Source organism: Sporosarcina sp. Y1009 (genome assembly GCF_057669865.1).
Map to the genome: position 1 here is coordinate 1 of NZ_JBYHFO010000006.1, position 215,434 is coordinate 215,434.

A 215,434-nucleotide genomic window follows, 5' to 3' on the forward strand; every position below is an offset into this window, starting at 1 on the left:
CTAATGTTGGATGACGTGTCCAACATTAGGGGGGCAGTGCAAGTGACGAGGAGGCTGAAGCCGTGCCCGCGGAAAGCGTCCGCCCGGAACGGAAATCAACGGGCTAAAGGCAACCACTCTCTTTCTCTATAGAGAGTAGCTTTTTTATCATTAAATTGTAAGGATTCACCACCCACCCCAGACCCACACAGAAGAGGAGGATGTAAAATGAAAGAGCAATTTAATACGAGCAAGATTACCTTTTGGGGCTTTGCATTTTTACTCCTTGTTCTCTTTGAAACGGTTTTTTTACGTACGGGAAGTATCGTTTTTGTTATTATCGGCTCATTTTTCATCTATTTTGGGCTGCGAAAAAAAATGAAGTTTTTTTTCATTTCAGGCCTTATTTTTATTGTCCTTGCCCTATTCACATTATGGAGCTTGCGACTTTTAGCCCTAATCGTTGTCATTAATATTTTATATAAATTATGGAAAGGCGTTCCCGCCGAAACTATAATGCGCCCTATCCATGAATACAAAATAGAATCCCCGAACGGAATCTGGAAAAATAACTTGTTTTCTGTCCAGTCTTCTCCTTTTTCATCTTACGAATGGGAAGATATTCATATTCAAGGCTTTTTTGGTGATATCACGATTGATGTCACGGAGACCGTTCTCCCAAAAGGGACTTCTCTTATTTCCGTTCGACAAGGTATCGGGAAAATTAAAATTGAACTTCCTTATGAGATTCCCGTTCGCGTTCATTACACAACTCTTTTTGGTGAAGCAAAACTTTTTGACGTTCATAAAAAGAGATTGATCAATGAGTTCCTTCATATGAAAAACGGTTATTCAGCGTCGACGACTAATGGACCGGAACTCATAATTACGCTTTCTACATGGGCTGGAGATGTCGAGGTGACACGCAAATGAAAAAAGTGATTGGACGCGGATTTTTCCTAAGTTTCCTATTTATCACCATTGGTGCACTTTATCTATATTTCCTAATCGGCTTACCTTTGCAGGAAAGTTGGCGTGCATTTTATGAGTTAACCGTCTCCGCAATCCCCATTGGTTGGTGGATATTGAATACCGCCCTCCTGCTTGGTTGGACGATTGCCATTTGGTCACATTACTTGGAACGCTCAAAAGTGAAGGTGATTGAAGATAGACTGTCCAATTTATTGACGACTGAAGAAGAAACCTATCCAAAAGATAAATTCACACCACGTATGGACCGGACAATCGAAACGGTATCCGATTTAATCCAGACTCAGCGTAAAAGCTTACAGCGTATTACAGACGAACGTGCTGAAACACAAGACCAACTGATTCAAGAACGTATCGTGCAAGAGCGCCAACGCCTAGCTCGTGAATTGCATGACTCTGTCTCCCAGCAGTTATTCGCCGCTTCTATGCTATTATCCGCAATTACGGAGGGCGAAGAAGACCCCACAGCAAGAGTGCCTCTTGGGCAAGTTGAACGAATGGTTCAACAAGCCCAATTGGAAATGCGCGCTTTACTCCTTCATCTGCGTCCAGCTGCACTTAAAAATAAGTCACTGGCAGAAGGATTAGAGGAGCTCTTAGTCGAACTAAAAGAAAAGGTACTATTTGATATCAGATATCGGTTAGAAGAAGTACATCTATCTAAAGGGGCCGAGGATCATCTATTTCGAATCGCCCAAGAAACCTTGTCAAATACACTCCGTCACGCACAAGCTACAGAAGTTGATATTCTCTTAGTCGAAAGAGATGGACTTGCCATTTTCCGGGTTCAAGATAACGGCGTTGGCTTTAAAGAAGTAGACGAGAAGACAGGTTCATATGGTCTCCAAAACGTTAAAGAAAGAGCCATTGAAATAGGTGCGACTTGTAAAATTGTCTCTGTGCCTTCACAAGGAACAATTATTGAAGTGAAATTACCTACCCTTAAGGGAGATGAAGTCATTGATTAAAATTTTATTGGTAGATGATCATGAAATGGTTCGTATTGGCGTTTCTGCATACTTGTCTATTCAACCTGATATGGAAGTGATTGGCGAAGCCGTCAATGGGTTGGAAGCAGTTGACAAAGCACTCGCATTACGTCCAGATATTATATTAATGGATATGGTCATGCCAGGCATGAACGGAGCTGAAGCAACAAAAGCGATCATTGAGCAATGGCCAGAAGCAAAAATCATGATCATTACCAGCTTTTTGGATGATGATAAGGTCTATCCCGCTCTTGAAGCAGGCGCCATTAGTTATATTTTAAAAACCTCCAATGCAAAACGGATTGCCGAGGCAATTCGAGAGACTTTAAAAGGTCAAACCGTGTTGGAACCTGAAGTCACATCAAAAATGATGAAGCGGATGCGTGGTGGCAATCAATTATCGCCACATGAGCAATTAACCGAACGGGAACTAGAAGTGTTGCTCCTGATTTCAAAAGGCAAAACCAATCAAGAAATCGCAGATGAATTATTCATCGCTGTCAAAACTGTCAAAACGCATGTAAGTAATTTATTGTCAAAATTAGAAGTGCAGGATCGAACGCAAGCCGTTATTTATGCATTTAAACATGATTTAGTAAAATAATAAGTCAGCAAACCTAATGATTTAGGCTGCTGACTTTTAGTCGTTTATTTTGCTGTCACACGATTTAACCCATCAATTACACCTATGTGAATCCCTTCATGCCAAATGGCAAATAGGATTAACGAGCCGATCGTTTCTAAATTATGGTCACCCAAATCAATTGGGTTTTGGAGAGGTTTATCGAGCTTCTCCACCAGAACTTTCGTCAGACGTGTCGTTTGCTCTGTCAAAGCGGCAATTACGTCTTCATTGGAAGGGATATTTCCTTCCCAGTTTGCGGGAGTAGACCCTCTGATAAAGAGCGGAGTCCATTCGGCATGAACAATTTCATATTCAGCATCTACTAAATGTACAAAGTTCTCCAACGTCACATAAATATGCCCAGCATTCCAACGTATTGTATTACTAAATCCACTCGGTTGCGTATCCCACTCGGCCTCAATTGTTCGTTTGAGCCGCCCTAGCGTGTACAAACGTGTAAAGATTAACTGATTAATAATCTCTATTGGCAACATCCTCTTTTCTATCTCTAATTTCTATCTTTATGTTCACCGTACGCAGACTTTTTTGTATCATCTTTTTCTTTATATTCGTTTTTACGAAATACTTCTGTTTCATTAGACTCTGCAGGATCAGAAAGTGGAAGTTCGCCTTCTTTTTTTCCATGCTTATCAACATTCGGTTCAAAATCTGCCTTATTAGGGTAATTTTCATGTTTTTTCATTATGAATCGTCTCCTTCTACAGAGGATATTGACTCTGTTCTATTATTAGTATACCTGAAATAGAGATTAAAGACTATTCGGAAACCTATTCAGTACAGACCTCGTCTATCAATACATAGCGGAAATCGCTAAAATATTATGGAGGTGCATGATGATAAAAGGACTATTCTTTGCTTTCGTTAGTCTTGTACTTTTACTTTGGATCGAACAAGGTATTGAGGTTTCTTACATTTGGAAAACGATAGCGAAAGCTTCCCTCTTTCTTGTTATTCCACTCATTCTATTCAAGAAAACAAAACTTACTTTTCTGGAAATTAAGAAGACAGATAAATCCAGTATTCGAATTGCACTACTTTCAGGTTTTATCATCATGTTTATCATTATGGTGGCTTTTATTTTTTTAATGCCTTCAATTGATATTGATGCACTCCTCTTAGACTTAACTGAGCGTGCGGGTGTGACTGCTACAGTATTTCCATTTGTTGCGCTGTATATATTATTCGGGAATTCACTATTGGAGGAGTTTTTCTTTCGGGGTTTATTGCCAAGTTTTTTTAATCATAAACATTACAGGCTACTCATCCCTTCCTTCCTTTTTGCAGTCTATCATGTCGCCATATTTTTACCGTGGTTCACCACACCAATCCTACTACTTGCTGTCACTGGCTTGTGGGCGGGCGGTTTCATTTTCCAATTAGCAAATGAGCGAAGCGGAACGATATTACCTTCCTGGATTATTCATATGTTCGCAGATGTTGGTGTTCTGCTCATTGGGGTTTACATTTTTTATTTTCATTAATTTAGAAGTACCTTTAACTCAAATTATGGAAACTAGATAGAGAAAGACCGAGTACAAAAAATGTACTCGGTCATTTTGTTTACATGCTTGCACGTTAGGGTGATTCACCTACTATAAAGGCTTTAAAGGATCGTTATTATCTTCCCCTTCAAAAGGGTATCTTTCACCCGGTTTCGGTTCATTATATGACTTATCGACCTTGTTCACTTTGTTTGGCTGAACCTTTGCCTGATTTACAACATCTTCTACTTCATGTTTAACTTCGGCTTTTTCTTTTTCCCACTTCTCTTTTGAAACTTCAGCACCTTGCAAACTGCTTTCCATCTCAGATAAGTAGCGAGAAGCATGCTCTTTGCCGCCTAAACCAAATGCCAGACCAAATGCAAGTGCGACCCCGCCAAGTATCAAGATGAATGCTGCATTGATAATGGCTGGTGCAATTCCAAGCTGACTTAAAGCCATAAAGAAAGCAAATGCGAGAATGGCATATTTAGCTACGTATCGCAGAACATGCGGCGCACCGGACGGTTTCGTCATCACGCTTCCGACAAATCGTTCCGCAAGATTTGCTAACCAGAAGCCAACAGCTAGAATAACAAGTGCTGCAAGAACCATTGGCAAGTATGCAAATACACTCGTTGCTAACGTCACCATAAAGTATAAGTTTACAATTTGTAGTGCTTCAACAACGAACAACAGGATGATGACAACTTGCACAATCGTTCCGACAATATCTGCTAGTGAAGGCATTGATGATTTAGCAGAACGGACACCCATTTTGTTGAGTAATGAATTGACGCCTAAATTTTCAAGAAGCGAGACCACGATGCCTTTAACCCATTTAGCTAGAAGGACACCAACTAACACTAGAACAACTGCAATGATTATTTTCGGCAACATACCCACAATGTCGTTCAACATCGAGATTGCCGGCTCTGAAATACCGCGTAAATCTAGTGCTTCAAGTGATGAAATTGTTACGGGAATCATAATTAAGATGAACACAATCGTTCCCGCTAATTTTGAAAGGCTAGTCCCTTTTAAATATGAAGAGACTTTTAATTTCTCAGCAAAACGATCTATGCCAATTGATTCTAAGAATTTTGTTAGGATGACGCGGATTATCTTTGCAACAATATACCCAACAGCAAAGATAAGTGCTGCACCCACAAGTTTTGGTATGAAGTTTAAGAAGCCTTGTAGTAATCCTTCAAACGGTCCACTTACGCCACTTAACCCTAATGCATGTAAGACTGCTGGCATGAATAGGAGTAATATTAAGTAAAATGCAATGTTCGATGCATTTTCAACCCACTTCGACTTATTTGCTTGCTCCGCAGAAACGCCGGCTTTCACAAAGTACTTATTTAAATCGAACTTATTCCCAGCCATGAGAATGAATTTCTTCACGACAAGTGCAAGAATCCAAGCGATAAACAGAATGACTGCCGCTTTTAACACACCGAGGATTGCACCCGCAAATCCTGAATAGATTGAAACGAATGGTGTTGCAATTAAGCTCATGTTCATCACATTAAAAAACATGATTAACGCAAGTAGCATGATTCCCCAAAATACGACTTTACTGAGTACTTTCTCAATATTCCATTTTGAGTCTGTTGTATCTAAGCGCTCATTTAACCTCAACTTCGTTAAAAACTTTTTTACTGCACCTTCGATAATTTTTGCAATGATAAATCCAACCACTAAAATGATTATTCCAATCAATAAATCGGGTAACCACCTTAGAAATCCCGCTAAAGTGAATTCTGACATTTAACTTCCTCCCATTCCCATTCTATTTTATTCCATATTGTTCTATTCCTACTATTCCTTCACAATAAACATATCTTTAATAAGTTATCTATTAATCTATGAATTTTTTTCAACAAAAAAACTGTGAAACGCCGCCAATTATAGCAGCAGTTGCACAGTTTTCGATTTCAAGCAGTTTAAATTGTTGGAACGAGCACTGTTACTTTAAACAAATCCCCGTCTACTTCAATTTCCATTTCTCCGTTATGCATATCGACTATAGATTGCGCGATGGCAAGACCGAGGCCTGAGCCGTCTGTATGACGGGAAGTATCCGCTCGTTTAAAACGTTCAAATAGTTCATCGCCATTTTCATTTAATTCATATTGGGAAATGTTTTTCAGTTCGAATTTTGCTTGTTCGCCCACTTGTTTGAGCGTAATGTAAACGCGTGTTCCTGGCATTGAATATTTGATCGCGTTGACGATTAAATTATCAAGGACACGCCACCATCTTTGGCCATCGACATTTGCGACAAGTGCATCGTCGGGTAAGTTCACCCGGAAATCAAGACTGTTTGTTGACATATCATCTGCATGTTCCGCCAGCGCCTGTTGAAGTAGCTGCGTTAAATCGACGCGCTGTTTATGGAGTTCAAGGTTTCCACTAGCCATTTTTGATACTTCAAACAAGTCTTCAATTAATGTTTTCAAGCGTTGTGATTTTTTATCGAGAATATCCACGTATTTTTGACGCTCTTCTTCTTCTAATTCCGGTGATTTTAATAAATCTGTGTACGTTATAATCGATGTAAGCGGTGTGCGTAAATCATGACTTACGTTAGTGATCAATTCGGTTTTTAATCGTTCACTTTTCGCTTGCTCGGTCATCGAAACTTTTACACCTTCACGTAAGTTGTTTAAATTCCTAGCATGGTTAGCAAATGGGGATTTCCCTTCAATTTTGATTTCTTCTTGTAGGCTACCTTGTGCCATTTTTTCTGTCGCTAGAATAATTCGGTTTAGGTATGCTGAGCGTCTCATAAAAATATAGAGCGCTGGTAAACCTAAGAACACGACACATATTGCGTAAAATACTACCAAAATTGGACTATAATACATTCCACCGTATCCAAATCCTGTCAGAAAAACTCCGATGGTTAGATTAAAACCAACGCCGGCAAGAAAAAATCCGATGAGCAAGATAAATGTTTGAGTACCAATTGTTTTACTCATAAACACTCCCTGTAGGGACCTGAAAAACTTCACAACGTAACTGTTTGCAATTTCTTGTTCCAGTAATCCTTTACCCTTCCAACGTTCAACACAATTGACAAGCTGAAACGAAATTACTGCAATTGCAACTCCAAAGACGACGAGCCAACTACCCTGCGCTAAGATATAACCAGAATACATTTGGAGGTAGTTGTGAGGGTTAGGCAGTGCATTTTGATAAATAATTCCGGTTGTAATTAAGATTGACAAGAAAAATAAAGCGGCCTTCAAGTCTATTTTCAATTTATCGTAACGCGCACTAAGACTTGTATCTGTTACCCATTCTTTTCTAAACTTAATGACAGTAAATAAGGCGACAGCTGATAATATTCCTAATACCCAAATTGCATAGGAAGCATATTTCCTTTTATTAAAATCCGATACTTGTTCTTTTAAAAATCCAGAGGCTAATGCGTTCTTCGGAACAATGACTTCCCCCTCGAATATCCTTACTGGATTTTTAAATACAGACATATCACCATTCGTCAATTCAACCACTTCATCAGACATTGGTGAACTATAGCCTTCTGAATAAAACCACTCACTCACAGCTTCACTATGTGGGATAGAATTAGCTTTAAATAATCCTTCCTCTTGGTTAAATACCCTTTTGTATACTGATTTCACGCCAATGCTACCTGATGAAAACGTTTCACCTGTATTAATATCCGTCAAATGATAAGCAATTGGAAAAAGAGACAATTCAGTAGCTTTAAGTTCATTAATATACCTCGCTAAAACCACTTCTTTTTCAGCCCTAATTTTGGATGCTACGTGCTCATCACTTTCGAAATTCTTCTCAATATCTGCAACTTTAAGATCCCGTTCTTTGATTAATGCGGATTCGAGTTGATTATTCCCCGAAGATTTAGCTTCATTAATCCGCTCCTCATACTGGTCGTGAAGACTAGTTAGTTGATCGGAAAGAGAGCCATAATAATTGCGATGTTCTTCTATTTCATGATTTGTAACTGGAATTTTCTTTTTGGCTTCGTCAACATCTAGTGGATTCAAAACAGCTGGACCAAGCATCTCGTAAAAGTTATTTATTTCCCTTTGAAAATCATTTGTATCAAAATAAGTTTTCCCAATATAAGTGGGCGAGTATTTCAATGCTGAGGGTATGGCAATTAGTAGCAGAGCCGCAAGAATAGACCAGACAAAAAACTGTATTTTATTATTCTTCATTCCTATAAGCCTCCGCTAAACATTCTTGTTAGTTGGACAATCAACCGATTTGATCGGAATGTTTCTCCATAATACAGTTCAAATATATGCGTTAAACAATAACCGATGCTAATGGTCGCTGTGATAAGGGCAATAATTGACCAAAAAAGAGCAATATTACTTTTCGATTTTGTAGCCAATGCCCCACACCACCTTCACATAACGCGGATTTTTTGGATCGGCTTCAATTTTTTCTCGGATTTTCCGAATATGAACTGCGACGATATTTTCAGCATTGTATGCCTGCTCGTTCCAAACACGTTCGTATATTTCATTAATCGAAAAAACACGTCCTGCGTTTTTCATCAAAAGTTCAGTTATTTTAAACTCGATTGGCGTCAGCTTTACCCCGACTCCATCAACGGTAATTTCTTTTGCCTCTTCATCTAGTGCAAGTCCATCAATGACAATCTTCTTTTGCGAACCTTCGTATGTGCCAAATTGAACATAACGACGTAATTGTGATTTAACACGTGCCATTAATTCCATCGGGTGAAAAGGTTTGGTAACGTAATCATCGGCTCCAACCGACAACCCGTGGATTTTATCGGAGTCTTCTACCTTAGCACTCAACATAATGATTGGGATATTTTTTTCTTCCCGAATTTTGAACGTCGCTGTAATACCGTCCATATTCGGCATCATAATATCGAGAACAAGTAGATGTACTTCATTTGACCCTAGAAGTTCAAGCGCCTCTACGCCGTCCGCTGCCTTCAACACGTCATATCCTTCATTTTTTAAATAAATTTCAATGCCGTCTCGAATCTCTTGGTCGTCATCCGCAACAAGTACTGTAAATCTAGCCATCATCCGCACCTCACTTTCTTCAATGATACCAATTCTACTCGGTAAATCTTAACTTTCAGGCATTCAAATTATGAAGACTTTCTTAAGAAGTTGTTTTTCACACCTTTTTCAAAAAAGTAGATTCTGATATGAAATATATACAAAAAGATGAGACACTACTATTGGTAGGTTCTCACCTACTTTCATTCCATTTTTTAATGGCGTTCTTTTAGAAAATGTTTTTATATTTTTTACCCCATATTATTCACAAAATAGGTTTTCCATCAATAATAAACCACGAAATGAGTATGTTCTGAAATCGCCGGTCATTTTGCGGTTGTATTTTTTTATTTATCCATTTATTCTCATGAAATTCTGAAAAAAGTAATGTCAGAAGGTGACGTGAATGTATAATAGACAGACTTCTTCCTTGATTGAACCTAGACTTTTTAATTTCTTTATAGCTTTATGGATCAATTTGACGCGCAGCTGTTGGACTTTCCTCAATTATTGCAAAATACTTCTTGATAATGACAGCTGCTACATAATTTGTACGTGGTGTAGCGAGAGGAACGAATCACTTTTCCCGCAATTTTAATAAGCTGGTAGCGTATTGTTCCCATCGTTTGATTCCGAACGTTGTTCAGCAAGTAGGTTACGGAGTCAATTATGAAAACTATAAGCAAAAATTGCTATTTGTGGCGGGATTTTTTGAACCCATTCTGACTTATTTCAGGAATCAGTATACCCATTGCCCAATCATTGTTCGCGCGGATGACTAAAACATATCAAAGATGAAGGTTCTTTTCACTTAATAAGTGAAAAAAAAAAGGGAGAACTCCCAGTGTAATAAGGAGTTCTCCCTTTTTTGAACTTTTCTATGAATAATGCGGGTTGGAACCTTATGCCAACTCGATATTTAATTTTCTTACTCCGCCATTCCCAATTCCAAGCTATGGTTCAACTAGTTTCACTATCGTCCTGCAAAACAAGGTAAACTTGGGTGCATCGAAGAGTTAACTAATTCAAGTTTTCCTTTATTGCCCTTGTTTATAATACAGGGGGAAATAAATTTGGCAAGAGAGCTAAAGAACAGTGTATTAAATGAAAGTGGTTTAATGTGTTGAAACCTTAGTTACATCTAATCATGATTTTTCTTCGTTATCGGACCATTTCTCTGGAATTACCCCTACAAATTCACGCAGTGTTAGTACTATGAATATAAAGAGGAAAAATTGTCATACTAATCAAAAGCAAGGAGGATATGATGAGAAAATTTCTTATTTCAGTAACTCTACTTATATTTGTTGTAACTTTCTTTCAAGAAAATAAATCCCTTAGTAATGAAAATGCTGAAACTTTTAATACATTTTCAAAAAATACCAACGAAAGGAAAATTGTTGTTGGACGTATTCCAGAGGCTCAAATCGAATTACTTGCCACTGAAAAGGAAGGTAACTTAATTGATTTTACTCTTCAAATAGATGGAAGTACTCTATCTTTCCCTAGTTGGAAAAACGTCACTAACAAAGCATATTATCCACAACTGTATTATAGCGATATTAATGATGATAGAAAAAGTGAAATTGTAATAATATTAACAACAGGTTACGGCAGTGATGTGGTAATAAAAGATGTCCATGTTTTCAACAAAGTTAAAAATAATAATAACGAAATCTTCGAAGAGAAACATGTTGTTAGTCCAATTTCTATTATTAAAAAAAATGTAGAAACTAAATTAACAAAATCAACAGCAACTATCCGAATCGGTGACAAGTTAACAGAAGTTAATATTGAAAAATTCGGGATAGATCCAACACACATTTTTCATAATATAACTTTTGGAAGTATTTTGGATTTTAAAATTATTGATAATAAACTCAATGCTATTGTTGGCGCTACAATTGCACCATCGGGAGGTTATTTAGGTGATATAAATATTATCTATACTTACAAAGATAATACTTATCAACCGGGGCAGATTAGGTTCGTTCCAGTTGGAGTATTAAGATAGCAGGGTCGATTATACTTCACTAATGCCTTTCACGCAAAATTTCAGTTTGATTACTTTTTCACGTTAAATAAAAAATGAGGGCTGTCCAATAGGTCCCCATAATAGAAACAGGTGGATAAAATGACACTCACTTGTATTTATATCTTTGGGATCCGGAACTGAAAATAGCTTACGAATGTCTTCTACCTTCTGGAAATTGTGTGATATAACTACAATAATTCATTGTGGACATTTTCCAGGCCTCGATGTTGAAATCATCTGTGACCGATTGCCCTTTATGTGACCGAACACGCTTTTCAGATCACTCTTAATTTTTGTGCAGAGTTCCTTTAATGCGTAACCTGAACAGCCTTCACTTCCGTGAATCTTGTAGCTTTCGGATGCATTTCTTTTGTTTACCTTTTATAAGTGTTCCTCTGTTCGTTCGAACAAATGAATAGACAGTCCACTTCTTAATATGTCCAATTTTTCCGTTCTTTATATCATTTTTATATTTTCATATCTTTCCCTTTATCTATGCCCTTAAGGGTTCAAGAAATCAAAACGCGGCTTCTTTTCCTCACCGTTTGCAATGCACAGGGATAGTTCTATTCACTACCATATTCCGCGTTACAATTACCGTTTGGTGCATCAGCAAAAAAGACTGTGCTAGCTTCTCCAATTGAGGAATAAAGAAACGAGTATCTGTTGAACGTTGATGCATCGTGTAAAAAGATAAATTGATTTTCTGTGGCCATTTGTACATAATATCCTGGTTTTAGTTATCCATTTTCATATAGTCATCTTTCATTCGCATGAAGGTATTGGTTATGATCTTTTTTCAAAAAGCTTTTGCAGTTACCTCACACTTCATGGTGCTTTTGTATTGTTCTATGCATGACTGATAATCCCGGTGAATTCGTTTCATTGGTTTTTTCAAGACGCTATGACGTGTTATTCCTTTATGTCACAATTTCTTCTTTAATGAATCAACTTGCTTTTCAAGTTCTTCCGCCAATACTTCTTATTGTTTAGGCTACACTCCATCTGTTGACATGAGCGATTTCACTTTATATTATGAATGGCTTCCATAATCTTTCCTTCAATTTTTTCTTTGAAGCGCATTGTTGATTTTTTCCATACAAAAGAATACTCTTAGTCCTCAGTTTCGATTTTTGTCCCATCCAAGAAGTAGTAGCTCTCCATTGAAATATACCTTTCCCCAATCATTACTCTTATGCAGTTACCCCGAAATTCGTTTGTTTTACGAATTCAGGTAGCTGCATCGCAACATGACAGTGGGTGCAATTGATGCTTAGTAACTTGATGTAGTTCCCCTTGAATTCAAAAAAAATTATAATCGTTTGTAAGGTAAAGTAAGTAAATAATTCTTTGGAATGAATCCTATATAACCCTTTAAAATCATTCAATTCGCTCCCCCTCTCAATAGTAAGTATGTTTAATTTCCTTTTCGTTACAAGATTCTAGAAAGAATAATAAACAACGGGATTTCAGACTATTGATTTAAATATACACTTAGACTATAATCAACCTAATTACATCTTACATCAGCAATGAGAGGGAAAAGTAAAAAGCGGCAGTCGCATAGAGAGCTTCTGATGGTGGAAATGAAGCGGACCAGTCCTTTTGAACATGATCCTTGAGCTTCGTACTGAACGTCTTCGGATTAGTAGGCTGCGACGAGAGTTGGCGCTTGTTATCTACGTCAAAGTATAATTCAGCTAAGCTTTTTTAGCTATGTACTTTAGAGATAATCAGCTTCAACTGGTTATGAAGTAAGGTGGTACCACGGGTATATCAACCCCGTCCTTATCGATTTTTATCGATAGGGGCGGGGTTTTTTCATTTCAAAAATTAGGAGGATGGAAAATGGCAGTATTTATTGGAGGGGCTTGGCCGTATGCAAATGGTTCGTTGCATCTAGGTCATATCGCAGCGTTGTTACCGGGTGATATTTTAGCGAGATACTTTAGATTGAAAGGTGAAAAAGTACTCTACGTTTCAGGAAGTGATTGCAATGGTACGCCCATTTCAATTCGAGCGAATGCGGAAGGCGTTACCGTTAAAGAGGTTGCAGATCGCTACCACGCTGAATTTGTGGATTGTTTTACGCGACTTGGATTTACGTATGATTTATACACAAGAACAGATGGAGACTTCCACCACCAAGTCGTTCAAGAGGTATTTTTAGAGCTTTTGGACAATGGTTTCATTTTCAAAAAAGAGGTAGAACAAACCTATTGTGAATATGATCAACGATTTTTACCCGATCGGTTTGTGGAAGGAATTTGCCCGCATTGCGGAAGTCGTGCACGCGGTGATCAATGCGATTATTGTTCTTCTTTGCTAGATCCACTCGACTTGAAAGAAAGTACCTGTAAACTTTGTAGCAATAAACCAACTGTGAAGAAAACGGAACATTTTTATTTCAAATTGAGTGATTTCCAAAAACAACTTGAATCCTATGTTGCAGATGCTAAAAAAGAAGATAGATGGCGTGAAAATGCGATTCATCAATCGGAGCGTTACCTTCACGAAGGACTTCATGACCGCGCTGCCTCCAGAGACCTTCCAAACGGGGTAAGTATCCCGATTGAAGGTTATGAAGATAAAAAAGTATATGTTTGGATAGAGGCTGTCACAGGTTACTATTCGGCGAGCCTGGAATGGGCGAAGATACACGAAACCGACGATGCGGAATTTTGGGATGAAGAAACGATTTCCTATTATGTCCACGGGAAAGACAATATTCCTTTCCATACAATCATCTGGCCAGCAATTCTGGCGGGGATTGGAAAAGAAGATGCCTTACCTACCCATATCATTTCAAATGAGTATCTAACATTGGAAAAACAAAAACTATCGACGAGTCAAAACTGGGCCGTCTGGGCGCCGTATATGCTCGATCACTTCCAACCCGATTCTTTACGCTATTTTCTAACTGCAAACGCTCCTGAAAATCGAGATGCTGATTTTTCTTGGCGGGAATTTATCTACAGTCATAATTCCGAGCTGTTGGGTGCGTATGGAAACTTTGTCAATCGGACATTGAAGTTCATAGAGAAATCATATAATAGTGTCGTTCCGTCAGCAGAGATTGAATCGACTATTAAGAGAACTGTTTCAGACCTTTATATAATAGTAGGAAAGTTAATTGAAGAAGGTCATTTCAAAAAAGCGATTGAAACGATATTCCAATTTGTCCGCCAATCAAATAAGTATTTTGACGAGGAACGACCTTGGATTCAGATTAAAGAAGAGCCGGAAGCGTGTAATCAAACAATGGCAACCTGCGTATATATCATTGCGAACTTGGCACAGCTCCTCTCCCCTTTCCTACCGTTTTCAAGCAAAGAAGTTAGAGAGATGTTAGGGATGGATGAATTCGTGTGGCAAGAAAAAGAACTTTCAAATCAAAACTTATACAACGTCAGACCTTTGTTTGAACGAATTGACGTTACAAGAATTGATGATGAATTAGCGCTGCTCCTTGGATAATCTGAAGATAATAAAACCAAATAAGTATAGTCGATAGGCCCTTCATTTGCTACACTGAATTTAAAGACTATTCTTACGTTCAGGGGGGAAGCAGTTTGAGAGGTCGGATATTTTGGCTTGCGTTGTTTTTGATCGGTTTGAGTTGGATTTTGAATTCTTTTTATGCCCATTCCAAACAACTCGAAGCGCCTATTTTTCTAGATCATTACATCGAACAACAGGTGTATGAAGAAGATAGTAGTTACATCACGCTTTTCTATTTAACGAATATAAATGATGATTCCCGTCTCTCTCATGTAAATTTAGGTGGCGTCACTGGTTATGTATCTCAGGATGACTTTTTCGATGACTTCGGTTTTTATGAGAATGAATTTGATCCTGATATCCAGACTTTTACTCATTATGCGCTACGAAGTCTTCGAATCGAATTAAACTCATTCGAATTTGAAGATGTATTAAAAGAAGACAATGAATTAATCGTTCATGAAATGGAATTGTTCTTTTCCGATGGGCGGGATATTACTGTACCAATTGGTGAAGTTGCCCTTCAACGCCCCTATCGAAATGATACAGGACTATCACAGCCATGGGGATCTTCTAGTAACGATAACTCTAGTATCTTCTCATTTTCAGCTGACGAATCCCTGACAATTGACAGTATTACATTCAATATTGATGAGGCTATAAAAGATCAGATTTTCGTCAAAATAGATCTCTTGAATACGATTACACTATATAATCACATTGAATACGACCTTGCAGTTAATAATTGGAGTGAGGTACCTGGCATTGAAATTAGTGATTTAAAGTTTCCATACGAGTTAGAGAAAGACGAAAATTTTACGATTAATACACAGATTTCACCTAACTTTGTCGGATACCTAGAATCTTCTTTCGTAATTTCAGGGTCAACTGAAAGCGGAAAACCCTTTATATCCCATAGCATTTTTCATAGCCAACAGCCTTATTTAGAACAAAAAGATGTTGACAGGATTATTCAGGAAAGAGGTGTTTCAAAATGAAGAGTGCTTTAAATTTAGTTTTTTGGGGGTACCTCCTTGTACTTCTTCGTTTTGAAATTGGGATTGACATCCTCCCCGATCCTGTAGGTTATTTTTTAATCGCATTAGGCTGTTTTGCTCTTCGAGAACATTATCCAATCGCTCAAAAAGCCGGCATGTTGGCTGTCGGAATGATTTTTGTGTCCATTCCGACTGTTTTTGTTAATCTGATCGAGGTAAGTTCTTTCGGATGGGGCGCCTATGCTATCGTACTACTCTTTTTAAAACTAATTCACGCTTACTTTCTTTTCTCGATCTTGAAAACCATTACGAAAGATTATAATCATATGGCATTGATCGACCGTACAAACACTGTCTACACGCTTTATATCACGTTAAATTTACTTTCATTGGCTTTCACATCTTTTTCAATGAATTTGTCCGGAGATTTTTGGGTCGTATTTGGCGGCCTGCTATTATTTGCGACATTTATAATGGAAATTGTATTCCTTGTTCTAATACGGGCAATTCGGAAAGCCGAGCCCTTGCAGGTTAATTCAATTATAGAAGTATAATTAACAAAGTCATGGCATTCATTCGCGACATGGCTTTTCTTTGTTTTTCTTCCGCTCATTGTTAGCACAAGTATTCCGCCGAGCAGCAGGACGATTCCCATCCACGAGGTCATATCTAATCGCTCTTTAACAATGGCAACACTGAGTAAAGCTGCGGTTAGCGGTTCTGCAAGTGACAGCGTAACCGCAGATGAGGAAGGAATTCGTTTTAGCCCCGTTGAAAATAAGATGTAGGCAACGCTTGTCGTTGCGATTCCCAAGTAGATGACCACTGCTATCCCGCTTCCAGTTAGTAGGCCCTCAGTTTCAAATCGCAAAAGAAATGGCAATAACATTAAAGCACTAATCGAAAAGATGACCGCAACAGCAGGAATGGTTTCCGTTTTTTCAAGAACTTCTTTATTAACAAGTGCATAAATCGCAAATAATAATCCCGCGCAGAGCGACATTGTTACGCCGATTGGATTGACAACGATTCCATCTCTATTTAACAAGAGCAATGCACATCCAACAATCGCGAGTAGCGTCGCAATCATCCATACGCTGTTGGGGCGACGTTTCAATAATAACCATTCAATAAATCCAGAAAAAACTGGCGCGCTTCCGATTGTTACGACTGTTCCAATGGCAATCCCGGTAAGTCTCACGGATGAGAAAAATAAATATTGGAAAACGGCCATCGAAATCGCAGCGTAAATCGTGGCACGCCATGGCCAGTTTCGAAAATCAATTTTGCGCATGATCAGTAAAATAACTAATAATGAAAAACCACCCACTGCAAGTCTTGACGCTCCTACTGCCAATGGATGAATTGTTTGCGGCATGAATGTTTGAGCTGTTCCAGTTGTTCCCCAAAGCACAGCTCCTAACAAAACTAGAAAATATGAAAGTCGTTGTGACATGGCTTCCCCTCCAATCGTTCCACTAGTAGAATACCATTATATGTGAACCTTAATCTATCAAATATCTGAAATATCCCAATTATCATCAGTTATTTGCAGACTCTTCCAATAGTTTATAGTATCATTGGTAGTCAATGGAAGATTTTCTTGATAAATTCTAGTGTAGAAATGAGGGGCAGTTTTGAGACTGTGGAATAAAGAAAACACAAAACACGGTATTTTGTTTCCTATTTACTTTATTTTGATGATGTTGTTTTATCTAGGATATCTTTTTCTAGAAAACTATAGAATGAATCAGTCTGTTCATTGGTTGTCAAAAAGTAATTTAACACAAGCGGATGTTGAAAGCATCAATCAACTTGTGACGTGGACTTCAAACTTTGAATCTGCATTCATAGCTCTATTTATAATAGCGATGTGTATAAGTATCTTCGGTTACAGAAAAAATAGAGAGAATATCAAACGATTTCTTATTTTAAATACTGCTTTGTTCATCGTAATTACTATAATAAGTTTTGTTTTACTTCAAGTTACACAATTACCCATCGGCAATCTAATACAGCCCATCGTAATTCCTACATACCTTCTTGGTGGGTTATTAGTTTATATATTGTGGGCATCGAAAAAACATAGACTAGTTGAAAAGAATTAGTTTTGGACAGAGGTACGACAATACAAAGCCGTGCCTCTCCAGGAAATCTACCAACAAGATGTAAGTCCTCGTCACCCATGACCTGGAACTCGCAAAGTAACTGTTGGATAAGTCGTTGACAGTTGTACGATCAATTACTATTTATACGCCCGATAAGTATGGTTAACCCTTTGCGGCTAACCAATTATCGGGTATTTTCAATTTAGTTAACTACACATTTTCTTCAATTTGTGTATAATAGATAAGGTTATGCTATATGACTACGTGGTTCGTGACCATCCCACGAAAAAAAACTAAGGAGAAATGAATAATGAACGTTAGAACTATGGCAACGAGCGGAGTTATTGCCGCTTTGTATGTTGCTGTTACATTTTTGATTGTCCCTTTCGGATTTATGCTCGTTCAATTCCGAGTTTCAGAGATATTTAATCATCTCGTCGTCTTCAATAAGAAATATATTTTTGGGATTGTGATTGGCGTTCTTGTTGCTAATTTTCTATTCTCACCCATTCTAGTCGATGTTATTTTCGGCGTGTTTCATTCATTATTCGCCCTTTCCATAACAATCTTTTCTGCGAAATTCATTAAAGGCATTGTTAAAAGAATGTTCTTTAACACTATGATTTTCACAGTTTTAATGATTATAATCGCCTATCAGCTTAAGATTTTTGCAGATATTCCCGATTATAACGGAATTCCGTTTCTATCCGTGTATCTAATTCTTGCGCTTGGTGAATTCATTATTATGGTGATTGGAATGCCTGTCATGTATGCGTTGAATAAGCGATTAGATTTCAAGAAACTTATTTAATCTCAAAATACCCACCATTTCAGACTGAAATGGTGGGTATTTTGCTAAGGAGCGTTCGAATCGATGTATATTACAATCCAAAAGGCTGCTGAGTATCTTGGCATGCCAGTCGAACAAGTCACTAAATATGTATTAGAAGGTCGTATTCGTGCGGTTCATGACGGAGAACAGTTTATGATTAACGAAGCCCAGTTCGAACTCTATTTTGACCAACTTAAAATTGCAAAACAGCAATTGGCTGAATGGATAAATGAACCGATACCGCCTGATCGTGATATAAAGGATGAAGATTAAACAGTTTTCAACTTTATTTCCCGTCAACAAATAATCTTATTTAGCATGCTGTCCACCCCTACTGAACCCCGATTCTATAGCTTTTTTTGAATCCTTAACGATGCATAATATCAACCGATTTCGGAATACTATTACCAAAACATGATTTGCCTAAAAAATTAAATCTGGTATAGTTGAAAATTATGTGAAAAACCAAGTATTAGTAGGGGGAAAAATGAAGAAAATATCAAATGTGTTTTATATAACAATCGCACTTATTATTTTAGCGGTTGGATATGGTGCCATTGCACCAGAAAGTTTTGAGGCTGTTACGACGAACATAAAAGATCTTGTGGCGTCAACGTTTGGCTGGTACTACATGATTTTGATGTCATTTATGGTCGTCTTAGCAATATTTCTTCTATTAAGTCCTTACGGAAAAATTCGCCTAGGAAAAGATACGGACCGTCCGCAATTTTCAACCGCTACTTGGATTGCCATGCTATTTTCCGCAGGCATGGGAATTGGACTTGTATTTTACGGAGCTGCAGAGCCATTATCACATTTTGCAATTGATCCTGCTACAGAAGATCCAAATACTGCTGCTGCCTTTAAAGAAGGCTTACGACAGTCTTATCTCCACTGGGGATTTCATGTGTGGGCGATGTATGGCGTTATTGCATTATCTTTAGCATTCTTTCAATTTAGAAAAGATGAGCCTGGTTTAATTTCAGCAACATTGAAGCCGATATTCGGGAAAAAAATGGAAGGTCCTTGGGGCACTCTCATAGACGTTCTAGCCGTATTTGCGACCGCTTTTGGGGTTGCTACTTCGCTCGGCTTTGGCGCTGTTCAAATTAATGCTGGCCTAAACCACTTATTCGGAATTGAAATCGGCATAACTTCACAATTCTATATCGTTGCTGTCGTTACGATTTTATTCATAGCATCGGCGTGGTCAGGTTTAAGTAGAGGGATTAAGTATTTATCAAACACAAACTTGGTCCTTGCACTTGTCCTACTTGGAATAGTTGTCATTCTAGGGCCTACGTTACTCATTTTTAATATGTTTACGGATTCATTTGGTAGCTATATTGCAAACCTTGTTGAGATGAGCTTCCGCACAGCTCCATTAGAAGGAGATAATCGTGCGTGGCTCGATGGTTGGACAATTTTCTATTGGGCTTGGTGGATATCGTGGGCCCCTTTTGTAAGTATGTTTATCGCCCGTGTTTCAAAAGGACGGACAATCCGAGAGTTTTTAACAGGTGTACTCTTTGCACCAACTCTTTTAGGTGTATTTTGGTTTGCTGCATTCGGCACAACCGCAATCGATATTCAAATGAACGGCGTTGTCGATTTAACAAAGTTCAGTACGGAATTGACTATTTTTGAAATGTTTGACGCAATGCCTTGGTCAATATTCCTTTCAGTTGCTGCTGTTATCTTAGTTGCTTCGTTTTTCATTACATCAGCAGACTCTGCAACATTCGTTCTTGGTATGCAGTCTACAAATGGTTCATTGACGCCGCCGAACAATGTAAAACTTGTCTGGGGGCTGATTCAGTCAACGATTGCCGTCATTTTACTTTCGGTGAACGGGTTAACCGCTTTACAAAACACCATTATTATTGCAGCCTTGCCGTTTTCCTTCGTCATGGTGCTCATGGTCATTGCCTTAATGAAAGCACTTAGAGAAGAGGCTTTATTAATTAAAAAAGGAAAATAACGTAAGAGGTCAGCTAACAGATTGTTGCTCACATTTAAATAGTAAAACATATTTAATCTATAATACCCACCATTTCAGTTTATACAATTGAAATGGTGGGTATTTTGTTAAGGAGAGACTGTCAAAGTAATATGTATAGTTGGGAAATCGCAATTCAAAAGGAGGGGAATCGATGAAAAAAGTATCTAATGTATTTTATATAACAATTGCTCTTATCATTTTGGCAGTTGGCTACGGTGCAATCGCCCCAGAAAGTTTTGAAGCAGTTACTACGACGATCAAAGGTTTTGTAGCATCCACATTTGGTTGGTATTACATGCTTCTTATGTCATTTATGTTGGCATTAAGTGTATTCATTATATTTAGTCCATATGGCAAAATCCGACTTGGAAAAGACGCTGACCGACCACAATTTTCAACGATCACTTGGCTTGCTATGTTATTTTCTGCAGGCATGGGAATCGGGCTTGTTTTTTATGGGTCTGCGGAACCCCTGTCACACTTTGCGATAAACCCAGCAACAGCTGATCCTAACACTGCTGAAGCATTCAAGGAAGGGTTACGGCAATCGTTTTTCCATTGGGGCTTTCATGTATGGGCGATGTACGGGATTATTGCCTTATCATTAGCATATTTCCAATTCCGGAAAGGCGAACCGGGTTTAATATCAGCGACATTGAAGTCGGTTTTTGGTAAAAAAATGGAAGGACCTTGGGGAATTCTCATCGACGTTCTTGCAGTTTTTGCTACAACATTCGGGGTCGCTACCTCCCTCGGCTTCGGTGCAGTTCAGATTAACGCTGGTTTAAATAATTTATTTGATGTTGAAATCGGGATACTTTCTCAATTCCTTATTGTGGTAGTGGTTACCGTTCTATTCATGGCATCTGCTTGGTCCGGTCTTAGTAAAGGGATTAAATACTTATCAAATGTAAATCTTATTTTAGCCGTTATGCTTCTTGTATTAGTCATTATACTTGGCCCGACACTGCTCATTCTCAATATGTTTACGGACACATTCGGTGGTTATTTAGGGAACTTGCTTGAGATGAGTTTTCGAACGGCACCATTAGACGCTGAAAATAGAGAGTGGCTGAATGGTTGGACGATTTTCTATTGGGCTTGGTGGATATCATGGGCACCGTTTGTCAGTATGTTCATCGCTCGCGTATCGAAAGGACGAACCATTCGAGAATTTCTAATTGGTGTTCTCGTTGCGCCAACTCTGTTAAGTGCAGTTTGGTTTTCTGCATTTGGAACAACTGCCGTCAACATTCAAATGGAAGGTATTGTTGATTTGACAAAGTTTGGGACGGAACTGACCATTTTTGAAATGTTTGGAGCAATGCCTTGGTCCTTATTCCTTTCAGTCTCTGCCGTTATTCTAATTGCTTGTTTTTTCATTACTTCAGCAGACTCCGCAACCTTTGTACTAGGTATGCAATCTACACATGGCTCATTGACACCGCCGAATCAAGTGAAACTCGTATGGGGGCTAATCCAATCGACAATCGCACTCATCTTGCTTTCTGTGAACGGGCTGACAGCTTTACAAAACACCATTATTATTGCCGCATTGCCCTTCTCATTCGTCATGGTACTGATGGTCATATCGCTGATTAAGGCACTTAAAACGGAAAATCTTCAAATTAAAAAGAAAAAGTAAGATATAAAAACGACCTACAAGTCAATTCATTCATTGACTTGTAGATCGTTTATTAATTTGTAATAAGTATTCGTTCACGCTTTCCTACAATATGAAGAAAGTCACTGATCATTGCACTTGCGGTTGGATACATCCCAGCTCCTGGTCCAATAAGCGTTAACGAACCGAGGTATTCAGTATCAACGATAATTGCATTATCGACGCCATCAACCCCGTATAGTGGATGCGCTGAATCAATAAGAACTAGACCAACACTTCCTGAAATATTTCCGTTCTCATCAATTGAAATATCTGCTATATGCCGATAGCGCAAGTCTTTCTCATTCGCACTTAAGACATCATTATCCCGAATATCACCGATTCCATTGATGGCAATTTCATCCCAATCCGGCTGACGCCCAAAGGCAAGATCACTTAATATCATCAGTTTTCGAAATGCATCTATCCCGCCGACATCATCTGAAGGATCCGCTTCCGCAAATCCATTTGCCTGCGCTTCTTTAAGAGCGACTTCAAACGGCAGGCCCTCTTGCCTCATTTTCGTTAAGATAAAGTTTGAAGTACCGTTTAAAATCCCTTGAATGCGTTGAATCTGATCTGATAGTAACAGATTTTCAATCGTACGAATAATTGGTACCCCACCGGCCGTTGTTGCTTCAAAACCAATTTGAACATTGTGATCTTTTGCCTGTTTTATTAATGCCGGACCATGTTTAGCAAACATCGCTTTGTTCGCGGTAATCACGTTTACGCCTTTCGAGATTACTTTCGAAAGATACGAGAATGCCGGCTCTTCTCCAATAATTGCTTCAAAAACAAGATCAATATCCGGATTTTCAAATACCTCTTGAACGGAATCTGTAATTTTGATGCCAGGCGTTTCTATCCGTTTTTTTGCGAGATCGCGAACGACTATTGACGAAATCTCAATATCGTAACCCGTTCGCAACTTTATTTCGTTCTTTTTTTCATTTATGATTCGGTATACGCCTTCACCTACAGTACCGAAGCCAAGTATTGCGACTTTGATTGTCGACAAATTGCCACCTCCATGGACTGTTTGATGAAATTTCCCCATTTAGTATATTCGGTTAAAAATCCGTCATGACCGAATTCCGTATTTATTAAACAAAAATTAGAATTCGGCAATTGATGTGCGAATGAACGGATAATTTCCGGTGGATAGATTAAATCATGTGTGAATCCTAGCATGACTGTTTTCGCTTTAATTTGTTTTGCCACTTCCTTGGTTCCCCCTCTGCCGCGCCCAATATCATGCGTGTTCATGGCTCGAAGGAGTGTGCAATAGCTATTTGGATCAAAATGCGTCGTTATCTTTTTTCCAATGTGGTTAAGATACGATTCTACTTCATACCCGCCGCTGATCGTCTCATCACGTGCAAAGCGCTCGTTAAATAATTGACTTGACCGATACGTCACCATTCCAGCCATTCGAGCAGTTTCAAATCCTTTTACGTCAGATGCATCTACGTAATTCCCGTTAGCAAACTCTTCATCGTTTTCAATCGCATGTAATCCGATATAGTTAAATGCAATTCCATATGCACTCAGAGACGGTGTTACTGCAAGCGGCAACAGAAGGTCCATATCATCAGGATAGAGGATTCCCCATTCCAAGACACGCATTCCACCAAGTGAACCACCAATTATCGTATGCAATTTATCGATTCCGAGAACAGATAACGCTTTTCGCTCCGCATGCACCATATCACGTATTGAAATTTCTGGAAATGACTGGCGATATGACCTTTTTGTCTTCGGGTTAATTGATAACGGTCCAGTAGATCCATCACAACCCCCGAGAACATTAAATGAAATAACGGAAAATTTTTTCGTATCGATATCTTTTCCGTCTCCTATTAAACCATCCCACCACCCAGGCTTCCTATCTGTACCGATAACTTTTTGGTTACCTGTCAATGCGTGACAGACAAGGACGGTTGGTGCATCTTCGTTTTTTGCCCATTCGTAAGCGAGATGGACTTGGTTGAGTACAACACCAGACTCTAACAGTAAATTTCCAATCTCTACAATCCCGCTCTCTACCATGGTCTCACCTCGTTTACTATCTTCATTTTATTGTGCAGCAACTGGAACAGCTTTTTCAATTGCTTGCGCAAGATCCGCAATAATGTCTTCTGTCGCTTCAAGACCTACTGATAGACGAATTAGTTCTTCTGATACACCTGATTTTTTCAAATCCTCAGCGCTAAGCTGTTGATGTGTCGTGGAAGCCGGGTGAATAATTAATGATTTTGCGTCTCCAACGTTTGCTACATGAGACCACAGCTTCACGTTATCAATCACTTTTCTACCTGCATCACGTCCGCCTTTAATGCCGAAGTTTACGATTGAACCAAAACCATTTTTCAAGTATTTCTTGCCTAATTCGTATGATGGATGCTCTTCAAGGCCATTGTACGTAACCCATTCAACAGAAGGATGCTTCTTCAAGTAATTTGCAATTTCGAGTGCATTTTCATTATGTTTTGGGACGCGTAAGTGAAGTGTTTCTAGTCCTTGCAAGAAATTGAATGCATTATCCGGGCTTAGGCACGGTCCGAAATCACGGAGTAGCTGAACACGTAGTTTCGTTGCGAACGCCGCAGCTGCTGCATCAATTCCGTAGCGAAGACCGTTATATGTCACATCCGGTTCTGTGAATCCTGGGAATTTACCTTTTGTCCAATCGAATTTACCGGCATCAACTACGACACCTCCGATAGAAGTCCCGTGCCCACCAATCCATTTCGTCGCGGAATGGATGACAACGTCTGCGCCGAACTCAATTGGATTACTGCCATACGGTGTTGAAAACGTACTATCAATAAGAAGCGGAATGTCATTTTCATGCGCAACCTTTGCAACAGCTTCGATATCTAGAACATGTAGACTTGGGTTTGCAATTGATTCGGCAAAAAGTCCTTTTGTTTTGTCTGTGATTGCTGCACGAAAGTTTTCTGGATTTGTTGCATCAACAAATTTCACATTAATGCCGTAACGTGGAAGTGTCACTGCAAATAAGTTATACGTACCGCCGTATAAGTTTTCAGCGGCAACAATCTCGTCTCCAGCCTCAGCAATATTTAATATGGAAAACGCAATGGCTGCCATTCCAGATGAAAGTCCAACTGCCGCAGTTCCACCTTCGAGTAACGCAATACGCTCTTCAAAAGCACCAACCGTTGGATTGGTTATCCGCGTATAAATATTTCCTGCCTCTGTTAAACCGAACAAGTTTTGTGCGTGCTCCGTGTCGCGGAAAACAAATGAAGTCGTTCTGTGAATTGGCAATGCTCGTGATCCAGTCACCGGATCTGGCTCTTGGCCACCGTGCAATAGTTGTGTTTCTGGTTTTAAGTTTGTCATTTGTATTACCTCCAAGTTTTTTTGTTTGATGGAAGTGCAGTGACGATTGGGGAAATTTAAATATAAAAAAACCCCCTTCGTATAAGAAGAGGGTTATGCTTTCGCTAATTCCTCCTCTCATCTTTCAGATCGTTTGCACGAATCTGTAGGAAGTAGCACCTTTGCAAGTCGGTCGCTTGCTGGTTGCCGGGCATCGTAGGGCCTAATCCCTCCGCCGCTCTAGATAAGAGTATGATTGATTCTGTTTTCCATCTTGTTACACAGTATAGAACTGATTATGCAGAAAAGTCAAGGGATTTATAAAAGTTTTTTTATTTCTCCCTATTGAAACTTTGAAACTATCTCCTAATGATTAAAAATACTATCCTGCAAAACTTGTCCAAATGTGGTATACTTAGAGTAGACAATCTCTGTCTAATCGTTTACCGTTTCAGCTTACAATTTTCGATGCTTAGGGCATTGCCTAAGCTTTTTTTAATAGTGTCGAAGAAAATCGTATCAATAGGAGGGATTCACATGGCTTTTCCACGTAAGGAAAGACCAGTATCGGACTTTGTAGCAGCTCGCAAAGTCGATGAAGAAATTTCATTTGTTCGGAACGACTATAAGGTTTACGGGACTATTTATAAGATCCTTGAGAACTCTGTTATCGTACAAATCTCTAGTGAAGATGCAGACTTAATTGGTGCGGCCTCAAATCTTACTGTTGTTTCACACAAAAACTATTCTGTTGATTGATTTATATAAGAAGACATCGCTATTTAGCGGTGTTTTTTTGTTTTACAGCATTTTAATTTGCACCTAGCCTTTCTTAAAGCCCCTAACTTTACTGTTTTTAATTTTCAGCAGGATTCTTGACGCTGGTTATTGAATTTAAGTAAATAAGAAAGGAGACTACTCATATGTTTCGTACACTACTTGTTGCTGGGATTGTTTTAATGTCGACAATTTATGTTTTCTTCATTCCTTCAGATCCTATTGGTTTTAAAATATTTATGAAATTAATTCCAATGGCACTAATCATTTTATTTGCGATTAGAACAAGGACCTCCCTCCCCTCTACATATAAACGAGTTATCATTGTTGGTCTATTCGTCTGTATGGTGGCAGACGGTGTGATTTACTGGTTTCTAGCTGGGCTTGTTACTTTTTTTATTGGTCATATTTTTTATATCTTTGCTTTCCGTCATATCGTCCGTGGTGCTATGCCTAAGTGGGCAGCCATCCTTCTACTATCATATGGCATTGTGATGGCTTTTTGGATCTCAGGTTCACAATTTCAAATTGGAGAATATTTTCTTGGAACTGCGATTATTGCTTATATTTCTATCATTCTACTGATGGGCTGGATGGCCATTCGCACTCAGCTGTCTTTAGCCATAATTGGTGCGCTTCTCTTTATCTTTTCAGATTCAGTTCTTGCAATCGATCGATTCGTTTACGATATTCCATATCGAGACGCATTTGTTATGGTCACCTATTACGCTGCACAGCTCCTCATTGCCGCTAGCATTGGGAGTCGTCTAGTCAAATATTCCGTAAACCGAAAGAATCTGATAAGATGAGTAGATATCGGGATATCTTTTTAGGAGGAATTTTAATATGAAAGAACAGTTAATTGAGCGGCTCGTTCGCTACGCGAAAATTGATACACAATCGGATTTTAACAGCAACATGTGTCCAACAACGCCTGGACAATGGGATTTGCTGCATGTACTACAAAAAGAACTGACAGAGATTGGTATGGAAGACATCACTCTTGATGACAATGGGTATCTTTTTGCTACACTACCGGCGAATACCGACCGTGATGTTCCAGTCATTGGATTTCTAGCGCATGTTGACACAGCCACCGACTATACGGGGAAAAACGTCAAACCACAACGCATCGATAATTATGACGGAAATGATGTGCAGCTTAACGATAATACTGTGATGGCAGTTAAAGATTTTCCTGAACTAACAAGTTACGTTGGACACACACTGATTACGACAGACGGCACGACACTACTCGGAGCAGATAATAAGGCGGGTATTGCCGAAATCGTAACCGCGATGGAATATTTGATTGGAAATCCGGAAATTAAACACGGGAAAATTCGAATCGCATTTACGCCAGACGAAGAAATCGGACGTGGTCCACATAAATTCGATGTCGAAGAGTTCGGCGCGAAATATGCCTATACAATGGACGGTGGTCCACTTGGTGAACTTCAATATGAAAGTTTTAATGCTGCAGGTGCAAAAGTTACATTCCACGGGACAAGTGTTCACCCGGGCTCCGCGAAAAACAAAATGGTGAATTCAATTTTAATTGCAAATAAATTTCAAGCGGCAATGCCAGCAGAAGAAATTCCTGAAAAAACGTCCGAGTACGAAGGATTTGTACATTTAATGCAGTTCGACGGGTCTACCGAAGAAACGTCGCTTAGCTACATCATCCGCTATTTTGACCGTGAAACATTCGAAGCAAGAAAACAACTACTGGTTGAAACAGCTGACAAGCTGAAGAAAGAATACGGCGACAATGCAATCACACTTGAAATCGAAGACCAGTACTTCAATATGCGTGAAAAAATCGAACCCGTCATGGAAATTGTCGAGATTATTTCTGATGCATTTAAAAAACTCGATATTGAACCTAATATTGTACCCGTTCGTGGGGGAACAGACGGCTCGCAACTTTCCTATATGGGCATGCCAACACCGAATATTTTCACGGGCGGCGAAAACTATCATGGAAAATACGAATATATTTCCGTAGACAATATGGAAAAAGCAACGAACGTCATTATAGAGGCAATCAAATTATTCGAAGAGCGTGCTTAAACGCATTTGGAATGAAAAGTGGGTCAACTCCTATAGCGAGTTGACCCATTTTTTCGTTGGATTCGTGATATCCGACAGATTGAACATTATATCCGACATTGAGTCTCGCATATCCGTCAAATAATTACTTATATCCGTCACTCAAACGATTATATCCTCAAAACAGGACTTTACTCACACCACAATTCCATTAGTCACGGTCATATTCACCGATAATCTCTACAGCTTTTTCAGTAATCGACGTATCGATCGCTTTATCTAAATCCACATCACCGCGGATTGCATCGTTTTCTTTATAGACATTAAATTGTTTTTCAATGTCTTCCATAAACATTTTCCCGTCTGGATCCAATCCTGTTACGTAGACCTTTTCCCATAGTTCCGGGTCTTTTAGTGCCGTATGCATCGTCATGATCTCAATAATTTCATCTTTGCCGATTCCTTTAATAAATGCATCGTTGTAGTCTCTGACCCCTTTTAGATAGGCAGCCATAAACCGTAACGAAACATCTTGTTCCTCAGCCATAAACTGCGGTGAACCCAGCACCATTGCGATTTGTGATTCTGGCGCATAATCAGTCGCATCACCAAAACGAACATGGAAGCCTTGTTCAATGCCTTGCGTAATCAGCGGCTCAATACTAAGTGCAACATCAATCGTCCCTGCATCAATTGCACCTAACATACTTCCAAAGTCAGCCATTAGCACAAATTCAACGTCATCCTCGGTTAAGCCCGCATGCTTTAGCATCTCTACATAGATATACCAGTCGATCGAATAGAGTGATGACACAGCAATTTTCTTACCTTTCATATCCGCATAGTCTTTAATTTCATCCACCATATGATTGCCGATGACAAAAGTGAAATACGATTTCCCAGGGTTATTATGCCCTTTATCAGCAATAATCTTTACGTCAATCCCTTGTGCAATAGCGTTGAAGAAAGATGCCGTTGAAACCCCACCTGCGATATCAACTTCTCCCGCTGCTAATGCAGGAAGCATGTCATCACTATTGGCAAATTGGGCAAATTCAACCTCAATATTATAGTCTTCAAAATAGCCTTTTTCCTTCGCAATATAGAATCCTGCGCCAGATGCGGCACCGTCCTCTGCAATCATAACTTTGGTTTTTTCTTTAAGTGGGCTTAAATCTCCAGAAGGATTTTCCACGTTTATTTCATCATCGACAGGAGGTGCCGGATCGGTTTTCACTGTATCTTTTGATGAACAGGCACTGATCAGTAACATCAACAAGAACAGCGGAATAAACCAACCATACTTACGCCATTTCGTCATGATTTCTCTCCTTTTTAATCCACTTCTCTTCTTGACCTTTGAACTTCTTCTTGCAAATGACGCCAGATTTCAACAAACTGTGATGCCATGACTGGATCTTCCCGAATGTCTTCAATTTTCCGTGGCCGTGCCATTTCGACATTTATTTCACGGATAATTTTCCCGGGTTGTGAGCTCATGAGCAGAATACGATCGCTGAGTAGTAATGCTTCGTCGATGCTATGCGTGATGAAAAGCACAGTCTTCCCTGTTTCCTCCCAAATGGAGAGAAGCTCCGCCTGTAATATAAACTTATTTTGCTCATCAAGTGCTGCAAATGGTTCATCCATCAGCAGGATTTCAGGGTCATTTGCAAACGCCCTCGCAATGCTCACCCGTTGTTTCATGCCCCCGGATAGTTCTTTCGGATAAAGGGTTGAAAATCTGTCGAGTCCTGTTTTCTTTAAATAATAAGCGGTTCGTTCTTTTACGATTTTTTTTGGCATATGACGCATTTTAAGACCGAATGCAACATTTTCTTCAACAGTCAGCCAGGGAATAATACCTCTTTCTTGAAACACCATTGATTGAAGCGGACGATTTTCCTTTTCTGTCGCGATCTTGAAATTTCCAATGCTCGGGTTCTCGAGTCCCGCTAAAATTCGTAATAACGTTGTTTTTCCACATCCACTCGGCCCAACGAGACAGACAAATTCTCCCTCACGGATGGTGAGTGTAATGTCATCTAGTGCTGTTACACTTCCCTGTTTCTTATAAAAGGCTTTTGTTAAATTTGTGATTTCAATTTTCGGTTTTCGATTCACCATCGATTCACCTCCACGGCAACATCTTCTTTTGGATTCCTCGAAGCACGATTGAAAACAAGTAGCCAAAAAACGAAATTAGTATTAGCCCTACGTACATCTCTTGTAATAAGAACGCTTTGTACGAAGTCCAGATGAGATAACCGATTCCAGAAGTTGCGCCCATCATTTCGGCAGCTACAATGGTGAGTAGTGCAATCGCCTGCCCCATTTGAATTCCTTCCAACATCACTGGAAGTGCACCAGGTAAAGCAATTTTCATAAAGAAATTTACACGACCCGCCCCGTAGTTCTTCGCAACATCTAAGTAAATTGAGTCGATATTAATAACGCCCGCAACGGTGTTAATCACGACTGGGAAAAAAACACTCCCCGCGATTGTTACAACCTTTGATAAATCTCCAATGCCGAAAATAATAATAATGATTGGGAGCAGGGCAAGTGTTGGAATTGGCATAAGTGCCATTACGATTGGTGAAACAAAATGTCTGATGGGAGAATATAGCCCCATTAGAAGACCGATGATGACACCTGGAATCACACCTAGTAAAAATCCAGCAAAGATCCGATACATCGAAATTCCAATATGGCTTGCGATTTCACCACTAGCCATTAAGGAAAAAAACGTGCCGACAATCGCAGAGGGCGGCGGGAAAAAACGAATATCTATTAATCCCGTTCTCGACAAAAACTCCCATAATAGTAGTAGAAAAACAGGTGACGCAATCGTCAACATCTGCTTCAATCGCTCATTTGTTTGTCTCTTTTTCCATTCACGTTGCTCAATTTCTAAAGGACTATAGTGATTCTTTAAATCTTCCAACGTTCACCACCTCTTCTTTAAATATATGTATCCGCCTAAAAATGTGTGTTGGGCGCATGCCTCAACCTATAGATTTTCGACAAAAAAAAGCACTTTCCAGCAAAGTTCACTGAAAAAGTGCCTATATAACAATTTTCTTGAATTACGTTTCTTCTTGATACTTTTTTCAAATGAGGCCGTCTTTTTTTGCGTTAAATCGTAACTCTTCTCGAAACTTTGGATGTGCAATATTGATAAGTGCGTTCGCTCGTTCTGTAAGTGATTTTCCGTACAATTTCGCAATGCCATATTCCGTTACGATATTGTCAACAGCATTTTTTGACGTTGTTACGACAGATCCTGGTGTTAATTGTGTTTTGATGCGCGAGATTGTGTCGTTTTTTGTGGTTGAATACATGCAAATATAGCCTTTTCCATGTTCTGCGAACTGAACACCTTGTGCGAAATCTGCTTGTCCCCCTGTTGATGAATAATAGCGTCCTGCGACTGTTTCAGAAGCACATTGACCGTACAAATCAATTTCAGTTGTTGCATTGATTGACACGATTCGTTCTTCTTTCGCAATTTCTCGAGGATCATTGACAATGCTTACTGGCAAAAATTCAACAGCAGCATTTTCGTGAAGAAAATCATAAAGGCGCTGCGTACCAAAGGCAAAGGTTGCGATAATTTTTCCCTTATTTGTAAATTTTTTCGTTCCATCTACCGCACCTGCAGCAACTAAGTCAACGATACTATCTGTCAGCATTTCAGTGTGAATGCCAAGATGGCGATGATTTTTCAGCATAGCCATTACTGCATTTGGAACAGCACCAATACCAACTTGAAGCGTGTCGCCGTCCTCAATTTCTTGCGTAACGAATTTAGCAATCGCTAAGTCTTTTTCAGTAATTGGTGGTGATTTTTCTTCAGTCAAAGTTAAATCATTCTCGACAAAACCAGCAATTTGACTAATATGAATTTGATTTTTTCCAAACGTCCGTGGCATCTGCGCGTTTACTTCCAACATGAATGGGACATGACCTATAAACTCTGCTATATAATCTGCGCCTGTTCCTAATGAAAAATAACCATGCTCATCTATGGGAGATGCACCAGTCATGATCATGGACATCTTTGTGGTTTTTTCCAAAAGTCGTGGGACATCATGGAAAACGTTCGGGATTAAATCAATTTGACCATCATAATACGCTTTTCGTGTCGCGCCGCTCAAAAAATAAGATGTATGAGAAAGATGTCCTTTCATTTTCCCTGAAATATAATCTCGTTCTTTAAGCGTTAACATTTGATGGATCTTAACGTTATGTAATTTAAAATAATTTTCTTCCAATATATCTAGTAATCTATGAGGTTCCCCGTTAGCAATCGGGATAATAATATCTGCGTCTGCATTAATCAGCTCAATTACTTCTTGATCATTCAAACGTTTCAACAATCATATCACTCCTCTTCAGTTTGGTTCTTTATACAGTATACCAGACTGAGCGCTCGCTCAATTAGATATGATTCAGTTCTGTTTTAGTTTTTATCTTGAAACGATATACTTAATGCATGATAAAACTTACACCCGACCAAATTAAACAATTGAATATGTATAGTATTTATATAGAAAAACCCGAGCATATGCTATTTACACTTGCTGACTTTATGGGTGATAAAACTGAAGCGGCACTCCTGACTTCACAAACCATTAGTCGTAGTCCCAATAGAACAGTCACAGCCTCTTATTTCATAAGAAGATTTGGGATGTTTATCGCCATGCAGTTTTATAATTTAGCCATGTACGATGAAATTTGGGATGGACAGTTTACGCAAATTAGCTTTGGTGCTAAAGAGGAATTTGGGAATTTAACGGTTAGTATGTTTGTAAAGGACAATGATTGGCGTAGCGTAGAAGATGGTGAGCGCAGTAAGGTCATTCAACATATTTTAGAAAATCACTGCGATGCGATTATCCGCCAAACTAAAACTGTCGCTAATGTATCCTCACTAACACTATGGGAAAGCATTTTCGGATTTTTACTCTGGCATTATCATGTATTGTTGGAGAATCCGGGCACCGCAGATGAGGCTCGTGTAGATTTCAATATACTTAAAACTGATGCCGTTTGGGCGAACATCGCACCTCGTTCCTTATTTGCAGTGTATTTAAAAGAACAGGAGCCATCCGCACTTTTACAGACAGTCGTCCGTACAACCTGTTGCTTATCTAAAGATGTTCCAGGACTCATGCAGTGTGGATTTTGTCCGTCAAAGAAAAATTAGTTTACTCGATAAGCTCTAAACGTGGCCTGCAATGAATACATTGTTCCTACTGCTGCAGCGCCATAAAAAAAGCCCATGAAGATACCCGCTGATAAGTTTCCAGGATGACTGATGAATATGGAAATGACAAGCCCAATAATAACGGCAACAGTCGACAACCATCTTGAAGCTAACTTAAAGAACGCTTTGATCAATATAATCACAATGATAATAACAGGAATAGCCAAAATTGCATCCCAAATATTTGTGTGGATTATCGGGAACTCGGTTAACATGGAATCCATCCTTTTTTACTGCAAGTTTACCCCACACAATCAACTACATACATTGAGGAGGATTTTTTTGAAGGTTAAAGGCCATCAAATCAAAGGTGCTGTACTTGATGAAGAAACACGCTGTTCGCATTACCAATCCGAAATTGACCGGATTGCCATTAAGTTTTATTGCTGTGACACCTATTTCCCTTGTTATGAATGCCATGAAGAAAGTGGATGCGGAACACCAGAAGTCTGGCCAAAAGAGAAATTCGCCGAGAAAGTGATCCTCTGCGGCGCCTGCGGGCATGAACTATCTATATCAGAATACTTGAAGTGTCATTCTGTGTGTCCCAAATGTACAGCAAGTTTTAATCCGGGTTGTAGTTTACATCGGCATTTATATTTTGAAACATAAAAGGTGCATTCCTAGACTAGTAGGAATGCACCTTTTTCAGATAGATTTCGTTGCTGTTTTTCGTATCTCTCGCCGTGCTTCGTAAATGTTTGTCACAATCGCTTTACCAACAGCGTACGTTGGAATTGCGATGATAATACCAAGGAAGCCTGCAATATTACCTGCTGCTAAAATAACTGTAATAACCGTAAGTGGGTGAATATCAAGTGATTTGCCCATCACATTTGGTGTGATTAAGTTACTCTCAATTTGCTGGGCAGCAAGTGTAATAACACCCACCCAGATGACTAATGAGGGTTGCTGTACGAATGCCATAACAATCGCTGGTGCAACCGCAATCCATGGACCAATGAAAGGTATCAGGTTCATAAAGAGCGCAAAAATCGCGAGTAATATTGCATATTTCAAACCAATTGCCCAGTACCCGATGAAAATCAGAACCGCCAATAGAAAACTGATTAACAATTGTCCTTGAATATAAGAACGCAAAACATGGTCAATATCAGATAGTGTTTTTTGTACCCACTGACGTTGTTTTCCCATAAAAAACTTATAAATGAAAGGTGCAAATTTTTCATGATCCTTCAACATAAAGATAAAGAAAAATGGGACTAATATGAGTAAAAACATCCCTTGCAATAAGGATTGTATAAATTGAACGATCCATTTTCCAAACACAACGGCAATCGATTGAATTGACTCCGCTGCACTGTCTATGGAATCCTCCAGGCTTTTCGGGAGTTCTTGCTTTTGATCTAACACATAGTTCGTAATCTCGTTAATTTCCGCAGTAATGGTTGGTGCATTCTCCACCAAATCATTTACTTGTCTCGCAACTGGTGGTCCAATAATCGATGCGAAAATCCATATGATCCCGATTATCAATGCGAATATTGTAAGAATACTTGCCCATCTAGGAAACTTTCTCTTCTCAAGAAATCTTTGAATGGGTTCGGTCATGTAATAGAGGACGCCCCCAAGGAGAAGTGGCAAGGAAATCGTTTTTACAATAATAAGGAAAGGCGCAAAGATTCCTTTGATGTCCATGAAATATCGGATAATTAGGATGGCAAGTAAAATACCAATACCAACTTGAAACCATAGTTTCCTCGTCATAATTCCAACTCCTTTTTAACATGTTCTTGCTAGTAAGTATACGCTGTTATACGGATTACGTCGATAAAAGTTTCATAATTATCCCAATATCTTTCAAATAGAAAGGACCACCCAATTAGGCGGTCCCGATAATTTTAATTATTCAACACGTAAGAAAATACGATTTCCCGAAGGATCTTCTATACTAGAACCATTTTCAGTCGACTCAACTTCTACACCCGCACGATTTACAGCACTTTTCAGCTCGTTTTCATCAGGATAAACAAGCGTGTACCCTGCTAAACCTGCACTGTTAGTAGAAGGACGTGATGCACCTTCCCCATTCCATATATTGAGCCCTAAATGGTGATGGTATTTTCCAGTAGACATAAACAACGCGCCCGGATAATTACATGCAATTTCAAACCCTAATGCTTTATAAAACTTTTCGGTTTCTGCTATGTTTCGAACATGTAAATGGACATGCCCCATGACTGTTTCCGCAGGAAGTCCAGCCCATGATTGGCCCGCACTTTCTGCAACAATACTTTCCCCATCAAGTGGATCCGTACTCATCGCAACTTCCCCGTTTTCCCAATGCCATTCAGATGGTTTACGGTCTGTATAGATTTCAATTCCGTTACCGTCAGGGTCCGATAAATAAAGTGCCTCACTTACTTTGTGATCAGAAGCACCAATTTGAACTTGATGTTCAACGAAATGCTTAATAATATTTCCTAAGTCTGCTCTTTTTGGGAGGAGTAGTGCAAAATGATAGAGTCCTGTCCTTCTTGGTTCTTTCGGTGTCACATTTTCAGGTTGTGCGACGATTAGTAGCGGTGTTATTCCGTCCGCAGTCAATACGGCACGCGTTTCAGTTTCTTCTAATACGCGAAATCCGATGATTTCTTTATAAAAACGAACAGATCGTTCTAAATCCACGACATTAAGATAAACCTCTCCTGTATACGTCTGTGGTGCCTTATGAAAAGTCATATTTATTCCTCCTGTAATTTCGTAGTAAGTAACTTACTTTATGTAACTAACTTTATATGTTATAATGATTATTGTCAAGACATAATGATTCTGGCGGAAGGAGCCTAAAGGATATGAACGAATTTGAACTTTGTCCACGCTTTGAAAAAGCTACAACAATCCTAAGCCAACGTTGGACTGCGCTTATTTTGTACCAATTAATGTCCGGTCCGCAGCGCTTTTGCACAATGACTGACAAGCTCGGAGTAAGTGGTAAGACATTGTCCGAACGGCTTAAAGTTTTAGAACAGCAAGATTTTGTCATTCGTAATGTTTACCCAGAAACACCAGTTCGAATAGAATATTCATTAACCGAAAAGGGCATGTCGCTCACACCGATTATGAAAGAAATTGAGAATTGGTCGAAGACATGGATTAAACAGGAAGACCCGGTTGACCAAAAATAAGGCCGCTTTGCATCTATTTGCATCGGCTCTATTTTTTTATAACGAATTCAAAAACCCCTCAATTTGCTTAGATGTTTTCAAGTAATGCACAGTCTTCCCTTCTTTCGCATAAATCTTCAGGCGCTGTTTCATTTTCTTTTTTCTAGGCCGATATGTCGTGAGGATGAATTTAATAAATGCCCAATCGATTTTTTCAACGCACCCCTCGCCAATATCATCACGTGTTTTTCCGTGAAACTGCACTCTTCGCTTTAGAACACGAAATAAGCAAACAAGAAGCGGAAGTTCCAAGTAGATGATCGTGTCTGCATTTGCTTCACGAATTGCGAATGTCCCTGCATAATTTCCTTCTATAATCCATTTCTCATTTTTAACGACGTGCTGTTGGGCTTCCCTAAACTCATTAAGCGGAGCTTCCACCCATCCTGGTCTCCAAAACAACCGATCTAAATGGGTCACTTCAATCTCTGTAAATTCTCCTAATCTCCGCGCAAACGTTGACTTCCCAACACCTGAACCCACCCCGATGACCATGATTCTATTCAAAGTCACATCTTCCTCCCATTCCTTTTCTAAAAACTTCCAAACACAGTCAGCGGAAGTTTGCTTTTATGGTATTATTATCAGTAACTTCATTATCTTCCATCAAAGGACTGATATCAATAATGGCCAATCCCAAATCTATATCCAAAAGAAAATTGTTTTTCATCATTAGTTTCGTGTTAGTTCTACTTACTAGCTTTCGTATTGCTTGGATAAGCCATTATAAAACGCCCATCCATCCAATTGCGGAAGGCGGGGTCTTAGATTTAAGGAATTATGAACTTACAGACGATAAAACAATTAAACTAGATGGTGAGTGGCTATTTTATCCCAATCAATTCATAGATGCTAAAACGAATCCAGTGCATGATTTCATTTCTATACCTGGAAACTGGAGTGAAGCATCAATTGGTAATCATATAATAAATTATGCTACATACAGAGTGAAAATCTTACTTCCCGATCAAGACAATCAAGATTTCGGCATACGAATTCAGGATATTTCATCAGCTGCTCGTATTTACGTGGACGGCACCCTTATTACCGAGGTCGGCCAACCTTCTACGTCAACGAATAACTATAAAAGTAAACTAGGGACCTATAAAACTCGCTTTTATACTAAGAACAATGAAATAGACTTGACGATTCAAGTTGCAAATTATGAAAATCCGCAAGTAGGCGGTATTACGAAATCTATAAAGTTCGGAACAGGAAAAGCGATTGATCAATCAGTCAATTTTTCACAACTGCTACAGTTATTAGTCGCTATTATTTTGATTGTACATAGTTTATATGCCGCCGGTTTATATCTGGTGGGCAAAAACAAATCTCAAAAAGAACTTTTATATTTTGCGCTTTTACTGCTTTTTGCTACTTTCTCCATACTTGTTGATGAAGATAAGCTATTGCTTAGCGTCTTGCCCATTGATACAAGATGGTCTCTAATTCTTTTATACGTTTCATTTGCTGGTACCGTCTATTTCATTTTGAAGTTTATCAAACATGCCTTCATGATTAACAGTAATGTTTTTCGATTATTATTCAGGACATATGCTCTGTTAACTTTTTTACTATTCATATTACCATTTCAGTATATTGAATATGTAGGCTCTAGCATCATGCTTTTAAATGCATTTTCATATTCATTTATCTTTGTCCATGCAGTAAAACTAATTAAAAACGGGAATAAGGATGCTATTTTTATATTGCTTGCGAATATTATTAATCTCTTTAATGTCTTATGGGGGATTGCGATCAATGCCAATATGATTGAAATCCCATATTACCCGTTTGATTATCTACTCGCGATCGCTGCTTTTGCTGGCTTTTTATTTATACGACATTTTCGTGTCATTAGTCTGAATGCAGAACAAACCAAGGCGCTCCAAAGAGCAGATAAGATGAAAGATGATTTTCTTGCGAATACATCTCATGAATTACGGAATCCGCTTCACGGAATGATTACGATTACAGAGACTGTTTTAAACGATACAGAGGGCCCGTTAACAGATCAAAATAAGGAAAACTTGGAACTACTCGTTCGTTTAGGTAAGCAGATGACATTTACGCTTAATGACCTTCTTGATATCACACGTCTACAGGAACAACAGATTCGTCTTGATAAAAAAAGTGTGAATTTATATGCGGTTACTGCTGGGGTACTTGATATGACTCGGCACTTAACAGTGGGGAAAAAGTTACAGCTAAATTTAACAATCCCTTCTACTTTCCCTGAAATAAAAGCAGATAAGAACCGTCTGATTCAAATCTTGTTCAATTTGATCCAGAATGCTGTTAAATTTACGGATGAAGGAACAATTACAATACATGCTACTTATCAAGACGACATGGCAACGATTAAAATTGCCGATACCGGGATCGGAATGGACGACCAGTTCCAGCAGTTAGTGTTCCAACCCTATCAACAGGCGGATTCTAGTACAACATCTACCGGAAGCGGTATCGGTTTAGGATTAAATATCTGTCAGCAATTGGTCGAATTACATGGTGGCAAAATTTCTGTAACGTCCACATTAGGCAAAGGTTCTGTGTTCTCTTTTACCATTCCATTGGCTGAAATGTCTACTAGCAGAACTGATCGCAAAGTGGAAATGGAAATAGCTGCTTCTACTCGTATTGAAGCAGATATTAAGCCTCTTCCACCATTAATGAACAAAGACTTAAAAAAACCAAACGTATTAATTGTAGATGACGATCCAGTAAACCTTAGAATTTTAGCTAATCTCCTTGCAGCGGATTATAATATTGTCACAGCAACAAGTGCTGAGGAAGCCTTAACACTAGTAGATAAGGGTGAATGGGATCTGATCATTTCCGATGTAATGATGCCTAAAATCTCTGGTTATGCATTAACAAAAACCATTCGCAAGCAATTTACCATTTCTGAATTACCGATTTTACTACTCACTGCGCGGCATCAAGTTGAGGATATCTATACAGGATTCCTTGTTGGCGCCAATGATTATGTGTCAAAACCAATGGATGCGGTCGAATTAAAAGCACGCGTAAAAGCGTTAACGACTTTAAAGCAATCGATTAACGAGCAATTTCGCCTGGAAGCTGCTTGGCTTCAGGCACAAATACAACCACATTTCTTATTTAATACATTAAACACCATTGCTGCCTTGGGTGAAATCGATACAACTAGAATGCGCAAATTGCTTGATGAGTTTTCAAATTACTTGAGAAGAAGCTTCGATACACATAATACGAGCTCTCTTATTCCACTTAGTCATGAGCTCGACTTAATACAATCCTATCTGTTTATAGAGAAGGAAAGATTTGGAGATAAAATACAAATTGAATGGCAAATAGATGAAAATCTTAAATTTCAAATCCCGCCACTATCCTTACAAACAATTGTTGAAAATGCCATTCGACATGGCGTCTTAAAACGCAGGAATGGTGGTACGATTTGCATACGTATTACCGACCATGGGGACTATTATAAATTAGCAATTATTGATGATGGTGTGGGTATGAGCCAGGAAAAAATACAACAGATTCTTAGTGAACACCCTACTTATATCGGTGGTGTTGGCCTATCAAATACCAATCGCCGATTAAAAAAGTTGTTTGGGAAAGGGTTGACGATAAATAGTGAACCCAATTCGGGAACGACTGTTAGTTTTCAAATTCCAAAAAACTTTTAAATGAAAAAGCTTTCTCATGCCGGATAGTCATGTGAAAGCTTTTCATTTGTTAATCGGCGAACTATTTATCGTTGCCTTATAGCCTCTATGAAATTTCCTCTGTTTTATAGTTTACTTGCACTTGATAGGGATTTCCTTGCACTCGCGGCTTGTTTGCTTGCACTTAAGCCCGGTTTGGTTGCACTCATCAGGCATTTGCTTGCACTCAAACGTATTTGCTTGCAAGTCGGGACTATACACCTATCGTTATTTACTTGAAAATCATTTAACGATAAAAAAAGGAGTAGCCTACTTATTTACACGCTAGCCTTCCAAGCAGATTATATGGTTTAACTTCCCATGTTTCATAAGGCACAAAACTTTCCGCCTTCATAGCATCTAATGTACGGGATCTCATATGTGGGCGGGTTATATAATCGTGAATATTTTGTTCAGTTAACTCAACAAATTTAGCTTCTTGTATTTCTTCTGGCTGTATGATGATTTCTCCGCTCACATAATCAGCTTTAAAAACAACCGATAATAGATTCATAGTTGCGTTATAATAAACACCTGTTATTCCTATAGGTCGAACAACAATACCAGTCTCCTCAAAAATCTCCCTGCAGACCGCTTTATCTAACGGTTCTCCTTCTTCCACCTGTCCACCAGGCGCTTCCCATGTATCTGATCGCCAATGGGTTTTCACTAGCAAAGCTTCCCCTTTTTCATTTGTGACATAGGCTGAAACTGCGATAATATGTTTTGGATGTTCTTGTCCCAATTTAATGCTCCCCCTTTAAAGAACAGTTCACCTTTTTACTTTAAGTATTCATTCGCATCGACCACTGTACACACCCCGGACTCCTCCAAAAACTGTTTAATCAGATGCACGTGGCTACCGCCTATTAATAACAGTACGCGATCCCTGGAACTTGTAATGAGTCTTCTGATATTCGTATATAGAATCAAATTTCGTTTGTACCACCAAGTTAACCAATCCATTGCGTAATAATCTTTCGCTTTTCCAATCATCGCAAATTCCATGTAAAATTGGTGCAGCATTTCAACCATTTCCACTTCATTCACACGCTTATAGCCTTCTAGAATCGAGAGCCTAGACCATTCTTCAGCCTCACGTTGCATCGGTTCCAGGTATGCTGTCATGAGTTTCTTATAGCGTTCGGGTTCATATTCTTCTGCATACTGAAGAATATCGCCAATTGGTGCACTTTCACTATCGTCCCCCCCCCAATCAACACAAGAAACTTCGCTGATGTCCGATTTTTCGGCTAAAGGGAAACCGATGATTTCTATTTCATTTTCTGTTGGTTGCAGTTCACCTCGTTGATACTTTTGGTAACTTTCATTGACCATCGATTGCATGTCACATTCTGCTTCGACAGCCAGTTTTGTTGGATTAAACCGACTTAGTGCATTAACAACTTCCTTTGCTTGCAACATTACATCTCTATCGTTATCGGGTTCTATACTAATTAAATCCGGTGTACTTCCTAAATGATACGCCCCAACAATCATCACTTCTGGTTTCATATTAACGCTCCCCTTATCCTAATGATATTAAAATCGTAAGTATTCTTCACACATTCCACCTTGGTGTAGTCCCAATACTTTTATTTATTTGTATATTCATCATATAGTGGAATACTTTTCCACTCCACAGGCGAAGTATGGATTTTCATCTACGACTTGAGGCTGACTTCATTTTAGGTAACATAGGAATTAGGAATTGCTTGCACTCGACAGCAATTTCCTTGCACTCGCGGCTTGTTTGCTTGCACTTATGTCGAGTTTGGTTGCACTCATCAGGCATTTGCTTGCACTCAAACGCGTTTGCTTGCAAGTCGGGACTATACACCTGTCAAAATATTAAGCAAAACATCAAAAAAACGTGAAACGCGCTTAGTAGCAGCGTTCCACATTTTATATTACTTCCTTTTTAGTCCGTGCAAGTCCAAAATAAGACAAAACAGCAATCAATGCCGATACAAAGATGATCGCACCCATTGGAATTGCCGTTTCTTCACCCGCAACTCCGACAAGCGGTGCTGTAATTGCGCCCAAAATAAAAGGCAGTAAACCGAGTAAAGCCGATGCACTTCCCGCAATATGCCCTTGTGATTCCATTGCCAATGAAAAGGATGACGTGGAAATGACGCCAATTGACGTAACGAAAAAGAAAATCGGAATAACAATAGATAGAAGCGGTCCATTCAACAAGACTGCAATGAGTAACGCCGTTCCTGAAGTAATGGACAGTAGCAAACCGATTTCTAAAAATTGTTTTTCGGTCAATACGCCCGTCAGTCTCCCAACTGTTTGCGCGCCAATGATTAACCCTATTCCATTCATTCCAAATAACAAACTAAACATTTGGGGCGAAACTTCGAAAATGTTTTGGTAAACAAAAGGTGTTCCAGCAACATACGCAAAAATTCCTGCCATGATAAATCCTTGCGCCATCGCATACCCCATAAACTCACGGTTTTTCAGTAAAGACAGAAAGTTTTTTAATGTAGACGATAGATTACTAGGTACACGCGATTCTTCCGATAATGTCTCGTCCATTCGCCACATGACGACCGCAAATAGTACAATGCCAATGACGCTCAATACCGCAAAAATTCCCGTCCATTCCGTAAACGCAAGAATGCCGCCACCTAGGACAGGCGCTAGAATTGGCACTAAATTATTAATGAGCATGAGGAGTGCGAAAAACTTCGTCAATTCCCTTCCGCTATAAACGTCACGAACAATCGCTCTTGAAAGAACAATCCCAGCAGAGGCTGCAAATCCCTGTATAAACCGAGCTGCGATGAAAAATCCGATACTCGGTGAAAAAACGCATAGTAACGAAGCAATAATATAGACAATAAGTGCAAACAGCAGAGGCTTTTTCCGGCCATACACGTCACTCATCGGGCCAAGAACAAGTTGTCCTAACCCTATTCCTAAAAGACTCGCAGTTAAACTCACTTGTACAAAGGAAGCCGTCGTGTCAAAAGCTTCAACAATCGTTGGAAATGATGGCAAATACATATCGATTGTTAACGGTCCCATCGCGGCCAACGATCCAAGAAGTAAGGCAAACCGTAGGCGCTTAGATCCTTTTAATGATGATTCCAGGGTTATAACCTCTTTTCTCTATTACATTCAATTATTCAATATGCACTATACTGCACAGAAGTACATCATTATAACATCTACATACCTTGCTGGATAGAGTCTAGAAGTACAAACAGCTGCTGACTCAATCGAGTTCGCAGCTGTTTCATTATAAACGAGGATCAACCGGATCTGATTCCAACGCAAGCGTGGCAAGCACACATTCATGGACTCGTTCTAGCGATTCACCGCCCACAAATCTTTGAAGGCCTTCGACACCTAAAGCAAATTCCCGTAACGCGAGTTTTTGTTTTTTTCCTGCGCTCCGCTTTTTCAATCGGACAAGATTTTCAGGAATTAAGTAATCCATCCCATAGATGATATTCAAATACTTGCGACCTCTAACTTTGATGGCTGGTTGGAGTAGTTTCCCTTTACTTCGGGCAATGAAGAACTCCGGCTTAATCACGATTCCTTCGTGTCCGTCCTCGGTCATCTCTTGCCACCAAGCAGTCACTTCCTGTTCACTACTATCATCTGTAATAACCTTGTACGCTGTCTGAACAAACAGAGAGGAGCCTTCCGCAAATTCTTTATTCATTTCCATATGCCATACATGCGGCTTGTCAAAAAATGTTTGATTGCTATGCGCTAACACATGAAACGGTGCGATTTGAATAGCTACTGTTTCTTCAGCGTCCCAACAATACTTTTGGAACACTTCTTTGAACGTTTTTGCGTGTTCCAGTTTCTCGTCGACCTCTACCAAAAATCGATTCAAGTCCTCACTTTTTTCTGCCGCGGATGCTAATTTCTCTTTTAACTTCATCCGATCAAGAATAGCGTTTTCTGAGACATGGGCATACTGTTCGCTGATTAAATCCTTCGCCTTTAAATTCCACGGCATGATTTCAGCATCTAATAGAACATAGTCGGTCTCGTATTTTTTAAAATACCCTTTAGATTGTAGTTCATCATTTAACCGCGACAGAATTTCGGTTTCTTTTCCTTTATCAAAGAAACGTCTTCCTGTTCTCGTATAAATAACACCCAAAACCGATGTACCGATTGTTCGTTTCGCCGTTTCTGTATCTTTAAATAACAATAAAACCGCTCGACTGCCCATATGTTTTTTCTCAGCAATCATCGTATGGATACCTTGACTTCGATAATAGGCAATTGCTTCTTTTGGATGCTCTAAATAAACAGGTTCCGATGAGGTGGCAGGCGTCGGGCTCATTGTAGGTGGAATATAAACAAGTTGCTCCAATGGAACCGTATAATGGGAAACAGTGTCAATTGCTGGCTTCACAATATCTGGATGAATTTTCACTTCACCTAGTTGTTCCGTCGAGACTGAAAATCCGTTTATGAATTTACCAATATTCGGTGGATCTAGTCGCTTTTCTTTCCATTTAATTAATGGATTATCTGCAGCGCCAGAATAATCATGGGTTACTTTCACCATTGTAAATTCTTTTTCGGGATAACGATAAGCGGTTAATTTCCCTCCAAACACAGCACCTTGATCAATATTGATCGTATTATTGATAAGAAGTGGTTGCGGTTTTGGATCATGTCCCCAAATAATTACCGCACTTCCTTCATGATGGATTGTCCAATCTTTTCGAACCGGTTTGCCGTCCTCATTAAATCCGTCTGTGTCTCCATATCGGCAGAAATCCTGTATTTTTGCTGACTGCTTGCCGATATACTTATCACGAATACCTGCATGCGTACAGATCGCAGTCGGAACCCCGTTCTGCGTGATTACGTAATGAGACGGTGCTTGCATAAGAAAGTCCTTTAACAACTGCTTCGTTTCAATCGTTTTTTCTGCACCGTATCGTGCTTCGTAGTCCAGAAATTCAGCAACAACTTTTTCATCCCCGTGATTCATCGTTACGTCACGACCTTCAAGCCATCTGGCAACCTTCCACCCGTGATTGCTATCAATCATATATGCCAATCCCTGTTCAACATGCCTTTGCATAAACAACATTGTCTCAAGTGATTTTGGACCTCGACTCATCACATCGCCAAGGGATAGAAAAGACCTTCCTTCTGGGTGAATAAAAAGACCGTCCTCATCCTTCGCATATCCAAGCTTAAGAAGAAGCTGGATCATCTCATCGAAGCACCCGTGAATATCACCAATCACATCGATCCCATTCCCAACATCAATCATCAATGGATTTTCCCGTCTTACCAGCTCAATCTCTTCTACTGAATCGGTGAAAAAGATGGATTTAAAACCGTCTTTCTTGATAAAACGCTTTTCCCGCTTGAGTGTTTGAAATTGTTGTTTTATGCGCCTCGTTTCCCGTGAATTTTCACGCCCGCTATTGCGTTCCAGTAAGACTTCTTGTGCTACATCCAAAACAATCGCAACCGCTGGGACATTATGCTTCGCAGCCAGTCTCACGTATTTCTTTCGGTCATCGGGATGCAAATGAGTCGCGTCGATAAACGTTACTTTATTTAAACGGCATCTCGCCTCGACAACATTGTCCATCATATTGAAAGCTTCAGCAGAAATGGCCTGGTATTCATCGTAAAGACCATCCGCTTCATCTTTCGGCCGATTTGCCCAACTGATAAAATTCGTATCTCCAACAATTTCCCTGTAATCATCTGAACTAATCACTTCGGAAGCTAATATTTTTTCTTCATCAATCCAGTTATTCAATAACGTTGATTTGCCGCTATTGGAAGCACCGACAAGTAACACTAGCCCGGAATAAGGAATCGTAATTTTCATGATGCATCCCCCTTCCTGACAAACTTGCACATTTGTGTTGGATGGCCATACACTTCATGCGCTTCTCCGATGCCTTCAAATTCGAGTGTATAGTTCCCTAAATGATTCCAATCCGTGCAAGACTTTTCAAACTCTTCTCTTGTCCATTCAAACCGGTGATCGAGATGTCGTTTCGCATCTGTCATATCATAAACCGCATTATATTCTTGGTTTGGCGTGGTGATAATAAGGGCTTGGGGTTTATAGTCATCAACGATTAGATGCATCGCTTTTAATAGCCGTTCTTCGTCGATATGTTCAATCACTTCACATAAAATGATGACGTCTTTATTCTCAAGCCTTTCATCATAATAAAATAACGAACCCCACATCGTTGTCGGCTCAACAAATCCTTCTTTATCTTGAATCTTTTCAAACCGCTTTACAGCTTTCAGGGTTTCTCTTTCAGAAGGTTCGACTGCTAGTATTTCCTTGACGCCGTCTACGAACCCTAACCTCTCAGCCAATTTCCCTTCACCTGAACCAAAATCGACAACTGATTTTTTTGCAGGTAAATTGTCTATTGTTTTAATAATTTTTTCGTAGCGTAAATCATTCAGACGCGGTGATTTCGGTAATTTATCCACTTCTTCTATCTCAGCATTTTCTTCCATCAAGCTATAGATTTCTTTGAACCGAAGCGCTTTTCGAATGATAAATTCTCTTTCAGGATGAGTATCTAGCCATCCCTCTCCGTAGCGCTGAATTTTTTCGACTTCACTTTCGTCAATGAAATAATGTTTATAGTTATCCATAACCGGAATAAGGACAAATAATTGCTGAAGGGCTTTCTGGAGTGTCACTTCCCCTGAAATCGTTAAAAAACGCGCTGTACTATTAGCTTTTAGTTGAAATGAGTAGTCTGTTTCACCATATTCGATGTCAACTTGATAACCAAGCGGTTCAAAAAGACTTCTAATTTTCGAATCCGAAAAATCCGAAACCACTGGACCAAAACTGAATTCAAATGAGAAGGGGATATTTACCCATTCAACGAATTCCTCTTTTGGTTGACCATTCAAAGCCGTTCCCAATGCAGATCGGATAAGCGACGTAAAAATACTACTTACCGCGAATTCACGGTCGTTAATATAATGCACAATATCATATGCATTCGATGAATGTTTAATAAGCGCCAACGGATCTGGCGTTACAAAAATCGTCACATCAAGTTCCATCTCTGTAAAGGTACTATAAAATAGGCGAATGAAGTGCCCCTTGTTTTTTCGCTCGTAAATATTATTCGGATTTTTAGCAAGTAAATGTGAAATGACTTTCACGTTTTCACCCGTGGCTTTAATCGTTAATTGCACGTCGGTCTCTCCATTCTCAAATCGATAAGTTCATGCTTTTTCTTAAACCCAGCAGCTTCATATAGATGAATCGCTTTTTCGTTTTCTTTCTCAACAGACAGCGTAATATCCTTAATTGATTCATAAGAAAATAGATGATTTAAAGCAGCCTGAATCAGCTTCGTCCCTATCCCTTGTTTTCTAAACTTATCAGAAACAGCAACATATTCAATCGAACCTTCCCCCTGCTCTGGTTCAGCTTCTACATAGACATACCCTTTAATTTCCATTCTACCATTTTTTATAATCAATAACTGATTATATTCATCTATACGACTTATGATCTTCTTCGCATTATAATATGTAGTTGGAAATTCCGTTTCGTGGATTTCCGAAAATGAATTTTCAAAGGCTACATCGTATTTTTCAATTTCTCTATGATAAGTCTCAACAAACTCATCACGTTCTGCTTGTAAGATATAATGATTACCCTTTTCGATTCCACCAAGGTTCAAAACAAATTCTTTACCGATTTTGTTTTCCTTATTAATAAAAAAGAATAGTTTCTGCGGGACTTCTGAATAGGAAATTACCTGTTTAAATAGACTTTCTGCAAGGGATAACTTGCTTTCATCTTTTAGAAATGGCCCCCACACCTCAGCGCTCAAATCCTCTTTATCAATGTCCAATCCCATTGCGCCTACAATAATGCTATCTTCATACGCAACTGCAAATGAGTTCGCTAAATCCAAATCCGAAAAGTCATGCATTAAGTCATGTAGAATCGATTCTTTTTCGCTACCGCAGTAGCCAATATGTTGACTTGATTCATTGTTTACCTCGGCTAAAAATGAGGCAAGTTCTTCTATATCAATTGGCGGTGTAATTGTTATCGTCATAATGCTTCAGCTTCCTTACTACTATTTTTTATGTACTTCATAGATTGAAAAACAATTCATGTAAATGATTCCAATTGTCGGCAACCCATTTGTTTTCTGCTTGAAACCTTCTGAGCGGGATCGAATCATTCTCTTTTTCAACTTCGAGCATAGTCGCTTCTTTCCACCAGGTTAGCTTAATGGACCTCACAATTTTATCGGCACTTAAGCGCTGGGTTTCTCGATAACCTTGGGCAAAAGCTGAAACCTTCTCCAAATCCATTTCCCCCTCATAAAGACAACAAGAAAGAATGGGTCTAGAAATATCAAACTCTTGGTATACATAGTGCATCCGGTCAAAATCGAGAATAGCCGAAACTGAGTCCTTCTTGAATAAGATATTATCCGCGAAAAGATCCCAATGCGCCCATCCAGTTTCGCATGGAGAAAACATAGATAAGTCAATGTCCTCGATGAGCTTTAGTTGTTTTTCCAAAGCCAAAACAGTACTTTCGCAACCAATGGAGTTGGCTTCCTTCCATCTTTTTTGCCAGCTTTCAAGCATACTTTCCTTCGATAGAATATCCCAATGCAAAGGCAACTTCGACTGTTGATAATCATTTAGTATCTTGTGCATTCTACCGACAATTTGTCCAAGATGGAATAGTTGTTTGACATTCGCTGTTCCTGGCTTGATGACTTCACCGTCACACATTCTCATGATTACGAAACGTTCACCATGTGGTGTTAATAAAACGTACTTCCCTTCATATGACATTAAGCTTGGACAAGGAATTCCTTTCTCGTTAAGGTATGTTTGATGTTTTAAAGAAGTTTCCAACCCCTTAATCATGTTGTCAGGATAACGCGTTTTATTGTATTGTTTTACAAATAAATCACCAATATTCGTTTGAATCTTCCATTTCAAATTCATATAGCCTAACTTAATTTCACAAAAGCTCTCTATACGAATTCCAAAAATAGTAGTCATCGTTGCGAATATATCTTCTCGAATGAATCGCTCAATTTCTATTTGGGGCTTGTCTTGAATTGTTGTGAAGGTCATGACTCCCCCTCCTATTTCTTCTTAGAACTCTTTTTCATTAGAAGCGCTAATCCAAACGTAAATAAAGTAATAATCGTCAGAATAAATTTCAAGTCAACGACAGGCTTAAATTTTACATTGTCGGATGTAATCTCATAAACCCCCAACGGTTTGACAGAAATATATCCTCCGCCCCCTTCGCCTTGCGCAACTGGAGAGTTTTCACTTTCTCCGGAATAACCACCGCCGCCACCCACATAATAATCGACTTTCGCCACAGGAAGCACTTTTTTATTTTCAAGTTCAATCGGTTCACCGTACACCAATGAAACATCCTTATATTTGGCAAATTTATCAAAAATCACGCCAATGGGCGAACGATTAATTGTTGCTGTATTTGTAGTAGCATCTATCCTATTTGTCTCCATATCTTCATTTCCTCCTATAAAAGTTATTTACCAATCTTCTAATTTAGACAAATAAGGTTCAATATAACTTCTAGACCCGGAAGCAAGATCTTTCGGCAATTCACCAAGCGGATAGTACCGAAGATCCAATGATTCAACTCCATCTATGACAAGTTCACCTTTGATATCCCGTGTTGCATAAACAGCCGTGACAGAATACAATTCATCACCGTTCGCGACTTTAAGGTAAAAGTCTTCACCTGAGAAAATACCCATTAATTCTAATTCTCCTACTACAAGCCCTGTTTCTTCTTGCACTTCACGCCTGGCCGTTTCTTCCATACTTTCTCCGAGTTCCATAATCCCACCCGGTAATCCCCAGCCGCCGTCTGATCTGTGCTGCAGAAGTATTTCATTTTGTTCGTTCAGCATAATCACAACCGCGCCCGGTAAAATAAGCGGTCGATTCCCAACTAATTTACGTAATTCCCTAACATAACCCATTATTTTATCTCTCCTCAAATTTCTGCGAATAAAAAAGGATTCGAGATTTGCACCTCAGAATCCTTTAATTAAATGAAAATGTATCATTTTTGGTAAAAGATTTTTATTTATAACACACTTTAACGTCTAATTAGGCATCAATATAATCTGCATAGTTAGTGTTTATAACCGTAATATTATTATCCGGAATTGGTTCAGTTTTATGGGGTCTTCCGACATTTGAATCGTTGGTAATAAGGGGCCCACTCGAAACTGCTGATATCGTGATATTAAATATCAATAATACTATCGCCAAATGATTTCTCATTCATTTAACCTACCCTTCATATAATCTTTTATATGACTTCAAGCATATTTTCTGATATTCATATGCTTCCTTATATCTATTATTTTCTGCTAGATAGGTCACAAAATGTTCCGTAGTAACTTTTATCCACTTTGGATTGGAAACTCCTAGGAACATTTTGATACTTTGTTTAATTAACTTTTCATATGAATAAAAGTCCTCTACTAAATAATACATTTTGGCCTTCAGGAGTTGTATGTGGGCCATATCAGTATCGGATTGGACATGCTCTTTCGAATACTTCACATAGTCATTAAAACTTTTTACGTCTTCAGTTTTCAAAAATATATTCAGCCTTATTCTTAATGACACAAAAATATCATCACTTTTCATCTTTTCTTTTAACTCTATAGCAGTATTGATAATCTCAAGTGCCTTTATAAAGTTTTTTTCTTCTATATAGACGAGTGCAAGATTATGATAAAGCTTAGACTGTGTATCCATGGATTGTTCTCTTAAAACACTAAAACCTTTATTGATGTATTTTCTCGCTTTCGCATATTCACTTCTTTCAATTAATAAAGCGGCAATTAGATTATAGCTGTCTCCAGCCTTATTCCAATCGTGAAGATCCATATAAAACCTTTTTGCCTTTTGAGCATATTCAAGTGCTTCTACATATTGATATAGGCTATAATGCGCCAATGATATATTATAAGTTAGTTTTGCTTGTACAAAGTCATCTTTATTTATCTCCAATAACTTTTTAAAAAAATCGATACTGACTTCATACTCTTTTTTATAGTAATTAAATAGCCCAGAAGCATAATAGTGTTTTTCAAGCATGATTAGACTTAGGTCTTGTAGCGGGATTTGTAAATAAGCTATATTGCTTAAAAAATGCTCCTGCGCCTCGGGAATATTCGCAAACTTATGTAATTTTAAGTACTTTAAAAGATTAAAATTTAATTCTTGATGGAATGAAGATATATATTTAAAGTTCGATTCATTTGACCTTATTAATTGTTTGATTTCCTCATATTTTCCCGTCTTTAAGTACTCGTCACACTCATTTAATAATTCCCCTAACTCCTCATCTTCCATATTGAATTCTAGAAAATAAGTCTCGGGAACATCCAATCTTCTAGCTAGTAATTGTAGTACATCAGAAGAAGGTTTGAAACGGTCATTTTCAATATTGCTGTAATGTGAGGGCGAGATAATTCCATGACTAGCTTTATTTTGAGACAAGCCTTTATTCGTTCTAATTCTTTTAATTCTATTGCCGATATACAAATCTCAAACCCCCTTCGAAAAGGCTGACAGTTACTATATCATCACTCTGTTTACTTCAATTTCACTTTCCATGAATTGACCATCCTTTATTTCGAATGTACGATCACCATACCGTAATATTTCAAGGTCATGTGTAACAAACAGGATTGTTTTACCCTCCGCCTGACATTCTTTTAATATTTCAAGTACTTGATTGCGTGAGGCTTCATCTAAGTTTCCGGTCGGTTCATCACAAAGGAGGATCGATGGGTTATTTAAAAGTGCACGTGCAATTGCAACACGTTGCTTTTCGCCTCCAGATAAGTTTTTCGGGACTGCGTTCTTTCGACCTTCCAAGTTAAATTGGGTTAACAGTAACTCTGCACGAATCCGCAATTCCGCTTCCTTTTGATACGGCCATTCAGGAAGCATTACGTTTTGTAAAGCTGTATAGGCAGGAAATAGTTTGTAATCCTGATAAATAAAGCCGATATTTTCACGACGAAATTCACGTTTATCTGCTTCATTAAGCTCTTGTATTTTAGTCTTTCCAATTTCAATATGTGCCCCTTCATCGGAAAGCAAAATACCCGATATACATTCCAGCAGGGTTGTTTTACCCGAGCCGGACGGACCGATAATATTCGCCCATTCTCCTTTTTTCACATGAAATGTGACCTGATCAAGAATTGAATTCTTTTCGTGTTTTGATTCATACGTTTTACTTAATGATTTAATCGAAACATCCACAGCAATCACCCTTTCCTACAAGTCTATATTCTCATACTGATTTAACGCTATAGGACTGACGCATTTTGTTTATAATCAAATACAAGGCCAACTCCGAGAGGGATACAACAATAAGAAAAAAGGCAAAAGACATCCCAAGACAAATCATTAACATCGATACGCTAAAACCCGTTAGATTAACGATAAATAACAAACTAAGTGATGTACCAATTAGAATGATTAAACTCACCCAAATAACGATTTCTTTTCGGAAAAAACGTGTGATATCACGGTTATGCCAACCTGTTAAATAAAGAAATTCCATTTGATCACGACGAGCTTCCCATAATTGAAATAGCGATTCAACTAATGTAAATATCGTCAGTGCTATAATTCCGACAACTAATGCCACGTATTGTCCATCCATTTGCCAATGAATGTATTCACCTAAGTTTGTTTCTGTTATTCTCTTTATTGTAACGGCAGAAAACGTGATGATAAATGACAGAAGTCCTGTAGCTATTAATAATTGCAGCCCAGCCGCCATTATATGCGATCGATAATAGCGAATGTTTGTTAATGTAAATGACTTAAGTGGTTGTGAAGAATTATTTCGATCCGCTAATTTTTGGGTAAACCGATCAACCACCAGTTTAATCAAAAATAACAGAAGAATTGCCCCACTAAATCCGATCCATAAAATGTTTTCAAAACTAAAAAATAGTAATAAGACTAGAAGACTTAGACTGATGCCTAAAACCATTTGTACGAGCCACTGATTACGGTAAAAACGACGAATTGTAGATGCTTTCCACCCGATGGTTTCAAACCGAAGCCTTTCCTCCATCTGTTCAACGTCCATTGTTCGAAAGCGAGCACTCATTGCGATTACTGAAACAGCAAGAAATGAGAGCGCAATGACAATCGCAAAAAGGTTCCAACTATTGACAATTCTATCCGCAGCGCCTAACGTCGTCCACGGTTGAATGACTGTCCCAATTTCTTCTACATTTACAGACATTTCTTTATGCGATGCCCCAGCAATAATATCAACATGTAATCCTTTTGTCTCAATTTGTGCAGCCACATCACGAATTTTCGTAGCAGCCTCTTCTGTATATCCACTAATTCCAGCTACTTTCACTCGGATTGCATCAATAGGGGCATTTCCCTTAAACCGCTCAGCCCATTTGATGGGGACAAGTCCATGAGCAGGCATTGGCAAAAAACCTCCAGGATGATTTGTCGGTTGAAGACTGGCGCCAGTTTCCTCATGAAGTCCATAGTCAAATTGGTAAATTCCAAGAGGACTTGCTGCTAAGTTTTTTTCCGCTTCACCAATAGATATTTGATCGACCTGAGCAAAGTAAACGAGATCACTATTATCTCCACTAACATCGTAGGCCTGGTGCTCAATTGCCTCAATTGACCTGTGAATAGGTATTTCATTATCCCAGTCTTGCAAAGGAACAGATAATTCTCCTTCGTCCAATTTATAGGGAAGGGAAGAAGCACGATAAAAAATGTTTTGGGTTTGAAAACCGGAACTATGTCCAACCTCTCCATGGAGATTAATATCATAATCTTCGCCCATTACAACATCGAACTCTTCATTTACCATATACCAATCATTTTCAAAAGGACTTAAGTATTTTGTAAAATCAATTGTATAAGTCTCTTCTTCTACAGTTTTTAATTCTGCTAAAAACTTTTCTACTTTTAGACGATTATCTTCATCGCCTAAAAAAGATACTTCGCCCAGTGAATAATCATCCCTAACCCCAACTTTACGTTTCAAGTCCTCAATTTCTTCTAGTGTTACATCAAGTAATTCCATGTTAATTTTTGTTTTAATTGGCGTCGGTGAATCGGTTACATCTAGTAAAGGTACGTATTCTGCTTCATCAGGATACAAATTTAAATGGGATAAATCGTCACTTTCCAAGATGGAAAAGTCAATCCCAGTTAACGCCATTTCCGACTGTGGATCGATTGCGACAATAGGGTGATAGGAAGGGGGAAGTTCCAAACTAGGGTATTTGTAAGTGTTAAAAACATTCATTAATTCCCTCGGATAAAATGATTCAAAGTTTATAAACGGTTCTGATGAAGGGAATAAATAATATGCCACTTGAGGCTCTGCTGCTAAATAGGTAAAATGACCGTCGCTTGTTTCGTTTTTAATCGTATAGCGAACAGGTCCATTGGGTATCGGTAATTGATAGGTGTGGTCGATTTTTGTAAAAAAACCAAGTGAGGCTACTGGCGCAGCAAATTCAATCCGTTCGTCTTGTGCTATTTCCTCCCATGTTTGTATCGTAATTCCGCCATCACCTACACCTAGGTAGTTTTCCTCCACAAGACCAAGTGTTTTTTCAATAGGAGAAGATTCATGCGGGCGAACGAGTAAATCATAGTGTCCACGTGAATAATCGACGATATCAGTCTGTACCTGTTCATTCGCCTTCGCTAAAGTCATAATGGCGACTGGGACGAGTGTAAGCACGATAACTAATAATACTACAGTAGCGATATGTGAGCGGAAAGCGTGCAATATCTGACGCGAGTACAGTTTGAACATGGAATCCCCCTTCACCCTATTGAGATAGTTTCAATGACAAAAAAATACTCATATTACATTCGTGCTAATGTCCCCATACAATACCACTTACACACATAATATTCAATGTACTGCGACGATTATAAAAGTTCGGTTAAAATTGGTAGTTTAAGTGAAATAAATATAACAATGTTTGTAATTAGACAAACATTTTCAAGAAAGGTTTCTTTTTGTTTCCATACCTTTGCTTGGTTTTGAAAAGAACACCAAAAATCTTCATTTTTTGCCGACAAGACAAAAGGATTCAAGATAGCTAATCTCGAATCCTTATATCTGATAAGAATTTCATTTTCTTTTATTAAGGTGAGCTAGTAATATCCACAATACTATAAGTACAATAAACCCAACAACCATAATCGGAACACCTATGCCCAAGGAGCTTTTATTCCCCGCATACTCGCCGTCCCTTACTGCTCTCTTATGCTTTCCTTCCTCGTCTTCAACAGCAATTGCTTCGTCAGTAGAAACCCCTTTAATTGAATAATAGTTAGTTCCTTTTTTGTAGAAGTTTGAAAAGTTACCCGAATAGGTTCCTTCCTTGTCGCTGTATTTCGTTACACGCCCAATTTTCTCATCAACTTCTTCCACAAATTCATCGCTTATTACATAGACATAACCATCCCAAACGACAAATGGATAGGCCCAGCTAGCCAAAGACTTATTTGGTAGTAATGATGTACAGACGAACAGAAATACGAGTGCAACAAAAAAGGATTGCCTATTTCTCATGTACTCCCTCCAAACTTCTTATTCATTGAAGATACCTTCTAGCGGTTCCCACGGATAGACTTTTGCTTCAAACTTTCCTTCAATTACAGCAGGATCATTATCGGCAAAACGTTGTGCTTCTTCCAAAGTCTCCACTTCTAGAATAATCAACCCACCCGTATGATCCATAAAAGGACCACCTGCGATTAAAATCCCCTTCGCCAAAGCTTCTCTAACATATTCCCGATGTGGAACAAGTCCCTGTTTCCAATGTGGTTGCCCTTCTAGCCAAGCTTTAGCAGTCGTGAAATGAATTACGCATTTCATTTTGTGAAGCCCCCTTAATTACTTATCAGGATAATTTTTCAGTTAAAAATTATACCCTTTATTAACAATTAATTTTGATTAAAATGCCACATCTGTCTCATAGGAGTTTTGTCATATTCCATTTTGTACTTTTCCATTAATAAATGATCTAAAACATCCTCGATTACATCAATATAAAAAGTAACAATCACATGACAATACGCTAATGCAACATGATCTGTTAGCTGCTTGGCAAATTGATCTAAAGGTTCAATATGTTCATCTTTCACCCTGTTTTTCGAATAAACTTTGACAGTTATCAAGTTTGTTCTTAACTCATCCTCACTAATTTCTGTTCCATTAGGTAAGTTCAAATCATCAGTTTCCGCTTGGCGATTTTCATCGAAAATAATCATTCGATATATATCATTTCCAAATCGAATATCCCACACTTCTAAATCTTTGAATCTTAGGATTCGCTCAAAGTAATCCATCATTTTTTCGCCCCCCCCGGTCTTAACTTCATTCTAACCGAACAGCAAAAAAAGCCTAGAGAATATTCTCCAGACTTTACAGCATATCTATTTAATTTGATTTAGCGCCTAACATTGCCCGAAATAGTTTAGTTGAGTACGGATGTGAAAAGGTAAATTCCTGATTCACTTTCGAGCTTTCGTCAACAATCTCGCCACTTTTCATGACATAAATTCGATTACACATATAGGTAACCGCTTTTAAATCATGCGCTATGAAAAGTATTGCCATGCCAGTTTCTCGGTTAATGTCGATTAGTAAGTCAATAATCTCTTTTTGAATGAGTCGGTCTAGGTTGGATACGATTTCGTCGCATATTAGTAGTTTAGGGCGAACGAGAATCGATCTAAGCAAGTTAACTCGTTGTCTTTCCCCACCGCTTAATTCAGATGGTAGCTTCTTTAAATGTTCTTTTGACAGTTTTACTTTTCCAAGCATGTTCAGGATATATGTATCGCGGTCTTCCTTCATGTTACGAAGTGGTTCCAGTAGAGTTTCGTGAACGGTCCACGATGGATTAAGCGCAGCTGAAGCGTTTTGAAAAATGAGTTGGCACTTTTCGTAAAAGACTTTCGATTTTATCACAGGGGCTTCATTCAAGGAAATGGATCCAGCATCCCGTTTTTCCAACTGCATAATTATTCGTGCTAGCGTACTTTTCCCGCTGCCACTTTCCCCGACGAGTCCGACAATCTCCCCATCCCCAACCGTTAAATCGATATCGTGGAGAACCTGCTTGCCATTACTCCGATACGTTTTTGAAACATTTTCTACTTTCAGCAATGGCATCTCCCCCGCTTTCTTTAGAATCGACTTTCCAACAATCGTTTTGTATACGTATTTTTTGGTCTTTCAAACACATCCGCTACAGTTCCAATTTCAACAAGCTTCCCTTTGTGCATGACGACCATTTCATCGGCAACTTCTGCCACAATGTCTAAATCATGCGTAATTAAAAGAATTGTCGTTCCTTGTTTCTCATTTAAGCCTTTTAATAACTCGATGAATTCTTTTTGTAGGATTGTGTCTAGTGCGGATGTTGGTTCATCGGCAATTAGTAACTCCGGTTCGACATATAATGCACATGCAATCATGCATCGCTGCAACATCCCGCCCGATAATTCGAATGGATACTGTTCCATGATTTCTTTCGATAAACCCAGGTCATCCAAAATATCGACCATCTTCACGCTAAATTCCAAAACGCTATCCTGAATCCGCCGACCTGAAAACTCGTATAATTGCTTGCCCATTTTTACAGAAGGATTAAAGCTATTTGCTGCGTCTTGGAAGATCGTGAATATTTGTGAACCTCGTATTTTAGATATCTCTTTATTCGACATTGTCAGTAGGTCTTTATTAAGAAACAAGGCTTGTCCTGTCGATTTTGCACCTGCCGGTAAAATATCGAGTATCGCGGAAACTGTCACGCTCTTCCCACTGCCGCTTTCACCAATTATCGATGTTATTCTTCCCTTCGGCACAGAAAACGAACTCGCATCGACAATTTTTTTGCCGTTGATTTCTATTGAGAGTTGATTTACCTTAAGCACTGAACCGCCTCCGTTCCGGATCTTTCAACCCCTCCCCAATGAAGTTAATCGCTAGGATTGTAATGAAAATTAAAATACCAGGAAACAGGCCAATCCACCAAGCACCAATTAAAATATCATTTTGCGCGTAGTACAACATATTTCCCCAAGACGGAATCGCAGGTGGTACGCCGATGCCGAGAAAGCTTAAGGATACTTCGATGAAGATTGCGCCTGCGAAGTTAAACAAAGTGACGACAAAAATTGCGGGTACACTATTTCGAAGTAGATGACTAAATATGATTTTCCAAATCGGCGTCCCAAGCATTTTGGCCATTTGAACAAATTCGGCGTTTTTTAACCGTATAAATTCCGAACGGACAATCCGTGCAGTCGTCAGCCAACCGGTTAACCCAATAATCAGTGCCATCCCCCATATGCCGCCTTGCATAAATGCTTGAAACGCAAGAATAATGACGAGGGATGGAATTGTGATGAATACCTCTAGAAGCCGCATCATCGCGGTATCGACAAATCCGCCGACATACCCACTAAATCCACCATACAGTACACCAATTACAAGCGATAAAAGTACAGAAACAGTCGCAACTGTGAGTGTCACTTTTCCACCTTCCAATAAACGAGAAAAGACGTCGCGTCCAAGATGATCCGTGCCTAGTAAATGACCGTCTCCGGGGGATAAATAGACTTCATCAAGATTCATATCATTCGGTTCATAAGGCGCGAGCATACCAGAAAACACAGTCAAAAATACAATAATTCCAAGGACAATACACCAAAAAATAAGTGTTTTTCGTGATTTCATTTACTGTACGCCCCCTTTTCGTAGCTTGGGGTTCAATGAATACATAATGAGATCGATGATAAAAAGACTAACGACAACAAGCATGCCAATAAACAGAATACTTCCCATGAGAAGTGGAAAGTCCTTCGTTACAACTGATTTAACGGTTAATTGACCTAATCCATTCCATGAAAAAAGGGATTCGATAATAATCGATCCTCCAAAGAATGATGGAATCGTCATTCCGATATAATTCAAATATGGGAATGATGCATTGCGTAAAATTCCTTTTCGGATTTCTCGTTCCGCTACCCCATTGGCACGCGCAACAGTCACATAGTAATTACGGCTTTCTGCTTTAATGCTTTCTTGTAGAAAACGTGCATAAATACCAATATGAGTAATGATAATGACGGAAGCCGGTAAAACGAGATAGCGTAGTTTATCCCAAAAACCGCCCTCGCCCCCAATATCGCCAGTTCCCGATGAAGGTAGCACACCGAGTTTTACCGCAAAAAATGATATAAATAATATACCGAGCCAAAAAGCAGGGATTGAAGATGTCGCGATACTTGCTGTTGATAGACCTCTATCCCAAATAGATCCTGCTTTCATGCCTGCTATCGTTCCGAGCCAAGTTGAGCCAACAACGATGAAAAACATCGTCACGCCAAAAAGCAGTAATGTATTAGGGAGCCGTTCCATCAGAATTGTCGTGACAGGTCGCCCTTCACTATAGGATATTCCTAGATTTCCTTTGATTGTTTCCGCTAACCACGAACCGTATTGTGCCGTAATCGGACGATCGAGCGAAAAAACACGGCTGATTCTTTCCTTTTCAGCCGCGTTCAATGTTTGTGCATTGCCGCCGTAAAAGGCCGTTGCCGGGTCGCCTGGCGCAGCATGCATGATGAAAAAAGAAAGGAAGCTGACGACGAGGAGAACCATTATCCCCATCATCATTCGCTTCCCAATCCATTTAACAGTCATTCCATGTCCACTCCTCGACATTCCAAAGGAAACCGGAACCGTGATGGCCAAGAACCCGTTCTTTTACACCGCTTATATTTTTGTTGATACCGTAGACTGCATTTACATAGGCGATGTAGTCATACGGCGGATCTTCTGCAAGCGCCTCTTGTAATGCTAAATATATATTTTGTCGGTCATCCGGATTTTTTGTCAAACGACCTTGTTCCAGTAGTTTGTCGACTTTTAGGTTTGAATAGCTCCCATAGTTATAGCCGGTACTATTCAAACTCGACTCGTCCGAGTGGAATAGAATATGTGTGTGATGATCTGCATCATACGGACTTCCCCAGCCAATCATAAACGCATCGGTCTCTTCAATTGTAATCGCACCCCAATCGAGTGCAGCAACACTCACATCCGCGCCGATTTTCTTAAATCCTTCCGCCACATAGTTTGCCATGTTCACACGCACTGCATCTGAGGCGGGAGATGTAATCGTAAATTCCAGTTTTTCGCCGTCTTTATAACGAAAACCGTCAGTCGTTTCTTCCCAACCTGCTTCGTCTAACAACTGTTTTGCTTTTTCAAGATTATATTCGTATTTCTCAATGTCTTCATTTTTATAAGCATGTTTTTGAAGCGGTGAATAGGCTTCTGTGCCGAACCCTTTTAAAATGCCTTTAACAATTTGTGTACGGTCTGTCGCATAACTAAATGCACGCCTTACATCTGCATCTTTCCAAAGATCTTTGTTCATATTAAATAACATTGCACGGTAATCGGCGGAATCGACATTGTATATCTTAAGATCTTCCACCTTCTCCATTTCCACAACTTGAACAGGATCTAACAATGCGATATCCACTTCGCCTGATTTCAGTTGCAGTGCACGAACATTACTATCTGAAATAAATTTAAAAATCACCTTTTCAATCGACGGCTTTGTTCCGTGGAAATCTGGATAAGCTTTCAAAGTTAAACTATTTCCGCGGTCCCACTTATCGAACATATATGGACCAGCACCAATTGGTTGGCTATTAAATTCAGCGGTTCGCATATCCTTCCCTTCAAATGCGTGTTTTGGAAGAATCGGTACTGTGAGCTTATCCAAAATTGGGGTGAATTGGTTTTTTAAGATGACTTCGAGTTCGTAATCAGCTAATTTGACGAGCGAGTCCACTTCAGTGAAATCGGATTTCAAAAATGATGCATTGTTGTCATCCAAAATGCTTTCGATTGTGAAAATCACATCGTCAGCCGTAAGTGGCTCACCATCGTGAAATGTAATGCCTTCTTTTAATTTAATCGTATACGTTAGACCATCTTCTGATATGTTGACGGAATCTGCAATATCAGTCACTGGCTCGTTATTTTCGTTGAAGCGCATTAACCCGCGAAATAGCAGCGCATCGAGATTCGTCTCTTCTAGAATCGGATTCAAGCCATCGAATTCAGATTCAGACGCGTACACCAGTCTATTTTCTTTTTCTTTGGAGCTATTTGCACCTTTACTCCCACAGCTTGATAATAATAATAAAACCACAAAAAGTATTGTGAATAAATTCATTTTATTTCTAAACATAATGTCCTCCCGAAATCCAATTCCCTATCTATACTAATTATAATCTTCCCAAGCATACGATGTCTATGAGTACGCAACTGTCCTCCACATAATCTTTAATGCATTTCAGGATAAGACGGGGAAAATGGGGGAAAATAATCGTTGATCGAAACTATAGTGAAAGAGGAGGAATATATGTGAATGGAAAATGGGCTCTTACAGCGCTTGGTGCCGGTGCGGCGTACTTGATGCGAAACAAGAACGCACGAGATAAACTGATGAAACAAGTTGAATCGTTCACGGGCATGTCTATGGGGAGTAAGAAAAATTCTAGTTCTTCCTGAAACATAACTAAAACCTCGAATCATTTTTCGATCAACAAAGAAATCGGCATCCCGCTGACGGGTGCCGATTTTCTATTTTAAGTTGGGGCTGCAGTCCGTTGTTCGGAGCGGCCTACAATATGGATACTGATTTCATACAGTAACGCCATTGGAATCAGGACAATCAATTGGCTTATGAAATCAGGCGGTGTGATGAGCGCTGAAATAATCGCTAGTGACAAATACGACCATTTTCGAACTTTCTTCATTGAATCTGCAGTTAGCAAGCCAATTGTCGCTAAAAACATCGCAACGATGGGTAACTCGAATAATAATCCCAACGGAACGGTCGTCATCATAAGAAAGCTGGCGTATTCCTGTGCAGATACCATGACATTGAAGTTCATCGCCCCTAAAGAAACCAAGAAATTATAACTAAGTGGATTCACGACGAAGTAGCCAAAAGAAATGCCACCTATAAAAAGAAGAAACATGATCGGTGAATATAAACTTAGAAACTGACTTTCACGCTCATTCAGTCCTGGCTTCACAAATTGCCAAAGAAAATGACATAAAAATGGTAAGGCTAGACCGACTGCAAGTGCAGTTGAAATCGACATATAGAATTTGACTACTTCCAACGGACCAAGAACGATTAACTCATGCCCTCGTGTCACATGCGGGAACCAAATATTAATGGTCGAAAAGACGACGATAAAAAAGAGTGAAAAAGTAGCTATCCCCTTAATCAGTTGTTTCCTTAATTCGGAAAGGTGATCGACTAGGGATGAGTTTTCCTTGAATTCTTTTTTTTCTGGTTCTGCTTGGATTTCTTGAACTGTCTTTTCTTCAACTGTATTTGTTACAACTTCTACTGTTTGGATTGTTGGTTTATCTAGCGGGCTCATTATTTTACGATTATGATCTCCGTATGGGTCCATAAAATCACCTGCTTATCCTTGATCGGTTTTTTTCGGTTCCTTGATTAAGGAAGGAAGAATGCAATTCAATTCTTCTTTATTATTTCATCCTCATCGTCAATTATATCTTTTGCCGATTTTTTGAACTCGGAAAGTGTTTTTCCAACTGCGGAACCCACTTCCGGCAATTTTCTTGGCCCGAATAAAATCAACACAATCACTAAAATAATAATCAAGCCTGGGACACCAATAGATGCTAATCCTCCCATTAGAGAGAAGCCTCCTTCCTACTTATACGAGTAAACCGCCATCTTTACTGTATTTGATAATTCCTTCCGCAGCTCGGTACGCAAGTGCACCGACAGTTCCAGTCGGATTATAACCACCATTATGGGTAAAGTTCCCTGCGCCAACCACAAATAGATTTTCGACTTCCCAATGTTGTAAGTAATTGTTGACGACACTGTCATCCGGACTGGCACCCATAATCGTTCCACCTGTATTATGTGTTGTTTGATACGGAACTATGTCATAATCTGAAAGTGGGTTTCCTGCCATGACTGTTTTCGGACCCATTTCCGTCATAATCTCAGTAGACTTTTCAGTTAGATACTTGTGTAGGTTTCGGTCTTGATCAGTAAAATTGTACGTCATTTGTAGCAAAGGAACGCCATATACATCTTTATAATCTGGATCGAGTGACAAAAAGTTTTCCTTGTGCGGCATCGAAGCCCCTTCTGTTGAGATGTTTAGTGTTCTTGTGTAGTTATGAATCGATGCTTTTTTAAATTCAGCTCCCCATGTCGGGGTATCCGGTGGTACTGGATTCGTCTGAATTGGACGAATACCCGTTTGCGTTATGGAGATACTTGCCCCGTGTATAAAATCCAAGTCACTGTGGTCGAAATTATCCCCATTCAGGTCATCGATGGTCATACCTAGAGATCCTGCGCCCATAAAGACGTTCATTTGCTCTTCAAAGAATCCTGTTGCACCCGGCAGAACCTGGTAACAGTAGTTCTTGCCGAGTGTCCCTCTTCCAGTATCCGGATTATACATTTCACCAATTCCAGACACCATGAGAAGTTTCGCATTATTCATGACATAGCTTGTGAGAACAACAACCTCTGCGGGCTGGATGAATTCTTCGCCTGTTTGTGTATCGATGTATCTCACACCCGTGGTTCTATTCCCTTCCTTTATTACTTCTACAACATTCGCATGGAAACGGACGTTGAAGTTTCCCGTTTTTCTTGCTGTTGGGATCACCGTTATTTCAGGTGAGGTCTTTGCGCCATATTCACAGCCAAATCGTTCACAAAATCCACAGTATTGGCATGCCGCTATGGATTCACCATCTGGGTTTGTATAACTTTCAGATAGATTTGCAGATGGCATCATAAAAGGTTTATATCCAAGATTACTCGTTGCTGTTTCAAATTTTTTCAAGATAGGTGTTTTTTTCATTGCAGGTGTTGGGTAATCGGAAGAACGTTGCCCAGCGAAGGGGTTATTAGCATCACCTGACAAACCCGCTGTCTTCTCAAACTGGTCAAAATAGGGTTCAAGTTCATCGTAGGTAATACCCCAGTCTTGAAGCTGGTAATCGGCCGATAGTTTGTTTTTCCCGTATTTTTGATCAGTCATCGATTTGATTTCAAAATCATAAGGTAAAAAACGAAATGTTTGTCCGTTCCAGTGCGTACCCGCCCCGCCGAGCCCTTCCCCAAGAAGAAACGAGCCCATTTGACGCATAGGCAATGCACGCATCTTTCGGTGATTCCGAAATGTTATCGTTTCTCTTGAAAGATCTTGCATCAACTCATAACGAATTGCATACCGATATTCATCATGTACCATCAGGTAATCTGCTGTACTCCGTTCTTTTCCCCGTTCCAATCCAACAACCTTTAATCCTGCTTTTGCACATTCAGCGGCAATAATACCGCCTGTCCAACCTACACCAACCGTCACTACATCCACTTTATCCAACGTCGTAGCCAATAGTTTTCCCCTCCTTTAATGTTCCATACTGCTAATAGATTTTGGTTCTATTTTCATGAATTTTTCACTTTCAATTTCATTTGTATAAGCCATCTGATGCCCCGGAAAATCCTTCATACGCCAACCATCCATATTTATATTTCCGTTATAAATTGGATCTGCATACGCACCCTCAAGCGTGGCTTGTCTGAGTAATTTAAAATAAAATTCTGAGGCAACCCCTTTCATTTCAATTTCATTCTTTTGAAATGCGGTCAATATCTCGTCCATTTGACTGGCTTCAAGCGAGGCAAACCCCGTATCGAACCTCTTATTTGCCTCTTCCTCCATCTTAGTTAGGCCTTGCCTGAAAATTTCTGCACGACTTAACCTACTTTGATACCCTTGCGTAGATTCACCTGCAAAGAACGGTCCTTGCATGTATTCTTTCGCATTGCTACCATAATTTCCGGCCAATTGGTTGTCGATGAAGTACGGAACGCCCAGTCCGATTGCCCCTGGACCAAGATCATCTTCTGGGAAAATTCGTTCGACTGCTTCTGACAATACATTGAACTCGTTCGCATTCGTAAAGAACATTCGACCGCGAAATACTTCGCCGACCTGCTCGCCGCTGCCCGCTTGATTTTTATCGGTTCCTGCAACATTGTCTTTTGTAACATTATGGGTGATTAGACTTCCGATAACCCCCCCACCGACCAGAGCACCTGTAGCAATTCCAGTCGTTTTAAGGAAATCACGTCTTGATAAACCATTATTCTCTTTCGACATCTTTCATTCTCCTTCGCTAAAAGTTTCTCTTATAAATAAAGCATGCCAATTTCTTCCCTTTCTCATACAATAAGGTGGTTATTTCTAATTGAATGTTTAATTGAACTCAGAATGTTTGGTGTATACTTGAGTGAGTATTCAGATTGTAGAGGAGGGGTATGACATGAGAAAATGGATTCTATTATTGTTACTTTTTATCATTGGTGGGTGTTCCGAAGATGTTCCAAAACCAGAAGTGAAAAACGAGCGCCTTACCGAAAAAGTCGCAACAAACCTTCAAGCTCCGTGGTCAATTTCAAAAAGTGGAGATACGTTTTTCATATCAGAAAGGGGCGGTACAATTGTTAAAGTGACAGCCGAGGGAAATCAAATTCGAGAAAATGTCGCATTATCTGAACCTCTTTCAAATACAGCCGAAGCAGGTCTTCTAGGCTTTGTTCTAAAAGAAGATTTCGTAGAATCTAGAGAAGCTTTTGCCTATTACACCTACGACGACGACGGGGCTCCTGTAAATCGGATTGTCAGTCTTCAGTACGACGGCTCTTCATGGCATGAAAATGCTATCCTTCTTGACGGTGTTTCTTCAGGTTCCGTTCATCACGGGGGACGGTTGGCATTTTCTCCAGTTGGCATTCTTTTGGCGACGATTGGAGACGGTGCTCACCCAGAAGCTGCACAAGATTTGAATTCATTGAACGGGAAAATTTTAAGATACGGAGAGGATGCTAAATTCCACATCTTTTCATATGGACATCGTAATCCACAAGGACTTGCATGGGATTCACAAGGCGTATTGTACGCATCTGAACATGGACAGTCTGCAAACGATGAAATTAATATTATTATTGAGGGAAATAATTATGGGTGGCCAATCATTGAAGGTGCAGAAACTGCTGAAGGTATGGAAGCACCTTTGATCACTTCTGGTGCATCGAATACATGGGCACCATCAGGCATAGCTTTCCATAACGACCTTTTATATGTTGCATCGCTTCGTGGACAAGAAATACTTGTCATAGATACAAATAATCGTCAAATTGTAAATTCTATTGAGGGTTATGGACGTATCCGTGATATTTACGTGGAAGGTAATTCATTATATTTCATATCAAATAACACAGATGGCCACGGAGAACCTACAAAAGATGATGATATATTGTATCGGTTAACGATTGATTAAATAGAATTTTCGAGGCGAAAAAAGGCGACCTCAAAGAAAGGCCGCCTTTTCTTATTTATATTTATTTAGATTCTATGGCTCACATAGTTATATTTTTTCACGAATTCCATTTTCAAAACCTAGAATAGGAATTCGATCGTATTTAATTTCAATGTCATGATATAGTACTTCAAGTATGTATTCAGATTTACCATGAGAACGAACCGGCAGTTTGTTTTTAACAAAAGGATTATTTGTTAAAAGCGAAACTATACCAGTCTCGGTATTATAGCCTTCAACGGCAAATCGATGGCCTTTTACCATCGCATATGGAAATATCTCATAAGCATCTTCAATATCATCAACAGATATTTTATGAGTGAGTATACTTTCATTACCTTGTATCTTTATGAATCCATTTTTCAAGTCTTCTGTGTCATTAGACTTCAGATAATACTGGCCTTGATATGAGGAAAGTTCATATTCCTTACTATTTGACAGGGCGAAACGTCCTTTTTTCAACACGATAACCCCTCCAATAATTTTCATATCCTTATTTATAAGTATACATAAAAAGTATAGATAAAGATACACCTATTTAATTTCATTATTCAAATAAATCATTTATCTCACGAGTTTACCTAATCTAAAGAGGGGTATATAGTAACTAGACTACATGAGGTGGCTATTCAATGACTGACAATGGATTTTCTGACAAATTAAAAGGTGCTGGGAATAAAGTCAAAGGTGCAGTAAAAGACGAATTTGGTAAAGCGACAGATAACAAAAAGTTACAAGCTGAGGGTAAATTTGACAAGGTTAAAGGTGAAGTACAAGAAAAAGTCGGAGAAACAAAAGATAAATTTTCTAATCGAGACAAGTAAAAATAACGAAAGAGCGATCTCTCATTGAGAAATCGCTCTTTTTATTATTATTTATAAGTTTTCCGTTTTCATTCGAGGAGTACTTCCATTACTGCTGAGTAATTGTTCACTGGTTTCTTGGCCATCTAGCACTTCACCACTAGCGCTAATGTCTGCGCTACTATCTGCTTTGGTTGAGTTGTCTGCTTTGGTCGCTTCAACAAACAATGCAATTCCGCCATTTTCCACTTCATCTAAGTAATGTTTCGATTCTTGATCTGAATAGCCCATCGAATGAAAAGCATTATAAACTGGATCTTCAATATCTAAAAACGCATTGAAACCCTTTCTCCAATCTTCACCATACGAACCGTTTAGATTCATCTTTGTCTGACCATCAAGCATTGAAATGTTGTCCTGTTCACATGAAAACACGTGGACATCTTCTTCTCCATAACCATTTGCTTTCATTTCCGTCAGTTTATATAGGACCGTATCAATTGAGTGAAATATCCCGATAAATTTCTTATGTGACATTGTCAGATCCTCTCCCCTATAAATAGTATTACTAGTATTTACCCTTCGCATTGCTTTGAAAACATGTAATGCCCTATTAATGTTTAGTCTTGCCCATAAGCGTGAATCATATAAGTAAGGAGGATGACTTGTATGACCAAAAAGAAGCCCTTTACTGAACGAGATCGAAAAGATGCGGAAGGCCCACTCATGGACAATCCCGAACGCATAAAAACAGATAAGGAAAGCATTTACGATATGCACGAGGACATGAAGTTCGTTGACGCGATTCCATTAGAGGATGCAAAAATGGAGTGGCGAGAAGAAGAAGCTTATCTGGATACAAAAAGTAATTCATCCACTGAAGAAATGTCACCTGGCTCCAAAAAAGTCGATAAATAAGCAAAAACTACAACCCCTATTGAACCCTGGGTTGTAGTTTTATATTTGAAGAGAAAAGAATTTTAAAAAATTGAACCTAACTAAAGTTAGCGAAAAAACCCGACGACATTCCTAGAAATAATATTAGAACAAATACTAGAATCGCTAACACTAAGACGATTCCAAATATGATTAAATACGCACGCGCAAAGTTCCGACGCTCACTCGTTGCATCGAAAGCCCATACGAAAAGCATAATAATGTTCACAAATGGGATGGCTAGTAAAATAAATGTAATAATCCAACTTCCTATGGACATTTGCGGTGCAATTTGCTTTGACGAAACACGCTGTTCATTAACCTGCTGGACCGCTTCCAAAATCTACACCCCCAATCTAGTAAAATAACGTTCTTTTCACCATGATAGCGACTAAAGGTTAAGATTAGGTATAGTTTTAAAAATATTAAACGGTTGTTTTGGCTGCGTTCCGTTTGGACATCTTGATCCCAACAAAAGCCAGGACCAAAACGGCGATAACAGTAACAATAATACTCCACCAAAAACCTACTGTATCCATGTTTTTGTTAAAGGTAGACGTTGCGTATTGCGGTAACTTCCATGGTGAAATTGTCCAATACACGCCAATTAGTGAATCTATAATCTGGAAAACCATCGTCGATAATAACGACAGAGTTGCTGCAATACCAGTTGAAAATGAGGCGCTAAATGCTAACACGACTGTGACAACGAAAATAATCCACAGACTATATATGGCCATAAATCCAAAAACCTCACCAGCATTTACATTGTTGAATAGAATCGATATATAATACCATGCAGCTAAAAATCCTAACCAGACGCTTCCGATCACGATCGCGTTAACGACAAGCCATTTACTTAAAAAATAGGCACGAAATGAAATTGGCCGTACATAAAGAAGTGTTGCCGTTCCAGATTTCCGTTCACCTGAAATTGAGCCCATAAAAGCAAGTACAATGACTAAAATTCCAAGTAATTGGTATTGACCCAATAATGACATAAAAATTTCTTCACCGGTGTATTCGGGCCATATAAACTCAGCCCCTTCAGGCATATTGCCAACACTCTTCATGATTTCAGGCAAAAAGTGATTCGTTATTGGTTCTAGGATTCCTAAAATAATAAAAAATAGCGGAATCCATAATATTTTAAAGTTTCTCGTTTGCTCTTTCCATTCTTTTTGCAGCAGGATCAAAAATCCAGTCATGATTGAATCACCGCCACTTCCATAAAAATCTCCTCAAGGCTTGCTGTTTGCCGCTCTACTTTTCGAATTGAGAAACCTTCTTTATGGAGTAACGCGATAACAGTAGGCATTTCAATTTTTTCTGAAACGATATCAATAGCTATCGTTCGACCTGTTACAGTTAACTTCCATGGAATGAGCGCTTTAAAGCGAGTTATATCTTCTACCCTTTCAAATTCAATGAGGATTCGCGGCTTTGCATAGCGTGTGCGCACATCCTCAAGTGACCCTTGTTCAACAAGTGCTCCTTGTCGTAAAAATAATAGTTGGTCTGTCATTTCTTCCGCGTCGTTTAATATATGTGTAGAATATAAAATTGTTGTTTCTGCTTGTAATTCCTTTAATAGATTCATCACTTGCCGACGACCGACCGGATCTAACGCCGAAACAGGTTCGTCGAGTAAAAGGAGTTTCGGTTTATGAACAATGGCCTGTGCGAGACCCAACCTCTGTTTCATCCCCCCCGAAAAAGTACTTGTTTGCTTTTTCATTGCATCACCAAGACCAACAAACTCCAATGTTTTCCTGGCCTCCTGTATCGATTTCCTTGCTTCTACCCCACTCAAACGTGCAGCCATTTCAGTAAACTCTAACGCCGATAGCCACGGAAAAAATTTTGGGTATTGCGGTAGAAATCCAATGATTTCACGAATATCTGATGCTTTATTTTTAAAAGCGATGTTTCCACTTGTTGGTGAAACTAATCCTGCAAGCATCGATAATGTCGTCGTCTTCCCAGCCCCGTTCGGACCAATCAATGCCGTCGAGGTATGTTTTTCTATAGAAAATGATACGTTATCCGTGGCCGTTTCCTGACCGTACGTTTTCGTTAAATTTTTCACTTCGAGTAAAATTGTCAATCGTTTCTCCTCCCGAATACAAAGTAAATGATTGGACCAATGATATTGACAAATATAATGATTAGAATCCACATAACTAATGGACCGTTTGTACGCTTATTCCGAAGCAGGTCAACTAATGCGACAATTACTAAAATTAGTTGAAGAACGAGAATCGGAATGATCAAATTCCATGGAAGATCTACTAATTCTTGCATAAAACCAAATCCTTTCTTGTAATTTTATGAATCATCTAAAATAAAACTATTAATATAAACATATCACATTTGTTCTACTATGTATATAACAAATAACGCATCTTATTTTTATCATTGTTTTTCTCTTTAAAGAATCTATTAGGTCAATTTTTTCGCACATGGTATACTATCATGATGGAAAAGGAGGTTTTTTACTATGAAACATTGGATGTATCCGTTAATGATCATCTTTGCAGCAAGCTCTTACGGAATTCTTTCTACAATTATAAAATTAGCCATTGAAGATGGTTTTACAGCATCTGAAGCCGTCACGAGCCAATACTTCACGGGTTTTGTTCTAGCAGCCCTTATCTATATAGCCGTCAATCGATCGAGACCTAAATTTGGTGGTGGCACGACTTTACTACTTGCTGGACTATTTACCGCGACAACAGGGACTGTATACGGACAAGCTGTCACATATATGCCCGCTTCAATCGCTGTTGTTATGCTCTTTCAATTTACATGGATTGGCATGTTGTTGGATTGCATTGTAAACCGACGATTGCCAAAACGAATTGAAGTCATTTCACTTCTTCTGTTGTTTGCTGGAACCATTTTTGCTGCTGGTGTAATCGGAGCAGATATTAGTGGAATTCCATGGCAAGGTTGGGCGTGGGGTATGGCATCGGCCATCAGCTTTTCACTTTTTGTCTTGATCAATCAAAAACAAGTAGCCGGAATGGATACAGCAACACGTTTACTATTCACATCGTTCTTCGCAGCCATCGCCATTATCTTTTTCCAATCTCCTGAAATTGTTTGGAATGGCATGCTGTTTGGTAGTGGACTATGGATTTACGGGTTAATCTTAGGTGTGTTTGGTATCGTGATTCCCATCTACTTATTCTCAATCGCAGTACCTAAAGTCGGAACGGCGACTGCCTCCATTTTGAGTGCAATGGAACTTCCTGTTGCAGTTACAGTTTCTGTAATCTTACTAGGTGAAACGCTAAGTTTCCTTCAAATTATTGGGATTTTAATCATTCTTTTTGGAATGACATTACCGACGATTATCCAACGACGTAAAACGAGACTTATACAACATAAATAGGAGGAAGTGAAAATGGTCACGATAAGAAAATCAGTGCCTGACGATGCTGAGAAAGTTGTTCCTTTAGTCATCGATGCGATTGGAGATATTGCAGAGCGGATGACCGGGGAATACGAACCTTTAAAAATTGAACAAAGCCTATGTGAATTATTTAGACGCGAGGATAATCAACACTCCTATTTATATACCTATGTTGCTGAAATCGACGGCACTGTCGCAGGAACAATGGTGTTGTATTCAGGAATAATTGCCCCTCAACTTGATGAGAACTTGAGCACATGGCTTAGTGAAAAAAATGCTGAGGTTGTAGAGATTGATCCTGAGTCACTTCCTGATGAATTGTATATTAATACCGTTTGTGTTGATCCAGAATACCGCGGTAAAGGAGTTGGTTCAAAACTACTTATATACGCAGAAGCAATCGCTAAAAAAGCTGGTATTTCAAAAGTATCTTTAAATGTAGAAACAGAAAAAGCCGATGCAATCCGACTATATAAACGAAATGGGTATGAAATTGTCTCACCTTGGACGATTATCGGCGAACCCTTTCATCATATGGTGAAGAATGTATAATAAAAAACCACACAATTGTGTGGTTTTTTATTATACATCCTCTTTATCACTCAATTCCTTCACAAATCCAACAAACCGCTCCATCACTTCATCCAAAAACTCTAGCGTTACTTCGTGTGTAAGTTTTCCATCTTTAAATTTCTTACCAGCAAACCCAATTAGAATTTCGTTGCCCGCGGGAGGTAGTGTGATGGCTTGAATACTCAAGAGAATCTGCCTCAGATGTAATTGTGCTCGAACTGTTCCAAGTCCGCCTTGAGTGACGCCCATCGGTATTACTGGCTTACCTGCTATTGGTTTTTCCATTCTAGATAACCATTCCAAGGCATTTTTTAATACACCTGAAATTGACCAATTGTATTCGGGTGAACTTATAAGTACCGCATCCGCTTTTTCGATCATCTTCTTAAATTGTTCGACTTCCCGAGGCGGTGCAATTTCGTTGTCTTCATTGTAATATGGAAGAATTCCAATTTCCGCAATTTCCAGATCAAAAAGTGTGCTATATCTTTCTTTAATCGTCTTCACTAACTGCATATTATACGAGTCTTTTCTCAGGCTGCCTACCAGTGCTACAATCTTCATAATCAATCTCCTCTTTCACCCTATTTACTAACAGCAGTATGTGCAATAAAACATCCTCATAGTAAAAAGAATATTTAATCCCGAAAACTTTTCAGGCTTTCTGAGGGTATATATAGTAAGAGCAACAAAGTTCCGTTGTTCTGAAAGGAGTGAGTGTCGCATGAACAAAGACGAATGGATTGTAAAAATCAAGGAAGGGGATAAAGAATCATTCCGACGTTTCTATCTCGCTTACTCAGAGTCTGCCATTCGTATTGCCTCCGCCATTACACGCAATCGAGAAATGGCGAAAGATGCTGTACAGGAGACTTTTATACGTGTTTACCGCCAAATCGGTAGCTATAATCCCGAATTACCTTTTGACCCTTGGTTTTATCGAATATTGACGAATGAATGTCTGCGGTTGTTGAAGAAAGAGGCGCCTCTTTCAAAAATAGATCAAGTAGAAAACAATCCGTCATTATCGGAAGAATCCTTTGATCAGCTATCCGATTTATACACCACAATCCAATCGCTTGATGACGCACACCGAATTCCACTCATTTTAAAATATGTAAAAGGATTCAGCGAAAAAGAAATTGCACAAATTCTTTCGTTGAATCAAAACACAGTAAAATCACGGCTGTTTAAAGGTAGGAAACGACTGAAAGAACAGTTGAACCCGACCGGAAAGGAGGATTCGGTATAATGAGTGATTTTGACAAGCGAGTAAAAGATGAACTCCATAAACGAACTGCAGAAGAGTCACACGGGTTGAAGGATGAAATATGGAATGGTCTCGAGAAGGAATTATTTAACGAAGAAAAAGGAGACGTGAGGAATATGAAAAAGAAAGGCCGTATGATTTCAGTAATCGGCGTCATTGCAGCGGGTCTGCTTATCGCATTAAGTTTACAAACCGATACAGGTAGCGCATTTATTAAGAGCGTAAAAGATATGTTTGCACCTGAAAAAGAAATTACGCAAGGGATTGAAGGTCAAGACGAGGAAACCGAGGTCCATTTAAATGAAGGAAAAGATTCCGAGTACATTATCTATGTCGACGAAACGCGCTATAAAATGATAAAAGGCGAAGAATCGGATGTCATTACGACAATCGAACCCCTTCCAGAAAAATATCCGGAAGTGAAAATGGAAATTACACAAGTGACAAATGAAAAACCAGAAGATCTTGTAAAGAAAATCGAAGCCGAATTGAAAGTAGATTTTCCTGAACTACGGGAAATTGAACATGTAACCGAACCAGTCGAAGGTTATTTACTCCACGGCATAAACGGTAGTGAATGGGATTCGAATGTTGTTCATTTATATGTCATCAGTAACGGAAATGAAGGAAGTTATGTGATTAGGGAAGACTACTTCCTCGAGGCAGCGGAAGGTCATGGTGCTAGGTTCCACTATATGTTGGAGAGTTTTGAGATTGTAGAGAATTAGAAATGGAAAGTGCGTAAACCAAAATTGGTTTATGCACTTTTTTGGATTGGAAGCATTGAAAATCAGCGGAAAACTTTTTACCTTTACATTTACTTTTCATGGTAAGATGGTGAAAAATGAGCTTTAGGAGTTGCTGGAATGTTAAAAGAGCGTCTTTATTATATTGATTCATATTGTAAAACTTTTCACACTCGCGTTAGTAAAGAATCACGGGATTCAGAAGGTTATTTTTATGCAGTGTTGGAGAATACCGCATTTTATCCGACTGGCGGAGGTCAGCCGTACGACACGGGAACTTTGAACGGTGTCCAGGTACTAAATGTTGAAGATGTTGATGGTGAAATTCGTCATACTTTAGCAGAAAGTCTCGGAAGCGCGGCTGAAGTAACGGGTATTATTGATTGGGCGCGCCGGTTTGATCATATGCAACAACATGCAGGTCAACATATTCTATCAGCAGCATTTGTCGAACTATACGGATTCCCGACAATAAGCTTCCATTTGGGAAGAGACTTTTTGACGATTGATCTAGATGTGGATGATGTTTCCCCAGAACAGCTACAGGCTGTTGAAAAATTAGCGAATGACATCATTTTGGAAAATCGAATGATTTACACAAAGTGGGTAACTGAAGATGAGCTCGAACAGTATTCTCTTCGCAAGCAATTGGCAGTGACAGATGAAATCCGCCTGGTTATCATCCCCGATTTTGACTATAACGGCTGCGGAGGAACCCACCCAAGTTCAACGGGACAAGTTCTCGGGATAAAAGTTTTATCAACAGAAAAACATCGTGGGAAAATCCGTGTATATTTCGTTTGTGGCGGTCGGATATTACAACAATTGCATCAGAAAAACCATGTACTAGCGGAAACATCTAAATTGTTAAGTGCGCCAGAAGAAGGCTTAATTGACGCTACTCAAAGATTGCTCGACGCAAATCATGCGCTAGTCAAGTCATTGAATGAGAATGAAGAACAGTTATTGACATTCGAGGTTAAGGATTTATTACAATCTGAAAATCAAGGAATTGTGAAGGCCGTGTATTCAGGGCGAACTGTTCAGCAGTTGCAGAAAATGGCTAGATTACTTGTAGCGGAAGCCGAGGATACCGTCGTACTCCTAGTTGCGGAAAATGAAGAACGGTTACAGTTTGTCGCGGCACGCGGCGCTTCGGTGGAAAAGAGTATGAAACAAGTCTCGACTGCAGCACTTCCCCTTATTGACGGGAAAGGCGGCGGGAATGATGCATTCGTACAAGGAGGAGGGCAACGCGGTATGACAGGAACTGAGTTGCTGCAGGTCATGGAAGACTCCCTAAATTAAACACAAACAAATAACGCCCCCCCTTCACTAATCTAACCCGTTCAGTTCACTGGTACAAAACCTAAATTAAACACACAGTTAGAGTCCAAATTCGCATATGAATTGGACTCTTTCATTTTGCCTATATAACAACGTTTATGAATGATACACACCTATTTTGGACAGCCTACTGACAAACTTATTAGCAGACCTACAATTTCTATTGTGAGTCTGCTAATGTAAGGGTTAAAGCCACTGTTAATTTGTATGTCAAAACACATTTTTATAAATAGGAGTGATCACATTGAAATTCATTAAACCAAAGATTCACAAGACACGAAACGCGGATTGGGAGCTTACCGAACGTACATTAAGCATTGTTAAGTATTATTCCGAGTACACAGGGTTCACCGAAGAAGATGTGCTGGAGCAATTCCTTCAAAACATACTTTCCGACAAAGAGTTCACAGAGTGGATTTACAATAAGCGAAATAATAAACGCATTTTAAAGGATTTGGAGTTGAGCCCAAGTGACAAATCACAAGCGATTATTTCGACCTGATGAAAGTAGTATCGATATACTGCGTCCCGTCTCAGATGATGAAATGAAAAAACGTAAAATAGAATATCCGCTACTTATTCCACGGAGATTCGGATTTAATCGGTCAAAGGATGCGTTTAACCCTGTTTCGTTTCGTTGGAAAGGACAAACTTTCAACATTCAATACAACACCTGTGGAAACCCTCTCTGCAAGAATCACGGGCAATCACAGGAACAGTACGTAATCAAAAGTAAACCTAGTCGTTATAAACTAGCTGGTCAGGGTTTTAATAAAAAAGTTGAGTGTAATCCAGATCGCCTAGATCCCGAAGGGATACCTACATTAGGTTGTAGGACAAGTGCCGTCTCTAATTGGTCGCTTACGGAAGAAATTGAAAGACTTATCCGAATCAATACAGTAGTGCCGATAGAGATGGAATACACTTTTCACAGACCTTTTTGTATCGACGATCATCACGACCCATTCAATAACAACAAGTCATTTTATAAAAGAGGGACGAATTCCGCGAAATCACAACGGTATCAATGTAAAGAATGTGAAAAAATTACTAGCGTGAAACCTAACAAATCAAGAAGAACCAACTTCAATCAAAAACGAAATGATATCCTACCGATGTTTGCTAAGTTGCTAATCAATAAAACCCCGATCAGTCGGGCTTGTGAAATCCTAGAAATTGGTCGTGGAACATATTATAAAAAACTCGAATGGTTATACCGCTGTTGTTTAGAGTTTTTAGATACACGGGAAACAAAGATGTTGGAGAGTAAAGAGTTCGACGAACTTTGGATTACGTCAGACAAACTTCACTATGTTCTTAATAATGTATTGAAAAGAGGTCAAGGTAAGAACCGTGGATTGTTGATTGAAGACAAACAGCTGCCTACTTACGTTGCTGCTTCAGCTGATGTAAATTCGAGGTATGTGTTCCGAGCAGATGTATGCTTTGATTGGGATATTACGATTGATCAGATTCAGCAGGATACCCTTAAATACAAAGAAGATCATTTGAATAATTTTTCCCGTAAAAACGAGCGTTTTGGAGAATATGCTGTTTATCCGATAAAGCCGACCGCAAACGACACACAAACAATGGCTGAATATCAAAAAGAACTCAAACAAATGAATAATCGCCGATATTATGTCGACGGTCTTCACGTTGGGGCAACATACACATCAATGGCTCACTTTTGGTTACTAAAGCAAAGCGTTAAGACTCAGAGATGGCGATTCATAACAGATGATGACCTCTCTCTAAGAACTACAATTAGTCGCTTATTTTCGGTTGAAATTAACGAGAAGAAAGCGCATCACTTCTTATGTCTGACGGATAAAGAAATTACTAGAAAAGACGCGAAAATAGTGTTTACAGATGCGATACGATACTTGAAGTTATGGGCTAAGGATGAAAAAGTCGAATACGATAACATCCACCAACTTTCCCTTTGGTATGTTGAGGATCAATTGAAAACGCATAAGTTTCACGAAAGGTTTGTCACGAAGAACGGTGAGATTTATTATAAGCAGGATAAGAATCGATTGGAACACCCCATCCCAACTTCAGATAGAGGAAATAGGTTGTTAGATGTCCTGACAGATGTTTCACATCTAACGAATTATCAATTGGCATCCTTGTTGGTAAAAGTCAATGACAATTCTATAAACGGGTTCTTCCAAACCATTAGACGTAGGCTCTCAATACTTGAAAGACCACTTGTGACAGCCCGTGGCGATGGTAAAAGCTATATTTATTCGAACTTCAATCCGAAATATTCCCAGATGGCGATTACAATCCTACGGACGTATTATAATTTTTGCATCCCATACAAATCACCTGGTAATCGCGAGACTCCAGCACAAAGACTTGGTATCGCTAAACGGGTGTATACGTGGGAGGATATTATTTATAAACGTTAAAATAAAAAATGGATTCAAATTAATGAGTCCATTTTTGCTTTCATAATATTTAATACCCCACATATGCGCACATAATTAAGTCGGTTTATTTAGGTATTAGTCTGATGTCGTAGTATTAAAAAAGAGCGAAAACTGTATTAGTTTCTGGCTCTTCTTTTTGTTTTAATTTACATTTCAACTCAAAAACTACACTTGTATTATGCAGATTTCTCCATCTTCTTCGTTAACTTGGTTGCCCCAAAAATAATTAAGACAATAAATGCTCCAGGTACCATAAACGCTAATAAACCACTAATCTCTTTTGAATCGCCAAAAACTGCAGTAAGACCATCCGCAATTATATTAGCAGGTGTCGCAATTCCTAACCACAAAGATACACCAGAGGCGATAAACGTTGCCAAAACGACTCCAAGAATCATATTCACATAATGTTTCTTCTTCATTGGCTCCCACTCCTTCCTGATATCATTATAGCTGACTTATTAAATTATTCAAACATTCATTTGATTTCAATGATCTTCCTTAAAAACAGTCTTCTAATGTTCTTCTTCATTATTGACGGTAAACCTTTTACTTTCTGATAATAAAATATCTTGTTATTCCCAAGTTGAACTTCTAGCACCTGCACTTTCCATAACTATAACGAATATTAATGACTTTAATGTATGATGACGATTTACAAACCCTATAAATAAAAGGAAAAAGCACCGCCAAAGGCAGTGCGAATTGATGCTCTAATATGATGTTATTTCAATCATTATTTAACGTTTTGTACCAGTGAACTGAACGGGTTATTCACTAATCGGGGGAGCGTTATTTAGCTTAGCTTTTTTACTACCTGGTCAAGTTCTTCTACACCGCCGTAAAAACACAGCTTTCCTTCTTCCATGTAGAGGATACTATTGTCTTCGGATTGATCAATTTCTTCAAGCAAATGCGTACTAATGATGACGATGCTATGAAAGGAAAGTCGCTGGATCACACGTTTAAAAAACAGCTTTTCCTTCGTGTCTAGACCCTCAAAAGGTTCATCCAAAATACAAATACGGGGTTGGTTAAGAAGCGCTTGAATCAACCCCACTTTTTGTAGTTGCCCGCCTGAAAGGTTTCGAAGTTTTTTTCGTTTGAGCTTCAATAAGTTAGCATCATTTAACCAAGCATTTAATAAGGTTTTAACCTGTGAATGAGGAATCCCTTTATGGAAAGCCATATAAGTTAAATATCTTTCAACCGTCATTTCAGCATGACCTGTAAAATGTTGGGGCATAAAACCGATGACTTTTCTTACTTCCTCGATCGTTAACGGCAAGCGATGCGTTCCAACTTTTTCATCACGTATTAATTTTGTATAATTTATCGTTCCTTGATTGGGTGAGGTGGCGGTCGCAATCAGTTTTAAAAGTGTACTTTTTCCCGCCCCATTTTTTCCGACAACATACGTAATTCCCGCTTTAAATGAACAAGTGATTTCATTTAAAACGTTGACATTCTCTATTGTGAATCCTACATTCGTAAGTGCAATTCTCATGTCAATTTCCTCTGGCGGTTTTTCAACAGAACACTGGAAAGTAAAAGGACTGAAATTCCGATTACAACAATATTCGTAAGTACGAAATAATCATGACCCGGCAACTGAAATAACGCCGTGAACTTTAATTGCTTCTCCAAAAGAACTTGAACAAACCAAACGAACAGTGCAAGGAGTATGCCGATTCTTTGGCCGAACCACATAGTCGCGACAAACCCAACAACCCCGAAAAATAGAATCGGCGTAAATGAACTCAATAAATACAAAGCCGAGCTTATACTTCCAAGTATGATAAAACTAAGTGGCAATGTAATCGCCAATTGCATGGCCATTACAATCATAAATCGTGTAAACATCTGTTGTACCAAAGGATAATAACTTAACGTTTCAATGATTTCATTGCCTTCATTTTTTGACCGGAATGCATAACCCATTCCCGAAATGATGATCAATGTAATCCACTTAATCCACATAAGGAAATCTGCTCCCGCATCCCCGCCATTTTGGTTAATTGTAATCGTCAAAATAAGTAGTACAATGCCTGTAAGAAGCCAGCTACGTCCGCCGTGAAAATTCCATTGGGATAAAAACAAACTGGCCACTCTTGATGAAATCGATTGCGTTTCTTGTTGTGCCTCTAGCGCAGCCCGTATATCAGCTGGCTTACCTGCATCTGCTTCTTTTATTTTTTGAATTAAATTCAGCGTTTGCTCTCTCGAAGGTTCTGGGGCGGTAAAACGTTTAAAACTATTTTCCCACTCTTTTTCTAAACGTGATAATTCATGATCTTCATTCATTAACGCCCGCCCCTTTCTGCTCATCTTCTAGTAAAATTTTCTCGAGCTGTTTTAAACCTCTTGAAATCCAAGTTTTCACCGTACCAAGAGGGATTTCCAACGCTAACGCAATTTCCGCGTACTGCAAATCTTGGTAAAACCGTAAATACAGAACCATTCGATAATCAGGCGGCAATTGTTCCATGGACTCAATCATCCATTGACGTTCAAGCTGACGATCAATAATATGATGAACCTTCACGCGCCCTTCCACAATTCTATCCGTAGAATACTCATTTTTCGTAGAAGCCTTACGCCAATAATCCCGACAACAATTCGTCGCGATTTTATACATCCACGGTTTAAAGGAATCAGGAATATAACCTTTTTGCCCCTGTTGATATATCTTCATAAACGTGTCTTGAACAATGTCTTCAGCTAACTTTTCATCCTTCAGCAATCGGTACACATAGCCATACAGAGGTTTATGATACCGGAAAACAAGCGTGTCTAATGCCGAGTCATTCCCGAATGACAGCTGGCGCATATAATCTTCATCTTGCATTCCTATCCCTCCATATTCTTATGCCGTTTTCCGATTAAACCCTAGCATTGCGATTCCTGTTAATAAAACGCCAATTCCCATATAAAATAATCGATTGTAAAGAATCCAATGATTTTCATTCGAAAAAAATCCAGTCTCACCCTTCACAAACGTATACACACTGCCATAATTAAGTAAAATCACATTTAAATCCCCTAAAAACAGACCGCCAAATTCATAGATCATCCAAAATAGAATTCCCGCCAATACACCACCAACTGAATGATTGGCGATAACTGTCCCCGCAACAACAAATCCAGCAATTGCGATATAGATTGGGATTGTAAAAGCTAAACCTTGCCAAACAAAAATTCCCGCGGAGGGTGTCAAACTTAATGTTACGACACTTAACAAACCGATAAAAATAACCGTTGAAAATAGGAGCCTTTCCAAAAGAAACTTCCACCTAGCAATTGGATAGGTAATTACCTGCATATGAAATTTCGAATCAAAATCAATCGACAAGCACCACTGTAAAATGATCACGAACCAAATCGGTGCCGCCTCTTCATAAACAATACTCAATAAGTCTTCAACTGTATAGGGCCCTTGGTTATAAATCACAAGCGCTGTAATTGGAATAAGCAACATAACGCAAATTGAATATACCGATGTAAACCAAAGCTTCAAAATCAGACGAATTCGAATTAAAAACCCGCTCATAGGCTTTTTTCTCCTTCATACAATTTTAAAATTCTTTCCAATTCAAAGTCCGCACCCTTTTCCAATTGACTATGATGTATAAAGAGAAATTTAACGATATCTTTAAATTCTTCTTCCCCTTTTCCTTCATATTCACCCAACACATCTAAAAGTCTTGTTTCCTCTGGCTTCCATTTAGATATATACCAGTCCTTAAAACCAGATTTCTTCTGATAATTATTTTCAATTAACCATTCCATCGCTATTCTAATTAAATCAAAACTGCTAGCTTCCGACGTCGGGTATTCCTTTGTAAGAAGCTCAATTATTTCATAAGCTAACACCGAATCTCCTGTATTCCCAATTGAATCCATATCCCCAAGTTTAACAGTACCCCATACAAGAAATTCCTTGCTATGTGCATATCGTGTAAGGTAATAATGCTCATCATTCAAGATATAAATGATTGAAGGAATCATCGGAACTTCCAACCACTCCTCTACAAAATCCCACCCTTGCTGAAGCTTCTTAACCCTTTCTATCGCAGCATCTTGAACTTCCGGATGACTAACTACCCTAATTCCATCCACAGCCGTTTCTGTTAAATTCCCACCAACTAACGACAATCCATATCGAGATGTTCCTTGATAAACACCAGCTTCAACCTCTGGAATTGTCAAAGTTAGTGGTATTTCTTTATTTTCATTTGAAATGTTTACTCTAAACTCCGTCGGAAAATCTTCTACAAGACCACCATTCCTTTGTTCAAACTGAAAGTAATTGTTAGTATTCTCTCGTGCGACAATCAATTGACGTTCCCCAATCAATGGATACCAACCTGCATCTTTCGGAAGATACACTCTATTTTCCCCAATGAAAGATTGTTCTATATAGCCTTCATTACGATATTGAAGAATATTGCCTTCATACTTCAAATCTATGTTCACAACTTCTCCTGGCTTAATCATCTCTTCAAAATGAATCGTAACGAAATCCTTATCACGTGTACATGTAATCATGGAATCACTCGTACATTCTGTTACTTGAAGCCCGTGATACAAGGTCAACTTAACTATTTTAGTGGGGGCGTCCCCTTTATGCTTAACAGCCAACTTACTTATCGCTTCAATTTGGTTATCTGACTTGAGTTGAATAGCCAAGTCTGTGCGCTCCATAGCAAAACCATATTTTGTATGATCAAGATAGGTATCATAATAGGAATTCTCCCACTCATAATAATCCTCCAATTGACCTGACCCTTCATACCCTTTCACGTATAGCTCGGCAGTCGTTATAAACTGTTCCAACGCTTCGTTATATTGCATATAACGAATACCACCAAATAAGAGCGTCGGTATCATCAGGATGGCCATGAAAATAGGAATCATTTTCTTCTCTCTTTGGATTCTACGGTTAGTACGAAATAATAGTAACGCCACAAGAAGTACAATAATCCCTACTAAAAAAACTACCAATTGGTGCAAAATCGTACTCCCAATCACCCGATCAATTCCCCATATTCCTTCATGAGGCGACTCGATGAACATATAGTCGAATGGTGTCAATAAGTGAAACCTTGGATTATCAAACGAATAAGCAACACCCACATAATCAAACGATAATCCCAGAGATAATACCAAGATAGCTGGAACTAGAATATAAGCAAACATGTTTTTCAATAAGATTCCAAATAAAAAACCTAACGAAACCAATAAAAAGAAAGCACCCTCCATTTGAACAAATACATAGAAGAGATTTTTAACGACATCACCAAAACCCATCTTTCCACTCACAAACCAACCGGCTTGAATAAGTAATGTGATGAAAGTGATGGAAAGGCCATACAATTGCGTAACCAACCATTTCCCTAAAATCCATTCAACATTTTTCACCCGGTAAGTTGCGACTAAATGTTCAAATTCACTTTCTCGGTCTTTTCTCGCCATATAAACAGCTAGTAGGCCTACGATTAATAAGTTCAGCATTATCATCCACGTAAATCCACTATAAAATGTGGCAGCCCGCTCCCTAAAATGCAACGCTTGAATTTCGTAGAAAATCACTATGTATCCCCAAGCCAATAAATTTACAATCAAGGGCAGGGAGATAAATTTATTGCGAACTAATAGCAATAATTCAGTTCGAAAAACGATTTTTAATACGCTCATTTCATCACCCCGTTGATAACCGCCATATACCCATCTTCAATCGTAGGTTCCACAGCTATGGCATGCTCATTTGGCGAGGTATCTGCAATTATCCTAAATACGACATTATCCTTCTCCTGTCGACTCGAAATAATGGCGTACTCTTGTTCTACACTATCGTATTCGGAATAAGGCACGGATAACTCCCAAACATAGTTGACAGCTTCGGTGGCAAGAGATTCGGTCGTCCCTTGAAAAAGCACTTCCCCATTATTCAATACCGCGACTTTTTCACAGCTCGATTCAATATCGCTAATAATATGCGTAGATAAAATTATCGTATGGTTTTTACTCAACTTTTCGATGACATTACGAAATCGAATACGTTCTGATGGATCGAGGCCAGCTGTTGGTTCGTCGAGAATGATTAATTTCGGATTGCCTAACAATGCCTGTGCAATGCCGAGACGTCTTTTCATCCCGCCCGAGTAGCTTTTGATTTTCTTATTCGCTTGCGGTTGAAGATTCACCTCGACTAATAGCCGTTCAACTTGCTCGGTTCTCTCTTTCTTATCAATAACACCTTTCATTGAACCAACATAATGTAAAAACTCCCTACCCGTAAATTGGCCTGGTGCGTGGAAATATTGCGGTAAATAACCAAGCAATTCTCGAACTTTATCTCCTTCTTTTAAAAGGTTTTTCTCATAAATTGTTACGCTTCCATCCTCCCAAGGAAGAATTGTACTTAGTACTTTCATGAGTGTGGTCTTTCCTGCACCATTCGGCCCCAGTAAACCAAATAATCCTGTATCAATATCAAGATGAACATCTTTTAATACTTGCGCTTTACGGTAAGATTTATTTAATCCTTCTATTTTTATTGTAGGCATAGAACTCTCTCCCCCAAATACATTTCTAGTGCTTACACGGATAGGTGCCTAGGAAAGTTTCACCTGAATTAAAAACGCTCCTTCCAGCATTCGGAAGGAACGTTTCTATATCATTTAGTTAATAAGCTCTTGCAAACCAAACAGTATGTTTCGACTCGTTTCCACAGTTAATGCAGATCGATTTCTCCACCGGTGGATTGAAAGGTATATTACGTGTTGTAAATTTCGTTTCTTCTTTTACTTGTTCTTCACAAGCATCTTCCCCGCACCAACCAGCAAGAACCCATCCAGGTATTTCTTCTTTTTCTGCGGACTCCGCAATGTGTTTCGACAGTTGCTCAATGGAATCGACATGCATATGGGAATGGTTTTCACGGAATGCCCGCGCCTTTTCAAGTAAGCGAGTTTGCATCGTCACCAATTCTTTTTCAATACGCGTAACTAGTGCAGTAAGCTCTATTGCTTCTTTCTCATCTTCATCACGTGCTTTCACCAGCGCTTGATTCTTCTCCAAATCACGCGGTCCTAATTCGACTCGAACTGGAACACCTTTTAACTCCCACTCATTAAATTTGTAACCGGGTGATTGATCAGAATCATCTAATCGAACGCGAATACCGCGTTCTTTTAATTGGGCAAAAACCTCATCTAGCTTTTCCATAATCTCAGGGTTTTTCTTCCAAGGTCCTACTGGTATTAAAACCACTTGTGTCGGCGCAATCCGCGGCGGCAATACAAGACCTTGTTCGTCACCATGTGTCATAATAACCGAACCGATTAGGCGGGTAGACGTTCCCCAAGAAGTTGTATGAACGAATTCATGCTTATTCTCTTTTGTTAAGTATTTTATATCGAAGGCATTCGCAAATTTCGTACCTAAGTAATGAGATGTACCCGCTTGAACTGCTTTCCCGTCCTTCATCATCGCTTCAATCGAATATGTATCAACCGCACCCGCAAAGCGTTCGGAAGGCGTTTTTTGTCCGTCGTATACCGGTATTGCCAGGAGTTCCTCCACCACTTCTTTATATATGTTCAGCATTTGCATCGTTTCCACGCGAGCTTCTTCTTCATCCACATGCGCAGTATGTCCTTCTTGCCATAGGAACTCAGAGGTACGAATGAAAGGAAGTGTTTTCTTTTCCCAACGGAAGACGTTTGCCCATTGGTTAATTAAAACAGGTAAATCGCGATAGCTTTTTATCCAATCTGAATAGAGGTGCCCAACCATCGTTTCAGATGTTGGTCGAAGTGCCAGACGTTCCTCTAATTTTTCGCCGGCAGCTTCAGTAACCCAAGGTAGCTCAGGTGAAAACCCTTCGATATGATCTTTTTCTTTTTCAAAAAACGACTCCGGTATTAACATTGGAAAATAGGCATTACGATGTCCCGTTTCTTTAAAACGTCGGTCCATTTCAGCCTGAATATGTTCCCAAATCTCATATCCGTCTGGTTTAAAAGCAATGCAACCACGAACTGGTGTGTAGTCCATTAAATCCGCCTTTTGAATTGTATCGATATACCATTTCGAAAAATCCTTTTTCTGTAAACTCATGCTTTAAACTCCCCTTTCTTAATAAAAAAAAGCACAAAGCGTCCTTATAAAAGGACGTCTTTGTACTGGATAGACGTGGTACCACCTTAGTTTAGCTTTACATTAAAGCTCTCTAAACGTTTGGTAACGAAAACGACTCGGTTATGTTGGCATAACATCTCAGCGGTAGGTTTCAATAAGAAGCGGTGATATAGCTCTCATCTTTCGCTATACTTTCTGTTTCACATAGCTTATTTACTTGGCCACTTCAAAGAGTTCTTACAATTATAACAATTAACGCGCAGAATTACTAATTAGAAGTCAGAAGTGGCGGCGGAATAACCCATCCCTTGTCCTTATTCATTCGTAGTAATTTTGCACCGAACATGATTTTTTCCTTCAAATACTTAGCGAACATCGCAGCGATATCTTCTCTTAGACACTGCCCCATCACTTCACTAATGGATACCATTCCTTGCCCGACATTAATCGACATGGCGGCACTAATTTCAGGATCCATAAATCTTGCTCCAGCAGGGATGTCTTCTGCATTCGCTTTTCCTCGACCTGGTAACGATGGTGGAGGTGTAATTCCGTTCTCTTGCAAAAGACCTTCAAGCTCTTTTACTTCAGCTTTCATCATTCTAATTGCCTCATCTAGGAGCTTTTTTAAATCTTCATCTGCCGCGTGATTCGTAAACGCTTCATAAGCACTGATCAAGCCATTATTTGCACCGACAAATGCCCATACACCAATTACTTCACCGTAATGCATTGGTTCTTTTTTGGGATTTCCATCCATAACGCCCATAAATAACATTCCTCCTGGTAATATTTTTCATAGTTCTACCACCAAGAGTATGGCCTTTTTAATCGTTAATTATGCAGAAAAACTAATAACTGTTTGTCATAAAGCTGGAGAGGAAATAAATTATTTTAACCCTTCAAATAACAACACTCTTGCAGGCGATCCATCAGTTCCTACTAATTTTAAAGGCGCTGCAACCATAAAGTATTCCCCTTGCTCAACTTCTTTTAAGCGTAGTCCTTCAATGATAATGATTTTTTCTGCAAATAATGTTTTATGTGTAGGATGTCCTTCTTGACTGCGTTCAATTCCAAGTGTGTCTATTCCAACACCCCGAATCCCTAACTCTGCAAGATATTCTGCCCCGTCATGTTTAAGGTAAATAAAATCGAAATTAAATATATCTTCATATGAGTTTTTTGTTTTTAAAATGACAAAGTCACCTTTTTGAATGTCAAATTGCTCTAAATCCTTTTTCGAAATCCCGTCTTCTACTTCCGTCAAATCAAACACTTTACTTTGTCCTACGAGATCTTCCATCGGGACTGATTCGAACGTATCACCGTCTACAACCATATGGCGAGGTGCATCAATATGTGTTCCAGAGTGCACATCTAACTCCACTCTAGTTTCGGTCACGTAACCATTCGTGACTGGATTCAAAGTCGGTTGTTTTTCTGGTTTATTTTTATAAACTGTCATTCCTTCGAATACTGCGCCTGTTACATCATACATTTTCATACTATCCATCCATTCATTCATTATTTTTATATCTAGTTAATTACTATGGTCGCATGTTTTTTATACGATTGTCTAGCATAATTACCTAAGCTGAACTATAATTGTATGAAAAATATAAAAAGCACCGTTAATGTACGGCGTTATTATCTAAAAAATAGTTATCATTTCTTTTTCATTATACCAGACAATAGTATACTAAAAACGAGTCCAATTATTATCGAATATATAATAAAATATAGCGCGTAAAAAATAGGAGCGAATGAATATGGAAAACGAAAGCCTATTAGACGAATTGAATTTAAATAATTCACTAATGGATAGACAAGAAAAACGAATCGTGGAAAGCCTGACTTTTGTTTTATTTGGTGCAACAGGAGACTTAGCGCAACGCAAATTATTTCCTGCTTTATATAATTTATTTCTTGAAGGAAAAATACCAGAATCATTTTCCATAATCGGCTTAGGAAGAACGGATTGGTCCAGTGAGTTATTCCAATCCAAAGTAGAAGAGTCTCTCAGAGCCCATTCAAGACGTGCTGTTCAACCAGCTGGCTTGCAAGATTTCCTTTCCTATTTTCGCTACTGTGCATTTGATGCAACAGACAAAAATTCCTATCGACTTTTACACGAACTTATTGAAAACAGAGAAGCCGAGCTAGGCATACCTGGGAACCGACTTTTCTATCTATCCGTTGCACCACAATTAGTCGAGGTCATTACGTCAAACCTGAACAAAAACGGGATTAACCGAACCAAAGGATGGAGACGACTCATTGTTGAAAAGCCATTTGGCAGTGATTTAAAGTCAGCTCAGCAATTGAATAAGCGACTAAGTGAAGCCTTTAACGAAGTAGAAATTTATAGAATCGACCATTATCTTGGCAAACCCATGGTCCAAAACCTGGAGTCTTTGGTCTATGCAAATCCAGCATTAGGCTCATTATTAGATCTTAAACAAATCGCCAATGTACAAATCACAGCAAGTGAAACAGTCGGCGTTGAAACCCGTGCTGCCTATTACGATAAAGCTGGTGCCATTCGTGATATGGTTCAAAACCATTTACTCCAACTAGTGATGATGACTGCACTACATCTCCCAGAGAAATTAACACCAAAAGAAGTAGGGCTTAAGAAAATAGAGGTCATTGAAGCACTTCGACCCCTTTCAAAAGAAGAGGCACACCGAGATATTGTGCGCGGTCAATATGAAGCTGGAGAAGTTTTAAATGTACCCGTTGATAGCTACCAAGATGAACCTGGCGTTGAGATTGGATCGAATATCGACACCTATTTCGCTGCTCGCTTGTATATTGACAATCCTTCTTGGACAGGAATCCCTTTTTATATTCGTACGGGGAAACGGTTGAACAAGAAATCTACGCGCATTGTCATCGAGTTTAAAAATAAAGCAAAAAAAATAGATTCACTTCAAGCTGAAGGCATTATTCCAAACTTATTGATACTGGACATCAATCCAAACGAAGGTGTGTCTTTAAGGCTCAATATAAAGGACCCTTCAAGTGATCGTTTCGATCCTGCATGTATTAACTTTACAACCAATTCGGACAATCAATCCGAAGCTTATGAACTTCTGCTATTTGATGCAATGCTTGGGAATGCAACATTCTTTGCACATTGGAAAGAAGTTGAATTGTCGTGGAAATGGATTCAGCCACTGCTTGAAGCATTTGAAGCGGATCTGCTACCTTTACATCCTTATACTTCGGGCTCAACTGGTCCAGACGCAGCAAACCAACTACTCAAAACTGATGGGTTTAATTGGTGGTAAGCAACAATTAGATGAAAAGAGCTAGGATTTCCTAGCTCTTTTTTGAATTCATGACTATACTTCTTTCGTCTCAAGGGCATATAAAAAATCAATCAGTTCCTGAAAAGTATTTTCAGCTTGTGGGGTATTCATAATAAATTGGTATTCATGGCCGAGAGTTGCCTCATCTGTTGAATAGAAAACATCTTTTACAAATATATTATTTTCTTTTAATCTCTTTACTAGCTCTATTCCTTGATCTTCAAAAGATCCTGTATTCCCATCTGTCACAAACACGGGTGGGAATTCTTTAGATATATACTCAATAATCGACGCTTCTTTTGCCGAATCGGAATCCAACCAGTTTCGATCACCAATATATGCCCAGCCAATTCTACGGAATAAGAAACTAATAAGGGCATTATCACTAATCTCACCGAAACGAGTGACATCATAAGGACCACAAAACAATAACGCACCCTTGATTGTTTCAGACGGAACGACCGCTTTTAACTGGACCAGATCTGCATAGCTTGGTTCAACTTGAATATTTATATACTGGCTAACAATTTGAGCACCAGCAGAATCGCCTGCAAAGTAAACGCGATTCATATCCATTCCATACCTTTGAGATTCCTTCGTTATAAATGCATAAGCCTCATTTACTTGATGTAATGGGTTTGGATATTTAGCACTTGGTGCAAGTTCATAATTCATATTCACGACGATGTATCCTTCATTTGCTATTTGCACAGCGTATTCAGTAATATCCGCTTTATCGCCCCCCAAAAATGCGCCGCCATGTACCCAAAAAATAACGGGAAGTAAGCCATCGAATTTTTCGGGTGTAATAATATCTAGATACCCCCCTTTGTATACCGACTCATAAGATAAGTCATTATAGGACTTTGTCTTTTTTTCAATTTCGGTATAGTTTTTAGGTGCGACAGCTAAGCCGCCTTCAAACAACTTATTAATTAATTTCGCAGTTGGTTTTGGCGACACAACAAATAACCCGATAATTATGAAGACAATTGAAAACATTGAGATTGATAGTGTTAGGAATACTCTTTTCATGCTATCCCCCCTTAACTTGGTGAATTATTATTTATCCCGCATTAACGGGCAGTAAGACGCCCACCTCAAGACTTGAGTTAAACGATAGGGATAGGTGGAAGTCAACTGCCCGTAAAAGCCCGATTGGTTCAACTAACAATCAGTTAGGAAGAATTGAACTGCATTCTTCTTTCGGGGATGAGGAAAACCCCCACTAATTGAAGTTTCACTTTATTATACAGCGACTTGAAAGATATAGCAGTACAATAATAATGCTTGGGTATTTGATTGGAAGAAAAGACATTTAGTTGCCAATACTAAGAGAGTATGGAACGATATAGGTAACTTCTTAATCTATTGCTTTTATATATAAGAAAGTTAATAAAAATGGAGGGACTAATTTTATGAGTGAGTTGCCAAATTGCCCAAAATGTAATTCAGAATATACGTATGAGGATGGGAATCTTTTTGTTTGCCCAGAGTGTGCACATGAATGGACGTTAGAATCAGAAGCTGAAGAGATCGAAGAACAAAAAGTTTACAAAGATGCGCATGGAAATATTTTAAACGACGGCGATTCTGTCACTGTCATCAAAGACCTGAAAGTTAAAGGGAGTTCATCTGTCGTAAAAAAAGGGACAAAAGTAAAAGACATTCAACTAGTTGACGAAGATCATGATATTAATTGTAAAATTGATGGTATTGGTGCAATGCAGTTGAAAACTGAATTTGTGAAAAAACTATAACAAAAAATGAGTCATGCGGATATTAATTATCAGCATGACTCATTTATCTATTATCCCCAAATTTCTTTAGTTATGTCTACAATCAATTTCAACTTTCCCATTGCTCTTCTTCTGTTAATATATTGCCATGGTGTGTCGAAGCAAATCCGCACTGCGGGCTTAGGCATAGCTGTTCAAGTAATGTTGCACAGCAAAACAAGACGTAAAAAAAATTTATTTATATTTTACAAAGTTTCACTTCATTTTTGGAACGTTTCATCTTATAATGACATTACATTAAAAAGAATTCACACCTTATGAGACAATACAATAATGTATTGATGTAGTTAGGATTGAGCCCACTCTCTCCTCTTGGATTTTCAATCTGGAGGTTCGATAGTTTTTTGGGAAAAGCTTTAAAAATATTAAACATAAAAAGGGGTCCTGTGATGAAAAATATTGAGCTTGTTAATGACATTGTTACAATTAGATCCATGCAACTTACTGATATCGATGCCATTTTCGAAGCAGGTAATTATAGTGAAATATGGACACATTTGGTGGTTACGATACAAAGCCGTGAAGATGCTGCAAGGTTCGTCGAACAATCTTTGTTGAATCAAGAATTAGGTAAGGAATATCCATTTGTCATTATTGATAATAAGACAAATCGAGTTATTGGGAGCACAAAATTCATAAATCCCGATCCCTATCATAATCGCATTGAAATAGGTTTTTCATGGTTATCTCCCGCATATTGGAGAAGCCCAATCAATTCCAATTGCAAGTATTTGTTAATGCAATATTGTTTCGAAGAGCTGAATCTAAACCGCATACAAATCCAAGCGGATGAAAGAAATGAACGCTCAAGAAATGCAATTGCTCGGATTGGTGCCACACAAGAAGGTATTTTACGTGATCATATGGTACGTAAAGACGGCACACCTCGAAACACTGTAATCTTTAGCGTTATTCGTCCAGAATGGCCAATGGTTAAATTGCACATTGAGCAACTATTAAATAACCAAATGCAACCCATGAAAATAACTTAATTTCACTAAAAAATCCTGTATATTCACTGGCAGGATTTTTTTTATTTGTTTTCATTCTTCTTTGGGTATCCATCCTACTTCACCACTAACCTTCTTAACAAGACTATAGCCTTCACAGTCATCGTCAACCATCCAAACGCGATCACCAGTATGTACAGAAAGAAATGTCGTACTGAGGTCACCTTTAGAATATACCTCTTCGACATTACCTATTAAATATTCGTTCTTTATCCATTGTTGGATACCGAGTTTACGATTTTCACAAAGCGTAAAGTATTCATCTTCCTTGATTATTTTCATCTCATAATTCGGATAGGTTACGGTACCTATTCTTTCAGATGAATCTATATGGTCTTTTTGAACACGCATTTCTTCTGTTAGCTCATCAACGTATGCAAATGAATACGTCCCATTTTCAATCATCAATGCATTTAGTTGTCCGTCTTTTTTGATTTGATTTCCACCGTCTAGTGCAATAATTTTTTTATCCAAATCAATCAATGGGTTGTTCGAGCTAATCTGCTGCGCTCGGTAGTTTACAACTGGCCAATGCCCAACAATAACTAGTTTGTCAGCCTGGTGACCTTGTTCGTAAAATGCTGGTGCATATAAAGCAGTTTTTTCTTCCGTCTGTTTCCAGTCTTTTATGTCTTCAATTCCTGCATGGATGACGATAAATTCTTCTGTCTCGTAAGCAATTGGAAGCGAATCAAGCCACTCTAGTTCTTCATGAAAATGCTGGCGATAAAAACGGGCTAATTGTGATAAATCCGGGAAATCTTCAAGGGTTTTATCATATTTTGCTAGCATTTCATTTAAAATAGAATTCTTCTGCCTATCCATATACGAGATGATTCCTTCATTGCCATTATAAACATAGCGATGCACCACATCACAGTTTCCCTTTGTTATGTAAACCTTATCCGATTGATTGTAGATTTCTCGCACATAGTCGATGACTGCGAGACTTTCAGGGCCTTTCTCACAGAGATCGCCGTTGATAAATAAATAATCATCCTTCGTGTAATTCACTTTGCGTAATAGACTTTTAAAAAGCGCTAAGTTTGCATGTATATCAGAAATAATAATTGATCGTTTTGATTTATCTACTTCAACTTTCCGTACCTCAATCATTCAAACAACTCCATAATGTAGATTCTTTAATGATTCATAGATTTCTTGATAGCCGGTTGAATCATTATTACTTCTGTTTCTAAATCAATCGGCTGAAAGGTTGAGTCGATACATTCTTCCCAGTATTCTAAATGCTTTCGATCAATCCAATGCTCTGATTCCTCAACTTCTAGTCCACCTTTTCCTTGCACAGAGTACCAGTACAAATACTCATCCTTATTCAAAGTCTCTCTAAATATTGTTTCCACATACATTTTTTCATCTACCAACGTCAGCAATACTTCGTCCATATGTTCATTCAAAAAACTCATCCAACCATCAACCTGTTTGGATTTCCCTCGTTTTACTTTAAACCTGGTTAGTTCTACATTCATTTTTCTTCCGCCTTCCATTTAAGTATTTTCATTATATCAGTTATGGATTTTTTGTTTAGCATGTTTTTGGGTTATCCTGATTCTTTACTATTTTCTGTTTCATCTATTGACAAACATAGCCCCTCATATGTTATGATTAAATTGTACGAAGAAACGAACACCGTACGCTTACCGTACAAATCAGAGAATGAAACGCTATATAAGTATTTTTTTAGATGGTAATGATAGCGTTTACATTCACACTTATTAAAACTACTGTCGCAAAGGCCAGGGATATACAAATTATAAGGGGGAAATTAAAATGACAAAAGCAGTTGAAACAAATCCACGTATTTTGAACGCATATGAAGGTTTCGTAAAACACATGAAGAACTTTTTGGATGAACAACAATTTAACCACGAAGAATACACGAACTTCGTAAAATGGGCAGATCGACTAGGTAGAAGCGGTGAAATTCCATTATTCCTAGATGTTTTTGTTGAGACTTATGTGTTAGAAGCAAAATATAAAAACTCGCCAGGTACTGAACCTTCGCTTCTCGGACCCTATTACGAGGAAGATTCACCACTTCTCGAAGGGTCAAAAGTTCTTATTCCACAAAGACCTGATGAGCCGGGAGACAAGTTAAAGTTTTTTGGAAATGTCAGTTCTGTCAATGGACCAATTGGAAAAACGAAAGTCGAGTGGTGGCAGGATGATGCAGATGGCTTGTATTCAAACTATGATTCTACTGCACCAGACTTCAACTTAAGAGGTCAATTCTACACGGATGAAAACGGTGATTTTGAAGTCGATGCAATTGTTCCGATCCCTTACCAAATCCCGACAACTGGCCCTACTGGAGAATTTACATTCGCGGCTGGTTATCATGCCTATCGTCCAGCACATATCCACATCAAGTTCGAACACGAAGGACATGAAACATTAATCACACAAGTATTTTTCGAAGGTGACGAATGGTTAGAAACAGATGTTGCCGGTGGTGTACGTTCTTCATTAACAACAAAACTAGTTGATAAAGGCGATTATAAAGAAGCTGCATTAAACTTTGTGATGCGAACTGAATAAGGAAACAATCCTATAGCTGTCGAGGAAATCTTGACAGCTATTTTGTTAGATTTTTTCGACAAATATGATATGATTAACGATAAGAGTGTACGTTAGTCAATAGACTGTACGCAATACGTTCAAAAGAGGTGTGTTAATGGATTTTTATACTGTAAATATTAATGGAAATGACATTCAGTTAGCAGATTACCCCGGAGAAAAAGGAACAATTATAGCCATCCACGGGTTAACCGGGACGCATAAAAACATGCACTATTATGCAGAAAAGTTCAAGGGATCCTACAGATTTATAGCAGTCGATTTACGTGGCCGCGGAAATAGCGCTGATACAGACGCTGAGCCATCAATTTTTAAACACGCAGATGATATCCTTGGGTTAATCAAAGAGTTGAAAATCGAAAACCCAATTCTCTTAGGCTATTCAATGGGTGCTTTTATCGCAGCAATTGTTGCTAGCAAATTAAAATCTACTAGAGCTGTCATTCTATTAGATGGTGCAGCGAAAGCGTCTGACCATCAAAAAGGCATTGTTCAGCCTTCCTTAGGCAGAATTAGCAGAGAGTTTACTTCAAAAGAACATTATGTAAGTGAAATACAGAAAATCTACTCGAACTTAGGCATCGAGTGGAATGATGTGTTGCAAAATACAGTTGAATACGAAGTAGCGCCTGCCGGTGATCACTGGGAAAATAAATCAACAGAATCTCGGATCGTAGCTGATTTTGAGAGTTTCTTTACATTTGATCCGGAGCAAATTTGTTCTCAGATTGATTGCCCTGTCCTACTCGTTTATGCCGAGGGTAATATTGGTACCATGCCTCCCCTATTTTATTTAACAGATTATGATCAAACGAGGCAGTATACGAAAACAATTGAAACAGTAGTATCCGATTGCAATCATTACACGATGGTTTTTGAAAACCGCGATGACATTAACGGCTATATAGAAGACTTTTTGGAGGGGAAATGATGAGTAAAGGTTTGGCTTATTTTCAACAAGTTTATGATGAAGTACCCGGCTGGGTGCAAAAGATGCATGATTACAGCCCTGTAGTCCTTGACCATTACACGGGATTACGCGGGGAGATTATGCAGGACGGGGCATTATCTCGAAAAGAGAAAGATGTTCTATTAGCAAGCATGAATGCTGCAAGATTATACGCCCGAAGCATGGGTTACCATACAAAAGGAGCCATCGATTTTGGGTCAACAATTCCCGAACTAGTAGAATACTTTATGGTCTCCTACCATTACGGGGGCACTGATGCGTTAAAAGTTTCGCTGGAAGCTCTTTCCTATTCACTTGAATTAAAAGGCCGTTCAGTTGAGCAACCAGATAAAGAACCTGAAACGATTGAAGAAATCATTCAAACGATGATTACTTGGTTAACTGATGACGACACAAGTTTTCTCATCGATTCACTTGAAATTATTAAAAAAGGAAATCCTAAGGAAATTGAAGCAAAACTGCTTGGTGATGGGCATGTATCCACACGTATGAAGCATTTGAATATGGTCGGCAATTATATTACACAATTAAGAGGCAAAGATGCAGTGGACTGGATGGAAAAAGCGAGAGAAGTTGGCGCGACTGAAGAGGAATTGGCAGACGTTGGCTACATTTGTATTTTAACGGCTGGAATTCCTTCCTGGTTTGAAATTAGCGATTCACTTAAACTAGCAAAAAGATAAGGAGAGTCATAGATGACTAAAGTTATGGATAACATTCAAGATGCACTGTCCTTTGTAGAAAGCGGGCATACCGTTTTAGTCGGTGGGTTTGGCTTAATAGGCGCCCCTCTTTCATTAATAGATGGCTTAACAGAAAAAGAAGTAAAGAATCTTACAATCGTCAGTAATAATCTCGGAGAATCAGGAAAAGGTCTCGGCATTTTATTGAATCAAAATAAGATAAAAAAAGGCATCGGTTCTTATTTTACGAGTAATCGTGATGTTGGTGACAAGTACCAAAAAGGGGAAATTGAATTAGAGCTACTCCCTCAAGGAACGCTAGCTGAATCGTTACGGGCTGGTGGCGCTGGTCTCGGCGGTTATTACACGACGACCGGGGTTGGAACTGATCTTGCTAAAGGAAAAGAAGAACGCGAGATTGATGGTGTAAAATATATTTTAGAAAAAGCCATTCGTGCAGATGTAGCAATTATTCGTGCGCATAAGGCTGATACGTTAGGAAATCTCGTCTATTACAAAACGGCTCGTAATTTTAACCCACTTATGGCGACGGCTGCAAAAAAAGTAATCGTAGAAGTCGATGAAATAGTAAAACCCGGCGAGTTAAACCCTGAAGAAATCGTAACACCATTCCTCTATGTCGACGTCATTGTCGAAGCAAACCAAGTGTTAACGAAGGAAGGGGTTGTTGCAAAATGACTACACAGTTTAATAAAGAGAAAATGCAGCATTCTATCGCCAAAAGAGTCGCTCAGGAATTAGAAGGACCCATTGTTGTGAACTTGGGCATTGGCATTCCGACGCTTGTGGCAGAGTATCTAGCTGCTGACGATATTTATTTGCATACGGAAAATGGCTTGCTCGGAGTCACTGATGTGGAAGAAGCAGATGTGGATCCGAATCTTGTCAATGCTGGAAAGTTACCTGTAGGAGAAGCAATTGGTGCTTCCTATTTTAACAGCTCAGATTCGTTCTCTATGATTCGCGGAGGTCATGTGGATGCTGCGATTTTAGGTGCACTCCAAGTTGACGAAACTGGCATTATCGCAAACTGGGCCGTTCCCGGGAAAAATATTATGGGTGTCGGCGGCGCAATGGACTTGTTGGTTGGCGCGAAAAAAGTATTTGTCACGATGAGCCATACCTCGAAAGACGGCAGTAGTAAACTTGTAAAACAGTGTACCTACCCTATTACTTCGACAAGAAGCGTCGACATGATTTTCACAGAACTAGCTGTATTTAAAGTGGAAAACCAACAATTAAAGCTGGTCGAACTGATGCCAGGTGTGAGCATTGAGGAAGTTAGAGAGAAAACAGAAGCCGAGTTTATCGAGTAAAACTATAGAAAGTTGGTTAACGATGAAAATACGTTCCTTTGATGTATATATTCTAGATTTGCCGACGATACGTCCACATCAACTGGCCATGCATACAATTGTCTCGCAAACAATTGTGGTCGGTTGTGTCACGGATGACGAAGGGCGTGAAGGTTGGTCTGAAGTGGCAACAATCGGTGGCGCATCTTACGGAGAGTCAACACCCGAAGCAATTAAAGCCAATATCGACACGTATATTGCGCCGTTAGTGATTGGAAAGAACCCTATTCACTTTGACAAGATCATGTTTGAAGTTTCACAGCAAGTACGCGGAAATAATTTTGCGAAAACCGTAGTTGAAGCAGCCATTATTGATTTGGCAGCCAAGAGTAAAGGCGTCCCCGCTTTCGAGCTATTCGGCGGGCAGATCCATACTTCCCTACCGATCGCTTGGACACTTGCGAGTGGAAATACTGAACAAGATATTGAAGAAGCAAAAGAGTTCTTACATCAAAAGCGTCATAATATCTTTAAGTTAAAAATCGGCTCAGGTGATCCATTAAAAAACGTCGAACATGTACGTAAGATTAAAGAAGCAGTTGGTGATCAAGCAAGAATTACAGTTGACGTCAATCAGGCTTGGGATGAGGACACGGCTAATTATTGCATCGAAGCTTTAGAGGACGGTGGAGTATCAATGATTGAGCAACCGCTCCCAACATGGAATTACGAAGGAATGGCAAGATTGACAGCTAGATTTAAGGTGCCGATAATGGCCGATGAAGCTGCGAATAGTATTCAAGATGTATTCCAAATTTCGAAGCACCGCGCAGGTAATTGCATCGCTTTGAAACCATGTAAAGCCGGTGGATTAACGCAAACGAAGAAAGTTGCTGGAATTGCAGAAGCTGCGGGCATCGGTTTGTACGGTGGAACGATGATCGAATCCAGTCTCGGAACAGCAATTTGCGCACAATTATACGCTACCATTCCGGAAATGAAATTCGGAACGGAGATATTTGGTCCATTATTATTCAAAGATACGATTACTGTGAATGATATTCAATATGAAAACTTTGAAGTCATCATACCGGACGGACCTGGTTTTGGTATGGAAATCGATAAAGAAAAACTGCATCATTATGCGCGTGCGTTTTAAGTAATTTTAAGAAGGGCAGTCCCGAAAGACCGAAAACCGCCAGAACGGCTCCCTTTCCTGCGGGCGAGCGCCAAGCCGCTTCCCTCGCTCCGCTCAGTCCAGGGTCTTGACTGTCTCGCTTTCCCGCGGGAGTGTCGCCTTTTCTGGCAGTTTTCTAGAAATTTCATGACTAATAATATAGCAGAGAAAAAAGGTTAAGAAATGGAATCATTTCTTGACCTTTTAATTTTCCCTATTTATTGGATAGACACATCTTTTCGTACCAATTTTTGTCACTTGTATATATGTTGTAGAAGCAGAGAGATCCTGTGAATAAATTCATTGAGATTCGGTTAATGATACAAATCACGTTCGAAGGATAAGTTCGGCTTCGAACAGACATTCAGAAGTTGTTAGGACTTGTCCCGTTGTATCGCATAGACAAGCCATGCCATGTTTGATAAAGTTATGATAGTTTACCATTCTGATTAGTCATTTTTTACATAATTTTCTCGATACTGAAAAAGGGGTGAGACTATGTTAATAGGACAAAATTTACGTTACTATAGAAATGAAGCGGGATTTACACAGGAGCAACTTGCTGAAGGTATCTGTCATGGAACTTATATCAGTAAAATTGAAAACGGCAGCATTTCCGCTCCGATTGAAACATTGAGTGATTTATGTCGTAAACTCGGCATTACAATAGAGCAACTCACTCAAAAAGTTGACGAAGACAAATGGTTATTGCTAAATAACTGGCTTAAAGAAATTAGTGAAAAAAGAAGTGACGACAAACAATACAATCACTTAATATCAGTATTTCAGAGTATAGAAGATCCATTTCTTCTGAGTTTTTACTATATTATACTGTTACGCTATTTTATTTTGATAAAAGATAGACCAAAGGCTGAAGCCGTATCACATAAAGTCAAAAACTATAAAAACTATGTAACATCGGAAACCGAATATGACTACATGTTCTCATTGGGTTTATATGAATACCATTATGGTAGTTGGCATACCTCGCATACTTACTATGCACAAGCGGAGCGTATCGTTGAGGGAATAGGCGTAAAGAAACCGGAGCTGTTTTATTACATGGCTCTTACACTTAGCCGCCTTAAAAAAATATCCTTATCAACTATTTACGCCTATAGCGCTTTAGAAATATACAACGAGGAAATGGACTATGGTAGGAGTACAAATTGTAATTTATTACTTGGTATTAATTTCAATCTTATGGAAGAGTATGGTAAAGCGGAAGAGCTTTTCATTAAAGTTATTAATGTAGCAGGATCTCATGGTATGGCGGAACTCACCAAAGGAAGAGCTTATCACAACCTAGGAAATATCTATTCAAAACAAGGTCAGTCAGGGAAGGCCATTGAAATGTTAATCAAAAGCCTGCAGTTAAAAAAAGAACATTTAAACACAAAAACAAATACAATTTACATGCTCGCGAAGGAACACTTTACAATCGGAGAGGTTGAAAAGGGAAAAGAGTGGGTTTCTAAAGGTATGGATCTAGTAAAAAAAACAAATGACAGTGACTTCCAGCTCAGATTTAGTATTCTGCATTATCAAGGTATGAATGAGATAAATTCTCCCCAATACCATGATTTATTGAAACAAGCTATTTCTTATTTTAAAGATACTGCTTTCAGTTTTTCTTGTGAATGCGCTGAGTTGTTGGCTGATATCCGTGCTAAAGAGTTTCACTATAAAGAAGCATACGAATATCTCCAGTTAGCTAGAAGTTTAATGAAAAGTGATAGATATTAAGGGAAGGGCTTTAATATACTCTATACAATTTTCTTCCCTTTCATTTCAACCAATACAAAAATGCCCTTTGATTCCGCATAAAAAAACGTGCGGCTCCAAAGAGCATGTATTAGTCAAGTACCAGCAGATACCAATTTCGTATCGCTGTTAATAATTCATTCGATGTCTTTATATTTAGTTGCTATTTTTGGGAAACGAATCAAAACAGTCTTTAGATTATTTAACGCAATTAGCTATCTTTTCTAACCAAAGTAAGCGTGCAAAAAATCATAGAAAGTATAAGTGTAACTAATAATGCATGAGTATGTAGGTGATAAGACGATTCTGCCGAACTATAACCGACGAGTGATAGTAACGGTCCTATAACGAACCAAGCAATAATAATAACCACAAATGTTATTAATACAGAATAAATTAATGTTTTTAACAAATTAATCCCCCTTTCATTGATGACACTAAACTCATCGACATTAGCACCGCTAGACTTAAACAAGCAATTAATATTTTCTTCATTATAAATCCCTCTTTAGAATTTACTTAACTCATCCCGCTGAGTTAAGTATAGTAAAAACAAGCTATTCTGTGTTTGATAAAGTTACGATAGTTTTCCAGTCTGAGTAGTCACTTTTTTCATAGTTTCCTCAATATTATTCTAGTCTCTGACGTTTTATAATGATTATAGTAAGTAAATGGACTACTTTCTATAAGGTACTGTTTTTTTAAATTATGGAAATTAGATACCAAAATATGTTAGGGGGAATATAGAATGCGGAAATGGTTGATCATAATAATCGTTATTGCCATAGGGGGAACGCTATTTGGAACATGGCTAGGGCAGAAAAAAACAAAAGCTATTGTGAATATTTTAGATAGTATTCCTTATATTGATGCTATAACGGTAAAGGATGGCGAAACAAAAGAGGACATATTAACTTTCACGAATGTAGACCCTTCTTTTTCCGATATGGTAGAAGTTTATGATTTGCCCACCTATTATGATTTAAAATGGTCAGAAAGGAAATTACTCAGAGGGAAACCATTCGTCGTCGTGGAGTATTTAAAAGATAATGAGACTCAATATGAAGTGAGTATTTATCAAGTAGAAAAGGATAATATGTCGTATCTGCAGTCTATTGATATGGTTATTGGGACAGATATTATTACACCATATAGTTACGGTTATACTCCAAATGAAGAGAATACCGCTTATGTTTTTGCGATAAAAGAAAATTATCAACTGTTGGGCGTGAATGAAGGATTCAAAGAACTATTAGATATTGTAATTTCAAAAACTAATACTGAATAAAAAGAGCATAGTACTTAAAGATTCCACTTATTCGAGAAGTTATATGCCAACACACTGCTATTATAAATCAAATTGAATTAAAGGATTCTAGACAAAAAATACCCAATGTGAGATTACGTTCACATTGAGTATTTTTTATAGACCTTATTTCATCTTTCTTAAATTCTCTATTGTTTCCTTTTCCAAATGAGTCACCTTCGAAATTAAGTCAACAGACATACCTTCTTTTAGCATTTCAAGTACAACTTCTTTTTTACCTTGTGCTATTCCTAGTTCTATTCCTTGTTCTATTCCTTGTTCTATTCCTTGTTCTATCCCCTTTCGAATACCACGTTCTTCCCAAGAATTCGTTAGTTTAAAGGACTCCTCTGCATTTTCCCGCATAAGCACTTCCACCGCTTTCTAACTATTTTCAACTGTTATTTGAAAAGCAATCGATAATTGTTAGATTGAAAGGATTCTAGACAAAAAACACCCAATGCGAAATTATTTTCACATTGGACATTCTTGATAGACTTTATTGCATCTTTCTTAAATCCTCTATTATTTTCTTATCCAATTGAGTTAGCTTAGCAATAATGTCAACTGACATTCCCTCTTTAATCATTTCAAGTACAACTTCCTTTTTACCTTGTTCTATCCCTTGTTCTATCCCTTGTTCTATTCCCTGCTCTATTCCCTTCCGGATACCTCGTTCTTCCCAGGAATTCGGTAATTTCGTGAACTCCTCCGGGTTTTCCGACCTACTGATTTCTCGCATAAGTTCATCCTCCTCCTTTTCATCAAGTTTCAAGTACTGTTCAAAAAAGTCATTGATAAATCTTGCACGGGCAGGGTTGAGTTCCATCTTTACCATCATACGCAAAAATTCCATTTTCACTTGAATTTTTTCGTCTTCGTCGTAACCCATTTTACCCAATAATGCTGCGGCTACTGGATTATCAGACTGCAAATAGTTTCGCCAGTTCATTTTCTTTAATTCTAACGTCATAAAATTGAATGTTAACACATGAAAAAATGGGAAATTAATCGTAAATTGGTTGGGTTCCGTATGCATCCCATCATAGCTAAAAACAGCAATTGGTAAGATGGGCTTTCGATACTTATTATAAAGCAAACTGAAATAAAGATACATTCGTTGATGAAAGTCTATTTGATAAGAACTTTGCGGCTCTACATGAATAATGATTAGCGTTTCTTTCCCTTTGAGTTTCGCCTCAATCACGATATCCACTCGACGATTTTCACCATCAATTAGGTCAGTAAATAGTTCTTCAGACAATGGTTTAATCGACTCGAAATCAAGACCCTCATGTACATCTGGGAAAAACACTGCCAAAAACTCGGCAAAAAAATTGTTGATAAGTTCTTTAAATAGTTGATCATGATTCATATAGGTTTTCTTTTTCTCTTGAATCACTACCGCCATATTGTAACGGACAGAAGATTCTTTCACACAATCCAGTACAGTCATCTATACACACCCTTTTTTCAAAGTAGTGATGTATTAGCCGAGGTGTTATTCTTTCTACCTTATAGTATATCAAATAATCAGATTAAGAACAAACATTCTATTACATAAAATAACACAGTTCCACACCTTATAACGAAGGGATGAAACTGTGTTTGATTTGATTTCTAAAAACCATATGCCGCCTCTTTGGCTTCACGAATACTAGTATATGTTTCCGTTAGTACTACTGTATCTTCCACCAAACGTTCGATTCGAAATAACACATCATCATTAACGATTTCCTTGCGATAGAAGTCTTTTTCCTCGATAAAAACATAAGTTTGAACGATTTCAGCTTTCATATACGCTAGAATTGGTTTCAACTGCTGTTCCACCATCAAATAATGCTTCGCTGTACCCGCCGTCACCAACATACTAACGACCTTATCCCGAAACGCATTCACTGGCAGTAAATCAAAAATGTTTTTAAGAGTCGCTGGAATCGAAGCTTGGAACGTAGGTGTTCCAATAATAATCGCATCCGCCGCCATAATCGTTTCGGTTACATATTTTGTATCGCCGTCATATTCCCGGTAATCTCGCCCGTCACTAAAGACCATTTCAAATTCCGCGAGATCCAGTAAAGTAATCTCTGCCTCTGGATATTTTTCATTCGCAATCTTTTTTGTGTAATCCACCGCTGTTCTTGTTTTAGAGCCTACTTTGGATCCTGCTAGTAATACAATTTTCATTGTAACCTCTCCTTATTTATCAGCTGTATATTTCTTAACTGCTGGTAGTATCTCCGTTGCAATCAGCTCAATATTTTTCATAATTTTATCAAACGGCACGCCGCCAAAGTCAATTTCCGCCATGAAACGCTGATGGCCGTAAAGTTCATATTGGTAAAGAATCTTTTCAATAATTTGCTGAGGACTTCCAACCATTAACGCGTCACGCGTATCAATCGCTTGTGCAAATTGCTGTTTTGGATATCCGCCACCTCTTAACGCCTGCATTCCTGAATTCAAGTGAGGGTAGTATTCACGTAAGGCATCTTGAGAATTTTCCGCTGTATACATTAGGCTGGTCGTTGAAATTGGCATCGTTAGTGGATCAAATCCACTGCGCTCCAATGCTTCACGATATGCATCCACTGCGACTTTAAAGTTTATAGCAGGACCGCCAAGCGTTGTCAGCATCATCGGAATTCCAGCGTATCCTGCTTTAATCGCACTTGCAGGCGGCCCCCCTACTGCACGCCAAATGGGCATATGTCCATTTTGAGGTTGCGGTAAAATCATTGCATTCTTCAGAGGCGCACGAAATTGCCCTTCCCATGTCACTTTTTCCTCATCATTTAACTTCATTAAAAGTTCTAATTTCTCTTCAAATAATTCTTCATAATCATGCACGTCATACCCAAGTAAATCATATGCCCCTACACGTGAACCACGTCCAGCGACAATTTCAGCACGACCTTTTGAGATTAAGTCGATTGTTGCAAAATCTTCATATACACGAACAGGATCAGAAACACTTAACACTGTCGCAGAACTCGCAATTTTAATATTTTTAGTCGCTTGCGCAATCGCGCCTAGAATGACTGTATGGGCTTGTGTCGTAAAATACATTTGGTGACTTTCCCCGACCGCAAAAACATCGAGTCCCGCCTCATCTGCTAACTTACCCGCTTCAATTAATTCATGAATGCGTTCTCCAGCTGTTAGACGGTTTCCTGACACCGGATCTAGTAAATGTTCCCCAATCGAATATAATCCGAATTCGAGTCCTTTAGATTTATCAATGCGATATTTCTCCATTGTTTTTAGCTCCTTTAATTTCCGTACCTTTGACTAGTCAAGTGATAGTGCAAAAAAATTATTCTGGTGGTAATTCTCTTGTTTGGCTATATTTATGGACACGAGTCATCAATTTGTATAGTGTCTTTTCTTCTTCTTTCGTTAATACGTCTTCAAAAAATGAGGTTTGAAATGCTAGTTGTGCAGGCATCGCTTCTTCTAAAATAGCTGCGGCCTTTTCCGTTAAACTAATATTTTTTGTTTTCCAATCTTGCTTACGCACAATATACCCTTCTTTTTCTAGTCGCACGAGCATACGGGAAATGCCGCCTTGCGTAACAATCACTTTTTCAGCCAATTCACTTTGAGTAAGCGGCTGATAAAGTTGAATTTGTGCAAGTACATCAAACTTGGCAGTTGTTAAATCAAATCGCTTTAAAAATTCGTTTGATAGTTGGTTGCTTTGATTGGTGAAACGCATTAAACGTAACCAAATCAACGAGCCGATTGTATTATTACGCATAATATCTCATCCCTTTCACTTACCTTATCATCACTTTACCATGCAAGTGATGAACTTTCAAGAAAATTGGCTTGAATTAAAGATAATTAGTAACTGGATACTTATTTTGATTAACACCAAGATCATTTCACACATAAAAAGGCATTTCATCCGCTGAACTCACCGCGAATGAAATGCCTAGCCTAACCCGTTACAATTTAACCTTTTGCATTCAATACAGCTGACACCGAACTCAATGCGATTGCTGCAATTGGAATACCGACTGTGACGCGCTTATTTCACGCTATTTTTGTAGTTTCCCTTTCAGTCGAATTAATCCAACATAGACAACAGGCACTATCGTTGTAATGATAACAATCCCCGTCCAACCGCCCGACTCCCAGAGCGGACTCAGTAATGTACTCCCTGCTGCAACACCTACATAATAGGCGACAAGGTACAAACTTGATGCGCTCCCTTTATGATGCACTGCCTCCCTGCTTACGGAAGCTGCCGTTAATGAATGCGCCGTGAAGAATCCTAGACAAGTGACACAAAGTCCGATGACAATCACCAGAACAGAAGCACTCAGTGTCAATAAAATTCCAAAAGACATCACAAATACACCTGTAATTCTAACCTTTCTAAGACCGAATTTATCTGCAAACCACCCTGCAAGCGGTGAACAAATGACACCAACCCCATATGCTAAAAATGTATAAGAAACCATTTCAAGAGAAAGTGAAAACGGTGGTGCGGTTAGATGGAACGGCAAATACGTCCATACACCAGTAAAGGATAATTGCAAAACAATACCAAGGCCGAACACGACTAGTAATGAAGGATTTTTCAAATGAAATAAAAACCCTTCAATATCTTTCGAAAAACTCGTATTCGTCGGCTCAAAGTTTCTTGACGCGGGCAGCGTGAAAAGAATGATGCCAAAAATAACTATCCCTGCTGCCGCCAATAGGTAAAAAGCTACTTCCCATGAAAAATGTTCCGTAATGTAACCAGTTGCCACCCGACCAATCATGCCACCTAATGCATTACTCGATATATAAAGGGCTGTTGCAAAACTAGCAAATTGCTTATGAATCTCCTCATTTATATATGCCAAAGCTGCCGCTGGAACACCTGCAAGTGCAAATCCTTGGATAAACCTCAAAATAATTATGACTAGAAAAGAATCGGTAAGCGGCATTAATAGAAATGGAATAACAGAACCAATTAATGATAATTTAATATAAAGTCCGCGGCCATTCCGATCCGAGAAAAACCCAAGAACAATTAGGCCGATAATTAATCCGAGCGTCGACATCGACAAGGACAAACTCGCAAAAGAAACCGGGATATCGAACTCTTCCGTAAAGACTGGAAGCAATGGTTGTACCGCGTACATCGCTGAAAAAATAAAAAGTGAACCAATGCCCAGACTACTAATAATTCTCCAAAACTGTGAATCCCGTATAGTATATCCTTCATGAGCCAAAGTAACACGTCCAGTCGTTAACCTATCGTGAAAATTCCGTTAAAATCATTGTAACTCTTTTTTGCGAGTTTGTGCCGATTAGTGTTAACAATGTATCGATACTGCTCTTCTGCATCATTTCACGGGCTTTTTGGTAGTGTAAAACCAAATTCACACGATATGACGCAGGTATAAAGTCCTGTTTTGCGGATATATTGGAAAAAGGTGCGGATATGTTGCTCGAAGGCACGGATATATATCTCGTATTGTCGGATATCCGCTCTAAACCCACGGATATCGCCAGTCACACGATATAAAAAGGATAGAAGTTCCTATTAATTACAAAACCTCTAACACAACATCGTTAGAGGTGGTATGTCATTCTTATTTTTCATCTTTTACATTTTGCACTTGCTGCCTATTCTTGTTCACGAACTTTTCCATGATTATTTTTTCCTCTTCAAGCAACGGCAGAACAAAATTGTAAAATCCATCTTCGTCTACATCCGACAATACTTTTATATATTCAGCCTTCTGCTCTTTTTGAATAATAAGTGGTGGTAAGTCGTTTTGCAGTAAAGAATAATTCATCAGCATCCGACCTGTTCGACCGTTGCCATCCGAAAATGGATGGATTCTTTCGAATTGAATATGGAAGTCTACAATAATTTTAATTTTTTCTTCTTCCGATTTTGCATGGCTTAATTGATAATTTAAGTTTTCGACCCACTGTAGCATGAATAGTGGAGTTTCTTTGGCGCCTGCCGTTTGAAATGTAGCTCCTATAATTGCATTATCATGCTCTTTGAACTGTCCTTTGTCGTATTGCAATCTGTCTGTTAACGCTCTATGCATATCTTTCACAGTTTCAACTGTAAGTGGCTGCTCGTTGTCGATTGCATGAAACAAATAATCAAACGCTTGTTCATGGTTTGCAACTTCATAAATTTCCCGCATATTTATAGATCTATTGCTATTTACAGTGTGATATAAAATAATACTCACCGTTTCAGGTAGAGTGATTGTATTTCCTTCTAATCCACTAGAATGATGCGCCATCCTGACTAAAACATCTTTAATATATTCATCATTAAATTGTTTTACATTCATTATATACCCACCCCTCTAATTCATTCTCTTCATTATAATCCAAATCAAACAGACTGTGTAGTTTTGATTGCATCCTTTTTGTATGGGTGGAGTGAATTATTCATCAAGGGTAAGGGATCTCTTTCTTTACCAATCACTAATGATAAAACGTGACGCCTAAAACATCTGGGAAGGTAATTGCATATTTCAAAAACATTAGTGTACATGCTTTGCCAATTTCACAATTGCTTATAACAACTTATAAAACGAACGTTCATATGTAATAATGTTTAATCATTCGCCAATACAGTTATTTCATTTCCGTTAATTGGCGTGAAAATCAACTTTGTTCGGATTCCGCTAGTAATTTCCCGATTTTGAAATTGACTCACCGAAGCGGTAAGTGTTAACATATAAAGAATATACGATTGGGGAATACTAGCCAAACGTAAAGTAATTTTAATTATAGCCCTTTACATAAATGAGGAGGAATGCTTGTGTTTAAAGTTTTAGTGTCCGATCCAATTAGTGATTTTGGACTGCAACAATTAACAAAAGCGAATGATGTGGAGCTTATCAAACAGACAGGATTAAGCGAAGATGAACTTGTTTCAATCATTGGTGACTTCGATGCGCTGCTTGTCCGTTCTCAAACAAAAGTAACTGAGCGCATTATGGAAGCTGGCGTCAAATTGAAAGTGATTGGTCGTGCGGGGGTTGGCGTTGACAATATTGATTTAAATGCTGCAACGAACCATGGAATTATTGTAATTAACGCACCAGACGGAAACACGATTACTACATGTGAGCATACTTTTGCGATGATGATGGCATTGGCTCGGCATATCCCGCAAGCTTACGCGAAAACAATTGAAGGAGAATGGGACCGAAAATCATTTATTGGGGTTGAATTACGCAACAAGACACTCGGTGTATTTGGACTAGGTCGCATTGGGATTGAGGTCGCTAAACGAGCGATGGCGTTTGGTATGACAATTCTTGGTTACGATCCTTTCATGTCAGAGGAACGCGCAAACCAATTGGGCATCAAGCTCGCAAGCCGTGACGAAATTGTGCAACAGGCAGATTTCATGACTGTCCATACGCCGCTTACAAACGAAACCCGTCATATGATCAGTAAGCCACAATTTGAAATCATGAAACCAGGTATGCGCATCATAAATTGTGCGCGCGGTGGGATCATCGACGAATTGGCACTTGTGGAAGCACTTGATGAAGGCATTGTGGCTGGAGCAGCATTCGATGTATTCGAAAATGAACCACCAGAAGCGGATCATCCTTTCTTTGCACATCCAAAAATTATCGTCACACCACACTTAGGCGCATCCACTATGGAGGCACAAGAGAATGTAGCGATTGACGTTTCCGAACAAGTTATTCACATTTTGCGCAATGAACCGTTCAAAAACGCGGTGAATATGCCTTCAATCGCACCCGAGTTGCTCAATAAATTGCAACCCTACTTTATGTTGTGTGAACATCTTGGTAAATCACTTGCACAGATGACTGACGGTGCGGTACGGGAAATTACAATTGAGTGCGAAGGCGAATTAGCTGATCTAGACACTTCTCCATTAAGTCCATATGTGCTCAAAGGAATTCTTTCTCATCACCTTGGTGCAGAACAAGTTAATATCGTAAATGCGATCCATTTGGCTAAGCAACGCGGCATCCAACTGGTTTTCCAAAAGTCACTTTTCAATCAAAATGCTTCTAGCAAAATTACAATTCGCTTGAAAACAACGGAGGAAGAGCGTTGGGTAACTGGATCTGCGGTATCTGGCATAGGAGAGCGTCTAATTAAAGTCGGGCCTTATCCAGTAGATATTGAACCAAAAGGTCTTATATTGTTAATTTCACATACGGACAAGCCAGGCTTAATCGGGCATGTTGGAACCGCGCTTGGGGTTAACGGCGTTAATATTGCGAGTATGCAAGTAGGTCGCCAAGAAATCGGTGGTTCTGCAGTGATGATTTTAGAAGTTGATAATAAAGCTTCCAAAACAGTCATCGAAGAATTAGAAGCAATTCCGCAAATCACAAGAGTTCGAGAGGTCAATTTCGATTGAAAGGAGCGGTTAATTTGAAACAAACTATTCGATCTGTCTATAACTTTAACGCTGGCCCATCGGCATTGCCGCTACCAGTTCTAGAAAAAGCCCAACAAGAGCTCATCGATTTTCGCGGCACTGGCATGTCGATTATGGAACTTAGTCATCGTAGTCAAGCTTATGATGATGTACATAATGAAGCCATTGCACGTTTAAAAAGGTTATTTTCGATTCCTGAAAACTACGAGGTACTTTTCCTACAAGGTGGTGCTAGTCTTCAATTTTCAATGATTCCCATGAACTTTTTGAAACCTGAGCAAAAAGCGGGTTATGTTATGACAGGTGCATGGGCAGAAAAGGCATTCGACGAAGCTAAACTTTTCGGAGAACCTTACCATGTTGCTAACACTAAAGAGAGTAATCACAACACAATTCCAAAGATAAACGACTTGCAATTTAACGAAGATGACGCTTATGTCCATCTAACTTCTAACAACACGATTTTTGGTACCCAGTGGAAAGAGTTCCCTAACACCGGTGATGTTCCACTCATTGCAGATATGTCCAGTGACATCATGTCCAAGCCAGTAGACGTGAGTAAATTCGGTCTTATTTACGCCGGTGCTCAGAAGAATCTTGGCCCTTCGGGAGTTACAGTCGCCATTATTCGTAAAGATTTACTTGAAAAATCTAATTCAGAAATACCAACCATGTTGAACTATAACACGCATGCCAAAAGCAATTCACTTTACCATACACCACCGACTTTCGGCATCTATATGTTAGGCGAAGTACTCGCTTGGATCGAAGAATTAGGTGGATTAGAGGCTGTTGAAAAACAAAATGAAGAAAAAGCTAAATTGATTTATGATGCGATCGACGGTAGCGATGGTTTCTACCGTGGTCACGCAGAACTCGAAAGCCGCTCCCTCATGAATATCACGTTCAAGCTCGCTGACGAGGCATTGGAAAAGAAATTTTTAGAAGAAGCTAAAGATGAAGGATTTGTCGGTTTAAACGGACATCGTTCTGTCGGTGGATGCCGTGCCTCTACTTACAACTCGGTTCCTTTAGTTGCATGTCTTGCGCTAAGTGAGTTTATGACTCGATTTCAGAAGAATAATGAATAAAATTAACCCTTTATGAATTCAATAACGGATTAGACTTTGGGAAGGTAAATTCCCAGTTTAATCCGTTTTTTTGTTATTTCTTTAGGCCGCTACTTGTCCCATCCATCGACTGTGACGCATTAAGAATCGTCAATGAATCATATAACTAACGGCCATACTCGCCCAAGGAGATCGAAGTTTCATTTCGATCAATCAATTGACGCGCGCCTAGTACTTAAACAGTTGCTGAATCGCTTTAAACTACAGTCAGTAAATCAACAACTTCTACAATTAAAGGAGTTCCGGCAGAGATACTACCAGTAACACTATTAAAGGTCAATTCTGTTTCAGAAATAGAATACGAATCGCCCTCTTGCAGCACACCGTTAATGTAGAGATTGTAGTAACCATTTGTAACTATTGGAAACGCAGTTGCAACTTCTCCACTGTCATCCAGAAAATCAGCCACAGCAATAGTTGTACCATCAGAGACAGATAAAGGGGCTGTTAACACGTCAAAAAACCTTGCTGAATTACCCGAGACATTCACATGAATATTAATTAGGGAAAGCGCCATCAAAATCACCTCTTTTCATCTACATTGTAGTAAATGAAAAAATTCAATGAATTGACAGGGCTGTCCTTACAATAAAACTAAATCAATTTTATGAACGCTGTTCAGCTGCAAATGTTATCAGTTCCAAAATGATTGGCGTCCCCCGATAAATGATTCCATTAGTGGGGCTAATCGACAATGAGTTGGATTCCACACTATACATTCCCCCTTCTTGGACGACTGCATTAATGAATAGATCCGCGTATCCATTTGGACTGAAGCTCATAAATTCTGTTGTTTGGCTCCCATCATCGTTATAAAATAGCGTTGCAGGCAGCGTAGTTCCATTTACTAAATCGATATTAGCCGTTGCGACATAAAAATACCTTTTTACAGTTGGTATGATACTTAGTTCGGGGATAACTATTGGCGGGTTTACCGGAGTGTGTGTAATAGGCGTGATGCAAGCGCTAACTTTTATTTTTGGCCAGCAAAAATTTCTACTTTCACAACCTTCGATTTCGTTTATTCTTACTACCTTTTTTTGCTTTTTATATTTCTCCATAATGTCTTCACTCCTCTACCACTATTATATGATGGCAGTCTGTTAGCTGATTAAACCTTTGTCCCTAATCGATGTCCACGTATTCTTGTTTTAATAAATAAAAAAAACGGACTAAACATTGGAAGAGAAGTTCCAAGTTTAATCCGTTTTTCCGTCATTTCTTTAGGCCACTAATTGTCCCATCCATCGACATTGATGCATTCAAATCGACAAAGAATAGCACAATTGTCGTATCTTCATTCGCAACTAATGACGGAAGTGGATTGACTAAATCCGTAATGGCTTCTTGTTTTCCGATTGTGAAATCTTGAATCGAAATTTCCCCGTTCATCACATATAAAAATGGTATAAAGCCCTCGTATATTGGAACCTCAAGCCCTTCACCCACTTTAGGGTGCGCATCCAAAATAATGACATTTTGTCTTACGTAAAGTGGTGCTTCGCTTCCTTCTGGCCCTACCATGAGATACCAATTTTCGTTATTTATTGGCTTGTCATGGAATTGAATTTTTGGTGGTAGATCTGTTTCACTTGGCCGCACGAAAATTTGAAGCATTTCCACCTCATCTTCTGTAACTTTTTCCTCGTGCCAAAAACTTTCTCCTGCATTCATCAGCATCAATTTCCCTCGGGCAATTGGTGCTTCAAACCCAGCTGAATCCTTATGATGTGTGACACCTGAGCTTATATAACTTAGGATTTCATCATTCACATGTTCATGCATTTTTATCGTTAAACCCTTTTTCATAACCGCGTGATCAATGACTGCTAACGGACCGAATGCAGTATCTGCGGCATTATCCCCTAAAATACTACCTGGATGGACACGGGTAATTGTGAATGGACCTCTGAAAGGCTGTGCATGATTTCCAGCTTCAAGTTTTTGTAACAAGATAAAAACCCCCTTTATAACAAAATCGACTCTCCAAGAGGAAGTCGATTTTTGTTACCATTTACTTTACCTGAATATATTTTTCACCTAAGATGCTTTTGACTACGTAAGCATCTTGCGATAATTCTTTTTGTGCAAAAGCATCTAGCTCATCTTTTTCAATTGAAAAATACTCTTCAACTTCACGGGAGAATAATAATTTCTCCTGCGTGAGTAATTGGTCTAAATTAGATAACTTTTTCGGTTGTATTGTTTCTTCAGGAAGTAATTGTTGAAGTGCATTTGTATAGTCTTCTAAAGTTCGTGCACCAACGATTCTAACCCCTTTTTGTTCTTCATTGACCATGACGATTGTTGGAAATCCGCGGACACCTAACTCACGAACGCGTTGGAAGTCTTCGTGTAATGAAGTGTTTGCTTCTGGAGTCTTTGATTGCCGAACAATTTCTTCTCCGTTAAGGCCAACTGAATTGACAATATCAATCAACATTTCATCCTGTGCGATGTTTTTATTGAAAGCGAAAAGTTCTTCTCGCGCTCGGCGTAAAAATGTGTTTGCTAAATCAGGGCTTTTTTCTTGAATTACTTTATATACGCGAGAAGGGATGAATGACGACTCGATTGGATTATCGTACCAAACAGTTCCGTCGATTGGCATGCGCGAGTGTTCCCCAACTTCTCTCCAGTGGCCAGCAACATCTGAGGGGCCTGATATTCCGTTTCCAGGATCAACAGGACCATCTCCCCATTTTTCAAGCAAACCGCCCATCAGGGTATGCATATTAAAGTATTTCCCGTACTGGTCGACAAACTTTCGAAGGACTGGCTCCAATGCCCAGCAATGCGAACAGATTGGATCAGTTACATAATAAAGTTCAATCGTTTTCTTCGGAGCCGAGAAATCTATGAACTCCATTGTATTCGTGCTATCCCCACCTGGCCCGCAGATACCAGTTTCTAAATCACAAATCATGTTATTCTTATCCATTTCAATTCCTCTTTTCATTAGTTTTTATTGGACAAATCAATATCAATATTTTCTTGTGCCCACGCTTGAATCGGTTTCAGGGCGAGTGCTAATTGTTGACCTTTATCGGACAAATGATAAGAAATCGTTATAGGTGTTCCTTCTGTAACTTTTTTTACCACTAAGTCATGTTCTCCAAGTTCGGTCAATTTCAACGAAAGGGACCGAGGGGTAATATCATTTAAATCGCGCTTCATATCGGAAAAATGCGCTGTAAACTCCGGACAATTCGACAAGTAATGAATAATAAGCCCGTTCCAACGTCTTCCTAAAATCTCAAAGCTCGATTCTAAATAGGGACATACTTTAATAACGATCACCTCCAACGATTAATTAAAGTATATAACAGGTATACAAAGTATATCAAGTATAAAGATTATACCAACTAAAAAAGTTCATCTAAAAATCTTACTCATATGCAACTTATAATTTACATAAGGTAATATATATGTTACATTGTTATCAGGAGGTAATTCATGAAAAATTATGTTAAAATTGCCCGCGTCAAAGTAGATCTAACACAACAACAGCTCGCTGATGTTGTCGGTATCACTCGGCAAACCATTAGTCTTATTGAAAAAGGTAAGTATAACCCTTCATTAAAGCTTTGTTTACAAATTTGCTATGCCGTAAATGCAAAATTAGATGAGATATTTTGGATAGAACAGGAGGACTTTAAATGAAAAAAATCACAGATGAAAGGCTTGTTTTGAAGAATTTACAAAACTTAAGGATTTCCCATGTGGTTCTGGTGATTGGTGTTTTATGTATTCTTGGCTATGATTTATTTCAAGGTGGACCGGAAAAAGTGCTAAAGAATCCACTTTGGATGGTATGGATACTATCAACTATTGTTTACTCCTATTTATCAATGAGCGTAAGTTTAGAACATGAACGGAAAATGCGGAATCCTAGAAAATCGTTTGTAGTGGGATTAGTTGTGGTAGCAGTCATATCGACAACTATTGCTTATCTGGTTTCGATTACTCCAGACTTCGACTGGATGGATGGTCTATTAGTTGGGGCTATTGTATTTATTTGCAGTTTTATTCCTCTGTACTATATTTATCGCTTGAGGGTGAAGCAAGCGTTAGAATTTAGTGATGGTGATGAAGAATAATGTTACTTTCTAAGGTATACAGTACTAAAATAAAATCACCTCACAATCTGTAAAAGATTGAAGGTGATTTTAAAAGTGGTACCAGTTCCCAAAACAAACGCTCATTTTGGTCGCTGGCATCCTATTTAGTTACGCACGAGATAATCAAACGCGCTTAAAGCAGCACTTGCGCCTGATCCCATAGATATAATGATTTGTTTATGGGCACTATCCGAGCAGTCTCCTGCAGCAAATACGCCAGGGACGTTTGTTGCACCGCGTTTATCGACAAGAATTTCGCCGAATTTATTGCGTTCAACTGAATCGCCTAACCAGTCTGTATTTGGCACAAGACCAATTTGGATAAATATGCCTGATATTTCGACATGGTGTTCTTCGTTTGTTTCACGGTCAACGTAAGTTACGCCGTTTACACTATCCGTACCTGTAATTTCTTTCGTTTGAACATTTTTCAAAACAGTGACGTTCGGAAGACTGTGAAGACGATCTTGTAAAACAGAATCGGCTTTTAGTTCCGGTGCAAATTCGAGAACCGTCACATGTTTTACAATTCCTGCAAGATCAATCGCTGCTTCAATACCAGAGTTACCGCCACCAACGACAGCAATATCTTTACCTTCAAACAACGGACCGTCACAGTGTGGGCAGTACGCAACGCCTTTATTTCTAAATTCAGCTTCTCCTGGAACGCCAATATCTCTCCAACGAGCGCCCGTTGAAAGGATCACGGATTTACTTTTTAGCACAGCACCGTTTTCCAGTTCAATTTCGATAAGATCTTTCTTTTCCAAACGTTTTGCACGTTGTAAGTCCATCACATCGACATCGTACTCTTTTACGTGCTCCTCAAGATTTGCAGCCAGTTTAGGACCATCAGTACGAGTGACGCTAATAAAGTTCTCGATTGAAGCTGTGTCTAAAATCTGACCTCCGAAACGATCAGCAACGATTCCCGTACGAATCCCTTTACGCGCTGCATAAATGGCCGCACTTGCACCTGCTGGACCGCCTCCGACAACTAGCATGTCGTATGGCTCTTTATTTTCAAATTCAGACGCATCTGGTGCAGTTCCCATTTTCGCAAGGATTTCTACCAGTGTGATACGACCACCAGAGAATTCTTCTCCATTTAAAAATACTGTTGGAACAGCCATTATTTTTTTGCTTTCAACTTCTTCTTTAAACGCCGCGCCGTCAATCATCGTATGTGTGATGTTCGGGTTAAGAACACTCATCACGTTAAGTGCTTGTACAACTTCCGGGCAGTTTTGACAGCTTAGGCTAATATATGATTCAAAATGGTACTCGCCCTCAAGATTTTTCACTTGGTCGATAAGTTTTTGATCGACTTTTGGTGCGCGTCCACTTACTTGTAGTAAAGCAAGTACTAAGGATGTAAATTCGTGTCCGAGTGGAATACCTGCAAACGTAACGCCTGTATCTTCACCGATCCGGTTGATACTAAAGCTTGGTGTTCTTTCTAACTCAGTTTTTTCTACTTTAATGCGGGATGTCATACTCGATAATTCATCCATTAATCCGTTCATAACATTCGAAACGTGATCAGATCCCGTGCTTACTTTAAGAAGCACATCGTTTTCCATCATTTCAAGGTATTGGGCTAATTGTGCTTTTATATCTGGTTCTAACAAGATTCATCAAACTCCTTAACATATTCTTCCAACAAATAAATTTCGGCGTGATTTCATCAAGTTTCGAATTGAGTTTGTCAATTCAAAATTTGAGGCATCCGCCGAAGTCTTAAAAAAATAGCGGGGCGACCCCCGCCATTTCAAATTAAATTTTACCTACAAGGTCGAGGCTTGGTTTAAGTGTTTCTTCGCCTTCTTCCCATTTCGCTGGGCAAACTTCGCCTGGATTGTTACGAACATATTGAGCTGCTTTAACTTTCCCTACTAGCGTGCTCGCGTCACGTCCGATACCGTCTGCATTGATTTCTACTGCTTGGATAACGCCGTCAGGATCAATGATGAACGTACCGCGTTGTGCAAGACCTGCTTCTTCGTCTAGCACATCGAAGTTGCGTGAAATTTTTTGTGACGGATCACCAATCATAATATAGCGAATGCTGCTGATTGCGTCTGAGTGATCGTGCCATGCTTTATGTGTAAAGTGTGTGTCTGTTGAAACAGAATACACTTCTACGCCTAACTCTTTTAGTGTCGCATATTGGTTTTGAAGATCTTCAAGTTCAGTTGGGCATACGAATGTAAAGTCTGCTGGATAAAAACAAACAATACTCCATTGGCCTTTCAAGTTTTCGTCTGTAACGTCTATAAACTCACCGTTACCTGCATTGTAAGCTGAAGCCTTAAACGCTTCTACTGTTTTACCGATTAGTGACATAAATAAATTCCTCCTAAAGATTTTTTATTACAATTAGTTTAGGCGACATACGTCGAACCTAAACCGAAGTAATAATTAAATTACCATTACTTAATAATAATAATTCTTATTAAGTATTAATTATGATATAGAATCCGGTTATTGTCAACAATAACGCTAAAATCCTTTATATCTAAACACTATTATTAATGGACTCCTACTTATATTTTAACTGAAATTGACTTTCAAATAAAGAAAATCACATTCTATAATATTATTACATTCTCAATTAAGGTTCTTATTTCTCAATTGGGCGAAATTTCTAAGTATGTAAAATATTCAATCGAGTATATATAAATATGCTTTGGAGACGAGTTCTATAGTTTAGCGTCTATTGTTGATTTCACTTATCAATTTATCTTCCGTTAATACATCTTTAAACATGCCTATACTATATAGTAATCGAGTTCCACTAACTTCCGATTGAACCCATTTTTCCGCGATACTCCCTTCAGAAAATTCAAGATAAATCGGAATATGCGGGAACTGATTAGACAATTCAATCCCCGACCACAAACTGAGGTGATCTTCGTGCAAACAAACATAAATATGTGTAATTGGCTCGTCTTGTTCTAGTATCATGGCTTTTAATGGATCAGACGCAACATCAAAAGACTGTAGCGTAATCGAAGTATGCTTACTGATTTTCGGATAATTGCGCTGCCACTCTTGTCTGACTTTAGACATGGACTTATCTATAGTGGTAATTAGCGGTACGCTTCTTTCAAACTTCTCACTTTGCGTAATTGCTTTTAACGCAATATGTTGTCCCAACGGTCCAAAACCAATAATCAGTAAATGGACTGGGCGTTCATCTTCTTCAGAAGCATAGATCGGATATTTTTTAAATAGGGCATCCACAAATAATTCATAGAGATTGATTGGTTGTACCTTAAAGTGTTGATCAGTCTCTGAAGCTATACTTTCCAGGTCTTGAAATAGCTTTCGAGAGGAAATTTCTTGGAGATGAATATAAACGGTCAGCGTCGAATTCTTTTTCGCATGCTTCGTAAAGTCATAACGAAGGTCCATGAGTTCGTTTAAATTATCCACGTCTTCTTCATGAAGAAAGAAAATATTTTTAGCCCGAGCTACACCACACTTCGTATAGATATTTTCTTCCTTATCACGATTATGGAGGACAACCACTTTAAGCTCTTCTAAATAATCGACAACCTCGTTTGGCATTTGATCAGCCACAAGAATGACATGCTTCTTCCGTTTCCGTAAGTCTTCTATGAATGCCCTACTATTTTCGTTATATCCAAAGACAATCGTATGATTGCCAACTAATTGGTAATAAACCAGTAAAATTGACATCTCCAACATCCGATACATGGCAATGAACAATGTCGATATTGTATATAAAGCGGCCGACCAACGTGCAATTTCAACGATTAAAGGGTAATGAAGTAAATTCGAACCGTCTGCCGTAAATACATCCGACACAATCAGTAAATAGAGTTGAAATGTAAAATATAGTGCGTTCAAAATTGAATGCGCCTCAACTGAATAATGATAATAACTATAAAAACCAGTAATAAACGCCAGTAAAAATAAGAAAATATGTACTGCATATTTTTTTGTATATAAAAACACAATTGGAAACACCAGAACATAGATAGCTAGAATGGTTAAAATAACAGGATCAGTTGCATCTTCTCGTCTTGCCATCCAACCAAAGACTAGTGCAACTACGATAGTAACCATATAGTAATGCAAAATTAGCCTTCTGTTTCGAATAAGCCGCTCCATCATCATCCATCTCCCCCTATTTAACCCGCTTCAATTGAATTAAGTTTAGCATAGTAACATTTAGAAAGATGTCGATGAACTAGACATTCCGCTGTTTGCAAATCAAAAATACCCCTATTGGGATTCCATCGGATAGAACCTTCTCACTCTTTCACTTGCATGAGTAGACACTTCGCCTTCACGACTTAGACACACTTTCTTAAATCTACCGAAAAACACAGACAGAAGTGGAGCAAATTGTTTGATGTTTAGTTTCAAAAAATATATAGTATGAAATCAAGATAAATACAACTTAGAAGATTAAAGGGGATTTAACAATGAACATATTAGTCGTAAAAGCAAATAACCGTCCAGCTGCAGAAGCTGTATCAAGTAAAATGTATGAAACATTCATAAATACAATAGAAGGTGACAACGTAACAACTTTCGACGTCTTTGCAGAAGATATGCCGTATCTTGGTCAAGAACTATTCGACGCTTTCGGTAAATTGGAATCAGGCGAAGAAATGACAGATATCGAGCAACGTATCTTAGCAGCAAAACAAAAAGCTATGGATGCTTTGACAGCAGCTGATGTTGTGGTATTTGCATTTCCATTATGGAACTTAACAATCCCAGCTAAATTACAAACATTTATCGATTATGTTTATCAAGCTGGCTTCACATTCAAATATGATGAAAACGGACAAGCTGTCCAATTAATGACAGACAAAAAAGCGGTTATCCTAAATGCACGTGGTGGCGTTTATTCTTCACCTGAAGCTGCACCAATGGAAATGGCTTCAAACTACATGAAGAATGTTCTTGGCGGCGTGTTTGGTATGGAGATTACACACGAAGTGATTATCGAAGGACATGCAGCTGCACCAGACCAAGCTGAAGCTATCATTGCTGAAGGATTAGCAAAAGTCGAAGCTGTTGCAAAAGAATTATCACCTGTATTGGTCTAATATTTCCAAAGAATAGTAAACCTGAAAATAAGAAGGATAGAAAAGCCGGAATAATATCCGATTTTCTATCCTTTTTCTTTGATTATTATTAGCCTCGCACATCTTGATAATTATCATCATCTAAACCAATTTTCTTATTTCTCTCTTTAAATCGGATATTATGCGAGGATACGTAAGCCATTTTTGGTGCATCCGGCTCAATTCGTAATTTAGCAGCGTTCAATGCTAGCGCGCCGTCCGTAAATGCACCAGCGATTAATCGAACTTTACTTGGATGATCAATGAAATCGCCTGCCCCATAAATGCCAGGGATATTTGTTTCCCCGTTTTCATCCACAAGCGCTACATTATCCTGCATTTTTAGTCCCCATTCTGTGAGAGGTCCATAATCGCATCCTAGACCGTGATTGACGACGACCGCATCCACATTGATTTCTTCAACCGTTCCTGTCTCCAAATGACATATCGAAACTCGCTCTATCAGATTCCCGTCCCCATGTAACCTGGTAATTTCATAAGGTGTAGCCACAGCGACAGAGGATTCCTTCATTTTCCGAACATTCATCTCATGTCCTCCGAAGTCATCTCGGCGATGAACAACTGTCACACTAGCAGCAATTGGTTCGAGCTCGTTAGCCCAGTCAACAGCTGAATTTCCACCTCCGGAAATCAGTACATTCTTATTTCGAAACTCCTCTAGTTCTTGAACAGTATAATGTAAATTTGTTAGCTCATAGCGGTCTGCACCGTCGATTTCCAGCTTATTCATCGTCAACATCCCATAGCCCACAGCTAAAATAATTGTCTTTGAATGATGCTTCTCACCAGTCGCAGCCGTTAAAATGAAGGAGTCATCCGCCAATCTTTCTACACCTGTTACTTGTTGGTTCAATATGATTGTTGGGTCGAAGGTTTTCGCCTGCTCCACTAGTTGCGCAATTAATTGCCCTCCGAGTAGTGGTGTGACTCCTCCAACATCCCAAATCATTTTCTCCGGATAAATGAGCATTCTACCGCCAAGTTCTGGTCCAAATTCAATGATTTTTGTTTTCAAATCCCGCATACCGCTATAAAATGCTGTATACAATCCGGCAGGTCCCCCGCCAATAATCGTCACATCATATAATTCTAGTTTTTCCGTCACGTTAATTCCCCCTTGGTTGATAAAAAAACCGCTTTCCATACACCCTGTTAGTTTGAGCGGTCCTTGCCTAATGGTACGACAAGCGGTGTGTGGGAGATTGGATCTTCTATTATGATACATTTTAAGCCGAAGACTTCCTCTACTAACTGCGCTGTGACAATCTCACGTGGATCGCCTTGTGCAATAATCTGACCATCTTTCATAGCAATCATATGATTGGCATATCTCGCTGCATGATTTAAATCATGTAACACCGCAACTAGCGTATTCCCTTGTTGATTGAGGTCTTTAAATAACTCAAGCAACTCAATTTGATGGGCAATATCAAGAAATGTGGTAGGTTCATCTAGGAGTAATAGAGGGGTTTGTTGCGCGAGTACCATAGCCACCCAAACCCTTTGTCTTTGGCCACCTGAAAGTTCATCTACAAAACGGTTTGAGAGCTCGGTCGTATTCGTGACATGCATCGCAGACAATACTGCGGCCTCGTCTTCATCCGTCCATCCTTGAAAAAGATTTTGATACGGATATCGTCCATGTGCAACTAGATTCGCTACAGTAATTCCGTCTGGTGCTGTCGATGACTGCGGAAGTAGTCCTAATTTATGTGCCACTTCTTTTGACTTATACGTAGTGATTTGTTTCCCGTCTAGTAGGACCTGGCCTTTTGACGGCTTAATAATTTTGGAAAGTGTCCGTAAAAGGGTTGATTTTCCACATGCGTTTGGTCCAACAATCACAGTGAATGAGCCATGTGGAATTTTCACCGATAAATTTCGGGAAATAACTCTATCATCATATTTGACTGTAATATTTTCCGTCCAAAGCCTGGAATCTATATGCGAGTCCGTATCACTTTGATGCTTTTCCGATGGGGTAATCATCTTTTATTTCAACTACTTTCAATCAAAATATTTTACCTGGTTAAGTTGATGAGCGTGCTTGTTTAAACAATAGCCATATTAGATAGATTCCACCAAGTGAGAGCGTTACAACACCAACAGGGAAAATCATTCCTGAAACGAATCTTTGCGCCAAAACATCTGCACCTATTAATAGAAACGCGCCCATCGCAGCAGCTGGCCACAGGCTTTCCTTCGACTTTGTAAGTCGCTGGGCAATCTGCGATGCAACTAATGCAACAAAGCTAATGGGTCCCATGACAGCGGTCGGTACCGCCGTCAATGCTACTGCTATTAAAATCAATAAGAGCTGGGAAGGTTCGATACGAACACCATGAGATTTAGCAGCATCTTCACCCAACTCCATTTCTCTTAACGGCCTGTTCATCAGTCCCGCACATATGAGTAGAAACACAACAAGCAAAATTGCAGGAAGGATTTGTCTCCAATCGACGCCGTTTAAGGAGCCAACTCCCCAAGCTGCGGCGGTTAACGCAACTTCCGCATTACTTTGCAAAAGTAGCATGGAATTGACACTACTTAAAATAGCCGAGATGGCAATCCCAACGATGATCAAACGAAATCCTTGCGTCCCTTTCCGAAATGCGAGTAAGTAGATCAATATCGCCGTTGTAAATCCGCCCACTAATGCACCAGTCGCTACGCTAATGAAAGAGTTTTCCCCGGACACCAGTAGCACAATAAGTACGCCTGTGTATGACCCTGCGCTAAAACCTATGATGTCCGGCGAGCCTAGTGGATTACGAGTAATTGATTGGAAAATCGCGCCACTTACAGCAAGTGACATACCAAAAATAATTGCAGCTAACACACGAGGTAAACGCCACTCCAACACAACCGTTCTTGTCATCCCAGTGGCTTGCCCCATCAAGGCAGAAAATACATCGCTTATATTTAATTCTAGCGTGCCTATCATGAGGGCAAATAAACCAATGGCAGCTGTGGCGGCGAGGAGCATTACCGTTACTACAATACTTCTTACATCGAAGCGCAGTTTTACTGGGCCTTTTAAATACACATAGCGCCTACCAAAATCAATGCGCGACATAACACTCTCCCCCTACCGTTCAAACAACTATCCCATTGCAACTTGCCTATCATATTCCACTTACTTTTCGTCTTCTAACAAGAATCAGCAGAATCGGTGCACCCACCACCCCTGTAATGATTCCAACTGGTACTTCTGTAGGGAACAAGACGATCCTTCCAATAATGTCAGAAAGAATAAGCAGTAATGGTGCGGCTGCCAATGAATAGAGAAATATCCAAGGTTGATTTGGACCCACAAACCAGCGTACACAATGAGGAACCATTAAGCCGATAAAACCAATTGGACCAGCTATCGCAGTCGCTCCCCCAGCCAATAAAGCAATGGCAATTAGTCCTATCGTACGAATCATTCCTACATTAACACCTAACGAAGATGCCCGTTCATCACCAAATGCGATGGCATTTAAAGCTGGTGCGATGGCTAATGATAATATCGCGCCAACAACGAGAAGCGGCAAAACAGGATAAAGATCTTCCAAACTTCTTCGCGCCAATGTACCTACACTCCAGTTCAACATGCGCGAGAATGCATTGCTATTCATAATTGTCAATGCTGTTGTAATCCCGCTCAAAGCTGCCCCTAGTGCAACACCGGCAAGCGTAATTTGTACAGGTGTCGGTGCTTTTTTTCCCGCACCTCCACTAATTATATATACAGCAATTGTCGCAACTAATGCGCCGGCAAGTGCATACCAGACATAACTAGAAATCGACGTAACAGAAAAGACGCCAATGGCAATCGCAACGGCGAAAGCCGCGCCTGCATTGACACCTAAAATTCCTGGGTCTGCGAGTGGGTTTCTCGTCAACGCTTGAATAAGGGCTCCTGCAAGTCCAAATGCAGGGCCAACTGCCAGGGCGATAATTGTTCGAGGGATGCGCGCCTCCCAAATAATCGTATGGTCATAACTATCTGTAGGAAAAAAAAGCGCTTCCCAAACTACTGCAATCGGAAGGGGTTTTGCGCCAATCATTAAGCTTAAAAAGGCAGCAACTGCCAAAAGGCAAAGGACTACAATCAAACCTAAAATTCGTTGAAGACGAATGGAAGTAATTGTTTCCACTCGTCTTTCAACGTCTTTTTTTGTTTTTCCTTTTACCTGTTTTTTTGCAATCACTGCGCTTTTTCTCCGCCCTCTAATGCATCTTTAAATTCGCTTGGTAAGTTTTCTATCGCCCACATCAATGCAGGGATTGTCCCTGTTGAAAATGCATTCGATGTATTAGCATCAAAAATAATAGAACGCCCATCCATTACAGAAGGGATCTTTTGATATAACTCATGGTTCGTCACTTCACTTGGATCAATCCAAATTGGCAAGACAACTGTTAAATCAGCGTCTAAAAGCTCTAACTGTTCATCGGCAATGCTGATGTAAAAATTATCATTATCCAATTCTTCGATTTCATCCTTGCTCTTAAATCCTAGTCTAGTCGCAAAGTCGATACGCGCATCACCTTCTAAATAGGCACCAAATCCAGCGGAAGAGTAAGCACCAACCACAATCGTTTTCTCAGCGAATTCAGGATGCTTGTTAACAGCCTCCTCAAATGCACCATATACTTCTTTGAGTAGTGCTTCACCCTCATCGACTTTGCCAAGCGCTTTTGCAATCATTCGAACTTGTTGTTCTGAAGAAGTTAAGTAATTATCTCCGCCTTCAGGTACGCCGATTGTTTTGGCAATTTCCGAAAGACGTTTGTATCTTTCCTCATCCCCTGATGACTTTACATCGAGAATAAGGTCTGGCTCAAGTGCTGCAATTTGTTCATAATCCAATTCCATCGTTCCAAGAATTGTTGGCGCTGTTTCATATGCACCTTCTAACCACGGGCCTACACCTTCGTCACCAAAAGCAAGCCAGTCACTTGCACCAACAGGTTCAAATCCCAAACTCAACACAGTTTCGGCATCGCCCCAACCAATCGCAACAATACGTTCTGGTTGTTCTGAAATTTCCACTTGCCCAAATTTAGTATCAACAGTCGCAAAGCTTTCAGCAACTGTAGTTTTGTCCGACTCGCCACCTTTATCTTCTGAACACGCACTTAATCCCAACAAGATTGACATAGCTATTATAATTCCAACTAATTTGGAAGATTTCACATTTCTTTTCATCTTTTTTACCCCTCTCAAGACACCTATTGATAATGATTATCATTGTCATTTATTATACGCTCACTTGGTTGTTTGTCAATCGTAAATACCGTGTGGTAATTTCTAGAATTTAGCGATTTGTGTTCAATCATATTCACTACTGAAATTTCATCGCAACAAGGAAATTAGTATCCTATTCAACATTCGATGATTTATAATAAGTTATAGAAAAAGCATTTTGAAAAGGACTGAAGTAGATTGAATTTGACTAGAATAATGTCGGAGAATGATTTAGAAGTGGCATTTGCGATCAGAAAAGAAGTGTTCGTCGAGGAACAAGGTGTGCCTTTAGTGGATGAGTTTGACGAATTCGACAAATTAAACGACCTATCTGAACATATTTTAGTTTATCATCACGCAGAACCTGTCGGAACTGGACGAATCAGATGGGTCGAGGGTCGAGGAAAATTAGAAAGAATTTGTATTTTGGAACCGTTTCGGAAACTTGGCCTCGGAAAAGTAATCATAAGCGCTCTAGAAGAAATTGCAGAAGAAAAAGAAGTAACACAGGTGAAGCTACACGCGCAAACGCATGCGGAAGGTTTTTACAAAAAACTCGGCTATCAGACATCATCAAATATTTTTATGGAAGATGGCATTCCACATATTTTAATGGTGAAAGAATTATTGACACAGTAAGTATGAAAGGAGATCCCGCTTAAATTGCAGGATCTCCTTTATATTAATAAACCCATATCATTATTTCTCTAAACTTGTTAATTTAACTTGTCTCTTTTTTAATGACTCCTGCCACACCTTAGCCAATTCTGGAACGTCCAATATCTTTTCAATGCCTTCAATGTTTTTCGGATTATGAAAATAGATTTCATTTGCGAAAAGAATCGACACCTGTTTTGGATGTTTTTCAATCAATGTTATCTTGGAATCTCGCCTTACTGTTCCTTCTTCAAGAACACGACATAGATAGCCTGTAAAACCCGTTTCTACCATTCTCTTTAACAAAAAGGGTAAATTTGTTCGCTTGTTGATTGTACTGCATGGGATTCTCCCTTGCGTGACTTGAATAATCGCCTCTCCGATTTGAAAGATATCCCCAATATGAACATCCGCTTCCAACATATTTGTTACGGTTAGATTTTCTCCGAAGCTCGAATCAGGCAGTGGTCGTTCAAACTCTCTTGCCCACTGTCCATAATGTTCATGAGGATAAATACAAACTGCGCGATCAAGGCCTCCGTGATGACGTAAATCAGCAACCCCATCTCCGTGAAATCCTATTTTCATTAAAAAAGCCTCTTCTACAGGTTCCTTTTGTATGCCAGTATTCATTTCCTTGCCGTCATCGTATTTCATTGATTTCGGTGTACCAATAGAAAAGTTTTTCAGTTCGATAACATTCTCATTCTGCATATTGGGAATGACCTACTTTCATAGATTAATGGTCGTATATCAGATAAATTGGCTCATTGCGGAACTGGATCAACACCTTGCCGAAATCCGAGATAAAGCACGTTTTCAACTGAACGATAAACGTCCCATGACAATGGACTCTTTATTCGGTTCTATCGAGATTAGAAGAAATTATTATTATGATAGACAGAATAGAAATATGCCTCCCCAAATTTATCCCCACAAAAACTTGACTCAATCACAGCGGTTCCAATGACTTCCATTCTTCCCCTTAATATGATTAAATGATAGTGTAACCATTGTTTTCAGCTCCTCCTTTTGGTGGGGGTCGTATATTGGAAGTTCTGTGATTGGTACTTCTCTTATACCCTGATAACAATGGTTTTTTCACGCTCCATCAATCTACTTAACATTATAGGTACTCGCTCGCTACATAAAAAGTGGTTGGTGTAAATAATCTCTAATTGGATGGTTCTCGAAATTGTTTTATATTATAGAATTATAACGTATAGAACGAAGAAATTTATTTCTAAGAGGAGGAAGGCATGAAGGTAGCCCTTATTGTATCAATGATTTTCGTGGTCATTGTTTTAGCTATCGGACTAGTTTTGACTATATCCGCTGCTAATTCTATGAATGAAAATTACAGTACTGAAAAAAGTTTTTCTAATTTGCTGTGGGTTTATGTTTTATCAATCCCATTTATTGTTATATTGACTCTTATAGCTTTATTTATATTTCTGTAACAACAGAGGACGGTTCGGGACCAGTGAAAAAGCACATATTTTGTTTCGAGTCTCAGGAACCGTCTAAGCCCACTGAAAAAGTTCATATTTCAATGATACATTCTTTAGATTCTCCCTGTAGACTCTTTGACCGTTGGCAGTCATTAAATTTTAAACATTTTTTAACATCACCCGAGAATTAAATACCGTTATATCCCATAACTTTTCAGCGCGTAGACAAACCTTGAAATACCTTCTTGTATTAAAGCTTCGTTACCGTTTCCATAAGTAAATCGAACGTATCCACTTGTTGAACCCATTATTCTTCCAGGTACAAATGAAACGCCTTTTTTCATAGATTCTTCAAGTAACTTATATTCATCAATTTCGTGATTTATTTTACACCATAAATGAATTCCGCCTTGTGGCACTAAATATGTAACCTTATTTTTAGATAAACTGTCCAATGCTAAAATTAACGTATTCCTACGCTCCCTCAGTTGAATCCTTAAATTTGAAACATGTTTGTCAAATTGAGGGGAATCTAGAAATTGATTCGCTATCCATTGAGGAAAAACGCTATGACCAAAGTCAATTTGCTGTTTGCCATCTGACAAACGCTTAATCACTTTTTCTGGTCCAATAATCCAACCAATGCGTAATCCTGATGCAACAACTTTTGATAAAGAACTAATGTATACAACATTTTCATTATCGTCCATCGACTTTAACGTGGGTCCAATGCACCCATCGAATGACGTCAAATTATAAGGATCATCCTCTATTATGGGAATCCCGTACTTTGATGATAATTCCAATATTCTCTTTCGACGTTCCAGAGACATTTTTGTGCCAGTAGGATTTTGATAATCAGGATTTAAAAAAAGCATACGAATTCGATGTTTTCTTTGTAAAGCTACAATATCATCAGGATTTACGCCATATTGATCAACTGGGAGTAATAGCGTTCTAATACCAAATGATTGAAAGATCGGTAAAGAGAATGCGTAGGATGGATCTTCAATAGCTACTGTATCACCTGGTTTTAACAGACATTGAACGATTAGGTGGATTGCTTGCTGAGCGCCCGATGTAATTAGTATGGAGTTTGGCTCAACAACCATATTTTTATAGGTTTTTACATGTTTACAAATGGTCTCCCGTAATCCCGCATCGCCTAAAGGATGACCGTAACCTAAATGCTCATCAAAAGCATGCTCCTTAAGAATCCTAGCAAGTTGGGCGTTAGGAAGTAAATTTGCTGAAAGTTCCCCGCTTGATAGGTTAATCATTCCTTTTTGCTCAGTTTCATTACGAAGTTTCTGTACCAACGGAAGATTCGGAAGAAATGAGCCATCCTCTACATATCTACCCCAATTGGGAACTCTTTTATGAGTTAGTCCCCATATATCCGTATTTATATAAGTACCGCTTCCTTTTTTTCTGACAATTAATCCAATCGCCTCTAACTCACCGTAAGCAGTCACAACTGTACTCCGATTTATCTTTAACTTTTTTGCTAACTCACGTTCAGATGGCAATGGCTGGTCTTGAGATAATTCCCCCGATATAATCCCATTCTCTATTTGTTCTACAATTTGTCTATACATAGGTTTTTTAATTGAACGGTCTAGTATAAATTCCATTAAACTTCACCCTTTATTTATAAGTTTTCAATATAATAAAAGACACCTAGGAACGTATCATTTATCCTTGCCGGAATTGAACAGATGAAGGCCAGCAACAAGAACAGGAGCGTTTCTTTATTGCTTAAAAAACGCTTTAGGCTTCTTAAGGTAACAGGCTTTCCAGAAACCGGTGCATCTGGCATTTCCCAAAATTAATATTAATTTTTACTTTCTTATTATGTTAATGACTAGTGAAATCGTTAATCAATTAATGAAAAAACTTTCTTCGAAAATAAAGTGAAACTATTAATCAGTGAGGGTTTTCCTCAATTCTTCCCCTTAAGAAGAATACAGTTCAATTCTTCCCTAAAGATTGTTGTTGCGCTTTTTTCACTTTTCGAAGTGTATGCGTTGTTCCCCACTCATGCATTGCAACTAAAATTGGTTCTAGACCCTTTCCGTATTCTGTTATAGAATACTCCACTTTGGGCGGAACTTGCGGGTAGACTTTGCGTGAAATAATATCTTCCGCCTCTAATTCTCGCAACTGGTTCGTGAGCATTTTTTGTGTAATGCTCGGCACTCTTCGTTTAAGCTCACTAAAACGATGTGTTCCATCTTGTAGTAAAATTAGTAAGATTAAGGGCTTCCACTTTCCCACAATAATCCCTAATGCATCGTCAACACGACATAACTCTGGTTGCATTTCCATTGTATTCCCTCCACAGTATCCTTTTGTATACTATACTACTTTGAAGTACGTACTTACATTTAAAAAACCTATAACTTATACTTAGAATATACAAGAGTATTCACAAGTCGTAACATATTAGAAGGGTTGATGGTTATGAAAAAGTATCGTATTGATCAAAATAAGGGACTAGAATTTGGTCTTTATACGCTAGGAGACCATATTCCAAATCCATTTACAGGCGAACGTATTTCTGCATCACAACGCATTCACGAAGTTATTGAGTTGGCGAAACTAGCGGAGCAAGCAGGCATTGACTTCTTTAGCGTTGGCGAAAGCCATCAGGAATATTTTACAACACAAGCACATTCTGTTGTGTTAGCAGCAATTGCTCAAGCAACAAGTAAGATAAAAATCGCCAGCTCTTCCACGATTATTAGTACGTCAGATCCCGTTCGTGTGTACGAGGATTTCGCTACGATTGATTTAATTTCGAAAGGACGTGCGGAGATTGTTGCTGGACGTGCTTCGAGAATCGGCCTTTTTGATCTCTTAGGCTATAACGTTCGGGATTATGAAGAATTATTTGAAGAAAAGTTTGAACTATTATTGAAGATTAACGAAGAGGAAGTTGTAAATTGGAACGGAGAATATCGTGCACCATTACAGAATGCAAAGGTGCTTCCGCGTCCTCAAAATGGCAATATCCCTATTTGGCGCGCAGTTGGTGGAACACCCGCTAGTGCGATGAAAGCAGGGTATGCTGGCGTTCCAATGTTTATGGCTCACTTAGGCGGTCCAGTTTCTGTATTTAAACAAACCGTTGATGCATATCGTGAGGCCGCGGAACTTGGTGGACATAATCCAGCGGAGCTACCTGTAGCAACAGCAGGATTTTTCTATGCCGCTAAAACCTCACAGCAAGCGCTAAAAGAAATGTATCCATACATTAATGAGGGAATGAAGAAAACAAACGGACAAGGCTTTGCAAAACAACTTTTCGCACAAAGTATTGATCGACGCAGTGTTATAAATGTCGGCAGTCCTCAGGAAATTATTGAAAAAATCCTTTATCAACATGAAATGTTTGGTCATCAGCGTTATATCGGACAAATGGATTTTGGTGGTATGCCATTTGATCAATTGATGACAAACATTGAGTTAATCGGCACAGAAATTTTGCCGGCAATTAAAAAATATACAATGAAGAAATAAGACTAACTATCACTACTAGTGTATGTATAAACTAAGAATCTCGAATATCAAAGCCAAACAACGCACAAAAGCATCGAACTTTTAAAGTTCGATGCTTTTAATAGATAAGTGATTAGATAATTATTTACGAATTGTATTTAATGCAGTCGTCCAAGGAATCACTTGGTCTAGCATTTGGTTAACTGAATCAGCTTGAACAGCAGCTGGTTTGAAGTCTGTTCCATTTTCGAAGTCTGTAAATAATGATAATGCTGGATGTACACGCACATGTGCGACAAGTAATTCACTTAAAACTCCACGTAAATGTTCTGTTGCACGAGCCCCACCTACTGAACCATATGAAACGATTCCTGCTGCTTTGTTGTTCCACTCATCACGTAAGTAATCCAATGCATTTTTTAGTGAAGCTGTGATTGAGTGATTGTATTCTTGAACGACAAATACGAATCCATCTTGTTTAGCAATCGCTTCCGACCATGCCGCTGCACCTGATGCGTCGCCGCCAGTTTCGCCTAGAAGTGGTAATTTAAAATCTGCGATATCGATAATTGTATAGTTTGCATCTCCACGTTTATCTGCTAAGTCTTTTACCCATGCCCCTACTTGTGGACTTACGCGTCCTTCACGTGTTGAACCTAAAATAATACCTATATTTGATTTTGTCATTATTTTTTCCTCCTCTTGTTTTGTTCCGAATAATTTTTTTAGAAATCCCATATTTTCAATTTCACCACCTTAAAGTACGCTTTAGAACCGTCTGTTGCCACTCAAAAAAGTGCCAAGTGTTATGTGTGCATAGAGTGATTCGAAAAAGAATCGGTCCACATAGCGATTCAGTCACTATTGCTTCTCCTCTTCCTCAATTAACCTTGAATTCAAGGTTAATTGAACGAAAAAAAATAGACTACTTTGTATCGCTTTATCGACATGCATGAAAAGAATTTGTAAAGGCTTTTTAAATATTATTTTTAAATACCTCGAATTCAATCATCTTTAATTCAAGGTAAATATAACACGGATAACAATCCACTGTCAACAGTTTGGCTCAAGTTGTTTCAACTGCTTGGATAATCTCCATTTATTGCTTTTCACAAGCCTGTCTTCTATACTTTTAACCACGAATAGGAGGGATACAAAATGTTAAAGACGATTGTATTCGAACACTTGAAAAATGCCATGAGGGAAAAAGATGTGCTCGCAAAAGGCGTGCTAACACTACTAAAAGCAGGACTGGATAGTGCCGAAAAGGAAAAAGGTGCGGCTCTTTCGCCTGAAGAAGAAGTTGCCATTGTCAACCGTGAAATCAAACAAACCAATCAGGCATTAGAAGGTGCACAAAAAGCACAGCGTGACGACTTAATTGAAAAAGAAAACGCGAAATTGGTGCTGCTCAACAAATTTTTACCCACTCAACTTAGCGAAGATGAAGTTGTATCGATCCTGAAAGAAGCAGGAATTATCGAGGGCATGAACATGGGAGACGCCATGAAAATCGCAAAACCATTACTTGCTGGAAAAACAGACGGCAAAACAATGTCAACAGTTGTGAAAAGTTTACTCTAAGTCACCCGTACAATTAAATAAAAAGTGGGCTATCTATTGTCGGAAATACGATGATAGGTAGCTCACTTTTTCATTCTGCCAACTAATAGTTACTTTGCGGTTTCGCGTCGAATAACCGGTGCCACTTCCGTCGCCAACATTTCAATACCTTCAGCGACCTTGGAAAATGGTAAACCTCCGATATCCATCTGTGCGATAAATCGTTGATGGCCAAATAATTCATATTGGTGGAGGATTTTTTCGATAATTTGTTGGGGACTTCCAACAAATAGACCTGTTTCCGGACTGGCCAACTGCTCAAAATTGGAACGGGACATTTTAGTACCCATCCCACGTTGTTTATTAACATATACCCAATAGTTTGCGTAATACGGATAAAACTCATCTTTTGCTTGTTGCGAAGTTTTACCTATAAAAGTATGACCCGTCACTGCTATTTTTAAATCGTCGCTCGAATGTCCCGCTTCTGCCCCAGCTTGTCGATACAAATCGACAAGGGGCTTGAAACGATGCGGATCTCCGCCGAGAATAGCAAGCGCCAGTCCTGTTCCGAGTCTACCCGCTCGAACTGCACTTTCCGGTGTTCCGCCTACACCAATCCATATTGGTAATTCGTCCTGAACCGGACGAGGCGCAATCATTGCATTTTTTAATGAAGAACGGAAAGTGCCTTTCCAGTTGACGATTTCATGTGCGTTTAGTTGTTGAAGTAGCTGCATATTTTCCTCGAACAACTCTTCATAATCGTTTAGATCATACCCAAATAACGGAAAGGATTCGACAAACGCCCCGCGGCCCGCAATAATTTCAGCACGACCAGCTGAAAGTAAATCAAGCGTCGCAAAATCCTCGAATAAACGAACAGGGTCAATTGTACTTAAAACAGTTGTAGCGCTCGCAAGTTTAATCTGTTTTGTATTTTGTGCCACCGCTGCAAGTACGACTGCCGGAGCTGATACTGCGTAGTCCAAACGATGATGTTCCCCGATGCCAAAAACATCCAGTCCAGCTTCATCTGCCAATCTTGCTGTAGCCAATATTTCTTGGAGACGTTGTTGACTACTAATTATCTGCCCGGTCTGAGGATCTGGACCTAAATCTCCAAGTGTATAAATTCCAATTTCCATCCCCGGTTTTTTCATTTCATTTCCCATTGTGTTCATCTCCTACTTAAATCACTCTGAATCAGAAACCAGCGTAAATCGCTCGTTGATATATTGTGGTGTTTCAATTTCATCAACAACCGCAATGGCAAAGTCAGCATAGCTGATATAACTCTCGCCTTTAGCGTTCACGATAAGATTGTCTTTTCCTTTTTGGTAGGAACCTGTTCTTTTTCCCTCTGGGTTAAAATATGCTGCAGGACTGATGAAGGTCCATTTGATACCCTTTGCATTTTGTAAATCCTCTAAGTTCTTTCCTTGATTGGAAGCTGTTGGTACATACTCTTTAGGAAACTCAGGCGTATCAATTAAGCGAACCGATTGTGCGTCATCTACGAATAAACTACCCGCACCACCTACAACAATCAACCAGCTTCTATTGCACGTCGTGTTGCCTCCCCAAAATCTTGAATTAAGTGAACAACTTCTTCATCACTCAAGCTACGCGGAGCCCGATCAATACTGTAAAAACCTCGATCAAGCAGAGGCGCTACACTGCTTGCGCTCACCGTTTCACCGTTTGGAATGAGGTGCGGTATAGCTAATCGTCCCCCGTGATATATTTGTAAAATTGCTTTTGCTCCTTTTCTTTTATAGCGGAAGCCACACTTCTTAAGCTCGGAATCATTGTATCTCGGTCTGCCGCAAACTGTCCTTCAAAACCTTTTCCATTTTCTTGAATATAAGCGCAAGCCCTAATGACCATTCCCGGACCACTAGAACGCACTGCATAATAATCGAGTTCTGCTTCCGAAGCAGTATCATCTGGATTTGCAGAAAAAGTCGTCATGGGTGCCATAACTACTCGGTTTTTTAATTGAACTCCGTTTCGAAAAGTAAAGGGTTCAAATAACGGTTTATATGCTTTTTTCATCTCTATTTTCTCCAACTTCTCATATATGTGTATTTTTGATAAGAATTCTAAAAAATTTTCATCATAAAAAAATGTGCACTGCCGCTGCAATTTTGAGTTGCATTGGCACTGCACAAAATTGTGAGATTTACCTTACAGTTTTTAGTGCACGGCTCCAAGATAGAACTTGATCGAGCATGACGTTTGCATTGTCTTTATGGTAATCAGCAGGCTTGAATACGCTCATGTTTTCAAAGTCTGTCATAAGTGAGAATGTAACAGCTGTTCTTACGTCTGCAACTTGTAGTTCCCCTAAAATCAAGCGTAGGTTTTCATGGGCACGCGTACCACCAAGGCTACCATAGCCGACAAAACCAGCTGCCTTATTGTTCAGTTCAGGATTTAAGAAGTCTAGTGCGTTTTTTAATGCACCACCTATTGCATGATTATATTCAGGCGTGATGAAAATATAGCCGTCGAATGAAGCCATCTTTTCTGACCAGGCTTTTATTTGTTCCTCAGCATCTGGTTGTGCATTTGCTGAACCTAAAAATGGCAGATTGTAGTTCGCAAGGTCGACAATCTCATACTCAGCATCATCCCGCTTCTCCGCAAACTCATACATCCATTTTGCTACAGCATCACCATTTCTTCCTACACGTACACTGCCTTGAACAATACCTATTTTCAATTTTTCGTTTGTCATTATTATTTCCTCCTCATTTTTTCTACCAAATAGTCTGTCTAAAAAACCCATATGAATAACCACCTATATCTATTTTTTCTTATTTTCGACCATACTCTTCAAGTAAGTGTACTGGCTCCAACCACTGCTGGAAAAGTAATTTCACCTGCAAAACTTCCTCCTTCACACTAAGTTACTTTATGTAAGTAACTATACATTGGAAACAAGTAATCGTCAAGTCTGTTTATTTGGTGTTAGTTTAACTCACTCTGTTGAAACCATTCAGATTTGAATAGATATGCTTATTTCGTGAATCATAAGCTTATTCGACAATATAAAATCTCCCACTAAAACAAATAAAAGGAAGAAAAAACACCTTTATTTCAGGTGCTTTCCTTCCTTATATATATTTCTACTTTAATTCCAAATTTTCAAGACAGAGGTTTAGATTGTCGGAGCAGCGGCAGTAGAGGACTTTTGAGGGATGGCACCAATGGCAGATGAGTGATGATTTAGTGATTTTATTGACTAATCTTATGCTTTATTTTTTCAGCTATTTCTTCATATGAAGTATCCAACGACTCCGCTAGTTCTCTATACATTATATTTTGTATGTTTTCTAAAAGAACTCGATCTTGATCGTGTATCTTCTTATTTTCCTTATTCGACTCAAGTGTTTTTTCCATTAACGTAGTGACGACTTTTGCAATTTCTTTTCTGTCTCCAGTATTGACCAGACGCTTATATTCTTTGGTACGCTGCCTAACGTTTTCTATCCATTCAACACCTGGCATATGAAAAGAATTCAAAATCTCTTTTGCTTGATCTTTTTCCATCACTTTTTGCATCATAACTTGTTTAATCAATATGCTTAGCAGACATAAAGTAAGCAGTCATTCCTTCAAAAAAATAGACAAACCCTTTCCCACCGGCATCGACGACTGAAGCATTTTTCAGCTCTAATAATTTCTCTGTCGCTGCATTAACTGAGTCAACAGCTGATTCTAGTGATTTGATAAATAGTTCAGTGAGATCAACCACGGAATCTTTCAAGCGATTAACTGATTCACTCCAATCATGCATGACTGTAATAATTGTCCCTTCCATAGGGTTAGATAAAGACTCATAAGCATGATACACACCATAGTTCACAGCTTTTGCAAAGTCAGCTAGAGATATTTCCTCGTCTTCCGCCAATCCAGCGTGAATCCCGTTTAAGAATTGCGCAAAGATAAGTCCAGAGTTTCCTCTTGCACCTGTCAGAGCCGCTTCAACGATTGACGCCATCGTTTGTTTTGGCGTTTCCGCTACCTTTGCTTCTTCCAAGATAGATCTCATAGTAAAAGACAAGTTAGTTCCCGTATCATTATCTGCGACTGGAAAAACATTCAATTTATTGAGATGAATCCTTTGTTTTATAGTCGCTTTTGCACCAGCCATAATAGCTTGATATAATCTCTCGCTCGTGATCAATTCAGTCGTCATTTCATATCACCGCATCTTTCATATAATTTCAACTCGTAAATATTTCTTGGAATGATGCATAGGAAAGATTAAGATACTTTTACTAATGGCTAGGTTACATGAACTTAATCCTTCTATTTAAACTACTTATTCTTGTTTTTCTTGTACAAGTACACCATCAGTCATTTTATAAACCTTGTCACAATAACCAACTAGACCTGTATCATGCGTAACAACAATTGTAGTTGTGCCTTTGTTTTTCGTTTCATTTTTCAGTAGTTCCATTACTTCATAGGCACGATCAGAGAACAAGTCTCAGACATGACAGGCTTATCGAAACAAGTCATCCGTAAATGGGAAGAACGATATAATCTTGTAAAACCTAAACGCTTAGAAAATGGTTATCGAATATATAGCGAAAGCGATATTAATTTTTTAGTAAGTGTCAAAGCTCTATCAGAAAAAGGTTATCCGATTAAGCAAGCTGTCGATCTCACAAAAGAAAGAAATATTAAAATAAAAACGGCGCGATTACCTGGGGATGCTCTTGATCAATCACCAGTGTTTAATGACTATGTCCTCCAACTCTTAGAAAAAGGTGTTCACTGCGACGAATTAGAAATACAATTGGTGTTGCAGCAGGCATATCATTCCTTTGGATTAATTGATTTCCTAACATCTGTTGTTGTTCCTTTTCTGAATGAGGTCGGGAATAGATGGCATAGGAAGGAATGGAATGAGTATCAGGAGGCTACTTCAAGTCTTGTCGTACGAGACTTTCTCGTTCAAATTAGACGTAACTACCAAAGTCGTGAGGATGCCCCCTTAATTATTGGGGCTTGTCTTCCATCTGAGCGACATGAAATTCCATTGCATTTACTTTTATTGCATTTCATGATGAATGGCTGGGATACAATACTTGTCGGAACTTCTCCAGCTCCTGGTTCAATTGAAGCGTTGGTACAAAAGTTAAAGCCTAAAAAAGTACTACTATCAGCAACGACTACGCTGCCATTTGAAAGTGACCCAGATTTACTTGATAGATTAGACCAATTTGCCGTGAATAATAAGCATATCGATTTTTACTTAGGGGGAACAGGCGCACTCGAATACACGAAGGACAAAACACTTCGCGCTATACTTGTTACCAATTCAATTGAAGAAGCTTTACACTAGTGTAATTTATCAATCAAAACCTGCGGGAATCGTGTTTTCAAAATCAGCCTATTCTCATGAAAAGCCACTTTCTACTTGTACACGTTTTGGTCAGTGGTCATTTAGAATTAGTTGGCCTTTTTTCGTTTATTTTTTAAATATAATGGGTATTTAAATAGAAAAACCCCCGAATGGGTCACTTTTTTTCAAAGCGTCCACTATTCGGGGGTTCTATTCAATAAAAGGTTGGTGTGCTTCTGTAATCTAGTCATAAGTAATAAAACAAACAAGAATTACTTTTTTCCCTTACTTATTTAGACAAGCATGCCGCCATCTTTACTATAGTTAATGATTCCTTCAGAAGCTCGGTAAGCAAGCGCTCCTAAAGTATGAGTCGCATTGTAACCACTTTGATGAGCATATGCTGATCCACCAACAACGAAAACATTATCCGCTTCCCACATTTGTAGGTAAGAGTTGACAGCAGACGTTTCAGGATCTGCTCCCATGATAACGCCACCTGTATTATGTGTTGCTTGATATTTTGTTATATCATAATGCTCATGTAATTCATGATCAGAGACGTGCGTTGCGCCCATTTCTTGCATGATATTCTTCGTTACGTCATTCAGGAATAAACCACGTTTACGGTCTGTTTCCGAGAAATCAAATGTCATACGAACAAGTGGCTTACCATGAATATCTTTATATGTCGGATCCAAATCCAAATAGTTATTGACATGAGGCATAACTGCACCATACGTGTGAAGGTTCAAATGGCGGTTATAGTATTTTAACGATTGCTTTTTAAATTCTTTACCCCATCTTGGCGTACCTGGAGGAACTTGGTTGTTATCTATCGGTCTTTTACCGGATTGGTTTATGATGATTGCTCCACCATGTATAAAATCAAGATCTGTATGGTCAAAGTTATCGCCATTAAAGTTATCTAGCGTTCCACCGAGTCCACCAGAACCAATTGCAGTATTAAATTTACGATCATCAAAGAAACCATCTGTCCCTCTGATTATTTGGTAACAGTAATTCTTTCCAATTGTACCTTTACCAGTTTCAGGATCATAAGCAGTTCCAAGTTTTGAATTGAGTAACAAACGATTATTATTAAATGTATAACTAGTTATGGCAACAATATCTGCAGGTTGTTCAAATTTCTCACCTGTACGTGTATCTACATAAATTACCCCTGTTGCTTTTCCACCTTTGTGCAAAATCTCGATAACTTCAGAATATGGACGAAGGTCAAAATTCCCGGTTTTTAGTGCTGTTGGGATAACCGTAACGTTTGGACTTGCTTTCGCCCCGTATTCACAACCGAATCGTTCACAAAATCCATTCATTTGACATCCTGCCATGTGTTCGCCATCCGGATTTTGATATGGCTGCGAGTTGTTAGCAGCGGGCATAATGAAAGGATCCAGCCCCATTTTTTTTGTTGTTTCTTTAAACAAATCAAGTTCCGGACCATTTTTTAATGCCGGGTTCGGGAAAGGTTGTGAACGTTTTCCGCGAAGAGGCGTCTCATCAGCAGATATACCAGCCATTAGATCAAACTTCGTATAATATGGCTCCATTTCGTCGTAGGTAATTCCCCAATCTTGGATGAGAAGTCCCTCCGCAATTTTACTCTCGCCATATCTTTCAATCGTTTTTGATTTAATTTCAAAGTCATATGGTAAATAACGATCCGTCATCCCGTTCCAATGCGTACCTGCTCCGCCAACACCATTACCTAACATGAAAGATCCATATTGACGCATCGGTAATGCGCGCTGACCGCTATTATTTCTAAATGTTAATGTTTCTCTTGATAAGTCTTGCATCAATTCACCGCGTAATGCATAGCGCAGTTCATCATGTTTCATAGCAAAGTTTGCCGTTGAGCGATTTCCACCACGTTCTAATCCGACAACTTTTAAACCTGCTTTACTGGCCTCAGCAGCTATAATTCCGCCTGTCCAACCTACACCTACCGTTACAACATCTGTTTTAGGTAGTTTCGTAACCATAATGAATAACCTCTCTTCCTGCTGTTCATAGTTTATTAAACTTTTTCATACAAGTTTATTTTTCCGATATTTTTATTATTGTCTGTCATGAAGACTTGCTGGTGTAACTTTAATAAATTCTTCAGATTCCACTTGTTCAGCTGAATAGCTCATTTGAACACCTGGATATTCCTTCATCTTCCATCCTTGCATATCTTTATTACCACCATAAAGTGGATCTGCATAAGCACCCTCTAAAGTCGACTGGCGTAAAATTTCAAAGAAGAAGCTTGATTTAATACCAGGAATGTTTACTTTATCATTTTCTAGAGCTACTAAGACCTCGTCTTGCTTTTCACCATCTAGTTTCGTAAAGCTTTCATTAAAGGTAGATTGACTATAGTTTTCGATTGCCTCAATTCCCAAGTCGTAAATCTGATGATATTTTAATTGTGATTGATAACCTTGAACGGCTTCACCATCGAAAAATGGACCTTGTCTATAATCCTTGGCATTGATTCCCCACTTACCTGCTAATTGGTGATCAATATAATAAGGAACTCCTAAACCAATCGCACCTGGTCCACTTTCATCTTCTGGAAAAATTCGCTCTGTTGCCTGTCCCAGCAATATGAAATCCGCTCGATTCGTAAAATATTCTAAAGCATGATCATGTTGCTTTACTTCAGTTGTAACAACTGCGACTTCTTGTTCAGGTTCCCAAAATTGATTTCCGACCAGTCCACCTAAAATACCACCACCAACAACACCGCCAGTCACATACCCAGATCTTTTAAGAAAATCTCTGCGGGTAGATTTATTCGGTTGCTTTTTTTCCGCCATCTTATGACCCTCCTATAAACTCCAAAGAAATAGTGGAGTTTTAATTTGTAATAAAAAAGGCTGTCTATAATCTCGTATCATTTATATGATATATATAAACTAGAAGTCTTTACATATTAAAAACCTACAAAGCTTAATAACAATGTAGACAAAATTCGATATTATTCGACATATTACGACATTATTTTAAGACAGAAAATCCACTAATCTAGTAGTTTCTCTATCTTACAGTAGTCAATTATACCACGAAAGTCCAGGTTTCGCTATTTATATAATTAGTCCAATGTTTTCCTGAACATCTATCCTATCAATACCCACTTAGATGAATATTCAGTCCATTTGAAGATTGCATAGCAATTAGTAGAAGCTCACCGCGGTATGATACATGTGGAATCTACTAGACAAGGAGTAAAGACTAGCTTTAATAGAGGAGATTACGAAGTTCAGTTTCGTAAATATGTTAATAAGAATAGCTAGCATACATTTGGGCGGCAAATTAACTGTACAAATAGTAATAAAAAAAACACAGAAATAATTTATTAACCAACAGTTCTAATTCAATATATATAAGAGTAACGGGTTCTCTTCAGAGGTGAAAACAAGCAGTTTTAACATTTTGCACCCTTCAAGGGAACCCGTTATTTAAGTTGAGGCTTTTTAAAAATAAAATATATCCTCAAATTTTTTATCTAAGGCTAAACAAAGTAATAAGGCTAGTCTTGCCGTGGGAACAAATTCACCAGTTTCAATATTGCTAATTGTTTGACGTGATACGCCGACCTTTTCGGCTAATTTGGCTTGGCTCAATTTTTGCTCTGCACGCACAGTTTTTAAATTATTATGAAGGACTAATTTCACATTCATCATTTTATAATCCAGGCAATTCTATAAAGACCATGCCTGCTCCTACCAAGAAAATAATCGCTATAATAAACCAATACTTTTTTGACGTTAACACAAATTGTCCATAACAAAAAACACCCACCATACCGATTTGATGATCGGAACCTTTTTTATTGTTGACAAAAAACTCCTTAACATATAAAATACATTTTGTTAGTTAAGTTCAGTTTACTTAACTGAACTTGAAGGAGGATATTATGCTTGCAAATCATCAAAAAATGTTTAAAGAACTGACTGTCGTTTTTAGTGAATACTACTTAAATTATCTTTTGTATAATAAAAACGCACAAAAGTTCAATGCTTATAATTTAACAGCACAGCAAGATACGATTTTATTTTTCTTGAAAGACAATCCACGAATCACAGCAAATGAAATCGCCAAGAAATTCGCAATTTCTAAAAGTGCTGTAAGCCAAGTATTATCGAAGCTCGAAGCGCTAAATTTTATCAAACGTCAGGCCAATCCAAATAATCATCGCGAGCTTTTCATCGGGTTAGCAGAAGAAGGGCTCGCTTATCAGGCATTAAGCGTGGAAGCAGATAAAGAATTTATGACGAAGCACTTCGCTGACATCGATTTAGAACAATTGCAAAATGTATTACAAACTATGAAGAAAGTGAATGCATCCATTTCATCCTACGACAAATAGGACCCTGAATTGTTTGACAGTTAAATAGAGGTAATTAATTATGAATCAAAAAGAGAAAGTGTCTATTGCACTTGCATTATCTAGTTTATTTATTGCTTTTATGGGGATAGGACTTGCCGCACCAGTTATGCCATCAATTGCGAAGGATCTAAGTTTAAGTGGTGCCATTGTCGGTTACTTATTTGCTGCGATGGCATTTGCGCAGTTTCTGGCTTCCCCTTTTACAGGGGTATGGGTCGATTCAATCGGCCGTAAAAAAATGATGATCATCGGTCTTTTGTTATTTTCATTTTCAGAGGCACTGTTCGGTTTTTCAAATGAAACGTGGCTATTATTTGTGAGCCGTCTACTTGGCGGTGTGGGTGCCGCCTTCATTATGCCCGCTGTTGTTACGTATATTGCCGATAAAACGACGCTAGCAAATCGTGCAAAAGCGTTAGGTTACCAATCGGCTGCCATTAGTTTAGGATTTATAATTGGACCAGGAATTGGCGGATTTATTGCAGAGTTTGGGATACGCGCACCGTTCTTCTTTGCTGCTGCCATATCAATGATTACTGCCATTATTATTTCCTTTGTAATGAACGATTCGATTTCAACAGAGCAGCTAGAAAAAAATCGTGCATCCGCTGTACGACCAGCGTTTATTCAGGAATTTAAAAAATCTTTTCAGCCACAGTACTTCACACCACTACTGGTCGTGTTCGTACTAGCGTTTGGGCTTGCCGTTTATGAAATGATGTTTAGCTTATTCGTCGACGAAAAGCTTGGCTTTACGGTCCGTGATATTTCGATCATTATTACAGTCGGCTCCATCGCTGGTGTTGTCGCTCAAATTTTATTATTTGATAATCTGGTCAAAGTAATTGGAGAACGAATGCTCATTAATTTAACTTTACTATCATCTGCTATTTTTATTTTTATTACGATTTTTATAGACGGTTATTGGACGATGATTGTCATCACGAGCATTGTATTCTTCTCTGGTGATATTTTACGCCCTGCTGTGACATCTTTTTTATCAAAAATCGCCGGGGAAAACCAGGGGTATATTGCGGGTATGAACTCTGCTTACACTAGCTTAGGTATCATAATAGGACCGATTATTGGCGGTATTTTATTTGATATCAACATCGATTATCCGTATGTATTTGCCGCAGTTGTGCTTGTGATCGCGTTTGTTATTTCAAGTACAAAATTACAGAAGCCCAACCTCAATTAAACTTACTTTAAAATTCGCTATCTCACTAGATAGTGAGTTTTTATTTTATATTCAAATTAGTGCGAAGTGCACTTATGCGCAAAATAGGGTCTTTCATCGTGTAGTTCCACTATCTTTCAATAATGAATCATACAAAAAATCTCCTGTATAAGCAATGTCACAACAATAGCTGTGGACACTAATTATACAAGAGATATGTAGTTGGAAATAGTCTGTAATTAGGTGGTACATTTCACTAGCCGTAATCATTTTTTACGTAGCAGTCAACGGATTTTGTTGCTTAGTCTCCTGTATGGATAGATGTACTGTATAATTCCCATAATCAAGAATTTTATCTAGAAAGAGATTCAATTGTTCTTGGGCACTTACTTTTATTTTTATATGGTAACAACCTTCCCCCGATACGCGGTGAACTTCCACTGCCTCTTTGCAATCATTCATTAATCGGATAAACGCATCATGGTTTGTTGTTTTCATATAAATAATGATAAACGCTGTATAAGTAAGTCCCACTTTCACTTCATCGACTTGTAGAGAGTAGGCTTTAATTACGCCACTATCTTCTAGTTTTTTTATACGATTCCCTACTGCTTGCCCCGTCATATGAATTTGTTCACCTAAGTCTTTCCATTGAATACGCGAATTTTCGGATAGTAGCCGAAGGATCTGAAAATCTATGTTATCAAGTTCCATAATACATTCCTTTCACCGTGAAATTTTTTGAGCTGAAAGTGTTTCGCCAACCTATCGATAAAAATCAATGTACGAGATATGATTATAGTGTACCAAAATACTTTCAACGAGGTGGAGAAACAATGAGCACAGCGCTAATTATTGTAGATATTCAAAATGACTATTTTCCAAATGGAAAGATGGAATTAGTTAATCCAGATAAAGCAGCGGCTAATGCCGCTAAAGTTCTTGAATGGTTTAGACAGAACAACAAAGATAATATTTTTCATGTACAACATATCGCAGCTGATCCAGCAATGGGATTCTTCCTTCCTGATACGGACGGTGCTGAAATACATGAAGCTGTTCAACCATTGGAAAACGAAAGCATTATCATCAAACATTTCCCTAACAGCTTTTTACAGACGGAATTAGAAAGCAAATTAAGAGAAAATGGCGTAACCAAGGTAGTTGTTGTAGGCATGATGACACATATGTGTATCGATGCAACAGTCAGAGCCGCAGTGGATTTTGGCTTTGAGACAACACTTATTGAAGATGCATGTGCGACAAGAGACTTATCTTATGAAGGTAAGGACGTGCCAGCTGAACAAGTTCACTATGCGTTTGTCGGTGCAGTTAATGGCATGTATTGTGCTGTAACATCAACAGAGGATTTCTTAAAATAAGAAACACAATCTTAACTGTAAAAGGCATTTGGGAATGCGCTTATTCTCAAATACCTTTTATTTTTTCGTTTTTCGGAAATAATCATCGAATAACTATGCAGAAAACCTCCTTATTTAGCGTGATTTAAACAGTAACATCGTCTTTTACTACCACATCTAATTTTCCTGTATCTGGGTCAATCACTAAGCCGTGGACAGGCGTTCCAATTGGAAGAAGGGGATGTTTCTTAATCATATTCACACTATTACGAACGCTATCTTCTACATTTTCAAAACCTGCTAGCCATTCCTCGACATTAATTCCCGCAAACTCCAATGTGTCAAAAGTTTGTTTAGAAATCCCGCCTTCTTGCATTTTCTTAATCGTTTCAAGTGAATTAATATTGTCCATACCACAGCCATGATGCCCGATTACACAAACCTCACTTGCTTTTAGTTCATACAATGCCACTAGAATACTCCTCATGGCACTACCAAACGGGTGGGAAATAACGCCACCAGCATTTTTGATAAGTTTAACATCCCCATTACGAAGGTTCATGGACCGGGGTAATAGTTCCACTAATCTTGTATCCATACAGGTGACGATCACCATTTTCTTGTTTGGGAATTTTGTAGTACGAAACGCCTCATATTTTTTATCTTTAACAAATTGTTCATTGTATTCCAAAGCATCATCAATCATCATATAAAAATCTCCTAACTTCATATGTACTTGTTTTCAATATGTTTTTGGTAGTAACTGATCCATTCTCCCAAATTCCTTTACGAAGACTTCTAAATAAGAATAACTCTAAAATAAAAAAAGTGTCAAATATCTTTTTTCAAATATCACTTTTAGTACTTATTGTTGTCAGTATACGGACTGGGTCAAATCCCGAAATCCATTCTCCGTTCATATTTGTTTGTGGAACTGTGAATCTCTTTGTTTTCGCAATAAGTTTTATCATGGCAATTGGATTAATATCCACATTCACCTCTTTAAAAGGTATATCCGAATCATTTAGAAAGTCCTTCACTATTCGGCATACAGGACACAGCGTGGTTGTATAAACCGTAACATTATGCTTCATCTTTCATCCTCTTTTCCGATTGAACGTATGATCATCCCAAGTAAAAAACAGGACAACTGTTTAAAGTTGTCCTCATGTCTTTATGAAAAGTTATTTTACTTTTCTAATTTGACTCTTTGCAAACGTAAAGCGTTCAAGACGACCGACACGGAACTAAATGCCATCGCCGCACCGGCAACCCAAGGGGCGAGTAATCCAATCGCTGCAATCGGAATCCCCAGTGTATTGTAGCCAAATGCCCAAAATAAGTTTTGTTTAATGTTGCGCATTGTTTTACGGCTCATAATGATTGCATCGGCAATACTATTTAAATCCCCACGAATGAGTGTCACATCAGCGGCTTCCATCGCTACGTCAGTCCCTGTACCAATGGCCATACCAATATCAGCTGTCGCTAGTGCTGGTGCGTCATTAATACCATCTCCGACCATTGCCACTTTTTTGCCCTGTCCTTGTAACTTTTTCACTTCTTCTGCTTTACCTTCAGGAAGGACCTCCGCAATCACTGTGTCAATACCCACCTCTTTACCGATTGCTTTTGCTGTTCGCTCATTATCACCTGTCATCATGATGACTTTGATACCCATTTCTTGTAAGCGGCGCACAGCTTCTCGAGATGTCTCTTTAACCGTATCGGCTACGGCAACCAGCCCTGCGTATTGTCCATTAATAGCAGCTAACATTGCGGTTTTACCATCGCTCTCTAATTTTTCCATCGCCGGAAGAATCGATTGTATTTCTACACCATATTGCTGCATGAGTTTACGTGTACCAACGATAACAGCTTGACCTGAAACGGTTGCTTGCACACCATAACCTGGGATTGCTTCAAAAAACTGAATTTCACCAAGTTCGACGCCTTTATCTTGAATACCTGAAACGATTGCTTCTGCTAATGGGTGTTCGGATTGTTTCTCTGCCGCACCGATTAAGGATAAGAATTTTTCTTCTTCTTGATCAGATGCTAGCACGACGTCCGTTAATACAGGTTTACCATGTGTGACAGTACCTGTTTTATCAACAACAACTGTATCAATACTTTGTGTCTGCTCTAAGTGCTCGCCACCTTTGAATAAAATACCAAATTCAGCTGCACGACCAGAACCGGCCATAATGGACGTCGGTGTTGCAAGTCCGAGTGCACATGGACACGCAATGACAAGTATCGTGATAAAAACTTCCAATGCCGGTGTTACATCGCCCGGTCGAATCCACAAAATCCAAACAAGGAATGTGACAACTGCAATCCCTACAACGATTGGCACGAAAATACCTGAAATCCGATCTGCTAATCGCTGGATTTCCGCTTTCGAACCTTGCGCATCTTCAACAACTTTAATAATTTGTGCTAATGCTGTATCGCGCCCAACTTTCGTTGCTTTCATTTGAATAAAACCATTTTTATTAATCGTTGAACCAAATAGAATGTCACCTAGTTTTTTATCGATCGGAAGACTTTCCCCTGTTAACATCGATTCATCAACTGCTGAATTACCTTCTAGAACTTCACCATCAACGGGTATTTTTTCCCCTGGCTTCACTAGGATGGTATCTCCTATCACGACTTCTTCCAATGGAATTTCTTTTTCAACACCCTCACGAACAACAGTCGCGGTTTTCGCTTGTAAGCCCATTAACTTTTTAATCGCATCTGATGAACGACCTTTAGCTTTTGCTTCAAAATATTTCCCTAAAACAATGAGTGTAATCAGTACCGCACTTGTTTCAAAGTAAAGATGTGGTTCTTGCCCAGTACCTGCCGTAATAATCGCTTGATACACACTATAGAAATACGCTGCAGAAGTACCCATGGCAATAAGTACGTCCATATTTGCAGCACCATTACGTAGTGATTTATAAGCGCCAACATAAAACTGTTTCCCGATAATAAATTGTACCGGTGCAGCAATTGCCATTTGTACCCACGGATTCATTAAAATATCCGGTAAATAAAGAAATGACGTAAATGAAAAATGCCCGACCATCGTCCATAATAAAGGCAACGATAAGATTGCAGAAATAATTAATTTCCGTTTCTGATCTTTAATCGCTTTTTCACGGTAATCTACCTGCTCTTTATCTTCTTGCTTTTGGTGTGCACCGTAACCAAGCTTCTCTACCTTTGCAATAATGTCTGCAATTGTTACCTCTGATGGATTAAATTCAATTGTCGCCCTTTCAAGCGCTAAATTGACGCTCGCAGACGCAATACCATCCATTTTATTTAACCCTTTTTCAATACCTAACGAACAATTTGCACAAGTCATTCCTGTAATATCAAATTCCGCTTTTTGTTTCACTACTCCGTAGCCAAGCGCCTCAATTTTCTTTTCCAAATCTGCTTTATTCAGTTTGGACGGGTCATATTTGATCGATGACTTTTCTAGTGCCAAGTTGACGTTTGCCTGCTCGACACCTTCCATTTTATTTAACCCTTTTTCAATACCCGCTGCACAAGCTGCACAAGTCATTCCTGAAATCTGTATACTCGCTTCTTTTACTTCATTACTCATGATGCTTTCCACCTCTTTCATACCCACAAGGGGGTATATTCAATTCGATTTTTGGTGAGTAATCTTTAAAAAATATTTTCTCAACTTTACCTTCTGAACAAGATATATCGTTAATTTGTAATATTTTTTCAGTTATCGGGATTCGCCCTTTAATACTAGTGGGGGGTATATAATTTTGAAAAAGAAAGATTATACCTGTAGGTACAATCATATCCTCTACTTTTTACCCCCACATTGTGTAAGCAGAAATTCTGTTGTCTATTTATTAAGCAAGATCATAACCATTATCTTCAATTGTTTCTTTAATTTTAGCTAATGTCGCTGCATTTTCGAATTCCACTGCTACTTCATTGTTATTTAGGTCTACTTTAACTGCGGAAACACCTGTAAGTTCCCCCACATTTGTTTCGATTCTATTCACACAGTGATTACATGACATACCTTCTACTTTTAAGATTTCTTTCATATTAAACGCCTCCTGTTTTGTTGTTATTCCAAACCTAACATACCCCATGGCGGTATGTCAATTAGAAAGTGTTGCAGCATTTTTTATTTTGTCATTGTTTTCATGACACTCATTAATTCTTGAATTGCCTCATCGCTATTTTCTTCTTTTATCGCTTTTACGACACAATGATGTGTATGATCTTCTAGCAAAGCTAAAGAAACTTTGTTCATCGCTGACTGGATTGCGCTAATTTGATGTAAAATATCTACACAATAACGGTCATTCTCAACCATTTGATGAACGCCTCTCACTTGCCCCTCGACGCGTTTTAATCGATTAAGAAGCTGTTGCTTGTTTGGCTGAACTGTCGTCTTTATTATTTCAGTTGTTTCTGACATGTCCTTCACCCCTCAAGTTTTATTGATATACCCTATACCCCTATATTACCACTTTTATTTGAGAAGTGCAATTCATACGTTCAACAAACATTGGCAACCTGAACAAGTCGGCCTCAATATACAAATCGAAATGTTTATCATTATATCACTAGTTGACTTTTTAAATTATCTACACCATAACGGTTCACAAATTTATAGAAATCTTCTCTTTTCCTCCCGTGTTCAGCGTAAATAGCAATGACTTTGTCAACAGCCTCATACAATTGCTCGGGTTGTACTTGCTCCATAATGATTGTACCCGCTCTAACATCCAACCCTTTTGCTTTTCCGCCAATATATAAGTTATACCCATTTCTTATTTTCATAACACCAATATCATTGACAAGTGGTTCGCCGCATCCAATCGGACATCCTGTATAAGCCGGTCGAAGTGTTTTCGGAACTGGTTTTCCTGCTATTCTTTCATTAAGTTCAATCGCAACCGGCATCCCTTCTTGCTCCGAACCTTTACAAAAGTTGCAGGTCCTTAGGCTTTTCACAAAGTTCCCGACTGGATAACATGATAAGCCAACCGCTTCGAATTTTTTTCGAATGAATTCAACATCAGATGCAAGCACCTCGACATAAAGTTGTTGAAACGTTGTTAACTCGAGTTCAGCGCCATCATCCATATATTCTGCAATGACAACTAGTTGTTTGGCATTCAACTTTGAACCAAATGATATACCCCCGTTCACAGCTAGTTTAACCATTTTTTCATGTTGCTCCATGTAAAGTACACATCCTTTTTATTTATACAACTTGTGGTGCTAATTCCATCAACATCTTTATATTACACTATACATGTAAGGGGTATAATATTTTCAAAAAATAATAAACATCTCTAAAGGCATGATTTTATTCCCCCAAATGCTAGACTTGGAATAGATTTACTTTCATTTTATCATCCTAAAAGGATATTACCATACCCTCACATGGTATACAAAATGTTTGTTTTATTACTCATTATTTGTTTTTCCTTAGGTAGACGGCCCCGAACTCGAGCCTCCACCTCTGATTTAATGATGGTGATGATCTGATGCTTCAGCCTTCATATTACATAGTGTCGAATCGCCATGCTGATGCGCAGACGTCTCCAATTGAATTGTCACATGCTGAATGCTTTTATGTTCAAGATCATGTTCGATTTTATGAAGTAGTTTTTCGCCTTCTGCAATTGACATTTTATCATCCACAACTGCATGGCAAGAAAGTGCATTTAAGCCACTTGTAATCGACCAAACATGTAAATCATGAACACTTTGAATTCCTTTCGTTTTTTCGATTGTTTGAATCACGTCGTTTATATCTACATTTTGCGGTGTACCTTCCATAAGTACATGAAGGCTAGATTTCGATACGTAATACCCACTTCGTAAAACCAGCGCAGCTACGACAACACTCGCTAACGGATCTGCCCATCCCCATCCTAAGAACATGATTAGCAGTGCAGCCACAATAGCCCCGACAGAACCAAGCATATCACTAATTACATGTAGGTATGCACCGCGCATATTTAAGTTCTCTTCTACATCCCCGCCGCGCATCATAATCCATGCAACAAGAATATTAACAGCGAGCCCAATACTACTTATAATTAGCATTCCAGTTGTCGCTACTTCAGGCGGGTTTGCAAAACGCGGGATTGCTTCATAAAAAATAAATAAGGCAATTACAATTAGCGTTATTCCATTAAATAAAGCCGCTAAAATTTCAAAACGTTTATAGCCAAATGTCTTACTTCTGCTCGCTAACCTTTCACCTAACTTAAACGCAAGTAATGCAACTGCTAATGAAATTGCGTCACTTAGCATATGTCCTGCATCTGCCAATAAAGCGAGACTGTTTGTTAAGTATCCACCTATCGCTTCTATGATCATATAACTCGCAATCAATATAAATGAGATTAACAATACTTTCTTATTCGAGCCATATGTATGGCCGTGGTCGTGATTATGTCCCATATGAATCCTCCTAAAGATGTTCCCAAGAAAGGGAACACTCAGTGATGCGTCGCATGTTCAATCGCCTGCTTTAATAAGTTCATAATGTGATGGTCGTCTTCTGAATAATACATCGTGGTGCCTTCTCTTCTAAATTTGACTAATCGTAAATTTTTCAAGAATCGCAATTGATGAGATACAGTCGATTGACTCAACCCTAAAGTATTTGCAATATCATTCACGGAATGTTCCTCCGTACATAATAGGTTTAAAATACGAATTCTTGTTGGATCACCCAGCGCTTTAAAGGTTTGTGATACAACAAATAACGTTTCCTCGTCTAAATCTTGAACGTTTTCAACAGATGTCTTTTCATTCATTTCCTTTTCACCTCCAATAAAACATTTACTCACTCATATATGTATATATGATTACATGTTCATATATAGTTTATCCAGTTTGGTAAATGTCAACCCGAAAGCTATTTAGCTCTTTGCTTATTCCTTAATGAGTTTTCTTCATTTTAAATAGAAAAACCCTAGCAACCTTGTTAACGATAGTTGCTAGGCCTAATTTGATTGATTCCTTTCCAGAATAAGCGCTCGATTGCTCTACTTTTATTTGAATTAATTAAGGTACTGTTTCAATATTTGCAAACCTATTTTCAACTCGTCCAATGAGTTTTGGTACTAGATTCTAACATAACTCTGAATTCCGTTAGAATCTAGCACCTGTTTAAATGAAAAAACATTTATTTAGTAATAACCATTTCACCAAACTATGCCCTTCACATTATTTTCTTAACCTCGTCAATTCGCAGGATAAGTAACCCGCTAATAAATAAAACAACCGAACCGATATAAAAAATGATATCAACCGTGAAAATATCGATCAGAAAGCCGCCTGCGATTACCGCAAATCCAGAAAAAATCGAGATCCAAAAATGATAGGACCCAATTTGCTTTCCGCGCTCATTTCCTTCTGTAAAATCAGCAATCAATGCTTTTTCACTTGTTTTTTGCATGGCGCCCAAAACACCTAATAACACCTGTAAAATGTACACTTCCCAGATGCTCGTCACCATCGGGAATAATAAAAATAAGACAGCCGTGCCCCATGCGTTAAATAATAAAAATAGCTTTCGTCCAAATTGATCGGAAACTCTGCCAACTAGGTGATGGACGAATGCCGAACTTAACATAAACATTCCATATGCTAGCCCAAATTGCGAAAAATTCCCGCCTACTTCACGTATGAAAATAATATAGAACGGGAACACAAGACCAGAGCCAAACAACACCCAACTTTGCGAAATAATAATCCACTTTAAATTCATTGTTGATTGTACTCCTCATAAAAGTGATTCATAAACCGCTCTTCCGGATCGAACTCCCTTTTCTTTTCAAAAAAATCATCTATTCGCGGATAAGCAACCCGAATTTGTTGTTGGCTTGGGAACAGTTGATACGTCAGATAATAAGTCCCATCTAATGCCAATGCAGCGTCCACAATTTTACGTGTCGCCTGTTCCATATGAGAAGTTCCTTTTTCGGAAAGCGGATGATTAAACAGCAGAACAAAGGCGAATGTATCTTCGTTTGCATAATTTAAAAAGCCTTCGTCGTGGGCTTTCGTATATCTAACCGTTGCATTTAGTAAGTTCAAATCTTCATCTTCAGCGATTACCTTTAATTCATCCACAAAGCTTACAAAATGATTGATTGGAATAAAATATTCTTGTAAAATATCGGTCTTGTTCGAATCATCGTACTCTAAAAACTCTACAAGCGGTCTCATCGTCGTGTTGCGGGACGTTATTTTCCCCACATTCTTATCGACATGAAATTTGTTTTGGATGTTCCAACTTAACTTCTTCCCCCAATCGAACTTACGGGACAACCCAAATAAGAGCTTATTCCGTTTGACATATTGCTCTTCCTGCAACGTCGTCAGTTCCTTATAGGTTTCTTCATCTGTCGGAAACAACTCATCATCGCTGTTTAATAGTTTGAATGTTGTCGAATACATTTCATCAAATAGCGCATTTGGCACAATGGACAGTCGTGCATAGTGGAGCCCGACGTCTTGATCTGGCAAGATGGTTTCCATAAAGAATTCAGGGTACTTCTCATAATCAATTTTTTCAATTTCTGAAATGTATAAGACATCGTCAGTTAGTTGAAGTGTAACATCTAAAATCACACCGAAAAGACCGTACCCCCCAATAACAAGCGAAAAGAGATCCTTATTTTCAGTGCGACTCACTTCTTTTATCGTCCCGTCAGCCATCAATAATCGAAACGAATCGACTGTTTCAATAATTGTTCCGTATTTTGGATCACGCCCGTGGACATTGGAACTTAACGAACCCCCGACAGTGAATATATTTGACGACTGCATCACCTTGATGGATAACCCATACGGATTGATATAGTCTTGAATTTGTTTCCACGTGATGCCACTTTGTACCGTAATCTTCTTTTCATTTTCATTTAAATCGAGCACCTTGTCATATTCACTCATATCGAGCCACACTGAATCTTCATAAAAGGAATGGCCACCTTGGCTATGTTGCGAGCCAGCGATGGAAATTTTCAAGTCCTTTTCCTTAGCCATTTTTACCACTTCCACTAACGCCTCTTCTTCCTGCCCCTGCACAATTTCTTTCACCTGCGTTGGAAACAAACGACTGACGTCTTGTATTAACAGTTCATCTTTCGTTTTGTTTTGATAAAATGAGAAGATAAATAACATGACGTATCCGATAATACCGAAGAAAATAATTGACCTAACTAAATTTTCTCTCTTCTTCACGGCTTCTCCCCCCTCTGTCAGATTTCGACTTTCCCATGTATTTTTTTCTATCAAAATGAAAAGGTCGAAGCTTGGTATATGACTCAGTTGAGGAAATTCCTCACGTAGGATTTTGGATGTAACACCCTTCGCTATTATATTCGCATGGCTGCACGTTGGAAGAATGAATCAATAAAGATCACAGTAGTCATTGTTGGTTTCGAGGTTAAAATACGAAGCGAGAATTGAGCAGACTCACGGTTGTCTTGGTTTTTCGATAATTTTCTATATCCATATTATACTACACTTTTCGTATACTGAAAAATCTATCATATGTAGGTAGACAACAAAAAAGAACGATATCTCTTGCGTCTTAAGGTAAGACAAAAATAAACAGCCATCGGAACATTCCAATGGCTGTTTATTATTTTGCGCTTTACTAACCAGTAGTTCAAAACTCTGCACAGTTGGCTTATTCTGACCATGGTGAATGTAAAATACAATGACAGAAATTATTATTTTTATATTCTGGTTTAAAATGTTGAATAACATCTTCTTTCATATTGCCAAAAGTCGTTTCTGGCTTATGCTTAAACCCTTCATAAAATGCTGGAATAATTTCCTTTTTGAAATTGTTTCGCGGAAAAGCTTTTATAATCTCTTCACGCAAGTCGGTAGGGAATTGCTCAAAACCATCTCCCATCACATCTAAACCAACACCAGAAAAGAGGAGTGCAACTTCAGATTCCTTATGTTCTGCAACACCAGGTGTCGTGTGTAATGCTATAGCATCCCATACAAGACGAATCGACTCATCTGGAATTTGATATTGCTGCAAAAAGCTTCTAGCTGCATTTGCGCCATCTACTTCAAATCGTAAATCTGGGCTACTGAATTTTTTTGTTAAGCCTAAATCATGGAATAATGCACTAACATACAGTAACTCTAGATCATAATTCTGTTTTGCTTTTGTTCCATTGACCGCACCAAATAAAAACACACGATTAGAATGATTCCATAACAAATCATTCCCATGATCACGTAAAATATCTGCTGCATCTTTTGCCAATTGAGAATCCGGAATTTTGATACCTGCTATTTCTTGTCGCATGATTAAAAACCCCTTCGCAATCTATATTTCTCACTTTCATGAGTTGTCTTCATTGTAAAGAGGAATACATCATCCGTCTATTCTATCATCTCTATGATGATGATAGAAAAAAGCTATAATATAGATCTTTGCAAAGAATTAATCGCATCTTTTTCTGTATGAAAATGAAGCTTTTCGATTTCACGTACTAATAACATAATATATTTACGTGCTGCATAATTGATAAAGCTATTCTTTTTCATCACGAGATAAACTGGTCTCATTAACGCTGGTTTTTCAATACACTGGAAATATAAATCTTTTGTATCATAAAATTCAAATAATGTCCGCGAAACGACACTACTACCAACCCCATTTCGAACAAGCTTCAAGATAGATTCAGTACTAGATGTTTCAATAATAGGCTCTAACCGCCTGCCAAACTCACTACTCGTTTCATCAAGTATTTTTCTGCATTGATGCGTATTTGGAAATAAAATAAGCGCACTATCTAAAACGCTGGAAAATACAATCTTCTGCTCTTCGTTCCTTTGATTACTAATCAAGTAAAATTCTTCATCATATAATTTTGTCATCTGTAACATGTCATTGCGATTAAATGTAAAACCAATACCAAAATCAGCTTGATTCTCCAATACCGCTTTTTCCACCTGATCCGTAGTTTCAATAAACACTTTAATATTCGGATATATTTGGTTGAATTTTACACAAAGGGTGGATACCAAGTCCGTTATTTCCCCCGGTAACACAGCGATTTTCAATTCTCCGATTTCTACATTCGCAAATGCTTTAATTTGAGAAGATATATTTTGTAAAGAACTTTGAATCGTTAATGCTTCTTGTAGAACAATTTCTCCAACCTTTGTAAGTTCAATCTTCTTACCAATGCGGTTGAAAAGTGCATATCCTATCTCTTGTTCAAGCGTCTTAATTTGATGGCTCAAAGTTGGTTGTGAAATACCTAATTTTTCAGCTGCTCTTGTAAAATGTAGTTCTTTACTTACCATTAAAAAGTATTCTAAATGCCGTATTTCGATATTGTTTCAATCCTTTCTAATTAAATTATTATTGTTACTATGCTATCAAAGCTGGTTTAGAAACGCATTTCCTATATAATACTTCTTCCATATAATCAACGGACATATCTGGTTCTTCTACCTCTTCCTTATGGAGAAATTATTTTTTCGGCTAATATGTCTTGCTTCTTTACCACAATGTGTTCTTTGTTGTCAGTGGCGTGATTGGAAATTTCATTCACTAAGACAACTTATCTTGTTTTTTAAATCTGTATGACCTTCACTTGTTATAATCTCCTGGAATTTATTCAACACTCGTACTTTGCCACTACTATCTACAACTATATCAAATTTAGAATCATATGCCATGACTAGAGACAAGCGACTTTATTTAGCCATTTAGAAAAACATCTTCGAGATCTGGTTGATTTGCTAAAATCCGATGAACACCTCAAGTGACTCAGTATACTTTCGCTTAAGTTCAACTAAAGTTCCTTCATTAACAATGAGTCCGTCTTTCATGATAGCGAGCCTGGTACAGATAATACCGGAACAGGTCTCGGATTAACGATTTCCAAACAATTGGTTGAAGCGCACGATGGCCGTATACACGTGAAATCAAATAAACACGGCACAACAATAGCGATTAGACTCCCTTTGATAGAGGAGATTGAGGCTAATTGAATGACTGATTATTTTGAAGCGACTGGTCCTCTCCCTTGTATGCCTTTATGAATACTTTCAAAAACACCTTTAAAAATGCACCAATTTTAAAGGTGTTTTATATTGTCGATATACTTCAGGGTCGATAGCTTCTTTCAATTAATCACTTTGGAAATCCTTTTAAAAATAAAATAGTTCCTCAAACTTTTTATCTAACGCTAAACAAAGTAGTAACGCTAGTCTTGCTGTGGGAACAAATTCTCCTGTTTCGATATTACTAATTGTTTGGCGTGATACACCGACTTTTTCGGCTAGTTTGGCTTGGCTTAATTTTTGCGCTGCACGCACAGTTTTTAAATTGTTATGAAGTACTAATTTTTCGTTCGCCATATTATAAGCCAGGCATTTCTATAAAGACCATGCCTGCTCCTACCAAGAAAATAATAGCTACAATAAACCAATACTTTTTTGAAGTTAACACAAATTTCCCATAACAAAATGCACCAACCATACCAATTAATATACTAAGTAACTCACCGAAACTTTCATTAATTATAATTTTATACACAATCAAAAGGCTAATTACCATATAAGCAAATGCCCCTACAGCTCCTAATGCAAAATCGTTAATATACTTGCGGCCTTCATCCAACTTTTCATTTTGTGCAACTTTTAAAACTTCTTCCTTATTCATTTCGCCACCTCCGCATTTTATGACAAGTCTACTTGACAAGTTAATCATAATTGCTTTGTACATTGTTGTCAAGTAGACTTGTCAATTTTATTTGTCTATCAAATAGAAATTCCCTTGCTCATTTGGAATGCGGGCAAGGGAATTTTAGTTATCGTTAAGTTTTTATATTATAAAAGTTTGTCATTTCAAGGTTTTTTTGTATCGATAGCCATGGGCGATTGTCTTCCCAATGAATTTTTACCGGCATTTTATATGCTTTTGATAATAATTCATCTGTCAAAACTTTTTGCTTTGGTCCCGAAGCTACTACTTTTCCATCACGAAGCAGTACCACGTGTGAAATAACATCGACAATTTCTTCAATATGGTGTGTTACATAAAGTAAATGACAATCATTTTTGACGAGCTCATTCATTAAAAATAGTACTTCTTCACGAGAGAATACATCTAAACCTGTACATGGCTCATCCAGAATGAGGATTTTAGGATCACTCATTAAAGCTCGAGCGATAAGTACCCTTCTTCTTTCTCCCTGTGATAACAAATTATATGGCTTTCCACTCAAATAATCCAAACGCAGTGCAGAAAGTAAAGCGTCCGCTTTTTCCCAGTCTTCAGCTGAAACCTTCTCATACAAACCAAAGGACGCGAATTTACCACTTACAACAATTCTCTCTATTGTTTCACTCTCTAAAATTTGAGAAAACCTTTCCAATGAGCTGCTCACATACCCAATTTCTTTTCGCAGTTCTGGTAAATTCGTCTTGCCAAATTCTTTTCCTAGAACAGTAACATCTCCAGTTGTTGGAAAGTTATAGCCTGTGACGATATTTAATAATGATGTTTTTCCAGAGCCGTTCAATCCTAGAATCGCCCAATGCTCATTTTTCTTTATCTCCCAGTCAATATGGCCTAAAATTTCCTGACCACTTCTTATCCATGATACATCCTTAAAAGTAACCACTCTATCCATATCTTTTCCCCCATTTTTTTAAAAAACGTGCTCATGATTGTCTTCTTAAACATAACTTTCTCCGAGTGTTTTTTATCACTCATTTCAGAATAGTAACATTACTATGTAAATCATGCAAGGAACTCTTTTTCGGACAGCTCATTTACTCTACTTTTATATTTTTATCGCAGCTAATCATCAATATAACTAAACTTTCTCCATTTATTTTAATTTGATTCTGAAAGTGAGATTTTGTATAACTTATCGTCGTTCCCCTCTGGCGTGCCACGTCCATCTGTATTATTGGTAATGAAATATAAATCGTTATCTTCAATGAGCACATCCCGAATTCTGCCAAGTCCAGTGATGACTTCCCACTGTTCACCTGTTTCAGGATCAAATCCTAATATTGCCGTTCCTCTTAATGCTGCCACATACAAATTGCCATCATAAAAACCCATTCCAGACGGCGCCCAAGTTGCTCCATCTCCGGAAGTGAATAGCGGTGAAACCATACCTTCCTTTTCCTCATGGCCTTCAATGGTCGGCCAACCGTAATTTTGACCGCCTTCTATTTTATTGACTTCATCATTTGCAGAATTACCGTGCTCACTCGCATATAGCGTGCCATCAGGCGACCATGCAAGCCCTTGAGGATTTCGGTGTCCATAACTATAAATATAAGAATTTTGAAATGGATTATCACTTGGAATAGACCCATCAAGATTCATTCTTAAAATTTTTCCACCTAACGAATTGTTGTCTTGTGCAATACCACTCTCAGATGCATCACCTGCTGTTGCATAAAGTTTTCCATCAGGTCCAATTTTAAGTCTGCCGCCATGATGATAGGAACCACTCGGGATTTTATCAAGAAGTAAGCGCTCTTCCCTCCACACATTATCTTCCAAATGGAGTGTGATGATACGGTTAAATTGTCCGTCGCTGTCTGCATACGTATAGTAGGCATAAGCTAGGTTCGATTCTGAAAAGTCAGGAGCAAGCACAAACCCGAGTAGACCGGCCTCCGAAGCTGTTGCCAGTTCTTTCTCAAGCTCTATGCTTTGCCGTTCAATTTCTCCACTCTCTATTTTTACGATGTTTCCTGGTCTTTCCGTCAAATAGAATGTATTTCCAAACTTTTCAATAGACCAAGGCGCTTCAAGATTTTCCGCTACCACTTCCTGTTTCTGATTTCCCTGCTCATCTGTAGTTCTTTCCTGTTCATCCCCGGGATCTTGTTGTCCATTTTCAGAACAGCCAGCAAGTAGAAGTATTGCAAACAAAGATATTGCTATGATCTTATTCAACTTAATCACCTCTCCCTTTCATGAACAACAGACCAAAGGCCCGCCCTTTTCGCCCCAAAGTGTAATGTGTGTCACAAATATAGATTCACATGCTATAACTGATTGAATGGTGATTGAAAAACCATCCGGAGACATCTTGTTTCTCCCACTCTTTTTCTTTCTCCTAATGTATCCTGCGTAAAGGCGTTTTCTCCATTGTTGTTTTACTTCGTTTTTACAGAATAGCGAATCCATAATGTACCATGTTCCAATTCTTTAACGGATTCAAGTTGAAAAGCTGTTTCCTTAATGTTGGAATATGGTTCTTTTGCTGCGAAGAATCGGTGGCCGTCTGGATCACCATTTGCGATAGGAGCCAAGATGACACTAACTTCATCAACCAGTCCACTTTGAACGAAAGACCAGTTCATCGTTCCGCCTCCTCCAACCATCATTCGCTTGATATCGAAGAGGTTGTAGAACTTGTCCAGCATCACTTCATAAACAATTTGATTTTTACCAGCAATAATATATGATATCTTTTTCTTTCTGAGGAAATCCTTATAGGCGTTTGATGCTTGCTCCGTTAAAACTTCTACAATGTGAGAAGGGACACCGCCATAGCCAAAGGTATTCTCTTCAAAGGCTAATTCTCCTCGTGGATCTATTGATAAGTAATACATGGGCGCATCGGGGACTGCCACATAATCCCCTTCAGGAACGGGATCTGCGTTTTCATCTACCTCTGGTTCCTTATAAAAAGTCATGTTGTCTTCTGTTGTCGTTTTACCGTTCAAATAGCCTTGTATTTCAAACTGTTGTTTTTCAGGGTCCAGTGAAAGTTCTTGATATTGTCGACTCGCCTCTTCAAATTCTCGCAAATCCATAATATCCAGATTGCCATCAATGGACGTATGTGTGTGTATAATAACATAAGGTTTGTTCATCAATAATCCTCCTAATTTTTTATTAAATGCAGTAATCGTAAAATTTAAATGATCGCTTTACGTTTGAATCTCCTCAATTTACACTTCCCTAATTTGACCAAGTTAGTTATGATTTCTCGTTGTTCATTCGTCTCAAGATCAAATTCCAATACGGCAAATCCTCTACCTACGCAATTACATAATAAACTGAAATGATTTGAATATCCAATACCTATACCAAATATGTTCGCATGCCTATCGGGTATATGTATACCTAGAAAATTGTTACAGAGATCCGAGTCTTACGCTATTTCATTGCTGTAGCAAATGGAATTACTAACCCAACTACCAACAGTTCATTTTTAAAAAGGTAAATGTGTGAGGCATACTCTTAAACCCTCGATATTTCGTCCTTTACATCATGATATATCAGAAAAAGCGCAAGGAAATTTAATAATTTCCTTGCGCTTTTCTTGGTGAAAAATCAAGTTGTTAAATCATGTCGTAATCCCTTTAAAAACGCGCGACTCGCAGGCGATAATGCTTGATTTTTCTTCCAAACAAGATTTAAATTTGCTTCCAATGGTGGATCTAATGGCGCAAATTGAAGCGTTTGATTAGATGATGAATCAATAAGTCGATCTATACACAAAGCATAACCCAATCCTTCTTCTACCATAATAGCAGCATTAAAAATAAGATTATAGGTTGCAACAATTGGATTTTGATTGATATTTCGCCCAAGCCAACCAGAGAGTTGATTATCAACAATACTTTGGCGAGAGACGAGAAGTGGTTGATTGGTTATATCACTCGGGTTTATGACCTTTTTATGTGCAAGCGGGCTATCGCGTCTCATTAGAATTCCCCACTGATCCTGATACGGTAGTTCAATGAAATCATAATGATTTTTGTCTGTCGGGTCGATTAATAATCCAAAATCGAGTAAACCATTTTCTATTCGTTCAGAAACATCATCTGCATTGCCACTGTATAGATGAAAGATAATATTGGGATACTTTGATTGCAGTTTATTAAAAGTCTTCGCGATGATGCGCATGCCCTCAGTCTCACCACATCCAATTGCAATTTGACCATGAATATCCTCAGAGGATTCACTTAGATTGTGTTCGGTTCTATCAACTAACTCAATAATTTCTTTCGCCTTTTGAAGTAAATAGTGGCCTGATTCTGTAAGTATAATTTCACGATTACCGCGAATAAATAAAGGCGTTTCTAATCTTTCTTCCAATTCTTTGAGTTGGCGAGAAAGCGTCGGTTGTGTCAAATGCAGCGATTCAGCGGCTTTTGAAATATTCCGCTCATTGGCTAAAGCAACAAAATAACGTAACACTCGTATCTCCATAATATCCCCCTTCACCATGATATGCTCAATAAGCATATGAACGTATTTGGTATAGGTATTTGTTTTCCTAATCATATCATTCTACAATTTAAATAGAAAAGAATAAATTAAAAGGTGGTCTTTAACTATGGAAATGGATGATTTTATTGAGTTTTGCAAGCAAGGTAATCCGATTTCGGGTGAAGATAAAGAGTTACATGGGCTATTAACTCAAAATAGTTATGAAGCCATAAGGATAACGACCGAATTGAATACATCCGCTCATTCTAAAGAAGAAGTAGTCGATATCTTTAGTGAACTAACCGGTAACAAAGTTGATCCCTCTTTTATGTGTTTTCCACCATTCCACACAGACTTTGGTAAGAATATTACCATTGGAAAAAACGTGTTTTTTAACACAGGCTGTTCATTTCAAGATAGGGGTGGAATTAGCATAGGAGACGGTTCAATGTTAGGTATGAATGTCACGATTGCTACACTTAATCATGGGATAGATTTGGAGACAAGAAACACAACATTTTCCTTTCCAGTTGTAATTGGGAAGAATGTTTGGATTGGGTCAAGCGCAACAATCCTACCCGGGGTGACGATTGGGGAAAACTCTGTTGTGGCAGCGGGAGCAGTTGTCACTAAGGATGTTCCAGAAAATACTGTTGTTGCAGGCGTTCCAGCCAAATTTATGAAGAGGATATAATTAATGAAAAGGTTAGGAATTGCTTTAATTATTTTAGCAATCGTTGCCTTGTTCTTCTTTTTCATACTTCCTGTTGGTCAAAATATAGAGGAGGAATCACAAATGATTACTGGGGATTCAGAAAAAAAAATACGATTGGAATTTGATGACAAAGAGATTTTAGTATTGCTTGAAAACAATCATTCCGCCAATGCATTTTATGATCGTCTCCCATTGGAATTTGAATTCAAAGATTACGCGCACACCGAAAAAGTAACAGATTTATTAGAGCCCTTACCTAAGCCAGAAGGTAATTTTGGATATGATCCGAATCTTGGAGATTTCGCCTACTATGCGCCATGGGAAGGACTCGTATTTTATTATAAGGATTTCCGATACTCTACTGGGATTATTAAATTAGGCGAAATTGTCGCAGGGTTAGACTACCTCACGGACATGGAAGGAAACGTCTTTATATCAAAGGCGGATTAACTAGACTTTCAGAAAGTCACTTTGTTTATTCAACTATGACCTACAAAATAGAAATTTAGGAGAATGTATAATGAGTAAATTATGGACAGAATTAAAAGTTGGAAATATGACATTACCGCACCGTTTAGCAATGGCACCAATGACAAGAAGCCGCGCTTTAGATGATGGCGTACCTGGAGAATTTACTGCGGAATACTATGGACAACGCGCAAGTTTAGGTTTGATCATTAGTGAAGGGACACAGCCATCAGATGATGGTCAAGGGTATATTAACACACCCGGAATCTATACGGAAGCACATATTGAGGGATGGAAAAAAATCGCGAGTCGTGTTCACGAGGAAGGCGGCCACATTTTCATTCAACTCATGCATGTTGGACGTATCTCACATCCCGATAATACGCCCCATCACCGTCAGCCTGTCGCACCATCTGCTATTGCACCTAAAGTTGAGATGTTTACCGCTGAAGGGATGAAAGAGGCGCCAACTCCTAGGGCATTCAGCAAAGAGGAGATCAATGAAGTCATTCAAGAATTTCGCACAGCTGCTTCTGCCGCAATAAAAGCTGGAGCTGATGGTGTTGAAATACACGGTGCGAATGGTTATTTGATTCAACAATTTCTAAGTGAAAATTCAAATCACCGAAATGATGAGTATGGCGGTACGATTGAAAATCGAGCTCGTTTTGCCATTGAAGTAACGAAAGCCGTTGTTGATGAGATTGGCGCAGACAAAACAGGCTTCAGAATATCTCCTTCCTCACCATTACATGACATTGACGAGGGCGAATCTGGTCCTGATGTATATCGCTACCTTGTTGCTGAATTAGAAAAATTGGATTTAGCTTATCTTCATATTATGCACGTTGGGAATGAGCCTTTGTTAAAAGATCTTCGTCAGTTATGGTCAAATCCATTACTCGTAAACCGAGCTGGACGTCCACTTGAACAACTTACAACAGATCTCGATCATGATTTAGCAGATATGGTTCCTGTAGGGGCATGGGCGCTTGCGAATCCAGATTTTGTAGAGAGAATAAAGAACAATGCCCCACTGAATGAAGCAGATCGTAATACGTTTTATGGTGGCGGTGCCGAAGGGTATACGGATTATCCGTTTTTAAGTAAATAATCAAATTCAATCCAGAAATGATTACTAATCAGTAACCGTTCCTAAAAATATAGACATCCGTGTACAAAGCCACAATAACTTACATCTATATTGTTCCAAGGATTGAAACCTCGGCACGCAAAACGAACAGAGCTTTTTGCGAATCGCGTCAGGGAATCACACCCTGATTCAAGAATAAAAACATCCGTACTAGATTAGTCTTTCGACCGACCTAGACTTCAACGTCTTTGTCGCATTGCAATACTACGCACCTTAACGGTTCCATAGTACGGCAAAGGATGCCGAATCCATCCGACACTCTAGAAAAGCTGTTAGCTACGCTACTAAAATAAGGACAAACAAATTTGGAGTACGTGGTATCTTTCTTCCTTGCAGGTTCAGAGAAGCGTTGCTCCAAACTTTTTAAAAGAGCGGTGCTGGGTTTAAATATCTGCTTTTAATAATTCGATTTTATCGTGAAATGAATAACTTTTTCTCCAATGGGCCGTGATTGTTCGCCAATTGCTGAAATGGGATTTTTCTTTGTTGAAATGTCTAGGAAGGGATAAAGCGGTATCGTACTTTGGTTTTTCTGTTTTAAAATAATAGCCTCTTCTTGCAATCATACAAGCTGCGGCTCCATGGGAGCTTAGTCCATATCTCGTCATAAATTTCACGTGGCCGATTTGGCTTGTGTAAGCCGGATTGATCCTTTGAACTTGCACACCAAGCTTTTTCGCCTTGGATTCTATCATTCTGTTAAAGGAACTGTAGGCGAATCCCGACAACATACGAGCGTATTTGGGTCCCATTTCTCTGAGCCCGCTTTTCTTTTTAGTGAAATTCAATTTCTCAATGACCACGTTTTTCTGTACTTCAGCCGCATAGTCTAGGATCTGTTTAAGGGCGTCACTCATTGATGCCTCGATTTGATGTTTGGTACGGCTATACATTGGAACATCGATTTTCCAGTCTTTGATGGGATTTCCGAACCGATCAATTTCACAAATAGAAAAAAAACCGGCATTCAAGTCGATTCCGATTAATCCGTTGTCCCTGGATGTAGTTGCTTTCGGGGTGTCGATATCGACCGTTGCATTCAGATACCATCCTTTTTTCTTCTTTAAAAGGCGATACGTAATCGACCGGAAGTATTTTTGGGGTTTCCCGCGCCTGGTGACTCCTGCATACTTGATTTTCGCCTTATCTAATTGTTGTTGGCCATATGGAAAATGAATTTGTGGCAAGTTCACATATTTTCCGTACTTTGGAATGAAGGCATCGGCGACACGCAACCTTAAATTATTTTCTAAATCATAGGTAGCCGTCTGATTTCCAAAGGTTTCATCTTTGGAACCGATTACCATGAATTGTGCGCTTCGCGCTTCATCCCACTCGATTTTCCATTCGTTATGTGTTCTATATTGGTTTTCAATTAAGTGAAATTGTTTGTGAAACAATTTTTTGGAACCAAAACAAATACGGAGTGTATTGGTTTCCTCGTCTGTTTTCAAACGGTGTAATTTTTGTTGTAGATTTCTTAGTCTTCTTTTCTTTTGATGAAGAACAAACTTTGTGCGTCTATATTTTTTCAAGTGCTTTTCATACCGGGAATCACTTCGTTTGATTGTTTGTAGCTTTACAAACTGCTTTTCTTTTTGTTTTTCTCTTTTCCTTATGAAAAGTTGTGCAGATTTAACTTTGTCTTCCACATCTTGAATATCCACTTTTCTTTTTTCTTTCAATGATGATACTTTTCCATCTAGTTGCATTCGTATTGAATTAAATTGCCGCGAAGTGATGCCGTATTCTTTCGAGAAGGTCTTTTTCAAAGAAGCAGGGGCTATGCCCTTTATATGGCTTTGAACAAATAACTTTCTTTCTAACATACCAAAAAACTTACCGTACTCTTCAAAATACATATCCGTGGTTAGCTGATCATTCAGTTGGACGTTTTTGATTTTCGTCTGGTAAGTTTGCAACATTTTCTACCGCTCCCTTTATTTGGTTTTCTAGTAATTTGTTTTTATAACTAAAAATCCCGTAGACTTTTCCGGAGAAAATCACAAGAATGAGCTTTCCTAGCCTAATCCCATTTTTGTAACTTCTTTCCAATTACGCCCAATACATCCGCGGCTTCGTTCAATCTATATAACTTTTCCATACTTAAATTATAAACTTAGTCACAACATTTTGTCTACTGATGTATGCGGTTCTGGTAACTGCTGAAAACCCTATTTTTTTATAATTTTGGATGATTGATCTTTATACCAATAAAAAAAGTATACAGTCGCCATGAAATAAGAAGACGCGGCGAGCAAACTTTCTCACGCCATCTTTGCCTTCAGGAATACCTTCCGCGACAATTTCATCTTGAAAATCACCCTTGTGTCTTCTGACGGTATGGGGTGATTTTCTTGTTTTCTAATACAATTAGTCGTCATCCATATTGACAAAAAGTGTATGATAATTAAGCATGCCCTTGATTTGTTTAATATTTATTCTCTCACCCTCTAAGAATCGATTGAAATCAAAGATAACCGGCATTCGATTACCACCAATTGCAAACAAAGCCTTCTTTTCTCTTGGAAGATAAGCAGATGTGTGTATTGTTCCTGCAGAAGCATCATATTTGCTGGAAAATATCTCTTTTTCTTGATCGTTCAACCTTCGATATGCCTTATATACATCTGGATTATCACTTATCTGACGTTCCAATACTTTCTGTCTTCTCAAAGAATCGCCTGTACGATAGCGGTTTTCTTCTGTTAATACTTCAAAATGATTCGTACTAATATTCGACTTCCTCGCGATTACTTGTCTCGGCGAAGCTTCTACAACAAATGTTTCACCACTTGGATCCACCAATACATAATTAAATGACGTACGATGGGGAATTTCTTTTAATAAAGTGATTGCCTCTTCTACATCGGCACAAGTTTCTAAAATAATCCGGCCAATCATATTGCAGACAAATCCATTTTCCGAGCCTACTCGGTTAATAAAGTTGTAGCCCATTGCAAGCCCTTTTTCATTCATTCCATCGGTACGTCCTGTGATTTGCATTGAAGGACCTATCGTCGCATATCCCGTATCTGTTGGCTGATAAACGACATACCGCCCTTCGTAGTAACCAGGATGACTGTCATAATTTCGGATCATAAATTTGGATCCTGTTAAAATAGAGCAGCCACTTTTCTCATAATCGACATAATAACCGCCAAATTCTCTGAGCGCATCCTCCATTGTCCAATTGAGTGCATCTGCTAGCCCCTGTAGCTCATCTAACATACTAGGAAGAAATTTGGAAAATAGTTGAACTGCCTCTTCTTCATTTATAGCAAAATGATGTTTTCTCCTTTCAGCCCATTGTTTTTCACGATTAAACAAGATTGGAGACTTCTTTAACAACTCCCCCTGCATATAACCGAAATCATAATGATTTCCTCTAAACTGAACGACATCGCTATGATAATGATTCATATACACCATCTCCTCGTTATAAATAAAGTGAAACTCAATCCGTGGGGGTTTTCCTCATCCCCGAAAGAAGAATGCAGTTCAATTCTTCCTAACGGATTGTTAGTTGAACCAATCGGGCTTTTACGGGCAGTTGATCGCCCACCTAGCCTTATCGTTTTCCTCAAGTCTTGAGGTGGGCGTCTTACTGCCCGTTAATGTGGGATAAAGTGAAACTTCAATAAGTGGGATGATCTCCCCCACTTATTGTTAGTTGAACCAATCGGGCTTTTACGGGCAGTTGACTCCCACCTATCCCTATCGTTTAACTCAAGTCTTGAGGTGGGCGTCTTACTGCCCGTTAATGCGGGATAAAAAAGGATAATAGAGTCTTCTTACTCGAATTTTCCTTCCCTATAATCTTTGTAAGCCTGTGCAATCTCTTCTTCCGAATTCATCACAAATGGACTGCGTGCGACAACTTTTTCTCCAATTGGTTGTCCAGCATATAAAAGGGCGCGCAGTTTTTCTGTTGCATGAATGGTCACTTCAGTTTTTTCTTCACCCAATCCACGGTCAAGCCAAAGAATTTGCCCTTTTTCACCTACCGCATTGTCTTTACCAAACATTCCTTTACCATCTAAAATATAAAGAAACCCATTATAATTTCCAGGTAAATCTTGTATAACCGTCACACCTGCATCAACATTAAATTCTACCATCGTGACAGGTACGTGATTTTTCGTATTAGCCGATACACCCATCGAAGATCCCGAAAACACACGCATCGTTGCCCCGTCCTCGTGTCGAACTGGCATATCCTGTCCGCGCATATTTTGATAACGTGGTTGAGTCATTTTCTTGTCACTTGGAAGATTGACCCATAGTTGTAGGACATGGGCAACTTCGTCAGCAGCCGGGTCCTCCGTATGAATAATCCCTTTACCAGCTGTCATCCACTGGACATCACCAGGTTCTAGAACACCTTCACCTACTTTGTTATCCATATGTTCAAGCTTTCCATCAATCACATATGTGACAGTTTCAATACCGCGGTGCGGGTGCATTCCAAATGTGCCGCGTACAAAATGATCTTCTGCCATCAATAAAAATGGATCTACGTCCTCCCAGTGATTCGGCTCAATTACTAACCCAACTTTATGACCTGGTGATCTTTCTTCAACTATGACATCTCTAACACTTCTAATTCCTCTCAACGCTATGTTTTTCTTACTCATTTTTAACAGCCTCCCACAATTATTTTAAAGTGAGTGTATAGGTCTTATATGAAACAGTTGCATTTAATTGTACTTTACGTCAAGATCAACATTCCTCCAAATTATCCGCTCTTTATTAATTGAATGATCTTTCTTTTCACGTCTTTGAATTTCGGTAAGTTATTAAAATCTACTATTCTTGTAAACAATGAAAAAGTTGAAGATCCGGTACTCGGCTCCTCAACCCATGCGCGTTCTTACACGTTAAAAAACGTGTATCCATTAAACTCTGTTTTTGGTAAGGGATTTAATTGTAATCCAACCGTATGATGATCAAAAGCGATTTGCGCCAGTCCACGCGTCATATCTGCAACATCCATTGACGCCATTTCCTCCAACGAACTCACTATCATCCCGCCCCTTTAGGAAGCGGGCTTTTTCGTTCGTAAGTTCTGTAATTCGATGTGGCATTTCCACTGAACTTTTTGAACAACCTCTAAAAAAAACAGCTGACTAGATCCCATTATTTTGGTTGCCCCTTCTGTTCTTCTTTCTTCCAGGCCGGATCACCATGCTCGTGAAGTTTTTGATTAACTTTATAAACCGAGAATGGTATCAAGAAAGCAAGCAACGTGCAAATAAATATTAACTTTCCGGGTAAAAACCCTAAGAGTTCACCCATATTACCACTTACTCCTCCCCTTTATTTTGTGATTTTTCCGAGTCTCCTGCAGATCGAATCCTTACCTTAGTTTTTACATGAAATGTACTTTCTCGAAAATAATTGTCACCATGATCCCAGTTATCCTTTACTTTTTGCCATGTTTGATAATGTCTTTGCTTTAATTTACTTTTCAATCCAAAGACATCAGCACTTAAGTCGTTTTGTGCCTTTTCAATCGTCATCTGAGCGATTTCCTGTATTTTATCACCAGCTTTCTTTTCAATTTCAGCTACAGTTTTAGGACTCATGATATTTTCCGTACCAAAAACTTCTACAATTCTACCTTCTGCATTTATATTTACGGATATCGTTATCGTTTCCGGATTTTTTGTATCCATTTTAATCTTACTACTTGCTTGATTAATATTAAATGTTATCAAATTTCCCTCATGCTCAAATTCAATTGGACCTCCTGAAAATTCGCCGATTATTAAATTCAAGCCTTGCATTTCTTGTTTATTTAGGGTTCCAACTAACTTACCTTCATATCCATGAAATACTGCGCCTGCTTCATAATTTATTTTCTTATCGGAAGGCGTATATTTAGGGAGCGTAAAACTGCTATCGGATAAAAAAAACTCATGCATATCACCAAGTTGCACAGGCTTTAAAGTACCTATTATTCCTAAGTTTTTTTCTAATAGTAAAGTATCCATATAAAGCGCAGGCACTTTTTCATTTTCAGGAGTGATATCAAGGATTTTTTGTGCCTTTCCTTCAGCAATGATTATTTTCGTTACTCTTCGGATCTCATGATTGCGGAAAAACACATCCATAATACTTGGAAACAGATGTGGTGTACTGAGGACATCTTCGGAAACAACAATAACCTTTAAATGTTCTAAAAAAGGCATTATATTTGTTGACGTTCTCATCTCTTTATCTATAGCAAATAGGCTATCCCCGCTAGCTGATAAATTCAAATATGCTTTTTGATTTCCCCCACCACCATCACTAGGACTCCCAATTCCAGGTGGTACTACTAATTGGTTTGTTAGCGTTACTTGATGATTACCGTTTACTTTTTCATCAGCTAAATCAATCGCTAATCCGACTACAAAACCACGTTCTTCAATATTAGTCTCATCCCAGCAACCCGTTAATAAAAAAACAATTAAACAATAATAAAGAAAATGAAATCTTCTTTTATTCACTGCCTTTCACTCCCCTTATTTTAGCAACTGAAAGCAGCAAAACCGTCACAGATACAGTAAATGTAATTAAAGCGTAACTAATGACCTCGCCAAACGTTGACACTTGAATATAGTTTTGGGGAAGCATAGTGATATAGTACTGGATCGGTGCCAGAACAAGTATTATTTTTATCTTGGCTATCTTTTTCATGACAGAATTAATCGCAAGTACAGCTACATCAAATGTCATTGCGGCGGTAGTAAAAATAGTCATCAACCAGATTACAAAGAAAAGGGATTCAACCCTCTCTAGTAGCATCCCTGGTATCTCCGCTCGCTTCGCTAATTCAATTAATGGATTCATCAGATTAGCTGTGGCTACTTGACCATAAACACCTAGAGTAGTTATATAAATCAGGATATATAAAATGATAGGGATGCACATACCAATCGCCGCTGCCTTAGGGGCTTTTTTTGGATTCTTAACGAATGCAATATAAAATAGAATAACCCCAAACCCAAGATAGGATGTAATACTTGTTTTAAATCCCTTTGCATATCCAGCAAAACTTGTTTTAAACACGGGCAATAAGTTATTGAAATCAAACGTTTTTAAATTAAAGAGCAAGATAGCACAAGCAACCAAGATAATAATTGGTAAAAAAAGCATATTCAATCGAAACAATCCAACCCGTGAACCTGATACGGCATAAACAACTACGAGTAGAAAAACAAGTGCAATCACCTCAATTGGGGTTTGATCAAGCAAATAATCTTTAGTAATACCAGCAATATTACGTACAACATAAGAGGAAAGGAGTAAAAAAAATATCCCGTATAAACTAGTCAAAATGATTGCCACAGGTTTTGTTACGATTAAAGATGCATATTCGTGAAATGTTTGATTAGGGAAACGTGCTGCTAACTTAGCTACCATCCATGTGAAAAAGACAAAAATTAGCCCTGTGATTGCTAACGAAATCCACCCATCTGACCCAATCGTAGCTTTAGCCAAAGTTGTCGGTAAAGTGAGGATCCCTCCTCCAATTACTACCGAAGCTACAGCAATCATGAGTTCTTTTTCTCCGATTTTTCCGTCTCCATATTTAAACGTTTTCATGAACCTTGCTCTCCTTTATCTGCGGACGTTTCATCCTCTGTTTGCAGATATTCTGGGCGTTTGGTTAACATTGTTCTTGGGGCTCGTAGTACAAGATCTTTAAAGTCCCTTAACATTGTAGGCGCAAATGGAGTAGAATAAGGCACCCCAAAACTCGTTAAGTTCACCACATGAATGCTAATCATTATAAAAACAAGGATAATTCCATAAAGACCGAAAATAGCTGCTGCAAACATAAATGCAAAACGAAGAATCCGTAGTGCAATACCAAAGCTGAATGTTGGAGTTGCATAGGCCGCAATTGCTGTAAGTGAGATAACAATAACCATAACTGGGCTGACAATACCCGCCTGTACGGCAGCTTGTCCAAGAACTAGTCCTCCAACAATACCAATCGTTTGTCCAATTGGTGATGGGAGCCTTATCCCCGCTTCTTGTAATAATTCCAACGTTATTACCATAAGGATTGCTTCTACAACAGGGGAAAAAGGGACCCCTTCTCTAGACGCAGCTATTGAGAAAGCTAGTTTAGAGGGAAGCAAACCTTGATGAAATGAAACTAATGAAATATATAGACCAGGCAAAAATAATGCTAGAAACGCCCCGAAATAGCGTAACATCCTCAGTAACGTTCCATATAGCCAGCGCTCATAATAATCTTCAGGGGATTTAAAAACATCACTTATTGTTGATGGCGCTAATAAAACAAATGGAGTTCCATCTAATACAATCGCTACTTTTCCTTGCAAGAGAGCTGCTGAAACCATATCAGGCCTTTCTGTTTCTAACATTTGTGGAAAGGGCGATAGAAAGCTATCTTGAATCCATTGTTCGATAAAACCTGATTCGGGCGCATCATCGACATTAATCGTTTGAAGTCTACGATTAACTTCCTTCAAAATCTCGGGATTAATAATACCATCAACATATGCTACAACAAGATTTTGCTTGCTACGACGTCCTATTTGATGTGTCTTAAAACGTAAATCCGGATCTCGAATATAACGGCGAATTAGCGCTAAATTCGTACCTATGTTTTCCACAAATGATGCCCTTGGTCCACGTATTAACGTTTCTGTTACTGGTTGTTCAATAGAGCGCGTTTCCCCACCTTTCGCATCGATTAATAGGACGGTATCTATTCCATCTAAATAGAACACGACACTCCCAGAAAGGATGGCATTGGAAACGTCATCGATTGTTTTACCTTTTTCAATTTTACTAATAGAGATAAATTCCTTATATATTTTATCTAAAAGATCTGTTTCATCAACTATTTGTTGGTTCTTCATTTTCCCTTGGAAGTTTTCCAGTAAGGTATTTTGCACCAAATTTCTGTCGATTAAACCATCTATATAAACAATGGCACACTTCGTATTCGCCTCACCAATTGTAAACTCGCGAACATTTAAATCCCCTGGACTATCTAACATTTTATGTAGATTTTCTATGTTTTGATTAAGTTCTCTAAACAATTCGATGGAAAAACTTTCATTTGATGTGTTTTGCTGTTTCATTTTTCTTTGTCTGTAACGTGCCATTTAATCCCTCTCACTCTCCAACAGCTACTCTCCTCCTTTTGCCCAATAAGTCATATTATTATACAAAACATGAAGAGACCATCAAATTAAACTTCTATAAAAAGTTAGTTTTCCGACATGTTGTTGGTTCTCAAGTTTAGCAAGTTTTTGAACACGCATTTTGGTAGGTATTATCCCTGTTCTGATTATCTATTCAGCTACTTTATTCACCACTGCTTTTTATACCCATCGATTTGAAAAGAGATTATTGAACAAACGTATAAGAGCTACATAATAGGATAGAAAGAAATTTCCATTATACTGATGATTAGGATACAAATAATTCTGCAAGAAAGAAGGACTCTATATGCCATTTTATGTGATTGCAATCCTCGTTATTGTGATGGACCAGCTTTCTAAATATCTAATTCGTTTCTACATTGACATTAATGAAACATTTTCATTGTGGGGAATACAACTCACACATATCGAAAATAGTGGAATGGCAGGAGGTTTATTTCAAGGCTACGCACGGCTCTTCGGAGTTGTGGCTGTGTTGTTCGTGATAGGTGTTTTATATCTTCGCAAAACCGGAGAAATAAAAGGTACTCTCATCGATTGTAGTTTTGGATTCCTAGTCGGAGGAGCAATTGGTAATGGCATTGATAGACTTTTGTTTGGGCAGGTGACAGATTTCATCATTCGCTCTGGAGGAATTCTTAACTTGGCCGACCATGCTATTGAGATGGGGGTGTTACTGCTTATTATTTATGTAGTCGTTAACTGGTTGAAAAATAAGGACTAGATTCTCTAGTACTTTATAAGGAAAACCCCATCGATAAGAACAACATAAAAAACACCAAACCTTACCTCCTAGCGAGAGGAATAGGATTGGTGTTTTGTCTTATCGTCAGTATTAATCACGCAATTTACTTAGTTCCAGCCGAGCTTCGTCTGAAAGTGAGCCGCCGATATCCATCAATTCAACAATATCTTTAAAAGCTCTTTTGGGAATCGCTAAATCCGCTAGTTCATCTGGAGTAAAACCTAAATTGATATCATCTTCTCGACCATCTTTCAATTTAGTAACGAAGTCGGGTTCCGTAACGAAAGGCGTAGATGCACCAACCATGTCAGCGAATTGAAGGGCTTCTAGTGCTTTTTCTGGTGAGTTGATGCCACCCGTTGCCATAACCGGAATACGGCCAGCAATATGGTCGTACACAACTTGATTCATAAATTTATCCTTAAATTTACCTTGCCGAATGGTTTGTTTATAAATATTTTTGCCCCAACTTGCGATAGCTAAGTATTGGATATTAGCGACTTCCATCACTTCATCCATGAAATAAAGAAAGTCTTCAACACTATAGCCGATCTCACTGCCACGTGTTTCTTCCGGCGTCCCGCGATAACCAAGAATAAAGTTAGCAGGTGCTTCTTCATCAATGACTTTCTGAACAGCTTGCAGAACTTCAATCCCAAAACGTGAGCGATTTTCGATGCTCCCAGCACCATATTCATCATCACGCTGATTGGAGAAAGTGGATAGAAATGTTTGGATTAATAAGCGCTGGGCACCTGATACTTCAACGCCATCAAAACCGGCTTTAATCGCTCGCCGTGTTGCATCAGCAAATTGGGTAATCACATGTTTAATTTTACGTTTAGTCATGGGTAAAACTGTATGTTCAACGGGACTCTTTAAGTTCATTTCACTTGGACCATAAACGACACCGAAGTCTTTAAGCGATGTTACGGAAAACCGACCAGCATGGGTTAACTGAATAATTGCCTTAGCGCCGTCTTTTTTCATCGCTTGCGCGAGTTGTTTAAGCCCCTCGATGCTACGATCATCATCGATACTAAAGCCATATTCAAACAACTGACCATATTCTTCGATATACGCAGCACCTGTAATTTGTAGGGGTGCTGAATTAGCACGTCGTTCTGCATAAGCCAAGTCTTCTTGTGTAACATAACCCTCAACGGTGGAAGAATTAGTAATCATTGGTGACAGGACAAAACGATTATCTAATTCAATACCATTTGGTAGCACTATTGTTTCAAATAAAGGTCTGTATTGCACTGTTGTTTTCATTTCATATTCTCCAATTCCTGCAAAATGAAGTGTAATTGTTAACATTAACTAAAATCTAACGGAGGAGAGGGACTTCTGCTAACTTAAGTTAAATGCTTTTGCCAATAATTCAATCGCTTTTTTACGGGCTTCTAACCCTGGTATAAGTGGGATTAACATTAATTCATCGGCTTTAAATTGAGTAATCAACTCATTTAATTGCGCTGTGACGCTATCAATATCACCAACAACCATTCGGGTCCGATTCGCTTGAATGGTTGTCTTTTCCGCTTCTGTATATTGATAACGGCGGGCTGTTTCCACCGATGGAAATTCACTCAACTGACTGAAATTATCATTGCCGAGCAACCAGAGATCTAAAGCTTCCGCATATTCTTCCGCTTCTTCATTCGATTCTGCAACGACTACAAATGGCGCAATGGATACTTTTGGTGTTGGCATGAAAGGCGAAGGCTGAAATTCATCATGATAAGTCTTTGCCGCTTGTATACCGATAGTTAATTTATCAATACCAGCAAGTGGAAATAAGCCAAAAGTAAAGCCGATTCCTAACTTAGCGGCTATTTTGGCATTTTTGATACTAGTTGATAATAGCCACATCTGAGGAACAGTTGGAATCACTGGATGAGCAGCAATACCATGGAATCGATGAACTTCATTCACTTGGTCACTTAAATATTTAGTTAAATCGACAATACTCTGTTCGTAATTGAGTTTACTTTTTTTATTCTCATTCAACGTTCTATTCACAATAGGGGTTCCAATCGTATTCCCCAAGCCCAAATCAATTCGATGAGGATGAAAAGCTTCGAGAACCCGGAAATTCTCAGCCACTTTGTAGGGACTGTAATGGGGAAGCATCACGCCGCCCGAACCGATACGAATACGCTCTGTCGCATCTGCTAAACGCATCATAACCAGTTCAGGGGAACTACTGGCGAAAGCAGGAACATTATGGTGTTCTGCCATCCAGAATCGTTCATACCCTAACGATTCCGCTAATTGGGCTAGCGTAATCGTATTCTGTAAAGCCTCTTGGGCATTGCTGCCTTCGTCAATTTGAGCGTAATCCAGGAGCCCTAATTTAACCATCTTTAGCCTTCTTTCTAAGTCTAATGGCGCTCATGCTTCAGTTGTTGGAATACTTAACATAAAATTGACTAACGTTTCCTTTGTTAAATTTCCAAAATAACTTGCTAAATCCAGCGGCTCTAGCGCTTGTAATAAATCATCTTTTCTTAATCGCATCCCCATCAGGGCCTCTTCAACTTCTTTCACATCTTTCGTTCCGAAGTAATCGCCCGTAATCTGAATGGCAGAAATTTTAGCGTGTTCGATACTTAAGCCGATACTAATCGTTCCAATTGGAAAACGTTCCGTTAAATGATAATCAAACTGCATAAAGCGACCATAGTTCCAGTCCCAATTATTGTATTTCTCAGTGGCGATTTTATCGACCTCTGCCCAATCTTCTGGGGTTAGTTCATAGCGCTTTGCTTGGCTCATGTCATCAATTTCAAGTAATTTACAAATCATGTAATCAGTAAAGTCCCAGACCGTCATTTCTTGATATTCAGGTGCTAAATGGTGACGGATCGATCCTACCCGGCTACGGACTGATTGAATACCGTGTGATTCTATTTTCTTTTGGTTAGGATTCAACACGGACACCATTGCTTCATAATTAGGATCTAATAGCAAAGAATACCCAGCGTAAATCCGCCCTTTCTGTAACGTCATCGCTGCTCCAGAAACTTTCTTACCTTCAATAATCAAATCATTGCGGCCTTTTTGTTCTACATGATCCACGCCTAACTTCTGAAGTGCCTTGATGGCTGGCTCATACAAACGTGTATAATTACCGAAAATGTCGTTATTACCGTCAAATAAGAAAGAAAAACTCATATTACGGTCATCAAGATAAATTGCACCACCACCTGTTTCACGGCGAACGATTTTAATATCATGTTCATCCATATATGGTTGATTGACTTCCTCATATGCATTCTGGTATTTTCCAATTTGAACAGCAGGTTGCATCATATATGGGAACAACACATCATCATCTAAGAAAATATGATCTTTCACATATTCTTGTAAAGCCATTGCTATTCCGGGATCGTAAATCCACTTTCCATCACGTTTCGATTCAATTAAATACATACGATACCTCCATTATTCATTCGGTGCGAAGCTATGTAAAACTTCAGCAATATCTTCATTAATTCGCACCGCTTGCGGACGAATCGCATGCGGAATGAAGTAATCCTTCTGATTCATTGTCACAAACAGGGCTTTAGGATTTGCCTTCGTCATTTGTTGGAATGGATGTTTGATAAATTGCGGTGTTGTGTGCCCAACTCCAATTTCTAGAAAGAGTATTTTCTTCTCTTGATTCTCTGTTAAAAATTGATCATAACGTTCTTTCTGCTCATGGAAATGATCATCCTCAACCATTCCTTTTTCTTCATTACGCTTGTTCACTTCCATCACAGCACTACATTCCGGACAGCGAGGGACTAATTCTTTTGGGATCTTCATATCTGACTGTTGCCGGGCCATTTGGCGAATTAAGCTTTCATCGTGATAGGTCTGTTGATGACAGTGATTAGAACATTGCCACAACCCGTATTCTCCTTGAATACGAAAGACTTTCTCCATATCGAACTCAGCCGCATAAAACGCATTATCGGCATTGGTCGTAATAATATGATGATTTTTATCTGTCATCATGCGACGCAAATCGACGTATGCTTGTCCGACTGGTTGATCAAAGAAATTCAACAAACTGAAGCGACTTTGAAAGGCCCAATATTCTTGTTCATCTTCAAAATCAAAGAGACTTGCTTGTAACATATCAAAGAAACGATACTTCGCAATGAAATCAGGAAATGCCTCAGTAAATCGTTTTCCTACATAAGTAAATCCAGTTGCTGCAGACATCCCCGCGCCAATTCCGATGACAATTGCTTCGGCTTCTTCGATTAGTTGATGTAAAAAGTCAGCTTGTGACATTGATGATTCCACCGTTAATGTCTGCCAATGTGTGTTAAGTTGCCTCATATCAATCTCCTATTCTTTCATCCCTAATAATGTCTGGTATATCTGTAAGTCATCATCTTTAAATACATTAAAGATGACGTTAAGTGTTGACCCGGTGTCCTTTAAATATGCCTTCACAGTCTGAATCGCAATTTCAGCCGCTTGTTGCTGTGGAAAATTAAATTCACCTGTCGAAATGCAGCAAAAAGCAATCGTCTCTTGTTGGTACTCATCAGCCAAGGCTAAACAAGAACGATAAGACGAAGCTAATAATTTCTCTTTTAAAGGTGAAACACCACGCTCATCGATAAATGGTCCGACTGTATGAATGACATAGTCTGATGGTAAATTGTAAGCCTTCGTTATTTTTGCTTTACCCATCGGTTCTTTGCGACCTTGTGCTTTTATCACTGCATCACAATCTAACCGCAACTCTACTCCAGCATATGTATGAATCATATTGTCAATACAGTCATGATTCGCTTGCATACAGCCTATAAAATAACTATTGGCTGCATTGACTATCACGTCTACCGTTAGACTGGTAATATCGCCTTGCCATAAATAAAGTTGTGGTTGCACAGCTACTAAATCATTCAATGAAGTTAATGGCCGTTCGTGATTCCACTGCGTTAAGAAGGCATCCTGAACCTCAATAAATTGTTCCGTCACCGGTTCGGGTTGTCGGATATTACACAGGCCGCGAAATAACGCTAATTTTTCTTCTATAGTATCCATTTGGGACTGCTTCATTTTCTCCCGGGTATTCGGGTTCTCATTCGATAAATATTCAATTAGATAATCGAGTCTCGCTTCTTGATTCATATCCTACTCCTATGATGAGATATACTAACAAAAATAGTCCTATTACTAATTAAGCATCTTCCAGTCGGCTAAACGCCTCTTCATCAACATCTGTTAATTTAACTACCCAATTTTCTTCTGATTTAGCTGAATTCAATAATGTTGGTTCACTTGTTAATACTTCATTTCGCTCAACAATTTTACCCGCCAACGGAGAAGCCAATTCAAAAACAGTTTTCGAAGCTTCCAAATCTAAAATGACATCATCTACTTCAAGCGTATCAGCATCTGAAAATTCTACTAAACCTACTGTACCAATATCATCTTGTAATTCTGGCGTCATACTTACTGTATAAATGTCACCGTTTTTCTCAACAAATAAAAAATCTACACGTTTTTTCATCAATAATCCCTCTTTCTTTCTTACTTAAATTTAATCATGATATATCAACAATATATCATGTGTTATGAATAATCGAACGGAACGTCTTGCTTTTAGTAGCAGAAAAAAATCTACATAAAGTCTCTGCTAATAACACATTCAAAGCAAAGTCATATTTTCCAATAATAAAAAGGCCCTGTTTTGAACAAAGATTGCTCAAAACAGGGTCATTCTTTGTAAAGCACTTTACAATTCCCATAAAAAACATTGATCATTTTCAAGGGTATTGAAAAAGTGTAGTTAATATAGTTTCTGTCATTAAACTTGAATTAGTGCTCCGTCGTTCGCTTTCCTGCGGGCGAGCGCCAAGCCGCTTCGTCGCTACGCTCCTGCAGGGTCTCGGCTGTCTCGCTTTCCCGCGGGAGTCTCACGACTGCGCACTAAATCAGGCAGTAGTGATATAAAAGATTCTTCTTTGTACTTTTTCAGTGCTCTCTCATTTTCTGCCTGTGTTGTGCCGTATCGGTTAAACTGATAATTCAATCGATAAAAACTCAGGCAGTTGTCGTTCATGCTTATCGAGCTTGATCTGTTCTGGTTTGATGCCCTGCTCACGCAGCACTTCAATGTTTTGCACCAGGAACTCGTCGCTCCCGACAACATAGAAGAGCCCATCCTTGTCTGCAGCAAGATTTTTTACTTCTTCATAGTAGTCTTTACGATTATCGACGAACTGTGATGTGAACTTCTTGTCAGGTGCGGATTCAAAAATAGTGGTGAATAAGAAATCTTTTGACGAATCGACGTTCAGGGAATGAATTTTATTGACGTTGTCAGCACGTTCGAAATAATCAAGTACAAGCGGTCTGAAAGTTGCCAGGCCGACACCTGATGACAGCAGGTAAACATTTTTGTCTTCTCTTTTAAGCGGCACATTCGAATGAGTTTTAAATATGGCCATTTCATTGCCGACTTCAAGATTTCTTAAAATCGCTTTAAACTCAGAACACTGCTCTTTAATGCGTGTTGTGATACCGATTGAATTTTCGTTTGGTAAAGTTGAGATTGACATATGGCGAATCAGGCTGCGGTTAGGCTTATCTCCAGCATTAAAACCTTCCAATGCTAAGTGGATGTGAGCACCTTCTTCCCATGTATAGCCTTCCGGACAGTCGAGCAGGAACGTTTTAACCTCTGGTGTTTCTTCAATAATCTTATTTATTTTAGTCCAGTATATTTGCATTATATATTCCCCTTTTTTCAATTATTTGTATTGTTACTATCTACTATACAGTAATTGATAATGGTTCTCAATTAAATAGACTGGTTATTTTGACCGCCAATAAAATTGTATTCAATTATACGATGAACCGAAATGATTATCCCGATGAAACGAGGTGAAAAAATATTATTCAAAGGCATTATGTAGAGTTTTTGTATCTGCTCCCGTCGAATTTCGTCGTACAAAATGTTAAACTAGTAGTTGCAGCAACATATAGCGAATGGGCGGTTGACACTCCCATTGCTTTAAATGTGGAGCAGACTAAAACCCCTGATGCCTTAATTTCTGCAAATGACGCAGAAATACGGCAAATTGAACCCTTCGCTGTTCAATTCGCAATGAATATGCTTTTCCAATTTGGCATATTTTTCGCGACAGCGACAACAGCTGTTGTTGCGATGATTGCTCTTTACACCAATGGAAAAAAGTAACCACCCTCCGCTACCGACTAAGTATGCAGGGTGGTTACTCTTTGAGTTAAACATTCTTACAACTGGTCAACCGCGCTTCATGCGGTATGTCAGCTGCATTGACTGGGTGTTGGCGCACTCAGTCTTTTTTAATATATGTTTAGTTTTACCACATTTATTCATGAAATACACATTCACCAACTCCAGCGGTTTCATTTCTTTAGTTCAGTGCACTCCCCTTCTATTATTTAATCGGCTCTTAATATATAAATTAGATTGTTAATTCCACCAATATTTCATTTCTTTAAATGTAACATCCCATACCTTTACATTCCCTTTAATTGTGATTGTAAGTTCATTTACCTTGTCGATATTAAATTCGGAGGAGATTATTTCACGATATTCTTTGTCCATAGAACGGGTTCCTATCTCTTGCCCATCAACAGAAACAATTACTTCACCAGAATAGTTACTAGCACTATCAGGAATCCCGTAGCTTAAAGAAAGTACAATATCTTTACCCCCAAATTCATAGGTGAATATCTCCACTTTATCGTCTTCGCTACCATACAAGTTTATTTTTGGTTCAACTTTTTCATGTCCAATTTCGAAACTTTGGAGACTTTTATCCATAGGTACGTTTAAGTTACTCTCTAGTTCATTTAAAGCTATAATTGCTCCTTCTTTTTTTGTGAACGTTTTGTTTAGCAATTCCGAAAAACCGATTACGCCTATTGAAATGATCACAACGGACATAATAGTGACTACAAGATTTTTTCGGGTACGCTTAAAACGAAATCCGATTTTGTATGCACAAAATCCTACTACCGCCCCCAGTGAATTCACGATGACATCATTTATATCAAAACTACCGAGATAAGTTAGCATTTGCACGGTTTCTAGTATAAGAATTGACAAGAGAAAAAATGAAATAAACCTAAAAAAACTACAGCGATACAGCATAGGAATCAATATACCAAAAGGTATAAATCCTACAAAATTACCTAAGTCAAAAAAACGGAAATGTGTAAAATCCGACAAAGTTGGAAATCTCAATTGAATTATATTCGGCATTAAATTAAAACGATATTCGTGAACTGTAATTGCTGCACCAAGTCTACCAACTCCAAAAAACAGAAAGTATACGATCAAAACTGTATAGATTATTAATATCGTAAGGATTAGCTTATGTTGCTTTGTTCTCATAGTATCCCCGATCTTAATAAATAATATAGAGCTTTTATTAATATAGCATTCAGTATAAGAAATGTAAATATTAGTATAATTAAGTTTTTTCTCAACTATGAATTTGGAACTCCTAACAATTTATGCGATAATAATAGAACTAGCGTTTCATCGTATAAAGAAATGAGGTTTACTCATGAAAACAGTAATTTTCGCAAAAAAACCTTCTCAAGCAAAAGCTTCCACTGTCAAAAGTCGACATAAAACGCATATTGAGTCGGCTCAAAGTCAGCTGTTTCCACAAGGCGCTTTTATTACATGGGGCATCGGCCATCTTGTCGAATTGAATGAGCCAAAAGCCTATGATCCGCGCTGGAAACGGTTTTTATGTATTGAAACCCCTAGATTTTCAAAATGAAATCACTTAAAGCGATACCGCCAACATTTCAGAAGACTTGTATGCTAAGCGATCCCTAACCCCAAAAAGTCGATTCCTTAGCGTACAGGAATCGACTTTTAAATTTGGCTTCTTCAAGCAAATCACTGTTAGATGGAGAAGATTTAAACTTCAAATTGCTTGATTTTCACATTCAGTCTTAACACTTCTTCTGGCTTAAACGCTGCTAATGGTTCTCCGCTCAACCCAATCATGTTTAGCCAGGGCTCCTTTACCTAAAGTAACCATACCAGCTTGATTATATGAGTGACTGGTACCAATCGCTAATAGTTAAATTTAAAGTCGAGTACGATAAATAATGTCAAGTGCATCTAGAATCACTCAGATTAAAGTGTTTTATTTAGGTGCGAAAGTTAAGAGATTAACAAGTAAACTTTTTGAAAGCAAGCACTGCATTATGTCCGCCGAAACCAAAGCCATTCGAAATTGCATAGTTTATTTTCATTTTCGATGCTTTGTTTGGAACGTAATTCAAGTCGCATTCCTCATCCGGGATTTCGTAATTGATAGTGGCTGGCGCGATATCTTCCAATATACTTTTAAGCGTTATTATAGCCTCCACTCCACCCGCAGCACCAAATAGGTGTCCCGTCATCGATTTTGTAGAGCTTACCTTCAATTTATATGCATGCGATCCAAAAGTAGCTTTAATTGCTTTTGTTTCTGATTTATCTCCTTCTGGCGTGCTTGTTCCATGCGCATTAATATAATCAACATCAGTAGGATGAATTCTTGCCATTTCTAAAGCTAGCTTCATCGCCCTTGCAGCGCCATCGAAATCAGGAGATGTGATATGATAGGCATCGGTTGTTGAACCATAACCGACAATCTCGCCCAAAATTGTTGCACCTCTTTGTTTAGCATGCTCATACTCTTCAAGTACTAAAATACCGGCACCTTCCGACATGACAAAGCCATCACGCTTACCATCAAAAGGACGGCTCGCCTTTTCCGGGGAATCATTTAAAGTAGACATCGCCCTCATCCTTGAGAAACCAGCAAAAGATAAGGGATTAATTGAAGCCTCTGCGCCACCCGCTACAATGGCATCAGAATAACCATGTAAAATATTTAAATATGCTTCACCTATTGCATGGTTCCCTGTTGCACATGCTGACACTGGCGAAAAACTCGGACCTTTAAAACCGTATTTAATCGCTATAATGCCTGCTGCCATATTACTAATCATCATTGGTACCATAAATGGAGATACTCTTCTTACGCCTCTTTCCAACAAAGAGTTATGATTGTCCATTACGGTGTCAATTCCACCAATTCCAGATCCAACATAAACGCCTATCCGCTCTTTATTAACTGTGTCCTGATCAAGTCCCGATTGCTCTAACGCTTGGTTCGCTGCTGCATAAGCATACTGAGCAAACAAATCATATTTCCCTAACTCCTTTTTATCAAAGTAATTTTCTGCGGGAAAGTCACTTATTTTCCCAGCGATTCGCGTGTTAATATCTTTAAATTTATCAGATTCAATTTTTTTAATACCTGAATTACCCGCTTTAATATTACTCCAAAACGTATCTATATTATTTCCTAATGGTGATACAACCCCATAACCTGTTACAACAACTCGACGTTCCATATTTTATACCTCCGATAAATTTGACATGTTTTCACGTTTTATAGTTTAACAAGGGTTCTGCCGCGTACTTTTCCTTCTAATATAGCAGCCAATACTTCTGGCAGCTCTTTTAATGAGATTTCATTTACCATATCTTCATTTAACGCTGTTGGTTTCAAATCTTCTCCTAGACGATTCCAAATTTCTAAGCGCTTCTTCATTGGATATTCAACCGAGTCAATGCCAAGCCAATTAACACCTCTTGAAATATGTGGAAATACGGTTGTGGATACTTCCATTCCACCTGTAAAACCACACGTAGCTACAGACGCGCCATATTTCAATGTACTTAGAATGTATTGGAGCGTTTTCCCACCTACAGGATCGATTGCGCCAGCCCATTTTTCTTCACGCATTGGCACATTGTCGTTATCTACAATTTCGTCACGGTGAATAATTTGTTTGGCGCCTAATCCTTTCAAATATTCTTCTTGATCTGATTTGCCTGTACTAGCTACCACATCATAGCCTTTTTTAGCTAAGATATTCACAGCAATACTGCCCACTCCTCCCGTTGCACCTGCTACCAATACAGGTCCATGGCTTGGTTCTAAATCATTATCTTCAAGTCTTTGAACGGCTAATGCTGCAGTAAACCCAGCTGTTCCAAGGATCATGGATTCTTTTAAAGATAATCCTTTTGGAAGAGGTACAACCCACTCTGCAGGGACACGTGCGATTTCGCTAAATCCGCCAAAATGTCCTGTTCCTAATTTGTAGCTAGTGACAATGACTTCATCCCCTGTTGTAAAACGTTCATCTTTTGAATCAATAACCGTTCCGGCTAAATCGATTCCTGGTACTAGCGGATAGGAGCTTACAAACTGATTTTGCAAGGCTACTATACCGTCTTTAAAGTTCACACTAGAATAGGCTACTCGAATCGTTACTTCCCCTTCTGGAAGATCATCCATACTTAATTGTTTGATTTCTAACTTTGTTTGATCATTTACTTTATCTAATACCATTGCTTGAAAGTTATTCAATTTATTTACCATTTCCTCTCTCTACTCTTTTTTGTTCAGAATTTCCTTTTAAAATCATACACGTACTAGTTGAATGAGCAACAAGACTCTCTTTTTCATCATATATATGACATTCCAGTAGTCCAACAGAAGTTCCTTTCTTAATTATTTTTCCCTCAGCTCGAAGTTTCGAATCAAATATAGGTTTTAGGAAATTCAATTTAAGTTCCACTGTCGTGAAAACTTCATCATCTGCAAGCGTGCTAGCAAAAGTATATCCCATCGCAGCATCTGCTATATCGCAAAGTATCCCACCATGTAGGGTGCCCATCGGATTATGCAATCTTTCAGAAGCTTCCATTTCTACAACAACTCTACCTTCTTCAACTTCTACAACCTTGAAACCAAGTACTTGTGCAACTGGGGGTTCAGGTATTTCACCCGTCATCATTTTCTTTAAGTTTTCTAAGTGATTCATTATCCACGCCTCCTAAATAATAAATTTTAACTTTAAAAATATTTTTCAACGATGCAGATGGAGATGTTATCGAGGGTACAACTCCATTGTATTACTCATTCGAACTGTGGGTATAGAGCAGAGACTCCACCAGACAGGACTTTCTGAATATTTCGACTCACATCGTCTGCAAGAATTTCATAGCTGTCAGCTTGGATTCCGTCGATAGCCATCTTAGCGACGTCAGCAGCATTCAACTTAGGGGCGATGACGCCGGCAGACATGAAGTCCCGCTACCCGTACCTTCTGATCAGCTAGTTCTAAACGAATTGTGTTGGTGAGAGCCCACGCAGCCGACTTTGCGGCAGAATATGCTCCTTCATCCACACTACTGAACCAGGACAAGGCCGAAAGAATGTTTAAAATAGCACCGCCCCCGTTCGAGGCGATCTTCGGAGCAAAGGCGCGAACCATCGAAAGCGTTCCGAAAAAGTGCGTATCAAATTCGGTGTGGATGTCCTCCAAACTACCATTGATAAGGGAGGCGCCTGTCGACACTCCAGCATTGTTTATCAGCAGAGTCACGTCTCCCGCGACCTCTGCTGCCGCTGCCACAGAGTTAGGATCGGTGATATCGATTTGCAACGGTTTTGCTCCTGGTAGTTGGATGCTATCAGGGTTGCGCGCCCCCGCATAAACAATAGCACCGCGAGAGATGAGTTCAAGAGCCAATTGTCGACCGAACCCTCGATTTGCGCCAGTGACGAGTGCGATTTGTTGTGAAATATCCATGATAAGTATTCTCCTCTCAGGTGTTTGAACTTACTACTAAACGATGCGGCGAAATCAGCTGGCTCTAGTTAAGATTTCTTCTTAAGGATTCCGCATTCTTGCTATTGTAGTATCGATGACTTAAACAAGCCTTTGCACTGCCTCTTTCGTAAAGGGCTCTAGTTCGTCTACCCGTCCGTCGTGTATCTTACTTACCCAAGCATGATCGGCTAGTAATGCTCGCCCAACAGCCACTAAATCGAATTCATCTCTTTCAAGCATGTCAATTAATTTACTAATATCAGCGTTATTGGCCCTTTTCCCTTCAAATGAAGCCTTTGAAAACTCACTGTCTAAACCTACAGAACCAACAGTAATGGTAGGCTTGCCTGTGAGCTTTTTGGTCCAGCCCGCTAGGTTGAGATTAGAGCCTTCAAACTCAGGTTCCCAGAAACGACGGGTCGAGCAATGAAAAATATCAACACCAGCATTTACTAACGGAGTTAAAAACTGTTCAAGCTGATCCGGACTTTCTGCTAGTTTTGCTGCATAATCATCACCTTTCCATTGCGAAAAACGTAAAATAATTGGAAAGTCTGGTCCCACTGCCCGACGGCAAGCATCAATTATTTCTACTGCAAAACGAGTACGTTCAACTAAGTCGCCACCGTAACGGTCAGTACGTTTATTGGTTTTCTCCCAAAAAAATTGGTCGATTAAATATCCATGTGCACCGTGAAGTTCGATTCCGTCAAAACCAAGCTGTTTAGCATCTGCAGCTGCTTGCGCATAAGCATCAATCACTGCTGAAATCTCCGATTCGTTCATTGGATCAGTTACCTTGTCACCTGCTGCGGTAAGACCTGATGGTCCAATCGGCAGCGCATCATGATTCGGTAGATCACCTATCTTACGTCGCATACCAACATGCCAAAGTTGCGGAATAATTCGTCCGCCAGCTTCATGTACAGCATCCACTACCTGCAACCATCCTTTTAGTGAATTTTCGCCATGGAAGTTCGGCCAGTTGGGATTGCTCGCCGCTGCCGGATGGTTGATTAAAGTGCCTTCAGTTATGATTAAACCGACACCGTTCTCAACCCGACGGCGGTAATATGATACTACATCTGCCCCAGGTACCCCGCCCGGTGAAAACCCTCGAGTCATCGGAGACATCACGATGCGGTTTGGAAGCGTTAAATTCCCGATTGTAAAAGGTTCGAACAAAGGTTGAACAGCCGAAGCATGGAAGCCCTCTTCATTATTACTCACAATAATCCCCCTTTAGAAAGTCACAATCACTTTACCTTCTGAGTGACCAGTAGAAACTTTTTCCAATGCCTGATTAATGTCGTCAAATTTATAAACTGAATCAATTGAAACCTCAATATCCTCTTTTTCCATAAAGCTTGTAACCTCTTGTAAGCGTCTTCCATTAGCTTGCACAAATAAAAAGTGATATTCTTTGTTATCTTTTGCTGCTAAACGGTCAAAACGAGCACCCGCTAAACGAAACAGTATCCTTTTCAAGAATGGAAGATTATTTTCAACGGCAAAGCGATGGTTGGGTGCAGCCTTCAATGATACTAATTTCCCATGAGGCTTTAATATACTAAGTTCCGCTTCTATTTCATCACCGCCTAAGGTGTCTATCACATAATCTATATCGGATAGAACATCAGCATAATTTTCTTCTTTATAATTTATAAATTGATCTGCCCCAATCGACAGTGTACGTGATCGACCTCTTTCACTGCCGCTTGTAATCACATACAGCCCCATTGATTTGGCAATGGGAATCGCCATTGCACCAAAGCCGCCGGTGCCCCCAGGAATAAACAGCTTTTTACCAGGTTGAACATCGAGTACATCCTTCAATGCCTGATGAGCTGTTAAAGCAGTGAGCGGGACCGCAGCCGCCTCTACAAAGGATAGATTTTCAGGCATTTTGGCTATAGCATCATCTTTGACCGCTACATATTCAGCGAAAGCTCCTATTTTATCTACTGGCAACCTCGAATAAATTTGGTCGCCAACCTGAAAATCAACAACATCTTTACCAACAGCCTCTATAACACCAGATAGTTCATTGCCTAATGTCAGTGGAAAGTCATAATCAGCAATGAGTCGGACCGTGCCATTCAAAATAAGGATATCTAATGGATTGACACCTGCTGCTTTTACTTTAACGAGTACCTCGTTATCCTTGATTTCCGGTTTATCCACATTATTTATTTCCACTTGAATTCCTTTTGAGTATTTCTGCATTTGAGCAGCTTTCATACTTTTCTAGCTTCCTTTCCACTTGAAAATCTTATGGCGTACAATTTTTAGTTGTACGCCATTCATCATTTCACTTATTCTTACTGCTATTGAGATTTTTATTCTTCCATTTTAGGATAATCTGTATAACCCTGTGCACCACCAGCATAGAGCTTAGTTACATCCGGTTCATTTAGGGGAGCGTTTTTCTTTATACGCTCAATGAAGTCCGGATTAGCTAGTGCCCAAATCCCTACTGTTGCGACATCTGCTAGACCATTATCCAAGTCCACAGCAAGTTGTTCAAGTGGGCGTCCCGCTCTATTTACCACTAGTGGTTGCGTCCATAACTGGCGTATTTCTTGTAATAAGGGTTCATTGCCAAAGTGCATAATATGAAGATAAGCCAAATCAAGCTTATTTAATTTCCCTATTAAATATCGATACATCTCAATATTTGTATCACCTTCCTCAATTCCGTTCAATGTTCCTTGAGGAGAGAACCGAATTCCCGTTTTTTCTGCACCAATTTCATCAATGACTGCTTTAGTCACTTCAATTGCAAATCGAGCCCGGTTTTCAATTGAACCACCATAGGCATCTTGACGATGATTTGAGTTCTCACTAAGGAACTGTTGAATTAGATACCCATTTGCCCCGTGAATTTCGACTCCATCAGCTCCAGCTTCAATTGCTGCGGCTGCGGCTGTACGAAATTCTTGAATGACTTCTTTTATCTCATTTTGACCTAATTCCCTAGGCGTCGGGATATCTTTCATCCCCTCAGCTGTAAACATTTCTGTGCCAGGTGCAATAGCAGAAGGTGCAACCGCTTGTCGATGATGTGGTGTATTGTCAGGATGTGAAACACGCCCTACATGCATGAGCTGAATGAATATGCGGCCACCTTCATTGTGTACACGACTCGTTATTTTCTTCCAACCTTCTATGTGAGATGGTGTATAAATCCCAGGTGTATTTAAGTACCCTTGACCATCATCTGAAGGTTGTGTACCTTCACTTATGATTAAACCAAAAGAAGCACGTTGACCATAATATTCAGCCGCTATCTCTCCTGGGGTACCATCAGGTAAAGCTCTATTTCTCGTCATTGGTGACATGCCTAAGCGGTTTTTTAATGTAACGTCTCCAATACGAACTTCTTCAAATATTTTCTGCATTTTCATTCTCCTTTTTTGTTCTCATACACTTTAAGTATAAGATGGTTAGTAGTAATTGATTATCTATGACTAATTGTCCTCTTCATTACTCAGCATCAAGAAATCGATTTACATCGCCAGCGAACTGTTCTGGGTACTGGAATAGATGTCCGTGACCAGAGTCTGGATAAATAATGAGTTGGGCATTAGGTAAGTTTACAGTAAGAATGTAACTGTTTTTAGTCGCAACCATGATGTCTTCAACCCCATTGGTCACGAGTACTGGTTGCGTAATCTTCTGTAACCAGTCGTATTTCTGTTCAGGTTCCCGCTGAGCCCATTCGGATACTGCCTTGAATTGCGCCTCGGTCACTTGAGATGAGCTTTCCACTTTTTTCTGACCCAAGATTCGTTTTAATGAAGCTATACCAGCCGCTCGACTCGTTTCGGTCGGACCGTAAAATAGGAACAAGAAATTCTCCCGAGCATCATTTCCACTAGATTCAGTCATCGCCTCATACACGCCTTCTCTACGCTCACTGACACCAGATCGTGGAGATGTCCCTGCTAAGACGATGCGTCGTACCAGATTTGGCTGTTGCAATGCTAATTCCTGTGCAACCATTCCTCCTATTGAAAAACCAAGGATATCGACTTGCTCTAAACCAAGTGCATTAATAAAAGCCGCTGCATCCTTTGCCATCTCAGCTATAGTAGTCGGAGTTTCACCACTGGATTCACCGACACCAGCATTATCAAAAAGAATAATTGGTCGATTTTCAGCTAAAACACCAATCATATTAGGATCCCAGTTTTCCATTGTTCCGCGGAAGTGAATGAAGAAAACTAGCGGAATTCCTGTTTCTTGGCCGAACTTTCTATAGGCAAATCGTACCCCTTCAGCTTCGATATAACTTGATTCAGTTGGAATTGTAAATTTCGACATTTTTTTTCCCCTTTCGAACGGTGAGTTCGGATTGATTTGATAGGTTATAAATTAGTTGCAATTTTATTCTCATTATTAGAATGACCGTTCTAGAAAGGTTAAAAAAAAGAAAGTTAGTCTAACACAGAAAGTGTCATATCAACAATGCTTTCTAATTTCTTTTTATCAGCTTCAATCTTCACTACTACGCGTAACCCCACAAGTGAATTATGAAGAAAAAAAGACAATACTTTAAGGTCATGACTCTGAGATATTTCTCCGTTTTCCTGCCCATGTTTCAGCAGCTCATAAAAGAGAGCTTCTGTCTTTGTAAACGTTCCTGCAATCTTTGTTGCAATTTCCTCGTCAAGCAAAGATAATTCAACAGCTGCGTTTACAGACAAACATCCTTTTGGCAAACTAAGATCTGGGTAAATTATCATGTTAAACACTTCTCGTATCCCTTGTTTTACCAGTAAGTTTGAATCTACTCTCTTTTTCGTTTCACTTGTAATTAACTCTTCATAGTGGGATAAAGCACTCAAAAACAATGTACGTTTGTCGCCAAACGTATCGTAGATGCTTCTGCGATGAATGCCCATATAGTCTACTAACTCTTGCATAGACGTTTTTTCATACCCTTGTTGCCAAAAAAGCTCCATGGCTTTTCTTAATACTTGATTTACATCAAACTCTTTACTTCTAGCCATAATTCCTCCCTAAATACGAATACCCAAACGAGAATGAACATTCTAATTGTAGGATATTTAACTGCAACTAATTTAACCTCTTTTAGATTATCATTACTAGAACGATTAGTAAAGAATTAAAGGGATAGCCGTTTTAATTCTTTATAAATCCCTTACCCCAATTTTTTTCAGTTGCCAAAACTGGGAAGCTTGGTAACATATTTAAACCAGACGCCAATGCAAATATAGTAGTAATGGTCGGCTTTCTCTTCGCTCTTTCCATTAAGCTGATATATGTACGATCCAAACCGCAAATATGAGCTAACTCTTCCTGTGAAAACTTCTTTTCTAACCTAAATCCTCTAAGTACTTCCCAAAAAACTCTTCTATTTCCATCCACTATAGCAGCACACGGACCCCACACGATTTAACAATACTGATCACACTAACTATGGATTAGAAAAACTTCTGAATCTATGAGATAATATTAGAACTAACGTTTCTACCTTATCAGTGAAAGAGGTCTTGTCATGAAGCCAGTAATCCTAGCCGAAAAACCGAGCCAGGGAAAAGCGTATGCAGATGCTTTTTCTGTCAGACGTCACGAAGGCTATTTAGAAATCCATCCGACTTCAATTTTTCCAGAAGGTGCGCATATCACATGGGGTGTTGGCCATCTTGTCGAATTGAAAGAGCCGAAAGCGTATGATCCTAAATGGGAAAAATGGACGCTTGATAGTTTACCTATCTTGCCAGAGCGGTATGAATTTCAAGTCGCCAAAGGGAAAAGCAAGCAATTTAATGTCATAATGAAGCTACTCAAAGAGACGGATACTGTCATTAATGGCTACGACATAGACATATCTCTATAAATACCATTGTACATAATTGTTCTTTTTATTCTTAGTCATATACTATAGTAATATCCAACCAATATTAATTTGCACATAAATTATAAAATGCACATAATCAGATTAACAACCTGTATTTATGTGCAATTTAGCTTAGAATCACAAGTTTAAATATGTGGATTCATTTAAAATCACACCCTACTACTTTACTTCCATAAATAACGGTGGATAATACTTCTTTACTTCATGTCTTCGCTTTTGTATATCGGTTCTCTGGATAAGACAACCCTAAATTGCCACGCAATGTATCTGATTCGTACTCCCTACGGAAGATTCCGCGCTCTTGTAGAATTGGGACCACCAAGTCAATGAAATCATCTATTCCTTCTGGATGATCCTGTCTTATTAACAGAAGATCCATAGCCCCTTCCTCATACCAATGTTGAATTTGATCAGCTACTTTCTCTGCTGATCCAAAGAATGTAGGTTTTGGCAACCACACACCGTAAGGATAAAGTTTCACCAGCTCTTGATATTTTTTCTCCGCTTCTTCTTCTGTTCGACCAACAATGGGATTCTGTGTCAACATGATTAGTAAATCATCAGGCGAGCGCCCAACTGAAACAGCTCTGCTTTTCAAGTCTTTGCTAAACTTCTTAAGTTCTTCGAGATTTTCATTAATAGCGAGTACCCCTTCAGCATGATGCATAGCCAGATTCTTAAATTCTTCAGAAGTGCCTGCTTGAAATACGACGGGGCGCCCTTGTCGCGAAGAACTTATATTCAAGGGGCCATCCACGGAGAAATAATTCCCTCTGTGATTGAGCGCATGCATTTTCCTATCATCCAAGAATATTCCGCTTTCCTTATCGCGAATAAAAGCATCGTCTTCATAGGAATCCCATAGTCCTTTGACAACCTCTAAAAACTCCTTCTTTATAGGATACAATTCAGATTTTGGAATATGGCTTCTACTATAATTAGCTAGGCCTCCGGGATTCGAAGTAATCGCATTCCAAGCTGCGCGGCCATTACTAATCTTATCAAGAGAAGCAATTTGTCTAGCCACGGTGAAAGGATCTGCATAAGACGTAGCAACCGTAGCCCCTAAACCGATATGAGAAGTGACCACACTAAGTGCCGAAAGAAGCGACACCCCCTCAAACATATTTAATTAGTGCGGGATCATTCCTGGACCAATATGACTGACATCCACAAGCTGAATGAGGTCAAATTTCCCAGCTTCCGCTTTCTGAGCCTTCTGTTTATAATAATCAAAACTTTCGCTTGCATCAGAAGGCATATCTGGATGACGCCAACCAAAATAATTCCAACCGACACCATCAATGATTACACCCATCTTTAACTGCTTTCTTTTAGTCATGTGAATCCATCCTTTTTGGGTAACATTTAGATTTATCTTTATATTTTTTCTTATCTTGACATTCACCTGATTTTTTAAATCCGAATAGGATTTCTTCATCTACCTGCTAATTTAAAATTTTATTAAACCGCCGCTTCCATCAATTCCTCTAGATTCTCTTTAGTGAAATGGTAAGTTTCGTTACAGAAATGGCAATTTGCTTCAGCTTGTCCGTCTGTCTGAATCATATCTTGAATCTCATCATTTCCTAAACTTATTATGGCATTGGTGATTCTCTCTTCGGAGCATTGACACTGAAATTGAACTGGCATTCTCTCTAAGACTTTTACATTGCCAACACCTAGTATTTGCTCAAGTATTTGTTCTGGAGACATCCCTTTTGCAATCATTGAAGATATTGGCGCAATTACTTTCAGACGTTCTTCAATCTCGCTAATTATTTCATCATCTGCACCTGGCATAAGTTGAATAATGAAACCGCCGGCTGTTTGGATTGTGTTATCAGGATTCACAAGCACACCTACCCCCACTGCAGAAGCAGCTTGTTCGGAATTAAAAAGATAAGATGTAAAGTCTTCACCTATTTCACCCGTCACAAGAGGGATTTGCCCCACGAAAGGTTGCTGTAGCCCCACATCTTTCGATACAGTTAGCGTTCCATTTGTTCCCACCGCTCTTTGTACATCTAGATTTCCCTGTTTATTGAGATCGAAATGCACTTGAGGATTCGTGACATAACCCCTTACTTCCCCCTTGGCATTTGCATCAACGAGAATTGTTCCAATCGGACCCCCACCAGCAATTTTCACCGTTAGCGTATCATCACCTTTGAGCATTGCACCGAGCATTAAACTAGCAGTCATTGAGCGCCCTAATGCAGCTGAAGTAGTTGGCCAAGTATTATGTCGACGCCTCGCCTCCTCGATTGTTTCTGTTGTTACTGTTGCATAAGCACGTACTTGATCGTCATAAGCTAATGTTTTTACTAAATAGTCTTTCATTTCATTTCTTCCTTTCTCCATTACGTAATTTGTCCGGTGTTACATCATTTCCAAGTGGATCAAGCACGCTCATCTCCGAAAAATAGCCCAGTTCGGATTTTCCTCAACTCTTGCTTCCATATCCCGGAAGGCTTTTAGTGAACGAACCAATTTGTTGTAAATATCGCTACCCCAGTCCCAACCTTCGAAACCGATCATCCCGTCAAAACCGATCTTCTTAAGAGCTCCGAGCATAGCGAAGTTATCCAATTCCCCTTTATCCAGCGGTTCAACTGTTGCCACGCCGCTCCATCCTAAAGGATCTCTACGACTTCCCGCTAAATTGGCTTGTTTAATATAAGGTGCTGCTTCCTCAATCGCAGCGACAATATCGCCACCTCCCGCTGCATACCAGTGGGGACCACAAAATACAATGCCAAGATTCGGATGATTGATCCGTCGACACAGTCGCAAGGCGTCTTCGTGACGTTCAAGCCAGAATGTTAAATGCGAATATAATAAAATGTTGATATTACGTCTTTCAGCTATCTCCAACGCCTTATTTAACCAGCTGACGACCACTTCATCACCCGCCGAATCAGACGGATAAAGCCCAGGCACCGCTGTTCGAATCGCAAGTTCGACAGTAGAACAGCCTTCGAGATTCTCCAGCATCGTTAGGATTCGTTGGTTATTCGGATGATTTTCTCCTAATGCAAGGTCTGGCACAGCGTAAATGCCTGCTACATCTAATCCATATTTCTCTTTTACACTGCTTAATTTCTCTAAATCTCTATATGCCTGTTCAGTCCATAATGAAAGATATGCGCCATCAAAACCTATTTCTTGTAGCATTTCACACTGTGACTCAAAACTATAAATTCCAAGTGAATTATAGAAACAGGCATCCATGTTATATACTTTATAAGCCACTTTTACACCTTCTTTTCACTTTCGTTAATAACCTTGGTGAAGCACTGCCCATTGAGGGTTTTTCTCAACTCGTCGTTCCATATCCCGAAAGATTGCCAAGGAGTGACGTAGTTTACTGTAGGTATAGCCGCCTACTTCCCATCCTTGAAAACCAATCATTCCTTCAAAACCAATCTTTTTAAGCGCTCCAAGTACAACAAAGTTGTCCAGTTCCCCCTCATCTATCAATTCAGTCCGTGCCACACCTGCCCAGCCGTTAGGATCTTTTCGAATTCCTGCTAGATTCACTTGTTTAATATAAGGTGCAGCCTCTTCAAGTGTCGAGGCAATATCGCGACCGCCCGCTATGTACCAGTGAGGACCGCAAAATACAATGCCAAGATTCGGATGATCTAATCGACGGCATAGTCGCACCGCATCTTCGTGGCGCTCTAGCCAAAACGTTAAATGAGGGTATAAGAGCAGATTAATATCTCTTCGCTCACAAATTTCTAGTGCCTTCTCTAAAAAACTTACAGCAATATCGTCGCCAGTCGTATCCGATTGTGGAATATATCTCCCAGTCACTTGAATCGCTATTTCTACAGTTCGACAGCCTTCAATTGTTTCTAACATCGTTAAAATACGTTGAACTTGTGGGCTCGCCTCACCAGACGAAAGATCTAGCAATACATAAACTGCCGCAACATCCAACCCATATTTTTCTTTAACCGTTCCAAGTTTCTCTAGGTCTCGCCAAGCTTGTTCGCTCCATAAAGATAAATAAGTTGCGTCGAACTCTAGTTGTTTTAACATCTCCGCCCTAGCCTCAAAACTATAAACACCCATTGAATTATAAAAAAACGTATCCATAGCATACACACGATGTGTCATAATTACTTATTCCCCTCTCAAGTTAAATAACCAAAGGCTACATCTTATGATTTTTATAAAACCATTTTTTCTTTTACCCATCTTTGTAGTTCTATCACTTTTGGTTGAAATGCACTTTCTATTTCTTCATATAAGGATGCAATGGTTTCGCGTTTTAGCACGGACTTCCAAGAAGACTCGGCTTCATCCATTAAGTCGGTTAATACGCAGCAACCATTTTCCTCCTCCAAGTCAAGCATGTCATGTAAAACTCCGCTAGAGGAATAAAGAGATTGCTGTCCCTCTATAGCAAGATAAATGTCGTATACTCGAATTTCTTCAGGTTTTCCCCTTAATTTAAATCCTCCCTTTACCCCTGGTACAGAAATAATTAAATCCGCATTAACTAATTTCCTCAACAATTTTTGAAAATAAGTTGGTGAAGCGCCCAATTGTTGACTGATCGCTTCTCCAGGCAGTACCGCTTTATCTGGCAACATGTTAAGGATAAGAATGGCATATACTGACTGTTCAACTCCCGTTTTCATCTGCATTAAAATCACCGCCTTTATTCTATATTTTTTAGGCACCTTCCACACGACAACTAACATGGATAATGATTATCTACGTTAGTTTATCTTGTTGTTATCTAAAAGTAAATTTTTTTATCTCCGTACTTTTCGACACAAAAATACGTTTACGATTAATTCAGCTGGAAAACAAAATTTATAGTAAGTAAATAGAAAGTGATTAATCACGTAGAGTTTAAAATAAACCTCATCCTGATTGTTATACATAATACGAAACTATTAAAAAACGCCCGTTAAACTAGTAGATTAGTTTAGCGGACGATTGCTGTTTTGAGTATTTTTTGGAATTACTTTAAACTGCTTTTAATTCAGCGATTGGCTTGTCGGCATGAACGGATCCCGCCTGTACACGCTTTTACTCAAAGCCAAAGGATACGAGCAAGTTTTTCCAATCGGACGCGTACAATTGTATCCGGTGAAAGTTATGGGCACAATACACAAATGCATATGAGTATTAACTTGTACTAATTTCGCCCGTATTTTATTGGGTATAATTAACGTGGCAATTTAGTTGGCTAATTGTATAATCAACTTAGCAAACTAAATTCAGACAAAAAAATAGCCATTATAAAATCATCCTACATTTTATAAGATTGACATTAACTTAAATAAGTGATATTGTTAAAAACGAAATGTTAGTTAGTGACAACTAACATTATTGGAGTGTGGGAAGTATGAATAATAAAACGGAAAATACTGTTGATAAAATATTATTTGCTGCTGAAGATTTAATATCTACTAAAGGATATAAGTCTGTAACTATTAAGGAAATTGCTTCTACTGCATCTGTGAGTGAAATGACTGTGTTTCGAACTTTTGGAACGAAAAAAGCGATATTGGATACGATAATAGCTCAATTTCCAAATTCATTATCAATGGAGGGATTTTTCAAAAATAATCTCCTATTTGATTTAGAAAATGATTTACTTGAAATCAGTAAATTATATCATAAACTCATGAATAAACATAAACGAGCATATTTAATCTCAATAATGGAACGAAATACAATCCCTAATATGCATTTAATTTTACACAGACATGCTAAGGAGTTAAGAGATCTACTTATTGAATACTTTAAAACGATGCAAGATAAAGGAAAAGTAATGAAGGGTGACCCTGAAACGCAGGCATTGATGTTAATGAATTTTAATTATGGGAAGTTTGTTTCTGACGCACTGGTAGGTGAGTCGTTATCATCTTTACCTTTGGATAATTATCTTGCCGATGTTATTCCAATTTTAAGTGAAGGTTTAAAACCATAAAGGGTTTTAAACCCTTATTTTTAATATTTATGTTAGTTATTGATAACTAACAATTAATTTGTTTAATATTACATATTTGGGAGGGATTTATATGCTGTTATAACAAATCAATTGTTTAAATGGTTTTAAACATTCATCACTTATTTATCTACATGAGAATTTTATAGAAATAGGAGAGGAAAACATGATAAACACTTCGAAACAACAACCTATCTGGACAAAAAGCTTTATAGGCATTTCCATGATACACCTCATGATATTCACAATTTTTTATGCATTATTAACAACACTTCCACTCTACGTAATAAATGTTATGGGAGGATCGGTAGCAGACGGTGGATTAGTTGTCACAGTCATGTTAATCTCTACAATTCTTATTCGTTCTGTTTCTGCAAAAATATTAGAGAAGATTGGTAAAAAAAGAGTGCTTATCATAAGTGTCGCTCTATTTACTGTCACAACATTTCTATATATATGGATCGACGCTTTGATACCATTGCTAATTTTGCGATTTATACATGGTTTATCATATGGTGTCGCATCTACTGCAACTGGAGCAATCGCAGCTGATGTTCTTCCGTCTAAACGACGTGGTGAAGGGATTGGATATTTTGCGATGGCATCCAATTTAGCAGTTGTAATAGGACCATTTATTGGATTAACATTAATACAATTTGTATCATTTCAAACGCTATTCATTATCTTGAGCGCGCTAATGGTTGGTGGAGCATTATTCGCTATTTTTGTTCAAGTTCCTCCACAAGTAGAGTTGGTTGCCCCTGAAACTAAAAATCATAAACTTTCAATCAACGATTTTATTGAAAGGAAGGCAATACCGATTGCACTAATAGCTGGGTTGAGTTCCTTCGCATATGCTAGTATTATTTCATTTATTTCTGTCTACTCTGATTCAATCGGTTTAGCAGAAGTAGCCAGCTATTTCTTTGTGGTCTATGCGATTGCAATGTTAGTCTCAAGACCTTATGTGGGTAAAGCATTTGATAAACATGGACCAAGTTATGTCATTATACCAAGTTTATTAATCTTTGCTATTGGGCTTACAATGTTAAGTTTTACAGGCAATGCTTGGATGTTACTCTTATCTGCGGCTCTAATTGGATTAGGATTTGGCACAATAGTTCCAAGTTTTCAAACGATGGCAATCCAAGCAGCTCACCCTTCTAGAACTGGGCATGCAACAGCAACATTTTTCATGTTATTCGATACAGGTATTGCTGTAGGATCATTCGTTTGTGGTCTTATTGTTGCAAGTTTTGGTTTCCAAAACTTATACATTATCTGTGCAATTTTAATTCTCGTTGTTTTAGGATTGTTTTTATTTGTTCAATCAAGACAGAAAGAACGATTAATAAATTAAATATAGCGACAGTCACCCAAATAAACATATTTTACACCATAGTAAGAGAATTAGTGTATATACGCCAATTGAATTCGCAAACCTCCCCACATTATGCGGTAATAATATTTAATTCCTTGTGTAGCAATGGTATGAACTGCCCCATAAATGTTAGACACGAAACTAACATTTATGCGGTGTTTTTATATTAGACTTTATTACTAAACATTTAACGGTGATTAGGTTAAACAATACAGATAAAGTCGTTCAAAGTTTCGTGAACGAGGGTCAAGCAACAACCCTACTGAGAATAAGTTAAAAGCGAAAGTTACTCTATAATCAATCGATTACATAGGAAACAATGATTTAGAAAAACAATGAAAAAAGAAAAAGGATAGTGTAAGCAGGTATCATTCCTGCTCCTCTATCCTTTTTCATTTCCCTGTTAAAGGGATCCTCATGAAATTGGTCATTTTATTATATGGATGATCAAGATCAGACTACAACACACAATATCGCATGAACTAAACAAAAGAACCAATCGATTTTACTTTATTGTCAGAGGACATGAATTTTTCGGGTGATGGTACAGCTTTGATTCGGGAATACCACCTAAATTAGAACGAAAATCCTAACTATCCATTTTATAAATACTGGCGTTTTCCAGTTTTAGCTGCTTTCTCCACTGTGTCAAGAAGCTGATGCAGTTTTACCGCATCCGCAAAACTAGGTGTGAGAGATGTTCCTTTTTGAATATCTTTGGCAAACTTTCCATATGCTTGAGCAACATTCAAAACAAGACCTGTATCGTTTTTAAGTGATTCTGGTACCCAGTAATAAGAATCTGGAATCGTTAGTTCTTGAAGTTTGTCATCTGTAGGGCCTGCGCCTAGTAATTGGTGTGATCCAAATTGAATGGTAGCAGGTGCAGTCAAAATAATCGTTCCCTTATCTCCGAAAATTTCAAGAGTAAATCCTGTTTGGTGTTTGACTCCGCCTTGTATATGAACGCTGGCTGCTGCACCGTTGGTTAATTTCCCCGAAATTAGTATTTGGTCATCTGTCGTTTTTTCAATAACTTTTTGCAGATCTACCAATTCGACTTCTGGGAATTGCTGTGCAGTGACGGCCGAAAGTTCTTTGAAATCCCCAAGCATGTAGGTAAACGCATCAAGATTATGTCCGCCGACAATAGTGAGTAAGTTTCCTCCTATTTTCCGATCAAAAAGATACGCACTCGCCTTGTCAGCCACTCCCCCCATTCCATCTATAGAAATCTTCAGATTAGCCGACAGAAGTTTTCCAACATATCCTTCCGCCAACAAATCTTTTATATAATTGATGGCTGGTGCCTGTCTAGCTTGTAATCCAATCGCATTTGGTACTTGCTCAGATGCCACCCACTCCTGCATTTCTAGCGCTTCAGCGACGTTAGATCCCAGGGGCCATTCACAATAAATTGGTTTTCCTACCGGAGCAATCGCTTTTACTGCATCGTAATGTTCCTTTACGTTAATACTGACGACTACCAAATCCACATCAGGATGTTGAGCCAAATCTTCCACGTTGTCAAAAGCATGGGTTGCCTTGAAGGCCCCGGCACTTTGTTTCGCACTCTCCATATTGCTCGTTCCTACCGCTGAGAGATCCAGCTCATCCAGATGATCTATAGCTGGAATATGTGTACCTCTAGCCCATCCGTTATTAATCGATCCGCCTATAATACCTACTCGAATTTTTTTACTCATGAAAAACAACTCCTATTTTCTATTTTTTAAAATGAAATTTTTAGATGAACGCATTAGTGCTGCATTAACTTTTACAAATTAACAAAAAAAGGGAAAGTGACTGTCCCCCCTTACAATGAAGTGGCATATCTGTTCTCTGGATAAGGAAGACCTAGGTTTCCTCGCAAAGTATTAGATTCATACTCTTTTCGGAATATGCCTTTCTCCTGCAATATAGGGACGACCAAGTCGATGAAATCATCAATTCCAGAAGGATGTTCCTGTCTTAGTAGCAATAAATCCATCGCCCCTGCCTCATACCAATGCTCAATCAGATCAGCCACAGTCTCTGCCAATCCGAAAAATGAAGGCTTCGGAATACCATACCCGGATGGTACTAACCTTTGTAACTCCTGAAACTTTTCATTCGCCTCAGATTCTGTTCTCCCAACGATGATTTGCTGTGTTGGCATAATCAACAGGTCTTCCGGCGCTCGTCCTGCCAAGGCTACTCTTCGTCTTAGTTCCTCACCAAATTGTTTAACATAATTAAAATCATCCCCATTTACCAGTACGCCTTCAGCATGTTTCGCTGCAATATCCATAAATTCTGGCGAAGTACCCGCTTGAAAGATGACGGGTCTTCCTTGTGGTGAACGGCTAATATTTAATGGTCCGTCTACAGAAAAATACTTTCCCCTATAATTCAATGGATGCATCTTTCTAGGATTCAAGAAGATACCACTCTCTTTATCGCGAATAAAAGCATCATCCTCATAGGAATCCCATAGCCCTTCTACAATTTCAAGAAACTCTTCTTTCAAAGGATATAAATCAGATTTTGAAAGATGTTTTCTGCTGTAATTAGCCAGACCACCAGGATTAGAAGTGATCGCATTCCATGCTGCTCTCCCCTTACTAATTTTATCGAGAGAGGCCATTTGTCTAGCCACTGTAAAGGGATCCGCGTAGGATGTTGCAATGGTTGCACCAAGTCCAATATGGCTCGTCGCCATACTTAGCGCAGAGAGGATCGTTACACCTTCAAACATACTCAAATAATGTGGAATCATGCCAGGTCCAATATGGCTTACATCTGCTAAAAACACCATATCAAACTTGCCTTCTTCAGCTCTTTTGGCTTTCTCAACATAAAAATCTACACTTTCACTTGCATCGGAAGGCATATCAGAATGACGCCATGCCGAATAACTCCAACCGATACCATCGACAATTACACCAATTTTAAGCTGTTTTTCAGCTCTCATGTTGCCCCTCATTTCTGCTAAGCTCAAACTCTTTAGCCAATAATTCAAAAGCATTTACCCTCAAAGTCTGTTCAGGATAAAAATCGACAATCATAACTTCATCAACCAATGCTTCGTTCGTAATTTTGCTTCCTGGCTCTTTCTTCGTTAGGCGTATACATATGCGACCACAACTATACTTAGCTTGCTAAGCATCCATATAAATGATTTATTTCCTTTTGTATTCGTATGCGGATTTAATTAGCTTGCTAAACATATATCGGGAGAGAGCTTAAAACAAATTACTCTCCATTTGCTTCATAATGCGTCTTAATAGCATTCGCTCTTCCGGTAAAATCGAATTGAGTAACTTTTCTTGTTGCTGTCTCCATTTAATTTCAACCGGTTTTTCAAGCTCTTTTCCTACTTCCGTTAGAAAAATCCGCATTACTCTACCATCTTTTGCATCTCGTTTACGGTAAATAAATCCGTTTTGCTCTAATGATTTAACCATATTTGTTACGGTAGGTGGTTCACAATTTAAATGCTCACATAACTGCATTTGTGTAACCCCATCGCCTAACCATAAACGATAAAGTAAATTATCTTGACCTACGTAAAGGTTAAGTTCTCTTAAGCTTTCGCTATAATCTCGACGCATTCGAGATGAAATTTTATCTAACAACCCACGAATCTCACAATCAACCTTTTCTTCCATATAACATCCCTCGAATAGTTGTAATATACTTAGCAAGCTAAATTTAACACGATGAAATTTGAATATCAACTTATCTTCCTTTTTTCGATAACCAGAGTGTCGCTGTGCTTTTACTCTTGTCAGTCTTTACTGCAACCGCTAGTTCGTTTTGTCCACTTTTGTCACTGAAGGAGGCAACAAGGAAGAAATAGGAGTGAGCTCTAAATGAAAATTGTAGGAATTGCGGGCTCCATTGTGGGTTCCAAAACCAAAATAGCAATGGATTACGTCATGCAACGAATGAATAACAAATTTCCAAAAGCAGAAATACAATTGCTCAACTTGGCCGACCTGAATACTTTCTTCAGCGATGGTCGGGACTTTCGTGATTACGATGGAGACACAAAACTTTTAACAAAAGCAATTATGGCAGCGATGTTCTTGTGATTGGTACACCAACATTCCAAGCATCCATTCCTGGTACGCTAAAAAAATGTCTTTGACTTGCTTCCGGAAAGGGCATTCCATGGAAAAGTGGTCGGTATTATTGCTACAGCGGGCTCGCCAAAACATTTTTTAATGACAGAGCAACAGTTGAAACCGATTCTTACTTACATGAAAGCTACTATTGTTCCAACATAAGTGTTTATTGAAGAACAGGATTATTACCGTAAACAAATTATCAATGATGATGTCTTGTTTCGACTGGACCATATGGTAGATGACACCATCCAATGGTATCAAGCTATGGAGCACACAAGAAATGAACGAGAGGCCATGTATGACTTTTAATTTTGAAATCGCGAGCGTAAAATAAGTGTGTACTATTTTAGGCTTACTTCTCAACTCTGTTCCATTAAGCTAATATATGTACGATATAAACCGCAAATATGTGCTAACTCTTCCCGAGAAAGCTTCTTTTCCAAAGACTTCTTCTATTTCCATCGACTATAGTACCACACTCTTTTTCTCTATACTCAGAGAAATGTAGTGTTCTGTCACAACTCCAATTGAATTCGTAAACCTTTCCACTTTATGCGATAATAATAGAACTAGCGTTTCATCGTATAAAGAAATGAGGTCTACTCATGAAAACAGTTATTTTCGCAGAAAAGCCTTCCCAAGCCAAAGCATTCACAGTCAAAAGTCGACATAAAACGCATATCGAATTAGCAAAAAGTCAGCTGTTTCCACAAGGCGCTTTTATTACATGGGGCATCGGGCATCTTGTCGAATTAAAAGAGCCGAAAGCGTATGATGCACGTTGGAACCGGTGGACACTTGGCAGCCTGCCAATTTTACCGGAACGCTATGAATTTCAAGTGGCGAAAGGAAAATATGCGCAGTTTCAAGCAGTGAAAAAACTCATGATTTCCGCCTCAACGATTATTAACGCATGCGACGTGGACCGCGAAGGATCTAATATTTTCTACAGCATTTTCAATCAAACAGGCGCGCGTAATAAAACAATCAAACGGCTTTGGATTAATTCCTTGGAAATCGATGAAATTCGAAAAGGCTTCATGAATTTGCGGGACAATCAAAAAGATTTGCTGCTCTATGAAGAAGCAAAAGCCCGTCAAATCAGTGATTGGCTTGTTGGGATGAACGGCTCTCGCCTGTACACACTTTTACTCAAAGCGAAAGGCTATGAGCAAGTCTTTCCAATCGGACGCGTTCAATCGCCAACTGTCTATCTGATTTATGAACGGTTAAAAGAAATTGAAACATTCGTATCTGAACCGTTTTTTGAAGTAGAGGCTAAATTCACCGCCGAAAATGGGGCTTATAAAGGAAAAGCTAAAGTGAGAACGAAAAAGCGTGAGGAAGTCGTGGAATTACTTCAGAAACATAATATACAACCAAACTCACCAGGTGTTATCCAGTCTGTTCAGCAAAAAGATAAACGAATTCCGCCGCCTCAGCTTCATTCATTATCAACTTTACAAGCAACAGCAAACCGACGATGGAAAATGAGTCCGGCAAACGTTCTAAAAACGATGCAAAGCTTATACGAAAAAAAGCTTGTTACGTATCCACGTACTGATTCGCGTCATATTACGACAAGTGAATTTTCATATTTAGTTGATCAAGTCGTGAATTATCAATCCCTGATTAAACAGCCGTTTCCGGTTCATTCGCGTCAACCCAAAAAGCGCTATGTCGACAATGCTAAAGTAAAAGAACATTACGCCATTATCATGACAAAAAAAGTCCCTACAGAGGCTGCACTGGCAAAGCTTCCACCGAATGAACGAAAATTGTATGAAGAAATTGTTCGTACAACGCTGGCGATGTTCCATACAGATTATCTCTACACAGAAACGAAAATTACGACAGACGTCAACAATTTACCGTTTTTCACGACAGGCAAAACGGAGCGGGATCTTGGTTGGAAAGCATTGTTTCCGAGTTCGAAAAAAGAAACAGAAGAAACTTTGCCGCCCCTTCGACAAAATGAGCCTGTCGACAGCAAGATTCGTATTCACGAAGGCATAACAATGCCGCCGAAACCTTATACAGAAGGCCAACTCATCACATTGATGAAAACATGCGGAAAATTCGTTGAAGACAACGAGGAAACAGAGATATTGAAAGAAATCGAAGGACTTGGAACGGAAGCTACACGAAGCGGGATTATCGAAACGATCAAAAAACACGGCTATATTCAAGTAACAAAAAACATTGTTTCTCTTACTGATAAAGGACGTATTTTATGCGAAGCAATTGAAGGTAGCTTACTCGCCAGCCCCTCGATGACCGCGAAATGGGAAACCTATTTACGAAAAATCGGTAATGGCGATGGCGCTGCCAATCACTTTTTAAGCAACATCGAGAAATTTCTCGATTCATTAATACAAAATGTTCCTAAACAAATTGAAACGACGAGTTTTCAAGTTCAATCCATCCCTTCGACAGCAAAAACGACAAGAAGGAATATAGAAGTTGCCTCTTGTCCGGCGTGTGGAAAAGGAATGATCGTCACACGAAAAGGATTTTACGGATGTACCGCCTATAAAGATGGGTGCAAACAAACTTTTCCTGGGATTTTTCTAAAAAAGAAAATCACCCCTGCACAAGTGAAGCTTCTATGTACAAAAGGGCAAACAAATAGCATTAGCGGATTTATAGCAAAAAACGGAAACAAATTCAATGCTTCCTTAAAGTTAGAAGGACAAAAACTTAGTTTAGTGTTCACATAAAAAAACTGTCGCCAAGGTTTTTAGGCGACAGCTTTTCTTATTTTTCATCTTCAAATTCTATTTTCGTTCCATCATTAAACTTGATTTCTAACTCAAACTTTTGATAATCATCAGGCAAATTAAATGTATTCAAGATTTCTTGAATTGCATCAGCTTTGCTTGTTTCTTGCGTGATAGTTAGTTCATTTACTAATGGATACAAATCATCAAACGCCTCAGTGCCCGATTTCTTCACATTATTCAAGTCATCGTCAATTTCCGACTTAACTGCATGATTGCTATTTTTTTCAAGCTCTACCTCATATTCTAGATCATTGGAATAATCGACCGCTAAGTCAAAATCGCTATAGGCTAAGTCCTCCATTTTTTGATCCATGTCGCCTGCATTCTCTGTACTTTCTGCATCATCTACATTATCCGTACTTCCCGAGTTACCAGTACTTCCACTTTCCTCGGTAACAGGTTGTTTTGGTTCATCTATAGTTTCGTTACCACAAGCCGCCAATATTAGCGTAAATACGAGCAAGACAGGGAAAATCATTTTTCGTTTCATCATCAAAAAACCTCCTTTACTATTAGTTTCCCCATTTCACAGATTTTACACCTTGTCTGTGAGAACTAAAAAACGCCACTTCCATAGTGAAAGTGACGTTCTTTCGTTCATTACTTTATTTTCTTCGGCCAAAAACTCCACTTACCAAGCAAAATCAATATTGCCGGAATCAGTAATGGACGAACGATAAACGTGTCGATTAATATCCCAATGGCCATCATAATCCCAAATAATTTAAGCTCATTAATCGGCATCGTTGTTAATACGAGGAATGTCGCAGCTAAAATAATCCCCGCCGAGCTTATGACGCCACCTGTCCGTTCCAGTCCTTTTCGAACCGCATCTTCAAATGACATTAATAACATCTCTTCCCGAATTCGGGCAATGAGCATAATTGAATAATCTACACCTAATGCGACAAGAAATACAAATGTATAAAGCGGTATTCGATAATTAATGGCTTCCAGTCCCATAAATTGTTCGAATAGATAGAGCGATAACCCTAGCGTTGCTGCATACGACAACAAAATGGTTCCCATCATATAAATCGGAGCGATGACCGACTTTGTTTGCAGACCGAGCATAATTGAAATGAGAATGGTCATCGAGATGATCACTTGCCACGTATCTCGTTTATTTATTTCCGTGATATCCAGATATCTTGCACTCTCACCAGCAATATGCATTTTTGTATCGACCACACCGGCCGCTGTCATAATTTCCTGCCCGTTATTCCGAAGATCTTCCACCACTTCGAAAGCCTCCATAGCATACGGGTTTCCTTCGAGAGTAAGTGAGAATTTTGCACTCTTCTTATCCTCTGAAAGCGGATTTCCTTGAACGGTCACACTATCAACACCGGATTTCTCCCCGATTGTTTCAATAGCTTTTTGAAGTTCTTCCATCCCAAGCTCTTTTTCCGACACAAACAAAAGTGTCCCTGGTGCCAGACTACCTGGAGAGAACGAATTTGCAAGTCTTTCATAACCAACACGTGAAGATAAATCTTCCGGGAATGAATCGATTAAATCATACGATTCATCCAAATTCGTTACATTCCATGATCCTAGTAAAAGTAGTAATGTAATCGGGATCAAAAACAAAACAGGTCGTTTCGTTACTTTTTTGGCAACTGTTCCCCAAATCGTTTTCTTTTCAATCACTTTTTCACCAAACTTTGGAATCACCGGCCAAAACGCTTTTCGGCCAATTAAGGCAAATAATGCTGGAAGTAATGTCAAACCAGCGATAAGCATAACACCCGCTGCAATCGCAAATACAGGTGCGAAGTTTCGGTATGGTTCGTAAAGTGTAAAGAACAATGTCGAAACACCAAGCACAATCGTACTTCCGCTAAAGAAGATTGGCTCTTTCACATGACGCATTGTTTCCCGCATAGCCGTATCCGCTGATTCGTGTATTCTTAACTCTTCCCTGTACCGCGAAAAAATGAGTAATGAATAATCGGTCACTACAGCAAATAACAATATTGTCATAATCGAAAGTGCCTGACTTTCTGTCGTAAATAATCCTGCTGAAGCCGATAAACCAATTACACGATCCACTACCGCATAAGTAATTCCTGCCCCCACAAGTGGGATTAACGTTAAGAGCGGCGAGCGGTAAATAACGAGTAACAAAACAAGAAGAAGTCCAACTGTCGATAATAATAAGACGATATCCGCTTGACTAAATAACTCAATCGCATCAGATGCGATCGCCCCCGGACCAGTCCAAGATACTTCTATGCTGTCATCTATACTTTTACCAACGCTATCCTTCATAGCAACTACCAAGTCATGCAAATCGTTGCCTTCTAATTCTTTTTGTAAAGTAAGCGGCACAAAAAACGTTTTTTCATTTTCAGATAAAAATGTTTTTTGTATCTCTAAATCCATTTTAGTTAATGGAAGTGTTTCTACCTCTTCGAACGTTGCGTCTGTTTTTAAACTTTCAAGTGTTTCAGCGAACGTTTGAATTTCTTCGTCCGTTATACCTTCCTCTTTATGAAACACAGCGAATATTGGCATCCCACCATCTTGCGGGAAATGTTTTTCTAATTCGCGGTCCGCGATAATTGACTCTACATCCGCCGGCAACCCGGCATCTTTATTTGACTCTACAAACTCATTGCCACCTGGAGCAAGTCCTGACAAAATAACTGTCAGTGCAATCCAGATTCCTAATGATAGCCACCACAGTTTATTTCCTTTCAATCTACCCATTAGGTTTACTCTCTTTTTCAGCAAGAAAGGTAACGACAACAAATAACGCAAAACTTACAAGTAAAACTGTTCCACCTACGATGTAAAATATTAGCGAGAATGTTTCATTCACATTAAAAGGCTTTAAAAACTGTAACCACATACCAGCCGATAAACCAGTAGCACCGATAATCGCTGTCCAGCCCTGCGCCGCAATTAATTTACCCGCGCGAACTTTGTAAACCTTATAGAACACACCCCAAGCGAACATCGATAACCAACCTACCAACAGAATATGCGCGTGAACTGGTCGAAACGCATACGATCCAGCTCCCGCCATATGTGACCCCAAGATTGTTCCTATCAAACCAAAAATTGCTGAAATGCGAATAAGTCGTAAACTCCAATTCTCCTGCATATCAATTTCCTCCTATGTTATTAATGTTATACCCTGATTTTAGACATTGAACATGAACGGAAGATGAACTAGACATTACAGTTTTGGTAATGTGATACGAATTGTTGTTCCTTTGTTTTCAATACTTTCAACCTGAATAACGCCCTTATGAAGTTGCACAACTTTTTGAACGATAGCTAAACCAAGACCAGTTCCACTTATTGACCTTGATTGATCCACTCTATAAAAACGATCAAAAATCCGTTCAAGCTCACGATCATTCATCCCAATACCGCTATCACGCACCTCAACCACAATATCTTTTTCAGTTTCCATTAAACAAATATCCAGTGTTCCTTCTGCTGGCGTATATTTTAACGCATTAGAAAATAGATTCTCCCATACTTTTTCGAGAAAAGCAGGATCTCCTTTAAAGTCAACTTCAACCAAATCCATAGAGAGCGTCATACTTTTCTCTTCCAACAACCAGCGATTTTTACGTATCATATCTTTTAATTGTTTATCTAAACTAAACGTTTTTAACATAACCGGCGCTGAAAGCTGATCGAGCGATGTTAATAAGAGCAACTGCTTCGTCAAAATAGACAGTCTTTCTGCCTCGGAATGAATGACAGAAGTATAATCTTGACGTTCTTTTATACCAAGACTTTCATTTAACAGTAGTTCTGAATAACCTTTAATGTTCAACAGCGGCGATTGAAAATCATGCGACACATCGCTGATAAACTCTTTACGAATTCGATCATTTTCACTCAACTTTTCAGTCATCTCTTGAAAACTTTGTGCTAATTGACCAATCTCATCCCTTCTATTTATCACGAGAACATCAGTAAAACGTTCATCTCCAACCTTTTTAGTCGCAGCTGTTAACGCAGTGATTGGATCGATTAACTTTTTAGCGACAACTAACATCGATAACAAACTAACAATCGCCATAATTACAATCATTCCACCTAAGATATAATGTATCTCTGTAAAAAGCATTTTAATATCTGGTCTTAAAAAAAGTGCGTAATCACTGCCATCGTGCCTGAATGGAACGCCGACAGTGTTTGCTGATTCATTCGAAAAGAATCCAGTAACGAAAGTTTCACTAGGTAGATCGCGCATCCCATGGTAAGCATTTCCATCTAGTACACTTTGAATCGAAGTATCTAACAGATTCTCAACTCGAAATGGTTCGCCATACAAAATCGTTTCTTTGTCTTCATTCACAACAAATAACCGATAACCAGTAGTAGCCTGCATCTTTAAATACTGTTCTAGATTCAATTCTTCATTTGAATTAATGTAGAAAGCGATACTTTCCGCAATCTCCATATTCTTTTTGTCATTATCGCCTTTTAATACTTGATGATAATATGTATTTACAGCTAAAAATGCTAGTAAACTACTCATAATCATAATGGCAAGTGTAATAAGTAAGAATCTACCGTATAAAGATTTCATATCATTTTTACCTCTAATTTATAACCGACACCCCGAACAGTTGAAATCAAAACTTCATTCGTCAGCATCTTTAACTTTCCTCTAATACGTTTAATATGAACATTTAATGTCTGCTCATCTCCATCATAGTCATAACCCCACACGCGTTCTAACAGGATTTCTCGAGTGAAAACCGTATTCGGTCGTGACGCCAAAACTGATAGAAGTTCAAACTCTTTTAGCGGCAACAACAAAACTTTCTTCCCTACAGATACTTCGTAACTTTGACGATTTATTGTTAACGGGCCTGACTGAATTAGTGCATCAACAGTCCTCTCATACCTGCGCAAAATCGCATTTATTCGAAACTGCAATTCCTTCGGCTCAAAAGGCTTAACCACATAATCATCCGAACCAGCAAGAAATCCTCTTTCCTTATCTTCTAGTTCCCCTTTTGCAGTAAGTAGTAATACAGGAATATCCATCTCACTACGAATCTTCTTTGTCAAAGTATACCCATCCATCCCAGGCATCATCACATCTACTACCACCAAATCGGGATAGTCCTGCTCAATTCGCTCAAGCGCCTCTAAACCATTTAATGCTTTTTGAACCTGATAACCTGCTTGCGTTAACTGGATACTGACGAGCTCTAATATATTTGGATCATCATCAACAACAAGTATTTTTATCAACTCATTCAACCACACTTTCAGTACTAAGATTTACGCCACTCAGCATTTAGTAACCCTGCAAATAAAATAATTGTAGCTGTAAAATAAAACCATAACACAAGAAGAATGATACCAGATAACTGACCATATAGTCTTGTATAATCAACATTCGCTGCATAATCACCAAATACTATAGAAAATAGTTGCCAAACAAAAGCTGCAAAAGCAGCCCCTGGCATAGCCTCTTTCCACTTAACTTTTCCTGTAGGAAGAACTTTATAGAGCAAGAGGAAAAATAGGAATAAAAACAGCGTACCTAAGCCCCACTTTACATTTGGCCATATATAAATCCACACAGATAGTTCTCCAATTGTATCAGAGTAGGCAACAAGCCTACGGAGTAACCTCATAATAAAAGGCAGAAATAAAGACAATGGAATAACAATCATAAATAACATAGTTATGAATAAATCGCGAATAATTACTTTCCAAAACGGTAATGAACGTAAATATCCATAGGCTAAATCCAAAGACCGACCCAGTGATTGAACAGCTATAGAGGAAATCCAAAATGCCAATACTAAACTAGTCACGATCAAGTTGCCCTTATTTCTGCCTACTATCTCTTGAACATTATTCTCGACTAATCTAAATGATTCAATTGGTACAAAAGGTTCTAGGAAATCTAGTAACAACTCATCATTAATTGGAAATAAGCTTAGGAGAGACAAAATAAATATTAAAAAAGGCAACATCGATAGCAGAAGATAGTAAGCAGTCTGAGCTGCTTGATCAAAAAAGCGTTCCTTCATAAAACGAATAACTACATCTATAAAGATCATTTTCTCCCTCCTAAGTCTTTATATTTTAGAATGTACCATACTATTCGCTCCTGTACGAAGTCATACGGAAAATACCTAGGAAATAAATTCATTACTAAAATATGATTTCCGCAAACGACCATACCGTCGTAGTGGTTTCCATACATTAAGTGACTATCATAAACCTTCTGGTGATTTCCCCTCAGTTACCGAACTTCATTTCTTAAAATAGCTTATAATATATATTTTAAAAACAAAAAAAGCCACTACCATAAGGTAATGACTCTTTTAGTGCCTAGCAACGTCCTTAAAAACCTTGCTTAGATATTCGCAAAAGTACGCGAATATCACGCAGAAAAGTTCGAATTCCTTTGGAATCCAAACTTTTTGCAGCGGGAAGCCGCCAACTACCAACGGCACTGAAGAGCTTAACTTTATTCAGATTTTACCTTACGGTAAGAATTTAATTACAACCTAAACAACAAACAAAAAAAGCCACTACCATAATGGTAATGACTCTTTTAGTGCCTGGCAACGTCCTACTCTTGCAGGGGGAAGCCCCCAACTACCATTGGCGCTGAAGAGCTTAACTACCGTGTTCGGTATGGGAACGGGTGTGACCTCTTCGCTATCGCCACCAGACTTTTTTGAGCTTGTTCACTCAAAACTGGATAAAATGAATTCTTCATTTCACAAATCAGGGTCAATCAAACCCTTTTAACTTTATTAG

The 215,434-nt window shown here is 38.8% G+C and carries 217 protein-coding genes, 1 rRNA gene, 7 pseudogenes, 2 riboswitches and 2 other annotated features; of the genes and pseudogenes, 67 read left to right on the forward strand and 158 right to left on the reverse strand.

Annotated features, from left to right (window positions below; all coding sequences use genetic code 11):
• Positions 1 to 207 precede the first annotated feature (207 nt).
• Genes liaF through AC25Y1_RS09015 form a run of 3 tightly spaced genes read left to right on the forward strand, consistent with a single transcriptional unit; the run spans position 208 to position 2,562 of the window.
• Positions 208 to 912: a cell wall-active antibiotics response protein LiaF gene (gene liaF, locus AC25Y1_RS09005; RefSeq protein ID WP_488147648.1), complete on the forward strand. Its 705-nt coding sequence runs from the start codon at positions 208 to 210 to the stop codon at positions 910 to 912.
• The gene (locus AC25Y1_RS09010; protein WP_488147649.1) at positions 909 to 1,937 is read left to right on the forward strand and encodes a sensor histidine kinase; all 1,029 of its coding nucleotides are present in this window, start codon (positions 909 to 911) and stop codon (positions 1,935 to 1,937) included. Before liaF ends, AC25Y1_RS09010 begins: the two co-directional genes overlap by 4 nt.
• Positions 1,930 to 2,562 (forward strand): response regulator, encoded by a 633-nt coding sequence (locus AC25Y1_RS09015; RefSeq protein ID WP_488147650.1) that lies wholly within the window; start codon positions 1,930 to 1,932, stop codon positions 2,560 to 2,562. Before AC25Y1_RS09010 ends, AC25Y1_RS09015 begins: the two co-directional genes overlap by 8 nt.
• Positions 2,563 to 2,606: 44 nt before the next feature.
• Here AC25Y1_RS09015 and AC25Y1_RS09020 read toward each other — a convergent pair whose 3' ends face one another.
• Entirely contained in the window at positions 2,607 to 3,074 is a 468-nt protein-coding gene (locus tag AC25Y1_RS09020) for a DinB family protein (RefSeq protein WP_488147651.1), read from the reverse strand.
• Positions 3,075 to 3,091: 17 nt separating this feature from the next.
• Positions 3,092 to 3,286 carry a hypothetical protein gene (locus tag AC25Y1_RS09025; protein ID WP_488147652.1) on the reverse strand — a complete coding sequence of 65 codons (195 nt, stop codon included), beginning with the start codon at positions 3,284 to 3,286 and terminating at the stop codon, positions 3,092 to 3,094.
• Positions 3,287 to 3,437: 151 nt separating this feature from the next.
• On the opposite strand from AC25Y1_RS09025, the gene AC25Y1_RS09030 reads away from it, so the two are divergent.
• Positions 3,438 to 4,085 (forward strand): CPBP family intramembrane glutamic endopeptidase, encoded by a 648-nt coding sequence (locus AC25Y1_RS09030; RefSeq protein WP_488147653.1) that lies wholly within the window; start codon positions 3,438 to 3,440, stop codon positions 4,083 to 4,085.
• 111 nt (positions 4,086 to 4,196) lie between these two features.
• Here AC25Y1_RS09030 and AC25Y1_RS09035 read toward each other — a convergent pair whose 3' ends face one another.
• The 4 genes from AC25Y1_RS09035 to AC25Y1_RS09050 form a co-directional block, all read right to left on the reverse strand.
• The gene (locus AC25Y1_RS09035) at positions 4,197 to 5,861 is read right to left on the reverse strand and encodes a mechanosensitive ion channel (RefSeq protein WP_488147654.1); all 1,665 of its coding nucleotides are present in this window, start codon (positions 5,859 to 5,861) and stop codon (positions 4,197 to 4,199) included.
• 176 nt (positions 5,862 to 6,037) lie between these two features.
• The gene (locus AC25Y1_RS09040; protein WP_488147655.1) at positions 6,038 to 8,302 is read right to left on the reverse strand and encodes a histidine kinase dimerization/phospho-acceptor domain-containing protein; all 2,265 of its coding nucleotides are present in this window, start codon (positions 8,300 to 8,302) and stop codon (positions 6,038 to 6,040) included.
• Positions 8,303 to 8,304: 2 nt separating this feature from the next.
• The gene (locus AC25Y1_RS09045; RefSeq protein WP_488147656.1) at positions 8,305 to 8,481 is read right to left on the reverse strand and encodes a hypothetical protein; all 177 of its coding nucleotides are present in this window, start codon (positions 8,479 to 8,481) and stop codon (positions 8,305 to 8,307) included.
• Positions 8,459 to 9,151, reverse strand: coding sequence for a response regulator transcription factor (locus tag AC25Y1_RS09050; protein ID WP_488147657.1), 693 nt, complete (start codon positions 9,149 to 9,151; stop codon positions 8,459 to 8,461). The genes AC25Y1_RS09045 and AC25Y1_RS09050 overlap by 23 nt, the downstream gene beginning before the upstream one ends.
• Before the next feature lie 1,246 nt (positions 9,152 to 10,397).
• On the opposite strand from AC25Y1_RS09050, the gene AC25Y1_RS09055 reads away from it, so the two are divergent.
• From AC25Y1_RS09055 to AC25Y1_RS09065, 3 genes are all read left to right on the forward strand, one after another.
• Complete coding sequence (locus tag AC25Y1_RS09055) at positions 10,398 to 11,144, forward strand: hypothetical protein (RefSeq protein WP_488147658.1); 747 nt, start codon at positions 10,398 to 10,400, stop codon at positions 11,142 to 11,144.
• 1,544 nt (positions 11,145 to 12,688) lie between these two features.
• Positions 12,689 to 12,958: a binding site (T-box leader), on the forward strand.
• A 55-nt stretch (positions 12,959 to 13,013) separates the two neighbouring features.
• Positions 13,014 to 14,642 carry a methionine--tRNA ligase gene (metG, locus tag AC25Y1_RS09060; RefSeq protein WP_488147659.1) on the forward strand — a complete coding sequence of 543 codons (1,629 nt, stop codon included), beginning with the start codon at positions 13,014 to 13,016 and terminating at the stop codon, positions 14,640 to 14,642.
• Positions 14,643 to 14,737: 95 nt separating this feature from the next.
• The gene (locus tag AC25Y1_RS09065) at positions 14,738 to 15,664 is read left to right on the forward strand and encodes a hypothetical protein (RefSeq protein WP_488147660.1); all 927 of its coding nucleotides are present in this window, start codon (positions 14,738 to 14,740) and stop codon (positions 15,662 to 15,664) included.
• Between the two features lie 364 nt (positions 15,665 to 16,028).
• Here AC25Y1_RS09065 and AC25Y1_RS09070 read toward each other — a convergent pair whose 3' ends face one another.
• Complete coding sequence (locus AC25Y1_RS09070; protein ID WP_488147661.1) at positions 16,029 to 17,120, reverse strand: DMT family transporter; 1,092 nt, start codon at positions 17,118 to 17,120, stop codon at positions 16,029 to 16,031.
• 181 nt (positions 17,121 to 17,301) lie between these two features.
• On the opposite strand from AC25Y1_RS09070, the gene AC25Y1_RS09075 reads away from it, so the two are divergent.
• The 5 genes from AC25Y1_RS09075 to AC25Y1_RS09095 all read left to right on the forward strand — a co-directional run bounded on the left by AC25Y1_RS09075 (position 17,302) and on the right by AC25Y1_RS09095 (position 22,251).
• Positions 17,302 to 17,772 (forward strand): hypothetical protein, encoded by a 471-nt coding sequence (locus AC25Y1_RS09075; RefSeq protein WP_488147662.1) that lies wholly within the window; start codon positions 17,302 to 17,304, stop codon positions 17,770 to 17,772.
• A gap of 258 nt (positions 17,773 to 18,030) precedes the next feature.
• Positions 18,031 to 18,075, forward strand: a riboswitch (PreQ1 riboswitch).
• Between the two features lie 7 nt (positions 18,076 to 18,082).
• A complete protein-coding gene (locus AC25Y1_RS09080) occupies positions 18,083 to 18,583 on the forward strand; it encodes a QueT transporter family protein (protein WP_488147663.1) in 501 nt (166 codons plus the stop codon).
• A 63-nt stretch (positions 18,584 to 18,646) separates the two neighbouring features.
• Positions 18,647 to 18,877 (forward strand): excisionase family DNA-binding protein, encoded by a 231-nt coding sequence (locus tag AC25Y1_RS09085; protein ID WP_488147664.1) that lies wholly within the window; start codon positions 18,647 to 18,649, stop codon positions 18,875 to 18,877.
• Positions 18,878 to 19,091: 214 nt separating this feature from the next.
• Positions 19,092 to 20,585: a BCCT family transporter gene (locus tag AC25Y1_RS09090; protein ID WP_488147665.1), complete on the forward strand. Its 1,494-nt coding sequence runs from the start codon at positions 19,092 to 19,094 to the stop codon at positions 20,583 to 20,585.
• A gap of 172 nt (positions 20,586 to 20,757) precedes the next feature.
• Complete coding sequence (locus tag AC25Y1_RS09095; RefSeq protein WP_488147666.1) at positions 20,758 to 22,251, forward strand: BCCT family transporter; 1,494 nt, start codon at positions 20,758 to 20,760, stop codon at positions 22,249 to 22,251.
• A 52-nt stretch (positions 22,252 to 22,303) separates the two neighbouring features.
• Here the strand turns inward: AC25Y1_RS09095 and AC25Y1_RS09100 are convergent, their stop codons facing one another.
• Genes AC25Y1_RS09100 through AC25Y1_RS09110 form a run of 3 tightly spaced genes read right to left on the reverse strand, consistent with a single transcriptional unit; the run spans position 22,304 to position 25,641 of the window.
• Positions 22,304 to 23,290, reverse strand: a complete 987-nt coding sequence (locus AC25Y1_RS09100) for a homoserine dehydrogenase (protein ID WP_488147667.1) — start codon at positions 23,288 to 23,290, stop codon at positions 22,304 to 22,306.
• Complete coding sequence (metX, locus tag AC25Y1_RS09105; protein WP_488147668.1) at positions 23,248 to 24,321, reverse strand: homoserine O-acetyltransferase MetX; 1,074 nt, start codon at positions 24,319 to 24,321, stop codon at positions 23,248 to 23,250. The genes AC25Y1_RS09100 and metX overlap by 43 nt, the downstream gene beginning before the upstream one ends.
• A gap of 27 nt (positions 24,322 to 24,348) precedes the next feature.
• On the reverse strand, positions 24,349 to 25,641 hold the full coding sequence (locus tag AC25Y1_RS09110) for an O-acetylhomoserine aminocarboxypropyltransferase/cysteine synthase family protein (protein ID WP_488147669.1): 1,293 nt from the start codon (positions 25,639 to 25,641) through the stop codon (positions 24,349 to 24,351).
• Positions 25,642 to 25,755: 114 nt separating this feature from the next.
• Positions 25,756 to 25,871: riboswitch (SAM riboswitch) on the reverse strand.
• Positions 25,872 to 26,157: 286 nt separating this feature from the next.
• Between AC25Y1_RS09110 and AC25Y1_RS09115 the strand changes: the two genes are divergently transcribed.
• From AC25Y1_RS09115 to pepT, 3 genes are all read left to right on the forward strand, one after another.
• Positions 26,158 to 26,379 (forward strand): DUF2187 family protein, encoded by a 222-nt coding sequence (locus AC25Y1_RS09115; protein WP_488147670.1) that lies wholly within the window; start codon positions 26,158 to 26,160, stop codon positions 26,377 to 26,379.
• A gap of 164 nt (positions 26,380 to 26,543) precedes the next feature.
• A complete protein-coding gene (locus tag AC25Y1_RS09120; RefSeq protein WP_488147671.1) occupies positions 26,544 to 27,206 on the forward strand; it encodes a lysoplasmalogenase in 663 nt (220 codons plus the stop codon).
• A 37-nt stretch (positions 27,207 to 27,243) separates the two neighbouring features.
• Positions 27,244 to 28,470, forward strand: coding sequence for a peptidase T (gene pepT, locus AC25Y1_RS09125; RefSeq protein ID WP_488147672.1), 1,227 nt, complete (start codon positions 27,244 to 27,246; stop codon positions 28,468 to 28,470).
• A gap of 190 nt (positions 28,471 to 28,660) precedes the next feature.
• Here pepT and AC25Y1_RS09130 read toward each other — a convergent pair whose 3' ends face one another.
• The 4 genes from AC25Y1_RS09130 to AC25Y1_RS09145 all read right to left on the reverse strand — a co-directional run bounded on the left by AC25Y1_RS09130 (position 28,661) and on the right by AC25Y1_RS09145 (position 32,831).
• A complete protein-coding gene (locus AC25Y1_RS09130) occupies positions 28,661 to 29,770 on the reverse strand; it encodes an ABC transporter substrate-binding protein (protein ID WP_488147673.1) in 1,110 nt (369 codons plus the stop codon).
• A 14-nt stretch (positions 29,771 to 29,784) separates the two neighbouring features.
• A complete protein-coding gene (locus AC25Y1_RS09135) occupies positions 29,785 to 30,573 on the reverse strand; it encodes an ABC transporter ATP-binding protein (RefSeq protein ID WP_488147853.1) in 789 nt (262 codons plus the stop codon).
• A gap of 7 nt (positions 30,574 to 30,580) precedes the next feature.
• Positions 30,581 to 31,396 carry an ABC transporter permease gene (locus AC25Y1_RS09140; RefSeq protein WP_488147674.1) on the reverse strand — a complete coding sequence of 272 codons (816 nt, stop codon included), beginning with the start codon at positions 31,394 to 31,396 and terminating at the stop codon, positions 30,581 to 30,583.
• 166 nt (positions 31,397 to 31,562) lie between these two features.
• Positions 31,563 to 32,831 (reverse strand): acetyl-CoA hydrolase/transferase family protein, encoded by a 1,269-nt coding sequence (locus AC25Y1_RS09145; RefSeq protein ID WP_488147675.1) that lies wholly within the window; start codon positions 32,829 to 32,831, stop codon positions 31,563 to 31,565.
• Positions 32,832 to 32,947: 116 nt separating this feature from the next.
• On the opposite strand from AC25Y1_RS09145, the gene AC25Y1_RS09150 reads away from it, so the two are divergent.
• Positions 32,948 to 33,661, forward strand: coding sequence for a hypothetical protein (locus AC25Y1_RS09150; protein WP_488147676.1), 714 nt, complete (start codon positions 32,948 to 32,950; stop codon positions 33,659 to 33,661).
• Here the strand turns inward: AC25Y1_RS09150 and AC25Y1_RS09155 are convergent.
• Positions 33,658 to 33,945, reverse strand: a complete 288-nt coding sequence (locus AC25Y1_RS09155) for a hypothetical protein (protein ID WP_488147677.1) — start codon at positions 33,943 to 33,945, stop codon at positions 33,658 to 33,660. The genes AC25Y1_RS09150 and AC25Y1_RS09155 overlap by 4 nt on opposite strands.
• Before the next feature lie 58 nt (positions 33,946 to 34,003).
• On the opposite strand from AC25Y1_RS09155, the gene AC25Y1_RS09160 reads away from it, so the two are divergent.
• Positions 34,004 to 34,333: a CHY zinc finger protein gene (locus AC25Y1_RS09160; protein ID WP_488147678.1), complete on the forward strand. Its 330-nt coding sequence runs from the start codon at positions 34,004 to 34,006 to the stop codon at positions 34,331 to 34,333.
• Between the two features lie 36 nt (positions 34,334 to 34,369).
• Here the strand turns inward: AC25Y1_RS09160 and AC25Y1_RS09165 are convergent, their stop codons facing one another.
• Together AC25Y1_RS09165 and AC25Y1_RS09170 are read right to left on the reverse strand one after the other, a co-directional pair.
• Positions 34,370 to 35,449, reverse strand: coding sequence for an AI-2E family transporter (locus tag AC25Y1_RS09165; RefSeq protein WP_488147679.1), 1,080 nt, complete (start codon positions 35,447 to 35,449; stop codon positions 34,370 to 34,372).
• Between the two features lie 138 nt (positions 35,450 to 35,587).
• A complete protein-coding gene (locus AC25Y1_RS09170) occupies positions 35,588 to 36,424 on the reverse strand; it encodes a VOC family protein (protein ID WP_488147680.1) in 837 nt (278 codons plus the stop codon).
• 113 nt (positions 36,425 to 36,537) lie between these two features.
• Between AC25Y1_RS09170 and AC25Y1_RS09175 the strand changes: the two genes are divergently transcribed.
• Positions 36,538 to 36,870 carry a winged helix-turn-helix transcriptional regulator gene (locus AC25Y1_RS09175; RefSeq protein ID WP_488147681.1) on the forward strand — a complete coding sequence of 111 codons (333 nt, stop codon included), beginning with the start codon at positions 36,538 to 36,540 and terminating at the stop codon, positions 36,868 to 36,870.
• A gap of 36 nt (positions 36,871 to 36,906) precedes the next feature.
• Here the strand turns inward: AC25Y1_RS09175 and AC25Y1_RS09180 are convergent, their stop codons facing one another.
• Positions 36,907 to 37,416 (reverse strand): P-loop NTPase family protein, encoded by a 510-nt coding sequence (locus tag AC25Y1_RS09180; protein WP_488147682.1) that lies wholly within the window; start codon positions 37,414 to 37,416, stop codon positions 36,907 to 36,909.
• A gap of 173 nt (positions 37,417 to 37,589) precedes the next feature.
• Between AC25Y1_RS09180 and AC25Y1_RS09185 the strand changes: the two genes are divergently transcribed.
• Positions 37,590 to 40,586, forward strand: coding sequence for an ATP-binding protein (locus AC25Y1_RS09185; RefSeq protein WP_488147683.1), 2,997 nt, complete (start codon positions 37,590 to 37,592; stop codon positions 40,584 to 40,586).
• Positions 40,587 to 40,878: 292 nt separating this feature from the next.
• Here AC25Y1_RS09185 and AC25Y1_RS09190 read toward each other — a convergent pair whose 3' ends face one another.
• From AC25Y1_RS09190 to AC25Y1_RS09285, 20 genes are all read right to left on the reverse strand, one after another.
• Positions 40,879 to 41,349 carry an NUDIX hydrolase gene (locus AC25Y1_RS09190; RefSeq protein ID WP_488147684.1) on the reverse strand — a complete coding sequence of 157 codons (471 nt, stop codon included), beginning with the start codon at positions 41,347 to 41,349 and terminating at the stop codon, positions 40,879 to 40,881.
• Positions 41,350 to 41,384: 35 nt separating this feature from the next.
• A complete protein-coding gene (locus AC25Y1_RS09195) occupies positions 41,385 to 42,119 on the reverse strand; it encodes a DUF5694 domain-containing protein (RefSeq protein ID WP_488147685.1) in 735 nt (244 codons plus the stop codon).
• A 390-nt stretch (positions 42,120 to 42,509) separates the two neighbouring features.
• On the reverse strand, positions 42,510 to 43,712 hold the full coding sequence (locus AC25Y1_RS09200) for a Bcr/CflA family multidrug efflux MFS transporter (RefSeq protein WP_488147854.1): 1,203 nt from the start codon (positions 43,710 to 43,712) through the stop codon (positions 42,510 to 42,512).
• A gap of 148 nt (positions 43,713 to 43,860) precedes the next feature.
• Entirely contained in the window at positions 43,861 to 46,452 is a 2,592-nt protein-coding gene (locus AC25Y1_RS09205) for a polynucleotide kinase-phosphatase (protein ID WP_488147686.1), read from the reverse strand.
• Entirely contained in the window at positions 46,449 to 47,804 is a 1,356-nt protein-coding gene (locus AC25Y1_RS09210; RefSeq protein ID WP_488147687.1) for a methyltransferase domain-containing protein, read from the reverse strand. The genes AC25Y1_RS09205 and AC25Y1_RS09210 overlap by 4 nt, the downstream gene beginning before the upstream one ends.
• On the reverse strand, positions 47,795 to 48,682 hold the full coding sequence (locus tag AC25Y1_RS09215) for a GNAT family N-acetyltransferase (protein WP_488147688.1): 888 nt from the start codon (positions 48,680 to 48,682) through the stop codon (positions 47,795 to 47,797). Before AC25Y1_RS09215 ends, AC25Y1_RS09210 begins: the two co-directional genes overlap by 10 nt.
• Before the next feature lie 37 nt (positions 48,683 to 48,719).
• Positions 48,720 to 49,727, reverse strand: a complete 1,008-nt coding sequence (locus AC25Y1_RS09220) for a phosphotransferase (protein ID WP_488147689.1) — start codon at positions 49,725 to 49,727, stop codon at positions 48,720 to 48,722.
• 11 nt (positions 49,728 to 49,738) lie between these two features.
• On the reverse strand, positions 49,739 to 50,134 hold the full coding sequence (locus AC25Y1_RS09225) for a spore germination protein GerW family protein (protein WP_488147690.1): 396 nt from the start codon (positions 50,132 to 50,134) through the stop codon (positions 49,739 to 49,741).
• 27 nt (positions 50,135 to 50,161) lie between these two features.
• Positions 50,162 to 50,617, reverse strand: a complete 456-nt coding sequence (locus tag AC25Y1_RS09230; protein WP_488147691.1) for an NUDIX hydrolase — start codon at positions 50,615 to 50,617, stop codon at positions 50,162 to 50,164.
• Between the two features lie 316 nt (positions 50,618 to 50,933).
• Entirely contained in the window at positions 50,934 to 52,199 is a 1,266-nt protein-coding gene (locus AC25Y1_RS09235; RefSeq protein ID WP_488147692.1) for a helix-turn-helix domain-containing protein, read from the reverse strand.
• A 33-nt stretch (positions 52,200 to 52,232) separates the two neighbouring features.
• Positions 52,233 to 52,928, reverse strand: a complete 696-nt coding sequence (locus tag AC25Y1_RS09240; protein WP_488147693.1) for an ABC transporter ATP-binding protein — start codon at positions 52,926 to 52,928, stop codon at positions 52,233 to 52,235.
• 31 nt (positions 52,929 to 52,959) lie between these two features.
• Entirely contained in the window at positions 52,960 to 55,488 is a 2,529-nt protein-coding gene (locus tag AC25Y1_RS09245; RefSeq protein ID WP_488147694.1) for a cation diffusion facilitator family transporter, read from the reverse strand.
• 324 nt (positions 55,489 to 55,812) lie between these two features.
• The gene (locus AC25Y1_RS09250; protein ID WP_488147695.1) at positions 55,813 to 56,256 is read right to left on the reverse strand and encodes a hypothetical protein; all 444 of its coding nucleotides are present in this window, start codon (positions 56,254 to 56,256) and stop codon (positions 55,813 to 55,815) included.
• 18 nt (positions 56,257 to 56,274) lie between these two features.
• Complete coding sequence (locus AC25Y1_RS09255; protein ID WP_488147696.1) at positions 56,275 to 56,562, reverse strand: YciI family protein; 288 nt, start codon at positions 56,560 to 56,562, stop codon at positions 56,275 to 56,277.
• A gap of 68 nt (positions 56,563 to 56,630) precedes the next feature.
• Positions 56,631 to 57,038 (reverse strand): hypothetical protein, encoded by a 408-nt coding sequence (locus AC25Y1_RS09260; protein WP_488147697.1) that lies wholly within the window; start codon positions 57,036 to 57,038, stop codon positions 56,631 to 56,633.
• An 88-nt stretch (positions 57,039 to 57,126) separates the two neighbouring features.
• Complete coding sequence (locus AC25Y1_RS09265; RefSeq protein ID WP_488147698.1) at positions 57,127 to 57,858, reverse strand: ABC transporter ATP-binding protein; 732 nt, start codon at positions 57,856 to 57,858, stop codon at positions 57,127 to 57,129.
• 20 nt (positions 57,859 to 57,878) lie between these two features.
• Positions 57,879 to 58,628 carry an ABC transporter ATP-binding protein gene (locus tag AC25Y1_RS09270; protein WP_488147699.1) on the reverse strand — a complete coding sequence of 250 codons (750 nt, stop codon included), beginning with the start codon at positions 58,626 to 58,628 and terminating at the stop codon, positions 57,879 to 57,881.
• Entirely contained in the window at positions 58,621 to 59,433 is an 813-nt protein-coding gene (locus AC25Y1_RS09275; RefSeq protein WP_488147700.1) for an ABC transporter permease, read from the reverse strand. The genes AC25Y1_RS09270 and AC25Y1_RS09275 overlap by 8 nt, the downstream gene beginning before the upstream one ends.
• Positions 59,434 to 60,402, reverse strand: coding sequence for an ABC transporter permease (locus AC25Y1_RS09280; protein ID WP_488147701.1), 969 nt, complete (start codon positions 60,400 to 60,402; stop codon positions 59,434 to 59,436).
• Positions 60,392 to 61,966 carry an ABC transporter substrate-binding protein gene (locus tag AC25Y1_RS09285; RefSeq protein WP_488147702.1) on the reverse strand — a complete coding sequence of 525 codons (1,575 nt, stop codon included), beginning with the start codon at positions 61,964 to 61,966 and terminating at the stop codon, positions 60,392 to 60,394. Before AC25Y1_RS09285 ends, AC25Y1_RS09280 begins: the two co-directional genes overlap by 11 nt.
• Positions 61,967 to 62,142: 176 nt before the next feature.
• On the opposite strand from AC25Y1_RS09285, the gene AC25Y1_RS09290 reads away from it, so the two are divergent.
• Entirely contained in the window at positions 62,143 to 62,289 is a 147-nt protein-coding gene (locus AC25Y1_RS09290; protein WP_488147703.1) for a hypothetical protein, read from the forward strand.
• Between the two features lie 77 nt (positions 62,290 to 62,366).
• On the opposite strand, the gene tatC is transcribed toward AC25Y1_RS09290, so the two are convergent.
• The 4 genes from tatC to AC25Y1_RS09310 form a co-directional block, all read right to left on the reverse strand.
• On the reverse strand, positions 62,367 to 63,209 hold the full coding sequence (gene tatC / locus AC25Y1_RS09295; protein ID WP_488147704.1) for a twin-arginine translocase subunit TatC: 843 nt from the start codon (positions 63,207 to 63,209) through the stop codon (positions 62,367 to 62,369).
• A 65-nt stretch (positions 63,210 to 63,274) separates the two neighbouring features.
• Positions 63,275 to 63,457, reverse strand: a complete 183-nt coding sequence (gene tatA / locus AC25Y1_RS09300) for a twin-arginine translocase TatA/TatE family subunit (protein ID WP_488147705.1) — start codon at positions 63,455 to 63,457, stop codon at positions 63,275 to 63,277.
• 22 nt (positions 63,458 to 63,479) lie between these two features.
• Positions 63,480 to 65,192 carry a GMC family oxidoreductase gene (locus AC25Y1_RS09305; protein WP_488147706.1) on the reverse strand — a complete coding sequence of 571 codons (1,713 nt, stop codon included), beginning with the start codon at positions 65,190 to 65,192 and terminating at the stop codon, positions 63,480 to 63,482.
• A 15-nt stretch (positions 65,193 to 65,207) separates the two neighbouring features.
• Positions 65,208 to 65,963: a gluconate 2-dehydrogenase subunit 3 family protein gene (locus AC25Y1_RS09310; RefSeq protein WP_488147707.1), complete on the reverse strand. Its 756-nt coding sequence runs from the start codon at positions 65,961 to 65,963 to the stop codon at positions 65,208 to 65,210.
• Positions 65,964 to 66,126: 163 nt separating this feature from the next.
• Between AC25Y1_RS09310 and AC25Y1_RS09315 the strand changes: the two genes are divergently transcribed.
• Positions 66,127 to 67,143 (forward strand): PQQ-dependent sugar dehydrogenase, encoded by a 1,017-nt coding sequence (locus AC25Y1_RS09315; RefSeq protein ID WP_488147708.1) that lies wholly within the window; start codon positions 66,127 to 66,129, stop codon positions 67,141 to 67,143.
• Positions 67,144 to 67,230: 87 nt separating this feature from the next.
• On the opposite strand, the gene AC25Y1_RS09320 is transcribed toward AC25Y1_RS09315, so the two are convergent.
• Entirely contained in the window at positions 67,231 to 67,647 is a 417-nt protein-coding gene (locus AC25Y1_RS09320) for a hypothetical protein (RefSeq protein WP_488147709.1), read from the reverse strand.
• 167 nt (positions 67,648 to 67,814) lie between these two features.
• Between AC25Y1_RS09320 and AC25Y1_RS09325 the strand changes: the two genes are divergently transcribed.
• Entirely contained in the window at positions 67,815 to 68,006 is a 192-nt protein-coding gene (locus AC25Y1_RS09325) for a CsbD family protein (protein WP_488147710.1), read from the forward strand.
• Between the two features lie 51 nt (positions 68,007 to 68,057).
• Here AC25Y1_RS09325 and AC25Y1_RS09330 read toward each other — a convergent pair whose 3' ends face one another.
• Entirely contained in the window at positions 68,058 to 68,522 is a 465-nt protein-coding gene (locus tag AC25Y1_RS09330; RefSeq protein ID WP_488147711.1) for a general stress protein, read from the reverse strand.
• Between the two features lie 132 nt (positions 68,523 to 68,654).
• On the opposite strand from AC25Y1_RS09330, the gene AC25Y1_RS09335 reads away from it, so the two are divergent.
• Complete coding sequence (locus AC25Y1_RS09335; RefSeq protein WP_488147712.1) at positions 68,655 to 68,903, forward strand: hypothetical protein; 249 nt, start codon at positions 68,655 to 68,657, stop codon at positions 68,901 to 68,903.
• Between the two features lie 76 nt (positions 68,904 to 68,979).
• Here the strand turns inward: AC25Y1_RS09335 and AC25Y1_RS09340 are convergent, their stop codons facing one another.
• The 4 genes from AC25Y1_RS09340 to AC25Y1_RS09355 all read right to left on the reverse strand — a co-directional run bounded on the left by AC25Y1_RS09340 (position 68,980) and on the right by AC25Y1_RS09355 (position 71,225).
• Positions 68,980 to 69,261, reverse strand: a complete 282-nt coding sequence (locus AC25Y1_RS09340; RefSeq protein WP_488147713.1) for a hypothetical protein — start codon at positions 69,259 to 69,261, stop codon at positions 68,980 to 68,982.
• Positions 69,262 to 69,346: 85 nt separating this feature from the next.
• Positions 69,347 to 70,129: an ABC transporter permease gene (locus AC25Y1_RS09345; protein ID WP_488147714.1), complete on the reverse strand. Its 783-nt coding sequence runs from the start codon at positions 70,127 to 70,129 to the stop codon at positions 69,347 to 69,349.
• Entirely contained in the window at positions 70,126 to 71,028 is a 903-nt protein-coding gene (locus AC25Y1_RS09350) for an ABC transporter ATP-binding protein (RefSeq protein WP_488147715.1), read from the reverse strand. The genes AC25Y1_RS09345 and AC25Y1_RS09350 overlap by 4 nt, the downstream gene beginning before the upstream one ends.
• A complete protein-coding gene (locus AC25Y1_RS09355; protein WP_488147716.1) occupies positions 71,025 to 71,225 on the reverse strand; it encodes a PLDc N-terminal domain-containing protein in 201 nt (66 codons plus the stop codon). Before AC25Y1_RS09355 ends, AC25Y1_RS09350 begins: the two co-directional genes overlap by 4 nt.
• A gap of 196 nt (positions 71,226 to 71,421) precedes the next feature.
• Here AC25Y1_RS09355 and AC25Y1_RS09360 point away from each other — a divergent pair, with 196 nt between their 5' ends.
• Both AC25Y1_RS09360 and AC25Y1_RS09365 read left to right on the forward strand, forming a co-directional pair.
• Positions 71,422 to 72,318, forward strand: a complete 897-nt coding sequence (locus AC25Y1_RS09360; RefSeq protein WP_488147717.1) for an EamA family transporter — start codon at positions 71,422 to 71,424, stop codon at positions 72,316 to 72,318.
• Between the two features lie 12 nt (positions 72,319 to 72,330).
• The gene (locus AC25Y1_RS09365) at positions 72,331 to 72,891 is read left to right on the forward strand and encodes an N-acetyltransferase family protein (protein WP_488147718.1); all 561 of its coding nucleotides are present in this window, start codon (positions 72,331 to 72,333) and stop codon (positions 72,889 to 72,891) included.
• Positions 72,892 to 72,921: 30 nt separating this feature from the next.
• On the opposite strand, the gene AC25Y1_RS09370 is transcribed toward AC25Y1_RS09365, so the two are convergent.
• Positions 72,922 to 73,476, reverse strand: a complete 555-nt coding sequence (locus AC25Y1_RS09370; protein WP_488147719.1) for an NADPH-dependent FMN reductase — start codon at positions 73,474 to 73,476, stop codon at positions 72,922 to 72,924.
• Between the two features lie 160 nt (positions 73,477 to 73,636).
• On the opposite strand from AC25Y1_RS09370, the gene AC25Y1_RS09375 reads away from it, so the two are divergent.
• From AC25Y1_RS09375 to AC25Y1_RS09395, 5 genes are all read left to right on the forward strand, one after another.
• Positions 73,637 to 74,164 carry an RNA polymerase sigma factor gene (locus AC25Y1_RS09375; protein ID WP_488147720.1) on the forward strand — a complete coding sequence of 176 codons (528 nt, stop codon included), beginning with the start codon at positions 73,637 to 73,639 and terminating at the stop codon, positions 74,162 to 74,164.
• Positions 74,164 to 74,910, forward strand: coding sequence for a hypothetical protein (locus AC25Y1_RS09380; RefSeq protein ID WP_488147721.1), 747 nt, complete (start codon positions 74,164 to 74,166; stop codon positions 74,908 to 74,910). The genes AC25Y1_RS09375 and AC25Y1_RS09380 overlap by 1 nt, the downstream gene beginning before the upstream one ends.
• 138 nt (positions 74,911 to 75,048) lie before the next feature.
• Positions 75,049 to 76,236 (forward strand): alanyl-tRNA editing protein, encoded by a 1,188-nt coding sequence (locus AC25Y1_RS09385; RefSeq protein WP_488147722.1) that lies wholly within the window; start codon positions 75,049 to 75,051, stop codon positions 76,234 to 76,236.
• A 283-nt stretch (positions 76,237 to 76,519) separates the two neighbouring features.
• Positions 76,520 to 76,777: a hypothetical protein gene (locus AC25Y1_RS09390; RefSeq protein ID WP_488147723.1), complete on the forward strand. Its 258-nt coding sequence runs from the start codon at positions 76,520 to 76,522 to the stop codon at positions 76,775 to 76,777.
• Positions 76,746 to 78,692: a transposase gene (locus AC25Y1_RS09395; RefSeq protein ID WP_488147724.1), complete on the forward strand. Its 1,947-nt coding sequence runs from the start codon at positions 76,746 to 76,748 to the stop codon at positions 78,690 to 78,692. The genes AC25Y1_RS09390 and AC25Y1_RS09395 overlap by 32 nt, the downstream gene beginning before the upstream one ends.
• A 197-nt stretch (positions 78,693 to 78,889) precedes the next feature.
• Here the strand turns inward: AC25Y1_RS09395 and AC25Y1_RS09400 are convergent, their stop codons facing one another.
• The 10 genes from AC25Y1_RS09400 to AC25Y1_RS09445 all read right to left on the reverse strand — a co-directional run bounded on the left by AC25Y1_RS09400 (position 78,890) and on the right by AC25Y1_RS09445 (position 88,365).
• Entirely contained in the window at positions 78,890 to 79,135 is a 246-nt protein-coding gene (locus AC25Y1_RS09400; protein ID WP_488147725.1) for a hypothetical protein, read from the reverse strand.
• A 374-nt stretch (positions 79,136 to 79,509) separates the two neighbouring features.
• Positions 79,510 to 80,220 carry an ATP-binding cassette domain-containing protein gene (locus AC25Y1_RS09405; protein WP_488147726.1) on the reverse strand — a complete coding sequence of 237 codons (711 nt, stop codon included), beginning with the start codon at positions 80,218 to 80,220 and terminating at the stop codon, positions 79,510 to 79,512.
• Positions 80,217 to 81,017, reverse strand: a complete 801-nt coding sequence (locus tag AC25Y1_RS09410; RefSeq protein ID WP_488147727.1) for a hypothetical protein — start codon at positions 81,015 to 81,017, stop codon at positions 80,217 to 80,219. The genes AC25Y1_RS09405 and AC25Y1_RS09410 overlap by 4 nt, the downstream gene beginning before the upstream one ends.
• A complete protein-coding gene (locus AC25Y1_RS09415) occupies positions 81,010 to 81,561 on the reverse strand; it encodes an RNA polymerase sigma factor (protein WP_488147728.1) in 552 nt (183 codons plus the stop codon). Before AC25Y1_RS09415 ends, AC25Y1_RS09410 begins: the two co-directional genes overlap by 8 nt.
• An 18-nt stretch (positions 81,562 to 81,579) precedes the next feature.
• On the reverse strand, positions 81,580 to 82,263 hold the full coding sequence (locus tag AC25Y1_RS09420; protein ID WP_488147729.1) for a hypothetical protein: 684 nt from the start codon (positions 82,261 to 82,263) through the stop codon (positions 81,580 to 81,582).
• Entirely contained in the window at positions 82,260 to 84,410 is a 2,151-nt protein-coding gene (locus AC25Y1_RS09425; RefSeq protein WP_488147730.1) for an ABC transporter permease, read from the reverse strand. The genes AC25Y1_RS09420 and AC25Y1_RS09425 overlap by 4 nt, the downstream gene beginning before the upstream one ends.
• On the reverse strand, positions 84,407 to 85,282 hold the full coding sequence (locus AC25Y1_RS09430) for an ABC transporter ATP-binding protein (protein WP_488147731.1): 876 nt from the start codon (positions 85,280 to 85,282) through the stop codon (positions 84,407 to 84,409). The genes AC25Y1_RS09425 and AC25Y1_RS09430 overlap by 4 nt, the downstream gene beginning before the upstream one ends.
• A 118-nt stretch (positions 85,283 to 85,400) precedes the next feature.
• A complete protein-coding gene (gene proS, locus AC25Y1_RS09435) occupies positions 85,401 to 86,837 on the reverse strand; it encodes a proline--tRNA ligase (protein WP_488147732.1) in 1,437 nt (478 codons plus the stop codon).
• Positions 86,838 to 86,884: 47 nt separating this feature from the next.
• Positions 86,885 to 87,097, reverse strand: a binding site (T-box leader).
• Between the two features lie 29 nt (positions 87,098 to 87,126).
• Positions 87,127 to 87,627 (reverse strand): DUF3231 family protein, encoded by a 501-nt coding sequence (locus tag AC25Y1_RS09440; protein WP_488147733.1) that lies wholly within the window; start codon positions 87,625 to 87,627, stop codon positions 87,127 to 87,129.
• Between the two features lie 120 nt (positions 87,628 to 87,747).
• On the reverse strand, positions 87,748 to 88,365 hold the full coding sequence (locus AC25Y1_RS09445; protein WP_488147855.1) for a cyclase family protein: 618 nt from the start codon (positions 88,363 to 88,365) through the stop codon (positions 87,748 to 87,750).
• A 337-nt stretch (positions 88,366 to 88,702) separates the two neighbouring features.
• Between AC25Y1_RS09445 and zwf the strand changes: the two genes are divergently transcribed.
• On the forward strand, positions 88,703 to 90,154 hold the full coding sequence (zwf, locus tag AC25Y1_RS09450; protein ID WP_488147856.1) for a glucose-6-phosphate dehydrogenase: 1,452 nt from the start codon (positions 88,703 to 88,705) through the stop codon (positions 90,152 to 90,154).
• 54 nt (positions 90,155 to 90,208) lie between these two features.
• Here zwf and AC25Y1_RS09455 read toward each other — a convergent pair whose 3' ends face one another.
• Positions 90,209 to 91,210, reverse strand: coding sequence for an alpha/beta hydrolase (locus tag AC25Y1_RS09455; protein WP_488147734.1), 1,002 nt, complete (start codon positions 91,208 to 91,210; stop codon positions 90,209 to 90,211).
• A gap of 383 nt (positions 91,211 to 91,593) precedes the next feature.
• Here AC25Y1_RS09455 and AC25Y1_RS09460 point away from each other — a divergent pair, with 383 nt between their 5' ends.
• Positions 91,594 to 91,935, forward strand: a complete 342-nt coding sequence (locus AC25Y1_RS09460) for a zinc ribbon domain-containing protein YjdM (RefSeq protein WP_488147735.1) — start codon at positions 91,594 to 91,596, stop codon at positions 91,933 to 91,935.
• Between the two features lie 50 nt (positions 91,936 to 91,985).
• Here AC25Y1_RS09460 and AC25Y1_RS09465 read toward each other — a convergent pair.
• A pseudogene (locus AC25Y1_RS09465) lies at positions 91,986 to 92,113 on the reverse strand (5-methyltetrahydropteroyltriglutamate--homocysteine S-methyltransferase); the annotation flags it as partial.
• Positions 92,114 to 92,363: 250 nt separating this feature from the next.
• On the opposite strand from AC25Y1_RS09465, the gene AC25Y1_RS09470 reads away from it, so the two are divergent.
• The gene (locus tag AC25Y1_RS09470; protein ID WP_488147736.1) at positions 92,364 to 92,966 is read left to right on the forward strand and encodes a GNAT family N-acetyltransferase; all 603 of its coding nucleotides are present in this window, start codon (positions 92,364 to 92,366) and stop codon (positions 92,964 to 92,966) included.
• Positions 92,967 to 93,017: 51 nt separating this feature from the next.
• Here AC25Y1_RS09470 and AC25Y1_RS09475 read toward each other — a convergent pair whose 3' ends face one another.
• The gene (locus tag AC25Y1_RS09475) at positions 93,018 to 94,100 is read right to left on the reverse strand and encodes a metallophosphoesterase (RefSeq protein WP_488147737.1); all 1,083 of its coding nucleotides are present in this window, start codon (positions 94,098 to 94,100) and stop codon (positions 93,018 to 93,020) included.
• 26 nt (positions 94,101 to 94,126) lie between these two features.
• Positions 94,127 to 94,474, reverse strand: coding sequence for a DUF6176 family protein (locus AC25Y1_RS09480; RefSeq protein WP_488147738.1), 348 nt, complete (start codon positions 94,472 to 94,474; stop codon positions 94,127 to 94,129).
• Between the two features lie 301 nt (positions 94,475 to 94,775).
• Here AC25Y1_RS09480 and AC25Y1_RS09485 point away from each other — a divergent pair, with 301 nt between their 5' ends.
• The 8 genes from AC25Y1_RS09485 to AC25Y1_RS09520 all read left to right on the forward strand — a co-directional run bounded on the left by AC25Y1_RS09485 (position 94,776) and on the right by AC25Y1_RS09520 (position 102,780).
• Positions 94,776 to 95,543, forward strand: coding sequence for a dioxygenase family protein (locus tag AC25Y1_RS09485; protein WP_488147739.1), 768 nt, complete (start codon positions 94,776 to 94,778; stop codon positions 95,541 to 95,543).
• Between the two features lie 136 nt (positions 95,544 to 95,679).
• Entirely contained in the window at positions 95,680 to 96,513 is an 834-nt protein-coding gene (locus AC25Y1_RS09490; RefSeq protein WP_488147740.1) for an alpha/beta fold hydrolase, read from the forward strand.
• Positions 96,513 to 97,235, forward strand: a complete 723-nt coding sequence (locus AC25Y1_RS09495) for a carboxymuconolactone decarboxylase family protein (protein ID WP_488147741.1) — start codon at positions 96,513 to 96,515, stop codon at positions 97,233 to 97,235. The genes AC25Y1_RS09490 and AC25Y1_RS09495 overlap by 1 nt, the downstream gene beginning before the upstream one ends.
• 12 nt (positions 97,236 to 97,247) lie before the next feature.
• The gene (locus AC25Y1_RS09500; protein ID WP_488147742.1) at positions 97,248 to 97,934 is read left to right on the forward strand and encodes a CoA transferase subunit A; all 687 of its coding nucleotides are present in this window, start codon (positions 97,248 to 97,250) and stop codon (positions 97,932 to 97,934) included.
• Positions 97,931 to 98,572: a 3-oxoacid CoA-transferase subunit B gene (locus tag AC25Y1_RS09505; protein ID WP_488147743.1), complete on the forward strand. Its 642-nt coding sequence runs from the start codon at positions 97,931 to 97,933 to the stop codon at positions 98,570 to 98,572. The genes AC25Y1_RS09500 and AC25Y1_RS09505 overlap by 4 nt, the downstream gene beginning before the upstream one ends.
• The gene (locus tag AC25Y1_RS09510; protein WP_488147744.1) at positions 98,529 to 99,710 is read left to right on the forward strand and encodes a muconate cycloisomerase family protein; all 1,182 of its coding nucleotides are present in this window, start codon (positions 98,529 to 98,531) and stop codon (positions 99,708 to 99,710) included. The genes AC25Y1_RS09505 and AC25Y1_RS09510 overlap by 44 nt, the downstream gene beginning before the upstream one ends.
• 516 nt (positions 99,711 to 100,226) lie before the next feature.
• Positions 100,227 to 101,474, forward strand: a complete 1,248-nt coding sequence (locus AC25Y1_RS09515) for a helix-turn-helix domain-containing protein (protein WP_488147745.1) — start codon at positions 100,227 to 100,229, stop codon at positions 101,472 to 101,474.
• A gap of 766 nt (positions 101,475 to 102,240) precedes the next feature.
• Positions 102,241 to 102,780: a hypothetical protein gene (locus AC25Y1_RS09520; RefSeq protein WP_488147746.1), complete on the forward strand. Its 540-nt coding sequence runs from the start codon at positions 102,241 to 102,243 to the stop codon at positions 102,778 to 102,780.
• Positions 102,781 to 102,924: 144 nt separating this feature from the next.
• On the opposite strand, the gene AC25Y1_RS09525 is transcribed toward AC25Y1_RS09520, so the two are convergent.
• The 7 genes from AC25Y1_RS09525 to AC25Y1_RS09555 all read right to left on the reverse strand — a co-directional run bounded on the left by AC25Y1_RS09525 (position 102,925) and on the right by AC25Y1_RS09555 (position 109,118).
• On the reverse strand, positions 102,925 to 103,164 hold the full coding sequence (locus AC25Y1_RS09525; RefSeq protein ID WP_488147747.1) for a hypothetical protein: 240 nt from the start codon (positions 103,162 to 103,164) through the stop codon (positions 102,925 to 102,927).
• Between the two features lie 133 nt (positions 103,165 to 103,297).
• The gene (locus AC25Y1_RS09530) at positions 103,298 to 104,209 is read right to left on the reverse strand and encodes an Rpn family recombination-promoting nuclease/putative transposase (RefSeq protein WP_488147857.1); all 912 of its coding nucleotides are present in this window, start codon (positions 104,207 to 104,209) and stop codon (positions 103,298 to 103,300) included.
• 209 nt (positions 104,210 to 104,418) lie between these two features.
• Positions 104,419 to 104,985: an NADPH-dependent FMN reductase gene (locus AC25Y1_RS09535; RefSeq protein ID WP_488147748.1), complete on the reverse strand. Its 567-nt coding sequence runs from the start codon at positions 104,983 to 104,985 to the stop codon at positions 104,419 to 104,421.
• Positions 104,986 to 104,997: 12 nt separating this feature from the next.
• A complete protein-coding gene (locus tag AC25Y1_RS09540; protein WP_488147749.1) occupies positions 104,998 to 106,056 on the reverse strand; it encodes an LLM class flavin-dependent oxidoreductase in 1,059 nt (352 codons plus the stop codon).
• Positions 106,057 to 106,114: 58 nt separating this feature from the next.
• Entirely contained in the window at positions 106,115 to 106,558 is a 444-nt protein-coding gene (locus tag AC25Y1_RS09545) for a MarR family winged helix-turn-helix transcriptional regulator (RefSeq protein ID WP_488147750.1), read from the reverse strand.
• Between the two features lie 283 nt (positions 106,559 to 106,841).
• The gene (locus AC25Y1_RS09550; protein WP_488147751.1) at positions 106,842 to 108,029 is read right to left on the reverse strand and encodes an MFS transporter; all 1,188 of its coding nucleotides are present in this window, start codon (positions 108,027 to 108,029) and stop codon (positions 106,842 to 106,844) included.
• A 363-nt stretch (positions 108,030 to 108,392) separates the two neighbouring features.
• Complete coding sequence (locus AC25Y1_RS09555; RefSeq protein WP_488147752.1) at positions 108,393 to 109,118, reverse strand: Fic family protein; 726 nt, start codon at positions 109,116 to 109,118, stop codon at positions 108,393 to 108,395.
• Between the two features lie 476 nt (positions 109,119 to 109,594).
• Between AC25Y1_RS09555 and serA the strand changes: the two genes are divergently transcribed.
• Positions 109,595 to 111,187 carry a phosphoglycerate dehydrogenase gene (gene serA, locus AC25Y1_RS09560; RefSeq protein ID WP_488147753.1) on the forward strand — a complete coding sequence of 531 codons (1,593 nt, stop codon included), beginning with the start codon at positions 109,595 to 109,597 and terminating at the stop codon, positions 111,185 to 111,187.
• Between the two features lie 14 nt (positions 111,188 to 111,201).
• Complete coding sequence (gene serC, locus AC25Y1_RS09565) at positions 111,202 to 112,299, forward strand: 3-phosphoserine/phosphohydroxythreonine transaminase (RefSeq protein ID WP_488147754.1); 1,098 nt, start codon at positions 111,202 to 111,204, stop codon at positions 112,297 to 112,299.
• A gap of 235 nt (positions 112,300 to 112,534) precedes the next feature.
• Here serC and AC25Y1_RS09570 read toward each other — a convergent pair whose 3' ends face one another.
• The 5 genes from AC25Y1_RS09570 to AC25Y1_RS09590 all read right to left on the reverse strand — a co-directional run bounded on the left by AC25Y1_RS09570 (position 112,535) and on the right by AC25Y1_RS09590 (position 115,629).
• Complete coding sequence (locus AC25Y1_RS09570; protein WP_488147755.1) at positions 112,535 to 112,855, reverse strand: DUF4183 domain-containing protein; 321 nt, start codon at positions 112,853 to 112,855, stop codon at positions 112,535 to 112,537.
• A gap of 88 nt (positions 112,856 to 112,943) precedes the next feature.
• Positions 112,944 to 113,399: a DUF4183 domain-containing protein gene (locus AC25Y1_RS09575; RefSeq protein WP_488147756.1), complete on the reverse strand. Its 456-nt coding sequence runs from the start codon at positions 113,397 to 113,399 to the stop codon at positions 112,944 to 112,946.
• Positions 113,400 to 113,553: 154 nt separating this feature from the next.
• Complete coding sequence (locus tag AC25Y1_RS09580) at positions 113,554 to 114,291, reverse strand: pirin family protein (protein WP_488147757.1); 738 nt, start codon at positions 114,289 to 114,291, stop codon at positions 113,554 to 113,556.
• 61 nt (positions 114,292 to 114,352) lie between these two features.
• Complete coding sequence (locus AC25Y1_RS09585; protein WP_488147758.1) at positions 114,353 to 115,279, reverse strand: DsbA family oxidoreductase; 927 nt, start codon at positions 115,277 to 115,279, stop codon at positions 114,353 to 114,355.
• 17 nt (positions 115,280 to 115,296) lie between these two features.
• Complete coding sequence (locus AC25Y1_RS09590; RefSeq protein WP_488147858.1) at positions 115,297 to 115,629, reverse strand: winged helix-turn-helix transcriptional regulator; 333 nt, start codon at positions 115,627 to 115,629, stop codon at positions 115,297 to 115,299.
• Between the two features lie 165 nt (positions 115,630 to 115,794).
• On the opposite strand from AC25Y1_RS09590, the gene AC25Y1_RS09595 reads away from it, so the two are divergent.
• Both AC25Y1_RS09595 and AC25Y1_RS09600 read left to right on the forward strand, forming a co-directional pair.
• A complete protein-coding gene (locus AC25Y1_RS09595) occupies positions 115,795 to 116,001 on the forward strand; it encodes a helix-turn-helix transcriptional regulator (RefSeq protein WP_488147759.1) in 207 nt (68 codons plus the stop codon).
• Positions 115,998 to 116,438: a hypothetical protein gene (locus tag AC25Y1_RS09600; protein WP_488147760.1), complete on the forward strand. Its 441-nt coding sequence runs from the start codon at positions 115,998 to 116,000 to the stop codon at positions 116,436 to 116,438. Before AC25Y1_RS09595 ends, AC25Y1_RS09600 begins: the two co-directional genes overlap by 4 nt.
• Positions 116,439 to 116,563: 125 nt before the next feature.
• On the opposite strand, the gene ahpF is transcribed toward AC25Y1_RS09600, so the two are convergent.
• From ahpF to AC25Y1_RS09615, 3 genes are all read right to left on the reverse strand, one after another.
• Complete coding sequence (gene ahpF, locus AC25Y1_RS09605; RefSeq protein WP_488147859.1) at positions 116,564 to 118,093, reverse strand: alkyl hydroperoxide reductase subunit F; 1,530 nt, start codon at positions 118,091 to 118,093, stop codon at positions 116,564 to 116,566.
• A 142-nt stretch (positions 118,094 to 118,235) separates the two neighbouring features.
• The gene (gene ahpC, locus AC25Y1_RS09610) at positions 118,236 to 118,805 is read right to left on the reverse strand and encodes an alkyl hydroperoxide reductase subunit C (RefSeq protein ID WP_488147761.1); all 570 of its coding nucleotides are present in this window, start codon (positions 118,803 to 118,805) and stop codon (positions 118,236 to 118,238) included.
• Between the two features lie 363 nt (positions 118,806 to 119,168).
• Positions 119,169 to 120,605, reverse strand: coding sequence for a hypothetical protein (locus tag AC25Y1_RS09615; protein ID WP_488147762.1), 1,437 nt, complete (start codon positions 120,603 to 120,605; stop codon positions 119,169 to 119,171).
• 311 nt (positions 120,606 to 120,916) lie between these two features.
• Between AC25Y1_RS09615 and AC25Y1_RS09620 the strand changes: the two genes are divergently transcribed.
• Complete coding sequence (locus AC25Y1_RS09620; RefSeq protein ID WP_488147763.1) at positions 120,917 to 121,549, forward strand: FMN-dependent NADH-azoreductase; 633 nt, start codon at positions 120,917 to 120,919, stop codon at positions 121,547 to 121,549.
• An 88-nt stretch (positions 121,550 to 121,637) separates the two neighbouring features.
• On the opposite strand, the gene AC25Y1_RS09625 is transcribed toward AC25Y1_RS09620, so the two are convergent.
• The 5 genes from AC25Y1_RS09625 to AC25Y1_RS09645 are packed head-to-tail and all read right to left on the reverse strand — an operon-like array spanning position 121,638 to position 126,785.
• Entirely contained in the window at positions 121,638 to 122,693 is a 1,056-nt protein-coding gene (locus AC25Y1_RS09625) for an NAD(P)/FAD-dependent oxidoreductase (RefSeq protein WP_488147764.1), read from the reverse strand.
• A 47-nt stretch (positions 122,694 to 122,740) separates the two neighbouring features.
• Positions 122,741 to 123,577 carry an ABC transporter ATP-binding protein gene (locus AC25Y1_RS09630; protein WP_488147765.1) on the reverse strand — a complete coding sequence of 279 codons (837 nt, stop codon included), beginning with the start codon at positions 123,575 to 123,577 and terminating at the stop codon, positions 122,741 to 122,743.
• Between the two features lie 40 nt (positions 123,578 to 123,617).
• Entirely contained in the window at positions 123,618 to 124,664 is a 1,047-nt protein-coding gene (locus AC25Y1_RS09635; RefSeq protein WP_488147766.1) for a FecCD family ABC transporter permease, read from the reverse strand.
• A gap of 49 nt (positions 124,665 to 124,713) precedes the next feature.
• Positions 124,714 to 125,784 carry a FecCD family ABC transporter permease gene (locus AC25Y1_RS09640; RefSeq protein WP_488147767.1) on the reverse strand — a complete coding sequence of 357 codons (1,071 nt, stop codon included), beginning with the start codon at positions 125,782 to 125,784 and terminating at the stop codon, positions 124,714 to 124,716.
• Positions 125,781 to 126,785 (reverse strand): iron-siderophore ABC transporter substrate-binding protein, encoded by a 1,005-nt coding sequence (locus AC25Y1_RS09645; protein ID WP_488147768.1) that lies wholly within the window; start codon positions 126,783 to 126,785, stop codon positions 125,781 to 125,783. Before AC25Y1_RS09645 ends, AC25Y1_RS09640 begins: the two co-directional genes overlap by 4 nt.
• Before the next feature lie 255 nt (positions 126,786 to 127,040).
• Here AC25Y1_RS09645 and AC25Y1_RS09650 point away from each other — a divergent pair, with 255 nt between their 5' ends.
• On the forward strand, positions 127,041 to 127,463 hold the full coding sequence (locus tag AC25Y1_RS09650) for a GNAT family N-acetyltransferase (RefSeq protein WP_488147860.1): 423 nt from the start codon (positions 127,041 to 127,043) through the stop codon (positions 127,461 to 127,463).
• A 60-nt stretch (positions 127,464 to 127,523) separates the two neighbouring features.
• On the opposite strand, the gene AC25Y1_RS09655 is transcribed toward AC25Y1_RS09650, so the two are convergent.
• The gene (locus tag AC25Y1_RS09655) at positions 127,524 to 128,195 is read right to left on the reverse strand and encodes an MOSC domain-containing protein (protein ID WP_488147769.1); all 672 of its coding nucleotides are present in this window, start codon (positions 128,193 to 128,195) and stop codon (positions 127,524 to 127,526) included.
• Between the two features lie 52 nt (positions 128,196 to 128,247).
• Here AC25Y1_RS09655 and AC25Y1_RS09660 point away from each other — a divergent pair.
• Positions 128,248 to 128,385: pseudogene (locus tag AC25Y1_RS09660) on the forward strand (UPF0236 family transposase-like protein); the annotation flags it as partial.
• Positions 128,386 to 129,129: 744 nt separating this feature from the next.
• Here AC25Y1_RS09660 and pdxR read toward each other — a convergent pair.
• Positions 129,130 to 130,566 (reverse strand): MocR-like pyridoxine biosynthesis transcription factor PdxR, encoded by a 1,437-nt coding sequence (pdxR, locus tag AC25Y1_RS09665; RefSeq protein ID WP_488147770.1) that lies wholly within the window; start codon positions 130,564 to 130,566, stop codon positions 129,130 to 129,132.
• Between the two features lie 337 nt (positions 130,567 to 130,903).
• Positions 130,904 to 131,260, reverse strand: a complete 357-nt coding sequence (locus AC25Y1_RS09670) for a winged helix-turn-helix transcriptional regulator (protein ID WP_488147771.1) — start codon at positions 131,258 to 131,260, stop codon at positions 130,904 to 130,906.
• A 135-nt stretch (positions 131,261 to 131,395) separates the two neighbouring features.
• Here AC25Y1_RS09670 and AC25Y1_RS09675 point away from each other — a divergent pair, with 135 nt between their 5' ends.
• Positions 131,396 to 132,454 (forward strand): LLM class flavin-dependent oxidoreductase, encoded by a 1,059-nt coding sequence (locus AC25Y1_RS09675; protein ID WP_488147772.1) that lies wholly within the window; start codon positions 131,396 to 131,398, stop codon positions 132,452 to 132,454.
• Positions 132,455 to 132,574: 120 nt separating this feature from the next.
• Here AC25Y1_RS09675 and AC25Y1_RS09680 read toward each other — a convergent pair whose 3' ends face one another.
• On the reverse strand, positions 132,575 to 133,171 hold the full coding sequence (locus AC25Y1_RS09680) for an NADPH-dependent FMN reductase (RefSeq protein ID WP_488147773.1): 597 nt from the start codon (positions 133,169 to 133,171) through the stop codon (positions 132,575 to 132,577).
• A 420-nt stretch (positions 133,172 to 133,591) separates the two neighbouring features.
• Here AC25Y1_RS09680 and AC25Y1_RS09685 point away from each other — a divergent pair, with 420 nt between their 5' ends.
• Positions 133,592 to 134,017: a GatB/YqeY domain-containing protein gene (locus tag AC25Y1_RS09685; protein WP_488147774.1), complete on the forward strand. Its 426-nt coding sequence runs from the start codon at positions 133,592 to 133,594 to the stop codon at positions 134,015 to 134,017.
• Positions 134,018 to 134,106: 89 nt separating this feature from the next.
• Here the strand turns inward: AC25Y1_RS09685 and AC25Y1_RS09690 are convergent, their stop codons facing one another.
• The 7 genes and pseudogenes from AC25Y1_RS09690 to AC25Y1_RS09720 all read right to left on the reverse strand — a co-directional run bounded on the left by AC25Y1_RS09690 (position 134,107) and on the right by AC25Y1_RS09720 (position 138,467).
• Positions 134,107 to 135,171: an LLM class flavin-dependent oxidoreductase gene (locus tag AC25Y1_RS09690; protein WP_488147775.1), complete on the reverse strand. Its 1,065-nt coding sequence runs from the start codon at positions 135,169 to 135,171 to the stop codon at positions 134,107 to 134,109.
• Between the two features lie 21 nt (positions 135,172 to 135,192).
• Positions 135,193 to 135,549 (reverse strand): annotated as a pseudogene (locus AC25Y1_RS09695) (NAD(P)-dependent oxidoreductase); the annotation flags it as partial.
• Positions 135,546 to 136,054 (reverse strand): annotated as a pseudogene (locus tag AC25Y1_RS09700) (oxidoreductase). The pseudogenes AC25Y1_RS09700 and AC25Y1_RS09695, both read right to left, overlap by 4 nt.
• A gap of 127 nt (positions 136,055 to 136,181) precedes the next feature.
• The gene (locus AC25Y1_RS09705) at positions 136,182 to 136,739 is read right to left on the reverse strand and encodes an NADPH-dependent FMN reductase (RefSeq protein ID WP_488147776.1); all 558 of its coding nucleotides are present in this window, start codon (positions 136,737 to 136,739) and stop codon (positions 136,182 to 136,184) included.
• 500 nt (positions 136,740 to 137,239) lie between these two features.
• Positions 137,240 to 137,584 (reverse strand): hypothetical protein, encoded by a 345-nt coding sequence (locus tag AC25Y1_RS09710; protein ID WP_488147777.1) that lies wholly within the window; start codon positions 137,582 to 137,584, stop codon positions 137,240 to 137,242.
• Positions 137,577 to 138,203 carry a DAK2 domain-containing protein gene (locus AC25Y1_RS09715; RefSeq protein WP_488147778.1) on the reverse strand — a complete coding sequence of 209 codons (627 nt, stop codon included), beginning with the start codon at positions 138,201 to 138,203 and terminating at the stop codon, positions 137,577 to 137,579. Before AC25Y1_RS09715 ends, AC25Y1_RS09710 begins: the two co-directional genes overlap by 8 nt.
• Positions 138,204 to 138,329: 126 nt before the next feature.
• Positions 138,330 to 138,467: a hypothetical protein gene (locus tag AC25Y1_RS09720; RefSeq protein WP_488147779.1), complete on the reverse strand. Its 138-nt coding sequence runs from the start codon at positions 138,465 to 138,467 to the stop codon at positions 138,330 to 138,332.
• A 36-nt stretch (positions 138,468 to 138,503) separates the two neighbouring features.
• Between AC25Y1_RS09720 and AC25Y1_RS09725 the strand changes: the two genes are divergently transcribed.
• Positions 138,504 to 139,358, forward strand: a complete 855-nt coding sequence (locus tag AC25Y1_RS09725; protein WP_488147780.1) for a MerR family transcriptional regulator — start codon at positions 138,504 to 138,506, stop codon at positions 139,356 to 139,358.
• 293 nt (positions 139,359 to 139,651) lie between these two features.
• On the opposite strand, the gene AC25Y1_RS09730 is transcribed toward AC25Y1_RS09725, so the two are convergent.
• The 3 genes from AC25Y1_RS09730 to AC25Y1_RS09740 all read right to left on the reverse strand — a co-directional run bounded on the left by AC25Y1_RS09730 (position 139,652) and on the right by AC25Y1_RS09740 (position 143,050).
• Complete coding sequence (locus AC25Y1_RS09730; RefSeq protein ID WP_488147781.1) at positions 139,652 to 141,364, reverse strand: GMC family oxidoreductase; 1,713 nt, start codon at positions 141,362 to 141,364, stop codon at positions 139,652 to 139,654.
• A gap of 75 nt (positions 141,365 to 141,439) precedes the next feature.
• A complete protein-coding gene (locus AC25Y1_RS09735) occupies positions 141,440 to 142,186 on the reverse strand; it encodes a gluconate 2-dehydrogenase subunit 3 family protein (RefSeq protein ID WP_488147782.1) in 747 nt (248 codons plus the stop codon).
• Between the two features lie 657 nt (positions 142,187 to 142,843).
• Positions 142,844 to 143,050, reverse strand: coding sequence for a helix-turn-helix transcriptional regulator (locus AC25Y1_RS09740; protein WP_488147861.1), 207 nt, complete (start codon positions 143,048 to 143,050; stop codon positions 142,844 to 142,846).
• Between the two features lie 236 nt (positions 143,051 to 143,286).
• Here AC25Y1_RS09740 and AC25Y1_RS09745 point away from each other — a divergent pair, with 236 nt between their 5' ends.
• Together AC25Y1_RS09745 and AC25Y1_RS09750 are read left to right on the forward strand one after the other, a co-directional pair.
• Positions 143,287 to 143,739 (forward strand): MarR family winged helix-turn-helix transcriptional regulator, encoded by a 453-nt coding sequence (locus AC25Y1_RS09745; RefSeq protein ID WP_488147783.1) that lies wholly within the window; start codon positions 143,287 to 143,289, stop codon positions 143,737 to 143,739.
• 40 nt (positions 143,740 to 143,779) lie between these two features.
• A complete protein-coding gene (locus AC25Y1_RS09750; RefSeq protein WP_488147784.1) occupies positions 143,780 to 144,961 on the forward strand; it encodes an MFS transporter in 1,182 nt (393 codons plus the stop codon).
• Positions 144,962 to 145,213: 252 nt separating this feature from the next.
• On the opposite strand, the gene AC25Y1_RS09755 is transcribed toward AC25Y1_RS09750, so the two are convergent.
• Positions 145,214 to 145,654, reverse strand: a complete 441-nt coding sequence (locus tag AC25Y1_RS09755; protein ID WP_488147785.1) for an Lrp/AsnC family transcriptional regulator — start codon at positions 145,652 to 145,654, stop codon at positions 145,214 to 145,216.
• 122 nt (positions 145,655 to 145,776) lie between these two features.
• Here AC25Y1_RS09755 and AC25Y1_RS09760 point away from each other — a divergent pair, with 122 nt between their 5' ends.
• Positions 145,777 to 146,322: a cysteine hydrolase family protein gene (locus AC25Y1_RS09760; RefSeq protein ID WP_488147786.1), complete on the forward strand. Its 546-nt coding sequence runs from the start codon at positions 145,777 to 145,779 to the stop codon at positions 146,320 to 146,322.
• 124 nt (positions 146,323 to 146,446) lie between these two features.
• On the opposite strand, the gene AC25Y1_RS09765 is transcribed toward AC25Y1_RS09760, so the two are convergent.
• The 12 genes from AC25Y1_RS09765 to AC25Y1_RS09820 form a co-directional block, all read right to left on the reverse strand.
• A complete protein-coding gene (locus AC25Y1_RS09765) occupies positions 146,447 to 147,010 on the reverse strand; it encodes a beta-class carbonic anhydrase (protein WP_488147787.1) in 564 nt (187 codons plus the stop codon).
• A gap of 136 nt (positions 147,011 to 147,146) precedes the next feature.
• Entirely contained in the window at positions 147,147 to 147,395 is a 249-nt protein-coding gene (locus AC25Y1_RS09770; RefSeq protein WP_488147788.1) for a glutaredoxin family protein, read from the reverse strand.
• A 95-nt stretch (positions 147,396 to 147,490) separates the two neighbouring features.
• Entirely contained in the window at positions 147,491 to 149,908 is a 2,418-nt protein-coding gene (locus tag AC25Y1_RS09775; protein ID WP_488147789.1) for a heavy metal translocating P-type ATPase, read from the reverse strand.
• A 265-nt stretch (positions 149,909 to 150,173) separates the two neighbouring features.
• Positions 150,174 to 150,374, reverse strand: coding sequence for a copper chaperone CopZ (copZ, locus tag AC25Y1_RS09780; protein ID WP_488147790.1), 201 nt, complete (start codon positions 150,372 to 150,374; stop codon positions 150,174 to 150,176).
• A gap of 83 nt (positions 150,375 to 150,457) precedes the next feature.
• Positions 150,458 to 150,754: a metal-sensitive transcriptional regulator gene (locus tag AC25Y1_RS09785; protein WP_488147791.1), complete on the reverse strand. Its 297-nt coding sequence runs from the start codon at positions 150,752 to 150,754 to the stop codon at positions 150,458 to 150,460.
• Positions 150,755 to 150,894: 140 nt separating this feature from the next.
• Positions 150,895 to 151,524, reverse strand: coding sequence for a nitrite reductase (locus tag AC25Y1_RS09790; protein WP_488147792.1), 630 nt, complete (start codon positions 151,522 to 151,524; stop codon positions 150,895 to 150,897).
• A 288-nt stretch (positions 151,525 to 151,812) separates the two neighbouring features.
• Positions 151,813 to 152,757: a cation diffusion facilitator family transporter gene (locus AC25Y1_RS09795; protein ID WP_488147793.1), complete on the reverse strand. Its 945-nt coding sequence runs from the start codon at positions 152,755 to 152,757 to the stop codon at positions 151,813 to 151,815.
• Positions 152,758 to 152,795: 38 nt separating this feature from the next.
• The gene (locus AC25Y1_RS09800; RefSeq protein WP_488147794.1) at positions 152,796 to 153,116 is read right to left on the reverse strand and encodes an ArsR/SmtB family transcription factor; all 321 of its coding nucleotides are present in this window, start codon (positions 153,114 to 153,116) and stop codon (positions 152,796 to 152,798) included.
• Between the two features lie 407 nt (positions 153,117 to 153,523).
• A complete protein-coding gene (locus AC25Y1_RS09805) occupies positions 153,524 to 154,072 on the reverse strand; it encodes an MFS transporter (protein WP_488147795.1) in 549 nt (182 codons plus the stop codon).
• The gene (locus AC25Y1_RS09810) at positions 154,069 to 155,550 is read right to left on the reverse strand and encodes an FAD-binding oxidoreductase (RefSeq protein ID WP_488147796.1); all 1,482 of its coding nucleotides are present in this window, start codon (positions 155,548 to 155,550) and stop codon (positions 154,069 to 154,071) included. Before AC25Y1_RS09810 ends, AC25Y1_RS09805 begins: the two co-directional genes overlap by 4 nt.
• A gap of 451 nt (positions 155,551 to 156,001) precedes the next feature.
• The gene (locus tag AC25Y1_RS09815; RefSeq protein ID WP_488147797.1) at positions 156,002 to 156,640 is read right to left on the reverse strand and encodes an HD domain-containing protein; all 639 of its coding nucleotides are present in this window, start codon (positions 156,638 to 156,640) and stop codon (positions 156,002 to 156,004) included.
• Positions 156,641 to 156,753: 113 nt separating this feature from the next.
• On the reverse strand, positions 156,754 to 157,677 hold the full coding sequence (locus AC25Y1_RS09820; RefSeq protein ID WP_488147862.1) for a LysR family transcriptional regulator: 924 nt from the start codon (positions 157,675 to 157,677) through the stop codon (positions 156,754 to 156,756).
• 561 nt (positions 157,678 to 158,238) lie between these two features.
• Here AC25Y1_RS09820 and AC25Y1_RS09825 point away from each other — a divergent pair.
• The gene (locus AC25Y1_RS09825; RefSeq protein ID WP_488147798.1) at positions 158,239 to 158,340 is read left to right on the forward strand and encodes a hypothetical protein; all 102 of its coding nucleotides are present in this window, start codon (positions 158,239 to 158,241) and stop codon (positions 158,338 to 158,340) included.
• 159 nt (positions 158,341 to 158,499) lie between these two features.
• Here AC25Y1_RS09825 and AC25Y1_RS09830 read toward each other — a convergent pair whose 3' ends face one another.
• The 6 genes from AC25Y1_RS09830 to AC25Y1_RS09855 all read right to left on the reverse strand — a co-directional run bounded on the left by AC25Y1_RS09830 (position 158,500) and on the right by AC25Y1_RS09855 (position 163,546).
• On the reverse strand, positions 158,500 to 158,709 hold the full coding sequence (locus AC25Y1_RS09830) for a helix-turn-helix transcriptional regulator (RefSeq protein ID WP_488147799.1): 210 nt from the start codon (positions 158,707 to 158,709) through the stop codon (positions 158,500 to 158,502).
• 1 nt (position 158,710) lies between these two features.
• Positions 158,711 to 159,013 (reverse strand): DUF6442 family protein, encoded by a 303-nt coding sequence (locus AC25Y1_RS09835; RefSeq protein WP_488147800.1) that lies wholly within the window; start codon positions 159,011 to 159,013, stop codon positions 158,711 to 158,713.
• 154 nt (positions 159,014 to 159,167) lie between these two features.
• On the reverse strand, positions 159,168 to 159,986 hold the full coding sequence (locus tag AC25Y1_RS09840; protein ID WP_488147801.1) for an ABC transporter ATP-binding protein: 819 nt from the start codon (positions 159,984 to 159,986) through the stop codon (positions 159,168 to 159,170).
• Positions 159,987 to 160,192: 206 nt separating this feature from the next.
• A complete protein-coding gene (locus tag AC25Y1_RS09845) occupies positions 160,193 to 161,275 on the reverse strand; it encodes a PQQ-dependent sugar dehydrogenase (protein WP_488147802.1) in 1,083 nt (360 codons plus the stop codon).
• Between the two features lie 203 nt (positions 161,276 to 161,478).
• Positions 161,479 to 162,201, reverse strand: coding sequence for a dihydrofolate reductase family protein (locus AC25Y1_RS09850; protein ID WP_488147803.1), 723 nt, complete (start codon positions 162,199 to 162,201; stop codon positions 161,479 to 161,481).
• Positions 162,202 to 162,664: 463 nt separating this feature from the next.
• Positions 162,665 to 163,546, reverse strand: a complete 882-nt coding sequence (locus AC25Y1_RS09855; RefSeq protein ID WP_488147804.1) for a LysR family transcriptional regulator — start codon at positions 163,544 to 163,546, stop codon at positions 162,665 to 162,667.
• A 127-nt stretch (positions 163,547 to 163,673) separates the two neighbouring features.
• Here AC25Y1_RS09855 and AC25Y1_RS09860 point away from each other — a divergent pair, with 127 nt between their 5' ends.
• From AC25Y1_RS09860 to AC25Y1_RS09870, 3 genes are all read left to right on the forward strand, one after another.
• Positions 163,674 to 164,240 carry a sugar O-acetyltransferase gene (locus AC25Y1_RS09860; RefSeq protein ID WP_488147805.1) on the forward strand — a complete coding sequence of 189 codons (567 nt, stop codon included), beginning with the start codon at positions 163,674 to 163,676 and terminating at the stop codon, positions 164,238 to 164,240.
• A 3-nt stretch (positions 164,241 to 164,243) separates the two neighbouring features.
• Entirely contained in the window at positions 164,244 to 164,711 is a 468-nt protein-coding gene (locus AC25Y1_RS09865; protein ID WP_488147806.1) for a cyclophilin-like fold protein, read from the forward strand.
• A gap of 70 nt (positions 164,712 to 164,781) precedes the next feature.
• Entirely contained in the window at positions 164,782 to 165,843 is a 1,062-nt protein-coding gene (locus AC25Y1_RS09870) for an alkene reductase (protein WP_488147807.1), read from the forward strand.
• 422 nt (positions 165,844 to 166,265) lie between these two features.
• On the opposite strand, the gene AC25Y1_RS09875 is transcribed toward AC25Y1_RS09870, so the two are convergent.
• From AC25Y1_RS09875 to AC25Y1_RS09910, 8 genes are all read right to left on the reverse strand, one after another.
• The gene (locus AC25Y1_RS09875; protein WP_488147808.1) at positions 166,266 to 167,807 is read right to left on the reverse strand and encodes an IS200/IS605 family accessory protein TnpB-related protein; all 1,542 of its coding nucleotides are present in this window, start codon (positions 167,805 to 167,807) and stop codon (positions 166,266 to 166,268) included.
• Positions 167,808 to 168,255: 448 nt separating this feature from the next.
• On the reverse strand, positions 168,256 to 169,305 hold the full coding sequence (locus AC25Y1_RS09880; RefSeq protein ID WP_488147809.1) for a C45 family autoproteolytic acyltransferase/hydrolase: 1,050 nt from the start codon (positions 169,303 to 169,305) through the stop codon (positions 168,256 to 168,258).
• A 371-nt stretch (positions 169,306 to 169,676) separates the two neighbouring features.
• Positions 169,677 to 170,519, reverse strand: a complete 843-nt coding sequence (locus AC25Y1_RS09885; RefSeq protein ID WP_488147810.1) for a pirin family protein — start codon at positions 170,517 to 170,519, stop codon at positions 169,677 to 169,679.
• Positions 170,520 to 170,755: 236 nt separating this feature from the next.
• Entirely contained in the window at positions 170,756 to 170,905 is a 150-nt protein-coding gene (locus AC25Y1_RS09890; RefSeq protein WP_488147811.1) for a hypothetical protein, read from the reverse strand.
• Between the two features lie 116 nt (positions 170,906 to 171,021).
• A complete protein-coding gene (locus AC25Y1_RS09895; protein WP_488147812.1) occupies positions 171,022 to 171,180 on the reverse strand; it encodes a hypothetical protein in 159 nt (52 codons plus the stop codon).
• Positions 171,181 to 171,188: 8 nt separating this feature from the next.
• A complete protein-coding gene (locus AC25Y1_RS09900; protein ID WP_488147813.1) occupies positions 171,189 to 172,376 on the reverse strand; it encodes a Ger(x)C family spore germination protein in 1,188 nt (395 codons plus the stop codon).
• Positions 172,369 to 173,475, reverse strand: a complete 1,107-nt coding sequence (locus AC25Y1_RS09905; protein WP_488147814.1) for a GerAB/ArcD/ProY family transporter — start codon at positions 173,473 to 173,475, stop codon at positions 172,369 to 172,371. The genes AC25Y1_RS09900 and AC25Y1_RS09905 overlap by 8 nt, the downstream gene beginning before the upstream one ends.
• Positions 173,472 to 175,016 (reverse strand): spore germination protein, encoded by a 1,545-nt coding sequence (locus AC25Y1_RS09910; RefSeq protein WP_488147815.1) that lies wholly within the window; start codon positions 175,014 to 175,016, stop codon positions 173,472 to 173,474. Before AC25Y1_RS09910 ends, AC25Y1_RS09905 begins: the two co-directional genes overlap by 4 nt.
• A 346-nt stretch (positions 175,017 to 175,362) precedes the next feature.
• Here AC25Y1_RS09910 and lspA point away from each other — a divergent pair, with 346 nt between their 5' ends.
• Positions 175,363 to 175,800: a signal peptidase II gene (lspA, locus tag AC25Y1_RS09915; RefSeq protein WP_488147816.1), complete on the forward strand. Its 438-nt coding sequence runs from the start codon at positions 175,363 to 175,365 to the stop codon at positions 175,798 to 175,800.
• Between the two features lie 111 nt (positions 175,801 to 175,911).
• Here the strand turns inward: lspA and AC25Y1_RS09920 are convergent, their stop codons facing one another.
• The 7 genes from AC25Y1_RS09920 to AC25Y1_RS09950 form a co-directional block, all read right to left on the reverse strand.
• Positions 175,912 to 177,096 (reverse strand): NADH-dependent flavin oxidoreductase, encoded by a 1,185-nt coding sequence (locus AC25Y1_RS09920; RefSeq protein WP_488147863.1) that lies wholly within the window; start codon positions 177,094 to 177,096, stop codon positions 175,912 to 175,914.
• A 78-nt stretch (positions 177,097 to 177,174) separates the two neighbouring features.
• Positions 177,175 to 178,188 carry an LLM class flavin-dependent oxidoreductase gene (locus AC25Y1_RS09925; protein ID WP_488147817.1) on the reverse strand — a complete coding sequence of 338 codons (1,014 nt, stop codon included), beginning with the start codon at positions 178,186 to 178,188 and terminating at the stop codon, positions 177,175 to 177,177.
• Between the two features lie 30 nt (positions 178,189 to 178,218).
• Entirely contained in the window at positions 178,219 to 179,259 is a 1,041-nt protein-coding gene (lplA, locus tag AC25Y1_RS09930; protein ID WP_488147818.1) for a lipoate--protein ligase, read from the reverse strand.
• Between the two features lie 12 nt (positions 179,260 to 179,271).
• Positions 179,272 to 180,159 (reverse strand): SIR2 family NAD-dependent protein deacylase, encoded by an 888-nt coding sequence (locus AC25Y1_RS09935; RefSeq protein WP_488147819.1) that lies wholly within the window; start codon positions 180,157 to 180,159, stop codon positions 179,272 to 179,274.
• A 9-nt stretch (positions 180,160 to 180,168) separates the two neighbouring features.
• Positions 180,169 to 180,963 carry a protein-ADP-ribose hydrolase gene (locus tag AC25Y1_RS09940; protein WP_488147820.1) on the reverse strand — a complete coding sequence of 265 codons (795 nt, stop codon included), beginning with the start codon at positions 180,961 to 180,963 and terminating at the stop codon, positions 180,169 to 180,171.
• 49 nt (positions 180,964 to 181,012) lie between these two features.
• Entirely contained in the window at positions 181,013 to 181,345 is a 333-nt protein-coding gene (locus tag AC25Y1_RS09945) for a glycine cleavage system H family protein (protein ID WP_488147821.1), read from the reverse strand.
• Positions 181,346 to 181,850: 505 nt separating this feature from the next.
• Positions 181,851 to 182,567 (reverse strand): dihydropteridine reductase, encoded by a 717-nt coding sequence (locus tag AC25Y1_RS09950; RefSeq protein ID WP_488147822.1) that lies wholly within the window; start codon positions 182,565 to 182,567, stop codon positions 181,851 to 181,853.
• 290 nt (positions 182,568 to 182,857) lie between these two features.
• Between AC25Y1_RS09950 and AC25Y1_RS09955 the strand changes: the two genes are divergently transcribed.
• The gene (locus AC25Y1_RS09955; RefSeq protein WP_488147823.1) at positions 182,858 to 183,037 is read left to right on the forward strand and encodes a hypothetical protein; all 180 of its coding nucleotides are present in this window, start codon (positions 182,858 to 182,860) and stop codon (positions 183,035 to 183,037) included.
• A gap of 258 nt (positions 183,038 to 183,295) precedes the next feature.
• On the opposite strand, the gene AC25Y1_RS09960 is transcribed toward AC25Y1_RS09955, so the two are convergent.
• The gene (locus AC25Y1_RS09960) at positions 183,296 to 184,222 is read right to left on the reverse strand and encodes a VanZ family protein (RefSeq protein WP_488147824.1); all 927 of its coding nucleotides are present in this window, start codon (positions 184,220 to 184,222) and stop codon (positions 183,296 to 183,298) included.
• Between the two features lie 175 nt (positions 184,223 to 184,397).
• On the opposite strand from AC25Y1_RS09960, the gene AC25Y1_RS09965 reads away from it, so the two are divergent.
• Positions 184,398 to 184,619: a hypothetical protein gene (locus AC25Y1_RS09965; protein ID WP_488147825.1), complete on the forward strand. Its 222-nt coding sequence runs from the start codon at positions 184,398 to 184,400 to the stop codon at positions 184,617 to 184,619.
• A 400-nt stretch (positions 184,620 to 185,019) separates the two neighbouring features.
• Here the strand turns inward: AC25Y1_RS09965 and fabF are convergent, their stop codons facing one another.
• From fabF to AC25Y1_RS10020, 11 genes are all read right to left on the reverse strand, one after another.
• Positions 185,020 to 186,255, reverse strand: coding sequence for a beta-ketoacyl-ACP synthase II (fabF, locus tag AC25Y1_RS09970; RefSeq protein ID WP_488147826.1), 1,236 nt, complete (start codon positions 186,253 to 186,255; stop codon positions 185,020 to 185,022).
• Positions 186,256 to 186,293: 38 nt separating this feature from the next.
• The gene (locus AC25Y1_RS09975; protein WP_488147827.1) at positions 186,294 to 187,280 is read right to left on the reverse strand and encodes an acrylyl-CoA reductase family protein; all 987 of its coding nucleotides are present in this window, start codon (positions 187,278 to 187,280) and stop codon (positions 186,294 to 186,296) included.
• Between the two features lies 1 nt (position 187,281).
• On the reverse strand, positions 187,282 to 187,737 hold the full coding sequence (locus tag AC25Y1_RS09980; protein WP_488147828.1) for a PaaI family thioesterase: 456 nt from the start codon (positions 187,735 to 187,737) through the stop codon (positions 187,282 to 187,284).
• Positions 187,738 to 187,832: 95 nt separating this feature from the next.
• A complete protein-coding gene (locus AC25Y1_RS09985) occupies positions 187,833 to 187,973 on the reverse strand; it encodes a hypothetical protein (RefSeq protein ID WP_488147829.1) in 141 nt (46 codons plus the stop codon).
• 1 nt (position 187,974) lies between these two features.
• Entirely contained in the window at positions 187,975 to 188,508 is a 534-nt protein-coding gene (locus AC25Y1_RS09990) for an SDR family NAD(P)-dependent oxidoreductase (RefSeq protein WP_488147830.1), read from the reverse strand.
• 120 nt (positions 188,509 to 188,628) lie between these two features.
• Positions 188,629 to 189,759: an NADH:flavin oxidoreductase gene (locus tag AC25Y1_RS09995; protein ID WP_488147831.1), complete on the reverse strand. Its 1,131-nt coding sequence runs from the start codon at positions 189,757 to 189,759 to the stop codon at positions 188,629 to 188,631.
• A gap of 12 nt (positions 189,760 to 189,771) precedes the next feature.
• Complete coding sequence (locus AC25Y1_RS10000) at positions 189,772 to 190,770, reverse strand: NADP-dependent oxidoreductase (RefSeq protein WP_488147832.1); 999 nt, start codon at positions 190,768 to 190,770, stop codon at positions 189,772 to 189,774.
• A 98-nt stretch (positions 190,771 to 190,868) separates the two neighbouring features.
• Positions 190,869 to 191,930, reverse strand: a complete 1,062-nt coding sequence (locus AC25Y1_RS10005) for an alkene reductase (protein ID WP_488147833.1) — start codon at positions 191,928 to 191,930, stop codon at positions 190,869 to 190,871.
• Positions 191,931 to 192,015: 85 nt separating this feature from the next.
• Entirely contained in the window at positions 192,016 to 192,855 is an 840-nt protein-coding gene (locus AC25Y1_RS10010; RefSeq protein WP_488147834.1) for an alpha/beta fold hydrolase, read from the reverse strand.
• A gap of 113 nt (positions 192,856 to 192,968) precedes the next feature.
• On the reverse strand, positions 192,969 to 193,544 hold the full coding sequence (locus tag AC25Y1_RS10015; protein WP_488147835.1) for a TetR/AcrR family transcriptional regulator: 576 nt from the start codon (positions 193,542 to 193,544) through the stop codon (positions 192,969 to 192,971).
• A gap of 133 nt (positions 193,545 to 193,677) precedes the next feature.
• Positions 193,678 to 193,923 carry a helix-turn-helix domain-containing protein gene (locus AC25Y1_RS10020; protein WP_488147836.1) on the reverse strand — a complete coding sequence of 82 codons (246 nt, stop codon included), beginning with the start codon at positions 193,921 to 193,923 and terminating at the stop codon, positions 193,678 to 193,680.
• A 130-nt stretch (positions 193,924 to 194,053) separates the two neighbouring features.
• Between AC25Y1_RS10020 and AC25Y1_RS10025 the strand changes: the two genes are divergently transcribed.
• Positions 194,054 to 194,395 (forward strand): toprim domain-containing protein, encoded by a 342-nt coding sequence (locus AC25Y1_RS10025; RefSeq protein ID WP_488147837.1) that lies wholly within the window; start codon positions 194,054 to 194,056, stop codon positions 194,393 to 194,395.
• 223 nt (positions 194,396 to 194,618) lie between these two features.
• Here AC25Y1_RS10025 and AC25Y1_RS10030 read toward each other — a convergent pair.
• The 5 genes and pseudogenes from AC25Y1_RS10030 to AC25Y1_RS10050 form a co-directional block, all read right to left on the reverse strand.
• Positions 194,619 to 195,758: pseudogene (locus AC25Y1_RS10030) on the reverse strand (NtaA/DmoA family FMN-dependent monooxygenase).
• 122 nt (positions 195,759 to 195,880) lie between these two features.
• Positions 195,881 to 196,759: an Hsp33 family molecular chaperone HslO gene (gene hslO, locus AC25Y1_RS10035; RefSeq protein ID WP_488147838.1), complete on the reverse strand. Its 879-nt coding sequence runs from the start codon at positions 196,757 to 196,759 to the stop codon at positions 195,881 to 195,883.
• 69 nt (positions 196,760 to 196,828) lie between these two features.
• Entirely contained in the window at positions 196,829 to 197,650 is an 822-nt protein-coding gene (locus AC25Y1_RS10040) for a sugar phosphate isomerase/epimerase family protein (RefSeq protein ID WP_488147839.1), read from the reverse strand.
• 45 nt (positions 197,651 to 197,695) lie between these two features.
• On the reverse strand, positions 197,696 to 198,544 hold the full coding sequence (locus tag AC25Y1_RS10045) for a sugar phosphate isomerase/epimerase family protein (protein ID WP_488147840.1): 849 nt from the start codon (positions 198,542 to 198,544) through the stop codon (positions 197,696 to 197,698).
• 53 nt (positions 198,545 to 198,597) lie between these two features.
• The gene (locus AC25Y1_RS10050; protein WP_488147841.1) at positions 198,598 to 199,077 is read right to left on the reverse strand and encodes an RrF2 family transcriptional regulator; all 480 of its coding nucleotides are present in this window, start codon (positions 199,075 to 199,077) and stop codon (positions 198,598 to 198,600) included.
• Between the two features lie 346 nt (positions 199,078 to 199,423).
• On the opposite strand from AC25Y1_RS10050, the pseudogene AC25Y1_RS10055 reads away from it, so the two are divergent.
• The 3 genes and pseudogenes from AC25Y1_RS10055 to AC25Y1_RS10065 all read left to right on the forward strand — a co-directional run.
• Positions 199,424 to 199,519, forward strand: a pseudogene (locus AC25Y1_RS10055) (toprim domain-containing protein); the annotation flags it as partial.
• 268 nt (positions 199,520 to 199,787) lie between these two features.
• On the forward strand, positions 199,788 to 200,375 hold the full coding sequence (locus tag AC25Y1_RS10060) for a TetR/AcrR family transcriptional regulator (RefSeq protein ID WP_488147842.1): 588 nt from the start codon (positions 199,788 to 199,790) through the stop codon (positions 200,373 to 200,375).
• 184 nt (positions 200,376 to 200,559) lie between these two features.
• Positions 200,560 to 201,753, forward strand: a complete 1,194-nt coding sequence (locus AC25Y1_RS10065) for an MFS transporter (RefSeq protein ID WP_488147843.1) — start codon at positions 200,560 to 200,562, stop codon at positions 201,751 to 201,753.
• A gap of 623 nt (positions 201,754 to 202,376) precedes the next feature.
• On the opposite strand, the gene AC25Y1_RS10070 is transcribed toward AC25Y1_RS10065, so the two are convergent.
• The 3 genes from AC25Y1_RS10070 to AC25Y1_RS10080 form a co-directional block, all read right to left on the reverse strand.
• Positions 202,377 to 203,480 carry a Gfo/Idh/MocA family protein gene (locus tag AC25Y1_RS10070; RefSeq protein WP_488147844.1) on the reverse strand — a complete coding sequence of 368 codons (1,104 nt, stop codon included), beginning with the start codon at positions 203,478 to 203,480 and terminating at the stop codon, positions 202,377 to 202,379.
• 110 nt (positions 203,481 to 203,590) lie between these two features.
• A complete protein-coding gene (locus AC25Y1_RS10075) occupies positions 203,591 to 204,727 on the reverse strand; it encodes an NtaA/DmoA family FMN-dependent monooxygenase (RefSeq protein ID WP_488147845.1) in 1,137 nt (378 codons plus the stop codon).
• A gap of 271 nt (positions 204,728 to 204,998) precedes the next feature.
• Positions 204,999 to 205,424, reverse strand: a complete 426-nt coding sequence (locus AC25Y1_RS10080) for a MarR family winged helix-turn-helix transcriptional regulator (protein WP_488147846.1) — start codon at positions 205,422 to 205,424, stop codon at positions 204,999 to 205,001.
• 204 nt (positions 205,425 to 205,628) lie between these two features.
• On the opposite strand from AC25Y1_RS10080, the pseudogene AC25Y1_RS10085 reads away from it, so the two are divergent.
• Positions 205,629 to 206,045: pseudogene (locus tag AC25Y1_RS10085) on the forward strand (NADPH-dependent FMN reductase).
• A 446-nt stretch (positions 206,046 to 206,491) separates the two neighbouring features.
• The gene (locus AC25Y1_RS10090; RefSeq protein ID WP_488147847.1) at positions 206,492 to 208,606 is read left to right on the forward strand and encodes a type IA DNA topoisomerase; all 2,115 of its coding nucleotides are present in this window, start codon (positions 206,492 to 206,494) and stop codon (positions 208,604 to 208,606) included.
• Between the two features lie 37 nt (positions 208,607 to 208,643).
• Here AC25Y1_RS10090 and AC25Y1_RS10095 read toward each other — a convergent pair whose 3' ends face one another.
• The 7 genes from AC25Y1_RS10095 to rrf all read right to left on the reverse strand — a co-directional run bounded on the left by AC25Y1_RS10095 (position 208,644) and on the right by rrf (position 215,346).
• A complete protein-coding gene (locus AC25Y1_RS10095) occupies positions 208,644 to 209,162 on the reverse strand; it encodes a YusW family protein (protein ID WP_488147848.1) in 519 nt (172 codons plus the stop codon).
• 107 nt (positions 209,163 to 209,269) lie between these two features.
• Entirely contained in the window at positions 209,270 to 211,384 is a 2,115-nt protein-coding gene (locus tag AC25Y1_RS10100; protein ID WP_488147849.1) for an MMPL family transporter, read from the reverse strand.
• On the reverse strand, positions 211,377 to 211,781 hold the full coding sequence (locus AC25Y1_RS10105; RefSeq protein ID WP_488147850.1) for a hypothetical protein: 405 nt from the start codon (positions 211,779 to 211,781) through the stop codon (positions 211,377 to 211,379). The genes AC25Y1_RS10100 and AC25Y1_RS10105 overlap by 8 nt, the downstream gene beginning before the upstream one ends.
• 75 nt (positions 211,782 to 211,856) lie before the next feature.
• On the reverse strand, positions 211,857 to 213,230 hold the full coding sequence (locus AC25Y1_RS10110; RefSeq protein WP_488147851.1) for a sensor histidine kinase: 1,374 nt from the start codon (positions 213,228 to 213,230) through the stop codon (positions 211,857 to 211,859).
• The gene (locus tag AC25Y1_RS10115) at positions 213,227 to 213,901 is read right to left on the reverse strand and encodes a response regulator transcription factor (RefSeq protein WP_488147864.1); all 675 of its coding nucleotides are present in this window, start codon (positions 213,899 to 213,901) and stop codon (positions 213,227 to 213,229) included. The genes AC25Y1_RS10110 and AC25Y1_RS10115 overlap by 4 nt, the downstream gene beginning before the upstream one ends.
• 26 nt (positions 213,902 to 213,927) lie before the next feature.
• Positions 213,928 to 214,725: a YihY/virulence factor BrkB family protein gene (locus AC25Y1_RS10120; protein WP_488147852.1), complete on the reverse strand. Its 798-nt coding sequence runs from the start codon at positions 214,723 to 214,725 to the stop codon at positions 213,928 to 213,930.
• 505 nt (positions 214,726 to 215,230) lie between these two features.
• Positions 215,231 to 215,346 (reverse strand): 5S ribosomal RNA (gene rrf / locus AC25Y1_RS10125).
• Positions 215,347 to 215,434: the final 88 nt, after the last annotated feature.

Excerpts from the sequence above, each read along its gene's own strand:
- AC25Y1_RS09445 (WP_488147855.1), bottom strand. The coding sequence starts at position 88,365 with ATGAAAATGTATGATGTAACAGGCGCAGTATTCGAAGGAATGACAGTT.
- AC25Y1_RS09635 (WP_488147766.1), bottom strand. The coding sequence starts at position 124,664 with ATGTCGCGCATTGATTTTGGTAGGCGCTATGTGTATTTAAAAGGCCCA.
- AC25Y1_RS09840 (WP_488147801.1), bottom strand. The coding sequence starts at position 159,986 with ATGGATAGAGTGGTTACTTTTAAGGATGTATCATGGATAAGAAGTGGT.
- AC25Y1_RS09360 (WP_488147717.1), top strand. The coding sequence starts at position 71,422 with ATGAAACATTGGATGTATCCGTTAATGATCATCTTTGCAGCAAGCTCT.
- AC25Y1_RS09500 (WP_488147742.1), top strand. The coding sequence starts at position 97,248 with ATGACTAAAGTTATGGATAACATTCAAGATGCACTGTCCTTTGTAGAA.
- AC25Y1_RS09525 (WP_488147747.1), bottom strand. The coding sequence starts at position 103,164 with ATGCGGGAAAATGCAGAGGAGTCCTTTAAACTAACGAATTCTTGGGAA.
- AC25Y1_RS09945 (WP_488147821.1), bottom strand. The coding sequence starts at position 181,345 with ATGAAAAAACGTGTAGATTTTTTATTTGTTGAGAAAAACGGTGACATT.
- AC25Y1_RS10010 (WP_488147834.1), bottom strand. The coding sequence starts at position 192,855 with ATGTCGAAATTTACAATTCCAACTGAATCAAGTTATATCGAAGCTGAA.
- AC25Y1_RS09275 (WP_488147700.1), bottom strand. The coding sequence starts at position 59,433 with ATGAAATCACGAAAAACACTTATTTTTTGGTGTATTGTCCTTGGAATT.
- AC25Y1_RS09535 (WP_488147748.1), bottom strand. The coding sequence starts at position 104,985 with ATGAAAATTGTATTACTAGCAGGATCCAAAGTAGGCTCTAAAACAAGA.
- AC25Y1_RS09010 (WP_488147649.1), top strand. The coding sequence starts at position 909 with ATGAAAAAAGTGATTGGACGCGGATTTTTCCTAAGTTTCCTATTTATC.
- AC25Y1_RS10050 (WP_488147841.1), bottom strand. The coding sequence starts at position 199,077 with ATGCAGATGAAAACGGGAGTTGAACAGTCAGTATATGCCATTCTTATC.
- AC25Y1_RS09425 (WP_488147730.1), bottom strand. The coding sequence starts at position 84,410 with ATGAGCGTATTAAAAATCGTTTTTCGAACTGAATTATTGCTATTAGTT.
- AC25Y1_RS09880 (WP_488147809.1), bottom strand. The coding sequence starts at position 169,305 with ATGAATCATTATCATAGCGATGTCGTTCAGTTTAGAGGAAATCATTAT.
- ahpC (WP_488147761.1), bottom strand. The coding sequence starts at position 118,805 with ATGTCACTAATCGGTAAAACAGTAGAAGCGTTTAAGGCTTCAGCTTAC.
- AC25Y1_RS09805 (WP_488147795.1), bottom strand. The coding sequence starts at position 154,072 with ATGAATTTAAAGTGGATTATTATTTCGCAAAGTTGGGTGTTGTTTGGC.
- AC25Y1_RS09860 (WP_488147805.1), top strand. The coding sequence starts at position 163,674 with ATGGAAATGGATGATTTTATTGAGTTTTGCAAGCAAGGTAATCCGATT.
- AC25Y1_RS09540 (WP_488147749.1), bottom strand. The coding sequence starts at position 106,056 with ATGGAGAAATATCGCATTGATAAATCTAAAGGACTCGAATTCGGATTA.
- AC25Y1_RS09050 (WP_488147657.1), bottom strand. The coding sequence starts at position 9,151 with ATGGCTAGATTTACAGTACTTGTTGCGGATGACGACCAAGAGATTCGA.
- AC25Y1_RS10090 (WP_488147847.1), top strand. The coding sequence starts at position 206,492 with ATGAAAACAGTTATTTTCGCAGAAAAGCCTTCCCAAGCCAAAGCATTC.
- AC25Y1_RS09205 (WP_488147686.1), bottom strand. The coding sequence starts at position 46,452 with ATGAAAATTACGATTCCTTATTCCGGGCTAGTGTTACTTGTCGGTGCT.
- AC25Y1_RS09645 (WP_488147768.1), bottom strand. The coding sequence starts at position 126,785 with ATGAAAAGAAATGTGAAATCTTCCAAATTAGTTGGAATTATAATAGCT.
- AC25Y1_RS09285 (WP_488147702.1), bottom strand. The coding sequence starts at position 61,966 with ATGTTTAGAAATAAAATGAATTTATTCACAATACTTTTTGTGGTTTTA.
- AC25Y1_RS09365 (WP_488147718.1), top strand. The coding sequence starts at position 72,331 with ATGGTCACGATAAGAAAATCAGTGCCTGACGATGCTGAGAAAGTTGTT.
- AC25Y1_RS09735 (WP_488147782.1), bottom strand. The coding sequence starts at position 142,186 with ATGGCGGAAAAAAAGCAACCGAATAAATCTACCCGCAGAGATTTTCTT.
- AC25Y1_RS09895 (WP_488147812.1), bottom strand. The coding sequence starts at position 171,180 with ATGGGTGAACTCTTAGGGTTTTTACCCGGAAAGTTAATATTTATTTGC.
- AC25Y1_RS09885 (WP_488147810.1), bottom strand. The coding sequence starts at position 170,519 with ATGAGTAAGAAAAACATAGCGTTGAGAGGAATTAGAAGTGTTAGAGAT.
- lspA (WP_488147816.1), top strand. The coding sequence starts at position 175,363 with ATGCCATTTTATGTGATTGCAATCCTCGTTATTGTGATGGACCAGCTT.
- AC25Y1_RS10040 (WP_488147839.1), bottom strand. The coding sequence starts at position 197,650 with ATGGATGCCTGTTTCTATAATTCACTTGGAATTTATAGTTTTGAGTCA.
- AC25Y1_RS09965 (WP_488147825.1), top strand. The coding sequence starts at position 184,398 with ATGAAAACAGTAATTTTCGCAAAAAAACCTTCTCAAGCAAAAGCTTCC.
- pepT (WP_488147672.1), top strand. The coding sequence starts at position 27,244 with ATGAAAGAACAGTTAATTGAGCGGCTCGTTCGCTACGCGAAAATTGAT.
- AC25Y1_RS09245 (WP_488147694.1), bottom strand. The coding sequence starts at position 55,488 with ATGTTCAAACTGTACTCGCGTCAGATATTGCACGCTTTCCGCTCACAT.
- AC25Y1_RS09155 (WP_488147677.1), bottom strand. The coding sequence starts at position 33,945 with ATGGATTCCATGTTAACCGAGTTCCCGATAATCCACACAAATATTTGG.
- AC25Y1_RS09615 (WP_488147762.1), bottom strand. The coding sequence starts at position 120,605 with ATGATGATGGAGCGGCTTATTCGAAACAGAAGGCTAATTTTGCATTAC.
- AC25Y1_RS09220 (WP_488147689.1), bottom strand. The coding sequence starts at position 49,727 with ATGACCTTCACAACAATTCAAGACAAGCCCCAAATAGAAATTGAGCGA.
- AC25Y1_RS09925 (WP_488147817.1), bottom strand. The coding sequence starts at position 178,188 with ATGGTTAAATTAGGGCTCCTGGATTACGCTCAAATTGACGAAGGCAGC.
- AC25Y1_RS09335 (WP_488147712.1), top strand. The coding sequence starts at position 68,655 with ATGACCAAAAAGAAGCCCTTTACTGAACGAGATCGAAAAGATGCGGAA.
- AC25Y1_RS09150 (WP_488147676.1), top strand. The coding sequence starts at position 32,948 with ATGATAAAACTTACACCCGACCAAATTAAACAATTGAATATGTATAGT.
- lplA (WP_488147818.1), bottom strand. The coding sequence starts at position 179,259 with ATGTATTTAATTGAATCGAAACGTGATGGAAAGTGGATTTACGATCCC.
- liaF (WP_488147648.1), top strand. The coding sequence starts at position 208 with ATGAAAGAGCAATTTAATACGAGCAAGATTACCTTTTGGGGCTTTGCA.
- AC25Y1_RS10120 (WP_488147852.1), bottom strand. The coding sequence starts at position 214,725 with ATGATCTTTATAGATGTAGTTATTCGTTTTATGAAGGAACGCTTTTTT.
- AC25Y1_RS09855 (WP_488147804.1), bottom strand. The coding sequence starts at position 163,546 with ATGGAGATACGAGTGTTACGTTATTTTGTTGCTTTAGCCAATGAGCGG.
- AC25Y1_RS09315 (WP_488147708.1), top strand. The coding sequence starts at position 66,127 with ATGAGAAAATGGATTCTATTATTGTTACTTTTTATCATTGGTGGGTGT.
- AC25Y1_RS09175 (WP_488147681.1), top strand. The coding sequence starts at position 36,538 with ATGAACGAATTTGAACTTTGTCCACGCTTTGAAAAAGCTACAACAATC.
- AC25Y1_RS10000 (WP_488147832.1), bottom strand. The coding sequence starts at position 190,770 with ATGAAAGCTGCTCAAATGCAGAAATACTCAAAAGGAATTCAAGTGGAA.
- AC25Y1_RS10110 (WP_488147851.1), bottom strand. The coding sequence starts at position 213,230 with ATGAAATCTTTATACGGTAGATTCTTACTTATTACACTTGCCATTATG.
- pdxR (WP_488147770.1), bottom strand. The coding sequence starts at position 130,566 with ATGGAATTTATACTAGACCGTTCAATTAAAAAACCTATGTATAGACAA.
- AC25Y1_RS09715 (WP_488147778.1), bottom strand. The coding sequence starts at position 138,203 with ATGACGACTGAATTGATCACGAGCGAGAGATTATATCAAGCTATTATG.
- AC25Y1_RS09775 (WP_488147789.1), bottom strand. The coding sequence starts at position 149,908 with ATGAGTAATGAAGTAAAAGAAGCGAGTATACAGATTTCAGGAATGACT.
- metG (WP_488147659.1), top strand. The coding sequence starts at position 13,014 with ATGGCAGTATTTATTGGAGGGGCTTGGCCGTATGCAAATGGTTCGTTG.
- AC25Y1_RS09575 (WP_488147756.1), bottom strand. The coding sequence starts at position 113,399 with ATGGAGAAATATAAAAAGCAAAAAAAGGTAGTAAGAATAAACGAAATC.
- AC25Y1_RS10045 (WP_488147840.1), bottom strand. The coding sequence starts at position 198,544 with ATGACACATCGTGTGTATGCTATGGATACGTTTTTTTATAATTCAATG.
- AC25Y1_RS09630 (WP_488147765.1), bottom strand. The coding sequence starts at position 123,577 with ATGATTACCCCATCGGAAAAGCATCAAAGTGATACGGACTCGCATATA.
- AC25Y1_RS09355 (WP_488147716.1), bottom strand. The coding sequence starts at position 71,225 with ATGCAAGAATTAGTAGATCTTCCATGGAATTTGATCATTCCGATTCTC.
- AC25Y1_RS09165 (WP_488147679.1), bottom strand. The coding sequence starts at position 35,449 with ATGACGAGGAAACTATGGTTTCAAGTTGGTATTGGTATTTTACTTGCC.
- AC25Y1_RS09495 (WP_488147741.1), top strand. The coding sequence starts at position 96,513 with ATGAGTAAAGGTTTGGCTTATTTTCAACAAGTTTATGATGAAGTACCC.
- AC25Y1_RS09085 (WP_488147664.1), top strand. The coding sequence starts at position 18,647 with ATGTATATTACAATCCAAAAGGCTGCTGAGTATCTTGGCATGCCAGTC.
- AC25Y1_RS09790 (WP_488147792.1), bottom strand. The coding sequence starts at position 151,524 with ATGGAGCAACATGAAAAAATGGTTAAACTAGCTGTGAACGGGGGTATA.
- AC25Y1_RS09835 (WP_488147800.1), bottom strand. The coding sequence starts at position 159,013 with ATGAATAAGGAAGAAGTTTTAAAAGTTGCACAAAATGAAAAGTTGGAT.
- AC25Y1_RS09110 (WP_488147669.1), bottom strand. The coding sequence starts at position 25,641 with ATGACAAACTTAAAACCAGAAACACAACTATTGCACGGTGGCCAAGAG.
- AC25Y1_RS09455 (WP_488147734.1), bottom strand. The coding sequence starts at position 91,210 with ATGAAAAGAGTATTCCTAACACTATCAATCTCAATGTTTTCAATTGTC.
- AC25Y1_RS10065 (WP_488147843.1), top strand. The coding sequence starts at position 200,560 with ATGATAAACACTTCGAAACAACAACCTATCTGGACAAAAAGCTTTATA.
- AC25Y1_RS09795 (WP_488147793.1), bottom strand. The coding sequence starts at position 152,757 with ATGGGACATAATCACGACCACGGCCATACATATGGCTCGAATAAGAAA.
- AC25Y1_RS10070 (WP_488147844.1), bottom strand. The coding sequence starts at position 203,480 with ATGAGTAAAAAAATTCGAGTAGGTATTATAGGCGGATCGATTAATAAC.
- AC25Y1_RS09025 (WP_488147652.1), bottom strand. The coding sequence starts at position 3,286 with ATGAAAAAACATGAAAATTACCCTAATAAGGCAGATTTTGAACCGAAT.
- AC25Y1_RS09620 (WP_488147763.1), top strand. The coding sequence starts at position 120,917 with ATGAACATATTAGTCGTAAAAGCAAATAACCGTCCAGCTGCAGAAGCT.
- AC25Y1_RS09520 (WP_488147746.1), top strand. The coding sequence starts at position 102,241 with ATGCGGAAATGGTTGATCATAATAATCGTTATTGCCATAGGGGGAACG.
- AC25Y1_RS09685 (WP_488147774.1), top strand. The coding sequence starts at position 133,592 with ATGTTAAAGACGATTGTATTCGAACACTTGAAAAATGCCATGAGGGAA.
- AC25Y1_RS09545 (WP_488147750.1), bottom strand. The coding sequence starts at position 106,558 with ATGCGTAATAATACAATCGGCTCGTTGATTTGGTTACGTTTAATGCGT.
- AC25Y1_RS09375 (WP_488147720.1), top strand. The coding sequence starts at position 73,637 with ATGAACAAAGACGAATGGATTGTAAAAATCAAGGAAGGGGATAAAGAA.
- AC25Y1_RS09480 (WP_488147738.1), bottom strand. The coding sequence starts at position 94,474 with ATGAATGTAGAACTAACCAGGTTTAAAGTAAAACGAGGGAAATCCAAA.
- AC25Y1_RS09850 (WP_488147803.1), bottom strand. The coding sequence starts at position 162,201 with ATGAACAAACCTTATGTTATTATACACACACATACGTCCATTGATGGC.
- AC25Y1_RS09655 (WP_488147769.1), bottom strand. The coding sequence starts at position 128,195 with ATGCAGAATGAGAATGTTATCGAACTGAAAAACTTTTCTATTGGTACA.
- AC25Y1_RS09440 (WP_488147733.1), bottom strand. The coding sequence starts at position 87,627 with ATGGGCGTTATGGATGGAAATCCCAAAAAAGAACCAATGCATTACGGT.
- AC25Y1_RS09940 (WP_488147820.1), bottom strand. The coding sequence starts at position 180,963 with ATGAATCAAGAAGCGAGACTCGATTATCTAATTGAATATTTATCGAAT.
- AC25Y1_RS10075 (WP_488147845.1), bottom strand. The coding sequence starts at position 204,727 with ATGAGAGCTGAAAAACAGCTTAAAATTGGTGTAATTGTCGATGGTATC.
- AC25Y1_RS09255 (WP_488147696.1), bottom strand. The coding sequence starts at position 56,562 with ATGAAATGCGTAATTCATTTCACGACTGCTAAAGCTTGGCTAGAAGGG.
- AC25Y1_RS09750 (WP_488147784.1), top strand. The coding sequence starts at position 143,780 with ATGAATCAAAAAGAGAAAGTGTCTATTGCACTTGCATTATCTAGTTTA.
- AC25Y1_RS09080 (WP_488147663.1), top strand. The coding sequence starts at position 18,083 with ATGAACGTTAGAACTATGGCAACGAGCGGAGTTATTGCCGCTTTGTAT.
- AC25Y1_RS09040 (WP_488147655.1), bottom strand. The coding sequence starts at position 8,302 with ATGAAGAATAATAAAATACAGTTTTTTGTCTGGTCTATTCTTGCGGCT.
- AC25Y1_RS09530 (WP_488147857.1), bottom strand. The coding sequence starts at position 104,209 with ATGGCGGTAGTGATTCAAGAGAAAAAGAAAACCTATATGAATCATGAT.
- AC25Y1_RS09120 (WP_488147671.1), top strand. The coding sequence starts at position 26,544 with ATGTTTCGTACACTACTTGTTGCTGGGATTGTTTTAATGTCGACAATT.
- AC25Y1_RS09475 (WP_488147737.1), bottom strand. The coding sequence starts at position 94,100 with ATGATTGAGGTACGGAAAGTTGAAGTAGATAAATCAAAACGATCAATT.
- AC25Y1_RS09680 (WP_488147773.1), bottom strand. The coding sequence starts at position 133,171 with ATGGGATTTCTAAAAAAATTATTCGGAACAAAACAAGAGGAGGAAAAA.
- AC25Y1_RS09920 (WP_488147863.1), bottom strand. The coding sequence starts at position 177,096 with ATGAAAACAACAGTGCAATACAGACCTTTATTTGAAACAATAGTGCTA.
- AC25Y1_RS09115 (WP_488147670.1), top strand. The coding sequence starts at position 26,158 with ATGGCTTTTCCACGTAAGGAAAGACCAGTATCGGACTTTGTAGCAGCT.
- AC25Y1_RS09815 (WP_488147797.1), bottom strand. The coding sequence starts at position 156,640 with ATGCGACAAGAAATAGCAGGTATCAAAATTCCGGATTCTCAATTGGCA.
- AC25Y1_RS10005 (WP_488147833.1), bottom strand. The coding sequence starts at position 191,930 with ATGCAGAAAATATTTGAAGAAGTTCGTATTGGAGACGTTACATTAAAA.
- AC25Y1_RS09865 (WP_488147806.1), top strand. The coding sequence starts at position 164,244 with ATGAAAAGGTTAGGAATTGCTTTAATTATTTTAGCAATCGTTGCCTTG.
- fabF (WP_488147826.1), bottom strand. The coding sequence starts at position 186,255 with ATGGAACGTCGAGTTGTTGTAACAGGTTATGGGGTTGTATCACCATTA.
- metX (WP_488147668.1), bottom strand. The coding sequence starts at position 24,321 with ATGGTAGAGAGCGGGATTGTAGAGATTGGAAATTTACTGTTAGAGTCT.
- AC25Y1_RS09515 (WP_488147745.1), top strand. The coding sequence starts at position 100,227 with ATGTTAATAGGACAAAATTTACGTTACTATAGAAATGAAGCGGGATTT.
- AC25Y1_RS10095 (WP_488147848.1), bottom strand. The coding sequence starts at position 209,162 with ATGATGAAACGAAAAATGATTTTCCCTGTCTTGCTCGTATTTACGCTA.
- AC25Y1_RS09280 (WP_488147701.1), bottom strand. The coding sequence starts at position 60,402 with ATGACTGTTAAATGGATTGGGAAGCGAATGATGATGGGGATAATGGTT.
- AC25Y1_RS09170 (WP_488147680.1), bottom strand. The coding sequence starts at position 36,424 with ATGACTTTTCATAAGGCACCACAGACGTATACAGGAGAGGTTTATCTT.
- AC25Y1_RS09460 (WP_488147735.1), top strand. The coding sequence starts at position 91,594 with ATGAGTGAGTTGCCAAATTGCCCAAAATGTAATTCAGAATATACGTAT.
- AC25Y1_RS09720 (WP_488147779.1), bottom strand. The coding sequence starts at position 138,467 with ATGGAACTACTGAAAAATGAAACGAAAAACAAAGGCACAACTACAATT.
- AC25Y1_RS09405 (WP_488147726.1), bottom strand. The coding sequence starts at position 80,220 with ATGAGAATTGCACTTACGAATGTAGGATTCACAATAGAGAATGTCAAC.
- AC25Y1_RS09770 (WP_488147788.1), bottom strand. The coding sequence starts at position 147,395 with ATGAAGCATAATGTTACGGTTTATACAACCACGCTGTGTCCTGTATGC.
- AC25Y1_RS09250 (WP_488147695.1), bottom strand. The coding sequence starts at position 56,256 with ATGAGAAATAGGCAATCCTTTTTTGTTGCACTCGTATTTCTGTTCGTC.
- AC25Y1_RS09030 (WP_488147653.1), top strand. The coding sequence starts at position 3,438 with ATGATAAAAGGACTATTCTTTGCTTTCGTTAGTCTTGTACTTTTACTT.
- AC25Y1_RS09430 (WP_488147731.1), bottom strand. The coding sequence starts at position 85,282 with ATGCCTACAATAAAAATAGAAGGATTAAATAAATCTTACCGTAAAGCG.
- AC25Y1_RS09740 (WP_488147861.1), bottom strand. The coding sequence starts at position 143,050 with ATGAATGTGAAATTAGTCCTTCATAATAATTTAAAAACTGTGCGTGCA.
- AC25Y1_RS09055 (WP_488147658.1), top strand. The coding sequence starts at position 10,398 with ATGAGAAAATTTCTTATTTCAGTAACTCTACTTATATTTGTTGTAACT.
- AC25Y1_RS09670 (WP_488147771.1), bottom strand. The coding sequence starts at position 131,260 with ATGGAAATGCAACCAGAGTTATGTCGTGTTGACGATGCATTAGGGATT.
- AC25Y1_RS09090 (WP_488147665.1), top strand. The coding sequence starts at position 19,092 with ATGAAGAAAATATCAAATGTGTTTTATATAACAATCGCACTTATTATT.
- AC25Y1_RS09935 (WP_488147819.1), bottom strand. The coding sequence starts at position 180,159 with ATGAGGCAACTTAACACACATTGGCAGACATTAACGGTGGAATCATCA.
- AC25Y1_RS09420 (WP_488147729.1), bottom strand. The coding sequence starts at position 82,263 with ATGAGCGGGTTTTTAATTCGAATTCGTCTGATTTTGAAGCTTTGGTTT.
- AC25Y1_RS10100 (WP_488147849.1), bottom strand. The coding sequence starts at position 211,384 with ATGGGTAGATTGAAAGGAAATAAACTGTGGTGGCTATCATTAGGAATC.
- AC25Y1_RS09725 (WP_488147780.1), top strand. The coding sequence starts at position 138,504 with ATGACAGGCTTATCGAAACAAGTCATCCGTAAATGGGAAGAACGATAT.
- AC25Y1_RS09675 (WP_488147772.1), top strand. The coding sequence starts at position 131,396 with ATGAAAAAGTATCGTATTGATCAAAATAAGGGACTAGAATTTGGTCTT.
- AC25Y1_RS09415 (WP_488147728.1), bottom strand. The coding sequence starts at position 81,561 with ATGCAAGATGAAGATTATATGCGCCAGCTGTCATTCGGGAATGACTCG.
- AC25Y1_RS09470 (WP_488147736.1), top strand. The coding sequence starts at position 92,364 with ATGAAAAATATTGAGCTTGTTAATGACATTGTTACAATTAGATCCATG.
- AC25Y1_RS09755 (WP_488147785.1), bottom strand. The coding sequence starts at position 145,654 with ATGGAACTTGATAACATAGATTTTCAGATCCTTCGGCTACTATCCGAA.
- AC25Y1_RS09730 (WP_488147781.1), bottom strand. The coding sequence starts at position 141,364 with ATGGTTACGAAACTACCTAAAACAGATGTTGTAACGGTAGGTGTAGGT.
- AC25Y1_RS09905 (WP_488147814.1), bottom strand. The coding sequence starts at position 173,475 with ATGAAAACGTTTAAATATGGAGACGGAAAAATCGGAGAAAAAGAACTC.
- AC25Y1_RS09765 (WP_488147787.1), bottom strand. The coding sequence starts at position 147,010 with ATGATGATTGATGATGCTTTGGAATACAATGAACAATTTGTTAAAGAT.
- AC25Y1_RS09830 (WP_488147799.1), bottom strand. The coding sequence starts at position 158,709 with ATGGCGAACGAAAAATTAGTACTTCATAACAATTTAAAAACTGTGCGT.
- AC25Y1_RS10015 (WP_488147835.1), bottom strand. The coding sequence starts at position 193,544 with ATGGCTAGAAGTAAAGAGTTTGATGTAAATCAAGTATTAAGAAAAGCC.
- AC25Y1_RS09130 (WP_488147673.1), bottom strand. The coding sequence starts at position 29,770 with ATGACGAAATGGCGTAAGTATGGTTGGTTTATTCCGCTGTTCTTGTTG.
- AC25Y1_RS09950 (WP_488147822.1), bottom strand. The coding sequence starts at position 182,567 with ATGCAAATATACTGGACTAAAATAAATAAGATTATTGAAGAAACACCA.
- AC25Y1_RS10080 (WP_488147846.1), bottom strand. The coding sequence starts at position 205,424 with ATGGAAGAAAAGGTTGATTGTGAGATTCGTGGGTTGTTAGATAAAATT.
- AC25Y1_RS09960 (WP_488147824.1), bottom strand. The coding sequence starts at position 184,222 with ATGAGAACAAAGCAACATAAGCTAATCCTTACGATATTAATAATCTAT.
- copZ (WP_488147790.1), bottom strand. The coding sequence starts at position 150,374 with ATGAAAGAAATCTTAAAAGTAGAAGGTATGTCATGTAATCACTGTGTG.
- AC25Y1_RS09800 (WP_488147794.1), bottom strand. The coding sequence starts at position 153,116 with ATGAATGAAAAGACATCTGTTGAAAACGTTCAAGATTTAGACGAGGAA.
- AC25Y1_RS09410 (WP_488147727.1), bottom strand. The coding sequence starts at position 81,017 with ATGAATGAAGATCATGAATTATCACGTTTAGAAAAAGAGTGGGAAAAT.
- AC25Y1_RS09555 (WP_488147752.1), bottom strand. The coding sequence starts at position 109,118 with ATGAATGTAAAACAATTTAATGATGAATATATTAAAGATGTTTTAGTC.
- AC25Y1_RS09990 (WP_488147830.1), bottom strand. The coding sequence starts at position 188,508 with ATGGATATTTCACAACAAATCGCACTCGTCACTGGCGCAAATCGAGGG.
- AC25Y1_RS09875 (WP_488147808.1), bottom strand. The coding sequence starts at position 167,807 with ATGTTGCAAACTTACCAGACGAAAATCAAAAACGTCCAACTGAATGAT.
- AC25Y1_RS09195 (WP_488147685.1), bottom strand. The coding sequence starts at position 42,119 with ATGAAACCAGAAGTGATGATTGTTGGGGCGTATCATTTAGGAAGTACA.
- AC25Y1_RS09485 (WP_488147739.1), top strand. The coding sequence starts at position 94,776 with ATGACAAAAGCAGTTGAAACAAATCCACGTATTTTGAACGCATATGAA.
- AC25Y1_RS09345 (WP_488147714.1), bottom strand. The coding sequence starts at position 70,129 with ATGACTGGATTTTTGATCCTGCTGCAAAAAGAATGGAAAGAGCAAACG.
- AC25Y1_RS09600 (WP_488147760.1), top strand. The coding sequence starts at position 115,998 with ATGAAAAAAATCACAGATGAAAGGCTTGTTTTGAAGAATTTACAAAAC.
- AC25Y1_RS09330 (WP_488147711.1), bottom strand. The coding sequence starts at position 68,522 with ATGTCACATAAGAAATTTATCGGGATATTTCACTCAATTGATACGGTC.
- AC25Y1_RS10060 (WP_488147842.1), top strand. The coding sequence starts at position 199,788 with ATGAATAATAAAACGGAAAATACTGTTGATAAAATATTATTTGCTGCT.
- AC25Y1_RS09650 (WP_488147860.1), top strand. The coding sequence starts at position 127,041 with ATGTCGGAGAATGATTTAGAAGTGGCATTTGCGATCAGAAAAGAAGTG.
- AC25Y1_RS09595 (WP_488147759.1), top strand. The coding sequence starts at position 115,795 with ATGAAAAATTATGTTAAAATTGCCCGCGTCAAAGTAGATCTAACACAA.
- AC25Y1_RS09230 (WP_488147691.1), bottom strand. The coding sequence starts at position 50,617 with ATGGGTTATGTTAGGGAATTACGTAAATTAGTTGGGAATCGACCGCTT.
- tatC (WP_488147704.1), bottom strand. The coding sequence starts at position 63,209 with ATGGACCCATACGGAGATCATAATCGTAAAATAATGAGCCCGCTAGAT.
- AC25Y1_RS09870 (WP_488147807.1), top strand. The coding sequence starts at position 164,782 with ATGAGTAAATTATGGACAGAATTAAAAGTTGGAAATATGACATTACCG.
- AC25Y1_RS09225 (WP_488147690.1), bottom strand. The coding sequence starts at position 50,134 with ATGGAGACAAATAGGATAGATGCTACTACAAATACAGCAACAATTAAT.
- AC25Y1_RS09570 (WP_488147755.1), bottom strand. The coding sequence starts at position 112,855 with ATGGCGCTTTCCCTAATTAATATTCATGTGAATGTCTCGGGTAATTCA.
- AC25Y1_RS09785 (WP_488147791.1), bottom strand. The coding sequence starts at position 150,754 with ATGTCAGAAACAACTGAAATAATAAAGACGACAGTTCAGCCAAACAAG.
- AC25Y1_RS09745 (WP_488147783.1), top strand. The coding sequence starts at position 143,287 with ATGCTTGCAAATCATCAAAAAATGTTTAAAGAACTGACTGTCGTTTTT.
- AC25Y1_RS09260 (WP_488147697.1), bottom strand. The coding sequence starts at position 57,038 with ATGATGGATTACTTTGAGCGAATCCTAAGATTCAAAGATTTAGAAGTG.
- AC25Y1_RS09385 (WP_488147722.1), top strand. The coding sequence starts at position 75,049 with ATGTTAAAAGAGCGTCTTTATTATATTGATTCATATTGTAAAACTTTT.
- AC25Y1_RS09400 (WP_488147725.1), bottom strand. The coding sequence starts at position 79,135 with ATGAAGAAGAAACATTATGTGAATATGATTCTTGGAGTCGTTTTGGCA.
- AC25Y1_RS09035 (WP_488147654.1), bottom strand. The coding sequence starts at position 5,861 with ATGTCAGAATTCACTTTAGCGGGATTTCTAAGGTGGTTACCCGATTTA.
- hslO (WP_488147838.1), bottom strand. The coding sequence starts at position 196,759 with ATGAAAGACTATTTAGTAAAAACATTAGCTTATGACGATCAAGTACGT.
- AC25Y1_RS09690 (WP_488147775.1), bottom strand. The coding sequence starts at position 135,171 with ATGGGAAATGAAATGAAAAAACCGGGGATGGAAATTGGAATTTATACA.
- AC25Y1_RS09215 (WP_488147688.1), bottom strand. The coding sequence starts at position 48,682 with ATGACGATAACAATTACACCGCCAATTGATATAGAAGAACTTGCCTCA.
- AC25Y1_RS09980 (WP_488147828.1), bottom strand. The coding sequence starts at position 187,737 with ATGAATCACTTAGAAAACTTAAAGAAAATGATGACGGGTGAAATACCT.
- AC25Y1_RS09310 (WP_488147707.1), bottom strand. The coding sequence starts at position 65,963 with ATGTCGAAAGAGAATAATGGTTTATCAAGACGTGATTTCCTTAAAACG.
- AC25Y1_RS10025 (WP_488147837.1), top strand. The coding sequence starts at position 194,054 with ATGAAGCCAGTAATCCTAGCCGAAAAACCGAGCCAGGGAAAAGCGTAT.
- AC25Y1_RS09325 (WP_488147710.1), top strand. The coding sequence starts at position 67,815 with ATGACTGACAATGGATTTTCTGACAAATTAAAAGGTGCTGGGAATAAA.
- AC25Y1_RS09490 (WP_488147740.1), top strand. The coding sequence starts at position 95,680 with ATGGATTTTTATACTGTAAATATTAATGGAAATGACATTCAGTTAGCA.
- AC25Y1_RS09370 (WP_488147719.1), bottom strand. The coding sequence starts at position 73,476 with ATGAAGATTGTAGCACTGGTAGGCAGCCTGAGAAAAGACTCGTATAAT.
- proS (WP_488147732.1), bottom strand. The coding sequence starts at position 86,837 with ATGAGTTTACAGAAAAAGGATTTTTCGAAATGGTATATCGATACAATT.
- tatA (WP_488147705.1), bottom strand. The coding sequence starts at position 63,457 with ATGGGAGGATTAGCATCTATTGGTGTCCCAGGCTTGATTATTATTTTA.
- AC25Y1_RS09585 (WP_488147758.1), bottom strand. The coding sequence starts at position 115,279 with ATGGATAAGAATAACATGATTTGTGATTTAGAAACTGGTATCTGCGGG.
- AC25Y1_RS09505 (WP_488147743.1), top strand. The coding sequence starts at position 97,931 with ATGACTACACAGTTTAATAAAGAGAAAATGCAGCATTCTATCGCCAAA.
- AC25Y1_RS09910 (WP_488147815.1), bottom strand. The coding sequence starts at position 175,016 with ATGGCACGTTACAGACAAAGAAAAATGAAACAGCAAAACACATCAAAT.
- AC25Y1_RS09760 (WP_488147786.1), top strand. The coding sequence starts at position 145,777 with ATGAGCACAGCGCTAATTATTGTAGATATTCAAAATGACTATTTTCCA.
- AC25Y1_RS09070 (WP_488147661.1), bottom strand. The coding sequence starts at position 17,120 with ATGTCACAACGACTTTCATATTTTCTAGTTTTGTTAGGAGCTGTGCTT.
- AC25Y1_RS09095 (WP_488147666.1), top strand. The coding sequence starts at position 20,758 with ATGAAAAAAGTATCTAATGTATTTTATATAACAATTGCTCTTATCATT.
- AC25Y1_RS09380 (WP_488147721.1), top strand. The coding sequence starts at position 74,164 with ATGAGTGATTTTGACAAGCGAGTAAAAGATGAACTCCATAAACGAACT.
- AC25Y1_RS09705 (WP_488147776.1), bottom strand. The coding sequence starts at position 136,739 with ATGACAAACGAAAAATTGAAAATAGGTATTGTTCAAGGCAGTGTACGT.
- AC25Y1_RS10105 (WP_488147850.1), bottom strand. The coding sequence starts at position 211,781 with ATGCAGGAGAATTGGAGTTTACGACTTATTCGCATTTCAGCAATTTTT.